Origin of the sequence: Flavobacterium nackdongense (genome assembly GCF_004355225.1) — a bacterium.
Lineage (GTDB): Bacteria > Bacteroidota > Bacteroidia > Flavobacteriales > Flavobacteriaceae > Flavobacterium > Flavobacterium nackdongense.
This window is the reverse complement of record NZ_CP037933.1, coordinates 1,038,086-1,268,771: the sequence shown is the minus strand read 5'-3', so window position 1 is coordinate 1,268,771 and position 230,686 is coordinate 1,038,086. Positions and strand designations below refer to the sequence as shown.

The window sequence follows — 230,686 nt, the reverse complement described above, 5'->3', positions numbered from 1 at the left end:
CCACTTTTTCTACGCTTACACCCAAGTTTTGAATTTTCCCTTGTTCTTTCAAACGGTCAAACAATTCGAAGATTTCGGGACGATAATAGACCTCAGTTGGCGGACAATGCAATTGGATTAAATCTAAAGTTTCAAGACCGGTTCTTTTCAAACTGTCCTCCACAAATTTTTGTAAAACCTTAGGTTGGTAGCCTTCATTCACGTGTGGATTGATGTGGCGACCGCATTTGGTGGCCACATAAATACGTTCCGAACGAGAACGAACGACTCTACCAACGGCTGTTTCGCTCAAACCATTTTCATACACATCGGCAGTATCAATGAAATTCACGCCATTATCAATAGCCGTATTAATCAATTCGTCTGCGGTTTTATCATTGAAGGGTGAACCCCATTTTCCGCCCACTTGCCAAGTTCCCAAGGCTATTTCGGAGATGTTGAAATTGGTTTTGCCTAGTTTTCTGTAGTTCATTTTTATTAGTAATTACAGTTAAGTTTATTTTTTCGACAACACTTTCTCTATCCCTTTTTCCACAATCGGTCCCATCACCTCATATCCTGCTTTATTAGGATGCACTCCATCTTCGGAATAAATGGCTTTCAATCCTTGTCGTTCATCTACCATTGCTGAATAGTAATCCAAATAAAGGATTTCATTTTCATCGGCATATTTTTTTATACTAGTATTTAGTTTTGCAATTTTTTCGGCAGGAAAAGAGCCTTGTTTCCAAGGAAAATCATAGGCGGGTAGGATCGAGCATAAAATTACTTTAATGTTGTTGGCTTTGGCCAATTCCGCCATCGAGAAAATATTGTTGGTTATCATTTCAAGAGTCGAAGGACCAGTATTTCCAGCAATATCATTGGTCCCAGCCATGATTATAACTAAGGAGGGTTTCAATGCAATTACGTCAGCGCGAAAGCGGATTAGCATTTGAGGAGTGGTTTGTCCGCTAATGCCGCGGTTAATGTATGGTTTTCCGACAAAAAACTCGGGATGCAGCACCGACCAGAACTCGGTAATGGAATCGCCCATAAATACGGTTCTTTTTTGTCCAAGTTCGAGAGGATTTAGAGCAGCATTTTCATTTTGGTATTTTTTTAAATTGGCCCAATCTTGAGCATTTGCTTTTGCTGCCATAAATAGTGAAAGTAGTACTATTAAGTGAAAATATTTCATATATCAATCAAACAAATCCGAAGATAGGTAGCGATCCCCTCGGTCGCATATAATAGCTACGATGACACCAGACTCCATTTGTTCGGCGAGTTTCAAAGCGACCGTTACAGAACCACCACTGCTCATTCCCGCAAAAACTCCTTCTTCTAGTGCCAATCTTTTGGTCATCGCACGGGCTTCTTGCTCGGTAACTTCTATGATGGTATCTACTTTTGAAGCGTCAAATATTTTTGGTAAATATTCCTTAGGCCACTTTCTGATTCCTGGAATTTGAGAACCATCGCTAGGTTGTGCACCTACAATTTGTATTTCAGGATTTTTTTCTTTTAAATAGGTCGAAGTTCCCATTATGGTTCCCGTAGTTCCCATTGCCGAAACAAAATGGGTGACGGTTCCCTGAGTATCTCTCCAAATTTCTGGTCCAGTAGTTTTATAGTGGGCTTTCCAATTGTCTTCGTTGGAAAATTGGTTGAGCATGAAATAACCTCCTTCAGCCACTTTTTTATCGGCTAAATCTCTCGAGCCGATAATTCCTTCTTTCGCAGGAGTCAAAATCACGGTGGCGCCATAAGCTCGCATCGTTTGAGTGCGTTCTTTGGTTGAATCTTCCGGAAGGATTAATTCGATTTCAATATTAAGCAATTGCGCAATCATCGCCAAGGCAATTCCGGTGTTTCCGCTCGTCGCTTCAATAAGTTTATCTCCTTTTTTCAAGTCGCCTCTTTCTAAAGCAGATACAATCATGTTGTAGGCAGGTCGATCTTTTACACTTCCGCCTGGATTGTTTCCTTCCATTTTAAAAAAGAGTTTTACATTCTTGTTTTTAACGAGATTTCGGGCTTCGACTAAAGGTGTGTTTCCAATGAGTTTCAGTATATCTTGGGTATTCATTCTATTTTAGCTCTTTTATTTTTACTTCGGTTATAGTGGTATTTGTCACCACAGATTTTGCTGGAATTGATTTTGTAATCCAAGTATTTCCTCCGATGATGCTATTTTTTCCAATGGTTGTCTCGCCTCCCAAAATGGTAGCATTGGCATAAATGCAAACATTTTTTTCGACAGTCGGATGTCTTTTGGTGCTTTTAAGGTCTTTGCTCACGCTTAATGCACCTAAAGTAACCCCTTGGTATAATTTTACATTTTCTTCAATTACCGTGGTTTCTCCGATAACAATTCCTGTAGCGTGATCGATAAAAAATGGCGAAGCTATTTCTGCTCCTGCGTGAATATCCGTGCCGGTTATCCGATGGGCATACTCGCTCATCAATCTCGAAAAAAGTAACATGTCTAGTAAGTATAATTCGTGACTGAGCCTATAAATGGCAATAGCATGAAATCCTGGGTACGCTAAATATACTTCCTCAATACTATTTGAAGCGGGGTCATTTTCTAAAATAAAAATGGCGTCTTGATTCAGTTTTTCTAGAACAAAAGGCAGTTTCTCAAGGAACTTCCTCCAAATTTCATCACACAAGGCGTCAGGTTTTTTACAAGAAATTTTCGAAATGCCTTTAAATAATTTTTCAAGTTCGTCGATGCTCTCGTCTAACGAAGCATTGGAGTCAAAAAGAGTATAAAACAGTTTTTCAGTAAAAGCTTCTGACATTGTCTTGATCCCATAATTGATAGACGAATGATTTTTTAAGGCCGCAATTGTTTGTATAGTTCGATCTTTAATCACGATGGTTTAATTCAAATGTTAATACAGTAGGTAAAAGTAAGTTGTTTTTGGAAATTGTCGTAGAGATTATGAAAATAAATTTACTTCTGCATGTGGTTTTGTTTTTCTGTTTTTTTATCATAAATACTTTAAAAAAAACTTAAATGTTTAGTCTTTTTATTCGATAAAGACTTTTTAAATGCGTAAATTAGCAAGTATTCTTGAATGGGATTTGTTGTTTTTACTATATTGATTATCCAATAGATGAATAATAAAGCAAAATTAAAAAACAAACTCGGGAGTTTTTGGAAACTTCTTGGACCAGGGCTTGTAACTGGAGCGAGTGACGATGATCCATCAGGAATAGCTACCTATTCGCAAGCTGGCGCTGCCTATGGGCTTTCGACTTTATGGACCGCCTTGATTGCCTTTCCGTTAATGACAGCTATTCAGCAAATGTGCGCCAGAATTGGTCTAGTAACTTCTCACGGATTGACGGGCGCGTTAAAAAATAATTATCCTAGACCGATTTTGTACCTTATGCTTTTATTCAGTTTTCCGGCCATTGTATTGAATATTGGTGCGGATATTGCTGGAATGGGAGCGGTTGGAAATCTATTATTTCCATCAATCGATTCAACTTATTTTAGCGTTTTGTTCACGGCAATTCTATTGGGTTTTATTATTTACCTCCCATATCAAAAAATTGCTGCAATACTAAAATACCTTTGCATCGTGATGTTGGTATATTTCATTGTGCCTTTTTTATACAAGCAGGACCTAATTCAAATTCTCCAGTCCACTTTAATTCCCACGGTAAAATTTGACAAGGAATTTATGAGCGTGCTCGTTGGTATTCTTGGAACAACGATTTCTCCCTATCTTTTTTTTTGGCAAGCCTCTATGGAAGTAGAAGAAAGAAATAAAATAGAGAACAAAAAACATCTGATAGTAAACAAAAAGATTATTCAGGAAATAAATGAAGATGTTGATTTTGGGATGACTTTTTCTGGTTTTGTAATGTATTTTATCATTTTGACTACAGGAACGGTTTTGTATGCAGGAGGCATTCATCAGATTGACACAGTAGAGCAAGCAGCAATTGCTTTGAAGCCATTGGCAGGGAATTTGTCTTATCTTCTTTTTGCTGTCGGAATAATTGGTACCGGACTTATTGCTATTCCGGTTTTGAGTGGTTCACTTTCCTACATTATAACAGAAACTTTTGGATGGGAGCAGGGGCTTGATAAAAAGTTCCACGAAGCCAAAGCATTTTATACCATTATTGGAATTTCTTTACTTTTGGGATTATCACTAAATTATATCGGTTTTTCGCCTGTTAAGGCATTGATCTATACTGCTATTCTTTATGGACTTACTGCCCCAGTCCTAATTGCAGTCATTCTTCATATTTCGAATAATAGAAAAGTGATGGGGCGATTCACAAATACTAAAATTGCAAACTTTTTTGGTTTCACTACTCTTCTAGTGATGACGGCTGCCGCTGTGACTTTACTTTTTTTGCAGTTAACGACGGATTAAAATCTTTACCCATTAAGGCAGAAAGATTTTTGATAATACATGATACTATTTCAAAGTTCATTACTTTTGGGAGGCGATAATCAAAACACAAAATAGTAATCCAAAAATAGAAAAAATGTTCAATAAAGGAGATCAAGTTTCGGTTTTAGACGAAGATGTAAATGGGGTAGTGCTTTCGGTCAAAGACAGGCAAATTACCATAGAAACTACCGATGGATTTGTGATGACTTATTTTGTCAACGAATTAATTAAAACTCATAATTCCAACAACTTAATGAAATCTATCGGAAGAATAGATGTAGTTGGGATAGCTAAGGAAAAAGAAATCCCAAAACCTAGAAGTTTTGTCAAAGAGAAGAAAGATAAACGTGAAATTCCAGCTCCTGAATTCGATTTACACATCGAAAAATTAGTTCCCAACAAACGAGGAATGTCTAATTATGACATCTTAACTTTACAGACCGAAACCGCTAAAAGGCATATTGAATTTGCTATAAAAAACCGCATTCCTAAAATTGTTTTTATCCATGGTGTTGGCGAAGGTGTCTTAAAATCGGAGTTGGATTTTTTGTTAGGACGTTATGATAATATTGCTTTTCAAGACGGGAATTACCAAAAATACGGACAAGGTGCAACCGAAGTTTATATCAAGCAAAACAGTAAATAAGCTCTATAAACAAAAAAATGAGTTCTAAATCAAAAAAATAAACCACAAACTCGAAATTAAATTGGTCCGCATAAGGCAATTTAATTTCGATTTTGTGGTAAACTATTTTTAAAAATCCTTCTGTTAGAAAGTGATTAACTCCCCGTACGTAAAAACGTCGCCCAATTTAAAACTACTATTTCCCTTTTTCAAGGTAGCGTTTTTGATTACAATAGTATGTTTAAATGCAGTTGTGCCGCTTTTTATCGTGGTTACTTCAATGATTCCGCTAACGTTATCAATTCCATTCACACCATTCCATTCTTCGCTCACAGTAGGCAGTGCAGGTTGAATAAGATTGCAGAAATAACTGGGTGTTAGCACGCCATTGGAGTAAAGTCGGTATACAAGTTGGTTTTTCGCAGCACCAATAAGTGCCGTTCTTGGACTATTTACTGGGGTTTCTACATTGCTAATAAGCGAAGGTTCGAGTTTGTCTAAAGTTAATGATTCTCCGCTTGTATAATTATAGACTTGTTTGGTGGTCGTGTTAGAGCATTGCTCCAAGGTTTTATCAAATCCAAAAGGCAAAGGCGTTGCCGGTGTCACATAGTCGCCAAACACGAATGTTTCGTATACTTGTGTACCATTTGTTTTTAAAAATGTGATGTTTTTGAAAACGATTCGATGCTTATAACCTGTAATCACGGTGCTTCCCGGGATACTTCCGGCTGAAGTTACGGTAGTGGTTGTGATTTCTATTTTTCCCGAAGTTGCCGTCCATTGATCTGTAATATAGGGTTTTGCGGGAGGAATTGTGTTGCAAATATTGTCAGCACTCACCGTTCCATCATAAAATCGGTACACCACTCGATTGGTTGAATTGTCTATATCTATGACAATTGGGGACGAAGGGTCAGTCGGTTCATTTACGAAAGTGGAGTTTGGGATTTCTAGTAATAAAGCCTCTTTTTCTTTGAGTTTGTAAATGATGTCGTTAGACCCACAACTTTGGGTTGGAGCATCTTCAAAATCTATCGTTTCTAAAGTTAAATTACCATCATCACATCCATTTAAAAAAAGTGCAAAAATCAATAGGCTAAAAACTCTTTTCATCGTCTAAAATATTTGGGGCAAAAATAGTGAAAAAATTGCCAATTGATAGTACTGCATTCACAATTGATATTTCATAACTTTGCTACTATGAAAAAAGTATATCTCGATAATGCCTCAACTACTCAACTTCGGCCGGAAGTGGTTCGCGAAATGACGAAAGTTTTGGCGGAAGATTTTGGAAATCCATCCTCAACGCATAGTTTTGGACGAAATGCTAAAAGTGTTTTAGAGCTGTCCAGAAAGTCGATTGCCAAGATTTTGAATGTGTCAGCTCAAGAAATTGTCTTTACTTCTTGTGGAACCGAAGCCAATAATTGGATTCTTCGCTCTGCCGTTCGGGATTTGAAAGTTAAAAGAATAGTTTTAAGTAAAATAGAGCATCACGCTGTTTTACATACCGTTGAGCATTTGCAAAAAGAATTTGAAATCCAAGTGGATTATGTTTCAGTAAAGCCAAATGGAGAAATCGATTTGACTGATTTGGTCGATTTGCTTTCGCAAGATATCAAAACTTTGGTGAGCTTAATGCACGTCAATAATGAAATTGGAACGGTCTTGAATATTGAAAAAGTGGGTCGGATTTGTGAACAAAACAATGCCCTTTTTCATTCGGATATGGTGCAATCTGTCGGTAAGTTGGTAATAGATTTAAAAACAACATCCATTGATTTTATGGTGGCGAGTGCGCACAAATTTCACGGACCCAAAGGAATTGGATTTGCATTTATTAAGAAAAATTCAGGTTTGCAACCCTTGTTTTTCGGTGGTGAACAAGAGAAAGGCTTGCGTCCCGGCACCGAAGCTGTACATCAAATAGTGGGAATGGCCAAGGCTTTGGAACTTTCGGATGCTAATTTGGCAACCGAAAGAAATCACATTCAGGGATTGAAAAATTATTTAATTGCTCAACTGGAAATTGAATTTCCTGCCTTTGCAATCAATGGAACTTTGGATGGAATTGATACTATTTTGAATGTTTTATTGCCTTTTCCTGATACCAAAACTTCGATGATTTTATTTAATTTAGATATGAAAGGAATTGCGGTTTCTCGTGGTAGCGCTTGTCAATCGGGGAGTATAAAGCCGTCTCACGTATTGGCTGAAATGCTTTCGAAAGAAGATTTGAAAAAACCAAGTTTACGCATTTCTTTCAGTCATTACAATACTAAAGATGATATCGATTTGTTTGTCGCAGCTTTGAAAACCATTTAAAAGACTATTTTTTTTGTGTTTTAGCTTTTTCTTTTTCCTGTTTTTTGAAATAGCCACGAAGTAAAAAATTATGCTGCATGGCTTCTAAATCTTCGTTCAGTTTAATGCTCGCCGAATTGATATTGGTCATTGTAGAATCAATTTTTCTAACAAGTTCAGGATCGTTTGCTAGATAATTTATGGCTCCTTTCCCGTCTTTGATATTGATAATTGCAGCGTTGAGATTCGTGACTACTTTGTTGATTTCAGCCGATGATCGCTCTAAATTGGCAATGGTTTTTTTAAAATCATTAGCTACAGCTGTATCTTTTATTACACCTATCACGTTATTTTTATTATCAAGTGATACTATAATTTGGTTTAACTTAAGTATTGATTTAGAAGTACTTTCAGTTGTTGTTCTTAAATTTCGAATGGTTTCTGCGAGGTCTTTTGAAACGCTGGTGTCGTTCAGTAACGTTCCAATTGTTCCTTTTCCTTTGATGATTTCGGTAGTGATTTTAAGCAAATTTGCCGTAAGCGCCGCCGCATTTTGATTGGTTACATTTAATGTGCTTAACATGTCTTCGGTGCGAATGCGATTGAAGGAACGAATTTTATCACCTGATGCTACTGAGGCTTGGTTTCCTTTCCCGGGAAGGATGTTAATAATCATATTTCCGACCAATCCATCGGAGCCAATTGTGGCAATTGCATCTTTTTTGATATAGGAAAAAATAGATTTATCTATAATCATATCGACGCGAATACTAGTGTCATTTATCATTTCGATGCCTCGTACAGTTCCTACGCTTATTCCGGAATACCGAACGCTATTGCCTAATTGTAAGCCGTTTATATTGTTAAAAACGGTCTCCAAATGATTTGTTTTTCCGAACATATTTTGCTTTTGGCCAATGAAATAAACGGCGAGTATAAAAATCAATAATCCAATGATTACGAAAAGTCCAAGGTTTATTTTTTGTGAAGCTGTTTTTTCCATTTTTAATTTATTTAAAGAAAGCTTGTATTTTTGGGTCTTTTGAGGCAATTAATTCATTAAAAGTACCTTCCGCATAATTGATGCCATCGACTAATAAAATCATGCGATTCGAAATGGCTCGAGCACAATCCACATCGTGAGTGATAATTAAAGCAGAGGTGTTGTATTTTTTTTGAACGGATTGCATTAGCAAAATAATTTCTTTGGCAGTTATGGGGTCTAATCCGGTCGTGGGTTCGTCGTATAGAATGATTTTGGGTTGTAAAATCAAGGTCCTGGCCAGTGCAATTCGTCGTTTCATTCCACCCGAAAGTTCTTCAGGCATTAAATCAATCGTTTTGGCTAAACCTACATTTTCTAAAGCTTCCATTACTAAAGGGGTGGTGTCTAGTATCACTCCAAATTTTTTGGTATGGCGACGCAACGGAAATTCTAGATTTTCTCGAACGGTCATCGAATCATAAAGTGCACTTCCTTGAAAAAGAAAACCAACTTCGGTACGCAATTCGTCTAGTTCTTCGTGTTTCAAAGTGCTAATATCTTTGTCCATTACTTTGATTGTTCCGCTATCAGGCTCTTCGAGACCGATCAAGCATTTTATCATCACCGATTTTCCGGAACCAGATTTACCCATAATCACCAAGTTTTCGCCTTCGACTAATCGCATATCAAAGCCATTCAAGACCTGATTGTCACCGTAGCTCTTTTTCAGGTCTTTGATTTCTATTATGGTCTTATTATTTTTTGAGAAGGCTTCCATTAGTTATAAATCATAAAAAATATCGGTTATAAAAACGGCAACAAAATCGATTATAAAAAGCAGCATCGAGGTGAAAACTACTGCGGAATTGGCGGCAAGTCCGACACCTGCTGTACCTTTTTTGCAATTATACCCTTTGAAACAACCGACCAATCCGATGGCGAAGCCAAAGAAGAAAGTCTTTATAGTGGCAGGAATCAAATCACCAAATTCCAAAGCTTCGGCTACTTTATTGAAATACAATAAAAATGAAACATTTCCTTTGGTGTTTTCAACAAGGTACGAACCATAAAGTGCAATTATATCGCCAAAAAACACCAGAATAGGAAGCATTAGCGTAGTCGCCAAAATTCTTGTCACAACCAAATACTTGAAAGGATTTGTTCCCGAAACTTCCATCGCGTCGATTTGTTCGGTCACTCGCATCGAACCTAATTCGGCTCCAATTCCAGAACCAATTCGTCCTGCACAAATTAGGGCGGTTATGATGGGACCAATTTCTCGAATAATCGAAATGCTGACCATAGAAGGCATCCAAGATACAGCTCCAAATTGCTGTAAGGTTGGTCTTGATTGTAAGGTAAAAACTAATCCGATGATAAAACCGGTGACGGCTACCAAGAGGAGGGAACGGTTTCCCATATTGTAGCATTGCCTTAGAAATTCTTTGAATTCGCAAGGGCGTTTGAAAACTTCTTTAAAAAAACGAGCTGCAAACTGAGAAAGTTCTCCAATATCAAGAAGGAAAGTCTTAAATGATTCGATTATTTTAGAAATAGTTTTCATCATTAGGATGTATTTTGTCAAAAAAAATACACACTAAATTTACGAATAATCTGTTGGTTTTTAAGTTGTTTTGTGGATTTTGTTTTTAAATCCAAAAAATTTATAAACGATATTCCCATTAACAAAAAAATCCGCTGTTAAACGGACTTTGAATGGCAATTAAATTGTGTTTATTAGTACTTTTTATTTCTTTTCAAAATATAAATCTAGTCCATCAACGTATGAATTTCCTAATACCAATGTCCCATTACTTTGATTATAAGTCCATTTTGTAGAATTTATTACAACCATAAATATTTTCGTTTCTGCGCTACTTGGAGATCCTGATAAATAATCATTTTTGAATTCATATTTGTAATTTCCGGCATTATACCCATTATTACTAGTGTTAACATTGAGGTTTGAATTTGAATCAAATTTGTAAATTATATTTTGAGAGGAATAATCTGTAGTACTTTTGCTATTTAATGCATGATAGTGTTCGGACTTCATTAATTTCCATTCTCCTACTATTGGATTTGAAATTTCATTGTCGTTTTGAGAACAACTGATAAATAGCGTTGCTAAAATAGTTAAAAGTAAAATATTTTTCATCTTTGATAAATTTAAGCTATGTTTAATTATATATGAAAATAATAAAAAATTATACAACAACACAAAAATAATAATAATCTATTGATTTAACGCTGTTTTATCAATAGTTTATTTGAGTAATTACAACTTTAAATAGATGTTTTACCAATAGTTAGCAAAGGGTCTAATACAATCTTCTGAATCTTTTTTGCGGTAAGTAGGTGACCATTATTTCAATAGTTCTAGTGGTCCAATACGAAAGCCAATTGATTAATTTTGAAACTAAACCGTACTTCAACGTAAGCGTTTCGGGAGTAATTCTTTCGCATTGCGCGATAATCTCCGTTAAATGTGTCAAATAATCCTTTGCAAATTCCTCCGAATCGATGGCTACATTCATTTCGATACTGGCATACGAGCTTAAATTATTCAGGTTAAACGAACCAATGGTGCTCCAATTTTGATCAATCACGGCTGTTTTTCCGTGCAAAACCGATTTTTTCCATTCGTATAATTCGATATTGGATCGTAAAAGTTTTGAATACAAATGACAGCTCGCTCGTCTCGCCATAGGCACATCGGATACTCCTGAAAGAATTAACTTGATGGTAACCTTATTTTGTGCTGCATTTTTAAGGGTGTTTATCAATTTTTTTCCGGGAAGGAAATAACTACTCACGATTACAATTTCATTTTTGGCAGTACTAATTTTATTGATATACGCTTTGAAAACCTCATTTTTTCTCTTCAGCCAGTCATTTTGAAGCACTTTAACCATCATTCCGCCTGAGGTTCCAAAAACCGATTTTATTTCTTTTCTGCGAATAAATCTTTTTTTTAAATAAAGGTCAGTGCACAATTCTTGCAATGATTTTGCAATTTTGTCATCATTGATTTCTACAGCGTAGTCAAGCCAAGGTATTTCATTCGGGGTTCCGTGGTATTTTTCGGCAATATTGATACCGCCAATTAGAACTTTTTTGGCATCAGCAACAACTATTTTGTGATGCAATCTTCTTCCAATGTATAAAGAATTTGCGGAGAAAAAAGGAGAAAAAATTCTGAACTCTATTCCCATTTTCGATAGTTCATTGCTAATTTCTGTTGGAAAGGATAAGGAACCAAAACCATCGAGTAGAATATAGATTTTCACTTTTCTAGATGCAGCCAATTTCAAGGCGGAAATAATTCGTTGACCAGTTGAATCGTTGTCTAAAATATAAGTTTGAAGGTGAATTTCGAATTTCGATTCTAAAATGATTTTCTCAAGGCGAGAAAAATAATCTTCTCCACTATGAACTAGTGTTATTGTTTGTGGAATAGCAGTAGATTTGTTCGAAGAAACCATTTGAAATGTGATAAAAGTACCTATCAAATTTACGAAATTAGTGTTTACATCGGTTAGAAACAAAATTAAAAAATCCCCAACTATTTTCATAATTGGGGACTCTTTTAAAAAGTGAATCTAAACTTTTAGATAGCGTTTACGATTGCCATAAAATCTTTGGCGTTAAGCGCTGCTCCACCAATTAGACCGCCGTCTACATCTGGTTTAGAGAAAATTTCTTTGGCGTTGTCTGGTTTTACACTTCCACCATAAAGGATAGAAACATCTTCGGCGATATCGCTTCCAAAAGCTTTGCGAACCGTTTCTCTGATGAATTCGTGCATTTCTTGCGCTTGTTCTGGACTAGCCGTTTCGCCTGTTCCAATAGCCCAAACTGGTTCGTATGCCAAAACGATTTTTTCCCAATCTTTGGCTTGAAGATGAAACAAACCATCTTTCAATTGGTTTTCAACGATATTGAAATGGTTTTTCGATTGACGGTCTTTCAATTCTTCGCCAAAGCAAAAAATAACAGTCATATCGTGTTGCAAAGCCGTGTCCACTTTGCTAGCAATCAAGGCATCCGATTCGTGAAAAATAGCTCTTCGTTCTGAATGCCCAAGAATTACCGTATTTACCCCAACACTTTTAAGCATATCGGCTGCGATTTCGCCAGTGTAAGCGCCACTTTCGGCTTGGTGCATATTTTGTGCAGCTACTTGGATTGGAGTTGACTCCAAAAGGCTAGTGGCCAACACCAAATTGACAAATGTAGGTGCTACAATTACTTCTTTGTTATCTTCTTTCGAAACTTGAGTTTTTAATTCGTTTAATAATTCTGCAGTTTGAGTGGCATTTTTATGCATTTTCCAGTTTCCTGCAACAATCTTCTTTCTCATTTTAATTGTATTTATTGTTTGTTGTTTATTGTTTGATATTTCTCAACAATTGATAAGTTTCCTGCTTCCATCTTCCCACTTCCCACTTCCATTTACTAGCTTCCCGCTTCCAACTTCTTCAATTCAGCATTTATTTTTTCAAAATCGGTTTCGATGGCTCTGTAAATCACTATTTTTCCCGTTTTATCTATAATAATGTATCTCGGAATCCAATCTAAGTCTATTGCTTTTCCGAAAACCCCTTTCATTTGGTCATTAGCCATATAATGATCTCCGATGATTCCGTGTTTTGCGATTCCTTCTTTCCATTTGTCGGCTGTTTTGTCCATCGAAATGAATACATAATCTACCGTAGGATTATTGGCTTGTAATTCTTTGATTTTCGGCATTGCTTTGACACAGTCACCGCACCAAGATGCCCAAACTTCAACAACAAGGGTTTTGCCTTTGTGACTTTTTAGAATATTTTTGAAAGCGACTTGTTTGCCATCATTAGACAATAAAGTTTCTGATAAAGCTTCTTTAGAAAAAGAATTTTTTTGCGCTTGCGAACAAGAGAAACTTGTAACGGCTATAAGCAATAGAAGTATTTTTTTCATTTTTAAAAAGTTTGCCCAAAGTTACATTTTAAATCTAAATTAGCGAAGACTAAAACGCATTATTTCAGGTAATTGTACTATTTCGATTTCGTAAATTTTTGTAATTTATATCTAAAAAAGCTTTACTATTTTATTTCGAATTTTCGTCGGAATTCTCATCTAGATACACTCTTTTGGTTCTTTTTCTTTTCTTAGTAAAATACAATTGTTTGATCGTATAGCCGATGTAAATGCCAGATATTGCCATTAAGGTACATCCAAAAATAACGTGAAAAGTCAAGCCTAAAGGGACTTCATAAATTTTAGACACCACATTCAGAAAGAAATATCCTATTCCAAATACAATGCAACTTATAAAAACTAATATCAATTTCCTTTTTCTTCTTTCTCGTCTACTGCTCATAATCAAATGCAAAATAATAGGTTATAGTTTCAAATCTTCGATGTCGTTGTAATGTACTTTTTGTGTTACGGTTCCGTAATTCAGAATAACGAAGCTAGGATTCGCTCTTTCGATCGTTTTCAAAGCGGTTGCATCGCAAAATAGGCAGTCAAAATCAAAGTTATTTTGAGTTTTAATCTTTGCGATTACTTCTGCCGAAGAGCCTGTTAGTAGGCCAACATAATATCCTTTTGCAGTTGCTTTTTTGTGTAATTCATTTATTTTTTGCAATCCAAGAACATTTGCTTTTTCTAAATCATACGCTACAATTAGCAGTGCTTTTTCTTTAGATAAAATCATATCGGTTTGCTCTTCTCCGTTTAATTCTAGTTTGAAATCGTGAATAGGGGGGACATAGCCTTGTACAATAATTTTGTCTTTTCTATCGACAAATTCGGCACCTTCAGGAAGATTCATCAAATCTTTTTCGGTAAATTCTTTGTCAACGCCATTCACTTTATAGATGAAAATCATTTCAACGACACTTTTTGGAGCGCTATCAGGAATTTCCATTGATTTTCGGATGTTGGTGCCTACTTTATAAGGTCTAAAATCTTTCAAGGGCAAATGATTGATAACCCAATATCCCATAAAAGAACACAAAATAATACTTGTTAGAACCAAAATATTTTGAATTTTATTCGAAAATAAGGGTTTAATAAGTTTTTGATTGAAAAATAAAATTAGAATAAAAAATAATAAGATAAGGTCTTTCGAAAAAGATTGCCAAGGAGTTAAATGTAAGGCATCGCCAAAGCAACCGCAGTCTTTTACCACATCAAAATAGGCGGAATAAAAAGTTAAAAAAGTGAATAGAATCACCAAAAGCAACAAACTCCAAATCGTCCATTTTGATTTGTAACCAATGAGTAACATGACGCCTAAAACCACTTCAAGAATGACCAAAAATAAGGCTATTGCCAATGAATAAGGCACAAAAAACGGCATATTGAAAACAGGCTCACTAAAATATTCGTCCAGTTTATAAGAAAATCCTAAAGGATCATTGAGTTTTATTAATCCTGAAATAATAAATAAAATCCCGACAAATAGTCTGGAAAATTGGGTGATGATGGTTTTCATTTTTTTATTGTTTTGTGGTACAATTACAATTTTGGAGTTCCCCCTTTGGGGGTTAGGGGGCTTAATATCAACGCAAAAACCGCATAATTTATCATATCCTGATAATTGGCATCGATACCTTCTGAGACTAAAGTTTTTCCTTTATTATCTTCGATTTGTTTCACACGAAGTAATTTTTGAAGAATCAAATCTGTCAAAGAACTCACACGCATTTCGCGCCAAGCTTCACCGTAATCGTGGTTTTTGGCTTCCATCAATTCTTTGGTCAATTGTACTTTTTCGTCATATAATTGAGTGGCTTCTTCTACATTTAAATCCGGTTGATCGACCACGCCCAACTCTAACTGAATCAGCGCCATTATCGAATAATTGATGATTCCTATAAATTCTCCAGTTTCGTCTTCGTCTACTTTTCGAACTTCGTTTTCTTGTAAACTTCTTATACGTTGTGCTTTGATAAATATTTGATCGGTTAGCGACGGCAATCTCAAAATACGCCAAGCACTGCCGTAATCTTTCATTTTATTGATAAATAGCGCTCGGCAAATTGCAATTACGCTATCGTATTGTTGCGAAGTTATGTTCATTTATTGGTTATATTTGTCAAAAAATTTCCTCAAAAATAGGGAATATTTATGGGATGTAAAAATGATAATTAACGAAATTTGATTTAAGATGACAATAAACTGCAAAGGACAATTGATTGATTTGACAACTCCCAAAGTAATGGGGATTTTGAATGTGACTCCCAATTCATTTTACGATGGGGGAATGTATAAAAGCAACAGTGAAATGCTAACTAAAGTAGGCAAAATGCTCCATGAGGGAGCGACATTTATTGATGTTGGAGCCTATTCTAGCAAACCCAGCGCCGAATATGTTTCGGAAGAAGAAGAACTGCAAAGAATTATTCCTATTATCAATCTTATTTTAGAATATTACCCAGAGGCGCTGCTCTCTGTGGATACTTTTAGAAGCGAAGTGGCGAAAGTTTGCATCGAAAATGGTGCGGCTATGATCAACGATATTTCGGCAGGAAATCTGGATGATAATATGCTGGAAACCATTGCAAAATGCAATGTTCCTTACATTATGATGCATATGCGTGGCACTCCTGAAACTATGCAAAAGATGACAAGTTATGAGGATATTGTCAAAGAAATCCTTTTCTATTTTTCTGAAAAAGTGGCTAGAGCGAGAAGTTTCGGAATCAACGATTTGATTATCGATCCGGGCTTCGGTTTTGCCAAAACTTTGGATCAAAATTATGAAGTTTTACAAAAAATGGAACTCTTCGATATCTTGGAATTGCCTTTGCTGGCTGGATTTTCAAGAAAATCTATGATTTATAAAACCTTAAATTCTACTGCCGATGAGGCTTTGAATGGAACCACGGTTTTGAATTCGATTGCATTGATAAAAGGAGCTAAAATTCTTCGGGTTCACGATGTAAAAGAAGCGATGGAATGTGTTGATTTATATAATAAAATCAACAAGTTGTAATGAAGTATTTTAGTTTAGTAATTCTTTTTGTGTTGTTTTCTTGCGGAAATAAAGAAACTGTTTTATTGCCAAAATCCAATGTTACAATTGTTTCGGAGGTGCAAGATCATTCGCCGATTTATATTTTCTTTATAACCAAAGACAAAGATACGTTGGCCGAAGTCAATCGAAATAACTCGATTAGTTCAACTAACGGGATTTTTAATATTGACAAGCGATTGCCATTGAAATTAGTCATTCCCGAAGTGATGAAAATACAAGAGAAAAAGCGAAATTCAGCACACAAAAATGAATTGGCCGAAAATTATTATTCGTATGCGGATAGTATAGGGAAGAATATGGCGTTTCTGCCATTCACGAAAGTGTTTTATAAAATGGAGAAACCTGAATTTGGTCACATAGTTTTTTTTGATAAGCAGAATAAAATTAATACAATTGATTTGTTATCTATGAAAAATGTTTTAGTTAAGAAAGAAAATTTACAAGAATATTTGAACGGTTTACCAAGTGATAAACCTCATAAATTTATATTTTGTTTTGCCAACGATTTACCTTTTGGAAAGTATATTGAAGATGAAATTTTAATTCAAAGTTTGAAATTTCCTATTCCTAATATAAATAGAACTAATGTAGAATTCATATTCTAATTCCGTAAATTGAAATCCCTTTAGAGATTCCTACGGAATGACAAAATGGCTAAAAATAAAATTCAAAAATCTGCAATCTGCAATCTGCAATCTGAAATTACTGATGATGATACGGTTCATTCTTCAAAATCGTAAATCCGCGATATAGTTGTTCGATAAAAAACAAACGCACCATTTGGTGGGAAAAGGTCATTAGCGAAAGCGATATTTTTCCTTGTGCTTTGGCATAAACCGTTTCCGAAAAGCCATAAGGGCCACCGATAACGAAAACCAAAGTCTTTACACCCGAATTCATTTTCTTCTGCAATTCAGCTGAAAAGCCAACGCTCGAAAAAGTTTTTCCGTTTTCGTCCAATAAAATAAGTTGGTCGGCTGGTGTTATTTTCGCCAAAATCAATTCGCCTTCTTTTTCTTTTTGTTGACTTTCCGATAAGTTTTTTACGTTCTTGATGTCTGGGATAATCTCTAAATCGAATTTGATATAAAACGACAACCGTTTTTGATATTCGTCAATCAAGGATTGCAAATTTTTATTGTCGGTTTTGCCAATGGCGATGAGTTTGATGTTCATTGGAATTTAGCTGTCTAGAAACGAATCAGTATTGTTTTTGTTCTTCTTTACTAATTTTAGCAACAGCATTATTCCGGCAACAGCCTCAAAAGTCATCCCAATTATGAGGAAGAAAGTCGTCCAATCTTTTCGTTCGTTGGTGATTTTGAATAGGGCGCCAATGACCGTCAGCACCGCTCCAATTAGGAATAGAACAAGAATTTGTGAGTTTTTCATAGAATTACTTTCCTTTAAGAATCGTCGCAATTTCACGTATCAAAAGAGCCGTTAAAGCGCCAATTACAAAAATAGATAAAAATTCTACTGTTCGAATTGTTCCATTATCGATTATTCTTGAATAATTTCCAATTGAAATAATAAGCAGTATTGCTATAACTAACGTTCTTTTTTTAGTGTCCATAGGATGGTTTTTTAGATTATCAAAGATATAGAAAAGAATTATAACTTACATTTTTTGTATGGTTGTCGTTTTTATATAATTCACGCTCCTCTCTTTTAAATAATTCAAAATATAGTTAAAACAGGCTTCGTGTTTCCCAATAAGTTCTGGAGGAAAAATTCCTTTTTCGGTAAATAATCCTTCTAAAAATAGGTTCGCAACAGCCGTTGCAGTATATCCTGTGGTTCTCGCCATTGATGAGGTTTGAGTTTCTGGACAATATTCGTCGTATAAATTATAAACCACCTGTTCGATTTGTCCGCTTTTATTTTTTCCTTTCAAAGAGACGCGCATCACGGTTAATTCCTCTTCAGTTTCGCCTAATTTCCATTCATTGAAAAGGATTTTGCTGGTAAATTCGAGTGGTGATATTTCGGCTCCATTTATCATTATTTTCTTTTCACTGAAGAATCCGCTGTCTTTCAAGACTTTCACATATTCAACGTGGCCAGGATATCGAAGTGTTTTTTCTTTCATATTCTTGATGTGCGGCATTGTATAAAGAATGGAGCGCAACCCATCAGAGTTGAAAGATTCCAAGGTTCCCACTTTGTCAAATTCTACCAATTCACAGTCTGTCAAAGCTTCGCGAGTGATTATATTTCCGTTTTCGACATAACGTGCCGGACGAGTATATTCTTCGATGACATCAATAGGCGAAAAAGGGGCTTTGTAATTGAACGGCCATTTTTTAACTTTTGGCAATCCGCCAACTAAAGTTTCGAAATCAGTCAACTTCAATTTTTCATTATAATAGCCCAAAATGATATTGTGCATTCCTGGTGCAACGCCACAATCGACGATAGCAGTGACATTGTTTTCTTTTGCCAAGGCATCTAATTCAAGCGCATTTTCAGGAAAAAAGGAAATGTCCACCACATTTTTTCCAGCTTCAATTACGGTTTTTATAGTCTCGAAACCTAGAAATCCGGGAACAGCACAAACCACAAAATCAAAATCGACAAGAGTGGATTGCAATTTTTCTTTGTGAGTCACATCGACTTGCAAAATTTCAATTTTAGGATGTTTTTCTTTGATGTGTTCTAATCGGTTAAGGCTTATATCTGCTAGTGTAACAGTGTGGTTTGCTGATAAATCCGCAGCCATCGCACTGCCCACCATTCCGGCTCCTAAAACTAGTATATTGGTCATTAGTTCGATTTTAAATATTTAATTTTAAAGCTAAGATAGCTGTTCTTACTTAATTTAAAATCATTGCTGACAGACAAAAGTTTTTGAAATTGATTAAATCCTACTAAATATAGTCCCTACGGGACATTTTATAAGGATGTGACTTTATTATTTGCTACCAATATTTTGCTCCTAAAGGAGCAAACCTCGTAGAGGTTATGTGTTGGTAGTAAGTCAGTTGTAAATAAGATGTTTGTCCCAGAGGGACTATACCATTTTTTTATCGGACAAGAATGATTTAAAATAAAGTAGTACTGTGTTATTGAAACAAAAGACCCACAAAGTTTGGTTCTTTATGGGTCTTTTGAAAAGTATGAAATAATAAATGTGCTCAGGCTATTATCCTGGCATATCACCGCCACCTTCTTCCATTTCGCGTCGCGGTTGTTTTTCTTTTTCGTTTTTCGATTTGTTCAGTCTATAGGTAAACGAAAGTGTAAATTGTCGTACATTTCTTTGTCTTTCAGAATACGATTCGATAACACCTGGGATTAGGGTTTCCATTTTCATTTTTCTGGTATTAAAAACATCGCTAACATTGAATGCCAGAGTAGCTTTGTCTTTTAAAACATCTTTGCTAAAGCCTAAATTCATTGCAAAAATACCAATAAATTTGCCCTGCGCTGTTTTCTGGTCGCCAAAGTAATTCATATTCGTTTGCCAATCAATTTTGGCAGGCAGAGTCACTTTTGAATTTAATCTTGCTGACCAAGAAGTTGTTTTTTGATCAAAATTTTGCGTGATTTCCACATTGTTAAAATCGGTATAGGTGTAATCGCCTTGGGTATCCACATTAAAAAAATTGAAATTGCTGTTCAATTTCCACCATTTATATGGAGAATAATTGAGATTGAACTCGAAACCAAGTCTGTTTTCGGTGGCTAAATTGATAGGAGTAGAAATAATGACTGGTACTCCATTGACTTCGCTACCCGAGTTTATTCGGACAAAAAGGAACGCATCAGTAGTTCGATTATTGTATAGAGAAGTGCTTAACAAAAATTTGCCCCATTTTTTCAAGAATCCAAAATCGATCGCATCAGACATTGCCGGGTCTAAATCAGGATTCCCTTGAAATATGTTGATGTTGCTCGAATAATTACTAAACGGATTGATTAATCTCCCTCTAGGGCGCGTAATTCGGCGGCTGTAACTCAATGACAAACTACTTTCTTCCGAAATTTCATAGGTAACAAATGCCGATGGAAAGAAGTTGTTGTATTTTTTGGTATTGAAATCATTGTTGCTCAACTGATTTACATTCACTTTAGTATCTTCCCAACGAAGCCCAAACAAATAAGAGAATTTATTTACTTTAAGTCCATACTGAGTGTAGAAGGCATTGACGTTCTCGATGTATTCTAAATTATTGGTAAAGTCTGTATTGATAACACCGTTATTGAAAACGCTCACATCGGTCAATTGATCGACGAAACTACCGCGATATCCTGCTTCGAACTGACTGCCTTTACCAAAGGGCAAAACATAATCCAATTGATACAATTGGCGCGTATTTTTTTGTTTGTTTTCCGTAAAATCGTTCCCGTTTTCGCTGTCCACGATATCGGCTATTTCTTTTTCGTTGTTGTTAGAAATTTGAACATCAACATCTAATTTGTGGCCGTCTTTTTTGAACTTTTTTTGAAGATTGGATTTGAATTCGACATCATTTTCTTTATTTTCCTCGTTACTAACTCTGGTTCTAGTATCGTTTTTGGAGGGATCAGCATATTGATTGTCGTAGTTTACATCATCTAAATTTTCCTCATTACTGTTTCTGTAATTTAGGGTATTGGTCCAAGTCGTAGAGTTGTTTAAAAATAATTCAATGCCCAGATTTCCGTTGTAGCTTTTGCTGTTATCTTCTATATCTCTAATTTCTTTGATATAGCTTGGTGAATTGGGTTTTGGATTCAGATAATTGGTTTCGTATAGTGCATTACCAAGTGCTAATCTATCGGCATAGCCTTGATTGGTAAACAAATTGTATTTTTCTGTTTTGTAGTTCAATGTGCCGCTAAGGCTGTTGTTTTTTGGGGTTCCCAACCCGCCAATAAAGGTTCCATTAAAGCCTTGATTTTTTCCTTTTTTGAGTACGATATTCAAAATTCCTGCTCCACCTTCGGCATCATATCGCGCGGATGGATTGGTAATCACTTCCACTTTATCGATCGCATCGGCAGAAATTAAGCGTAAGGCTTCATTGATATTGATGGCATTCGAAGGTTTTCCGTCTATAAAAATGGTTACGTTTTCATTACCTCTTAAGCTGATGGCTCCTTCAGCATCGACAGAGACGGATGGAATATTATTCAATACATCGCTCACGGTTCCTCCTTTGACCATCAAGTCATTTCCAACACTGTATACTTTTTTGTCTAATTTGATATCGACCGTCGTTTTTTCAGCGCGAACTTGCACCTCGTTAAGTTGGGTTGCATCTTCTTCGAGAGCGATAAGGCCTAAATTGGTTTTTTCAAGAAGTTTACGGTCTTTTAAAATTATTGGTTTGAAAGATATAAACTCTATTTTAATGTCATAAGTACCGGGAACAATATCGATATTAAATTCCCCTTTTGGGTTGGTAATTCCTCCAGCAATTGATTTGGTTGAAGTTCCATTTGTGAATGTTATCGTGGCGTATTCAAGATGTTGTTTGCTCACTTTTTCGATGACGATTCCCGAGATTTTAATTTTGGGAACTGGTGGTTTTTGCTGTGAATAGTGATTTATCGAAGTTAAAATCAATACTAAAAGACTAATAAATTTAAGGTTTTTCATTAAAAGGTAATTTTTTTCTCAATTAGAGTGCAAAAGTAGTTTTTGGTTTAAGGAACAAATCACAAAGGTTTGTTAATGTTTGATGCGCCTAAATAATAGTTGCTGCATTTTCGAGAGGCCTAGCGATTACCGCTTTTTTTCCATTAATGACAATGGGTCTTTCGATGAGAATAGGATTGTTCAGCATCGTTTGAATGATTAGGTCATCTGACATAGTTTGGTTTTTGAAGTTTTCTATCCAAACTTTCTCTTTTTGGCGAACTAATTCGATTGGTTTTATGCCTAATTTCTCGATGATTGACTTCAATTCTTCAAAAGTTGGAACATTTTCTAAATATTTGACAACTTCATATTCTTTTCCTGAATCTTCAAGAAAAGCAAGGCATTCTCTGGATTTTCCGCAACGGGAATTATGATAAATTTGAATCATAAGTACTATTTTTTATTTTTTGACAAAGTAACGCATAAAAACAGAAAATTAAGTTAATTTCGGTATTCATTAGAAAAACTAAGACAATAATAAATCAATCTGTTTACAATATGTTTATCGAACAAGGATATAAAGGAATTAATAGTTGGTGGAGGTTTGCTATCACTACGGTTTGTACTGCCGGAATTTTCATTGGTAATTATGTGCTGTATTTGATGATGACTGCCGAAGAAATGGAAAAAGTGTACCAATCGATGAGCAATATCCCAGCTAATTTATCTCTTGTAGCGAATTTGATACCCTTTGCTTTTCTGCTGGGGCTATTATTTTTACTTGTGCGAAATCTGCATAATCGAAGCATACTTTCGCTGACTACAGCGAGAAATTCGGTCGATTTCAAACGCATTTTTTTTTCATTCTCGGTGGTCGTATTAGCTTCAATTGTGGTCTTTGTCGTATCGTATTTTGTCGATCATTCGGATGTAATTTGGAATTTTAATCCTGCGAAATTTTTTGTTTTATTTCTTATCAGTTTGTTGTTGTTTCCCTTTCAAATTGGGCTTGAAGAATATTTATTCAGGGGCTATTTGATGCAGCAAATTGGCATCGCAGTCCGAAACAAATGGTTTCCATTGGTCCTAACATCGGTTGTTTTTGGATTGTTTCACAGTGCCAACCCCGAAGTAGCTCGAATGGGTTTTGGGGTGATGTTTTTTTATATAGGCACCGGATTTTTGTTGGGAATAATGACCTTGATGGATGATAGCTTGGAGTTGGCATTGGGATTTCATTTGGGCAATAATTTGATGGCGGCTTTATTGATTACTTCCGATTATTCGGCGATTCAAACCGATGCCCTTTTTAGATATTCTGGAGTTGAAAATCCCGTTGATATATTAAATGAAATGATAGTTTCAATTGTAATTGTGTATCCGATTATCTTATTTATATTTGCAAAAAGATACCATTGGACGAATTGGAAAGCAAAACTAACCGGTAGAATCCAGCCTCAAAATTTACAAAATGCAAAAACTACAGAAAATGCACCAAATAACATATAAAAATATTCACAATCGTTTCAAATTGAATGGGGTACATATTTCTCGAGAAGAGATGTTTTATGTGGCCTATTGTTTTATTAAAGAAGGAAAGCCATTTGAACAACATATTGGTACTTTCTTATTGGATTGGTTTGATGAGAAATCCTATATCGAATTGAGTACGTCTGGTACCACTGGCACCCCAAAAATTATTCGAATTGAAAAACAAGCTATGTTGGATTCGGCACTAGCTACAGGCGATTTCTTTGGATTAGAACCGGGCGATACCATGTTACATTGTTTGCCAACCAATTTTGTGGCTGGTAAAATGGTTTGGGTACGCTCTTTTATTCTGGGTTTGGATATGAAATTTGTGGAGCCCAATTCGAATCCATTAGAGAAAATTGATCAAAATTTTGATTTTTGTGCGATGGTACCTTTGCAGGCCAAAAATTCACTTAAAAAATTAAAAGAAAAAAAGATTAAAAAATTGATTATTGGCGGTGTAAAAATTCATAAAGCTTTAGAAGATGAATTGGTAAAATTACCAATGGATATTTATGAAACCTATGGTATGACTGAAACTATTACGCATATTGCTGCCAAGAAAGTTGGGACTGTTGCGTTTACTACTTTGCCAAACGTAACCGTTTCAGAGGATGACAGGCACTGTTTGGTCATTAAAGCCAAAAAAATAAGTAAAAATGCTATCGTCACGAATGATGTGGTAAAATTGATTTCGGATACGCAATTTATTTGGGAAGGGCGATATGATAATATTATAAATAGTGGAGGTGTAAAATTGATGCCCGAACAAATCGAAGAAAAATTATCCAAACTTATTCCGAGGCGTTATTTTGTCTATGGAAAGGCAGATATGGAATTGGGCGAAAAAGCAGTACTTTATGTCGAAGGGGAACCCTTTGAAATCTTAGATTCAGTTTTTAATGTTTTAAACAAATTTGAAATTCCCAAAGAAATTATATTCATTCCTAAGTTTCAAGAAACAGCAACGGGAAAAATTCAGAGAAACGAAAGTATTAAGACAGTTTAAAACCTGAAGTATAAAGACAAAAAGAGAGGACAATGCCCTCTCTTTTTTTGCATTATTCTTGCATTTTGAAATAATAATCGGCAGAATGTTTTCCGCTTCCGTAAATAATAAATGCAATGCAGAACACTAGTGTGATGATAGAAAACAATAAATTTTGAGTGTGCATTTGCCCCATAAAATTGATGATAATGGCACCAATCAATATTGGTAATTGCACAATTATTGCCCATCTAGTAAGTAAACCAAAGAAGATTAAAATGCCTCCCAAAATGTGGGCCGAAGCCACATAATGTAATACAATCATTCCGCCACCTATACGTTCAATGGGTGACAATAAATCCGCTAAGTATTGGGTATTGGTAATAAAAGCGATGCCTTTAAAAAACAAAATAACCCCTAGCGCCATCCGAACCAAATCTACTGAGAAATAAGTGTGCGCATTGGCCCACTTATTCAGATGTTTTACATTGTTCATCGTCATTAAGTTTAAAATGTTGCTCTAAGTTACTGATTTTAAACTACAATTGCAATATAAATGTTTAAATTTCAAGGCTTTTTTAAACTTGAATCACGCCTAAATTAAATTTCTTTTCGATAGGCGAGTGGTTGGCTGCTTCAATTCCCATCGAAATCCAAGTTCGAGTTTCCAATGGATCAATTATGGCATCAGTCCACAGCCGCGAGGCTGCATAATAGGGCGAAGTCTGTGAGTCGTACCGTGTTTTTATTTTGTCGAATAATTCTTTTTCCAAAGCTTCGTCTACGATTTCTCCTTTTGCCTTGAGCGAAGATGCTTCTATTTGAGCTAAAACTTTTGCGGCTTGGGTTCCGCCCATAACCGCGAGTTCGGCACTGGGCCAGGCCACGATTAGTCTAGGGTCGTATGCTTTACCGCACATCGCATAATTACCAGCGCCATACGAATTTCCTACAATTATTGTAAATTTTGGCACCACCGAATTGGAAACAGCATTCACCATTTTGGCACCGTCTTTTATAATTCCTCCGTGTTCTGATTTGGATCCCACCATAAATCCGGTGACGTCTTGCAAGAAAACCAAGGGTATTTTCTTTTGATTGCAATTGGCAATAAATCGCGTGGCTTTATCGGCAGAATCAGAATAAATGACGCCCCCAAACTGCATTTCGCCGGTTTTTGTTTTCAATACTTTACGTTGATTGGCAACGATACCTACTGCCCAACCGTCTATTCTTGCATAACCAGTAATAATGGTTTGTCCATAACCATCTTTATAGGCCTCAAACTCGGACTTATCGACCAATCGACTGATGATTTCCATCATATCGTACTGTTCGTTCCGCGCTTTTGGCAAAATGCCGTAGATTTCTTTTTCTTCTAAGCTTGGTTTTTCCGACTTAATTCGGCTAAAACCAGCCTTATCATAATCGCCTATTTTGCCTACTATATTTTTTATTTTATCCAAAGCGTCTTTATCATCTTTGGCTTTATAATCTGTCACTCCCGAAATTTCGCAATGTGTGGTTGCTCCACCAAGAGTTTCATTATCGATGTTTTCGCCAATAGCAGCTTTGACTAGATAACTTCCTGCCAAAAATATGCTCCCAGTTTTATCAACAATCAATGCTTCGTCGCTCATGATAGGAAGATAAGCACCGCCTGCAACACAACTTCCCATTACGGCCGAAATTTGGGTAATTCCCATACTGCTCATCAAAGCATTATTTCTGAAAATACGTCCAAAGTGCTCTTTATCGGGAAAAATTTCATCTTGCAATGGCAAAAACACACCCGCAGAATCGACCAAATAAATGATTGGGATTTTATTTTCCATTGCGATTTCTTGAGCTCTGAGGTTTTTCTTTGCGGTAATCGGAAACCAAGCTCCTGCTTTTACGGTGGCATCATTGGCTACAACAATGCATTGCTTTCCGTTGATGTGTCCAATTTTAACCACAACACCACCCGAGGGACAACCACCATATTCTTTGTACATTCCTTCACCAACAAAAGCCCCAATTTCTATCGATTTTCCCTTATCTAGTAAGTAATCAATACGTTCTCTTGCTGTCATTTTTCCTTCAGCATGCAACTTTTCGATGCGTTTTTCGCCGCCACCCAACTTGATTTTGGCAAATTTATGTTTGAGTTCGGAGAGAAGGAGTTTATTGTGGTCTTCGTTTTTATTGAAGTTTAAATCCATTTTTTGGTTGGGTTTAGAAAATACTGCGCTAAATTACAAAAAAAACAGTTGAAATTTTGGTTTAGATTGCAGGTGAAAATGACTTTTTGATCAATTTTTAATTTATAATGTTGCGAAATTAACTGATAGTCAAACGCATACAATGTTTGAGTAAATTATTTGCTATTTTTTTTGATAAGCCAGTATAAAAAAATAAATTTGCACCACTCGGGATGTAGCGCAGCCAGGTAGCGTACTAGCATGGGGTGCTAGGGGTCGCTGGTTCGAATCCAGTCATCCCGACTTTTTTATTTTGTTTTGCTTTCGTTTACTAATCTTTTCAAAATTGCCCATTGTTTCAGGGCATCGCGAGCTTCCACTGCAGGATAACCCAACATCGTTTTTCCCGCGGGAATGTCAGCCGTAACACCTGAGCCAGCGCCTACAATTGCTCCATCTCCAATAGTTACATGGTCTTTTATAGAAGCGCTTCCGCCAATAATTACGCCGTTACCTAATGTTACGGAACCGGCTAATCCAGAATTTCCTGCCATAATGCAGAATTTCCCTAATTTACAGTTGTGGCCTATTTGCACTAAATTATCAATCTTGCAACCGTCACCCAAAATAGTCGAACTGAATTTTCCTCTATCGATACAAGAATTAGCGCCAATTTCGACATTGTTTCCAATGATTACATTTCCAATTTGAGGGATTTTGACTAACCCCCTTTGCGGGTCAGGACGAAATCCAAAACCATCCGCTCCGATAGTAGCGTTAGGATGAATTATGCAATCGTCACCAATTTGACAACGTTCCCTAATGACAGCGCCCGACCAAATGATGGTGTTTTTTCCAATAATACATTCGTCTAGTAGGGTCACATTCGGATAAATAGTAACATTTTCTCCAAGTCGTACTTTTGGACCAATATAACTTCCAGCTCCTATTCGAGTGCCGTTTCCTATGATTGCCGTTTCTTCAACAACAGCTTTTGGATGAATTTCGAAGCTAAACAAGGGAGTAGGTGGGGCAAATAATGCCAAGATTTGCGACATTGCCAAATCGGCATTTTTCACTTTGATAAAAACTTTGTTTTTGCCGGGTTCTATAGCAATATCTTCGTTGACAACGGCGGCACAAGCTTTGGATGAATCCCAAAACTTCTCGTATTTTTTGTGACCAATAAAAGAAATTTCTGTTGCACCGGCAAGATCTAATTGTTCGGGAGCCGTTATTCTTATAGCTGTTTCACCAACAATGATACCTTTAAGAACTTCGTTTATTTCGTGGATGGAATAGGATAACATTGGTGTGGATTTGGGATATATTTATCAAATAACGCCAATTTTGAGTTGAAAACCTAATGGCAGGTAGAGAACCGAACCTTATTTGATAATCTGTGTACTTTTAGTGGAATAGCAATAGATTAATCTTACTTATGGTTGGTATCTTTATGATTTTTTTTAACCTAAATCATTAATTCAATCATTTTATTTGAATTTTTCGATACTATGAAAGCGTGTTTTTTAAGTATTTTGTCGTGCCTTCACAATTCGTTTGAGTTTCTTGCGAAGATAAATGATCGAGGTAAAACATTTCGCTTAAAAAAAAGCTCATTTACTTTCGTGAATGAGCTTTTTTTGATTTTTATTTGTACAACTTCTTATAATATTCGTCAACCATTCGTCCGGATTCAAAAAACGGTGCTACATGACTCATACTGGTTTCTACCAAATCCCACCATTTCTTTGGAGTGTCATAATATAATGGTAGTATTTCGTTTTCAAGCATTTCATACAGATTGTGCAAATCTAAATCATCTTGTTCATGAGTAGGCAATGTGTGGTCTACGATTGGTAAAACAAATGAATTTTGTTTTTTATTTAAATCTTTGAACTCGCGAACCCAACCGTCATTGGTCGAAAAATTGACGGCGCCATTCATCGCTGCTGTCATTCCAGAGGTTCCAGAGGCTTCTCGCGTAACTCTTGGGTTATTCAGCCAAACGTCGGCACCTTTTTTCAGTTGACGAGATAATTTCAATTCATGACCAGCCAAAACCGCCATATTTTTGATATTTTTACTAATATGTGTCAAATTATCAAAGTTATGAATCGCACCATAATCAGCAGGATATGGTTTTCCTGCAAAAATGATTTGCACCGGTCTGTCACTATTTTCTAATAATTGAATAAAACGATTGTAATCTCTGGTGATTAAATGGGGACGTTTGTAGTCGGCAAATCGTCTTGCCCAAACGATAGTGATAATATTGGGGTCGAAAAGTTTTCCTGTTTGATCCGCAACAATTTCAAAAAGCTTCGTTTTTAATCTCGTTTTTCTTTTGATCAAGGCTTCTCTGTCTTTATTCTGAAAGGCTTCTTCCAGCCAAGCATCTACCCAATATTTTTTATTTTGAGCATTTGTAATGTTAATAATCGGGCAAATCCCAGGATAATCTTTCCACATATCACGAGAAACTTCGCCGTGCAATTTTGAAACTCCGTTCGCAATGCGACTTAATCGCAGCCCAACGAGGGTGTGATTGAAGGTGTCATCATAAATTCCAGTTATTTCTCTCACTTTTTCTAATGGAATACCGTCAAAAAAGCTCAAAGAGTTTAATAAATGAATGTTATGTTTTTCATTACCGGCTTCTTCAGGAGTATGGGTGGTGAACACCATTTTTTCACGGATGGCTTCCACGCTATTGAATTTATTGTACAAATGAAACACACAGGAAAGCGCGTGGGCTTCATTCAAATGATACAGATCAGGTTCATAATCTAAAGCGTCTAATAATTTTGCGCCACCCAATCCTAAGACCATCGTTTGTGCAATTTTGGCCATCGGGTCGGAATCATACAAACGGAACGTGGTTGATTTTGCTAAATAATCATTTTCAGGCAAATCGGTGGTGAGGAAAAACATGGGAACGGTACCGAACGTCTTTGGGTTCAAATAATAAGCCGTCACCCAAACGTCGGCATTATTGATTTTGATGGTGAATTTGATATTGGTTTCTTCCAAGAAATGGTATATTTTTTCTTGAAATTGAACCCCCATCGATAGGTCTTCTTTTTTGAATTGGTCGTAATATCCTTTTTTCCATAAAATCCCAATTCCAATAACATTTTGTTTTAAGTCATGGGCGCTTCGCATATGAGAACCCGCCAAAAATCCTAAGCCTCCAGAATATATTTTCAGAGATTGGTCAATGGCGAATTCCATTGAAAAGTAAACGGCCGATTTTTTGTATTTTGAATCAAAAGCGTAAGGGTGTCTATATTTTTCAGGTAGTGTCTTGCTCATTTTATTTGTGTTTTAATTTGAAAATATGTTTCAACAAACGTATGAAATATAAAGAAATTAAGGATACGTTTTTGCTTGAAATTCAGCCAAAATAGCGATAATTTAACACTAAATACTACTATCACGTTGTAGTACATACGATATAAAAAAAACAAACCCGATCGATTTTTAAAGTCTATCGGGTTTAATTTATTTGAGTCAATCTGAAATCTGCAATCTAAAATCTGCAATCTATTCCTCCTCACGTTGTCCCATCATCATCAGGAACGCTTTCAGGAATTCGTCAATTTCGCCATTCATTACGCCGTCTACATTGCTGGTTTCGTAACTGGTACGAACGTCTTTGACTAGTTTATAAGGTTGCATTACATAATTTCGGATTTGAGAACCCCATTCGATTTTCATTTTTCCCGCTTCTATATCAGAGCGTTGTGCTTGTTGTTTTTTGAGTTCAATCTCATACAATTGCGATTTCAACATTTGCATCGCCCGTTGCCTGTTGTCGTGCTGCGAACGCGTTTCTGAGCATTGGATTTGAATTCCAGATGGTTTGTGAACCAATTGCACTTTTGTTTCTACCTTATTTACATTCTGACCACCAGCGCCGCTCGATCGAGCCGTTGTGATTTCGATGTCGGCAGGGTTGATTTCAATTTCTATGGTATCATCTACTAAGGGATACACGTACACTGAGGCAAATGAGGTGTGTCGCTTGGCATTGCTATCAAAAGGAGAAATGCGGACTAATCGATGTACCCCGTTTTCACCTTTGAGATAACCAAAAGCAAAATCACCTTCAATTTCGAGCGTCACTGTTTTTATACCAGCTACATCGCCTTCCTGATAGTTGAGTTCTCGTATTTTGTAGCCCGATTTTTCGGCCCACATCATATACATTCGCATTAACATCGAAGCCCAGTCGCAACTTTCGGTTCCTCCAGCTCCAGCCGTAATTTGTAACACGGCACTCAAACTATCCCCTTCATCCGAAAGCATATTTTTTAATTCAATTGCCTCGATATGATGTTCCGTCAGATGAAATTGTTCGTCCAATTCTTCTACTGAAAGTTCTCCTTCTTTATAGAATTCGTAGGCTAGCTGCAACTCATCGGCCATTTCGACCGCTTGGTTGTAATCTTCAATCCATTTTTTTTTGGAACGAAGTACTTTTATATATGCTTCGGCTTCTTTGGCATTGTTCCAAAAATCGGGAGCCAAGGTTTTTTCTTCCTCGTTGGTAATTTCAATTAATTTGGCATCAACGTCAAAGATACCTCCTCAACGCACCAAGGCGCTCCACAATACCTTTTATTTGTTCGGTAGTTGTCATAAATTATACTAATTTTGTCGCACAAAAATAGAAAAAATATCGGTAGGGACAAGTCGCGACTTTTCTGTACATATAGATATAAAAAAAAATGCAATGCGAATAAATTTAGTAAGTGATACGGTAACCAAACCCACTCAGGAAATGTTGCGGGCGATGTTTCGTGCAGAAGTTGGAGATGATGTCTACAAGCAAGACCCAACCGTTATTGATTTGGAGGCCAAAGTAGCCGAAATGTTTGGCATGGAAGCGGGGCTTTTTTTTCCTTCGGGAACGATGGCCAATCAAACGGCAATTAAACTGCACACACAACCAGGCGAACAATTAATAGCCGATAAATGGGCTCACGTTTATAATTATGAAGGTGGTGGGGCGTCCTTCAATAGTGGGGTTTCTTGTTGTTTGCTAGACGGAAATCGCGGAATGATTACTGCCGAACAGGTGGCAGGAGCTATCAATGATCCTGAATTTTATCACAGTCCGCTCACAAGTTTGGTTTGTGTCGAAAATACCACCAATAAAGGCGGAGGTGCTTGTTATGATTTTGAAGAATTCAAAAAAATTCGAAAAGTTTGTGATGCCAATAATTTGAAATTTCATTTAGATGGCGCTAGAATTTGGAATGCTTTGGTGGCAACCAATGATGTGCCTCAGGAATATGGGAAACTATTCGATACAATTTCAGTTTGTTTGTCTAAAGGTTTGGGCGCGCCCATTGGATCTGTTTTGCTGGCTGACAAAGCGACCATTCACAGAGCGTTGAGAGTTCGGAAAATTCTCGGAGGTGGAATGCGTCAAGTAGGCTATTTGGCTGCTGCAGGAATTTTTGCCTTAGAAAATAATATCGACAGATTAGCAGAAGATCACCGACGCGCTAAAGAAATTGGAGCAGTTTTGCAAAAGAAAAATTGGGTAGCCAAAGTAGAACCCATCGAAACGAATATTTTAATTTTTTCATTACATCCGCAAATTAGTGAGGCTGTAGTAATGGAAAAATTACACCAAAAAGGAATTGGTATCAGCTCAATGGGACACGGTAAACTGCGCATCGTTACCCATTTGGACTATCGTGAGGTAATGCATACCTATGTTTTAGAAACCTTGGAGAAAATGGTTATTTAGTTTCAAATTTAAGGTTTCAAGTTGTATATTGAAACTTGAAACCTTAAACTTGAAACCTGTTTTTTTATTTAAACATTTCATCCATTCCAGGAATCATTGGCATGTCGACTTTGGCAACAGCATCTAATTCGGCTTGGTTTACTTTTGCTGCTTTTTCGATGGCTTTGTTCAAGGTGACAATCAAATAATCTTCCAATTGCTCTTTGTCTTCCAATAAAGCATCATCAATAGCTATAGATTTCAGTTTTCCATTGGCAGTGAAGGTTACTTTCAATGCACCGTCATTGCTTTGTTCGTCGATTAAAACCGAATCCAAACGTTGTTTTGTTTCTTCTATTTTTCGTTGGGTTTCTTTTAATTTACCCATCATTCCCATCAAATCCATTTTTGTTAAATTTTAAATTTATTCATTGCAAAATTACTATATTGCAAGGTCTTATTTATTAAAATTTTGCTAAAATATAGATTCATTCTAAACTGACTTTGTGTTATTTTTGTATTGAATACTTCAAAAAAAATAAAAATAAAAAATGTCTAAAAAAATTCAACCGCCTATTGCCAAAATAGTTCCGAAAGTGATGGAGAAATTCGGTGATCTGAGAACCGACAATTACTATTGGTTGAATGACAGAGAAAACCCTGAAGTCATTGATTATCTGAAGAAAGAGAATGCTTATTACAAAAAAATGACCGCTCACACCGCAGCTTTTCAGAAAGAATTGTTCGAGGAAATGAAGAGTAGAATCAAGGAAGATGATGAGTCAGTTCCTTATTTGTACAACGGTTATTATTACATTACTCGTTTCGAAACCGGGAAAAATTATCCCATTTATTCTAGAAAAAAGGAAAGCCTTTCGGCCAAAGAAGAAATTTTATTCGATTGCAACAAATTGGCAAAAGGGCAATCCTATTTCCAATTAGGAGGTTTGAGTATTAGTCCTGACAATACATTGGCCGTTTTTAGTACGGATGTCATTGGTCGAAGGATTTATACTATTCAAGTGAAAGACTTGGAAACAGGAAAAATTCTATCTGATACAATCGAAAAAGTGTCGGGAAATGCCGTTTGGGCCAATGATAATAAGACCATTTTTTATTCGAGTCAAGACGAAGTTACATTGCGTTCGGATAAAATTTTCAAACATAAATTAGGTACAAGTCAAAGTGAAGATGTTTTGGTATATTTCGAAAAAGATGAAACTTTCAACGTTGAAGTGGCCAAATCTAAATCTAGAAAATATTTGGCAATTGAGTCCGGAAGTACGTTGACTACAGAATATCAAATATTAGAAGCTGACAATCCTGATGGAAAATTTAGAATTTTTCAAAAACGAATTCGCGGTTTGGAGTACAGTATCAATCATTATGGTGATAGTTTTTACATTATGACCAATGCCGATAAAGCGACGAATTTCAAGTTGATGAAAACCTTGGAAACCGCTACTGCTAAAGAAAATTGGACAGAAGTTGTTCCTCATAGAGAGGATGTTTTACTGGAAGATATTGAAATATTCAAAGATTTTTTGGTTTTAGACGAGCGTTCAAATGGCTTGAATAAAATTCGGATTATGCCTTGGAGCGGAGAAGGGGAATATTATTTGCCTTTCGAAAGCGAAACGTATACAGCATATACCTCGACCAATGTAGATTTTAACACCGATATTTTGCGGTATTCGTATCAATCGATGACGACGCCATCCTCGGTGATTGATTTCAATATGAAAACTAAAACCAAGGAAATCAAGAAGGAACAACAAGTTCTGGGAGGAAAATTTGATAAAAATAATTACGTTGAAGAGCGAGTTTGGGCTACTGCCAAAGATGGCACTCAAGTCCCCATTTCGATGGTTTACAGAAAAGGATTGAAGAAAGACGGCAGCAATCCGTTATTGCTTTATGCGTATGGTTCGTATGGTCATTCTATGGATGCCACCTTTTCGACCACTCGACTGACATTATTGGATCGAGGTTTCGTCTTTGCGATAGCGCACATTCGAGGCGGGGAAGATTTAGGACGAAAATGGTATGAAGACGGGAAGTTGTTGAAAAAGAAAAATACATTTACCGACTTTATTGATTGTTCCCAATTTGTAATTGAACAAAAATACACTTCAGCTGAACATTTGTATGCCGAAGGAGGTTCTGCAGGTGGTTTATTGATGGGAGCTATTGTGAATTTAGCGCCGGAATTATACCACGGAATCATCGCTCAAGTGCCTTTTGTTGATGTAATTACGACCATGCTAGACGAAAGTATTCCGCTAACGACAGGAGAATATGACGAATGGGGGAATCCAAATGTTAAAAAATATTACAATTATATGGCCTCGTATTCGCCTTATGATAATGTGCAGCAGCAACGATATCCCAATATGTACGTTTCAACTGGTTTGCACGATTCGCAGGTACAGTACTGGGAGCCAGCTAAATGGGTTGCAAAATTACGAAGCCTAAAAGCAGATGATACTGTCTTATACCTTGATACCAATATGGTTGCTGGACACGGAGGAGCCTCGGGGAGGTTTGAAGCCATTAAGGAATTGGCCAAAGAATATAGTTTTTTATTAGATTTAGAGAAAATTGAAAAGTAATTAGATTATTTTTGTTAAATTTGCAGGGATTTAAGGTTGAATAAAAAAGAGTCCTTGATTAACTATTTTTTTATGAAAGAAGAAATAAATGCTTATAATAATATTTTAGAATTAATAGGCAACACACCGCTCATTAAATTAAATAAAGTTACTGAAAATTTAAAAGGAAATTTTTACGCCAAAGTAGAAGCTTTTAATCCGGGTCATTCCACCAAAGATAGAATTGCTTTATTTATTATTGAAGAAGCCGAAAAAAGGGGAATCCTAACTCCAGGCGATACAATCATAGAAACTACTTCGGGAAATACAGGTTTTAGTTTAGCAATGGTAAGTATTATAAAAGGATACAATTGCATTTTGGCTGTTACTTCAAAATCCTCCAAAGATAAAATCGATATGTTACGGGCCTTAGGCGCAAAAGTTTATGTGTGTCCTGCCCACGTTTCTGCCGATGATGAGCGTTCGTATTACAATGTTGCTAAGCGTTTGCACGAAGAAACAAAAGGTTCTGTTTACATCAATCAATATTTCAATCAACTCAATGTTGATGCACATTACAAATCTACCGGTCCTGAAATTTGGAACCAAACCAATGGTAAAATTACGCATCTCATTGCTTGTAGCGGAACAGGAGGAACCATTTCTGGGACGGCAAAATACTTAAAAGAAAAAAATCCAAATATCAGAATTTTAGGCGTTGATGCTTTTGGTTCTGTTTTGAAAAAATACCACGAAACTAAAGAATTTGATAGCGAAGAAATATATCCGTACCGAATTGAAGGTTTAGGAAAAAACTTGATTCCTTCAGCTACCGATTTTGATGTTATCGACAAGTTTATGAAAGTTACCGACGAAGAAAGCGCGCATTCTACCAGAGAATTGGCCAAAAGCGAAGGCTTATTCGTAGGGTACACCTCAGGGGCAGTTCTTCAGGCTATTAAACAATATGCCGATGAAGGTGAGTTTGACAAAAACAGTAATGTAATTGCTATTTTCCCAGATCACGGTTCTCGATATATGAGTAAAGTATTTAGTGATGACTGGATGAATGAACAAGGTTTCTTCGATAGTATCAACGAGGAAGAAGCGCAAAAAATAGAATTTATCAAATAGTATAGTAAGTACAAAGAATTAAGACCTAAAAAACTCCATCCGTTTATCGAATGGAGTTTTTTTTATGCTCCGATTGCTAGATTGCAATCTAAAATCTGCATTCTACAATCTGCAATCTGCAATCTAAAATCTGTAACCTAAAATCTGTAATCTGCAATCTAAAATCTACAATCTGATTACTCTTCCATGGTATGATACACGTTCATCACGTCGTCATCTTCTTCCATTTTTTCGATTAATTTTTCTACATCGGCCATTTCCGCTTCGGTCAATTTTTTTGTGATTTGAGGAATACGCTCAAAACCAGAAGAAAGGATTTCTATTTGTCTGTTTTCTAATTCTTTTTGAATGGTTCCAAAGCTATTGAAAGGAGCGTAAATTAAGATGCCATCTTCGTCTTCAAAAACTTCTTCAGCGCCAAAATCGATTAATTCTAATTCTAATTCTTCAGGGTCAATTCCGCTGGCGGGAATACGGAAATTACAAGTATGGTCAAACATAAACTCTACAGAACCTTGTGTTCCCAGTGTACCGTTGCATTTGTTGAAGTAACTGCGAACATTAGCCACAGTTCTATTGTTATTATCGGTTGCGGTTTCGATTAACAAGGCGATTCCGTGCGGAGCATATCCTTCAAATAATACTTCTTTGTAGTTCGCCGTATCTTTATCGGTTGCTTTCTTGATGGCACGTTCTACATTGTCTTTAGGCATATTCGCTGCCTTTGCGTTTTGTATTACCGCTCTTAATCTCGAGTTGGCATCAGGATTTGGTCCGCCTTCTTTTACGGCCATTACAATATCTTTTCCAATTCTGGTAAATGCTTTGGCCATTGCCGACCAACGTTTCATTTTTCTTCCTTTTCTAAATTCAAACGCTCTTCCCATTACTAAATTTTTATTTTTTGAACTGCAAAAATACAGTTATTAGTTATTTATTCAAATGTTTTTTATAATTTATAAAATTGGAAAATGGGGTTCTGAAAGTGCAATAACTGCGTTTGTTTTTCCACCCTTAACACAGGAATCATTTTCCGTAATTATTGATGTCATTTAGGATGTCGACGGCTTCTTCTAAATAAGAATTGGTTTTCAACTCTTTCATTTTGAAGGCATTTATTTCTTGTAAATAGTCCTCTGTTTTCAGCTGTTCTGCATCGGAAGAGTTATTCGAAATAATGCATTTGGTTTCAGTAGCGGCGATCTTTTTCACTTTTTTCCAAAGGGTATCAATTTCGTGAACATCATTAAACACATTTTCAAAAGTGATGACCAATGGCTCTTTGGAATCGGCGTACAGCTTGTTGATTTCCTTATTTGTTGCGCTAATTTCAGTAAACACAACATTGTTTTTGGTGCGCGAATCACTTTGTTCGATGATTTTTGGATAATAGTCTTTTCTGAAGGGATAAAATCGCGCTTTCGAGTGGATCTGATTGTATTTTAATGCCGTTTTATAACTTGATTCGCGGGAAATGATGCTATCCAATAATATAGGAAATGCAATATCCGGCACAATACCTTTTATTTGATTACTGTCTCCTGTGACGCGATAGAATTTTTCCAGAGTTAATTTTATAAAATCTTGTTGATTGTTATCCAACGGCAGAAAAGTTTGCATTGATGCTTTTCCTAATGATGTACTTCCTACAATAATAGCCCGATTGTAATCCTGCATAGCACCCGCAAAAAATTCACTTGCCGAGGCGGAATTGCCGTTGATCATAATAATAATTGGCCCGTAATAAGCGCTTCCTCTAGTGTAATCTTTGAGAACGGTTTGCTTATTTCTGCTGTTTACAACCACCGATAGTGGCCCATAATCGATAAATAGGCCGGCTAGTTTTATGGCTTCTTCCATCGAACCACCTCCATTGTCCCTAAGATCAATAACCAATCCTTGGATGTTGTCCTTTTGGAGTTTTACTATTTCTTTGTACACATCATTGGTGCATCCTTGAATGCTAAAGCCATCAAAGTCGGAGTAAAAATTAGGAATACTGATGTAACCCGTCTTTATTCCCTTTTCGACAATAAAACTCGAAACGGCGTTGGCAGTAGCTTTCATCACCTGTTTTTTTAGAATAACCTCGAGCACATTTCCGTTCTTTTTTTGAATGGTCAATTGGATTTCCTCGTTTGCATCCGAAAAAATTAATTCACCAATTTTATCCAAGGGAGCACAAGCAACTAAATAATCATCTCCTTTGGTATTCGAAACTTTTAAAATAACATCGTTTTTTTCGAACTTTTTTGATCTGGCGGCTGGCCCACCGGGTACAATTTCGTCAATAATAATTTCATCTTTTTCGTTAAGCGATACATTGAGCCCTATTGATAAGCCGCTTGTTGATAAACTGGACATAAAACTGGATCTGGCATCCTGCGAAAAATAGTTGGTATGTGGGTCAAAATAGGTGCAGAAAATATTCAAAAAATCATTTTGAAGGCTGCTGCCAATGCCGTTTTTGCTTTCAAGAATAGTATTGATTTTACACAAAGTGTTTTCGAATATTTTTGCCTTTGCAAGGGATTCAAGTTTTGAAAAATTTTGCTTCAAAGAATCCAAATTAGAACTTAGTTTTGAAATATCTTCTAAAATGTCAAACTTCATTCTTTTTTTCCAAACTCTTTCGAAATCATTCGATTCTAATTCGAATGGAAATTTATTCTTAGAAAATCGAACGGTGTCTTTGCCATTGTATTCAAGGGTTTCAGCCTTTATTTTTAGAATAGTTGCTTTTTTTCTTTCTAATGCAAATTGATACATCGACGCAAAATCATTCATAAAGGAACACTCATTTTGCAAGATATAATTATCAATATTTAGCCTGTGTTTGCGGAGTTTTTCGTATTCTAATTTGGTAAAAAGGTTTCTGTTTTCATCCAAAGCATCTATAAAAGTGTCAAAAACATAGACCGATAAACTATCGTCAACGGGTTTGGGTTGGAAATGTTCGTGCTGGATTAAAGAATTGATTTTGGAAAGTAGTTCACAAGTTCTTGCGCTATTTTGACCAAATAGGGAAAAGGAAGATAGGAAGAGCAGGAGTGAAAACTTTCTCATTTGTGGATTTTATGGAGTGCAAAAATTAGTGCATTTACTCATTAAAAAATTCAAAAAGCAAATTATTTATAGTAGTTCTCAAGGGTTTTTCAATCGCGCCGTCAGTTTTGACGATTCTGCTTTTGTCAATGCTTTTGATGTGGTCAAAGCACAATTCTCCGGCAATACCTTTGTGTTTAGTCGATATTCTAAAAGGAAAACCTTTGGGTTTAGAGGTAAACGGTACGACCACAATTGTATTCATGTACGTATTTACACTGTTTGGTGAAACTACTAAGCAAGGTCTTACTTTCGAAATCTCACTGCCTTTGGTAGGATTTAAATCGACTAAAACAATATCCCACTTTTTATATATCGTCGATGCCATCAGCGAGAGTAGTGTCAAAATCGGTCAATTCATCTTCGGTTTCTATGGTCATTTTTGCAAGTATTTCGTTCCATTTACTGCGTGGCGGTACACTATCTTTTACGGGCTTAATGGTAACTGTGTTGTTTATGAATTCTAAAACAACCTCTTTTGTACCTAAAGCGGTAAGATATTCTTTAGGAATTCTTACCCCATTAGAATTTCCTATTTTTATAATCTGTGTTTGACGTGTTTTTATCATACTACAAATGTAATTACTTTTGTTATTACTTATGAGTTTTAATTTAATTTTTTAACCAATTGAAAACCATTAGCGTCTGAGCTTTGTTTTTGGGATAACGTCTGCTGAATTAAAGTTACTTTTGAAACTAGCTTTTATTTCTTATAAAAAGGCAATTTCACTACTTTGGCCATCACCTCATTTTTTCTGATTCTAATAAAAATAGTACTGTCAATTGTACTGTTTTCAGTAGTAACATAACCTAGACCAATTCCAATATTCATAGAAGGTGACATTGTTCCCGAAGTTACAATTCCGATAACGTTGCCCTCTGCATCTACAATTTCGTAATCGTGTCTTGGTACGGCACGTTCTTGCATTTCGAAGGCGACTAATTTCTTAGAAACTCCCGCTTCTTTTTGTTTTTTCAAGTTCTCAGAATTGGTAAAATCCTTAGTAAATTTGGTAATCCAACCCAAACCTGCTTCGAGTGGCGAGGTCGTATCGTTGATGTCGTTTCCGTACAAACAGAACCCCATTTCCAAACGCAAAGTGTCACGAGCGGCAAGACCAATTGGCTTGATTCCGAAGGCTGCACCTGCTTCAAAAACTTTGTTCCAAATTTGTTCCACTTCGGCATTTTTGCAATAAATCTCAAAACCTCCAGAACCGGTATAGCCTGTTGCTGAAATGATTACGTGGTCGATTCCTGCAAATTCGCCCACTTCAAAATGATAATAGGCAATTGCCGATAAATCGACAGAAGTCAAGGATTGCATAGCTTCAACCGCTTTTGGTCCTTGAATGGCCAATAAAGAATAATCGTCTGAAAGGTTTTTCATATCGACGCCCAAATCATTGTGACTTGAAATCCAATCCCAATCTTTGTCTATATTCGAAGCATTTACAACTAATAAATATTGCTCGTCTTTTATTTTGTAAACCAATAAGTCGTCCACGATTCCACCGTCGTTGTTGGGTAAACAGGAATATTGGGCACGACCGATGGTCAAGGTTGAAGCATCATTCGAAGTTACTTTTTGAATCAATGCCAATGCATTTGGTCCTGAAAGTAAAAATTCCCCCATATGCGAAACATCAAAAACACCAACACCAGTCCGAACGACTTCGTGTTCCGCATTGACGCCTTCGTATAAAATAGGCATATTGTATCCAGCAAACGGAAGCATTTTGGCTCCCAAACTCTCGTGTATGTGCGTCAGCGCAGTATTTTTCATTGTCGTTTGATATAAAATTTGAAGCGGCTAATTTATTGAATATTTATGGAGTGGCAAAGGTTTTTGTTTTTAGAATATTTGTACTTTGATCGGTCACAGACTGATTCACACATTCTCGAAGTCGGAGACTTTAAGGAGCGGGGGTGAATGACTTTATTATGCTTTACATAGGAGTAGCTGTTATAGTGTAAAAGGCGCAGTCCATTAGTTTTTAGCAGAACTTTCTATTTGAATTACAACAATGCTTTTGTTGAATTTCAATACCTTACAGAATAATTTGTAAAATAAATGCTTTTTTTCTTGCGAAATAAAAATTTGTCCGTACATTTGTCCGTATCCGTAAAATCGTCCGTAATATGATAAATGTAAAATTTTACCTTGATAAAGCTGATAAAAGTAAAAGGTTTCCAATTCATCTTGTTTTGCGTCAAAAAGATTTGCAAATTAAAGTTGCAACTGGTGAGAAAATAATGAAAAAAGATTGGGACAACACAAATCAGTTAGTAAAAGAAACAGAATATTCTCATAAATCAATTAATAAGTTTTTACTTTTCTTAAAGCAAGAAGTAGAAAAATATTTTGAGATTGAGCCACACACAAACTTCACAGATAAAAAAATCAAAGAAAAAATAGCTTCTTTAGTTAATAGTAGAAGAGCCAACACAGATATTAATATAGTTTCTGAAACACCAACAGAATATGAAACAAAAACTAAAGTGACTTTTGTGGATTTATTCGCTGGAGCAGGTGGATTTAGTGAAGGTTTTCTACAAGCTGAATATGGTAATAAATATTATGATTTTAGGTTAGCTAGTGATATTAACGAGAATTGTGAACTCACACATTTGGCAAGATATAATTATCAACTTGGACTAGATGCTGAATTTCTTCGACAAGATATTACCGAACCAGATTTTTTAGATAATTTTCTTAAGAAGATTGGAAATAAAGAAATTGATATTGTTTGTGGCGGACCGCCTTGTCAGAGTTTTAGTTTAGCAGGAAAAAGAAAAAAGTTTGACAAAAAAGATGATTTATTTGCGCATTATTTGAAGGTAATTAGACAATTACGACCAAAGTATTTTGTAATGGAAAATGTCAAGGGGATTTTGACAAAAGAGCAAGGCAAAATAAAAGAAATGATTTTGCAAGAAATTAGGTCGATTGTTGATTTGAAAGAATTTAATCAACTTATATTTTTTGTTTCAAATCTTAAAAAAAACGATTTAAAAAATTCTTTTATTTTGGATTGTTATAATTTGCGTTTACAATTTGAAAAGTCAACAGATAAAGAATTGGATAATTTAAAGAATACTTACATTCATAATTTAGAAAATAAGTTTAGGCTTTTAACACCAAAAATTGTTGACTATAAAACTAGTAAAACAGACAAAAATATTAGCACAATCCGTCACGGATTTAATCTCTTGAAAAGAGTTAAAGAACTCGAATATATTAGAAAAAAAGTGATTAATGAAAAAGCATTTTCTAATTTAGACAATGATTTTTTTGCAGATAATTTTGATGTTTTTTTAACTTCTATTGAGTCTGAAACTATTATTGAAAAAATTCATAATTCTTTTAATAATTTAAAACCCAATAATATTTACATAGAAGAAGTAAATCAAATTATTACTGCGCTTGAAATTTTTGATTATTCTTTTGATGAATGTGTTAAAGGACTGAACTCATTCGTAGTTAATGCTAATAAAGAAACTGAATTTGAAACAATTTTGTCTAAAATTAGGTTATATAATATTGAGCAACCATTTGTTGCATTAGCATCAAATTATGGAGTTCCTCAAAATCGAGAACGAGTTTTGTTTATTGGTTGTAGAAAAGATCAAAAGTTGATTAATAATGTTCCGTCAACTGTAAATCAAAACGATAAAGTAAATGTTTTTGAAGCTATTTATGATTTAGATTTTATTGGAAACGATGACGAAAGATTTGATTATGAAAAAATCAATTTAAAAGCTCAATATAATGGTTCAACTGAAAAAATGAAATCATTAATAAAAAAGAGAAATGTTGACGGAAAACCAAATGAAAATGATGGTTTAAGCTATTCAGATTGGTCAAAAAAAGGTCGTTTAAATGGAAGATTTGCAAATGCGAAAAATCCATTTTACGTTAGAAATTTTGAAGAACTTGAAAACACTTTAACACATCTTGTTGCTCCTTTGCAAAATCATAAAACTAGTAAGCAAAATGAAGATGTTATTAAAAGATTAGATGTAATTCTAAAGTCGGGTAATTATGAATCTGCAAAATCAAATCTCAAGGAAATTGGTTTAGAATCAGATAAACGAAATTATACAGTGTTGAAACCTGAAAGTCAAAGTTCTACAATTATGACAATTGCAGATGATTATATTCACTATTCAAATCCAAGGTCATTAACTGTTCGAGAAATGGCAAGATTGCAATCGTTCGACGATTCATTTGTTTTTCAAGGAAAGCGTTCAACAGGTGGAAATAAACGTAAATTTGAAGTTCCTCAATTTACATTAGTTGGGAACGCAGTTCCTCCACTTATGGCTAGAGCGGTAGCTCTAGAAATTTTGAAGAACATTCAATAGAGACCAAAATAAGATAACGAATTATTTGCTGTTAATTCTGGTATTGCAGCTCTAATATCTGTTCTTAAGCCAGTTCTTGAGCCAGACTGAAAATTATTTGTAAAAATTTCTTTTAATGATTTGGCAACATTTTGGATGCTAGGATTACCCCAATAGTTACCGCCAGATAAATTTGTAACTCTTTTTACTGCAACTCCATTAGGATTATAAACTGTATTTTGATTTGATGGAACTGTAACAAAAGAATAACTAAAACTTTGAGCATTCTGTATATTATAACCATTTCTGCCAATTGTAATATTTCTGCCTCGAAATCCTCCAGCCGAATATATCATATCCCATAACATTGGAATTTGAGCATTGTCATTCCAATTTGTTTTACATTGTATAATTCCAATTTCAAATTGATTAAAATCTTTTTCAGCTAGATGATTTGTTAGTTCAAGATTAAATTTGTTTCTCAAAATTGGTTGAATTTGAATTCCCAAATTATTTAGAATGTTTAATTGATTTATGTTTGTGTTGTATTCGGGTAAGTCTGGAAAAACTAGTATTGTTATATCAGATTCGGTATTACAAGCAAAATTTCCATAATTTACAGTTATTGCATCTTGTATTGCTTTGGGAACAATACTCATTTTTTTCACAGCAACAACTCGACTTCCAGCGGTGCAGAGGTTAATATACCAACAAACTAAAGATTCCCAAGCAGTTCCACTTGCTGACAATTCTCCTTGACCTCTTCCTCCGCCACCAGTTGACCTAAAAATATCTGATAAATGGTCTCCAATATTTAAGATTTCATTTTCAGTATAATTATTTCCTAAAAGTCTTAAAATTTCTGGTTGCCACGTTCTCCAACAATTTTGATATGTATTTGTGCTAAAAACATTTTCAATTGCTAATTTTCTTAATTGGTCGGGAATAGTATTGTACATTTTTATATAAATCTAAATTTCGGTAAATATCGTAAAATTTATTTTAAACTTCATTTATCAAAAAAATGTTGTTATTTGTATTATTTTTTTTATCTCGCATATACTCGCGCATATACACCCAAAATCGGGTAGATTGGCGCTATACAATTGCAGATTGTAATGGTTATTCAAACTTAATGATTTTTCTTGCAGAAACCTATTAAATAAAAATAAATTCTACCCACTTTCATTCATTTAATTTTTGTATTTTTAACGAACAAATCGTATTAAATGAAAGCAGTAATTCCAATTGACAAAACCGAAATTCTCAAAAGATATAAACCCATAAATGCGCATACCCACAAAGGGATTCAAGGTCATGCATTAATCATTGGCGGTAGTTATGGCAAAATAGGAGCGATGACTTTAGCTTCTATGGCCTGTTTGAAAACGGGTTGCGGGTTGGTTACCGTATTTTTGCCACGTTGTGGTTATAGAGTTCTGCAAATTGCCAATCCAGAGGTGATGGTTTTGACGGATATTGCGGTAAAATATATTTCTAAAATCATCCTCAATTTTGTTCCCCAAGCCATCGGTCTTGGCCCTGGAATTGGACAGGATATCGAAACGCATACTGCCATACATCGTTTTATAAAAACCAATACAGTTCCCTTGGTGATAGATGCTGACGGATTGAATATTATGGCACAGAACAAGGACTGGCTGACTTTTTTGCCTAAAAAAACCATTTTTACACCACATCAAAAAGAATTAGAGCGCCTTATTGGGAACTGGGATTCTGAAGCCGATAAATTCAAGAAAACCATCGCTTTTTCAAAACAGAATAATCTAATACTAGTAATGAAAGGTGCCCCCACTTATATCATCGACGGTGATGCAATATATAAAAACACCACTGGCAATGCCGCTTTGGCAACAGCCGGAACTGGCGATGTCCTCACAGGAATGATTACAAGTTTAATGGCACAATCTTACGAACCCATTGATGCCGCAATACTTGGAGTTTATCTCCACGGACTAACTGCAGATATTGCACTGCCTGAAACGGGGTATCAGTCGTTTATCGCTTCGGATGTGATCAAGTATATTGGGAAAGCCTATTTGAGCTTGGAAAAGTAATGGTAGCTAAAAGGCATTTACTTTTAAAGAAGAAAAAAAGAAGGTAGCCACGAATTACACCAATTGGCACTAATTTTCATCAAATTTAGAATTGAATTACACTACTTCTATTTATTTCAAGACTTCGTGAAATAAAAAATAGTTGTAATTCGTGTTTATTAGTGTAATTCGTGGCTAAAAATTTTTAAAAGCGAATGCCTTCTGGTAGCTACAGCATTCTTTTTTCCAATACCATAAACTCCAAAGGTTCTTTGGTGGTTTGACTAAAAACTTCACTTACCGGAAAAGGTTCTCTTAGTCCTGTATCTACAAAACCCTTGCGTTTGTACCACGAAATGAGTTCTTCGCGAACAGAAATTACGGTCATAACAATTTTAGGAAGTCCCAAATCCGAAGCAAAAACTTCAGCTTGTTGCATTAATTTTTTTCCAATACCACTATTTTGTAACTCTGGCGAAACGGTCAGCATTCCTAAATACAATTCATTCTCTTTTTCTTTCAGCAATACACAACCTAGAATCTGGTCGTTTTCGAAGTATTTTAGAAGGCTGTTTTTTTTGTCTTGAAGGATCTCCATTAATTCTGCTTCAGTGGTTCTTTTGCCTTCTAAAATATTGGCTTCTGTAGTCCAACCTTTTTTAGAATATTCACCCCGATAAGCTGAATTTATTAGTTTATTTAATGCATAAACGTCTTCGATAGTTGCTTTCGTAATCATAAAGTTACTAATTAAACGGTTTCCAAAAACGCCTTCAATTCCTCGTAAGTTTTGATTTTTACGCTTACTTTTTCTTTATTCAACACGCTTTCTATTTGAGTTGGAATTGGTAATTGAATGTTCAAAGCAGGTTCTACCACATCCAAAAACTTGATGGGGTGCGCAGTTTCTAAGAAAATTCCAATCGCGTTTGGATGGTTTTTCAGTTCTTTTTTCAAACCTAAATAGCCCACAGCGCCGTGAGGTTCTGCAATATAACCATCGGTTTTGTAGATGGATTGCATCGCTTCTAAAGTTTCGGCATCGGTATATGAAAAGGAAGAAAAATCTTTTTTGAAAAGCTCCAAATCGTTGTTGTACATTTCTTGGATTCGGATAAAGTTACTTGGATTTCCTACGTCCATCGCATTCGAAATCGTCGCTTTGGAAGGTTTTGGATCGTAATTTCCGTTTTCCATAAATCTCGGAACCGTATCATTTACATTGGTCGAAGCCACGAAATGTTCGATGGGCAAACCTAATTTTTTGGCAATAATTCCAGCACAAATATTCCCGAAATTGCCACTTGGACAAGAAAACACCAAAGGTTTGTTTTGCGATTTCAATTGCTTGTAAGCAAAGAAAAAGTAAAACATTTGTGGCAACCATCGAGCAATATTAATCGAGTTGGCCGAAGTTAAGTTGTGGTGTGCCAGACTTTCGTCCAAAAATGCTTTTTTGACCATATCTTGACAATCGTCAAAAACACCATCGACTTCCAATGCTTTGATATTTTGTCCCAAGGTGGTTAATTGTCTTTCCTGGATGTCGCTCACTTTTCCGGAAGGATAAAGAATCACCACTTCAACCCCTTGAACTCCTAGAAAGCCACTCGCAACCGCTCCTCCGGTATCTCCAGAAGTAGCCACTAATACGGTATTTTTATTGTCTTTTTTGTCTTTGTTGAAATAACCCAAACAGCGGGACATAAAACGAGCACCTACGTCCTTAAAGGCCATTGTTGGTCCGTGATACAATTCCAAAGCATAAATTCCTTCTTCTACTTTCTCAGTTGGAAATTCGAAACAAAGGGTTTCGGCGATGATTTGTTTCAAGGTTTCGGCAGGAATTTCGTCGCCTACAAATTGTTGAATGGCTTCAAAAGCAATTTCCTCGTTGCTTAAGTTCTCTATATTTTCGAAAAATTCTTTGCTTAAAGGAGTGATTGATTCTGGAAAATACAATCCTTTATCGGTGGCTAATCCTTGAATTACGGCTTCTTCGAAAGAAACTTTCGGGGCATTATGATTTAAACTGTAGTATTTCATTTCTAAATTTTAGATTTTAGATTTTAGATTTTAGATTTTTTAGCAATTTGCTTTACATCTGGAATCATCAATCTAAATAGTTTTTATTCTTGTATTTTATTTTTCAATAGAAATTTTTTGGCTTCTAACTTTTAACTTAGTATATTTTTTCAACGCTTAACGAGGTTTTGAAACTAGACATTTAAGCAAAATAAATTGCTGAAGCCAAGAGTGGGATTGTAATTATTAATGAAATTAATAATGGTTTCCAAATTTTCTTACTTTCAAAGATTTGTTCTTTCGGAATATATAATCCAAAATAAAATTCAGAAAGGACTAAACCACCAATTAGATTGGCCAAAAATGTATATGTAGAAACATCCTTTTCCATTAACCAAGCTACCAAAAATGGCAAAACAGTAAGAAATATCGAAGTATTTAAAACTGTTTTAGCTTCTTTTTTCATTCCAATTTCTTTCAAATTTTGAATTAAAAGAATTCCTCCAAAAATTGAACTGAAAAAAATCGAAAATCCTAAAATTGCTTTTTTGGAATAAAATTTAGGTATTTCATTTTGTTCTCTTTCAAACGAATTTACTAGTTGATTAGTTTCCATTTACATTTTTTCAATTTACTATTCGTTTCTTTTTGATTACTGCCATCGTATTTCTAACTTCTTATATTACACTCACACCATCTGCATTCACTTTCGAAACGTGAATTTCATAGGGCAAATTGATTTCATCATAGACTTTACTCATCGCCTTCGCGATTTTTTCGGCGTTTTCCTTTCCTTTGCTCAATGCAAAAATAGAAGGACCTGAACCTGAAATTCCTGAACCCAAAGCTCCGTTTTCGTATGCGGCTTTCTTAATCAAATCAAAACCAGGAATCAGCATACTGCGAATGGGTTCGATGATTTCGTCGTGTAAGGAACGTCCAATCAATTCGTAATCCTGAGTATACAAACCGGCGACTAATCCGCCTACATTTCCCCATTGGGTGATGGCACTTTTCAGCGAAACGGTTTGTTTCAATACCGATCGTGCATCCGAAGTTTTCAACTCAATTTGTGGATGAACGACAGTCGCATACAATTCGGATGGGCTGTCAATTTTGATAATATCCAAAGGATCCGAACTTCGTACCAAAGTAAAACCGCCCAATAGGCAAGGGGCAACATTATCGGCGTGGGCATTCCCGCTCGCTAATTTTTCGCCTTGCATTGCAAATTGCACCAATTCTTTTCGGGTAAAAGGACGACCCAGCAATTCGTTGATTCCAAAAACAGCTCCTGCTGAACTAGCCGCACTGCTTCCGATTCCGCTTCCCGCTTTGATGTTTTTGTAGATTTCGATTTCAAAACCAAATTCTGTTTCTACTTCTTCCAGTAGTGCCAATGCCGCCACTCCCGAAACATTTTTCTCGGTTTCCAAGGGTAAATTGGCACCCACAATTTTAGTAATTCGAACACCTTTTACGTCTGATTTTCGAATTATCATTTCGTCACCTGCAGTGGCTAAACACAATCCGAGCACATCAAATCCGCAGGATAGGTTGGCTATGGTAGCAGGGCAAAATAGTTTTATTTCATTCATATTTTTATTTTTTCGTATTGTAGAGACGTTGCATTGCAACGTCTCTACCGCAACGTCTCTACAATGGTAATTTAAATATTTCCAATTCGGATTACGTCGGCAAAAATTCCTGACGCCGTCACCGCAGCACCTGCACCGGCCCCTTTGATTAATAAAGGTTGGTCGATATAACGGTCTGTGTAAAATTGTACAATATTGTCTTTTCCTTCCAAATTATAGAACGGACTTTCTTTCGGGATGAATTCCAATCCAACTCTTGCCTTTCCGTTTTCGAAAGTGGCAACAAATTTCAATCTGCTGTCTTTGGCTTTGGCTTCAGCCAAAAGGTTTTCGAAATGCGAAGCGTGTTTCACTAATGATTTGAAAAAATCCTCGTTGTTGGTTGTCGCCATACATTCTGCTGGAAGAAAAGAATTGTTTTGAATGTCTTCAATTTCCATTTGATAGCCACTTTCGCGAATAAGTATCAGAATTTTTCGGGCTACATCCACACCACTCAAGTCAATTTTTGGGTCAGGTTCGGTAAATCCTTGAACTCCGGCTTCTTTTACCACATCGTGGAAGGAATTATTTTCGTCGAAATTGTTGAAAATAAAGTTTAAACTTCCGGATAAAACCGCTTGGATTTTGTTCACTTTATCACCTGAAGCGATTAAGTGTTTCAAGGTGTCAATGATTGGTAATCCTGCGCCTACATTGGTTTCAAATAAGAAAGGAGCATTGTATTGACGAGACAGATTTTTTAATTTTTTATAATTATCATAAGCTGATGAACACGCAATTTTGTTGCAAGTTACCACGGCGATATTATGTTTTAAATATTGATTATAGGTTTGCGAAACAGCTTCATTTGCAGTAATATCGACAAAAATACTATTGCGTAAATTAAGGGATTTCACTTTAGAAATAAAGGCTTCTTTATCGGAAGTTTCACCATTTGATAATAGCGATTGCCAGTCTTTCAGCGGCATTCCATCTTCGTCGAAATACATTTTTCTGGAATTCGAAACCGCAATAACTCTTAGGTTTATTTTTAGATTTTCTTTCAAGAATTTCTTTTGTTGATTAATTTGTTCGATAAATTTTTCGCCCACGTTTCCAACGCCCATCACGAACAAGTTCAACTGTTTGGTGTTTTCCTCGAAGAAGTTTTCGTGCAGCGTATTTAATGCTTTTTTTACGTCTCTTTCGTTGATGACAACTGAAATATTTCTTTCGGAAGCTCCTTGAGCTATGGCTCGGATGTTGACATTATTTTTACCCAAAGTACTGAACATTCGACCACTCAAACCTTGGTGATTTTTCATATTTTCGCCTACCAAAGCGATAATGCAAAGGTCTTTTTCGACGATACAAGGATCGATTTTGTTTTGAGAAATTTCTTGTTGGAAGGCTTTATTAATAGAAAATTCCGCGTTGTTGGCATCTGAATTCAAGATTCCAATACAAATAGAATGTTCAGAAGAAGCTTGGGTAATAAAAATAATGTTGATATTTTCGTTGGATAAAACTTCGAACAATCGTTTCGAAACTCCGGCAACCCCAACCATTCCTGAGCCTTCTAAAGTGATTAAAGTGATATTATCGATATGACTGATTCCTTTTACTGGACTGGTATGCGAATTATCTTCGTTAGAAATAAAAGTTCCGATAGCTTCTGGTTCAAAAGTATTTTTAATCCAAATGGGGATATTTTTCTTGAAAACAGGTTGAATGGTTGGTGGATACAATACTTTGGCGCCAAAATGCGACAACTCCATTGCCTCCTGATACGAAATAGTGGCAATGGGTTGGGCTTGTTTTACAATTTTTGGATTGGCAGTAAACATTCCGTTGACATCAGTCCAGATTTCCAATTCAGAAGCGTTCAAAGCACCAGCCAAAATGGCTGCTGTATAATCAGAACCACCACGACCTAAAGTTGTTCCAATTCCTTCTTCTGTAGAAGCAATAAAACCGGGCATCACGACGATTTGAGACTCATTTGAGGCGTAATAATCGGCAATTAATTCATTGGTAATTTCAAAGTTTACGGCTGCTTTACCAAAGTTAGTATTGGTTTTTATGAGTTCGCGACTGTCTTTGTATCCTGCATTTTTATGGTTTTGCTTGAAGGCTTCGGCGATAATGTAAGAAGACAATAATTCGCCAAAACTCAGTATCGTATCCGAAGTTCTTGGTGATAGTTCGCCCAAAAGGAAACATCCGTCTAATAGGGTTTCTAGATGATTGATGATTCTTTTGATGTGGCTTAGCAAACCGCTTTGTTCGCTCACTGGGATTAATTCTTTGATGGCGTCCAAGTGTTTTTTCTCGATTTCGGCGACAATTTCTTTGTAACTTTCGTCATTTGCAGCTGCTTTTTGCGAAGCAAGAACTAATAAATCGGTAACTTTGGTAAAAGCAGAAACGACTACAATAACTTTTTCTTGGGCTGCTTTTTTGATTACTATATCTAAGACTAATTTTATGTTTTGCGCATTGGCTACTGAAGTTCCGCCAAATTTTAATACTCTCATTGTGTTGTTATATGTTTATTTTATACTTAATTGTTTTTTTTTTTACCACATAGGAAAAATATTTTCGAAACTATAAAAGTTTTACATAGAAAATAATTTTGCACATAGCAGCTATGAATTCTATCTAAAAGCAAAGCTTTTTCTTTATTTATTACTCAAAATCTATGTTGCAACATCTATCAGAACTATGTGGTTAAAATGTTTTACAAGCATTTCTAGTAAATATTAATATTATTTTAAATGCAACTTTTTTTATGCATCTATGAACTCTCTTCATTTCGAAAAAAGCAGGTAAACTGGATAATATGTAAAAATGTATACCCCTAAAGGGTAGTGGTAGATGTAGTGGTGAAAGTAACAGCAACTGCAACTCTAGTTTGAGCTGTTATCGAAGAATGATATGTTTTGTTGTTATTTTTCATATTGATTTTTCAAAAGTACTGATTTTCACAAAATAAAAAAAAGCTTTGGGGCTGTTTTTGCGAATATTTTAAAAAACAGCGTTTGTAAAAATGAATATTTAAAATTTTACTAATAAAATCTTGTTTATTAATATTGGTTTGCAGAATTTTGACCCCTCTTAAGCTTAAAACTAAATGGATAATACACATTATATAAGTACCGAAGTACTTTCCTTGGAGACACTGCAAGAAATTATTTCGCATCAGAAACTATTGGCACTATCTGAGGAAGCTACGGTCAACATTCAAAAATGTAGAGCCTATCTCGATGCCAAAATGGTTTCGCAATCCAAGCCTATTTATGGTATCAATACGGGTTTTGGTTCGCTTTGTAATGTGAAAATTGCTAATGACAACCTTTCTAAACTTCAAGAAAACTTGGTAAAATCTCATGCGTGTGGTACTGGTGAGGAAGTTCCTGCTGAAATTGTCAAATTGATGCTGTTGCTTAAAATTCAGTCCTTGAGTTATGGCCATTCCGGTATTCAGTTGCAAACGGTCGAGCGATTGGTCGATTTTTATAACCACGACATTTTACCCATTGTCTACAACCAAGGTTCGCTGGGTGCCTCGGGCGATTTGGCTCCTCTGGCTCATTTATCCTTGCCGTTATTGGGTGAAGGTGAAGTTTTTTTTGAAAATAAAAAAGTCCATTCAAGCGAAGTTTTAATACATTTTGGATGGAAACCTATCGTATTGCAATCCAAAGAAGGTTTGGCATTATTGAACGGAACCCAATTTATGAGTGCTTATGGCGTGCATATTTTGATGAAAGCGGTTAAGTTTTCGTATTTGGCGGATTTGATTGGAACCATTTCTTTAGAGGGATTTGATGGAAGAATTGAGCCTTTTCACGAATTAATTCACGCGATTCGGCCGCACAAAGGTCAAATTGTAACTGCACAACGGGTGATTCAATTGTTGAACGGGAGCGAAATTATCAAACAGGAGAAGAAACACGTGCAAGATCCGTATTCATTTCGATGCATTCCGCAAGTTCACGGAGCTTCAAAGGATGCGATTGATTATGTAAAAAATGTATTCAAGACCGAAATCAATTCGGTTACCGATAATCCTAATATATTTATAGATACTGACGAAATTATTTCGGGAGGAAATTTTCACGGACAACCTTTGGCTTTAGCTTTGGACTTTATCGCTATTGCTTTGGCCGAATTGGGAAGCATATCTGAGCGAAGAACTTTTCAGTTGATATCGGGTTTGCGCAATCTTCCCGCATTTTTGGTGGACAATCCTGGGTTAAATTCCGGTTTGATGATTCCACAGTACACAGCGGCGAGCATTGTTAGTCAGAACAAACAATTGGCAACCCCAGCTAGCGTTGATAGTATGGTTTCGAGTAATGGTCAGGAAGATCACGTAAGTATGGGTGCGAATGCGGCAACCAAGGCTTTGCAGGTTATGGAAAATGTAGAACGAATTCTCGCAATCGAATTGTTGAATGCTTCGCAAGCTATTGAATTCAGGCGTCCTTTGAAATCAAGCGAATGGATTGAGCAGTTTTTAAAAAACTATCGTCAGGAAGTTTCATTTGTGCAGGAAGACCGAATTTTACATTATGATATCGAGAAAACGGTTCAGTTTTTAGGAAAATTTCAGTTAGAATCCAATTGTTAACAATTACTTAACATTAGCATAGAATAAAGAAGTAATTTTGTCCTCTAAAATTAATTAAACATTAAGAAAATGTCAATAAATAGTATTTTTCAGTTTTTGGTGCCAAAAGATAAAAAATTCTTCCCACTTTTTGAACAAGCATCCTCTAATTTAGTGCAGTTGGCTTCGATTTTGCACGAAGCGGTAAATCTTCCTCTAAAAGAGCGAGATGAACTTTTTTTGAAAATCGATGAATTGGAACAAAAAGGAGAGGATATAACGCGTCAAACTAATTTAGAATTGAGTAAAAATTTCATTACTCCTTTTGACCGAGAAGACATTCACTCGTTAATTGTATCCATCGATAATGTGGCCGATAACCTTCACGGTGCTGCAAGTAGAATGCGTTTGTACCAAGTAGGAAAAATTACCAAATCAATTCGAAAACTTACAGAAATCAATCTTGAAGCATGTCAGCATATCGATACTGCCGTTCAAGAATTGAGAGATTTGAAGAAGATGAAAAGCATTACCAATGCCTGCGCAAAAATTAATAAATTGGAGAGCAAATCCGATGATGTGTACAATAAAGCTGTCGCTGATATTTTCGAAAATGAAACAGATGCTAAAAATATCATCAAATACAAAGAAGTATTATTGGTATTGGAAACCGCAACCGATAAATGTAAAGGTGTGGCTAGCGTTTTAGAATCTATTACGGTAAAACATTCGTAAATAATTTAGGAATTAACCATTGGTGGACAGGATTTTTGTTTTATAACTTCTTGTTTTCAATGATTATTTTTTCAATCTTTCAACTATAATTATGGAATTTACGCTACTTATTGTCATTATCATTTTGGCTTTGATTTTTGATTACATCAATGGCTTTCATGATGCAGCCAATGCTATTGCTACTGTTGTTGCTACAAAAGTTCTTTCCCCTTTTCAAGCCGTTCTTTGGGCTGCTTTTTTTAACTTCTTAGCCTATTGGGTTTTTGGTTTTGGGGTGGCAGATACTGTTGCCAAAACGGCGCATACGATGGATATCAATCTGGTGGTGATACTCGCTGGAGTTATCGCTGCTATTTGTTGGAATTTATTGACTTGGTGGTTGGGAATTCCATCGAGTTCTTCCCATACTCTTATTGGTGGATTTGCGGGAGCAGCATTGGCACACGCTATAGCCATGCACGGTTTTGGGGGTTATGTTACCGCAGATGGTGCAACACAACATTGGTATGATATCGTGAGTTGGTACAAGGCAGGCAAGGATGGCGGATTGCCCTCAGGTGTTTTAATTGTCATCGCTTTTATTGTATTGGCGCCGCTTGTTGGGGCATTTGCTTCTTACATGATTTCGATTTGGCTATTGAATGCTTCTACAAAGAAAGTATTGCCAAAGGTGTTTACCATCGCGCTGATGTTGGGTACTATTTTATTTGTGTATGAACAAATGGTTCCTTATGAAGAAATAGAAAAAACCCGTTTTGACTCCCATTTATGGAGTGTCGTTTTTGAATCTCATAATATAAAATGGTTTTTAGTAGCCTTTATAATTTTATCCATTTCTACTTTCGCATTGACATTTAGTAGTTTGAGTTTGCACAAAGCGGATGCCGTACTGAAAAAGATGCAATTATTGTCCTCGGCTGCTTTTAGTTTAGGACACGGTGGAAATGATTCGCAAAAAGTAATGGGTATTATTGCCGCTGCGGTCGCAGTTTATATAAATACTTCTGGTCAAACTCAAGAAAGTATGGCAGATTGGTTAAACGTCGTTCTTCCTAATGATGATTTGGGTGTAAAAGGTGCGATGCCCGCTTGGATTCCTTTGGCTTGTTATTCGGCTATCGCTGCGGGAACTTTGAGTGGCGGATGGAAAATTGTAAAGACCATGGGGTCGAAAATTACCAAAGTAACCTCATTTGAAGGCGTGGCTGCTGAAACAGCTGGGGCGTTGACGCTTTATTTCACCGAGCATTTAAAAATTCCTGTGAGCACAACGCATACCATTACTGGTTCGATTATTGGAGTAGGATTGACCAAAAGAGTTTCGGCTGTTCGTTGGGGCGTTACTGTAAGCTTATTATGGGCTTGGGTATTGACCATTCCAGTTTCGGCTTTATTAGCAGCCATCTTGTATTATATTTTGAGTATTTTCTTGGGATAAAGAATGAATTCAATTCAAAAAATTCCCTCATTTGATTATCAATGAGGGAATTTTTTATACTCAAATTTTCGATTATCCATTTGACGATTCATTCTTCAAAAATCATATTTTTTCCATCAAACCTCTCTCTGATTTAGTTGGGGGCGTATTGAAAAGAGCATTCGATAGAAAATCTAGAATTGAATAGGTTTTTACTCTCAAGTTTTTTTTTCTGAAGAATAGCTTAGTTTGTTATTATTCCTAAGCCATCTTACTGAGTTGGTTTATTTTATTACTTTTTTGGTCCAATCTACAATTTCTGCTAGCGCTTTTGGAGCAAAAGTTTGTTCTAATTGGGCGTACTCACTAGGAGCTCCAGTTTCACATTCCTGAAACAAGTGATTCAAGTTGGGCAACACTTTGTAACTGCCATTTTTGTTTCCACCCTTTTCTAATGCTTTTTGAATAGCTTCCAAATTGGCTTCTGGCGGAACTTGTAAATCCTTTTCTCCATTCAGCGCCAATACCGGACATTTTACTTTTTCTAGAGCAGGAGCAGGGTTGTATTTGATAAAATATTGCATCCAAGGATAAGCAATTTGATCGACTTGAAGTTTCACATAGTCATCAGCACTCATTCCATTTGGTATTGCACTATTTGGATTGTCTTTTAAATTCTGACTAAGTAACTGAGTTAGCTCGATTTTGAGCGGTTCGATACTTGTCGAATGTTTTACAATTTCAAAAGCTTTTTTATTGATTGCTTCACTTTTTTGTAATTCTGTATCACTCATTCCAGCTGCTTTACCTATTAGGTTTTGTTGCATCAAAAGCAATTGATCGCCTGGTATTCCGGGTCCAGCGAGCAAAATGATAAAGGCGACATCTTTGTTATTACTGGCAATCATTGGAGCAATCAAACCGCCTTCGCTATGTCCTATTAGGCCTATTTTTTTGGGGTTGATTTCTTTTCTCGTTTTCAAATACGCCATGGCAGCTTCAGTATCGGAGGCAAAATCTAAACTGGTTGCTGTTTTGAAATTGCCTTTCGATGCAGCGGTTCCTCGATCATCATAACGCAGTACGGCTATACCATTTTGGGTTAAATAATCTGCTATTACTAGAAACGGTTTGTGTCCCATCAATTCTTCATCTCTGTTTTGTGGTCCGCTTCCGCTAATCAAAATTACCACAGGATAGACGCCTTCTTTTTGTGGCAAAGTCAGTGTTCCTGCCAGTGTAATTCCAGCTTTTTTATTTTCGAAACTGACATCTTCAGTATAATAGGGATAATGTTTTACAGGTTCTTGTGGTCTTCTAATTTTCTCCTTTTCGATTTCTTGCCTTGATAAATTCATCGGAAAAGTCATGCCACTTTGTTTGAAATTCCCTGATACCACTCCATCATTGCCTAAAACACCTTCGTATTCAATTTTGGGAGCATTCATTTCAATTTTCAAATTGGAGTTTTCAAAACGGGTTGTGGTCACCGGAATTCCTTTGGCTCCTTGGTCAGGACTATCCATTGTGGCGCTATAACCTGTTTCGGTTTTGTTAATATTGAACACAACTCTCAATTGCATTCCTTGCACTTTCAAAAGGCCATTCCATTTTCCTGTTATGTCTTGTCCGAAAGTGTTCAGGGAAACAAAGCTTATAAGAAAAACTACTATTATTTTTTTCATTTGGGTTCTTTATTTAATGATACTAATTTAAGTATTAATTATTGAAAATTTCAAACAAAAAGAGAAGAAACAAAATCCTCCTACTATTCTCTCTAAATATTTTACGATAACTCAATAGTGTTGACGGCAGGTACTCCAGTTATGTTCAACCCGAGTTTCATTGTTCGTGCTGCGCACGCAAAGAAACTCTCGTTGTTTGAAGAAGTATTTTTTAATTTATCTCTTTGTATGTTATTCTTAACATCATTGGCAAAGTTGTTTCAATATCTTTCCATTTAACTTCAATTTTAGAGGGTAAACCTTGTTCATTATACGAATATATCCATTTTGTTCCATCAATAAAATAAGTCATATTATTTGTGGATAAATGTCTTTGTAAATCTGCTAATTCATTAAATGGCAGAGGCTCATAAATGAAAAGATAGTCAAGATTAAAGTTTGGTCTCAAATGATTGTCATAACTAAATTCTTGAATGGTAGTTATTTTTGTTTGTGGTAGCGGATTCCCAATTAAATCCGTTTCAGGTCTTTCGTATAAATATTTAATCACATTTCCTGATTTGTTATAAATAATGGAATCTTTATATACAATAGTAGCCAAGTTGTATTTTATAGTTCCTGTTAAATTGCCATTCTTGTATCTATAATTAGAGTTATTTGAAATAAGTTGACCGTTTTTATATATTTCTGTTTTTGTTATAGTACCAATAGAATTGTAGAAGATATTGGTTTCATAGTTAAACATATTGTACGAAATGTCTTTATGAATAATTTTTGAAACACGACCGTTTTGATATTCAAATTCATCTGAGTAAGATGCCCACTCTTGTTGATAGTTATTACCCAAATGTTCAGTCACATACTTTTTTATAAGTCTATTTTCGTTGTCATAAAAGTATTCCGCTATAAGGTCGTTGTTGTAATTATATATTTTATCAACTAAAAATTTTGTTTCACTTACTTGAAATATATCATCATCTTTTTGACAACCGATTAAGGTTACCAAACTGGTTAAGATTAAAATTACTTTAATTGAAAATAATTGTTGTTTCATAATGTCGGATTTAATAGTTCTGCTAACGTCAGACTGTGAAAAAATTGGCACAATCTTCCTTACAAATATACTAAAATCTGTGTGCTCGATGATACTAAATTGTTTTAAACTTTAAAAAAAAGCGAATTTTGTAGAAAACTTTGCGAACTTTGTCGTAAAATTTACACAGATGAAAATAAATCTAAAAAACGGAATCGACAAGCTCCTTTTCGGCATGAAACAAAACGATGTTATTGCGCTTTATGGCAAACCCAACCGCAATTACAAAGACGAAGACGAGAATGTTATTTTTACCTATAATTCACTAAAAATGCGATTGACGTTCTATCAGGAAGAAGAGCTCAAATTGGGTTATATTGTGGCATCTGATCGAAATTTAGAATTATTGGGTCACACAATCATAGGCAAAAAAAATAGTGAAGCCAAAAAAGAATTGGCTACAAAAGGCATCACCAAGTTCACGCAAGAATCGTTTGATACTTTCGAAAATTATTTCAACGAAGACAATTGGTTTATCCTCCAAACCGAATTTGAAGAAGTGGTGAAATTTGAAATTGGTGCCATCATCAATGCCAAAGACGAATTTGATTGGAAATTTAAAAAATAGTTTTTAGTAATCAGATTTCTGGTAATCAGGAATTTATAGTAAAATTAAAAAAAAACAAAAACCCGACAAGTAGCATGGCTTGTCGGGATTGTTTTTCTCATTCCTCGTAGTTATTATTTGGGCTCGGCTTTACTTTCAATCATTTCTATTTCAAAAATTAAAGTAGCGTTTGGAGGAATTACACCGCCAGCACCTCTTTCGCCATAAGCAAGATTCGAGGGTAAGTAAATGATGGCTTTTTCTCCAAAAGACAATAAGCTCAATCCTTCTAGAAATCCCGGAATCATTCCGTCTTTTTTGCCAGCTTCGAAAGGGAAAGCTTGGTATCCGTTTTGAGCATCTCGATTGGCGTCATATTTTCCGTAAGTTTTGCAAACATCAGAATAACTGCTATCAAAAAGATTTCCGTCTTCAAAATAACCGGCATAATTAAAATAGATTGTAGTTCCGTCTGCTGGTTTTACCCCGGTTCCTTTTTGGGTAATTTTATACGATAATCCGGATGGGGTAGTGGTAGCAGTAGCTTTTTCAGCATCCAAATACGCTTTTTTGGCAGCGATTACACTAGCATATTTTTCTTCATACGCTTTCTTAGCTGCGGCTTCGATTTCGGCTTGTTTTTTCTTGTTTTCGGCATCAATTGCGGCTTGTTTTTTGGCATCTTCCGCTTTGTTGTTGTAATAATCTGCAAAAACTTTAGGTGCATTAAAAGCATTGGCAGAAGTTCCTTTTCTAGTGATAGTCACTTTCAAAATGACATCATCCTGAGCTATGGCATTCACAATATCCATTCCTTGAGTTACATGGCCAAAAACGGTGTGTTTTCCGTCTAACCAAGGCGTTTCTTTGTGTGTAATAAAGAATTGACTTCCATTGGTTGCTGGACCAGAATTAGCCATCGAAAGGATGCCTCCTTTGTTGTGTTTCAAATCGGTAATTTCGTCTTTAAAGGCATAACCAGGGCCGCCGGAACCGTTTCCTGAGGGATCGCCTCCCTGAATCATAAAATCCTTAATCACTCTGTGAAATTTTAAACCATCATAAAAAGGTTTTCCTTTGAGTTTAGCATCAGTTACAAAAGTATTCTTTCCTTCGGCCAAAGCGATGAAGTTGGCCACAGTTACTGGAGTTTTTTTGTATTCCAATTGCAAAACGATAGGTCCTTTGTTGGTGGTAATCGTAGCAAAAATTGCATCACCAGATGCTGGCGTCGTTGGATTTACTTTTGTAGTTGTAGTTGGTTTTTTGGTTGTAGTTGCTGGCTTTGTTGTTGCGGGTTTTTTGGTCGTTTGTGCCTGAAGGTTCAACATTCCCAAGAATAATAATACTAGAATTTTAGTTTTCATAATTGGATATTTATGTAAAAAATTTATATTTATTAACTGTTTTCAATTCGTATTTCGTACTTCGTATTTCGTACTTCGTATTTCGTACTTCGTACTTCGTATTTCGTACTTCGTATCTCGTACTTCGTATTTTGTCCTCTAGTTCGTTTTTTCTAACAACTCGATTTCGAAAATAATATTGGCATTCGGTGGAATCACACCACCGGCACCCGCTTCACCATATCCTAATTTTGAAGGGATAAAAATGGTAGCCTTGTCACCAAAAGACAATTGCTCAATTCCTTCGATAAATCCTGGAATCAAACCATCTTTTTTGCCGTATTGAAAAGGAATCGGCTGATAACCACCTTGAGCAGCTCGGTTTGGATCGTATTTTCCGTAGATTTTGGTTATGGCTTCGATACTCGAATCGAAAAGGCTTCCGTTTTCAAGATAACCTGCGTAATGAATGAAAATATTGGCGCCTGCAGCTGGTTTTTTGCCACCCGCTTTTTTGGTGATTGCATATTTTAAACCGGTTGGGGTCGTGGTTGCTTTGGCTTTTAAAACTTCGAATTCGGCTACTTTTTTGTCGAAAACCGCTTGGTATTTGGCATTTGCTGCTCTTTCTAATGCCAATTTGTTTTTTTGATTCTCAGCTTCTATTTTATAATAGTCACGGAATGTTTTGACGGCATCAAATTTTTTGGCAGCTTCACCATTGCGGATAATGGTTACTTTTTCCATATAATCTCCTTGTTCGATTTTGTTGACCACATCCATTCCATTTTCGACAACATGTCCAAAAATGGTGTGTTTCCCTTCCAACCAAGGGGTTTCAAGATGTGTGATGAAGAATTGGCTGCTGTTGGTTCCAGGCCCATTGTTGGCCATTGCCAAAACTCCCCCTTTGTCAAATCTCATTTCGGTGATTTCGTCTTTGAATTTGTAGCCGGTGTCACCAGAGCCAGTTCCTAATGGATCACCTCCTTGAATCATGAATTCTGGAATGACTCGGTGAAATTTCAAACCGTCATAAAAAGGTTTCTTTTTCAGGTTTTCATTGGTGATAAATTCGTTTTTTCCTTCGGCCAATGTAACAAAATTGGCTACTGTAATTGGGGTTTTATCATACTCCAATTGCACAATTATTTTTCCCTTGTTGGTTTCGATTTGGGCGTATAATCCGTCGGGAAGGTTGTTTTTCTCCTCTTTGCAAGAATATAGGGAGCTAAAAAGTACGGCGGCGAATGCAACTAAAATGCTTTTTTTCATTGTTAAATTTAATTGGTTAATGTGTCAATAATTTTATTTACGGGTTTGGTTTGTTTGGGTTGGACACCACTTTGATCCTGATTCAAAGTATTGCTCTGTCTGAGTTGAATTTCTTTTTTGAAAGCTTCTTCCGAAATGAAATTATGCAGGCTTACAGTACATAATAAAGGTTGATTGGGACCAATTTTTTTGTCATCGCCGTGGTAACCATAGGCGACATGCGAAGGGAAAAGAAAAATAACTTTTTCGTTTTTGTGCATCAATTTGATACCTTCTCGCAGTCCAGTCATTATATTTTGCTTATCGACGGCATAAGTTTGGGGTTTCAGTTCCACTTCTGAATAGATTATGTTGCCTTTCAAATCTTTTAATTCATAGTTAAAAAAGGCTACATCTCCTTTTTTTGGGGTGATGGTGTCGATATCGTTTTGGACTACATAGGTGTACCAATACCCTTTGGTCGAAGCCATATATTTTACTTTGGGATTGCTCTTAATCAAGGAATCGATTTGGCCTTCTTCAGTAGCGATGAGTTTCTTGTTTCGTTCTGCCGATTTTTTCATAAAAGAACCCGAGGCATGCGAAATGGGTCTGCGAGCGTCTTGACTTTGTTTGCAACTAGACACTACAAAAGTGAACAAGAATGCGATAAGAATCTGTTTGAAATGGGTCATAATGATTTATATTTTTAGTGTACGAACTAAATTTTCAAATTTAATTATCGTTTCTTCCATAGAAAGTTCCGATTTTCCTCCTGCAGCATTCTGATGTCCGCCACCATTAAAATGAGCTCTGGCGAAGAGATTCACGTCGAAATCACCTTGAGAACGAAGCGAAATCTTTATGATTTTTTCTTCGGCATTTTCGATGAATATTGCTGTAAAGACTATGCCTTTGATGCTTAAACCATAATTGACGATGCCTTCGGTGTCGCCTTTTATAAAATTGAATTGGTCTAGTTCCTTTTGTGTCAGCGTCGTATAGGTTGTTTTATGCTCTGGGAAAATTTTCATATTCTGCAAAGCTCTTCCCAATAATTGCAAACGGTCAAACGAGCTATTGTCGAAAAGTAAAGCTGGAATTTGGCTGTTCTCGACCCCTAAATCGATTAAATCGGCAATGATTCTATGGGTTGTGCCCGTAGTTTTTGGGAATCGGAACGAACCTGAGTCGGTTAGAATTCCGGTATAGATACAAGTACCAATAGTTTTGTCAATCTGAGATTTTTTGCCCAACGAACAAATAAAATGATACAACATTTCACAAGTCGAACCATAGGCCACATCCGAAAAAGTCACAACAGCATAGTCATCTGGCGATTGATGGTGATCCATCATCACAAAGGGTACTTTTAGAGTGTTGAGCACGTTTTCCATTTCGCCCACACGGTGCAACGCATTGAAATCTAAGGTAAAAACCAATTCGGCTTCCTCGAGTATTTTGCTCACTTTTTTCTTGTTGTTTTCAAAGATTTCCACGGTTTCTGACCCGGGCATCCAAGCTAAGAAATCAGGGAACTGATTGGGCGAAACCACTACAGGAAAATGATGGTTTCGAAGTAAAAAATGATACAACCCAAGGGTAGAGCCCATCGCATCTCCATCAGGATTTCGATGCGGAATAATGGCTATTTTTTTGGGTGTAGCTAGTAAAGCTTGTATGGCTAGTATATCTTGTTCGTTCATAGGTTGCGAATTTACATTTTTTTATAGTAAAGTCGAAAACAATTCTACATTTAACAAACATTTACAACTCTAAAAATCTTCAAGATCTTTCTTTTTAAATCGTTGGTACAACTTGTATTTAGACCCTTTTACAATTTGTGAATGATAAATTCCAATGGAACCCGACGAATAATAGGCTAGGATACAAGTGATTCCGATATAAGTGCCGCTTTCAACACCAAAAAGTTCCATTCCCATTATGCTGCATGCAATAGGAGTGTGAGTTGCTCCCGAAAATACCGCAACAAATCCCATTCCTGCCAAAAGCGCTATTGGCAAAGGAATAACCAGAGATAATGCACTTCCCAAGGTGGCGCCAATGAAAAAAAGCGGAGTAACTTCACCTCCTTTGAATCCCGCGCCAAGTGTAAATCCAGTAAAGAGAATTTTGAGCAGAAAATCATACCAAGGGTTGGTTGTGGAGAAGGATTCAACCAATGTTGGAATGCCCAATCCGATGTATTTTGTTGTTCCCATGAAGTAAATCGCAACCACTAAAATAAGACCTCCTACAAAGGGTCGTAAAGGGGCATCCTGAATGTATTTTGAAAATAATGTCGCCCAAAGATGGGTGCTTCTTGAAAATAACATGGCAGTTAAACCAAATAGAACACCAGCAACAATGATATAGGAAAAATGGTTTAAACTAAGTGCTGGGATTGTAGGAATCTGATAATGCGTATGCTGAACCTGCCACAATTCGACAGTAAAATAAGCAATATAGGCCACAAGGAAAGACAAAACGATACTTTTGTAAGTGATTTTGCTGAAATACAAAACTTCTAGAGCAAACAAGGCACCAGCCAACGGGGTTCCAAAAACCGAAGCAAATCCCGCACTAATGCCTAGAATAATGAGTGTTTTTCGGTCGGAATCATTCAGATGGAATGGTTTTTTGAATTGGTCTGCGATAGCACCACTCATTTGTACTGCGGTTCCCTCTCGACCTGCCGAACCTCCAAAAAGATGCGTGATTAAGGTGCTTACGAGCACCATCGGTGCCATTTTGAGTGGAATCGTTTTTTGTGGATTTTCGTATTCTTCCAGCAATAAATTATTGCCTTTTACTACATCACTTCCGTAAAATTTATACAATAACCCTATGGCGAGTCCACCCACGGGCAGCAACCAAATAATCCAATTATGGTATTCTCGATAGTGCGTCACCCATTCTAAAGATACCAAAAAAAATGCTGAGGCTGAACCAGAAAAAAAACCAATCAACAAGCAAATGAGCATCCATTTGGCGATGAGAAAGAAGTTTTTTTTGAGGTTCATTAAATTCAAGACATTAATCAGGTTACTCTTTTTCCTAGAATTATTTAAGTTTTTTTTGTCATTCTGTAGACTCGAGCGTGAGCGAACAGGCGAAGCAAATCTCTTGTTTGTTGATTTTGTTTGTTGAGATTCCTACGCAATGACAAGTTGTTGAAATTATCCAGCAACAACGGCTGTAAATTCTATTTCTACTAAATATTCAGGAGCTACTAATTTGCTCACTTCATAAAAACCAGTTGTGGGTTTGATGTCTTTGAAAAAAGTAGCGTGCGCTCGAGCCACATCTTCGAAGGTAGTGATATCGGTAGTAAAAATTCGAGTACGAATGACATCTTTCATCCCGACATTCAAATCTTGCAATACTTTTTCGATTCTTTCAAGGATGTTTAAGGTTTGTGCAAAAGCATCATCGGCTTTTACTTTTTCGCCATCGACAATAGCCACGGTTCCTGAAACTTCGATGATGTTTCCTATGCGAACGGCACGACAATACCCCATTTTGTCTTCCCAAGGTGAACCGGTCAATATGTTTTCTCTTTTCATTTTAATTGTTTTTGTGTTGTTTTGATTTTTGAAAGTGTTGCTAATGGAACACTCGGGTTTAATTTTGAGCCGCAATTTATGAAAAAAAATGGAGAAGAAATAGCTAATTTGTGCTGAGGATTCAGGGATTTATCACTTAAAGCAATTTTTTTCTTTCTATTCTCTCTCTAGCCTCAATTAGGAGCAAGTGTATTTTTTCTTCAAACTGTTTTTTGGGAGGTAAGTCGGTCCAATATTCTGCAACCATAATTCCGTCTTTGTGCATTTCGAGTAGTTCAATTTGTTCTCTACTACTTTCGGCACAAAGAATTAGTCCAATTGGTGTATTTTCGCCTTCTTGTTTTTCATATTTGTCTAACCATTTAAGGTATAGTTCCATTTGACCTTTGTGTTTTGCTTGAAATTTACCTAATTTTAATTCTATGGCAACCAATCTTTTCAGTTTTCGATGATAAAAAAGTAAGTCTAAATTAAAATCTTCGCCGTCGATAATCATTCTTTTTTGGCGTTCCACAAATGAAAAACCTTTGCCAAGTTCGAGGATAAAAGTTTCTAAATCGTGAAGTATGGCATTTTCTAAATCTTTTTCCAAGTAGCTATCTTGCAAACCTAATAAATCAAGAATGTAAGGATCTTTGAAGGTGTTAAATGGAATTTGAGTTGCTTCTACAATTTGAGCATCAGCAATGTTGGTTCTTTCGAATGTTTTTAAAGCGATTTGCCTTCTTAATTCTCTAATTCCAAATAAATTATTTGATGCGTTTTGTGCATAAAATAGTTTTGCTTCAATGGTTTTTAAAGGTAATAATTCTACAAAATGTGACCAACTCAATTGTCGTGACAGCGGCACGACAATTTGAAAATCGGTAAATTGTTCCGCAAATTGCATCATTCGTCTCAAGTTCCTTAATTCAAAATTCTTCCCATATCGTTCTTTCAATTGTGTAGACACTGTCGACACAATTTGTTTTGAATATTCAGCGCGTTTGTTTTGTAGAATATCTTGATTAATGCGATTGCCAATTTGCCAAAATAAAATAGTGACAGCGCTGTTGGCTTGAGAAGCTATTTGTTTTTTGCTTTGTTCAATAAGTTGTGATAATTCGACAACCAAATCTTGGTTTGAAATAATTGAAATATTGGTATTATTCGCCATGATAAGTGATTTGTTTATTTACAAAATGGTGAAATTTCTATCTAGAATTAAGCAAACAAAATGGATTACAAGACAAACCTACTAAAAATCAATGAAATCTCTACAGTATGCAAAACACAGAAAATAATTTTATGTTATTTTTGTGACTTCGACTCGTTGATTTCAATTATTTTTGGACTTTCAAAATATTGATTTGTCAGTATTCAGCACTTATGAAACAGATTTTTTTATTCCTTTTTAGTATCGTTTTTGCTTTCAATAGCTTTGGTCAAATCGAATTTAATTCAAAATTCAAAGCCATTCCACCACAAAATATAAAGCCTAAACCCAAAAAAGAAACACTGCCTCCTCCTACAGATTTGCCTAAAATTGTGGCTCCAAATGTGTTGGAAAATCCCAATATTCTCAACACCAAACCCAAACCCAATAATTCTTTTCAAATAGGGGTTCCTGAAAATAATTTTTCGTTAACGCCCACCCAAAAATTCGTCAATCCCGGAGATTTTGTTCGCGATCGATTGAACAAGAAAGCGGATAATGAAGACCAAATTGTTTTTCGAAGAAATCAGGATTTGGGAAGTTACAAAACCAGCTCATTGACTGCCAAAGTCAGTTATCGCGATTATGGCGAAGTCGATGGCGACCAGATTAGAGTTTTGCTTAATGATAAAACAATTGTGCCGGGAGTCTATTTGGATAGTGATTTTCAAGGTTTTGAAATTACATTGGTCGAGGGGTTTAATAAAATAGATTTTGAAGCACTCAACCAAGGAAGGCTAGGACCCAATACAGCCGAATTTCGAGTTTATGATGATAAAGGAAATCTGATTTCTGCCAGCCAATGGAATTTAGGTACTGGTTTTAAAGCAACTATTATTGTCACCAAAGAATAAAAAGACAATTTTTCTATTTTCGATTTTTGATTCCCAATTATAAAAAGTAATTTTGCCGCATGCAACACAACGTACTTATTTTAGATTTCGGATCGCAATACACACAACTTATTGCCCGACGCGTTCGCGAATTAAATATATTCTGCGAAATTTTTCCCTACAATCATTTTCCGGATGATTTATCATCTTATAAAGCGGTAATTCTTGGCGGAAGCCCATTTTCTGTTCGCGGAGAAGACGCTCCACATCCTGATTTATCTCAAATCAGAGGGAAATTACCAATGCTTGCCGTTTGTTACGGAGCACAATATTTAGCCCATTTTAGTGGTGGTGAAGTAGCGGCTTCTAATACCAGAGAATACGGAAGAGCCAATTTATCTTATATAAAGGACAACGAAGTTTTCTTCGAAGGTGTAGCCGAAAACAGTCAAGTTTGGATGAGTCATAGTGATAGTATCAAGGCTCTGCCTACCAATGGAATAAAGTTGGCAAGTACACACGATGTGGAATTTGCGGCTTATAAAATCGAAGGGGAAACGACGTATGCGATTCAATACCATCCTGAGGTTTTTCACTCGACGGATGGTGCAAAAATGTTGGAGAATTTCCTAGTGAAAATTGCTCAGGTGCCTCAAAATTTCACACCAAATGCTTTTGTCGAAGAGATTGTGGCTGAAATGAAAGAAAAATTACAAGACGACAAAGTGGTTCTTGGACTTTCTGGAGGTGTCGATTCTACGGTAGCAGCCGTTTTATTGCACAAAGCGATTGGAAAAAATCTCTATTGTATTTTCGTCAATAATGGTTTGCTTCGAAAAGATGAATTCCAAAACGTTTTAGATCAATACGAAGGAATGGGATTGAACGTAAGAGGAGTGGATGCTTCTCAACGTTTTTATGATGCACTCGCTGGAGTTTCTGAGCCAGAATTAAAAAGGAAAGCTATAGGTAACGCATTCATCGAAGTTTTTGATGTAGAATCACATCGAATCGAAGACGTAAAATGGTTGGCACAAGGAACGATTTATCCAGATGTGATCGAATCGGTTTCGGTAAAAGGACCATCGGCAACTATCAAATCACACCATAATGTAGGTGGTTTACCTGATTATATGAAATTAAAAGTGGTGGAACCTTTGCGAATGCTTTTCAAAGACGAAGTGCGTAGAGTAGGAGCAACGCTTGGCATTGACCCTGAATTATTAGGAAGACATCCTTTCCCAGGACCTGGATTATCCATCAGAATTTTAGGCGATATCACACTCGAAAAAGTTCGAATTCTGCAAGAAGTCGATAAAGTGTTTATCGACGGATTGAAATCTTGGGGATTGTATGATCAAGTTTGGCAAGCCGGAGCTATTTTGCTGCCTGTAAATAGCGTTGGAGTAATGGGCGATGAGCGTACTTACGAAAAAGTAGTAGCCCTTAGAGCAGTTCAATCTACCGATGGGATGACTGCAGACTGGGTGCATTTGCCTTATGAATTCTTGATGAAAGTGTCAAATGATATAATCAATAAAGTAAAAGGTGTGAATAGAGTCGTGTATGACATTAGCTCTAAACCGCCAGCAACTATCGAGTGGGAATAGAACTTATATTTAATTAAAATCACAAAAATCAATTTCAATAGCAATAAAGAAATTGATTTTTTGTTTTTATATTGATTTTGAAAACACTATTTTTATTGGCAAGTAAAATGTAGATCGGTAATGCCATCGAAATGGCTGTGGATTAACTTTTAAAGTATTTGAATTATGATAAAGAGAATCATTTGTATTTTTATAATATTAGTTTCTGCTAGGGTTTTGGCGCAAAATTATGATAAGCACAAAGTAGAAAAGGGAGAAACTATTACCCAAATTGCCCAGAAATACAATGTCACACCTTATGATATTTATCAATTGAACCCTGATGCTCAGAATGGTTTAAAGCCCAATAGTGTTTTGCTGATTCCTAAAAAAGGAGATAGCAAGAAAACAAATTCGACAGTAAAAACACATAAAGTAGAACCCAAAGAAACTTTGTATGGCATCGAAAATAAATATGGCATTACTGAGGAAGACTTGAAGAAAGTGAATCCCGATTTGGAAAAATTAGGACTTCAAATAGGACAAATTTTGGTTATTCCATCGGCTGCAAAGACGAAAAAACCTGTTGCAACAGCAGAAAAAGTAGTCTATCACGAGGTACTTCCTAAAGAAACCAAATATTCGATTGCCAAACAATACGGAATCACGATTGAGGAATTAGAACAAAAAAATCCAGAAATCATTCCAAACTTGACCATTGGTTACAAGCTAATCATTAAAGGAACTGCGCCAAAAGTGGCTACGGCATCGTCTCAAAAAGAAACGGTAAAACCCATTATTCCAAAAATTAATTATATTGAATATGTGGTAAAACCCAAAGAAACTTTATACAGTTTATCTAAAATGGCTGGTTTGTCTCAAGAAGAATTAGTGAAATTGAATCCAGTTTTAGCTACAGGTGTTGAAGCAGGAATGGTCGTAAAAGTGCCCGAATCGGCTTCGATACCAAAGGAATTAGATGTAAAGCGGGAATACTCCACTTTAGATATAAAAACAACCGCAAGCGAGAGAAAGAAATTGGTGTTACTATTGCCTTTTAATTTGACCAAAATTGAAGGAGACACGGTAAATTCAATTACCAATCGCTTGAAAAAAGACAAATTTTTGAATATGACTTTGGATTTTTATTCGGGCGCATTGATGGCTATAGATTCGGCTCGAAGTATCGGAATTCCTGTAGATGTTAGTATTTTCGATTCACAAGAAACCAAAAATAGTTCCAACATTGCCACTATTCATCAGCAAAATAATTTAGAGTCTGCTCACGCGATTATCGGTCCGTTTTATCAAAATAATGTGGAGAAAACCGCTGCTTTATTGACTGATAAGAATGTGGCTGTAATTTCTCCTTTATCGAAAGATATTGGTAATGCGTTTCCTAATTTGTACCAAACTATCCCAACAGCTGAAGCTTTGAAAAGAGCCGTTTTCGAATATATGATTTCAAAAGGGGGAAATATTATTGCAGTTGTCGATAAGAAAAAGGAGTCGGCAAGACAATTCATTCAACAGAATTATCCAGAAGTAAAATTTGCTGCTTTGCTCGAAAACGGGAGTTTATCTGCAGAGAGTTTCAAAAGTTTGCTGGTCAAAGGCAAAATCAATTACGTCCTTTTAGCTTCTGAAAATACGGGAATGGTCAAGTGGACTATGGCAACTATGATGAGTGTTATGGCTACTTATAATGTGGAGTTGGTGATTATGGAACCCAATGAAACTTTGGATACCGATGAGATTAATTTTGAAAACCTGACCAAATTAAAACTAATGTATCCTTCGATAGCTCGCGAAAACGAATCAATGGAAGCACTGATTTTCGAAAAAGAATACCGCAAGAAAAACAAGATTGCCCCTAGTACCTATGCCACACGTGGTTTTGATGTGACTTTTGATACGATGATGCGATTGGCTCAAGATAAAACCTATCAGGAAACGGCCGATTCTGTCGCAACAGAGCAAGTCGACAATAAGTTTGAATTTTACAAAAAAACAGATGGAGGTTATACCAATAAAGGAATTTATATCTTGTATTACGACACCGATTTGACAATAAAAGAAGCAAAGTAAGTATTAAGATTTAAGTATCAAGTATTAAGACAAAGCAAACCATAAACCACAAAACATAAACTACAAACCACAAACAAAAACTCAAACTATGACTTCAAAAGTAACTTATTTAGGCGATTTAAGAACTTCATCCATTCATTTGCAATCGGGTAGCGAAATCATTTCCGATGCACCATTAGACAATAACGGAAAAGGGGAAGCTTTCTCACCGACAGATACTGTTGCCAATGCTTTGGCCAGTTGTATGATGACCGTTATGGGAATCAAAGCTAGGGATTTAAACGTTGATTTCACAGGTTCTACCGCTGCTGTAACCAAAATTATGCAAGCCGAACCCAGAAGAATTAGCGCTATCGAAGTTGTTTTTGATATGAACCTTGCTACCGATGAAAAAACCAAAACCATTCTTGAAAGAACCGCAATGACTTGCCCCGTTTTCTTGAGTTTGAACACTGAAATCGAGAAGAAGATTAGTTTTAATTGGAAATAGAACTAAGAACAAAGAACAAAGAAAATAGAATATAGATTCTAGCTTAAGTCTATACTCTATTTTCTATATTCTTTTCTCTAAAAAAATATGGAACAAGACCCGAAACAACTTATCAAGTTGGCTCATACCAAAATGCCTTTTGGCAAATACGAAGGCAGGTATCTTATCGATTTGCCGGAATATTATGTGGTTTGGTATTCCAACAAAGGCTTTCCAAAAGGAGAATTGGGTCAACAGCTGCAATTGATCTATGAATTGAAGCTCAACGGGCTCGAAGAGTTGATTCGGAATATTAAAAAACGGTACCCAAAACCTTTGTAAGTTTATGGTTTATAGTTTATAGTTTATAGTTTATAGTTTATAGTTTATTGTGGTTTAGGTATTGGTTTCTAAATCTCGGATGTAATCCCCATATTCCCAATAAAACATTTCGAGCGCATTCATATTTTCGAAGAAAAAATCAAAAATCTCGTTCCAATGGTTTCTGTTGCTGATGCTTAATTGTAGTTTTTCGACCCAAATTCTACTGATAATTTTGCCACTTTCGAGCGTGAAATTTTTCTCGAATACCAAATCCTTGACAAAATCATCCTCTAAAATACTTTTCAGAGATTCCAACTTTTCGAAATAAATGATGCGTTTTTCGTCATCGCGATGTTCGATGTCAATAAGTACTTGCGCTTTTTTATTGTCGGCAAAAAATTTAAACGAAAAGTCCTTGATTTTGGTGTCATACAAAATCCATTTCCGAGGGTATTTTTCGGCAAATTCAATCCAAAATTCCCGCTTCAATCGTTGTGCTTCCTCTTTGCTATACATTTATGGTTTATTGTTTATTGTTTATTGTTGATGGTTTGTTTTTTTAGTTCTCCTGCGCTTTCGTTATTTTTGTTATTTGGAATTTGTTATTTGGAATTTGGAATTTGTCTTTCGTTATTTGGGGAATTTCCATTTTGGAATTTAATTTTTTTAAACTATATTTATAACAGTTTCTAATCTGCAAAAATAGGTTTTGATTATGGATTTTCAAGAATTTTTAAAATATGTTCCAAAATTTTTAGAAGTGAGCCTTCCTGCCAAGGATGCACATTTCAAAATGGTTCCTCCTGAACGATTGGAAAGCTTGAAAAATCAAAATCTAAGCAGTTTCAATCCAAAAACGGCGGCTGTGTTGATGTTGCTGTATCCCAAAAAAGGAAAAATTCACTTGGTGCTCATCGTCCGAAATTCGTACGAAGGTGTTCATTCGGCGCAAATAGCCTTACCGGGCGGGAAATTTGAACCTAAGGATGAAAATTATTGGAACACTGCTTTGCGTGAAACCCACGAGGAAATTGGTATTCATCCTGAAAATATTCAAATTATTAGGGCATTTACACAGTTATACATCCAAGCGAGTAATTTTTTGGTGTATCCGTTTTTAGGGTTTTGCCAAGAGGAAATTAGTTTTATTCCCGATGAAACCGAAGTGGCGCAGATTATCGAATTGCCCATAGCAGATTTTTTGAAAGATGATTTGATTGTAAATACTACAATGTCAACATCGTATGCGAAAAATATAGAAATTCCTGCTTTCAAAATAAACGAACATATCGTTTGGGGCGCTACAGCTATGATGTTGAGCGAATTGAAAGAAGTATTAAAAAAAGTGCTGTAATTTATAAATTTCGTATGTTTGTCGTCCGATTATGATTTTTACACATTTTTTATGGCATTGATTAAAAGAAATCCATTTGGACATATTCTTCTTCTGAAAAGAGGTTTGATACACATTTTTGCGCTGCTGACGCACAAACGGTATCGTGGATTTAACAGTTTACAAATAGAAGGTTCCGAAATAATTACAAAACTCCCTGATACCAATGTGCTTTTTATTTCCAATCATCAAACCTACTTTGCCGATGTGGTAGCGATGTTTCACGTTTTCAATGCCAGTTTGAGCGGGCGTCAAGACTCTATAAAAAACATTGGATACATTTGGAAACCCAAACTTAATATTTATTATGTAGCTGCCAAAGAAACGATGCAAGCTGGACTATTGCCCAGAATATTATCTTATGTCGGTGCCATTACCGTAGAAAGAACTTGGCGTGCCAAAGGAAAAGATGTAACTGAAAAAAGAGACGTAAATCCTAATGACACCGAAAATATTAAAATTGCGCTCAATGATGGTTGGGTAATTACCTTTCCGCAGGGCACAACGCGTTCCTTTAAACCGGTTCGAAAAGGAACCGCACATATCATCAAACAACATCGACCTATTGTTGTGCCAATAGTCATCGACGGATTCCGTCGCTCGTTCGACAAAAAAGGATTGCGGATGAAAAAGAAAGACATTCTGCAATCATTTATTATCAAAGAACCATTGCAAATTGACTATGATAATGAATCAATAGAATCTATAGTCGAAAAAATAGAATATGCCATCGAGCAGCATCCTACCTTCCTGAAAGTAATTCCCGTTGAAGAATTAAAAGCAGCCGAAGAATTGAATAAATTACGGCAATGGGAATATTAAATAAAAAAAGTTCGCCACGGCGAACTTTTTGTTTATAAATCTATTTTTTTCAATTCTTTATAATTGTCTTTTAGTTTCCTCAGAAATCTTCCGTATAATAATTTGTAAAACAGCCAGATGATCCCCATAATCAATAATGCCACTACGATTATGGTAAAACAGTTGGCTTCTAAGATTGTTTTGCCTTTATTCCCTAATGCAGTACTACCTGAATCATAACCATCATTAAAACCTTCTATAAAACTCAAAGCACCTGTAATTCCGCCAATAATAATATTCCAAAAAATATAATAAGTCACTATTTTTCGGGTCTTCAATACGTGTTTTATGAGAGTTTTTGCCGAATTCAAAACCGAAATCGATTTGAAATTTCTGTAAAATAAATAGATAAATACAATGATTACCACATAATTGAACTTTTCCAAAAAGTTGATATAGGGATGCATCCGCATAAAAGCGTCGTATTTTGGGTCATTTAGTAAAAAGGAAATACCATTTAATACCACAAATTCAATAATGCTCACAATCAAAATCCATTTCACAATCGAAGACGATTTTTGATGCAACATTTTGTAGATTTCTATATCCGAAATCTGCTCAAAGGCATTGTTGTTTTGCCAATCTTTTTTTAATAAATCTAGCTCTTTCATTTGCAGATTGTTATTTTTTTTGGAGTCAAACGGGATCGCTTTGCCAGTTCTTTGAAGCTTAGCTCGCAACACTCGTTGGCGTCTCCAACCCATTTTTCATTCTCTTTAATTCAAACTCTTTAGGGATTCAGAATTTTTTTCAATTTCCCTTTTATTCTATTCATTTTCACCCTTGCATTCACTTCGCTAATTCCTAAAGTTTCCGAAATTTCACCATAATCCTTATCTTCGAGGTACATATAAACCAAGGCTTTTTCGATATCATTCAGCTGGTAAACCGCCTTATACATCAGTTTTAAGCGTTCCTCTTCTTCATAATTATAATCCTCATTGCTAATAAAATATTGCTGTGATTCATAATCTATCGTTTTTACGGAACGGGTACTTTTTCGGTACAAAGTAATCGCAGTATTCAAAGCGACCCGATAGGCCCAAGTCGAAAATTTACTATCGCCTCGAAACTTCGGAAAAGCTTTCCAAAGCTGAATGGTGATTTCCTGAAACAAATCCTTATGCGCGTCCTCACCATTCGTATACAACCTACAAATCTTGTGGATTATATTCTGATTGGCCTTCAATTGCTGCACAAATGATTGTTCTAAATCGTCGCTCATAATCGTATTAGTGGGCAAAAAGTATATTTTGTTACAAATTTATTTTTTTTATTGGGAGCAAAAATTTTCGTTTTTTCGATAAACAGTCGTCCCGCTATCATTCCAATCTGTCATTGCGAGGAACGAAGCAATCTTACGATTTGATTGCTTTGTTCCTCGCAATGACAGGATTTTCCCTTCAAACAAAGTTCACTGAACTCCTATTAAAATAAAAGTCAAGTGAAGTAATCGGGGCTAGGCTACAACTTATATTTTTTTAAAGATCTTTCCCCTTGTAATAATTCACCATCAAGTTCACGAATTTGCTATAACTCTCCATTCCGTCTTTTTGTTGGTTTATTTTCAGGAAGTTGTCGTAAAAAAGATGGAATCCTTCATCAATAAAAGTATCATATTGCTTCCAGAATTCCTCGCTTTCCTGATAATTTTTCAAAATTCCGGGATGAATGGTTTTCAATAATTGGTCAAAAACTTTTGCATCTCGAGCATACCAATTACTCAAACAGTACCGCAAAGCAGTACTATATCCCGAATACTGAAAGTATAAATTCTCATTTTTTACAGAAGCCATAAACCCAATAAAATTGCACTCACTTTCGCTGCCAAAACCCATTTGGTGCGCTATTTCGTGGCAAGAAGTCATTGGTAAATTGTATTTTGGCATCAAATAATTCACTTGCGCTTCATTTGTAAACGGATTCAAATACCCACCAAAACCCATATACGTCAACGGCAAACTAAAGAGCGATTTCTTGATGCTTGGATGTGTATATTTAAAAAAAGGATATTGACTGGAAAGTTTTTTGTAACCGTTTAAATTCATCTCGAAAACTTGTTCATCCGAATACGGAAATACTACTTTCAGACTATCGTTTTTCGTGATTTGGGATTGAATTTCGTTCGTTTTGGCAATCAGTTTTTTGGTAAAATCCAACAAATCGCCATCCGTGTAATCTCTTTCGATTTTCATTTTTTCGAAAAGCGGTTGGCGGTAATAATTCATTGCCCATAAAAAGTGAAAAAGAAAATAGGCTACCGAAAGCACATTTAAAATTTTTAGAATATTATTTTTCCATTGCAATTTCCAAGTTTTTCGGGTTTTCCAAATTGATTTCAAAAGATATACAATCAGGATTCCATAGATGATATCTCCCACTGAAAAAGGAATTTTCCCTAGCGTTATTCTCGAAATTTTCGAAACATAAACATACAATCCATTGCTGTAAAAACGTTCTACAAATTCTGGAAAAAAGGCGATTATTTTCAGAAATAGAATTTGAAATAGGAGAAATAGAGGAAGAATGTATTTGCGTTGCATTAATTGACTTTTGGCGATAAATTTAATCATTAATCAAGAAGTAGTATTTCTTTTTTGTAAATTTGTGAAGCTTAATTTTCTTTTTCGGAATTTAAACATTTCTATAGTTATGTCAAGAGAAGAACTTATTAAAGACACAGTCGAAAAATTGCGACACCTTTCTGATTCCAGAATTCAGGAAGTGTCTGATTATGTAAGTTTTTTGGCAAGTAAAATAGATGATAAAATCATCACAGAAGGTATTAAAACACTTGCTTCAACTTCAAAATCGTATGAATTTCTTCAAAATGAAGAGGAGTTGTATCAAGTGAGTGATATAAAAGAAAAATACCAATGAAAAAAGGAGATATAGTTCTTCTTTCTTTTCCCTTTACCGATTTGAAAGGCAAAAAAATAAGACCGGCCTTGGTTTTAGTCGTATCCGATTTGGATGTAATTGTGGCTTTTATTACAACTCAATTCAAATGGAAAAATACGTTTGACATTATTTTAGAACCAAATGATTTGAATGGGTTAAAGAAGACATCATTGGTTCGGGTGTCTAAAATCACCACAATCGACAAAGATTTAATTCTCGGAAAATTAGGCGAATTGGATTCGTTGGATATTCAAAGCATCAACAAAAGTCTAATCAAGATTTTGAATTTATAACTTTAAAATTTGTGTCAAAAAAAATAAATCATACAAACAAATATACAATGAGCAAAGAAATAAGAAATCTAGAACCCAAAGCGCTTTGGAATAAATTTGCCGATTTAAACGCCGTTCCTCGACCTTCCAAAAAAGAAGAACGCGTTATCGAGTTTATGAAAAACTTCGGAAATTCACTGGGATTGGAAACCTTTGAAGACGAAATCCGCAATGTCATTATTCGTAAACCTGCCACAACTGGAATGGAAAATCGCAAACCCATTGTCCTACAAGGGCATTTGGATATGGTGCATCAAAAAAATGCGGATACCGTTTTTGATTTCGACAAACAAGGAATCGATATGTATGTCGATGGAGATTGGGTTCGTGCTCGCGGAACTACTTTAGGTGCTGATAATGGTCTTGGAGTGGCGATGATGATGGCAATTTTAGAATCAAAAGAAATCAAACATCCCGCAATTGAAGCTTTGTTTACCATTGACGAAGAAACCGGAATGACAGGCGCTTTAAACCTAAAGGGCGGAATCCTGAAAGGTGAAATCCTTTTGAATATGGACACCGAAGAAGATGACGAAATCGACATAGGTTGTGCTGGAGGAATCGATGTTACAGCTACTCGAAGTTATCAAGAAGAGGAAACTCCTGAAGATTCGGTTGGTTATACTATCACGGTTAAAGGTTTGAATGGCGGACATTCAGGAATAGATATTCATAAAGGATTGGGTAATGCCAACAAAATAATGAATCGTTTGTTGTTTGATGCTTTCGAAAATTTCGGACTTCAAGTAGCAGAAATTAATGGTGGAAGTTTACGCAATGCGATTCCTCGTGAAAGCGTTGCCAAAGTTATTGTTGCTGGGATGTATGACGAAGCATACATTTTCGATATGCAGGAAATTATCAACGACATCAAAACCGAATATAAAACTACTGAACCGAATTTGACTATCGAAATTGTGAAAAGCGATTTACCGAAAAAAGTTATGGATTTGGGTGTTCAGGAAGGAATTATTCGTTCGATTTATGCCGCTCACAACGGCGTTTACCGAATGTCGGCCGATATGGAAGATTTGGTTGAAACTTCAAATAATATTGCGAGAGTGATTATCAAAGAGGGCGAAATTTCAATTAGCTGTTTGACACGTTCTTCGGTAGAAACTTCCAAAATGGATTTGGCCAATGCCTTGCGTTCTGCTTTCGAATTGTGCGGTTGCGAAGTAAACTTTGCGGGTTCTTATCCGGGTTGGACACCTAATGTCAAATCTGAAATTTTGGATTTATTGGTTACAATCTACGAAAAACAAAACAACGAAAAACCAAAAGTTGTCGCTTGTCACGCCGGTTTAGAATGTGGCATTCTGGGAACCAATTATCCTGATATGGATATGATTTCTTTTGGACCAACCATTCAGGGAGCGCATTCGCCAGACGAAAGAGCTTCGATTAAATCTTCTCAAAAATTCTGGAAATTTGTATTGGAAATTTTAGAGAATATACCTGTGAAGTAGTGATCAGTTAGCAGATTTCAGGCTGCAGTCGGCAGGTTGCATATTGCAGAACATAGAAATAAGACAATTTATACATAAAGATAAAGCAGTTTAAAAATGATTTAAGCCATTTTTAAACTGCTTTTTTCTGCTATCTGTAATCTGCTAACTAATCCCTTTTTGGACTATTTTTCTTTTCTCTTTTTTCCTCTTTTTTTTTCTTGGCGGTTTTAAGAGGTTCTTTTTTTACGTTTTTCTTTGCGTCTTGACTCTTTGCCATTTTATGTGTTTTTAAAGGTTATATTTTTGATATATTAAACAAGTAAATATAAAGAAAATATTCCTTATGCGAAGGTTTTATTCCTACTTATTTCAAATGAAAAAATCCTCAACTACTTTCGCAATTGAGGATTGAATTGTTTATTTAGTTTGCAATCTGCAATCTAAAATCTATTTAATGAACCAAAACCCAAGTTCCGCTAGCGATTAAGCTTTCGGCTTTTTTGTATTTCATTTCTTGTGTTTGTCCATTAGCCACATTTTGAATCGTTACGGTATCGTTGCGATTAATTTTCGGTTGGTCGCGAACGATAGTTTCTGTTACCTGACGCGGTTGCGTTTGTCCCGCTTCACGATTGGCACTTTCGCTGCTTACGATTTCGTCTTTAGTCTCGGTATATTTTTCTTTCTGACGGACTTCTTTTGCTTCTTGAATGGCTGGAGCTTGTTGTTGTGGCAAATCTCCTTTGAACAAGAACGAAATCACTTCTTTATTAACCCCATTCAACATCGAGCTAAACAAATTGTAGGCTTCGAATTTATAGATAAGTAATGGATCTTTTTGTTCGTGCACTGCCAATTGAACCGATTGTTTTAACTCGTCCATTTTACGTAAATGTTTCTTCCAAGCTTCATCCACTATCGCTAGAGTGATGTTTTTCTCAAAATCGGCAACCAATTGATTTCCTTTAGATTCATACGCTTTCTTCAAATCAGTAACCACATTCAAGGATTTTATTCCATCCGTAAACGGAACAATGATACGCTCGTATTGATTATTTTTATCTTCATATACATTACTGATGATTGGTAAAGCCTCTCTGGCACTGCGTTCTGTCTTTTCAGTATAAAATTGAGAAGCCGCTTTATACACTTTTCCGGTCAATTCCATTTCGGTCAATTTGCTGAAATCGCTTTCAGAAACTGGAGAAGTGATAGAGAAATAACGAATCAATTCGAATTCAAAATTTTTGAAATCATTCGATGCTTTATTTTCGCTCACGATTAAATCGCAAGTGTCATATAGCATATTGGCGATGTCGAGTTTCAAACGCTCTCCGTGCAAAGCGTGACGACGACGTTTGTACACCACTTCACGTTGTGCATTCATAACGTCATCATATTCTAACAAACGTTTACGAACTCCAAAGTTATTTTCCTCTACTTTTTTCTGCGCTCTTTCGATAGATTTGGTCATCATCGAATGTTGGATAACTTCACCTTCTTGCAATCCCATTCTGTCCATTACTTTGGCCACTCTTTCGGAACCAAACAAACGCATCAAGTTGTCTTCAAGCGAAACATAAAATTGTGAGCTTCCCGGATCTCCTTGACGACCGGCACGACCACGCAACTGACGGTCTACACGACGTGAATCGTGACGTTCTGTTCCCACGATGGCTAAACCTCCGGCAGCTTTTACCTCGGCAGAAAGTTTAATATCCGTTCCACGACCCGCCATATTGGTAGCGATAGTTACTACACCTGGTTTACCTGCTTCTTCTACAATTTGAGCTTCTTGCTTGTGCATTTTTGCATTCAAAACGTTGTGGGTTATCCCACGCATTTTTAGCATTCGGCTCAATAATTCCGAAATCTCAACAGAGGTTGTACCAATTAAAACCGGTCTTCCTGCATTCGATAATTCGGTAACATCTTCGATTACAGCATTGAATTTTTCACGAGTGGTTTTATAAATAAAATCTTCTTTGTCTTTTCTAATCAGTGGGTTGTTAGTTGGGATTTCAACTACGTCTAATTTATAGATTTGCCATAACTCGCCCGCTTCGGTAACCGCCGTTCCTGTCATACCAGCCAATTTGCTGTACATTCTGAAATAGTTTTGCAGGGTTACGGTTGCAAAAGTTTGAGTAGCATCTTCGATTTTTACACTTTCTTTAGCTTCAATCGCTTGGTGTAATCCGTCTGAATAACGGCGGCCATCCATAATACGGCCCGTTTGCTCATCGACAATAAGAATTTTATTGTCCATTATTACATATTCGACATCTTTTTCGAATAGGGTGTAAGCTTTTAGCAATTGTGTCAGGGTATGAATACGTTCGCTTTTCACACCGAAATCTTGGAATAATTTTTCTTTTTCCTCGGCTTCTTTGTCTTTCTCTAGATTTTTCTTTTCGATAATGGCTATCTCAGTTCCAATGTCTGGTAAAACGAAGAAATTACTATCGGTATCTCCGGAAAGGAATTTGATTCCGTTATCCGTCAATTCTACCTGATTGTTTTTCTCTTCAATTACAAAATACAAGGCTTCGTCCACTTTTGGCATTTCGCGGTTGTTATCTTGCATGTATTGGTTTTCGGTTTTTTGAAGCAATTGTTTGATTCCTTCTTCACTCAAAAACTTAATTAAGGCTTTGTTTTTTGGCAAACTTCGGTGCGCTCTCAATAATAAGAAACCACCATCTTTTGTATTTCCTTCTTTGATTAATTTTTTAGCTTCCGACAAAAATCCGTTGGCCAATTGACGTTGAAGCGCCACCAAGTTTTCGATTTTTGGTTTCAACTCATTAAATTCGTGACGATCCCCTTGTGGAACGGGACCCGAAATAATCAATGGCGTTCTAGCGTCATCAATCAAAACCGAATCGACCTCGTCGACAATGGCATAATTGTGTTTTCTTTGTACCAAATCGTCTGGCGAATGTGCCATATTGTCTCTCAAATAGTCGAAACCAAATTCGTTATTTGTACCGTAAGTAATGTCGGCATTATAGGCTTTTTTTCTACCTTCAGAATTAGGTTGGTGATTGTCGATACAATCTACAGTTAACCCGTGAAATTCAAAAAGAGGGGCTTTCCACGTACTATCACGTTTAGCCAAATAGTCGTTTACCGTTACCAAATGCACTCCGTTTCCGGTCAAAGCATTCAAATAAATTGGCAAAGTCGCTACCAATGTTTTTCCTTCCCCAGTTTGCATTTCGGCAATTTTACCTTCGTGCAAAACCATTCCACCAATCAATTGAACATCGTAGTGAATCATGTCCCAAGTAATTTGTTTACCAGCAGCATTCCAGGAATTAGACCAAATAGCGTGGTCACCATCAAGTGTGATGTAGGTTTTCGTTGCCGAAAGTTCTCTGTCCTGAGGGGTGGCAGTCACTTTTATTTCGGTATTTTCTTTGAAACGTTTGGCGGTTTCTTTCACCACCGCAAAAGCTTCAGGAAGAATTTCCATCAAGGTTTTTTCTGAAATTTCGTAGGCCTCTTTTTCCAAAGCATCAATTTCTACATAGATGTCTTCGCGTTTGTCTATATCCGCAATGGCTTCTGCTTCTGATTTTAATGAAGCGATTTTAGCATCTTTTTCGGCGCGGGCTTGTTGTATTTTGTCTTTAAAAAAAGTGGTTCTAGCTCTTAATTCATCATTGGATAAGGCAGCTAAAGCGCTTTCGAATGTTTTAATTTTAGCTAAATAAGGTTGCAAAGCTTTGACATCTTTTTGAGATTTATCTCCGACAAAGGCTTTGATGATGCTGTTTATGAAACTCATTTTTATTTGCGAATTACGAATTACAAACTACGAATTGAAACTATTTCAAATCGTAATTATTATTTTTAATTGATTTATTATGTACTATCTAAATTACAGTCTGTAAATTTAACCAAAAAAAAAGCCTCTTTTGAGACTTTTTTCTTGAGATTTTTATTTAATATTCATCCTCATTCCAAAGATAATCTTCGTCAGTAGGATAATCTGGCCATATTTCTTCCATTGACTCATATATTTCCCCTTCGTCTTCTATCGACTGTAGGTTTTCAACTACTTCTAATGGAGCCCCAGCTCTAATAGCATAATCGATAAGTTCGTCTTTGTTAGCAGGCCACGGTGCATCACTTAAGTAGGATGCTAATTCTAATGTCCAATACATCTTATGTCTGTTTAGTTTTGTGCAAAAATAATTTTTTTACTGAAAAATACAAGTAAAAAAACATTTATTTTTAGTTAAAGTTAAGAACGTTTTTTCAGACAGCAGATTTCAGTTTACAGATTTCAGATTGGTAGCAGGAAAATCTATTTGAATTACTGCAAATCTGTTGTCTAAATATTTGAATTCTGCCTTCTGCAACCTGAAATCTGCAACCTGACTACTTTCTCGGTATCCATTTTACCTCCTCAGCGCTCAAGTCAAATGACAACTTTCGTGCCAATACAAAAAGATAGTCAGAAAGTCGGTTAAGGTACATTATGACGATACCAGGAATGGGTTCGATGTGGTCTAATTGAACCGCAAGTCGTTCTGCACGACGACAAATACAGCGTGCAATATGACAATATGACACAGTAGTATGCCCTCCAGGTAATACAAAATGAGTCATTGGCGGCAAAGCTTCTTCCATCGTGTCGATTTCGTTTTCGAGTAATTCAATGTCGCTGTCTATAATTCCCAAATTTTGCAATCGCAGTTCCCCATTCTTCTTTACTTCTTTTTCAGGTGGAGTGGCTAGAATAGCACCAACAGTAAAAAGGCGATCTTGAATTTCGATCAGAATAGTTTGATAATGATGGTTCATTTCTTGATCCCGAATCAGTCCAATATAGGAATTCAATTCATCAACTGTACCATAACTTTCGATTCGAATATGGTCTTTGGGAACTCGAGTTCCTCCGAAAAGTGCTGTAGTACCTTTGTCGCCAGTTTTAGTGTATACTTTCATTTTTGTATGTTTAATCGGTTAATTGCTTAATCGGTTAATCGTTTAACCAATTAAGCGATTAATCTATTTTATTGTATCACTTTCAATCATTCCATCGCGCATTCTGATGATTCTTTTGGCGTGAGCGGCAATATCTTCTTCGTGGGTTACTACTATAATGGTGTTGCCGTTTTTGTGGATTTCTTCTAAAAGAGCCATAATTTCCTCTGAAGTTTTACTATCGAGGTTTCCTGTAGGTTCGTCGGCAAGAATAATCGAAGGCTTGTTGACTAAGGCTCTGGCAATGGCCACTCTTTGTCTTTGACCGCCCGAAAGTTGGTTGGGTTGATGGTCCATTCTATCGGCAAGATTCACTTGTTTTAGTACTTCAGTAGCTCGAGTATTTCGCTCTGATTTAGAATGTCCAGCATAAATCATAGGTAAAGCTACATTGTCTAAAGCGGTGGTTCTTGGCAAAAGATTGAAGGTTTGGAATATAAAGCCAATTTCTTTATTTCGAATGTCTGCCAATTCATCGTCTTGCATTTGGCTTACGTCCTTTCCGTTGAGGATGTAGGTTCCTGAAGTAGGCGTGTCTAAACATCCTAAAAGGTTCATCAAGGTAGATTTTCCAGAGCCCGAAGGTCCCATCAATGCTACATATTCGCCTTTATTTATTTCTAAATCAATACCTTTTAGTACATAAACGATTTCGTTTCCTAGAGCAAAATCTCGTTTGATTTGGCTAATTTTAATTAATGGATTACTCATTTATTGCGATACATTTTAAGAGTTCAGATAGTTAACTATGGAATAGGACTGCTAATCTTGGGTATTGTTACAACAAATTTAAACAAATTAAACTTTTAAACAATTATTAAACTCGAATAACAAAATGTTCTTTGGGTTGCTCTATTCTAAAAAATACCAATCCCCATTGAAAAGTGTCGATGGTTACCGTTACTTTCGGATGATTTCGGATGATTTTCCAAGCGGCTTCCATTTCGGTTGACCAATGAATGTCATCAAAAATCCAGACTGTTTCATTGCAAATCGTGGGCAGTAAAAGTTGGAAGTAGTCTAAAGTAGCTTTTTTTGAATGATTGCCATCGAAATAAATCAGATTGCAGATTTCAGATTTTAGATTGCAGATTTGCAGGAAATCATTAAACTCGGTGGTGATACATTCCACATTTTCAAAATTGAATAATTGCAATTGATTTTTTGCAATTGCCATTGTTGTCGGGCAGCCTTCCAATGTAATTATCCTTGCGTTTGTATTGCCCAAGGCTAGGGCAGAAGTTGCTAATCCTAATGAGGTTCCTATTTCTAAAATAGACTCCGGCTGAAAATAATTTGCAATTCGAAACAATAATTCGGCGCGTTTGGGCGAAATTCCGGCGGTTTTTGCGATTTGCGAAATTTGTCGTGTATTGGATTTAAAAACTTTCGAACCCGCTCCGAAATCGGTAATTTGAATCGTTTTTTTGTTTGCTAAAAGTGAAGCTCTATATTTCTTTAAAACCTTGTATTGCTTCGCCTGTTCGCTCCCGCTCGGGTCAGGTTTAGATTTCCTATCATAAAAACATTTGGTAATCAAATTGAATACAAAAGGCGAATGCACAGCGTGTTCGTTTTTAGAATGCCAAAGGAATTGCAGATAAGATTTGATTTGGAAGAGCATAGTTTATTTCACAAAGGTTCACAAAGAGGTCACAAAGATACACAGAGATTTTTCAAAAATTCTAAAAACAAAAACTAGACTTTACGATACTTAGTTTTTTCCTTTGTGAAATAGCTGACGACTTAAACACTATATTTGCAGCTTGGGATTTTTACTCATGAAAATTCCTGTTTTAAATAATGATAAACGAAGAAATAGAAAATATTCGCGCCATAACTCCCGAAGAAATTGACCGTTGTATTGCGATTTTGGCGCAATTGAATACGGAAACCGATCAAATATTTGAAATTCCAAAGGAACAAAGAACCGCCTTGATCAAGGCAGCAGGACAATTTGCAAGGCCCGACCGCACCGAATTGGAAAAAAGAAAGAAAGATGGTAAAGCAGTAGCCAGACGCAAACAAGAAAAGAAAGACAGAACCGCTCGCAAAGAAACGGGTATTCGGTCGGCTCGGGAAGCGAATGTTTTTGTAGCTCCAAAATTATTGGCTTTGCAGGATTTGGAAAGCAAAGAACAATTAGAATTTGAAACGCCAAGAAAGTGTTATGTCTGCAAAACAGAGTTTACCAAAATGCACCACTTTTACGATACCATGTGCCCGGATTGTGGCGATTATAATTATGCCAAACGATTTCAAACGGCTGATGTCAACGGGCAAATAGCGGTCATAACAGGTTCGCGATTGAAAATTGGCTACCACATTACTTTGATGTTATTGCGCGGTGGAGCTACTGTTGTTGCCACAACTCGGTTTCCGGTGGATTCGGCTTTGCGGTTTGCCAAGGAAGCCGATTTTATGGATTGGGGACATCGATTGAAAATTCACGGATTGGATTTGAGACACATTCCCAGTGTGGAAATCTTCTGCAATTTTATCGAACAAAAATACGGTCGATTAGACATTCTCATCAATAATGCGGCACAAACAGTGCGTCGACCTGCGGGTTTTTACGCGCATTTGATGGAAAACGAAGAACTTCCTGTAGGTTCTTTGGCAAAATCGGCTCAGGAATTATTATTGGATCACACCAATTGTTTGGATGAATTGAAAGTACTGACTTCTGGATTTTCGACCAATGAAAATATGCCTGTAACTTGGCACGGTCCTGAGCCTGGAATTGGTTTGCGGGCTTCCGCCAAATTATCGCAGATTCCGTATTCGTTTGATAAGGCGCTGGTGGCGCAAGAAGTTTTCCCTGAAGGAGAACTCGACGCCGATTTGCAACAAGTCGATTTGCGAAAAGTAAACAGCTGGAGATTGAAATTGGGTCAGATTGAAACTACTGAAATGATTGAAGTACAATTAGTTAATTCGGTGGCGCCTTTTGTGTTGTGCAATCGTCTTTCGGAAGTGATGAAGAAAGACAATACAGGCAAAAAACACATTATCAATGTGTCGGCGATGGAAGGGAAGTTTTACCGTGATTTCAAGGAAGACCGGCACCCTCATACCAATATGGCAAAAGCTGCTTTGAATATGTTGACACACACTGCCGCGGGAACTTTGGCAAAGGATGGTATTTTTATGAATGCGGTTGACACAGGTTGGGTAACCGACGAAGATCCCGCCGAATTGGCCAAAAGAAAGCAGGAAGAACAAGATTTTCAGCCACCTTTGGATATTGTAGATGGGGCAGCAAGGGTTATGGATCCTTTGTTTGACGGAATCAACACGGGAAAACATTGGTCTGGGAAGTTTTTGAAAGATTACCGCCCGATCGCTTGGTAGTTTTTCAGATTTGACCAATTTTTGGTTCTGCTGGGTTTTGTGTAAATATTAATTTTTTAAACCATTGAGGCCATTAAGAAAATTAAGAGCAGTACAAAACTTAATTTTCTTACTGATTCTTAATGGTTATCCTTTTTTAGCTTTTCACCCAAAATTGTAGAACCAACTTTTTAAAAGTTGTCAAATCTTGTCTCGCGTGAGGGATGGCAGTGGAGCTCTTTTTTCATCAATTGCCTTGGGTTTAAACCCGTGGCAATTGATGAAAAAAAGCGGGAACGTACAGCCCGACCCGAAGTTTTTGCGAAGGGTCACGCCCAAATTATCTTAAAATCCTTCGCCATCATTGAAATAGAACGTATTTGATTGGCGTCCCAGACCGTAATTTAAAATAAAATTGGTTAGCGTATTTTTGTCTAACAATACTCGCAGCCCAACCCCCACTGCAGGCTGCACGGATTCGAATAAATGGAGGTTTTTGTCGGCAGCACTTGCTGTGGTGGCGTTGGCAAAAACGGTTCCGCTAATCATTTGATTTTTGGTGATGGGGAAGCGGTATTCCGTCTCGAAATACATCAGGTTTGTCCCTCGGAAAAGTCCTTGAATGTAGCCTTTTCCGCTCCGGCTGTTTTGGTCCCAACCTATTGCCGGCAAGTTGAGGTAGGGTAATTTTCCGCTGACCAAGAATTGCCCATAAGCCCAAAAGCCAAGTACATACTGCTTGATTTTTTTGCTTAGTGGAATAAAATATCTCGATTCGAGGAGTAAAGTAGAACTGTTTTTTTGATAATTGAATATTTTCGGATTGTAGCGGTAATTTAGGTTCAAAAACAGCCCTTTGTTGGTATTGATGAGGTTGTCTCTAGCGTCGTAAATTACATTCATACTCAATCCGTTGACCAAATAATAGTTCTCATTGAAGCCGTATTTTTTGGAATAATTGTAGTGGTCCGTGTACCTATTATTGGCAATGTCTAAATTTTTATCCTGTATGTGGGTGTAGCTGTCAAGGTGAATTCCGGCGCCAAGAAAAAAAGAGGGAAAGAGGTTGTAGGAAATGGTTTCGTGCAGCTTAAAATAATGATAATCCATAGGTTGTTCGATGCTGCTATAATCGAAATCTTGAAAACTAGCTCCATAGGGAACGATGTCTGTACCTAATCCGAAATTCGATTGGGAGAAAATATAATAGCGAAAGTCACCACTGAAAAAGTAGCGGTCATCATTGAGATACATATTATTTTTCACATAAGTAAGCAGTTGATGTTGAGAGCTATAAGAGGCGCCACCAGAGATTAGGGATATTTTGGTGTTTTCTTTTTCTTTAAAACTGTATTGGCCAATGAAACCCAACGTGAAACCATTTGCGGGCTGATAACCGAGCGTAGGGAAGGCTATTAATCGGGTTTTGGACTTCTGTTTTGGGAGTCTGATTTTAAGTGTGTCTTCTTTGGTAAACAAATCGACAATGGAACGTAGCGGGCGTTTTTTCTCTTTTTCGATGGTGTCGTTTTGCGAAAAGGTAAATTGCCACGAACAGAGGAATAGAAGGAATAGGCAAATTGGTTTTGCTTCAAAAATAGTTTTAGTATTGATGTGAAGCTTCAAGTTAAATGCAAATTATTTTCGTTGAATTCGGCAATCCAATTGTTTTAAGGCATAAAACTACTAAAAATATATTCTATTTGAATAATTTTAAGGTAAAAGAATTCTTTTTTTAAGGTTAATTGATTGAAAAATTAAATCAAAAAAAACCACAATAGAAAGTCAATTCTACTGTGGTTTATGTTTTTTAGTTTCTTCTTGAAAAAATATAAACTTCTTAGTTTTTAATTCACTGAAATTAATTTCACGTCAAAAATAAGTACTGAGCCTCCGGGAATACCTTGGTAATTATAACTTCCGTATCCAAGATGTGATGGAACTAAAAGTATACCATCGCCGCCAGTTTTGAAATAAGGAATTCCTTCTGTCCAGCCTTTGATTACTTGCTGTAGTCCAAATGAAATACCTGCATCAGGACTTTTATCGAATACTGTTCCGTTGGTGAAATAGCCTTTGTAGGCTACGGTTACATTCGAACTTGCTGTAGGTTGTGTTCCGGTTCCAAGATTTTTGATTACGTAATACAAACCTGATGCGCTCCTTTGGGCTGTTAAATTGTTTTTAGCAATATAATCTTTGATTTCTTGCTCGTTTTTGGCCGTATAATCTACTGTCGGATTATTGTCTTTTGTACAAGAAATAAAAAGAGTTAAGGCTAATAATGCGGATAAAATGTGTTTCATTGTAATTTATTTTTTTTGCGACAAATATAGGAAGATTTCTTTGCAATTGGAATTCATTTATTGAAAGCCTCAGTAGTATTTCAGATCGAACTATAGGACTAAATAGTTATTTTATTGGGCCGCATTTTTTTTGGCACAAGCCTCGATTTTGTAACAGTTGGGGGTATTTATTGATAGTATCATTTGATAGTATCATAAGTAGTTTTTTTTCTTTAAAGAGGCAATTGTTTGGATTAATTTTAGTTCGAAAGTTACATTTTGTTTGTGGTCACAAGCGTGACGCTTGTTATGGAATGGAAAATTGGATTAGGTACGAGCAATATGCTCGCACTAGCGGGGGATGTGGCGGATTTTCAGCACAAAAGGTCAATAGAATTACTGTTGTTGAACCTTGCACAAATGTTTCATAGAAGCACTTCAGCCGCCATATTGCCAAACCGATGTTACCTGCTGGCGTTATTGTCTGTTTATAATTTAACTTCATATCTGTCAGCAAGTTTTTTAATACCGTCTATGTAATATTGGTTAATATGTGAAGTTACTTTTTCTTTTCTTGTACCATCGGGCAAAACAATTGTTTCTGTAACAGTCTGTGGTTTTAAGGCATTTTCATAATATTCAAGTATTGTTTTTCGCCCTTTTTCTTTCTGGTCAGTTAACATATAAAATGCAATTAAGTAATATGGCGAAAGTGTCGGACTAATATACTTCTCGTCTTTATCTATAAATTTTTTTAGCTTTTCAAGTGAAGTGTAATTTTCGAAAATTGGTTTTAAATACGTTTCAAGGTCAGTCTTTATTTGCTCGGCAGTTTTAGATGGGTCAATATTTCTTGAAATTGTATACCAATGGTCTCGGTTGTGAGAAAATGTTCCAAGTCGGTTTTGAATAAAACAGTCATATGTTTTTGGAAATTCGTTGTGAACTTCTTTGTCCGTAATAATTGAAGTAATGTCTGAATTGTAGAAGCCAAAGTTGAATGTAAAAGTTACACTGTCATTGTATGAATTCCATTGACTTTTTTGAACATTGAAACATTGAGTAACATCATTTGTTTGTCGAGCAAAATGAAGTGCTTTTTTCTTAAAACCGTTTTCTTTGAAGAAAGGAATGATTGTCCCTTTGCAAATTTGGTCAAAATGATTTTTCAAGTCCACAGTTTCCATAGTTGAGTTGTCAGTCGGAAATTTATTTTCTGTTGCTGTTTTTTGAGCTGGTTTAATGCCAAATAATTTTGAAAACAATCCCATTGTTCACTTAATAATTTCAATTTGTCTATTTATTTCTGTCATTCTGTGTCGTTCGCTACGCTTGCAGGTAACTTGTATATAGGTCTGCCAAAACCAGACCTATCACTCCAAATTCGGGTGGATAAGTCTGACTGCAATCAGACTTTATTAGTATTCAAATATAATATTTTTTTCTTACAAATTATTAAAAGGATTCTATATATAAAACAACCCCAACAATTTTAGCTTAACACTTACATTGTTGGGGTTCATTATTTTTATTATACAAAGTTTTGCAAAGGCTCTCGAAGATTCACAATGATTAAAAGGTTAAAAAAACTTCGTGATACTTTGTGTTTTCTTTTGTGAATCTTCGTGAAATTAACGCTATTAACCTTCCATCTTCGCACTCAATTCAAACCAGCGTTCCTCTTTTGCATCGATTTTATGAATGAGGTTTTCCAGTTCTTTGGCTTTTTTCTCGATGTCGGCATCGGCTACTTTTCCTTCCGAAAATAGTTGCTCGATTTTGGTTTTTTCGATTTCCAAATCCTTGATTTCTCTCTCGATTTTTTGAAATTCTTTTTGCTCGTTGAAGGTCAAATTTCCGGTTGGATTGTTTTGTTTCCAGTCTTTCTTTGCTGTCATTGCGAGGTTCGAAGCAATCTCTTTTTGGGCTACATCGGCGCTGTCTTCATAAGCTCTAAAATCGGAATAATTTCCGGGGAATGTTTCAATTTCGCCTTGGCCTCTAAAAACAAATAATTGATCCACGATTTTGTCCATAAAATAACGGTCGTGCGACACTACCAGCAAACATCCAGGATAATCCAAAAGGAAACTTTCTAAGACATTTAAGGTTACAATATCTAAATCATTCGTAGGCTCATCGAGAATTAGGAAGTTCGGATTTTGGATTAAAACCGTACACAAATACAGTCGTTTCAGCTCGCCACCGCTCAATTTTTCGACATAATCGTATTGTTTTTTGGAATCAAATAGAAAACGCTCCAACAATTGCGAAGCCGAAATCAATCTGCCTTTGGTCAACGGAATGAATTCCCCGTATTCTTTGATGACATCAATTACGCGTTGTCCCGGTTTTGGGTTGATGCCGCTTTGGGTGTAATAGCCAATTTTGATGGTTTCGCCTACGACCACTTTTCCAGAATCTAAAGGAATGGTTCCGGTCAATAAATTCAGGAAAGTCGATTTTCCAGTTCCATTTTTTCCAATAATTCCAATGCGTTCCCCACGTTGAAAATCAAAACTGAAATTATCCAAAATCACGTGATCCTTGAATTTTTTGGAAATTTTATGAAGCTCGATGATCTTGCTTCCCATTCGTTCCATATTGATTTCGAGTTCCACTTTATTCTCCCGACGGCGACTTTGTGCTTTTTCCTTAATCACATAAAAATCATCCTGACGCGATTTGCTTTTGCAAGTACGTGCTTTGGGTTGGCGACGCATCCATTCCAATTCTTTGACGAACAGGTTTTGGGCTTTGTCCACACTCGAATTTTCGGAAGCGATTCGCTCTTCTTTTTTTTCTAAATAGTACGAGTAATTTCCTTTGTATTGGTATATTTTTCCGTTGTCTAATTCGATGATTTCGTTGCAAACGCGTTCCAAAAAGAAACGGTCGTGCGTCACCATAAACAAGGTGATATTTTCTTTGGCAAAATAACTTTCCAACCATTCGATCATCTCCAAATCCAAGTGATTCGTAGGTTCATCCAGAATTAACAAATCAGGACGATTGATCAAAATAATGGCCAATGACAAACGTTTTTTCTGTCCACCCGAAAGATTTTTTACCTTCAGTTTGAAATCTTCCAACTTCAATTTGAACAAAATTTGCTTGAATTGGGTTTCGAAATCCCAAGCGTTGTGTTGGTCCATTCCGTCGAAAGCTTTTTGGTAGGCTTCTTCGTCTTCAGGATTTTCTAATGCTTTTTCGTAGGCTTCAATTACTTTTAAACTTTCGTTATCCGAAGCGAAAATACTTTCTTCAATCGTTAATTCATCTTGTAATTTATTGTCTTGAGATAAAAAAGCCATTCTGATGCTTTTGCGCAGCACGACTTGTCCCGTGTCGGGTTCATCAAAACCATTGATGATGTTCATAATGGTAGTTTTTCCCGAACCGTTTTTGGCTATAAAAGCAATTTTTTGGTCTTTGTTGATTCCGAAGGAAATGTCTTTAAAAAGCGTGCGCTCTCCAAAAGATTTTGAAATGTTTTCGACTGATAAGTAATTCACAAGGCTAATTTTTTTGCAAAAATAGGTTTTTATAACGGAAGTTTCTAGGCTATATTCAAATGGAACGCGGGCAGCTTAGTGTGTCAATTTAAGGAGTAAGAAAAGGACTCAAATCCAGCGAGTGCCATTGTTGTCGATTATTAATTATTGGTTTTTTTATGAAGGATTCATTGGTGATATAAAACGTTTTTTCGTCGAAAGTGGCAATTGCTTCAATTTGATGAAAAGGTAATCCGAGGTCAATTCTTCGCTTGTTACCACTCGAAAAATGATTATTTTGGTAGTCGTATAAAAGGTATAGAAAGGGTTTTCCATTTCGGGTGTAGCCGCAAAGTACGATGGCATTTCGGGAACTCAAAAGGCTTGCATCGGTGACCAATCCTTTGACGTTTATGGTTTCTTTTAGTTGCGCAATGTGTTTGCCTGCTGACTTTGGCAAGGCGTAAATGCTGGTTTCATTTTGAGTCCATTGTTTGGTAAATAAGTAGATACTGTCTTGGGTTACGACAAAGGCTTCGCAATCAAAATCGGTCGTGTTTCCTTTTTTGGGGCTAAAATCAATTTGATTCGAATACGAAAAAGAGAGGGTATCAATGACGGGTTTATGGGCTAAAAAAGATTTTTTTTCGATTCTCAGAATGTGTAAGTCCGTGCGATTGCCTCTCGAATTATTCCCGAAATCGCCAATATAGAGGTATGAATTGTCCTGTGAAATAGACTCCCAATCGTTATTTTTTATATTTTCAAGATGGACTTTCTTTTGAATTTTACCATTGGAATTCAAACCATAAATGGCAGTATCGGTATCGTCATTGTGTGTCCAAAATAAATTATCGAACGCAATGAGTCCGGAGGTTTCAACCAAAGAATCGCTAAGTTGCACTGTGGTTATTGGTTTTATTTTAATAGAATCATACAAGCAACTACCGTCATTTATGGTGGCTTGACTGTTATAATTTTTGGCAAGAGAATCTGTGCAGCCTTGAATCTGGCTATAACTGATAGTGTGAATTAAGATGAAAACAAAAACGAACTGTTTCATTAGATATTGAATTAGAAGCATTAAGCCAAAAGTAAGCTTATTCGGTGAATGTTTTTTAAAAGCCAATGTCAAAATCATTGTAATGGTGTGAATTTTTGAAAAATCAAAAAAAATGGTGACACTTTCAAAATTATTGTTACATTGTGCTAGATTTTCGAGTATTCTTAGAAATGTGTGTACCATTTTAGTAAAACAACAAGATATGTATCATTCAAAAATAGCGGGTTTAGGATATTATGTCCCTGAAAATATAGTGACGAACGACGATTTGTCTAAAATAATGGACACTAATGATGAGTGGATTCAGGAACGAACAGGAATTCAAGAACGAAGACATATTCTTCCGGGAACGGAAACCACTACCACAATGGGGGTCAAGGCAGCGAGAGTTGCTATCGAACGTTCAGGCGTTGCTTTACAAGATATCGATTTTGTCATTTTCGCCACTTTGAGTCCAGATTATTATTTTCCTGGTCCTGGAGTTTTGGTCCAAAGGGATTTGGGTTTAAATACAATTGGCGCATTGGATATTAGAAATCAATGTTCTGGTTTTGTATATGCCGTTTCTATTGCTGACCAATACATTAAAACCGGAATGTATAAAAACATCCTTGTTATTGGTTCCGAATTGCAATCCACCGGATTGGATATGACCGATCGTGGTCGCGGCGTTTCCGTGATTTTTGGCGATGGAGCAGGAGCCGCTGTGATGACAAGGGAAGAGGATGTAACCAAAGGAATTTTGTCCACCCATTTGCATTCGGAAGGGCAGCACGCCGAAGAATTGTATGTGAAAGCCCCGGGAATGGGAGGTCGTTGGATTACGGATATTTTAAACGAAAATGATCCCGATGACGAGAGTTATTTCCCGTATATGAACGGACAATTTGTATTCAAAAATGCAGTTTCGAGATTTGCTGAAGTAATCAACGAAGGACTGGAAGCTAATAATTTACAGGTGTCGGATATCAATATGTTGATTCCGCATCAAGCCAATTTGCGAATTGCTCAATTTATCCAAAAGAAATTTAGGTTAGAAGATGATCAAGTTTTCAATAATATTCAAAAATACGGCAATACGACCGCGGCTTCGATTCCGATTGCTTTGACCGAAGCTTGGGAACAAGGCAAAATCAAATCAGGCGACTTAGTAGTTTTGGCTGCTTTTGGAAGTGGATTTACCTGGGGAAGTGTGATTATAAGGTGGTAGATTAGATTTCAGATTTCAGATTTCAGATTTCAGATTTCAGATTTCAGATTTCAGATTTCAGATTTCAGATTTCAGATTTCAGATTTCAGATTTCAGATTTCAGATTTCAGATTTCAGATTTCAGATTTCAGATTTCAGATTTCAGATTTCAGATTTCAGATTTCAGATTTCAGATTTCAGATTTCAGATTTCAGATTTCAGATTAAGAATGTTAAACAGCAATGTATAAAAAAAACGAAAACCTCTTGATTTTACTAGACGTTTTCGTTTTTTTTTGCTACCTGCTACCTGCTACCTGCTACCTTTTTTTATCTTTTCAAACTAAAATGCGACTTGAAAACCTTTGAACTTCCTTTTTCATCATATTCCACGGTAAACCAATAATCGTCCGAAGGAAGAAGCTGTCCGTTGAACATTCCGTTCCAGCCATCGCTTGATGGACGTATTTCCTTTAGCAATTTTCCATATCGATCAAAAATATATATTGGCGCAGTTGGATTGCTTAAAACTAAATGTTTGATATTCCAGGTTTCGTTGTACCCATCGCCATTTGGTGTAAAGAATTTCGGATAATTGATAATGGTAGCTTTTAGTGGTGCTGGATCACAATGGCCATTTTTGTCTCTAACGGTAAGCGTGTGTTCGCCCGGCAGCACATTATTGAAGGTATTGCTGTCTTGAAACGGAAGGGCATCCAATTGGTATTCATAATTCCCGGAACCAGCTCCCAATACGTTTACTGTTATAAAAGTCGGGTAATCAAATGCATCGCTGTAGGTTAGTTCTAAATAAGGGGCGTATTTAATTACTTTTGCCGAGGCGGTTCTGGAACATAAAGTTGCTATATTGGTTGCTTTTACTTCATAATCACCAACTTGAGTTGTTGTAATAGTTGGGCTGTTGTTCGCGTATGGACTTCCGTTTAGGGTCCATTCGAACAAATAGTTTGGTCCTGAGATACCAGCATCTAAAGTGATGGAATTTAATAGAGTGCCCGTCTGGTAATCTTCACAAATAAAATATTCAGGAAGCAATTGCGGTTCAGGAAAGAGATTTACGATTAATCGTAGTTCCACTACATCAAAACACGCCACTGCCGAAGTATTGTTGGCTACTCGAATCCAAACGCTGTCCGAAAAAGCAGTGTCATTTTGATAAGTCGCAGGATTTGCAATGGGACTCGCGCTGATATCATTGGCATCAGCCAAAGAAGTATAAAAAGTTAAAGTAAAATTCGCGTCTGGAGTTTGCCCGTTCAAGACTTGGTTTCGGATAGCTAAACTAGTCAAATCGTACTGCAAAATTCCGTCGTTTGCGCCAAAAGTATCACAGGATTCTATCGGATTTACAGGATTTGCAACTGGTCTTGGCGTGATGGTGATAGTGAATGGATTTTCGTCACTGCAATTCAGTCGGTCGCCAGTTTCATAATAAATATAATACATTGGCAAAACCGTTGCTGCCGTTACTGTTGTTCCCGGAGCAATAATATTTCCTCCTCCCAGTGGCCCTCCAGGAGCATCGTAATAAAAATTATTTGGCGTTGGTAATGGCGGAAAAGTAAAGCTGTCACAATAGTCTAATTGTGTTGGAATTGGATCAGCTTCAACTCCATTTATTGAAATATCAAAAAAGTTTTCATTATAACAACTTGGGTCGATTGTGTTGGCGGCATAAATATAAATTCTATTGTTTTTGCTAATGACGGTTCCTGCTGCAATTGGATTTACTCCATTCGGGTCATCAAAATAAGCACCGTTTTTCAGCGGACTTAAAACATACGAATTGCATTGGTCTACATTGGCTCGCGAATCGATTTTAGGTTTTTTGTTGACAGTAATGGTCCAAGCTTTTTCATTATAGCAACCTGCCACCGTTGTTGATGGTTTATAAATAAATATAGTTTGCGTCGTGATCAGAGTACTATTCGGAATTAATTGCACATTTCCAGGGGTTGATGGACCTCCGGCCAAGGTATAATAAGTCCCGCCTTCAGCTTGAGTTGGTAATAGAAAACTATCGCAAGCATTCACATTGGTTGGTGTGGTCAGAAATGGTGCATTGATAGTAATGTTGAAGGAATCGGTTGTGCAGGTTGCTCCGGGTACATAGGTAAATATTTGTATGGTTTTCGAAATTAGCCCCGGCGGTACCAGGTTTCCTCCGCCATTTGGAGCATCACGATATTCGCCAACGGGAGCGGGAGCTAAATTATAGGACACACATTCGATAATATCAGTAAAACCGAAACTGCCTATATAAACCGTAAATACAGTATCTGCCGTTCTACATAAATTGTTTGCAGCAAAAACATAGAGTGTCGTTGTCGTGGTTATTGGTGAAACAGCAGGAGTATAAATTCCAGTACTAGGATCATAAGTGTAATAATCCCCGACAGCCAATGGTGGTAAACTATAGGATGTACATTCAAAAACATTGGCAATTGGAGCAATTACAGGCGTTTTGTCAATAGTGATGTTAAATTGACCCTCTAAAATACAAGGATTAGCAATATCGGTAGATGAAAAATAGGTGTAAACGGTAGTTGTTCCTACTGTGGTTATGGTTGTGCCGCTAGGGAATTCGGTCCCTCCACCACTAGGTCCTCCCGGCAATGTAAAATAGCGAAGACCAAATGCAGTGAAAGGCAAAGTATATTGATCACAGGTAATAGTATCGATCGGATCGGCCTCTAACGGACTAACTATTTTGACATTAAAACTGCTTTCGACAGGGCAACTGGGCGTGGTTGATGTTGTGTTGTACAAATAAATGATTTTATCTGTTGTGATAATATCTCCAGCATTCAAGACAGGAAGGCCTTGGTTTGGACCTGAATAGTAATTCCCTGGGTTGACTAATGGCGGTAGTGTATAACTTCCGCAAACAAATTGATTTATTCTTTGATCTAAAACAGGTCTCGGAATGACAACAAGTTTAAAATTAGTTGTACTGAAACAATTCGGGTCGGTCGTCGTTTGGATCCTAGCGTAAAGGGTTGTATTGCCAGAATTAAATGGACTAGAAACATTGATTGGATTGAGACCAGCATTTGCGTCTCCAGCATTTGCGTAATAGGAAACATCATAAATTGTTGGTGATTGGCCTCCTAAAATAGGGGGTGTTTGTGCAGCAATATTAAAATTAGCCGTATTGGTTCCGGGAGTTGTCTCGCACAAAGTAATGTCTCCAACTGGATTAGCAATGGGCGGCGGAGTAAGTCCCAATTGAAATGATTTTGTAATAAAACATCCCGAATTGCTGTCCTCGATTCGCGCCCAAATCGTGAATGGCAATGTAGGAGAAGGTAGCGTCAAAACTGTTGGAAGTGGAATGATATTTAATGTTGCATTTCCTATTGAAGTATGATAGCTTACTTTTGTACCAGGAATACCAAGTATGGGCGTATTGATGGCTAAATCATAGGTATAACTTGCCGGTCCAGCATTACATTTGAGTAAATTTAATGGTGCTGGAGTTATAATTTGGGGATAAAATTCAACATTGATAAAGTCTGTAGTGACGGGGCAGGAGGTGGCAATTACAGTGTACGTAAGTCCGTAAGTTCCCGGTTGGTTTACCACTAAGTCAGGAGTATTTCCGCCTATGGGATTTCCATTCAAAGTCCAAGCAAATGAAAAAATGGTTGGATCCAGTCCTGAGATCAGTGTATGTGAACCATTATAGCAAATCGCTGTATTTCCTGCAATTGTCAAATCTGGACCTAAAACATCCTGCCCAACATTGAAGCTATTGGCACCTAAAAATATGGCAGAATCCGATTGACTGTCTTGTCTGTCAGCAATTACCAATTTGATGTGATAGTTTGTATTGGGAATTAAACTGGTTGAAGAGGCACTCATTACTACCGTCTGTCCGTTAAAATTTGTTGCGGAACCAGCCGCATCAGAACCACCATTGAAAGCTCCAAAATAGCCCGGATTTACGGAAGGACAAGAGGAGTTGTAGATAAAATCGCGAATGGTTGTAACCGAAATCGGGGTCGATGTGCCGGGGACTACAGCAAGATTTGTAGTCACTCCAGTTGCAGTATTGGTCAGCAAAAAGGTAAAAGCATCAGAAAACTTACATTGAAAATTGCCATATTCTTCTGAAGCAAATAAAAATCGAAAGTCAAAATTTGAAGACAACGGCACAAAATCAAATTCCAGCACGCTAGCGTTTGTCGAATTCACGCTAATTCCCGCTGCCAATAGGGTCGCTTCTAAATCGGTATCGCCTGGCCAAGTTGCAATTCCGTCATTAAGATCGGTTGTATTTGGACCTATTGCGTTGGAAACATTTCCTGTGCTCAAAATCACACCACTCGATAGAGGAAATGATGGATTAGTGTTTTCAAAATAGCCAATGCCATTCGAAGATCCAAAATTAGTTCCTGTTCTCCAGCTAATGTTGCTAACGGAGACACACGATTTATTAACCAAGACATCTGTAACCAATTGAGGCACGGTATAAGTGCCAGTATCCACTGTAATAGTTTGAGAAAAACATCCTATCCAAAATAGTGAAATGATGACTAGAAGGCTATTTTTCATAGGGCTTTGCATTTTGGGTAAAAATATAATATTATCGATATAAAAAATAATTTCTTCGATAAAAGACACAAAATAGTTGATTTTAGTATGTTTCTGCAACAAAATCAATGATCTTATTAGAAGGTTCTTAGGCTCTATAACGGAATTTAACTTAATTTATTTCAGAAAAAACTAGCCGCAAAATCCGACGAAAATCCATATATTTGCAGCCTTAAAATCAGATTAAAATGAGCCTATCACAGATTCTAACGTCCTCAATAGAAAAAGCAGTTTTTACATTATTTAACGTCACAATCGATAAAATTGAATTTCAGTCCACACGCAAGGAATTTGAAGGTGATATCACGATGGTGATCTTTCCTTTATTGAAATTAGTAAAAAGTAATCCAGTTGAATTAGGCAATAAAATTGGTAATTATTTGGTCGAAAATGTTTCTGAAGTATCCCGTTTTAATGTGGTTTCAGGCTTTTTGAATATTGTAATCTCTGACGAATATTACCTGAATTTTTTCAATGAAATTCGAAAAGACGAAAAATTTGGTTTTGTTACTCCAAGTCCAGAAGATAAAGCGATTATGGTTGAATATTCTTCGCCAAATACCAATAAACCCTTACATTTAGGGCACGTTCGTAACAATCTTTTAGGCTATTCCGTTGCCGAAATCATCAAAGCTTCGGGCAAAAAAGTGTACAAAACACAAATCATCAACGATCGAGGCATTCATATTTGTAAGTCGATGTTGGCTTGGAAAAAATTTGGCAACAGCGAAACTCCAGAATCGACAGGTTTGAAAGGAGATAAACTAGTTGGGAATTATTATGTAGCTTTTGATAAAGCGTATAAGGAAGAAATCAATCAATTAATGGCTGAAGGGAAAACCGAAGAGGAAGCCAAAAAACAAGCGCCAATTATCTTAGAAGCGCAAGAAATGCTTTTGAAATGGGAGGCAGGTGATGAAGAAGTTATGTCACTTTGGAAGATGATGAATCAGTGGGTTTATGCTGGTTTTGCTACAACTTATAAAAATTTGGGAGTCGATTTTGATCAATATTACTACGAAAGCAATACCTATTTGTTAGGAAAAGACGTAGTGCAAATTGGTTTAGAAAAAGGCATTTTCGAAAAAGATCCCGATGGTTCGGTTTGGATTGACTTGACCGATGAAGGTTTAGATAGAAAAATCGTGTTGCGTTCAGACGGTACAGCCGTTTATATGACACAGGATATAGGAACGGCCATTCAGCGTGTGAAGGATTTTCCGGATGTAGGTGGAATGGTTTACACTGTGGGTAATGAGCAAGATTACCATTTCAAAGTATTGTTTCTAATATTGAAAAAGCTAGGCTTCGATTGGTCTGAAAATCTTTATCATTTATCCTATGGGATGGTAGATTTGCCTTCTGGAAAAATGAAATCAAGAGAAGGAACCGTGGTCGATGCTGATGATTTGATGCAAGAAATGACCGATACGGCTCAGAAAATTGCAGAGGATTTAGGGAAATTGGATGGGTATTCTGCCGAGGAGAAAGTCAAATTGTATAAAACTATTGGATTGGGAGCTTTGAAATATTACATTTTGAAAGTCGATCCTAAAAAACGAATCCTTTTCGACCCCGCTGAATCCGTTGATTTTGCAGGAAATACAGGCTCTTTTATTCAATACACTTACGCCAGAATCCAGTCGATTATACGTAAAGCCCAATTTGATTTTACGGCACCGAGTACGATAAAAATATTACACGAAAAGGAAAAAGAATTAGTGAAACAACTCGAATTATTTCCAGAAGTGATTCAGAATGCGGCACAAAATCACAGTCCTGCTTTGATTGCCAATTATACTTATGATTTGGTTCGCGAATACAATTCGTTTTATCAAGCTGTTTCCATATTGGGAGAGGAAGATTTAGATAAAAAAATATTCCGAGTACAACTTTCGAAAAAAGTCGCCGATACCATTGCTTTAGCCTTTCAATTATTAGGAATAGCTGTTCCAGAAAGAATGTAAAACGGCTAGTAGAATCAATCGTTAAATTCTTTATTCATTTTTCAATACCGTAAGGAATAAACAAGTACTAAATTACTCTTAATGCGCCTAAAACTTGCGTTTTAATGTGGTAATTTTACTTTTTTATGATTGTGTCGACAATTATGTATTGCTGCGGTAGTGCTTCTAAGCTATTGTTGACGATGATTCTTTTCAAACAAATTTAATACGCATAATGAACGTAGAAATAGTAGCACGAATTCAGTTTGCATTCACTATCGCTTTCCATTACATCTATCCGCCGTTGAGCATCGGAATTGGGTTGATTATGGTGATAATGGAAGGATTATACCTGAAAACCGGTTTAAAACAATATGAAGTTTTAACTAAGTTTTGGTTAAAGATTTTCGCTATAACCTTCGGTATTGGAGTGGCCACGGGTATCATTATGGAGTTTGAGTTTGGTACCAATTGGGCAGTTTACTCCCGATACGTCGGCGATATTTTTGGAAGTGCATTAGCCGCCGAAGGCTTATTCGCGTTTGGTTTAGAAAGTACTTTTCTGGGGATATTAATTTTTGGTTGGAATAGAGTTTCTCCCAAAGTCCATTTTATTTCGACTATAGGAGTTTTTTTAGGCTCGATGTTTTCAGCGGTATGGATTGTAGTGGCCAACAGTTGGCAACAAACACCTGCAGGTTACCATATCGTCGGAGAGGGATTGATGGCACGGGCCGAAGTAACCGATTTTTGGGCTATGGTTTTTAATCCTTCAAGTGTAGACCGCGTAATTCATGTTTGGCAAGGAGCTTTTTTGGCTGGTGCCTTTATGGTTTTAAGTGTTCATGCGTATTATATTCGTAAAGGGATATTTTTAGAAATTTCAAAAAAAGCATTCAAAATTGCCTTGGTCGTAGCCACCATAGTTTCATTTAGCCAATTACTTTCTGGGCATAGTTCTGCCGATGGCGTTGCAGTACATCAACCGGCCAAGTTGGCGGCTATGGAAGGTCATTATGCCAAATCAGCTCCAGCAGATTTATACCTTGCGGGTTGGGTGAACAATAAAACACAAGAAGTAACTGGAATAGCTGTCCCTGGAGGCTTGTCCTTTTTGGTTTATCAAGATTTCAATAAGCCCATTACCGGATTGAATGCCTTTCCTGAAGAAGATAGACCGGGTCAGGTAAATGCTGTATTTCAATTTTATCACATTATGATTTCGATTGGAATGTTTTTGATTGCACTCACATCTTACTCTTGTTTTTTGTGGTGGCGAGGGAAATTGTTTGACACCAAATGGCTTATGTGGATCTTTTCGTTTTCCGTTTTATTGCCCCAAATTGCCAATCAAGCGGGCTGGTTTGCAGCAGAAATGGGTCGTCAGCCTTGGATAGTTTACGGACATCTCAGAACTAGCAAGGGATTTTCTCAAGAAGTCTCTGCCAATCAGATTTTGTTTTCTTTGATTTTATTTTTAGTCGTTTATTCCCTTTTGTTTGCCCTGTTTTTGTATTCTTTAAATAAAAAAATTAAGCACGGGCCCTACGATGACGAAGTTCAAGATCAATTAGCAACTATTTAATACTACTGATTATGGAAACTTTTTTAGGAATAGATTACCCTACACTCTGGTATTTAGTCGTTGGATTATTGTTTTCTGGTTATGCTATTTTAGAAGGATTTGATTATGGAGCAGGAGCTTGGCATTTATTTTTTAGAAAAGACGAGAGCCGACGGATTGCTATCAATGCGATTGGCCCCATTTGGGATGCCAATCAAGTTTGGCTAATCATTGGTGGAGGAGCATTATTTGCGGGTTTCCCAGTGATGTATGCCACTATGTTATCGGCAATGTATATTCCATTTATGTTGTTTTTGATGATGTTGGTTTTACGATCTTCTGCAATCAAATTCAGAAGTGCCGAAAAAATGTTGTGGTGGCGTAAAACTTGGGATATAATTTATTCCGTTTCGAATATCTCAATTGCTTTTTTGTTGGGTGTGGTGTTAGGAAATGTCATCCAAGGTTTTGAAATAGGGGCAAACTATAGTTACCACGGAGGCATATTTTTTTCCTTTTTAAGCCCGTATGCTCTAATGATTGGATGCACCACTTTGTCTATTTTTATGACGCAAGGCGGTATTTTTTTATTGCTAAAAACCGAGGGAAGATTGCACGCCAGATTGACATTTTTATTAAAAAAGGGAATGATATTCTTCATCACCTGTTTTTCGATTACTTCGTTGTATACTTTAATTTTTATCCCTGGAGTTACTGATAAATTTAAGGAAAATCCGTTGTTTTTTATTTTGCCTGTTTTATCTTTTTTAGCGGTTGCTAATGTGCCTCGATTGGTTTCCAAAAAGAAATATTTTCAAGCTTTAGTGTTTTCATCATTAACCATGGCATTTCTGTTGATGCTAGTTGCCTTTCAGTTGTATCCCACTTTATTAATTTCGACTATTGATCCTCAGTACAGTATTACCATTTATAATGCTGCTTCCTCTCAGAAATCTTTGGGAATTATGCTCACTATAGTCTTGATTGGTGCGCCATTACTTGCTTTTTATTTTCTATTTTTATACAAGACTTTCAATGGGAAAGTACAATTAGATGAATCAAGTTATTAGTGGAGTTAGTATTTTTTTGTCAAAAAAAATAATGTACATATTCTAATTCTATAGAAATTATGGGAAAGATTTGGTTTTGTTTTGGATTTATAGTGCTAATTACAGCATCTATTTATGGTCAATCCTCACCCATAAAAGTTGAGGGGAATGCTCAAGGAACAACCTATCATATCACGTATTTTGATGCAAAAAACAGAAATTTTCAGCCAGAAATTGAAAAGATTCTTAAAAATTTTGATTTGTCTGTTTCCACTTATGTCCCCAATTCTATCATTTCTAGAATCAATTCTAATGATAAAAATGTAATTGTTGACCAATATTTTAAAGCGTGTTTTAACAAGGCCAAGGAAGTTTGGAAAAATACTAATGGAGCTTTTGATCCCACCGTTTATCCACTTGTAAATGCTTACGGTTTTGGACCCGGTACGAAACAAAAGTTAGAAAAAACCGAAATTGACAGCATACTTAATTTCGTTGGTTTTCAATTAATTGAATTGAAAGGAAATCAAGTCATCAAGAAAGACCCAAGAGTAGCTTTGGATTTTAATGCATTTGCCCAAGGATATTCTGTAGATGTGGTTTCTGATTTTTTAAATTCTAAAGGAATAGCAGCGTACATTGTAGAAATAGGAGGGGAAGTGTATGCCAAGGGCCGAAATACAGATGGAAGTAATTGGAAAATTGGTATCGAAAAACCTATCGACAATAAAGAATCAGTAAATCCACTTAAAGCCATTGCTAAATTAGAAAATATGGCCATTGCCACCTCAGGAAACTATCGCAGATTCATTATTGAAGATGGGGTAAAATATGCTCATCATATTGACCCAAAAACGGGATATCCCACTAAAAACAATTTATTGAGCGTTTCAATTTTTGCCAAAAAATGTATAATATCTGATGCCTATGCAACAGGAGTTTTGGTTCTTGGACTTGAAAAAGCGAAAGTTTTTTTGATGAAACATCCCGAATTGCAAGCTTATTTGATTTATTCGGATGATTCAGGAAATTATCAGGTTTACGAAACTCCAAATATGAAGGCAATCATTTCCGACGTTAAAGAATAAAAAAAAGCATCAATCAAAAATGACCAATGCTTTTTTCCCTTTTTTCAAAAAAAAATATTATTTATCTAAAAGGACTTTATAGCTTGAGGAAGTTTCATTTGTTGAAACATTAATAATGTATAGTCCGTTTGCATTCCCAGACAAATCAATACTTTCTGTAGTTTCTGATGAAGATGCGTCTAGTTTTATTGATTTTACTACTTGCCCCAGAACATTTACAACATCTATTTTGCTCACAGGAATATCATTGTACTGCACATTTATTATTCCATTACTTGGGTTAGGATAGATAGCTATTTTTGTTTTGTAAACGCTGTCAAGACTCAAAGCTGATGGGGTCCAAGTAAGTGTTATTGATGTTAATGGTCCAATATTGCTAGGATTAGTAGTTGTTATTGAAGCTCCTTTGGTAAAAGAATAGCCAGTATTGATAAAATCGTGCAAGTCGGGATTATCATTCCAAGCCATTTCTACCCATACTTTATAACTACCATCTGTCACTAAAACTGGAGTTGCAGCACCCGTTTTGCCATCCCAAGAAACTGAATAAGGACCCCAAGCTAAAGGAGCAGTACTTGATGTGCGTGTAGCTCCAGTAATGGCATTTATTGTATTACCTGTTGAAGCATCTTGAACTGCCCCATTGCCATTTGTAGCAGTTCCATTAGCGCCAGATTTAAGACTAAATTGAGGCAAATGGTCACTTGTGCTGTCTCCAATGTAAAGCAAGTTCGTTTTTATAAATGTGCCGCTAGCATTTTCAATCCACACTGCATTTACCTGTTTTGTTTTTGTACCTTGTTGAACAGTTGTAAAATTAAAGGTCATTGTTCCAGCAGTTTGAGCTGAAAGGTTTGCTGTCACGAATAGCACTACAGCAAAAATGGCAAAAGAAATTACTTTTGTTTTCATAATGCGTTTTTTTTTAAGTTTATAATTATTTTTTTGGGGCTTAACTATTTTCAAAGTTATTGATTGTCTGAAAGTTAAATTATGATAAATGTCATATTAATCAAATCTTAAGTATTGCTATTCACACGTTTTTTATCGCTTGAGTTTTGTTTTATTTGGATTTGAAGTCGGCTTCTTAAAATTCCAAGTCCATTCGTTTTTCTCTTAAAAATAAATTTTTGAAAGTGAATAAATACTATTTTTATTTTTAAAACGTTATCAATATGAAACTTAAAAAAATATAAATGAAAAAAAATAATGTTTTACAGGTCGTGGTAATTGCTATAATGCTAAATTTATTTTTTTCTTGTAGTAATGATAGTTCATCAAGTACTAGTGTTGACCCTACACCAGTTGTAAATACTGTAAATAAGGGAACTTGGAGAATCACTTTTTATGAAGATTCGGGAGTCAATGAAACTTCAAATTTTACCGGTTATAATTTTACATTTGGTTCCAATAGTGTTTTAACAGCTACAAATGGCGCAAACACCTATTTAGGCACTTGGTCTGTTACTACTGATAATAGTGGTGACGATAGTCCCAGTAGTGATTTGGATTTCAATATTGCCTTTAGTTCTCCTTCAAATTTTGCAGAACTTACCGACGATTGGAATATTCTCGAACGAACAGATACAAAAATTAAGTTGGTTCACGTTAGCGGAGGCAGCGGAGGTACGGATTATATCACATTTGAAAAGAATTAATTTTTTAATTGGGCAGCTTAGAAGACCAGTCATTTCGGCTGGTTTTTTTATTGAATATTATCTGAATTTTACAAGTATGTGACTTTGAGACTTTACAACTTTAGCTTATATTTGCACCTCAATAAAAGATATTTACCATTATGTTCGATAATTTAAGCGATAAATTAGACAAAGCCTTTCACATCCTTAAAGGTCACGGAAAAATAACCGAAGTAAACGTTGCCGAAACCCTAAAAGAAGTGCGTCGTGCATTATTAGATGCCGATGTTAACTTTAAAATTGCCAAAGATTTTACCACTAAAGTAAAAGAAAAAGCGATTGGTCAAAACGTGTTGACTACACTTCAACCGGGACAATTATTAGTGAAATTAGTTAAAGATGAGCTAACCGAATTGATGGGGGGTGATGTGGCTGGAATCAATCTTTCTGGAAATCCAACTGTTATTTTGATGTCAGGTTTGCAAGGTTCTGGTAAAACTACTTTTTCTGGTAAATTAGCCAATTATCTTAAAACCAAGAAAAACAAAAAGCCACTTTTGGTAGCTTGTGATATTTATCGTCCTGCGGCCATCAAACAATTGCATGTAGTTGGAGAGGCAATAGGAGTCGATGTTTATTCAGAGCCAGACAATACCAATCCTGTGATAATTGCCCAAAACGCGATTAGTTTTGCAAAGCATCAAGGTTTGAATGTCGTAATTATAGATACTGCCGGTCGTTTGGCTGTAGATGAGGCAATGATGACCGAAATTTCTAATGTTCACAAAGCCATTCAACCGCAAGAAACCTTGTTTGTAGTCGATTCGATGACGGGGCAAGATGCTGTAAATACAGCTAAAGCCTTCAATGATATTTTGAATTTTGATGGTGTTATTTTAACCAAATTAGATGGTGATACTCGAGGTGGTGCTGCTATTTCGATTAAAACGGTAGTCAATAAGCCTATCAAATTTGTAGGAACTGGCGAAAAAATGGATGCTATCGATGTGTTCTATCCAGAACGTATGGCCGAGAGAATCCTCGGAATGGGAGATGTGGTGTCTTTGGTAGAAAAAGCTCAAGAACATTACGACGAGGAAGAAGCTAGAAAAATTCAAAAGAAAATCGCCAAAAATGAATTTGGTTTCGATGATTTTCTTTCCCAAATTCAGCAAGTGAAGAAAATGGGGAATATGAAAGACTTAGTAGGGATGATTCCCGGAGCGTCAAAAGCGATGAAAGATGTGCAAATAGAAGACGATGCTTTCAAGCATATTGAAGCCATAATACATTCGATGACACCAAAAGAAAGATCGAAACCAGCCATAATTGATGTGAAGAGAAAAGCGAGAATTGCTAAAGGTTCAGGTACGAAAGTCGAACAAGTGAATCAGTTGATGAAACAATTCGAACAAATGAGCAAAATGATGAAGATGATGCAAGGACCTGGCGGAAAAAATATGATGAAAATGATGGGAAATATGAAAGGAATGCCCGGAATGCCTGGAATGAGATAAAAAACTTGTTTTAAGTTTAAGGTTTAAAGTTGTTGAACCTGAAACTTTAAACTTCAAACTTTAAACTTTTTTGAAATGCAAATATTAGACGGAAAAAAAACATCTGAAGATATCAAAAACGAGATCGCTGCCGAAGTACAAAGAATGAAAGCCGACGGTCAAAAAGTACCACATTTAGCAGCAGTTATTGTGGGTACAAATGGAGCTAGTTTGACTTATGTAGGGAGTAAGGTAAGATCTTGTCAGCAAATTGGTTTCGAATCGACTTTGGTTGCTTTACCAGAAACTATTACTGAAACTGAACTGTTGGAAAAAATTAAAGAGCTCAACGAAGATGATGATTTAGATGGATATATCGTTCAGTTGCCTTTGCCAAAACATATTGATGAACAAAAAATCCTGATGGCAATTGATCCCGATAAAGATGTTGATGGGTTTCATCCTGCCAATTTTGGAAAAATGGCTTTGGAAATGGAGACTTTTTTACCAGCCACTCCTTATGGAATAATGGAATTATTGGAACGTTACAAAGTAGAAACCTCAGGAAAACATACCGTAGTTATTGGACGTAGCCACATTGTAGGCCGACCAATGAGTATTTTGATGAGCCGCAAAGGCTATCCAGGAGATTCAACAGTAACGTTGACTCATAGCAGAACTAAAAATATTGAAGAATACACCAAAAACGCCGATATTATTATTACTGCTCTTGGAGTTCCCAATTATTTGAAAGCGGATATGGTAAAAGATGGCGTTGTAGTAATCGACGTGGGAATCACTAGAGTGGAAGACGCTTCGCACCCAAAAGGATATGTCATCACTGGTGATGTTGATTTTGCTGAGGTTAGCAAAAAGTCCTCATTCATTACACCTGTTCCGGGTGGAGTAGGGCCAATGACGATTGCTATGTTGTTGAAAAATACATTATTAGCGCGAAAAATAAGAAGTGGAAATTAAATTATTTTCACTTTAAACCAATAAACAAGCCTATTCAACCGAATAGGCTTTGTTGTTTTAATCGAATAGGTACTCGTGCTATTTGTCACGCTGGAAGCGTCTCGATAAGGTTGCTCTCGAATGTTGAGACGCTTTCAGCGTGACAATTGGAGTAATTGGATTTGTGTTTTTTTAAAGTTTAATTGGTTTTGAAATTTTTTCCATCATTTTTTTTAATTATTAGTTTGCTAATTCAAAATATAATTTAACTTTGCATTACAAAGTACTTTAATTATGGATCAGAAACACCAAGAAGATTTATCCCATATTCGCTCTATGATGGAGCGGTCTTCACGATTTATATCATTGAGCGGACTATCAGGAGTATTTGCAGGGCTATCTGCTTTAATCGGCGGGTTGTATGTTTACCTGCTTTTAAAATCAAATGGACTTGATTATTTTAATGGAGAGCACAAACTCTATTCAGTAAATTTAGTAGCTGAATTGGTTTTTATCGCCTTGATTATTTTGGTAAGTGCTTTAACGTTCGGAATCTTTTTTACGATTCGAAAAAGTAGAAAGTACAACTTACCGATTTGGACTACGGCTACAAAAAAAATGTTGGTCAATTTGGCTATTCCTCTTGTTGTTGGAGGTGTATTTTGTATAGCACTTTTGTACCATCAAATCTATGTTTTAATTGCTCCAGCGACTTTGTTATTTTATGGTTTAGCCCTTATTAATGCTGAGAAATATACTTTTTCGGATATTAAATATTTAGGATTTTGCGAACTAGCTTTAGGCTGTGTTTCGCTATTCTTTTTAGGATATGGTTTGGTTTTTTGGATCATAGGATTTGGTGTTTTACATATTTTGTACGGATTAATAGTATTCAAAAAATATAAATAAATCCTTCGAATGGGAATCATTGATAAATTAAATAAAGATTTCGAAAGTCGTGTCCGATTAGGTATTATGTCTATTCTGATGGTCAATGATTGGGTGGATTTCACCGAAATGAAAACGCTGTTGAATATCACCGATGGCAATTTGGCAAGTCATTCCGCGGCGCTAGAAAAAGCCGCATATATCGAAATTAAAAAAGAATTTGTGGGCAAAAAACCGAAAACCTCCTATCGAGTGACCAATTTGGGTAGGGCTTCTTTTATATCCCATTTGAACAGTCTGGAAAAATTATTCAAAACTAAATAACCTTTTTTTTAACCCTGTGCTTTGAAATACAAAGTACTTTTTAAATTTATAATTATGAAAAAACATCAGTTAATTTTAGTGAGCAGTTTGATTTTTACACTGCTTTTTTACAACGAGTCAGTAGGAGTGAATCTGGCTATTTTCGGATTGGTTCTTACCGGAATCATCTGTTATTGTTTTCAGGATCGATTTACGAGTCGATCCCATTTAGTTTTAGTGATCACATCCATATTGTCTTGTATTGCTTTTGCTTGGTACGGTGATTTTGTATCGTTTTTAGCGTTGGCACTATCTGTTATTTTTTTGCAATTCAAAACGCAAGAATCGAATTTGAAAATTATTCAAGTTTTTCCGATTGCTTTTTTAAACGGAATTACGTCTTTAGGACGAATGTTGATGTTTACTCAATGGCTGCCCAAACGAGAAATTAAGAATGATTTTGCTAAAAAACTAATTGCTTATTTCATTATTCCAACTGTTTTTGTCGGCTTGTTTTTTATCATATATGCTTTTGGAAGTGACCATTTTTCGGCTCTGTTTACGGATTATTATTTGGATGTGAATTTTTTTCAACTCATTCTAATTGCATTGTTGGGGTTTTATCTTTCCTTCACTTTTTGGAATTATTGGATTCCTGAAGCTTTTTCGGATTATAATTCGATGATGGATAATGATTTTAAAGACAAACAATCGATTCGAAATCAACGAACTTTTTCGTTTCTAGATATTGATTTTGAAAGGAAAAGTGGAGAAATCACATTAGTGTTACTGAATGCTTTGATTTTAGCTTTTATTGTGACCTATAATTACGAACAATTTTTTGAAGTAGTCGAAAAATCAAAGTTGAGTGCAGCCACTCACGAGAGAGTAAACGCTGTGATTTTCTCGATTATTATGGCTGTTGGTGTGATTCTGTTCTATTTTAAAGGAGGTTTTAATTTTGATGAAAAAGCCAAAAACTTGAAACGATCGTCTAAAATTTGGATTTTCTTAAATGGAATTTTAATCCTTAGTACCATTATCAAAAACTCTGAATATGTATCTTTCTTTGGGTTAACTTACAAAAGATTAGGTGTTTATGCGTTTCTGACTTTGGCGATTATTGGTTTAGTTTTCACCTTTTTGAAAATTACAAAGCAAAAAACCAACGCTTATCTTTTTAACCAAATGGTTTGGTATTGTTACGGAACGATTCTTTTGTGCAGTTATGTCAATTGGGGAAATCTTGTTACAAATTACAATATTTCAGTCAACAAAGGAGTAGAGCCTACGTTTTTGAGCGATTTAAATTTTAATGATGAAGCACGGAGAGATTATTTTAAATTGAAGAATTTAGATGGACAATATCCAGAGGTTTCAAGGGAAGAAATAATATCTGAACGTCAAAATGATAGTTTTCTGTCCAAGGCTTTGTATTATGAATTGCTAAGCAAAAAAAAGTAATATTTAGTTTTTAGAAATTTTCGTATTACAATATCAAAATATATTTATATGATAACAATTAAAAACACATTTTATTATCTGGTCGCAATAGTGATTTTTATCTTATTGAAATTTGGTTATACAATTGCCAACACTAATGATTTATTTTTTTTACTTAATCCAACCGACAAATTGGTTGGATTATTGACAAGTTCGAAATCGGTTTATTTTGCTGATAAAGGGTTTTATTATCAGAACTTTAATGTTATCATCGAAAAATCGTGTTCGGGTTTCAATTTTTTGCTTTTATGCTTCTCTATGATTTGTATTTTGGCTTTAAAGTATATTAGGAATTCTTTATATAAAGCCTTAATAATTCCGGTAGCATTGGTGTCAGCTTACCTAATGACAATTTTTGTGAATGTGTTCAGAATATTTGCTTCCATTGTTTTGCAGCATCAAACAAATCAATTGTTGCCCCAAAACTCTCAATTAGTAGTTCACGAAACTATTGGAATCATAACCAATTTATCCTTTTTACTTCTAGGTTATTACCTATTAGAACGATTTTTTAAAAACAACACTAACTATGAAAAACGTACTTAATCCCAAATGGATTTTTATCATCAACACATTGCCAATTGTTGTGTTATTTTTCCTTTTTGCTGGAGAATTCAATATTATAAAGAGTTTATTAAATGAAGAAAATTTATATTTATGGAAAACTTTTGGCTTGACTTTAGGTATTTTAGAACTCCTAAATTTTGGATACGCTTTGTATCTAACCATTAAAAAACAAAGTGTCTCCGTTTGGTATGGGGTAGCGGCTTTGTTGCTTTATATACCATTCCTTTATTTATATGGTTATCATATTGATGAAATATTTCCTAGTAGTATTCCGCAATGGATGATGTCTGGAAACATAATAGTGTATGTTGGTACATTTTTGATGCCAACACTTGCGTATTCATTATTTGTATTGGTTTATCATTTTACTTCTGACGCTAAAGAACATCAATCGTGGAAGAATTTTTTGATTGCGTTTATTATTCCTGTAGCAGGGTATTTATTTTCTCAAATTATTTTGCCACTTTGGAGACTAAATAGTGGTATTTTTGGAATTCACAGTTTACTAATTCTTATTATAGTTGGTACTCTGGCTTTTCTGTTTTTTATTGTTCGAGCTGTTTATGTACTTGCAATCAAAAAAGCCACCGTTTTGCAGCAATACCAATTTGCGTGGAAAATACCCATTACAATTGTACTTCCATTAATAGGTTTAGCTGTAAATAACGGATTGCTATTCAATAAGTTTGAAACAACTGACTCGGGAATTTTTGGAAACTTTACTAATTATTGGTTTTATATCTTAGCGTTTTTCAATGGTGTTTTTCTTTGTTTGCCAAACCTTGAAAATAAAATGTATAGAGTATTTCTTTTCCTTGGAAGAAGTCTAACATTTGCCTATACCTTCTATTTTTTTCTTGTTTTTCTTCCTTTTTTGCCTATTTCTGTAGTTGCAATAATTGCCATTGGTTCAGGCTTTTTAATGTTAACGCCACTGCTACTTTTTGTGCTACATATCAATGAACTCTCTAAAGATTTTAGTTTTCTGAAAAGTTGTTTTTCTAAAAGAGCTATTTGGGCAACATTTTTTTTGGGTTTTTTAGTACTTCCACTTTTGATAAGTATTTCTTATCTCAAGGATAAAATTGTTTTAGACGAAGCACTAAATTATTTGTATAGCCCCAACTTTTCAAAATCATATGCTATTGATAAAGGCTCTTTGCAAATAACACTCAACACGATCAAAAAACAAAAAGAACGAAACGGAGATTTTATTTTTGGTACTCAAACTCCATATTTGTCGGCCTATTTCAATTGGTTAGTTTTAAATAATCTAACGGTTTCGGATGCAAAAATTAACACTATTGAAAATGTTTTTTTTGGAACAACTTCATTTCAAATAAATCGGGATAGGATTCAAAATGAGAGCGTAAAGATTACAAATATTGCATCGAAGAGTACTTTTGACAAAAAACAGAATGCTTGGAAAAGCTGGATTGATTTAGAAATCACCAATACTAGCGAAAACACTTGGTTTTCAGAATATGCAACAACCATTGATTTGCCTGAAGGCGCTTGGATAAGCGATTACTATTTGTTTGTTGGAAAGAAAAAAGAAATGGGGATTTTGGCAGAGAAAAAATCAGCAATGTGGGTTTTCTCCAATATCAGAAACGAAAACAAAGATCCATGTATTTTATATTATCAATCGGCTAATAAAGTCGCCTTTAGAGTTTTTCCGTTTGCAAAAAATGAAGTTAGAAGAACAGGAATCGAAATTTTACATAAAGAACCGATAACTTTTAAAATTGATAATAAAACTGTAAAACTCGTAAACAATGAAGAAAATATTATTAAAGAGAACAATACAAGCGATGCCGTAATTTATGTGTCATCCAAACAAAAACAGTCATTAAAAAAGGTTCAACGTAAGCCTTATTTTCATTTTTTAGTTGATGTTTCTAAAGCTAAAAGAAAATATTCACCACAATTTATTAATAGAATTGAAGCAGCTTTAATAAGCAATCCGAATTTAGCTCAAAATGCAAAAATATCTTTTGTAAACAGTTATATAAAAACGATTTCATTAAATAAGGATTGGAAGCAAACCTATAAAAATCAAATTTTTGAAGGAGGCTTCTACTTAGACAGAGCAGTAAGAACGGCATTATTCAAAACCTATAAAACACAAAAAGCGACATATCCTGTTTTGATTGTGGTTACAGATAGCCTACAAAAAGCTGTTTTAGACAAAGATTTTTCAGACTTGAAATGTGCGTTTCCAGAGAGCGATTTCTTTTTTGATCTTACCCAAAATGAAGAACTTCAACCACATTCTTTGGTGTCAAATCCAGTTGAGCAAATAAAGGATAGTGCTAAATTAGCTTTTAATCAAAGTGTTTTGGAATATAAAACGGGTAACCAGACTTTTTATTTACCCAATAATAATCAGGCAAGTATTGTTTTAAAAAAGGATATTTTTAAATTGGATACCAATGAAATCAAACCCAAAAATTGGCAATCAGGATTGATGATGCAAGGAAAATGGTATTCTCAATCCTTACATCCTGAAATTTCAGATAACGAATGGCTAAATTTGGTAAAGTATAGTTTTATTTCAAAAGTAATGACGCCCGTTACTTCTTATTTGGTGGTCGAAAACGAAGCTCAAAAAGCAATTTTAAAAAAGAAACAAGAACAAGTTTTAGCGAACAACAAAGCATTAGACCTTGGGGAAGAAGTGCAACGAATGAGTGAACCAAACCTTTTGATTCTTATTTCATTACTTGGAATCGTCCTATGGTATAGTACAAGAGTAAAATTTAGGATGCTAAAATAAGTATGTTTTTTAATAGGAGATAGGTCAAGACAGATATGTTTTGGGCTTTTTATTGAGTGATCATTTTTCAATAATCCCCTCTTTTCTTAAACCTCGGATCATTTCTTTTGATGAATTCTGTTCTGCGTTTTGGAGCTTCCGTTTTAGGTAAGCTTGCTTCTTCGGTTTTGCTGGAAGGTTCAATCAGTTGGTTGAGTTCCTTGATTTCGGCATCGGTTAAATCTCGAAATCTTCCCACAGGAACATCAAGCGAAATGTTGATAATTCTAATGCGTTTCAAAGCCGTAACTTCATAACCCAGATATTCGCACATTCTACGAATTTGGCGGTTTAAACCTTGTGTTAATATGATTTTAAAAGTAGTAGAACTGATTTTTTCTACTTTACATTTTCGGGTAACAGTGTCTAAAATCGGTACGCCATTACTCATTTTTTCGATAAAACGGTCTGTTATCAGTTTGTTGACGGTTACGGTGTATTCTTTTTCGTGATTGTTTCTGGCACGAAGAATTTTGTTAACAATATCGCCATCATTGGTCATAAAAATCAAACCTTCACTGGCTTTATCCAATCGTCCAATAGGGAAAATCCGTGTGGGATAATTGATGTAATCTACAATATTATTACGAACCTCCAAGTTGGTGGTACATTCAATGCCTACAGGTTTGTTGAAAGCCAAATAGATGGGTTTCTCTCTTTTTTCCCGAATTAATTTGCCGTCAATACGCACCTCGTCGTCCGGACCAACTTTGGTTCCCAATTCGGGAACAACGCCATTAATGGTGACACGACCTTCTTCGATGATTTTATCGGCTTCACGACGCGAACAATAGCCCGTTTCTCCTATGAATTTATTGAGGCGTTTTAGATTTTCTTCCATATGGCAAAAATAGGGAATTTAATTTGCGGTTGGGCTAGCCAATTTGAAATTTTGATAAAGACTAAAATTAGAACGAACTTTTTTAAAAGTAAAAAAAATAATGTAAATTTGAAATAAAAATGGATGCCTGAAATTTGCAGATTTTATGGAATAATTATTCAGATGTTTTTTAATGATCATAATCCACCACATTTTCACGTAGTTTATGGTGATTTTAGAGCCGTAATAAATATAAATGATGAAATCGTCGAAGGATTTATGCCGAAAAGAGCATTAAAGTTAGTGTTTGAATGGATGGATTTGCACAAACAGGAATTATTAGAAAATTGGAAATTGGCTCAAAATGGTGAGTTGCCTAATAAAATTGAGCCTTTAAAATAATTTATTATGAGTTTAGTTTGGATTACTAAAGCAAATTATTTGAGGGATTATCAAATTGAGATTGAATTTAACAATAATAAAAAAGGCATTGTTGATTTCAAAGGGCATCTTGATAAAAAGATTTTTCAACCTTTGAAAGAGTTAGATACATTTCGAAGATTTAAACTTAATTCTTGGACATTAGAATGGGAAAACGGTGCTGACTTTTCTCCAGAATTTCTTTTAGAAAACTTAAGTTAATATAGCACCTTCTCGATCTGGAGTGGTTGCTATTCCCTTTCAAACAAAAATTCATACACTTTTTTATACAAATCATCATCGTGCAGTTTGTGTCCCAGCCCTTTGGTTTCGATAAATTCGACATCTTTCCAAGATTTTGCTATTTTTTTTCCTTCTTCAAATAGAACAATTTTGTCTTCTATATCGTGAACAATTAGTCCTTTGACAGCAATTTTTGAAGCAAATTCTTGAGAAGAAATTTGATCCAAATGGGTATTCAAAAATTCAGTATATTTTTTTTCTAACGACTTTTTAACCTTGTTATTTAGGCTAAGTAAGGAGGTAAAATTCTTCAATATAATTTTAAAGTCACTCGGTGCGCCAAGAGTTACTATTTTTTTAATGGTTGGATTTTGATATTTATACTGGTAATACAAACTCGTTTTTCCACCCATTGAATGACCAATGAGATAATGTGGTTGGTATTTTTTGGAAACTATATCAATAAATTCTGCGTACTTTATGATGGTTAATTCTTTTCCGCTAGATAAGCCTTGAGCAGGTCCGTCGATGGCTACTATTGTACAACCTGATTTTTTCAAATGCGGTAACATTTTTTTCCATCTTGAGGAATTGCTTTCCCAACCGTGAATAAGTAACACGACGGTGTCATTGCCTTTCCAAATGTAGGTTTGGATGATGTCATAATTATGAATTATCGTTTCCGATTCTGCAGCCTGCAATGTTTTTGGTAGAGCATCAAGGCTCAATTTTCCTTTCCGTGGTTGACTGAAATAACCGTGAGCCATTTGCGTTGCTTTTTTAGGTGCAACCAGCCCCAAGAAGTTGATATAGCCCCCAATGGATTTAGTTAGCAAAAAGTAGAATGTTTTTTTCATAAATATCAGATTCAAAACGGTAAAAAAAAAGCCCGCAAAGCGGACTAAATATAGTAAAAAAAAGTCCCGATGCAAATCGGGACTTAACTAATTTAGAATTTAGCAAAAAGTTGCTCCATTTTTTCTTTCTCTTCTTGTGCCAAAACACTGTCAACCAATATTCTTCCTGAGTGCTCGTCGGTGATGATTTTTTTTCTTGCAGCAATCTCCACTTGAGTTTGCGGTGGAATGGTGAAAAATGATCCTGCAGATGCACCTCTTTCGATAGAAACAACTGCCAATCCATTGCGAACACTGAAACGGATGCGGTCGTAAGCAGCCAAAAGTCTTGGTTCAATAGAAGCTCTATATTCGGATGATTTGTCAGACAAGAAAGTTTCTTCTTTCTCTGTTTCAGACATAATATCTTCCAATTCCGATTTTTTATGTTTCAAATGGTTCGATTTGAGCTCTAAACGCTCTTTCGATTGTGCGATGATTTCTTTTTTGTGTTCGATTGAAGCTTTCATTTCTTTGATTTGCTTCTCGGCCAATTGAATTTCTAATTCTTGAAATTCTACTTCTTTTGTCAAAGAGTTGAATTCTCTATTGTTACGAACCGTTTCTTGTTGTTTTGTATATCTTTTGATGGCTTCTTTGTGCTCATCAATGGAGTTTTTCTTTACCTTGATAAGGTCTTCAATAGTTTCAAGATCTTTTTTCAATTTCTCTGAACGTGTGCTTAATCCTGCAACTTCATCTTCTAAATCTTCTACTTCAAGAGGCAATTCACCTCTCACGTTTCTAATTTCGTCAATTCGAGAGTCAATCAATTGTAAATCGTAAATTGCTCTTAATTTGTCTTCAACATTCAATTCTTTTGTAGTCGCCATATTCTATTGTCTATAAGTACTTAACTGGATTTGTATTTTCTTCTGATAAAACGATTGCAAAATTAAGGATTTTTTTCCGAAGAAAATCAACAATATAATTTTTTGTATAGCGTTCGCTCTCAAAATGACCAATATCGGCCAAAATTAATTGATTTTCGGCTTCATAAAATTGGTGATATTTCAAATCGGCGGTCAAAAAAGCATCGGCTCCCGCCTGAATAGCATTTTTAATGGCAAAACTTCCAGAACCTCCCAAGACGGCCACTTTTTTTATAGGTTTGCCTAAAAACGCACTATGTCGAATGCCATTTGCTTGCATTTTGTCTTTTACAAAGTGTAGAAAATCATTTTCCTCCATTGGATCTTGCAATTCTCCAATCATTCCCAAGCCAATATTTTGATTTTTGTTCTGCAATTCATAAATTTCATACGCTACTTCTTCGTAAACGTGATTTTTGAATAGGGCTTTCAGAATTTTGTTTTCCAAATGTTTTTCGAAAGTCAGTTCGATTTTAATTTCATCACTTTCCATAAATTCAAAACGTTCTCCAAATTCGGGATTGCTGTGCTCATTACCCATATAAGTGCCAATGCCTTTCGAATTGAAACTACAATTTTCGTAGTTGCCAATGTTTCCTGCACCAACGTCAAACAAGGCGTTTCGGAGTTTGTCGGCATTTTCTGGAATGGTGTATGTCACTAATTTTCGAATAAAATTCGACTTCGGAATAAGGATTTTTGTGTTGGTTAAACCCAAAGCATCACAAAATATTTTGTTCACTCCTTCTTGATGATTGTCCAAAGCGGTGTGAACGGCGTAAATAGCGATGTCGTTTTTAATAGCTTTGATGAGGGAACGTTCTACATAATTCTTGCCAGTAATTTTTTTCAAACCTGAAAATAGAATGGGATGAAAACAAACTACCAAATTGCAGTTTTTGGCAATAGCTTCGTCAATCACACTTTCTAAAGCATCGTGGCAAACCAAAACTCCTGTGGCTTCCGAGTCTTTATTTCCAACCAATAAGCCTACATTATCAAAATCTTCGGCATAGGCAAGTGGCGCCATTTCTTCGAGTACAGAATTTATTTCTTTGATTTTCATTTTCATTTTTATTTCGAAAAACAAAGTTAACGAATTAAAAGTTCAACTTTTTTATAATGATAAAATAGTATACTTTCGTATTATGAATTTAGTTCGAAAAATACTCTTTCCTTTTGCCATTTTATATGGATTCATTACCAGTATTCGGAATTTTCTTTTCGACAAAGGCATTCTTAAATCCTATTCTTTTGATGTTCCCGTAATTGCCGTTGGAAATCTCAGCGTTGGTGGCACTGGAAAAACCCCTCAAATCGAATATTTAATTCGATTGCTTTCGCCAAAATACAAAATAGCCACATTAAGTCGCGGCTATAAAAGGCAGTCCAAAGGCTTCATTTTGGCTGACTCCAGTTCGAATGCTAAAATCCTTGGCGACGAACCTTTTCAGTATTATTCAAAATTCAAAAATATTCAGGTAGCAGTTGATGCAGATAGAAAAAACGGTATTGAACAATTGCTTTCTCCATCAGCTAGACCCGATATTATCTTGCTAGACGATGCTTTTCAGCACCGTAAAGTGAGAGCTGGTTTTTATATTTTGTTGACTTCTTATGGAGATTTGTATTCGGACGATTTTATGTTACCAACAGGAAATTTGCGAGAAAGTAGGAGCGGAGCAAAAAGAGCTAATGTGGTTATTGTTACTAAATGTCCTGCGAATCTTTCGCTTGAAGAACAAAATAAAATTGAAGCTAAATTGCAATTGGATTCCAATCAACAGTTATATTTTTCCTATATCGATTATGACGATTCCGTTTATTCAGAAGATAAATCGATAAAAGTGAGCGAAATCAAGAATGTGGATAAATTACTTTTGGCTGGAATTGCAAAACCAGAACCATTTTTCAAATATTTAGAGAATACAAATGATGAGAAATTAGTTTTTCCTGATCATCATCATTTTACCGAAAATGATTTGTTGGCAATTAGAAACAAAGCACAAAACAAGATTATTATTACTACCGAAAAAGATTATGTACGGTTGAAAGGCAAATTATTGAATAAACAATTGTATTATTTGCCTATTAGAAGTTCCTTTATTTCAGCAAGTGAAAATTTCGATAAGCGTATTATAAATTTTATCGAATCAATGCCAATTAAACCTCAAAATTAAATCCTTTCTGGCTTAGTTTTTCGTAAATAACAGGGTCAAATTGATACAATTGGGCAGCAGGAAATGGTAAGCAGTCTATAATATTTTCATTCAGAGGAATACATATATTTTCATGACAAATTTAATTTTAGATGCAAACAAATCACATACAAAAACTTCTTTTTATACTGTCTTTTTTATTTTTTTATGGCAAAGTTACCGCTCAGTCCGCCCATATTTTATGGTACAAACAACCAGCAAATTTCTTTGAAGAAAGTTTAGTATTAGGCAATGGAAAACAAGGTGCAACCGTTTTTGGAGGGGTCAATTCCGATAAAATTTATTTGAATGACATCACACTTTGGTCGGGAGAACCTGTAAATACGACGATGAACCCCGAGGCATACAAGAATTTGCCAGCTGTTCGTGAAGCATTGAAAAATGAAAATTATAAACTCGCAGAAGAATTGAATAAAAAAATTCAAGGCAAAAACTCCGAGTCGTATTCGCCATTGGGAACATTGGAAATAAACAACCATCACACCGGAAAAGCCAGCAATTATTATAGAGAACTGGATATTTCCAACGCTATTTCAAGAGTGAGTTATGAAATAGATGGCGTAAAATTTACTCGGGAATATTTTGTTTCGGCACCGGATAAAATGATGATTATTCGGCTGTGCAGTAGTCAAAAAGGAGCCTTGAATTTCGATATTAATTCCAGCAGTTTATTGAAATTTGAAACCCAAATCAAAAACAATTTGCTTTCAATGAATGGCGTGGCGCCCATTCACGAAAACGCCGGTTACGAAGTTGTGCCAACTTTTCTTTTGGAAAAAGAACGAGGAACACGATTTACGAGTTTGATAAAAATCAAAAATGTGGATGGAACACTCACAAGTTCTAGTTCTAGTTTGGAATTGAAAAACGGAACCGAAGCTTTAATATATGTTTCAATTGCCACCAGTTTTAATGGTTTCGACAAAAATCCTGCTACCGAGGGATTGAATGACAAATCTATTGCATTAGATAATTTGAACAAAGCCTTTTCAAAATCATTCGATAAATTAAAACAAAACCATATTTCCGATTATCAAAAATTTTACAATCGAGTTACCTTAAATTTAGGAAAAACCACCGCTCCTAATTTGCCAACCGATGAACGTTTGTTGCGTTATTCCGAAGGAATTGAAGACAAGAATCTGGAAGTTTTATATTTCAATTTTGGACGATATTTGCTGATCAGTAGCTCCAGAACTTTGGGTGTTCCGGCCAACTTGCAAGGACTTTGGAATCCGCACCTGCATGCACCTTGGAGCAGTAATTATACGATGAATATCAATTTGGAAGAAAATTATTGGCTAGCCGAAAATACCAATCTTTCTGAAATGCACTTACCACTTTTGAGTTTCATCAAAAACCTTTCGGTAACCGGAAAAGTCACTGCTAAGACTTTTTACGGAGTTGATGAAGGTTGGGCTGCTGCTCATAATTCGGATATTTGGGCGATGACCAATCCTGTTGGGCAATTTGGAAAAGAAGAACCGATGTGGGCGTGTTGGAATATGGCTGGAGCCTGGTTGAGTACCCATATTTGGGAACATTATGTATTTACCCAAGATAAAAATTATCTTAAAAATGAGGGGTACGAAATGATGAAAGGCGCTTCTCAATTTTGCTTGAAATGGTTGGTTGAAGATAAAAATGGCATTTTAATCACCTCGCCATCGACCTCGCCGGAAAATCAATACCTAACTCCCGATGGTTTTGTAGGAGCAACGCTGTATGGCGGAACAGCCGATTTGGCAATGATTAGAGAATGTTTCGACAAAACTATCAAAGCTTCTAAAGAGTTGAATGTGGATTCCGAATTTAGAGTAAAACTCGAAACGGCACTATCCAAATTACATCCGTACCAAATTGGAAAAAAGGGAAATTTGCAAGAATGGTATTTCGATTGGGAGGATAAAGACCCCAAGCATCGTCATCAATCACAGTTATTCGGTTTGTTTCCCGGAAATCATATTTCGCCATTGAAAACTCCTGAATTGGCCAATGCTTGCCGACAAACTTTGGAAATAAAAGGTGATGAAACCACAGGTTGGTCCAAAGGATGGCGAATCAATCTCTGGGCACGACTTTGGGACGGCAATCGTTCCTATAAAATGTATCGTGAATTGCTTCGTTATGTTGATCCTGACGGGAAGAAAACGGAGAAACCCAGACAAGGAGGAGGGACGTATCCCAACTTATTCGATGCGCATCCGCCGTTTCAAATTGACGGGAATTTTGGTGGAGCCGCTGCCGTTGCTGAAATGTTGGTTCAGTCCAATGAAAATGAAATTCGTTTGCTCCCAGCCTTGCCAGATGCTTGGGAAAGCGGTTCTGTAAGAGGAATTTGTGCCCGAGGTGGATTTGAAATTGCATTGGAATGGAACGACAAAAGTCTAAAAAAAGTGACGATTTTTTCAAAAAATGGAGGCGAAACAACTCTGATTTCTGGAAATAAAAATAAGGCTGTCCGTTTGAAAAAAGGCAAGAAGCTGGAAATTATTTGGTAAAAACTGGAGTGCGTTGGTCATCAATGTTGATAAATTACTTTCTGAATAATCGGCCAAACTTAAACCGTTTTTTGCATCTTTGTACAGTTATAAATTAGAAAATACACTTTGAATTATGTGGGAGCAAGTACAAGAAACCGTTAGTTTTATAAAAGAAAAAACCAATTTCACTCCAGAATATGGTATCATCTTAGGTTCAGGTTTGGGTAGTTTTACAGAGGATATTCAAATAGAACATACTTTACCCTATCACGAAATTCCGAATTTTCCTGTTTCGACGGTTCAGGGACACAAAGGTGCTCTGGTGTTTGGTACAATTGGAACTAAAAAAGTCGTTGCTATGCAAGGCCGTTTTCATTTTTATGAAGGCTATTCCATGAAAGAGGTTACTTTTCCCGTGCGTGTAATGAAATATTTAGGAGTCGAAAAATTAGTGGTTTCGAATGCTTCCGGTGGGGTAAATCCAAATTATGAGGTGGGATCTATTGTCATTTTGAAAGATCAAATCAATATGATGCCGGAACATCCTTTGCGAGGTAAAAATGACGAACGTTTTGGCCCTCGTTTTTTGAATATGAGTGAACCCTTTTCAAATAATATGATTTCTGTTGCCAAAGCGTTGGCTAAAAAACTTAAAATAACGGTTCAAGACGGTATTTATCTTGGGCTTCAGGGGCCAACATTCGAAACGCTAGCCGAATACAAAATGGTCAAAATTCTTGGTGCTGATTGTGTTGGAATGTCTACTGTTCCTGAGGTGATTGTGGCCCGGCATATGGATATGGAATGCTTTGGTCTGTCGGTAATTACCGATATGGGCAATGAGGAAAGTATCGAAACAGTTTCGCACGATGAAGTACTTGAAGCTGCCAAAAAAGCGGAACCTAATGTGAGAATTTTGATTAAGGAATTGATTCTTAAGTATTAGAATTTCTTAAATATATTTCGAAATAACGCCATAAAAATCTTCAGGGACAAATGGTTTGGTAATCACATCGTTCATCCCAAACGACAATAGCATTTCTCTATTTTCATTCAATGAAATGGCCGTTAGTGCAATGATTGGTGTTATGGTGTCGAATTTTCTAATGTGTTGCGTAGCTATCGTACCGTTTATTCCTGGCAAATGAACGTCCATCAAGATCAAATCAAATTTATAGTTTTCACACTTTTTTATTGATTCTTCTCCATTGTCGATTAGTTCACATTCTATTCCTTTATTAGCAAGCATTTTCTTGGTGATCATCTGGTTGATTTTATTATCCTCGACCACTAAAATTTTCTTGTTAATAAAGGTATTTGTATCTATTTCTGAAGTTTTTGAACTGTTTTCTTTCGGTTTTTTTCCTATTTTGAAGGGTATTTCAAATGAAAATGTAGAACCTTCTTTTACTTGACTTTTAAGGCTTATTTCTCCTCCCAATAAGGTCACTAATTTTTTAACAATGGTCAATCCTAAACCTGTTCCCCCATATTTGCGGTTGATATCAATCGAACCTTGCGAAAAACTATCGAATACCGCTTCTAGTTTATCTTCCGGAATACCAATCCCGTTATCCTTAACTTCAAAATAGATTTGCGCCTTTTCCCCAACCAATGATTGCAATTGTACCGTAACCATTACCGCTCCATTTTTGGTAAACTTCAAGGCATTATTGATTAGGTTCAATAAAATTTGAGATAGTTTTGTGGTGTCGCCAATAAGATAATTCGGAATATCGGGATCGATGGTAAAGCTAAATTCATTTTGGTTTTCTACAGCCAATTCCTTAAGTGAACTTTGCATATTCACTAATAATTGCTTGAGGTTGAAGTTGATGTTGTCGATCTGAATTTTGTTGAAATCAATTTTATTTATTTCTAAAATATCGTTGATAAATTTAGTGAGGTAATTGCCCGAAAATTTCAACGATTCTAAATAATGTAATTGCGATTTTTTTGGTTTTTCTTCCAGCAATAAGTGCGTGATTCCATTGATGGCGTTCAAAGGAGTTCGAAGTTCGTGACTTACTGTCGATAAAAATTCTGATCGGGCATTGGATGCTTTTTCTACTTTTTCCTTAGCAATAATCAACTCTTTGTTTTTTTCTTCTAATAATTTATTCGATTGTGTTCGGATGATATTATTCTTGTACAAAGACAAACTTAGTAACGATAAAATCGAAATCAGTGCTATGGCCAGGATGCTGATCAGTTTCGAAAATTTACTGGCTTTTTCTTGTTGCTTGTTTTTTTCAGTAATCTGTTCTAACTCTTTCAAACGTTCCGATTCTTTGAAACTTTCATAGTCATCGACTCCTAATTTTTCGTTGTCGGATATGGCAATACTTTCTTCTAAATTGGTGTGTTGTTTCAAATAAGTGTAGGCGCTATTTTTATCCAACATATTTTCATAGACCGTACTCAAGGCCATCAATATGGTTGATTTTTGTTCCAAATTGGTGTCTTTGGAATTCAATTCCAGGGCTTTTTTGAAATAATTTAAAGCCAAAATATTCCTATTTTGCGCCATTTCAATAGTCCCGATTTGGTATAATGCTTCGGCTTTGCTATCTAAAATCAGCGGATTATCTGGTTTTACAATTATTTCGCCAAAAGTAGCCGAGGCTAATTCGAATTTATTTTTTGATTTGTAAATGATGCCCTTTTGCACGCTCAAAACTTCCGCACTGTCCGGAATCTTTAGGAAATCGAATAATTGTTGCGCTTTTGTAAATGAAATTTCAGCATTGTTGAAACTTCTTTTATGCATATAACACCTACCAAGATAATAGTACGTTAAGGCATAGGTATTTGAGGGAGATAAGGTTTTAAAATAACTGAGGCTATTATTGAATGATTTGATCGCATCGTCATATTTTTTGACCTCATAATACAGTTTTCCCAACTGATAGGTTTCATTCGCGAGTGCTGCCGTATTGTTATTGTCTTTTGAAAAATGTATGGATTTTTGAGTATACAAAAGGGCGTCTTTGTATTTATTGGCTTTAATGGCTGATTTGCGCAAATCGCTGTAATAGCCAATACTATCAATTCTCTCATTGGGCTTTTGCTTTTGAGAAAAGGATATTGTAGTGATTAATAATGCAATTAATGCAAATGATTTCATTAGTTGATATGATTTTCTTATTAAAAGAAAGATAAAGGTATTGAAATATTTTTAATTTGTTAAAATAATTAAATCTATAATTCTTGATGAATAACCAATTTCATTGTCATACCAGCCCACGACTTTTACCATTTTGTCAATTACTGATGTGAGTTGAGCATCAAACAAACAGGAATTTCTATTGCCAATAATATCCACAGAAACAATCGGATCTTCCGTATAGGCCAAGATTCCTTTTAAATTTTTTTCGGAAGCCAATTTAAAAGCGGCATTGATTTCCTCGATGGTCACAGCACGTTTTACATTGAAAGTAATATCGGTCAATGAACCATCAGGCACAGGAACACGAATTCCGCAACCTCCGATTTTACCTTCAAATTCTGGAAAAATCTTGGTCAATGCTTTAGCTGCACCGGTTGTCGTTGGAACGATGGATTGACTTGCTCCACGAGCGCGACGCAAATCTTTGTGCGGTTGGTCGTGTAAACTTTGGTCAGTGGTATAAGAGTGAATGGTGGTGATGTAGGCTTGTTCAATTCCGCACAATTCGTTGATGATTTTGATCATCGGCGCAGCGTTGTTGGTGGTGCAACTGGCGTTCGAAATAATGGTTTCGGTTCCGTCCAGAATTTTTTCGTTGACACCCAAAACCACCGTTTTTATTTCTTCAACTTCGGAAGGAGCGGAGAGAATTACTTTTTTGGCTCCAGCCAATATGTGAGCATTGATTTCGTCGAAAGTGCTGTATTTCCCCGTACTCTCCACCACAACATCAATGTTGGCAGATTTCCAATCGAGGTTCGAAATGCTTTTCTCGTGGAAAAACAAGAAGTGTTTTCCGTCAACGATTATTCCCTTTTCATCAAACGAAACTTCGAAAGGCAAAACCCCGTGGATGCTGTCGTATTTAATCAAATGCGCCATCGTTTTGGTATCGGCGATGTCATTAATCGCGACCACTTCGATGGAGGGATGGTTCAGTAGCAAACGAAATAAATTTCGCCCAATTCTTCCAAAACCGTTTATAGCAATTCTTGTTTTCAAAGTTGTATGGTTAATTGGTTAATCGATTAAACGGTTAAACAATTAACCGATTAAACATTTTAAAGAATATGTTTTTGCGCTTTATAAGAAGAACGAACTAACGGACCACTTTCTACGTGACGGAATCCTAATTCCAGTCCGAAGGCTTCATATTTGGCAAATTGCTCCGGTGTTATGAATTCTTTTACCGGCAAATGTTTTTTGCTTGGCTGTAAGTATTGTCCAATGGTTACAATATCCACATTGGCATTGCGTAAATCGCGCATCGTTTGGAAAACTTCTTCTTCCAATTCGCCAAGACCTAACATAATTCCCGATTTGGTTCTGTTGATTCCTTTTTCTTTCAAGTATTTCAACACTTCCAAGCTTCGGTCGTATTTGGCTTGAATGCGGACTTCACGAGTCAATCTTCGAACGGTTTCCACGTTGTGTGAAACTACTTCTGGATTGGCTTCGACGATTCTGTCGATATTTCTTTCAATACCTTGAAAATCGGGGATTAATGTTTCTAAAGTGGTGTTTGGGTTCATTCTGCGAATGGCTTTTACCGTTTCAATCCAAATTATCGAACCGCCATCTTTCAAATCATCTCTATCCACGCTTGTGATTACGGCGTGTTTGATGTTCATTATTTTGATGGAACGTGCTACTTTTTCCGGCTCATCCCAATCCACAGTTTCTGGTCGTCCGGTTTTTACGCCGCAAAATCCACAAGAACGCGTACAAATATTTCCCAAAATCATAAAAGTTGCTGTTCCTTCGCCCCAGCATTCGCCCATATTCGGGCAACTTCCCGAGGTGCAAATAGTGTTCAGGCTGTATTTGTCAACCAAGCCACGAAGTTCTGTATATTTTTGACCAATAGGGAGTTTCACTCTCAACCATTTTGGCTTTCCCGTAGGTAATGCATTTTCTAAAACAGTTTCCATAAAAAATTTTTTGAAAGGGCAAAGATAAGCAAAGTGATTTTAGATTTCGGATTTTAGATTTTAGATTTTGTTGGAATAAATACTAAGGGATTTATTTTGCTTTTTTTTAAATCTAAAGTTGCCAATATATTGTTTTATAATCTAAAATCCGAAGTCTAAAATCTAAAATCTTTCTTCTATCTTTGGCATCCTTAAAAAAAATAAATTATGAGTGGAATGTGGTACGAATGCAAAGTAAAATACAGAAAAACAGATGATATTGGAGCACAAAAGGTTACAACCGAACCGTATTTGGTAGATGCCTTATCCTATACCGAAGCGGAATCCAGAATCAACGAAGAAATGAAGGCTTACGTTAGTGAAGAATTTAAAATCACGAACATCAAAGTAGCGAATTATGCCGAAATTCATCCTTTCGAAAATGCCGATCGCTGGTTTAAATCCAGAGTTTCATTAATGGCTTATGACGAAGAAAGCGGCAAAGAGCGCAAGACGAATATGTATGTATTGGTCCAAGCCAACGATGTAAAAGAAGCTTACGACAACACTATTGAAGTAATGAAAGGAACAATGGGCGACTATACTATTCCTGCTATTTCTGAATCTCCGATTATGGATGTTTTTCCTTATTTCTCTGGCGATGAAGACGAATTGGAGCAAATGGAAAAGTTTAATGCACTCAAAGCTTCCAAAACTGAAAATAATGCGGTAGAAATGGATGACGCAATGGAATTTGATCCCGAGGTGGTGGCGGAAAGTTATTGATTTTTTATGCTATCGAAATTATGAAGAGGCTTTTTTTAGGCCTCTTTGTATATATTATTGCTGGCGCGAGCGTCACGCTCGTGCCCATTTAGCTTTTGTTGGTGTTCACGAGCTAGAAGCTCGCGCTAGCGGGGGCTGTTCGCCGTTCGTCTATATGATTATTGTACCACTTTTACAGAATGTTAATTTTGCTTTTTTTATAAATTCTTTCAGTTCTGTTTCTTTAGTGGCATTTGCATTTTGTAATTCAAAATACCATTCCGTTGGATTCATTTCTCCATTTCTAAAAATCCAAATTAGAAATCGTTTAGTTTTAAAATTTGGATTTAGTAAAGGCAATTCATCAAAAGCACCAATAGCAAGTGAATCAGTTCGGGTCATATTATAAAATATTTTTTCGTCTTTGGTCATTTTATCGATTTCAGCTTTTGTTTTAATTTCAGTAATTTCATTGCCCATAACAATGTTTGGATAAAAAATGCCTTTGGTGAAAATCAGTTTATATTCTTCCTTTAAATTCGGAATATTTAATGTTTTTTCGTCATATTTAATTGTAAAATCATTTACAATTATGATTTTCCCGTCAAACTTTTCGTAAGCAGTTTTTAAATACTCTTTTTCAAAAACTCTTTTTGCAAATTTATATTTACCTTGATTAAGATTTTCTGTTTGACAAAATATATTTCCAATTGAAAACAATAAGATTACAACGTATAGTATTTTTTTCATATTTTCATTGCTGGCGCGAGCGTCACGCTCGTGCCCATTTAGCTTTTGTTGGTGTTCACGAGCTAGAAGCTCGCGCTAGCGGGGGATTGTACCTACTTAACTTTTTTAAGAAAATTAATAAACACTTTTTAATTCAACAGCACCTCTTAAGTCAGCACCAACTCTTTTAATAATTTTAGTAGTATCTGATATTGATAATATGCTGTGCTTACTGTTTTTAATCCAATTCATATTATACCTGGTATATTCTTGATTTTGGATAAAAATTGACGTTCCCAACAAAAAAGTGGCATTAGCTCCATAAACTTCTGTTTTAGCATAAAGAGTGTCAGAAATATTTTTAGAATTTAGTTCCTTCCTAAATGAAGTTCCATTATGCATGTTGTCTACATACGAAAGAATATCTAGTTCACGGGAGCTTTCGTTTTTTATTTGATAGCTTACATTACCAGGGTAAACTATAACTTTTTGTGAAGTAACTAGGCCATTGATTTCAAGTTTTACGTAATGAGTTCCCGGTATGTCAAATCTATGTGTCGTTTTGTATCCGCTTATTAATTTTGTTCCGTCACCAAAATCCCAATGATAATTAGTTTTTCCTAAAGTGTCAGCTGCTTCAAAATTAATTATGTCGTGTAAATAAAGGTGACTTGCTGTCGCCTTAAATCTGGCATTTCTCACAGCAATTGTGTCCGAAGGAGAATCATTACAAGATAAAAAAAACAAAGAAAATAGAACAATAATAAAACGCTGATTAAATTTAGGTTTGTAAGTTTTCATAATTTAGTTTTATGATATAGTAAAAATGTAATTATACTTATTATTTAAAACACGTTTATGACGTTGTATTGCCACTAACTTCCTTATTGAAAATAAACCTTGGTGTATATAACCAAAATCGGCTACATTAAAGGAAATTTGTTTCGCATTTTGTTCTTCAAATATATAAAAATAATCTTATAGTTATTAAAAACTTAGTAATTTTTAAATCAAAAAAAAACGGCGTCTAAATTACCTTAAACGCCGTCTTGATCTATATCAATTTACATTTTTTCTATCGAATCGCTTTTACAAATTCCCCAATACTTTCAACTCCATTCTCAGTCAAATTTGTAATGAAAGCACTTCCTATAATTGCGCCTTTGGCAAATTGCGTGGCTTGATTGAAGGTTTCCTTATTACTAATTCCAAAACCGATTATCTGAGGATTTTTCAGGTTCATATCGGCGATGCGTTTGAAATAATTTTCTTGTGTACTTCCAAAACCAGATTGGGAACCCGTAACACTAGCCGAACTTACCATATAAATAAATCCGTCCGATACGCTGTCGATAAAACGAATGCGCTCGTCCGAAGTTTGAGGTGTAATCAGGAAGATGTTTTTGAGTCCGTATTGCTCGAAAGTGGCTTTGTATTCGTCAGCATACACGTCAACAGGAAGGTCTGGAATGATTAGGCCATCGATGCCAATTTCGGCACATTTCTGGCAGAAATTTTCCACTCCATATTGCAGCATCGGATTAAAATACCCCATAATCACCAATGGAATGGAAACTTTTTTTCGGATGTCTTTGAGTTGGTCAAACAAAACTTGGGTGGTCATTCCGTTGTATAAAGCTTGGGTGGAACTCTCTTGAATGGTGGGACCATCGGCCAACGGATCACTGAATGGCAAACCGATTTCGATCATATCGACACCTTTTGCTTCAAGGTCTTGTATAATTTGTACTGTATCGTTTAAATTCGGATATCCAGCTGAAAAATAGATAGAAAGTATTTTGGTATTTGCTTGTAATTTTTGATTGATTCTGTTCATTTATATGTTTTTACAAATTAGATTTGACCACTTTTTAAAAGTTGTCAAATCTCGAAAAATCATTTTCAGATTTGATGTTTTATTTAAAAGTGAGTTAAATCGGCAGCGCTATAAGCCCAGGCTTTTTGGTTGGAGTTCAAGTGTACTTCAACTCTTTTGTAATGCATTCCTTCGTACAAATCGGCTTGATGAAGTTCTTTTTCTGTTACGTTATAGACCATTCCATCAATGAAATCGGCTGGGTTTTCGGTTTCTACAATGACCGGATAATGGACAATTCCAAATTCTTCTTCGATTTGGATTCTTTTCAATTCATATCCAATGATTCTTTCGGGAGTGCCGTGTAAAACTCTACCGAAAAGATTTTCTTGCACATCATCGTGTTGCAAGCTGCCGTAGGTGAATAATTTTATCATATTCTACTGTTCTATTAAAGTCAATTATAATTTGAAATAATCAATATAGGTGTTCAAATCTTTGTCACCACGTCCCGATAAATTGATAATGACGAGGTCTGAAGGTTTGAATTTTTTTTGTTCTAAAACCGCAAAGGCGTGGGCACTTTCTATCGCTGGAATGATCCCTTCGAGTTGTGAAAGTTCTAATCCAAATTGCATGGCTTGTTCATCGGTAATCGAGATGAATTCTGCTCGACCTGAAGCGAATAAATTGGCGTGCATAGGTCCCACTCCAGGGTAATCTAATCCGGCTGAAATGGAGTAGGGTTCGGTAATTTGACCGTCAGCTGATTGCATCAGCAAGGTTTTACTACCGTGAATGACACCTATTTTGCCCAAAGCAGAAGTGGCTGCACTTTCGCCCGAATCTACACCCAAACCCGCTGCTTCAACAGCAATAATATTGACCTCAGGATTATCTAAATAATGGTAAAAAGCACCCGCAGCATTGCTTCCGCCACCAACGCAGGCTATGACGTGATCAGGATTTTCTCGTCCTTCTTTTTCTAGCAATTGTATTTTTGTTTCTTTGGAAATGACACTCTGAAAACGCGCCACCATATCAGGATAAGGATGCGGGCCAACCACCGAGCCGATGATATAATAAGTGTCCACGGGATTGTTGATCCAATCGCGAATGGCTTCGTTGGTAGCATCTTTTAGCGTTCGTGAACCTGAAAGTGCCGGACGAACCTCGGCTCCCAACATTTTCATTCGAGCCACATTTGGAGCTTGACGTTTGATGTCGATTTCTCCCATGTACACGATACATTGCAAACCCATCAAAGCACAAACCGTTGCTGTGGCAACACCATGTTGACCTGCGCCAGTTTCGGCTATGATTCTGGTTTTGCCCAATCGTTTGGCCAATAAAATTTGCCCAATTGTATTGTTTACTTTATGAGCACCAGTATGGCATAAATCTTCTCTTTTGAGGTAGATTTTAGTATTGTATTTTTTAGACAGTCGTTCCGCAAAATACAGCGGAGTCGGGCGACCTACATAATCCTTGAGCAAGGCATCAAATTCTGCCTGGAATTCAGGTTCTGCTGTAATTTTTAAATAGTTTTGGCGTAGTTCCTCTACATTGGGATACAACATTTCAGGTATGAATGCTCCACCAAATTCTCCGTAATAACCTTTTTCGTTAACGTTGTATGACATATTTTTTTTATTTATTTTGGAGACGTTGCATTGCAACGTCTCTACATAATTGTATATTTTTTAATCCGGGTTCTATTTCAAATTTACTGTTCACATCGATGGCGTGAATGGGTAATTTTTTTGTAGAGACGTCGGATTGCATCATCTCTACCAATTTTTTTATTTCTTCTATTCCAATTCCTCCACTCAGAAAAAACGGTTTGGTTGACGGATAATTTTCCAAAACCTTCCAATCGAAGGCGGTTCCGTTGCCTCCGGGCAATTTTCCCTTGGTGTCAAAAAGGAAAAAATCACACACCTTTTCGAAGGGTTTTAATTCTGCAAAGTCAAAGGTATCTAAAATTGAAAAAACTTTTATGATATCTGTCAGGTTTGGTATATTTTTTTTTAAGTTTTTGCAAAATTCAACCGATTCTTGTCCGTGTAATTGAACTGCTTGCAAATCGTATTTTTGAATTTTATCTAAAATTTCATCCAAAGAAGCATTCACAAAAACCCCGACTTTCTTGATTGATTTTGGTAAATCAGGCATTGCACCATCAAAATATCTAGCCGATTTCTCCCAGAATATAAAGCCCATATAATCGGGTAGGAGCGCGCCTATTTCGAGGATATTTTCGGGATATTTCATTCCGCAGATTTTGAGTTTCATAGTTTACTGTTTTTTAACCACAAAGTTCGCAAAGAAGGCGAAAAGTTCACAAAGCTTTGTGTGCTTCGTGCTTCCTCCGTGTTCTTTGTGTTTAAATTAATTTTGAAATAAATTCCATTGCAGCTTCGCCGGCATTGTCGGTTTTCATAAAGTTTTCTCCAATCAAGAAACCTTTATAACCAAAAGGTTTTAGCTCGTTGATGGCTTCGATGGACGAAATACCGCTTTCGGAAACTTTTACGAAATCATTTGGAATATGGTCTGCCAATTTTTTACTGAAATCCAAGCTGACTTCGAAAGTTTTTAGGTTTCTGTTGTTCACGCCAATCATATCTAAGCTAGGCATTATCGATTTCTCTAATTCTTCTAAATTATGCACTTCCAATAAAACTTCCAGACCTAAACCTTTGGCAAATTCGGATAAACTTTTGATTTCTTCACGAGTCAAAACGGCAGCAATCAGCAAAATTAAATCGGCTCCGTGGGCTTTAGCTTCGAGGATTTGGTATTCATCTACAATGAATTCTTTTCGCAATAACGGAATGTTCACTGAAGCTCTGGCCAATAGTAAATCGTCTAATGAACCACCAAAGTATTTTCCGTCCGTTAAGACTGAAATCCCACAAGCGCCCGCATTTTCATAACCTTTTACCACTTCTTCCACGGTGAAACTATAATTAATTTCAGCTTTCGAAGGTGAACGACGTTTGTGTTCGGCGATGATTCCCGATGGGCTGTGTCGCAAATTTTCGCTCAAAGAAAGGGCGTTTTTCTCAAAAAAAACCGAAGCTTCCAATTGCGAAACGGGAATGATGGATTTCTTAAGAATGACTTCTCGCCTTTTGTCAATGATGATTCTGTCTAATATATTCATTAGTATTTGTTTAATGTTTTCTTTGTTTAAAGTTTAAAGTTTAAAGTTGCTCAATATTCCATCAACTTTAAACCTTAAACTTGAAACTATTTTATTTACTTAATTCTTGTAATTTTTTTAAAGCTGCCAATCCTTTTTTAGTAACTAAACTTTCTTTGGCAATTGTAAAACCTTCCAGCGGACTGCATTTGGTGACCGTCGCAATGGCCATTCCCGCATTGGCACAAACTACATTATTTTGAGCTTCACTACCGATTCCTGAAATGATATTCATAAACATTGCCGCCGATTCGTCGATGGTTTTTCCGCCTTCGATTTCGTTTTGTGACAATTGGCGAACGCCAAAATCTTCTGGCTTCAAAATGCCTTCCATACTTTTTGTAATCGTTTTGGTTGGACAGGTCAAAGAGATTTCATCATAACCTTCTAATGAATGTAAAATGGTGTAATTGATGTCCGTGTTTTGGTATAAATACGCATATTTTCTAGCCAATTCTAGGTTGTAAACGCCGACCAATTGGTTTTTAGGAAAAGAGGGATTGATCATTGGCCCCAACATATTAAAAAACGTTCTTATTCCTAATTCTTTTCGAATAGGGCCTACGTTTTTCATTGCAGGATGAAATAGAGGGGCGTGCAAAATACAAATTCCAGCTTGGTCGATACATTTTTTCAAAAAATCACTGTCATTGCTGAATTTTACCCCTACTTTTTCCAATACATTACTCGAACCAGAAATGGATGAAACGCCATAGTTTCCGTGTTTTGCCACTTTAATTCCCGCTCCTGCAGCGACAAAAGCAGCCAAAGTCGAGATGTTGAAAGTGTCCTTACCGTCACCACCAGTTCCGCATAAATCGATGGTATTATAATCGGATAAATCGACTTTAATACACAATTCTTGCAAGGCTTCGCGAAAGCCGGCTAATTCCTCGATACTGATGCTTCGCATCATATAAACAGTCAAAAATGAAGCAATTTGACTGGGATTATAACTTCCTTTGGAAATGTTGAACAAAACGCTTTTGGCTTCTTCTTTCGAAAGCATTTCGTGGTTGATAAGTCTGTTTAATATTGTTTTCATTTTTATTGTTTTTGGTGCTGTAGAGACGTTGCAATGCAACGTCTCTACGTATTCAATGTTCGTTTCCGGAATAAATCCACATAGATTCTGTATTTCCAGCACGTTCAAATCCGTTTTTTTTATTGTCAAAAGGGTACTGATTACTACTAACAGAAAATAGAACACTAATTCTTCAGCCAGTTTTCTAAAATTTTCTTCCCGTTTGGTGTTAAAACGCTTTCTGGGTGAAACTGAACGCCACGCACATCAAATGTTTTGTGACGCAACGACATTACTTGTCCATTTTCGTCGAATGAGGTGGCTTCAAGAACATCAGGCAAATTGGCATCAACCACCCACGAATGGTATCGACCTACTTCGAATTCGGTTCCTAAACCTTCGAATAAAAGTTCATCATCTACCGAAGTTTTTACCATAGATGAAACCCCGTGATAGACTTTATCTAAATTCGACAAGGTTCCGCCAAAAACTTCTCCGATAGCTTGCTGTCCGAGGCAAACACCAAGAATACTTTTGGTTGAAGCATATTTGGCAATCACAGCTTTCAATAAACCGGCTTCATCAGGAATTCCCGGTCCTGGCGAAAGCAATATTTTGTCGAAATGCGAGATTTCGTCGATATCGAATTCATCGTTTCGGTAAACGGTAACTTCGCAATTCAAATCTTCTAGATAATGCACCAAGTTGTAAGTGAAGCTATCGTAATTGTCTATGACTAAAATAGCCCCCCCCGCCCCCGAAGGGGGAGTTGTTGTTGCGGATGTATTGTTGTTATTCATTTTATTTTTTTTTTAAAGTTGTAAATTAAGCCTTCCAATGTTCCCCCTTTGGGGGTTAAGGGGCTTATATTTTCTCCGCTAAGTCTAACGCTTTGTTCAGCGCTAATAATTTATTGTACACTTCCTGCATTTCGCTTTCTTCATCGGAACTTGCTACGATTCCAGCACCCGCTTGCGAATGCAATTGGTGGTTTTTGCTCAAGAAGGTTCGAATCATAATCGCGTGATTGAAGTTGCCTTCAAAATCCATAAAACCGATGGCGCCTCCATAGAAATTACGATTGGTTTTTTCGTAGTCTTCGATCAATTGCATTGCTCTGTGTTTAGGCGCTCCACTCAAAGTCCCCGCTGGGAAAGTATCGGCCACGACTTGCATAGCGGTAGCTTTTTCGTGTAATTGCCCTGTTACTTTCGAAACCAAATGAATCACGTGCGAGAAGAACTGAATTTCTCTGTATTTTTCTACCTGAACACCGTGTCCGTGACGACTCAGATCATTTCGAGCCAAATCGACTAACATCACGTGTTCGCTATTTTCTTTTTGGTCTTCCGATAATTTTTTGGCCAAAACAGCATCTTTTTCATCGTCGCCAGTCCTTCTGAACGTACCGGCAATAGGGTGGATTTCGGCTTTTCGGTTTTTGACAATAATCTGTGCTTCGGGTGAAGAACCAAATATTTTGAAATCACCATAATCAAAAAAGAATAGGTAAGGCGAGGGGTTGATGCTCCGCAAGGCGCGGTACACATTGAATTCATCCCCTTTGAAGCCTTGGGTAAATCGTCGGGATAAAACCAATTGAAACACATCGCCTCGTTGGCAATGCTTTTTAGCTAAGGCAACATTGTGTTTGAATTCTTCATCGGTCAAATTAGAACTACCTTCGCCATCACGGCTAAATTTGTAGGATGCAATATTTCGAGATTGTAATAATTGTTCGATTTCCGAAATATTATTTTTCCCATCTAAACTATGACAGAAAATGTACGCTTCATTTTTGAAGTGATTGATGGCAATGATGTTTTGATACACGGCATAAAAGACATCCGGAATAGTGGTTTGTTCGTCTTTTTTGGAGATCGTCACTTTTTCGAAATAACGAACGGCATCATATGAAATGTAGCCAAACAATCCGTTATTGATGAATTTGAAATCATTTTTTTTCGATTGGAACTGTGCAGAAAATTCCTGAATGACTTCCGGAATATCTGTTTTGGAGTCGATCAAGATGGTTTCGGTAGTTTGGTCAGGAAAGATTTTGTAGATCGTTTCGTTTTCGATTTTGATTGATGCAATAGGATTACAGCAGATGTACGAGAAGCTATTGTCGTTACCGTGATAATCGCTACTTTCTAAAAGTAAGCTATTCGGAAATCGATCCCGAATTTTGAAATAAACGCTTACCGGTGTAATCGTGTCAGCGAGTATTTGTTTGTATTTGGTTTGCAGTTTAAATAGTTTCATTTTTATTATTTGATAGGCAGATGACTAAAAATTTCAATTTATAAATCAAAAAAAAGGCTTGTCGTGATGACAAGCCTTTTGTATTTATAGTTTATACTATGGGAGCTTTGTTCACGACTATTGACGTAAATTATTCCACCACCAAGTATTGTTTGTAATTGTTTTCATAATATTTTCTTGCACAAATATATAAATCAAATTTGATTATCCAAATAGAAAAAAATAAAATTACTTTTTTTGTTGATTTTGTTAAATAACAAACCCCAACAATTTTATTGCCGGGGTTTGCGAGTAATGAACACAGTATCTATTTAGAATACAAGTTTTACATTTAATTCGAAATCATCATAGATAGCTTTGTCACCAATGCTTTCGAAGAAAGATTTAGAGTTGTATTTGATATCGTATTTTGTACGATCTACCATAAATTTTGTTGTAGCAGAATTTCCTGTAACTGTCATATCAAAAGTTACTGGCTTAGTGATTCCTTTGATGGTTAAATCTGCAGTTACAGTATAAACATTGGCAGATTTTGTTCCGATTTTTTTGAAAACTAGCGTAGCTGTTGGGAATTTAGCGGTTCCAAAAAAGTCATCTGCTTTCAAGTGACCATTCAATTTTCCTTGGTATTCTCCAGATAGGTCAGTAGCTGTTAGGCTTGCCATATCCACAGTAAAGTTACCACCGCTAAGTTTGTTTCCTTTCAAAACCACTGCTCCCTCTTTGAAATTTACGGTTCCGTTGTGTTGTCCTGTTACTTTTTTTCCTAACCATTCGATGCTACTTTTAGACACATCAATTTTTTTGGTTTGAGCAGTTCCTGCCGCTGTAGATAAAACTACTACTAATGCTAATGCAATTGATTTTAAATTTTTCATAATGTTAAATTTGTTTTTAGGTTTATAATTAAATTGTGATGAATAATTCTTCTTTTGATTTTCTGACTTTTTTATAGTGTTGAGTTGCATCTTCGCTGTGGCGATACCCGATAGGCGCTAGTAGTGATGCGTTTAGTCCTAGTTCTTTTAGTCCTAATATTTCATTGACGTCGGCAGGTGAAAAACCTTCCATCGGTGTCACATCAATTTTTAGTTCGGCCGCAGCATTCATTAAATTGGCTAAGGCCAAATAGGTTTGTTTGGAGTTCCAAATGTTTTTTGCATCAGCAGATAATTCATTGATTTTACTTTTCATAAAACCTTGATATCCTGCAAGTGATTCTATTTCGATTCCTCTAGTTTTGCTTGTGTTTTCGAAGAATTCATCGATTTGAGCATCACTAATATCCGTTTGATTGGCAAAAATTAGAAGATGAGAAGCGTCTACAACTTGCGACTGTCCCCAAGCAGCTTGCTGAATTTTGGCTCTCAAATCTTGATTTTCAATGATAAGAATTTTATAGGGTTGTAAACCGTAAGAGGAGGAACTCAAACGAATCGCTTCCAATAAAAGCTCAAAATCTTGATTTGAAATTTTTTTGGAGGAATCGAATTTTTTTGTCGCGTATCTCCAGTTTTGATGGTCTAAAAAAGTGTTCATAGTGTATTTGAAATTAATTGTAATGATTTCTATATTTTTCTAATAAGTCGTTGAGAATTTCTAACTCTTCTCTATTTAAGTTTTTGGCAAATGAATGCTCGTGTTCCTTTATTTTTGGGTCTAATTCAGATAAAAGTTCTAGGCCCTTGGTAGTAATTAGCACTTCAATTTTTCGTCGATTTTCGCTACACACCTCTCTTGTGACCAGCTCTTTCAATAATAATTTATCTACCAATCGGGTGGTGTTGCTCGTTTTGGCTAACATTCGCTCCTGAATAGAGCACATATTCGCCGGACAACCTTTTTGACCTCTTAATATTCGCAATACATTATATTGTTCAGCTGATAAATCGTAAGGCTTCAAAATTTCATTTAATTTGTCGGTTACCACATTTTGTGTGTAAAGGATATTTAAAATTACTTTTTTGGAATTGTCTAAAGGCACTGTACTTTTTATTTCGTCTTCAATTTTCATATTTGTATATATGTAATTTGTAGGTACAAATGTATTACTATTTTTATTTGTATATACAAACGAGATATTAATTTTTTGTTAAATTATATTCAAAAGTTAAATTTCTAAATTTACGATAACGTTTTCTTTGAATGTTTAGCGTATTATCAAGATTGTCATTCTATTTTTTAAAATAAAACTTCCTATTTTTACAAAAAAAAGATACTATGGACTTAACACAAGAAGATTGGGTTTCACAATATGAAGCCGATACGAACGCCGTTATTTTAGACGTTAGAACAGAAAATGAATGCAATGAAGGGATCATTTCAAATGCCATCAACATCGATATTTATGAGGGGCAGGGGTTTATTGAAAAAATTGAAGCCTTAGACAAATCCAAAAATTATTATGTATACTGCCGTTCGGGAGCGAGGAGTGCGAAGGCTTGCGAAGTAATGGAAAGCCTTGGTTTTGATCACGCTTTTAATTTGTTAGGAGGAATTTTGGGCTGGGATGGCGAAATCGTTTCTCCATAAAGAAGGAGGTATTACAGCTTTTTTCTATAATTAATTCTACACATATAAATAATGAATATAATTCCACAGGAATACCAAATTAATGCGCCTTTAGTGCAAGATACTTATTTAGTAAACGGAGATTTAGTCAAATGGACTGGAAAAAGCACTTCAGTGTATTCCACCATATCATCAACAGCGGATTACGAACCCACTTTTTTGGGTACAATCCCTTTTATGGGCGAAAAGGAAGCGATAGAAGCTGTCGACGCTGCCACCTCAGCCTATAACAATGGTCAAGGTTTATGGCCGACAATGAAGGTCGTGGATCGCATCAAATGTATGGAGAATTTTGTTTTCCAAATGAAAGCCCAGCGAACTGAAGTTGTAAAACTTTTGATGTGGGAAATTGGAAAAACATTGGGCGATTCCGAAAAAGAATTTGACAGAACGGTCGAATACATCTATGATACTATCGAAAGTTACAAAGAGTTGAACAGTCGAAGTGCTCATTTCTCAAAAGTACAAGGGATAAATGCGATGGTTCGTAGAGGTCCATTAGGGGTTGTTTTGTGTTTAGGTCCTTACAATTATCCTTTGAATGAAACCTTTACTTTATTGATTCCCGCTTTGATTATGGGGAATCCGGTTATTTTTAAACCTGCCAAATATGGGGTATTATTGATTTCTCCTTTATTAGAAGCGTTTCGAAGCAGTTTTCCAAAAGGGGTAATTAATATTCTTTTCGGACGTGGTCGTGAAGTCGCTTCGCCGATTATGAAATCTGGAAAAATTTCGATTTTGGCATTGATAGGCAACAGTAAATCAGCTATTGCTTTGCAAGATTTACATCCGAATAAAAATAGATTGCGTTTGATTTTAGGATTAGAAGCCAAAAACCCAGCCATAATTTTGCCTGATGCCAATTTAGATCTGGCCATTCAGGAATGTGTTGCGGGTTCCTTATCCTTTAACGGACAGCGCTGTACAGCATTGAAAATTTTGTATGTACACGAATCTATAGTCGATGAATTCAATAAGCGATTTGCTGCAAAAGTAGATGAGTTAATTTATGGAAATCCTTGGGATCCTTCGGTTTTTCTAACTCCATTGCCTGAAACGGATAAACCTGATTATATTCAGGAATTGATTGACGATGCAAAATCAAAGGGAGCAAAAGTGCTAAACAATAAAGGGGGAGATCGTTCACAGAATTTTATATTTCCCGCCGTTTTATATCCAATCAATAAAGAAATGAGAGTATACCAAGAGGAGCAATTTGGCCCTGTCGTACCTATTATTGCATTCAAAAACATTCAAGAACCACTCAATGATATGGCGGAATCACAATATGGTCAACAAGTAAGTTTGTTCGGCCAAAATATCAAAACCATTGCACCGCTTATCGATACCTTGGTCAATTTAGTATCGAGAGTCAATTTGAATAGTTCGTGCCAAAGAGGGCCCGATGTATTTCCGTTTACCGGTCGAAAAGATTCAGCAGTGGGAACCTTGAGTATTCACGATGCATTGCGTTCTTTTTCAATCAGGACTTTTGTGGCTTCAAAAGACAATCAGTACAACAATGAAATCTTGCAAGATTTACTCAATAGCAAAGAGTCTAATTTTATCAATACCGATTATATTTTATAGCGTTTAACCCACCTAATCCAAACCGCATCAGTTGTCTACTTTTGCGGTTTTTTTGTGTTTAAAACTAACTATTTTATAACTGTTAAGCACGCTACGGAACATTAATACGGAATGAAATTGACCACTAGATCCTTTGTCAGTAATCATTGAGAATTCATTTATTCAAGTAATTGTTATATATCCGCATTTTTTTAAAAATTTCGTGATAATTATAGTAATTTTTTGAAAAAACTGTAGTATCTTTACTATGTAAATTTTAAACTTTGAAACAATGAAAAGTAATTATTTGTTTTTAGGAGCTATCGTATTACTGTTTTTCGGAAGTCCTACTATTGTTGCTCAAAAAAGTTGGGCAGTTCCCGAATATACTAAGGGTTTAAAAAATCCATTTGCTGGAAATAGCAAAGCGACTGCAGAGGGAAAAATCATATACGAACAAATGTGTGTTTTATGCCACGGTCTTACAGGAAAAGGGAATGGAGAAGCGGCCTTAAGTATGGATAATAAACCAGCTAATTTTTTGGCTTTAAAAGACATTCCAAATGAAACCGATGGTGAAATTTTCTGGAAAATTACCGTGGGAAAACCGCCGATGTCGTCTTATGATGAATTGCTAACCGAAGATCAACGTTGGCAATTGGTCAATTATATTAGAGCGCTAAATAATAAAAAATAATTTTTTAATACCAATTAGGAGTCATTTCCATTTCTAAATGGCTCCTTTTTTTATTTTGATTATTTTGTTGTTAAAAATCTTCTTTGAGGTTGAAAATTTCGTGACCGACTGGGTCGTTTTTGCCTCTATTTTTTTATATTTACCCTGATAATTTCAGAAATTACTAATTTAATTTAATCTGCAATGAGAAATAGAATTCTTCCTTGTTTACTTTTGTGTTGTTTAGGCTTTATAAGCTGTAACAGAAATCAAAAAAATGCCGCTGATCAGGCAGTAGCGGAAAAACCCGTTAGCGTTCAGTGCTATGTTTCAATCTATGAAAAAGACACAGTTAGCATTCAAATCAACACTTTGAAAAGCGGGAAATTGACTGGGAATATGGACATGAAATTGTTCGATATGCCTGTAAAAACAGGTAAAATTGCTGGTGAATATAAAGGCGATACCCTATTTGTGGATTATAGTTTTATACAAGGGACCAATGAAAAAGTCGTTTTCAAAAATCCGATGGCGTTTTTAAGAAAGGGGAACGAACTTGTTTTAGGAAATGGTACAATAGAGACCTATTTAGGCACTTCTTATTTTAAAAAAGGTGTTCCTATCGATTTTGAAAACGTGAAATATAAATTTTCAGCCGTCGATTGCGCTAAATAGCAATAATTCATCCTCTATTTATTAATCGAAGTTCACTTGGATTGAATTTAAAAATTAATTTGAGTCAGAAAACATAATGAAATTATTTTGTCCCAAACTTGCTGTATCGATATTGTATTATTGGGCTTGCTTAAAGTCACTATGCTAATCTTTCTGATACAACTAAAAATCCTTGTCTTATGACTTATTTTAAATCATAATGAAGTTTTAATGATGTACTTCTTTGGCAAATAATACATAATATACAATCGCGATGCTAGCTCCGTCTTATCAAAAGTTAAAAGATAATTTATCGAAATTTATTGATCCAAAACGAATCTTGGACAATCCTTTGCAAACTCTTGCATACGGAACCGATGCCAGTTTTTACAGATTGATTCCTGAAATTGTCATTCTGGCGCATAACGAAGCTGAAGTAATCGAAATTATAAAACAAGCCAAAAAGCTCAATATTGCTTTGACTTTTCGCGCTGCAGGAACCAGTTTGTCAGGTCAGGCAATTACGGATTCTGTCTTGGTGGTCGCTACACACGGTTGGAAAAATTTTGAACTTTTAGATAACAATCAAAAAATTAAATTAGAACCTGGAATTGTTGGCTCGCGAGCGAACACTTTCTTGGCGCCTCACGGATTGAAAATAGGACCTGATCCTGCATCGATTAATGCAGCAATGATCGGCGGAATCGTGGCGAACAATGCCAGCGGAATGTGTTGCGGTACGGCTCAAAACTCGTATCAAACCATAGCTGATATTCGAATAGTTTTAAACGATGGAACGGTGCTCGATACTTCCGATGCTGAGTCTGTGGCGGCTTTCAAAAACAGCCATAAGGCTTTAATTCAAGAAATTGAAAGTCTTAGAAATACCATCAAAAACGATGAATCGCTGTATCATTTCATTAAAAACAAATTCAAAATAAAAAACACTACTGGGTACAGCATCAACGCCTTGGTCGATTATGAAGACCCAATTGAAATCATCAAACACCTGATGGTCGGCTCCGAAGGTACTTTAGCCTTTATTTCGAATGTGACTTTCAAAACGGTGATTGACGAAAAATTCAAATCCTGTTCGTTGCTCATTTTCAATACGATTCAGGACGCTTGCAATGCTACGATTTTATTGAAATCTGCTCCGGTTGCAGCAGTAGAATTATTGGATAGAGACTCCATCCGTTCGGTGGAAAATGATCCTGCGGCTCCTGATTATTTTAAAACCTTGCCCGAATCGGCTTGCGCTTTGTTGGTCGAATGTCGTGATAATACTGTGGAAGTTTTACAACAAAAACAAGAAGCGATTCGATTGCAAATACAATCCATTCCGACTTATACCGATTATGAATTTACGTCTGATCCCAAACAATATTATTTCAATTGGAAAGCTCGGAAAGGCCTGTTGCCAACAGTCGGAGGTCTTCGAAAAAATGGCACAACCGTAATCATTGAAGATGTGGCTTTTCCATTGCCACAATTGGCTGAGGCTTGTTTGGCATTGAAAGACTTATTCAAAAAATACGAATACCACGATGCCGTTTTATTCGGACACGCCTTAGAAGGAAATCTGCATTTCGTTTTTTCCCAGGATTTTTCAACCCAAACCGAAGTCGATCGGTACGAAAAACTGATGTCGGAATTAGCCATTTTGGTGGTCGATCGTTTCAATGGTTCGCTAAAAGCAGAACACGGAACAGGTCGAAATATGGCCCCATTTGTAGAGAAAGAATGGGGAACTGCGGCCTACGAAATTATGAAACGCATCAAAACTATTTTCGATCCGAATAATAAAATCAATCCCGATGTTTTAATCAATCCTGATCCGAAAGCGCATCTCAAGAATTTAAAACCAATGCCCGAATCCCACGCCATCGTTGACAAATGTATGGAATGTGGTTTTTGCGAACCGTATTGTGTTTCCGAAGGCTTGACTTTATCGCCACGGCAACGCATCGTGATTGCCAGAGAAATCAGCCGATTAGAAGAATCGAATGAGAATCCAACCCGATTGGCCGCTATTCGTAAAGACGTAACCTATCAATTGGATGAAACCTGCGCCACCGATGGACTTTGTGCCTTGGCTTGCCCCGTGAATATCGACACGGGAAAATTTGTAAAAACTTGGAGGGCAAACGAACTGAACGGCAGTTCTAAAAAAGTGGCAGAATATATTGGATCTTCTATGGCTGGAACCACCGCAGTTTTGAGAGTAGGATTGAAAGCGGTTTCCTTTTTCCATTCTATTTTAGGAACTCGAATTATGACCACATTATCGAATGGAATTCATTTTATTAGTTTTGGTAAAGTACCCAAATGGATTCCCGAAATGCCCAAAGGAGCCGATAAAATAAAGACACTGTAAATATGTATTTCCAAAAAATTGTAAAATAATTCAAAATGAAATCTCTTAATTATATTACCATTATAAATACAATAAATGAACTTTCAAAAGTTGAAAAAATAGAAATTTCAAATAAACTTTTAGATATTCTAAATAACAATGAATTACCAAAAGCTGAAAATCATAATAGAAAAAATGATTTAACAACCAGTTTTTTTAAAATTGAATTGGATGATGAAGTAATAGAAGAAATATTTGATTTATTAATAAATCTTGAAGTAGCCAGTTTAACAGAAAGTGGAGAATCTAGTGAAATGACAAATTTTTATGTTGATTTGTTAGATAAGTGGTCAAATTAAAACTATTTATAATTTTGTTTCAAAAGTGAAAAGTATCTGGTTTAAAATTCGCAACTGAATTTTTAGCCACAAGACAAATCAAAAGCATTAAAAATGAATACTAATTCCGAATTAAAAGTAGTGTATTTCCCTTCTTGTATCAACAGAAGTATGGGAAAAAATAGTTTTCAAGCAGCAGATGATCTGCAATTGACGGAACTTACCCATCAATTATTGGTTCGAGCTGGTTTTACGATAATTTATCCCGAGGAAATGGATGCGCAGTGTTGTGGAATGCCATTTTCTAGTAAAGGTTTTGCCAAAGCCAATCATTCGCAATCTAACGCTCTGGAAACAGCGCTATTGAAAGCGTCGGAGAACGGAAAATATCCCGTTTTGTATGATATGAGTCCGTGTTTTTATCATTCAAAAGAAGAATTTTCGGAAAACCTAAAAATCGTGGATCCAATCGAATTTATGATGGATTATGTGATGCCTCGTTTGACTGTAAAAAATAAAAAAGATACTGTTGCGGTTTTCCCGGTTTGTTCTGTCAAAAAAATTGGAAAAATGGACCAGCTTTTGGCTTTGTCCCAACTTTGTGCGCATCAAGTGACAATGATTGATAGTAATTGTTGTGGTTTTGCAGGTGATAGAGGATTCCTAGTTCCTGAACTCAACGAACACGGATTAAAAGACTTAAAAGCTCAAATTCCTGAAAGTTGTACAGAAGGTTATTCAACTAGCAGGACTTGCGAAATAGGTTTTGAAAGAATGAGTGGCATCGATTTTAAATCTATCTTTTATTTGATAGAAGAAGTGACAAGGTAATTGGTACTACTGGAAATGTTGTGAACATTCTATTTTTTTTCGAACCATTAAAGACATTAAGTTTGCTTCGCTAGTGTCAATGAGCATACTTCAGCCCTTAATTTTCTTAATCAGCTTAATGGTTTAAAAATAGTTGTGATTATAGTTTTAATTGTTTTGATTTTCACACAAAATCCAGTAGAACCAGATGAGGTATTGGAATAGTTTTTCAAATATGGATTATTTCGAATAATACTTTTTTCGAAACCAAAAAGCCATATTGACCAGTGCTATCAAGGCGGGAACTTCTACCAATGGGCCAATAACACCCGCAAAAGCTTGTCCGCTATTGATGCCGAAAACCCCAATGGCAACGGCTATCGCCAATTCGAAATTGTTTCCTGTAGCGGTGAATGCAATGGCAGTAGATTTTGAATAATCGGCGCCAAAATATTTCCCAATGAAGAAACTTATCACGAACATTATTACAAAATAAATTACCAACGGTAGTGCAATTCGTAAAACATCAAAAGGAATTTGAACGATTAATTCTCCTTTTAAACTGAACATTAAAACAATCGTAAACAATAATGAAATCAAGGTTATTGGAGAAATAACAGGAACGTATTTAGTCTCAAACCATTCCGAACCTTTGAGTGCAATTAAGGAGTAGCGACTGATAACTCCCAAGGCAAAAGGTATTCCCAAATATATCCCAACACTTTCGGCGATTTGTCCAATACTGATATTGACTTCAAAACCGGTGTAACCAAAATAGGGTGGAAGTATAGTGATAAAAACGTAAGCATAAACGCTATAAAATAATACTTGAAAAATACTATTCAAGGCGATTAATCCTGCTGCATATTCTCGATTTCCATCGGCTAAATCATTCCAAACAACAACCATCGCAATGCAACGTGCTAATCCAATAAGGATTACACCAATCATATATTCAGGATAGCCATTTAATAATAATAATGCCAAGAAAAACATTAAAATTGGTCCAACAATCCAGTTTAAAAATAAGGAAGCTCCTAGAACTTTAGTGTTTTTGAATACTTCGTTCATTTGCTCGTATTTTACTTTTGCTAATGGCGGATACATCATTAAAATTAGGCCTATTGCCAAAGGGATATTAGTGGTTCCAGTAGAAAAAGAGTTGATATAATTACCAGTCGAAGGAATAAAATAGCCAATTAAAACGCCTAATGCCATTGCTAAGAAAATCCAAAGCGTCAAAAATCGGTCAAGAAAACCTAGTTTTTTTCTTTCTACCACTGGGGCACAATTATTTGCAGACATAATTATTGTTTGATTTTAGAGAACACATAAAACATTTCGGTGGCAATTTGCACACTTCTTTCTTCGTATTTTTCGGCTTGTTGAGGTGTGTTGTCGAACGCTTTTGGGTCTTCAAAAGTGATGGGAATTCGCACTTCGGCACCGGCAATAAACGGACAACCTTGATCGGCTGAGGAACAGGTTAGAATCGCTGCAAACTCGCTTTGTGGATTGAAATCGTCGTCAAAAGTTTTAGAGAATCCAATAACGGGATGTGCATTCGTAGCATATTTTATGGCATAAACAGGGTTGTTTCCTTCTGCTATCGTTTCGATTTGAAAGCCTTGTTTTTCCAATGTTTTGGCTACCATTGGAAACATTGCAGTGGCTTCAGTTCCACCAGAATAACAATACACGTTTTTGATACCATAATGCGCGGCTGCTGTTTGTGCCCATACCTGCGACAAATGGCTTCTTCTAGAATTGTGTGTACAAATCAGGTTCAGTCTAATTTCTTTGCCGTTGTAGACTTTTCTTTGAGTATAATCTATAAGTGGTTGTAAAACTGTTTTGCGTTCTTCGGATATGCTTTCGAAGTTTAAAGTTTTGATTACATTTTCAATTGCCGGAAAAAGGATGGTTTTTGTGGGGGTCATTTACTATTGGTTTTATTATTTAAAAATTAACAACAGCTTCCGCCAGGCGTGCAGCAGCTTTGTTCTATTTTAATATCTGATAATTTTACTTTTTGTTTTTCGGTAGGAATGCCACATTGGTCTTGGGCCAAACAAGCCGTTTTTTTGTTCAGCAAAACAAAATCGTTTCCGTTGAAATTCAAATCGTATTTGCCGATGGTTTGTGTCTGATATTCCACTTCAATTTCGAAATCTTCGATGCCCAAAACGGTTTCAGACAATTCGATGATGTTCAATAATTTTTGAGGTTTCAAACGATGTTCGAAATCATTGGCATCCCACAATTGGAAGTTGACCAAGGTTTCTTTGCGAACGGTTCCGCCACAATCGATGAAGTTTTTAGTGATTAAACCCACTTCGGTCACGTGAAAATGTTCCGGCACTGAAGTTCCGTCGGCCAAAATGAAGTTTACCGCTTCAACCGATTTCAAGATGTTTTTTACTTGTGATAGCTTCATTTGTATCTATTTATTGTTTTTTATTGGTCAAATGTAATTTGCCTAGATCGTCATCTAAGTTTAGACAATAATTTTGGTTGGCTCATTTCATTTTGTTTTAAATTTAAATTAGCGTTTTTCTATAGCAGAACTAACAATCTTAGAGATCGATTACTATTTTTAACCACATAGATTATTGAAAAATATAATTTAGAATGGTTTTCATAGGTATTTTATTTACACATAGCTATGAAATCTTTTATAAGCAAAGCGCCTTTCTACTTAAAACAAACAATTTTTCTATTTGGTTTAAACTTTTTAATATTAATAGAGTTAAGGTAAACCGGTTTTAAAGACCTTTTAGGTCTGTTATTCGAATTAACAACATTGATTTTTAGTTTTCTCCAAATGATTGGAAATCTCTTGAAAAAAAACTTTTATTTTTTCGAAACCTCCTGCGTCAATGCAATAGCAAATTGAAGCGCCTTCGAAATTTCCTTTGATTAATCCCGCATTTTTGAGTTCTTTAAGGTGTTGTGAAATAGTAGGTTGCGCCAAAGGGAGTTCGTTGACAATCTCACCACAAATACAAGAATTCACTTTGAGCAAGTGTTCTATAATGGCGATTCGTGCAGGATGTCCCAATGCTTTGGCAAGAATCGCGAGTTCATTTTGTTTTTCTGTAAAACCGTCCGTTTTAGTTGTTCCCATCGTTATATATTTATATTGCAATATTACGATTATATTTTTATTTTTTGAGTATATAATTAGTTTTTTAGTAGGGGTGGAGTTAAAACAAGGGAGGTACAACAAATTGAACCTTTAAAAATTTCGCTGAAGTTCCAATTTTGAAACCGTTGGTTATGCTCATTTTCTATGTTTTCTTTCTCCTTACAGCAAACAGTTAATTTAAGATATTGGTTTTAAATAATTTAAGGTTTTATTTTTTTGCACCGTTGTCCGATCAAATACACGTGTATTCTCTGAGGGACAAATGTACTATTCGCAATCTTCTTGCTGTCAACATTTAACCTCTACGCGGTACGCTCCGTTAGGCGTAAAATGTTGGTAGTTAAAAAACAAATCATTCGCCTTTTAATGTCCATAGGGACGATATTTACTGGCGATTTTAGTTTCATTGCAATTTTAATCGGACAATAATGATTTTTTAATTATAATTTCTATTTGTCACTCGTCCAGAGCTAAGTTCTAAAAAGGAATTGGTACTAATCAATAGTTTGGAAAATATCAGGTATTTTGTTAATGAACTGTCAAAACAGTTTTTTTAGTATTGTTTTTTTGTCAATTTCTAAATTTAAATAGGATAAATAATTAACATTTACATAATAGTAACACAACATTACCACAACAATGAGTTTTTTTAGTAGTTGAAATGTTGACAGAATTTTTAGCTTAAAACCTATATACGTAATGATTTCAAACGTTTTCGTCCTTTTTTGTTTTGTATAGTTTTTGTATAGTTCAACAAAATATCAATAAGATGAGGATTGCTTACATTTGAATATTAACTTAAAAATTTATTTATTATGAAAAAAATTACTTTAAAATTGAAATCAATTTTAGTTTTGGTGGTTCTATTGACAGCGTCCTTTGGATACTCTCAAAATCTTTTGTTAGGATTTGAAACTGGAGAAAGTGGGGGCGTAAATGGAGGTCCTTTCGGCAATATGCCAGCTCCGGTTGTTGAAGCTGGTACTTTAACTAACACGTCACAAGTACTAAAAATTGTGGGAAGTGCAAGTCCTGAGCCTTGGCAAGGAATCAATTTAAATTTAACATCTCCTGTTGGTTTGACAACAACCAAAACGATGACTATGGATGTACTTTCATTTACACCAATTACATTTTTGGTAAAAGTAAATGGTGGTGTTTCTGGTGCGCCTGAAGCAGCAGCAGAAGTTACTCATAACGGTAATGGTCAATGGCAAACCCTTTCTTTTACCTTTAATACTGCTTTAGATGGCAAAGCGCCTATGGCAAATGGTATTTATAATTCGTTTGTAATTCATGCCTACTGGAAAGCTGGTGAAACGTCATTCTTTCCCAATGTAACTACTCCCGCAAGAACTTTTTATGTAGATAATATTAAAGGACCCCTTGGTGTTCCTCCTGTTGAGCCAGTCCCAACTGTTGCTGCTCCAACTCCTCCTAACAGAAACGCCGCTGACGTAATTTCAATATTTAGCAATGCATACGCTAATATTACTATTGATAATTGGAATGCAGCTCCAATCTGGTATGCACCCACCGGAAAAGTTGTTCAAGATGTTATGATTGCTGGTAATGCTACCAAAAAAGTGGATCACGCTGGAGATGGTTTCATCGGTGTTGATTTTAGTACTCTGGCAAATCATAAAGATTTGAGCGCGATGGAACGTTTTCATATGGATATTTGGACTTCTACAGCAACTTTGGATAAAAGTTATAATTTGAAGCTTTCAAACTTTAAAGCAGATAATACAGGTGAATTAAACGCTATTGAGTTTTCTACAACTAATGGAAGCAACCCTGCTTTACCTAATCCTAATCCTGGTACTTGGATTTCTTTGGACATGCCTTTATCAGCCTGGACAGTGGGAGCAAGAAATAATATCGCACAGTTTATTGTTACCTCTAATTTGGGTATTGTTTATTTTGACAATGTTTATATTTACAAAGGAACGGCTTTAGGAACTTCAAAATTTGAAACTTCAAGTGTGAAAATGTATCCTAATCCAGTGAAAAACACTTTGACTATAGAAGCTAACAGTGAAATACAAAGAGTATCGGTTTATAATATTCTAGGTCAAGAGGTTTTGAAAGCTAGTCCAAAAAGTAACAGAGCAACTTTGCAAACCAATGAACTTCAAAAAGGAGTATACATGGTCACTACAGAAATTGATGGAAAAGTAAGCACATCAAAAGTGGTTAAAGAATAGTTTTTAGGTTAAATAGTTTTGTTTTTAAAGGCACGTTTCAAAAAAACGTGCCTTTATTGTTTTTATCCCATAATTATTTCTATTTTTATAAAACAAAATTTTCAATTTCTTAATCAAATGATGAATAATCGTCTTCTTAGATTTATTTCTTTTGCTTTTTTGTTTCATTTTTCTATCGGTATTTCCCAAGAATTACCGCCAATAATCAAATATTCCCCAATAAGTTATGAGGGGGGAAATCAAAATTGGATGATTTCTCAAGACACCAATCAATATCTTTATTTTGCCAATAATGAAGGGCTGTTAGAATTTAATGGTTCCAGTTGGTCACTTTATCCTTCGCCTAATGAAACCATTATCCGGTCGGTAAAAATTATTGGAGACCGAATTTACACGGGCTGTTATATGGAATTTGGCTTCTGGAAAAGACAAGTCAATGGCAGGCTAAAATACACTTCACTTAGTTCTAAAATTAAAAACAAGTTTATAAACGACGAAATCCTTTGGAACATAATCAGTTACGATCAATGGGTGGTTTTTCAGTCTTTGAATAGAATTTTTATTTTTGATTCTCTAAAAGGAACCCTAATCATCGTGCCAACCAAAAATGGTATTACAAAATCATACAAAGTAAACAACTCGATTTATTTTCAATCCTTAAATGGTGGACTTTTCGAAATTGAAAGTGGCAAAAGTAAGTTGGTTTCGGACAATCTGGTGCTGCAAAAAAATCGAATTGTTAACATCTTCTCTATTGATGAGGGGCTTTTGATTCAGACTGAATTCAATGGCTTTTACAAACTAGCAAATGCCGTTTTGACGAAATATGCGACGGCGATCGATGGGGAATTAGCCTCGACCAATGTGTATAGTAGTATTCGATTATCGGACGGCAGTCTAGTCATCGGAACGGTTTCGAAAGGTATATTTATTTTAAACAAAGAAGGTAATTTAAAATACCATATCACTCAAGTTACCGGCCTTACCAATAACACAGCATTATCTTTATTTGAAGATTTTGATAAAAATCTTTGGGTGGGTTCAGATAACGGAATCAATTGTATAAATCTGCAATCCCCGATCCATAGTCGAACAGATGAAACCGGGAATTTAGGAACTGTTTATGCGGCTAAAATCTATCAAAACAAGCTCTACATTGGAACCAATCAAGGTTTGTTTTACAAAAACAGCGCAACCAATGAAGGATTCACGCTGATTAATGGAACTAAAGGTCAGGTTTGGTCCTTATTTGAACATGATGGCACTTTATTTTGCGGTCACGATTCGGGTACATTCGTAATCAATGATGCCAATGCCAAAAATATTTATTCGAGCTCAGGAACCTGGAAAATTCAAACAATACCGAATCAAAAGTCGGTCTTACTGCAAGGAAATTATTCCGGTGTATCGGTCATCGAAAAAGTAAATAATCAATGGATATTCAGAAATAAAATTAAGGGCTTTGATTACTCCTCCAGATATTTCGAAATCGATAATGCACTGAATGTCTATGTAAGCCACGAGAAACAAGGGCTTTTTAGACTGCAATTGGATCCGAAATTGCTAAATGTACGAGCACTGTCCACTTATGGTTCTCCGAAAAGTGGCAAAAATTCAGGTTTGGTCAAATTTAATAACACAATTTATTACGCTTACAAAGAAGGTATTTTTAAATTGAATGCTAAGACTAAGCAATTTGATAAAGACAAATTATTGAGTTCGGTATTTGAAAAAGACCAATATACTTCGGGAAAAATGATTGTTGATAATTCGAATAAAATTTGGTTATTTTCTAAAAATTACATCCATTATTTTTCGTTAAGTAAAGTGAGCAATCAGCTCAAACAAAATGTGATTCCTATTCCTGCTTCTTTGACCAATGCGATGCCTGGTTTTGAAAATATTACACAAATTTCGAATTTTGATTATTTAATAGGTACAACAGATGGCTATTATGTTTTGAATATTAGTGATCTAGCCTCCCAGAATTATACGGTATCTATCACGGAGGTTACAACCAATAAATTAGGAGAAAAATCAAATTATCAGTCTGTGAAAAATGAAGGAGAGTTTCGGTTCAGCGAAAATAATATTTCATTTGATTACTCAGTACCCGAATACAATAAATATATCAAAGCAGAATATCAGTATCTTTTAGAGGGTTTTCAAGAGGATTGGAGCGAATGGGGTACTAAATCAACGGCGAATTTCAAAAATCTTTCACCCGGCGACTATGTTTTCAAGGTGCGGGCTAAATTTGCTAATTCTGCTATAGAAAATACTGCGATTTATTCTTTCACGATATTAAAACCATTTTACAGAACAAATTTGGCACTTTTTATCTATTTTCTATTACTGATGGTAGGTTCTTATTACATTCATAAAGCGTACAGACGTTATTACCATAAACAAAGAGAAAAGTTAATCGAAGAAAACAACAGATTACTCGAAATTAAAGAGCTGGAAATGGAACAACAATTTATGAAGTTGGAAAATGAAAAGCTTGCGCTCGATGTCGATTTGAAAAACAAAGAGTTGGCAGCCTCAACGATGAGTTTGAATAGTAAAAATGAATTGCTCGCTTTTATCAAGGAGGATTTGAAAAAAACAACCGAAAATAGCGCCAGCTTGAGTGTAAAATCAGTGATTCGAACCATCAACAAAAATATTACCGAAGAGGATTCTTGGAAAGTATTTAAGGAAGCATTTGATGTAGCTGATAAAGACTTTTTGAAAAAAATCAAACAGGAACACCCGCTATTAACTCCCAATGATTTAAGACTTTGCGCTTACCTTCGATTGAATCTATCATCCAAGGAAATTGCGCCTTTACTGAATATATCACTCCGCAGTGTAGAGATAAAAAGATATCGTTTGCGTAAAAAAATGGATTTACATCACGAACAAGGACTTGTTGAGTATATCTTGGCTGTATAGTTTAGGTTTATTTCTTAAAATTTAACTATACATCACCACAACATTATCGTTTTTTTAGGAGTTGGTAGGAGCACAATTATGATTTTTTGTGCAGCATTTTCTTCAATAAACACAAAGTTTTATTTAAGTATCAAAACTTTAAGACGCTTTTTTTTGCATTGTATGTTTTTTGTTGTGGTTGTTTTTGCAGAAACTCTAGTTTATTCCTTTAAATTTACAATATTCTATTTTTCGGACTTTCGAATTCAAAAATTATTCAAACATTCAAAACTACATCTAGTATGAAAAAGGTTATTTTTTTACTCACGCTTTTTAGTTGTTCTATTTCTTTGTTTGCACAATCGGATCAAATCCAATTGGTAAATACCACTGAAGGAACCAAACTTAAAGCAAATGGACAAGAGCTCATGATCAATGGGGTAAATTGGGATTATGTGCCTATTGGTGCGAATTTTAATTACAGTTTGTGGAAACAAAAAGACGAACTTATTACAAAAGCGCTGGATGATGAGATGGGGCTTTTGAAAAATATGGGGGTCAACACCATCAGAGTATATTCAGGGATACCTAAAAAATGGATTGAATACATTTATACCAAATACGGAATTTACACCATGCTCAACCATACTTTTGGTCGGTATGGATTGACTTTAAACGGCACTTGGGTAGTGAATACCGAATATTCTAACCCTGCGACCCGCGCATTGCTTCTGGAAGAAGTAAAACAAATGGCTGCCGAGTATAAGGATACCAAAGGTTTGTTGTTATTTTTATTGGGTAATGAAAATAATTATGGGTTGTTTTGGGATGGAGCCGAAACAGAAGATATTCCTATCGAGGATAGAAAATCTACAGTACGTGCCGAATCGATGTATAAATTATTCAATGAAGCGACCCTCGCTATGAAAGCCATCGACAAATCACATCCAATAGGGATTTGTAATGGGGATTTGCTTTTTCTTGATTTAATTGCCAAGGAATGCCCGGATGTGGATATCTTAGGTTTGAATGTGTATCGTGGTATTTCGTTTGGTGATGTATTCGAAAGAGTTAAAAAAGAATATGGCAAACCAATTCTATTCGCTGAATTTGGTTCAGATGCTTTTAATGCGGTAACTAATCAGGAAGATCAAAATGCACAAGCAGCTTTGCTCAAAGGCAATTGGAAGGAAATCTATGAAAACGCCGCCGGTATCGGTAAAAGCGGAAATTGTTTGGGGGGCTTTACTTTTCAATTTAGTGATGGTTGGTGGAAATATGGGCAAACAAAACTCTTAGACGTACACGATACTAATGCCTCTTGGGCGAATGGAGGTTACGCTTTTGATTATGTGAAAGGCGAAAATAACATGAATGAAGAATGGTTTGGTATTTGCGCCAAAGGTCCTACAGATGTAAATGGCAATTATCAATTGTACCCACGATCCGCTTACTATGTACTGAAAGAAGTACATCAGTTTAACCCGTATTCCAATGGAAAAAAGCTAGCAGATGTAGAACACCATTTTGATACTATTCAAATTTTAGATGCCACTTTACGAGCCAGAGGTGATAAAGCAGCGTTGGATAGTTCAAAAAACTCAAAAATTAGACTATCGAGGTTGTCTGCAGAAATCACCACCTTCAGTACAGGAGGCGATTTAATCACAACTCCTAAAGATCCTGTTCCAAATACGACTACCTATCCTAACCAATTGGGTTTCGATAATATGCAATCTTTTTTTATAGGTGTCGAAGGAAGTCCCAGTGCTAATATGACCGCCAACGTTGAATTCAATGTTTTAGGTAATGTAGCATTGAATCCAATTGATGAAATTTTTTATGAAAATAGAGGAAGACCTGTGCAAGTAGAAAGCCCTGATGGAACCATCTCTTTAGAAGATAATAATCGAGTGGAACTTTATAGAGCAAGCTACAAATGGGATGATAAATTATTCAAACTAGACGGATTTTATAGAACCGGACACTATCATTGGGGTTATGAAGGCGATTTCTTTGGCCTATATCCTGAAGCCAATTATGGACCTAATTTAGATATTTATCAAGGTAGAGCTCCTTATGGATTAGAAATTGAAGGAAAGAAAATGTTTAAGGGATTTAAATTAGCGATGGGACCTGAACTTTGGTGGGGAGCGAATCCAGCGGTTTTACTTAAATACTCCAAAACAATTGGAAAATTTGATTTCACTGGGATTTTTCACGAAGATTTAACCCAAAGGACTAACACACAAACTTCTTATGCAATTCCACAGCCCAAAACAAGACGTTTTACCGCACATGTAAACAGAAAATTTGGAAAATTTGCTGTTGATTTAGGCGCTATTTGGGCCGGCCAGCCACTTCACGGTCGAGATTATCAAGTAGTACGAGGGGAAGGAGCCAATCAGCAAGTCTATATCAATCAAATTGAAACGAAAGATAATTTGGGTGGTAAAATGAAAGTGACTTATACTGGTGGACAAATCAATTGGTATGCTCAAGCAGCTGCTCAAGGATTGGTTGCTGGAGGTGGAGCCGATTTAACGCAGACTTTTACCGGTTGGAGACTTAAAGACAGCGGTAGTGGAAACCAGTACAATTTGTTAACTGGTTTGACCTATACTATCGGAAAATTACAAATTGCACCAAACTTTCTGTGGCAAAAACCTTTGGAAGGCCCTATCGCTACAGATGTTCCTGCTCCTGGAAGACCACGTAATATTTTAGACGACCCATTTGTGGTGAGAGCCAATAGAGAACAAGTAGCAAGCGAAATATTGTTCACTTTCGATCCAACACCGGGTACTTGGATGTATGATTGGGAAAATGACCGTTCAGAGGATTCCAAATTTGCCGTAAGTGCAGGATTTGTATTCCGTCATTTGCCTACAACTCAGGATGCTGCTATTGGTTTTCAAGCCGACCGTTCTACTTTCGCTTTTAATGGAGCGCCACCGGCCAAAGATTTATGGGAAACCAATGCACGAATTGTTTCAAAACTAAGTCCTGATCTTGGTTTTATTGGCACCATTTATGGCGGACCATCTCAAGCCAATGGTAGTGATGCCCGAACAATAGATCGTTATGGTTTGGATTTAAGAATGCTGTACAAAAAAGTCAAATTGACTTCATTTGTAAAAGTCAACGATTGGGGACCATTTGATTACCATAGAGATTTCAACTTGACATACCCATTGCAATTGATGGCGGATATCTCGTTCAATATCGGAAAACCCGATTGGTTTATTCTGCCAAACACTAGTCTGGGAATTCGCGGGACTTGGCGTTCTTTAGATCAATACTCTCCACGTTATAACCCTACTCAAACTTTAGATCCTTCTGGAATGTGGGTGCCAGACCCAACAGCTATCGGATTTTCAAACGGGCAAGAATGGGAAATTAGAACCTATTTACACATAAACATTGGTAACTAAATAAAAATATAAAAATGAGAACAATCCTAGAAATAAAATTAAATAAAGCAGTTTTTGCCCTGATGGGTTTACTGCTAGTTTGGGGATGTCAGAATGATGATGCGGATTTACAACCAGCTAAATATTCTGTTAATCCCGATGTATTTATCGATACATTTAGCCCAGGTCTCAATTTTGCTGCCTTTGGAGGGACTGTTATTTTAGGTTTCCAAGTAGATGATCAAGTGTCTTATAATAAGACTGCCGCGTCCATGCGTTTTGATGTCCCGAACGTAAATGATCCTGCAGGCGCTTATGTTGGGGGATCCTATTTTACAGAGGTTGGTAGAGATTTATCAGGTTATGATGCTTTGACTTTTTGGGCTAAATCTACTCAATCTGCTACAATCGATGTGATCGGTTTTGGGAATGATTTTGGAGCTAATAAATATCAAACCTCTATATCTGGTCTAACTTTAAGTACCGTTTGGAAAAAATATATTATTCCAATTCCTGATCCTTCCAAATTGAAAATAGAAAAAGGAATGTTATTCGTTTCAGAAGGACCCGAAAACGGAAAAGGATACACCTTTTGGTTAGACGAAGTAAAATTCGAAAAATTAGGAACCATTTCAGCCGGACAAGGGGCTATTTTGAATGGTGCCAATAAAGTGGAAACTTCTTTTATAGGAGTAACGCTCCCAATCGATGGTTTGACTGCTTCTTTCAGTTTGCCTAATGGAGTGAACCAAAATGTAAATCTTACACCAGCTTATTTTGTATTTACTTCATCAAATCCATCAGTAGCCACTGTTGATGAACTCGGAATTGTAAAAGTTATAGGCGCTGGAACCGCTGTTATTACAGCAAAATTAGGCGATAGTACTGCAAAAGGATCCTTGACTATCAACTCGGCAGGAACCTATGTACCTGCTCCAATTCCAACGCAAGATGCTTCAAAAGTAATTTCGATATTCACCGAAAAATATCCTAATATTCCAGTTGACTATTACAATGGCTATTGGCAACCGTACCAAACGACAAAATCTGCCGATTTTACCGTTAATGGAGATAATGTATTGAACTATACTAATTTCAATTTTGTCGGAATTCAATTCAGTTCTCCTACTGTTGATGCTTCGGTTATGTCGCACTTGCACATCGATCTTTATATGCCAAACGCCATAGCAGCGGGTTCGGTCTTTAAAGTACAATTAGTAGATTTCGGAGCCGATGGTGTAGCGGGAGGTACAGATGATAAAAGTTCTGTCGTGTCCTTTTCAAGCCCTACCTTGGTTACAAAAAGTTGGATTGGACTAAACATTCCTCTGTCAAGTTATACAGGTTTGACTAGCAAAACACATATTGGTCAAATCATTTTCGAAGGAACCAACATTACTAATTTTTATGCAGATAATATTTATTTCTACAATGATGGAAGTATTATTCCTGCCACGCCAACCACGGCCGCACCAACGCCTACCGTTCCTACGGCTAATGTGACATCGGTGTTCAGTGATGCATACACCAATGTCGCGGGAACTGATTTTAATCCCAATTGGGGTCAAGCTACGGTAGTTACTCAAGTACCTATAGCTGGAAACAACACCCTAAAATATGCTAATCTCAATTACCAGGGAATACAGTTGGGCAGTAGCGTAAATGTAACCTCTAAAACACAGTTGCACTTAGATTATTATTCTTCCAATTCTAGCAGTTTAAAAGTTTACCTCATTAGCCCTGGCCCTGTTGAGAAAGCTTTTACATTAACAGTTCCTACTGGTCCTGCGCCTTCGGTAAATGGATGGAGAAGTATCGATATCCCTTTAACGGCTTTTTCACCAGTGAATTTAGGGAATATTATTCAGTTAAAATTTGATGGCAATGGTACTATCTTCCTAGACAACATCTATTTCCGTAATTAATAAAAATATAGATCATGAAAAAATATTTAACAGCTAAAAGTTTTACTCTGACCATTGCAACAGCGATCGTTATACTGTTTTCATTAGTAGGATGCAGTTCAGATACCGGTCAAAAATTGGATCAGCGTAATTGGGAACTGACTTGGAGTGATGAGTTCGATGGTACATCTGGAATGCTACCGGATGCCAAAAAATGGACATACGATATAGGAAATGGGGGATGGGGCAATCAGGAATTGCAATATTATACCAATCGTCCTGAAAATGTTTCATTAGATGGAGTAGGAAATTTAGTTATTACGGCCAAAAACGAAAGTTTGGGTGGTTCCGCTTTTACATCGGCAAGAGTCAAAACTCAAGGACTTTATACTCAAGCCTATGGCCGTTTTGAAGCGAGGATTAAATCGCCTTATGGTCCTGGAATTTGGCCTGCATTTTGGATGCTTGGTGCCAATATTGATACCACTCCTTGGCCGCAATGTGGTGAAATCGATATTATGGAGATTAAAGGAAACCAGCCGAGCATCGTATATGGTACACTCCATGGTCCAGGTTATTCGGGAGGCAATGCCATAACAGATTTTTATGCATTGATGAACAATCGTTTCGATAAAGACTTTCACATTTTTGCCGTAGAATGGGACGCTGATAAAATTGATTTCTTTGTCGATGGGTATCTATACCAAAGATTAACTAAAAGCACTGTATCTGCTGAAGGCGAATGGGTTTTTAACCAACCTTTTTATATGATTATGAATATTGCAGTTGGAGGAACTTTTGTCGGATTCCCTACTGTTGATACTTCATTTCCTCAAAAAATGACCATCGATTATGTTAGGGTTTATAAACTAGCCGAATAATTTTTATTCGAATACATTTCGAATGGGGCAAAATCAAAAGTTGATTTTTTGATCACTTAATACTTACCCAAAGTATTGAATTTACAAGTTTTTACTAATTTTTATTTCTATAATAATGAGCACATTAAAAGCTCAAAAACGAATACCGAATGGAAAGCAATAATAAATCTGTATCAATTGATATAACCACTTTAGAAGGAGAACAATTCTATAAAATTTCCAACTGCGACAAGATGCGTCCTTTTTTTATGAGCATCGTCAGTGATTCCGATCATTGGATGTTTATTTCAAGTAATGGCGGACTTTCGGCTGGAAGAAAAAACGCCGAGTTTGCTCTTTTTCCGTATTATACCGACGATAAAATCACTGAATTTGCTGATATTACAGGTAGTAAATCGATTTTTCAAATCCGTTTTCAGGATGAAATTATGGTATGGGAACCTTTCTCAGAACGGTTCAATCAAAACTACAACCTGACTCGGAATATTTACAAAAACTTTTACGGAAACAAAGTCATTTTCGAAGAAATTCACAATGATTTGAAACTGACCTTTCGATACCAATGGAATTCCAGTAATCGCTTCGGTTTTGTAAAAAAATCGGAAATCATCAACGATGCTGAGGTTGATTATTCAATTACAGTTTTAGACGGTCTGCAAAATATTATGCCGCAAGGGGTAAACAGCGATTTGCAATCCAGCACCAGCAATCTGGTTGATGCCTACAAAAGAACCGAATTGCATGCAGAAAGCGGCTTGGGAATTTTTGCTCTAAGTGCCATAATTGTTGATAAAGCAGAGCCCAGTGAAGCACTCAAAGCCAATGTGGTTTGGTCGTTAAGAATGAATAATCCAACCTATTTATTATCGTCTAAGCAAATTCCAGGGTTTAGAAAATTAGAAAAAATCACCAATGAAACCGATATAAAAGGCGAGAAAGGAGCTTATTTTATTTCTAACGAATTGTATTTACCTGCTAAATCCACGGAGGGCTGGAATATCATTGCCAATGTCAATCAAAATCAATCGCAGGTCATCCAACTTTGCGAATCGATAGTTCACGACAAAACACTCGAAAGACAGGTCAATGAGGATATAGAATTGGGCAAGCAAAATCTAATTGCCTTGAGCGCTTCGGCGGATGGTTTGCAATTTACAGCCGATAAATTTATTGATTCCCGTCATTTTGCCAACACGCTTTTCAACATTATGCGAGGAGGTATTTTTGATGATAATTACCAAATTGGGAAAAATGATTTTACGCAGTATTTAGCCAAAGCGAATAGTCTGGTGTTTGAAAAAAATCAAGATTTTATCCAAAATTTGAAAGACGAGTTTTCCTATGTCGATTTGCTTGATTTGGTCGCAAAACATAAAGATGAAGATTTAGTGCGACTTTGTACCGAATATTTACCCTTAAAATTCAGTCGCCGACATGGAGATCCGAGTCGCCCTTGGAATAAATTCTCTATCAATACTCGCAGTGAAGTTGATGGTTCCAAAATCTTGGATTACGAAGGAAATTGGCGCGATATTTTTCAAAACTGGGAAGCCTTGGCCTATGCCTATCCCAATTTTATCGAAGGAATGATTCATAAATTCCTTAACGCATCGACATTCGATGGCTATAATCCGTATCGAGTGACCAAAAGCGGATTCGATTGGGAAGCTATTGAACCCGATAATCCTTGGTCCTACATTGGCTATTGGGGCGATCATCAAATTATTTATTTGTTGAAATTTTTAGAGTTTATCGAAAAATACAATCCAGGAAAGTTAAACTCTTATTTTGAAAAAGATTGTTTTGTTTATGCCGCCGTTCCTTATACCATAAAAGCGTATCAAGATATCTTGAAAAACCCGAAAGACACCATAGAATACAGTCACAGTTGGGAGAAAAAAATCAATGCCGAACGCAAAAAAATTGGCGCCGATGGAGCTCTATTTCGAGACAATAACAATGAAATTTATCATGTCAATTTCATCGAAAAAATCTTGGCGACGGTTTTGGCTAAAATGTCCAACTTTATTCCTGAAGGCGGAATTTGGATGAATACCCAACGTCCCGAATGGAATGACGCCAATAATGCTTTGGTTGGAAATGGAGTTTCAATGGTAACCTTGTGCTATTTGCATCGATTTTTGAAAGTATTCCAAAACATTTTGGATTCATCCGAGTTGGAGACTATCAAAATTTCGAATGAAATGGTTGAATTCTACCACGAAGTGAGAGATTGTTTGGTAGAAAACAAACACTTATTATCAGGAAAAATTAACAATAAATCCCGCAGAAGTATTACAGACCGTTTAGGAAAAGCAGCTTCTGACTACCGTTTGCAGGTGTATAACAGCGGATTTTGGGGCAAGAAAAGAACGCATTCTATGGCGGGTTTGAAAACCTTTGCGAACGTAGCTTTAGACTTTATAGAACACACAATCCGTGCCAATCAAAGACCGGATCATTTGTATCAAGCCTACAATTTGATGACTTTAAAAGGAGATGAAATAGTGGTTTCAAACTTGAGCGAAATGCTTGAAGGACAAGTAGCCGCTTTAAGTTCGGGCTATCTGAATGCCAATGAATCTTTACAAATTTTAGATGCTTTACGAAATAGTGCTTTGTATCGTTCCGATCAAAACAGTTATATTTTGTATCCAAATAAAGACTTGCCGAAATTCTTAGAAAAAAATAATATTCCAAAAGCGAGTATTGAAAAATCAACTTTATTGACTCAGTTATTGGCTGATTCGAATAGTGCATTAGTCAATATGGATTGCAAAGGGGAGTATCATTTCAATGGAAATTTCCATAATGCCAATGATTTGAAAGCGGCCCTCGAACAACTTCATAAACGAGCGCAATACCGTGATTTGGTGGAAAAAGAATCTGAATTTGTGCTGCAAATTTTTGAAGAAGTTTTCAATCACAAAGCGTTTACCGGAAGGTCTGGAACTTTCTTTGGGTACGAAGGATTGGGTTCCATATATTGGCACATGGTTTCAAAATTGCATTTAGCCGTTTTAGAAGTCATCGAAAAAGCCTATCAAGAAAAAGCTGATACTACGGTAATTGCTGCTCTATCGGCACATTATGAGCAAATTGGAGCAGGAATCGGAGTTCACAAATCGCCAGAAGTCTATGGTGCATTTCCAACCGATCCATACTCACACACACCTTCGCATCGCGGAGCGCAACAGCCGGGAATGACAGGGCAAGTAAAAGAAGATATTCTTACCAGAAAAGGGGAATTAGGGATTAATGTAAAAGAAGGTATGCTAACTTTTGAGCCTGCTTTGTTGAACAAAAATCAATTTCTGCAACAAGAGGAAACGGTTACTTTTAATGATTTACAAAGCAATACCTATTCCTTAAAATTGGATAAAGGAAGTTTGGCATTTACCGTTTGTCAAGTGCCAGTTATTTATTCGATAGACGACCGAAATCAAATCGAAGTGCTGTTTAAAAATGGCAATTTGGAAACTATTTCTTCCTTGACCTTAAGTCACGATTTGAGTCAGCACATCTTCCACCGCAGCGGAGAAATTAGCCAAGTTAAAGTCAGTATTAACATTTAAGTAAATGAACAAAATATTAAAATTTGTATTACTTTTTTCAATAATTACACTATCATTTTCGTGTAGTAGCCAGCTTATGAATTCAAAAAAAGAAACTGAAATAACCGCCGAGAACATTATAGGAAATCCAAAGTATCAAGCCATTTGTTATGGTGGATTTCGGGAAAAATCTAGAGATATTGAACCCACAATTGCACAGTTGAAAGAGGATTTGCGACTACTTGCTGCAATGAATATCAAAGTGCTGAGAACCTATAATGTACACAACAAAGAAGTTTCGAATTTATTAGTAGCCATTAGAGAATTAAAAAAAGAGGATTCCCGCTTTGAAATGTATGTGATGCTAGGCGCTTGGATCGATTGCAAAAATGCTTGGACCGCGCTGCAGCCTATTCATAATGTGGAAAGTGAACGCAATGCTGTTGAAATTGCCGAGGCAGTACGATTGGCCAACGAATATCCGGAGATTATCAAGATTATCGCCGTTGGAAACGAAGCGATGGTGAAATGGGCGGCCAGTTATTATGTAGAACCCGCCATTATCCTGAAATGGGTCAACCATTTGCAAAATTTAAAGAAAGAGCAAAAATTGCCCGCAACGCTTTGGGTTACCAGTTCCGACAATTTTGCTTCTTGGGGAGGTGGTGACAATGAATATCATGTAGAAGATTTGAAACAGCTCATACAAGCAGTCGATTATATTTCGATGCACACTTATCCGATGCACGATACGCATTATCATCCTGTGTTTTGGGGCGTTTTAGAAAGTGAAATGCAATTATCGGACAAGCAAAAAATTGATGCTGCAATGGTTCGAGCGCGCGATTATGCTATCAATCAGTATAGAGGTGTTTCTAATTATATGAAATCCTTGGGAGTTCAGAAACCGATTGCCATCGGAGAAACAGGTTGGGCCACTTTGGCGAGTGATTTGTACGGAAATTCAGGTTCGAAAGCGACCGACGAATACAAATCGGCGGAGTATTATAGATTAATGCGTGAATGGAGCAACAAAGAAGGAATATCACTTTTTCACTTTGAAGCATTTGACGAGCAGTGGAAAGACAGCGGAAATCCTCAAGGTTCTGAAAATCATTTTGGATTAATCAATTTGCAAGGACAAGCCAAGTTTGCGCTCTGGGATTTGGTCGATCGAGGAGTTTTCAAAAAATTGACTCGCGATGGAAAACCCATTACCAAAACCTATAATGGCGATAGTAAAGCCTTGTGGGAGGATGTCAAAACACCTCCAACCTTACAAATAAAATAATATAGTGATGAAAAATTTATTCCTAAAAAATCGTCTCCAAGTTTTAGTATTTCTTTTTTGTATCACCTTTTCAATGAATAAAAGTATAATGGCACAAGAATTAAAAACCGATGTTTATGAAACCTCGGCTTCTGGGAATTCCTTAAAAAAAATTACTACGTTTTCCGAAGCAAAAAACGCTGCGGTTGTTACCTTAAATCCAACGGAAAAATTTCAAACTATCACCGGTTTTGGAGGGTCGTTTACGGAGGCTTCTGCTTCTTTGCTCAATCGATTGAGTGCGGCAAACCGTAAAAAAATTCTGGAAGCTTATTTTAGCGAAAAGGGTGCAAAATATTCACTGACCAGAACGCACATTGCGTCTTGTGATTTCTCCCTCAGTAATTATACCTACGCCAAAGTAGAAAATGATTTAGAATTGAAACATTTCACTATCGAAGATGATCAATCGGATTTGATTCCAATGATTTTGGAAGCCAAAGCCATTTCGAAAGAAGGGTTTAATATCATTGCCTCGCCTTGGACATCGCCACCTTGGATGAAAGACAATAAGAAATATGTTGGCGGAAAATTATTGCCTGAGTTCAATGACACATTTGCTTTGTATTTTTCAAAATATTTAGAAGCATATAAAAAACAAGGAATTGCTATTTGGGGAGTTACCGTCATCAATGAGCCGCACGGCAATGGCAACAACTGGGAGAGTACGCTTTTTTCTCCCAAGGAAATGACCGATTTTGTTCAGAATCATCTTGGGCCAAAATTGGAGAAAGATGGTTGGGGGAAAGTAAAAATTTTAGGCTACGACCAAAACAGAGCGGGTTTACCTGAATGGGTAGATGAAATGTTTAAAGACGAAAAATCGTCAAAATATTTTGCGGGAACGGCCATACATTGGTACGAGAGTACTTATGATTATTTGCCTGACGCCTTGCAATACGCTCATAAAAAAGCGCCCAATAAGTATTTAATTCAAACCGAAGCTTGTGTCGATTCGGAAATCCCACATTGGAATGATGATGCTTGGTATTGGAAAAAAGAAGCCACCGATTGGGGTTGGGATTGGGCCTCTGAAAAAGACAAACATTTGCACCCAAAATACGCTCCTGTCAATCGTTATGCCACTGATATCATTGGTTGTTTGAACAATTGGGTCGATGGTTGGGTCGATTGGAATATGGTTTTAGACAAACAAGGAGGACCTAATTGGTTCAAAAATTGGTGTGTAGCGCCTGTAATTGTCGATCCTGAAAAAGATGAGGTTTATTTCACACCCTTGTATTATACGATGGCGCATTTCAGCAAATTTATGCGACCAGGAGCCGTTAAAATTGGCTGCCAAATCACTAATAAAGATTTGATGGCTACAGCGGTGAAAAATCCTGACGGAAGTACAGCAGTCGTAATTTTCAATCCTACTGACCAAGAAATCGCTATAGAAATCAATCAGAATAATAAAAAGGTAACTATTTCAATTAATGCCAAAGCACTTCAAACCATTGTAATAAAACCTTGAAAACCAAAATAATTAACTAAAACCAATATTACTATGTCAAATACTACCTCACATACAACGGAAAAAGTTCCAATGGGTCAAAAAGTCGCTTTTGGAATAGGTATGTTAGCCAATCAAATGTTCCCGGCAATGTTAGGAATTTTTACCGTTGTTTTAATACAAAATCTAGGCTTTGCAGGTTGGATGCTTGGTTTAGTAGCCTTTCTTCCAAAATTTTACGATGCCATTTTAGACCTTATCATGGGCTATATAAGTGACAATACGAGATCTAAATGGGGAAGAAGAAGACAATATGTTTTGGCAGGTGCCGTAATCCTCGGCGTTTCTTTCGCTTTTATGTGGCAATTGTATGCAAGTGATGGCGTAACCTATAATTTTATCCACTTTTTAATTGTTTCGTTGTTCTTCTATACGGGGCTTACCATTTTTAGCATTCCTTATGTAGCTATGGGCTACGAAATGAGTGATAACTTTCACGAGCGTACTAATATTATGGCTACTGCTCAATTGATTGGTCAATTAGCTTGGGTAGTGGCGCCCTGGTTTTGGGTTATAATGGCAGACAAGACCCTATTTCCCTCGGGTGATGTAGCGGTAAGAACTTTGGCGGTTTATGTAGCAATTGCGTGCGCTATTATGGCAGCCATTCCAGCATTTTTTATTCCGAGTAAATCTACTTTAAATGAAAATTACGGTTCCATTTCTCTTAAGGGAATTCTCAATAGTTTTGGCGAAATTAAGGAGGGTCTTAAAGCTTCTGTTGAAATAAAACCATTCCGAAAACTTTGTATAGCTACCTTTTTAATTTTCAACGCTTTCAATACTACCGCAGGTTTTTCCTATTTTATTATTAAATACTATTTGTTTAAGGGAAATGAAGATGGGTTCGGATTATGGCCAACTCTTTTTGGAAGTGTTGGAGCACTGATCACCACCGTGATGGTCATCCCTGTTGTTGCAAAATTATCTAAAACAATGGGTAAGAAGAAGGCATTTATTCTTTCGCAGGGGATCTCGATTTTGGGATATGTTTTACTTTGGTTACTTTTCATTCCCGGTAAACCCTACTTGTTTTTGTTTGCCTTGCCATTTTTTTCTTTTGGTATTGGGAGTTTATTTACCCTGATGATGTCGATGACATCTGATGTAATTGATATAGATGAATTGAACACCGGCAAAAGAAGAGAAGGCAGTTTAGGCGCGATTTATTGGTGGATGGTAAAATTCGGACTTGCTGTGGCGGGATTATTAACCGGATTAATTTATTCCTTGGTTGATTTTGTCCCAAATGCGGCCACTCAGTCAGATCAGACGATGTTTTGGTTAAGAATATTTTTCTCTCTTATTCCAATTCTTGGTACGCTCGGTGCGATGTGGGTAATGAATGATTATGATGTCGATGAAGCCAAAGCGATAGAAATAAGCGCTCTATTGCAAAAAAGAAAAGCTCAGAAAAAGCAATCTTCAGCTTATTTACCTGGTAAATTACTTTCCTTAGACTTAGACAATAAATCGTTGAATAGCATCATCGGTTTGGATTTAAGTACAAAAACGGAGGCGGAAATCAAAACCCAATATTCAGAAATCTTACAGCATGGTTTGCACGGTTTATGTTTCAGTCCCTATGCTGAAGGCCAAGATACCAACGATGTGGTTACCGACAAGCAAATACGCAGAAAACTCGATATTATAGCGCCACATACCAAATGGATTAGAACATTTTCCGCTACCAAAGGAAATGAATTAATTCCTGAAATCGCAAAGGAAAAAGGAATACAATCCATAGTAGGAGCCTGGATTAGCGATGACAAAGATCGAAATGAAAAGGAAATTCAATCCCTTATTTCCTTGGCGAAGGCTGGTGTAGTGAGTGTTGCAGCCGTAGGAAATGAAGTGCTGCATCGCGGGGAAATATCGGAACAAGAATTAATAGGATATATCGAAAGAGTTCGAGCTGCTATTCCTGCATCAATTCCTGTAGGTTCTGTAGATGCTTATTATCAATTTTTGGATAGACCGGCTTTGGTAGATGCTTGTGATTTAATTTTAGCGAATTGTTACCCGTTCTGGGAAGGAGCTTCAGCAGACTATGCTTTGAATTATTTAAGCAGAATGATTGGGTTTACAAAGGAAATAGCCAAAGGAAAAAAAGTTATCATAACCGAAACGGGCTGGCCAACGGTGGGAGAAACTGTAGAAATGGCCGCACCATCCCAAGTCAATGCAATGAAATATTTTATAAGTGTGCAAGAATGGGCCAAAAGCCAGAATATAGATTTGTTCTATTTTTCCTCTTTCGACGAATCTTGGAAAATTAAACAAGAAGGAGAAGTTGGTGCCGGTTGGGGAATTTGGGATAAAAATGAAAATTTAAAATTTAAAAAATAAAAAATCATGTCATACAGAGAAGGTCATAATTTTTCTTTAGCAGATGCTACAAATCGAGCTTTATTTCAGGACAATTATAAAGAAATTCAAATTTCAGAATTAAGTGCAAAAGAACTAGCCAAAATATGGCGAGAAACTTTAGAAAACGGAATGCACGGTGTTTGTTTCAGTTTATACGAAGATGGACAAAAACCAGGGGATATTATTTCAGAAGAGCAGGTGCGACGCAGAATGAAAATAATTGCGCCTTATACCCAATGGGTGCGTTCTTTTTCGTGTACGGAAGGGAATGAGTTCATCCCGAAAATTGCGCACGAGTTTGGCATAAAAACATTAGTTGGTGCTTGGTTAGGTGATGATCCTGAGGTCAATGAAAAAGAAATAGAAGGACTTATTCAATTGGCAAACGATGGGTTTGTCGATGTTGCAGCAGTAGGTAACGAGGTAATGTATCGCAAGGATTTAACCGAAGACGAACTTTTGGAATTTATCGACAGAGTACGAAATGCAATACCCAACACCGTACCTTTAGGTTATGTCGATGCCTATTATGAATTTTCTCACCGTCCTAGAATTACAGAAGCCTGCGATGTGATTCTGACTAATTGCTATCCGTATTGGGAAGGTTGTCCTATTGAATATTCGTTCAATCACATGAAAAGTATGTTTGAATCAGCTAAATATGCCGGTGGAAACAAGAGAATTATAATCACCGAAACAGGTTGGCCAAGCCAAGGTGGTTTTCTGAAAGGGGCTGTTGCATCCAAAGAAAGTGCTATGAAATATTTTATTGATGCACAAAATTGGTCCAAACAAAATGAAATTGAAATGTTTTATTTTTCCTCTTTCGACGAATCGTGGAAAGTAGGACCAGAGGGTGAAGTGGGAGCCTATTGGGGAATCTGGGACAAACGTGAAAAATTAAAAAACCAAAGATAACGAATGATAAAATTACTACCTAAATTTGTATTTATTTTACTTTTGATTCATCAATGCAGCCTTGCACAAGTTGATGTAGTCTATAAAGATTTGGTATGGTCTGATGAGTTTACAACCAGTGGAACAGTGAATGCGACTAATTGGTTTCATCAAACCCAATTGCCCGCGGGAGGCAGTTGGTTCAATGGTGAAGTACAACATTATACCGATAGGGTTGATAACTCTTATGTGGATAATGGGAGTTTGAAAATAGTCGCCAAAAAAGAAACCTATACCAATCAGAGTGTGACTAAAGCGTATACTTCCGCCAGATTGAATTCTAAATTTACCTTTTTGTACGGTCGTGTCGATATTCGCGCAAAAATTCCAAAAGACGCCGGAACTTGGCCCGCTTTATGGATGCTTGGTAAAAATGTAAATGAAGATGGAGGTTATTTTGATGCGCTTTATGGCACAGCAAATTGGCCTGCTTGTGGCGAAATAGACATTTTAGAACACGGTATTACACGTTCGCAACCCGATAATTATATTCAAAGTGCGCTTCATACACCATCTTCTTCAGGTAATACTGTCAACATTGGAGGTGTGGTCGTTGGCGATAATATTGCCAATAATTATCATATTTATTCGATGAATTGGTCGCCCAACCAAATTTCTTTTTTAGTAGACAATGTAGTTTTTTATACCTACAATCCTGCTGTTAAGGATGCAAATACTTGGCCATTCGATAAGGAGCAGTATTTATTGTTGAATATTGCAATGGGTGGTGTTGCTGGGCCAATAGATCCAAGTTTCACTCAAACTGCTATGGATATTGATTATGTGCGTGTGTACCAAAATACTACGCCGGATACCCAAGCTCCTGCAAATTTCACTGCATCGGTTGGAACAATATCAGGTTCTTCAGTTGAATTATTGTTGAAGGCGACCGATGATTCAGGAAATGTAACTTATAATGTGACTTACGGAACAAATGGTACAGCCTCGACTTTTAGTCCTTCGGGTAATATAAAATCCTTGGTGATATCCAATTTATCTCAAAACACCAATTATACTTTCAATGTTAGTGCGACGGATGCTACTGGAAATGCAGCTCTTAATAATCCCATTGCGCTGAATGCAACCACGAATACAATTTTGCAATGTTCAGGGACAGATACACAATCTTCTCAAGGAACTCCTTTCTCCACAGGCTACAAATATGCCTTTGAAACCATTGGGACAGATGTAAAGATTACTTTTGAATTACTGGATGCAGACAAAACTGGCGTTATCGCTTATTTGTGGCGACAAAGTCCTTTCGCAGAAACTCCGATGACAAACGTTTCAGGGAAAATATTTACTCAAACTATTGCGGGACAAACCAATGGTTCGACCATCAATTATGCCTGTAAATTTGCTTTCGCTGGAGGATTGTCGGTTACCAAATATCTATCCTATGTCGTTGGCAGCAGTTGTTCGTTAGGAGTGGAAAATCCTTCCGAAATAAAACAATTTGCCTATCCAAATCCAGTTGGGAACAGCTTGCAATTGCAATTAGCAGACGACGAAAACCATATTACTTTGACCGATATTTTGGGTCGTAAAGTGCTTGAAGAGGCAGTAAAATCAAATCATACTATCGATATGAGTGCTTTCAAATCGGGAGTTTACTTTTTGAAAATTAACAACTCGTTGGGTATTGAAAACTTGAAAATTATAAAGAATTAAAATTTAATTGTAACGACTACTTGCAATTATTCCGTAGTAAATAAACCCGCTCTATAAAGCACTAAATAAAAAAGAATTGCAAATGAAAACTTTCGCAACAGTAGTTTTTTGTCTACTATTTTCATTGGGATTTGCACAAAATTTCCCACTAGATTTTGAATCAACAACAATAAACTATCCATTTACTGATTTTGATGGTGGTGTGGCAACAAAGATTCCAAATCCCCAAATTTCTGGAATAAATACCAGCGCAACGGTTATGCAACTTGTTAAAGGGCCCGGAAAAGTCTGGGCAGGAAGTAAAATTACAATGGCAGCACCAATCGATTTTACCACAAAAAGAATATTTAAAATAAAAGTATTTTCTCCTGTTGCAGGTATAAAGCTTTTGTTAAAGTTTGAAGGAGCTGGTGGTTCTTTCCAAAAACTATCATCGCCTATAACAACTGCTAATGTGTGGGAGGAATTAACTTTTGATTTTTCAGCAGATGCTGTTAACAATGTAAATAATCAAGTTGTTTTTATGTTTGATTTTGGCACCCAAGGGGACGGTAGTCCAAATTCAACTTATTTATTTGACGACGTAACACAGTCGATCGGAACAGGACCTATTTTAGATTTACCTGTTTTACCTCTGAATTTTGAATCTTCTTCCTTGTCATATTCTTTTTCTGATTTTGGTGGCGGTGCGACTACAATCTTGCCAAATCCTTACCCAACAGGTATTAACACAAGTTCAAAGGTGGTAAGGATGATAAAAAATCCAGGCGAAACTTTTGCTGGAAGCGTGATTCAAATGGCTGGTCCAATTGATTTTTCAACAAATAAAATAGTTAAAGTAAAAGTTTGGGCTCCTGTTGCAGGGAAAAAACTATTATTAAAGTTTGAAGGTAGTCCAACAGATTTTGATGGAGGTGCATTTGAAACGGATGCCATTATTCCCAAAGCCAATGAGTGGGTAGAATTAACTTTCGATTATAATTCTCCTACTTTATTTCCTCCTGTAAACAATAATGATAATAAAATTGTTTTTTTCTTTGATTTTGGTGCACAAGGTGACGGCGGTCCAAATTCAACCTATTATTTTGATGATGTAGCCTTTTCGACTTCGCTTTCGGCGCCTTCTTTTTCAATTCCAGAGGTTACTATTTATTTAAGTCCAGCTTCAAACCAACTGACGATTGAAGCAAATGAAATGATTCAAAAGCTATCAATTCATAACCTCATTGGACAAGAAGTTTTGACAAAATGTCCCAAAAGTACTAAAGCTATTTTACAGATTCAAGAATTGCCCAAAGGGGTTTACCTTTTAACAACGACTTTCGAGGGTAAAAATTCAACTTCAAAATTTATTAAAGAATAGCAACAATTTTGAGCCTATTTTAAAGTATGACAATAAATTTAGATTAAAATGATAATGAAACGTAGAATTATTTTTTTGTTTGCAACGGCTGTGGTTTGTTTTTTATGCGCATTAGATTCAAGTGCACAAGTGATTCCTGTTGGAAGCGGAAGTTATACAAAAACTTTCCCTGGAACAGATGCTGCCGGTAGAAATGGTTTTCCTTCCGGAACGCCCAATTTGAGTGGTGCTGCTCTAGGAAAACCTGTGCCAACAAATGATTGGTGGTCAAAATTAGCCAAAGAAACGCAAGCGAGTAACCTTTTTACTTATCCTTATACATTAAAAACTACTCCCAATGGACTAGTAGTTTCTTACATTCCCTCTGGAGTTATTGATGATATGTCGCCAGTGGTGATGAGCGTGGTAGGAATGGCAGCAACTAAAACTACTGTTTCTGATTACTCAGACTGGACGGTTACTATGGATTGGAATGACGGAACCCGTAATTTTCAGGCAACCGCCGGTATAGCAATGCCTTTTTTATATTTCACCAAAAAAACTACTGATGTTGTACAGGTTACCGTAAATTCTGGTACCGTTACCATAAGCAATGAAATGTTAGTGATTGTTAACGCAAAAAATAGTGCAGATTTTGCAGTTTATGCTCCTACGGGTAGTACTTGGACTCAAAACGGAGGTGTTTACACTTCAACTTTAAATGGAAAAAATTACTGGTCGATGGCGTTTATTCCGCTAACAGCTTCAAATGTGACTACGGTGGCGAATGAATACAAAAAATATGCCTACGTTTTTCCAACTAGTACAACTTCAAGTTTTAATTACAACGAAAGTACTTCGGTAATGAGAACCGATTTTAATGTGATAACTGAAGTGAAAGAAGGTACTGAAAGCAATGTTTTACTTGGTTTACTTCCGCATCAATGGGACAATTTAGCTGCTAATTCTCCTGTGCCCAATAAATACAGTTACGCAACCATTCGTGGCGAAATGAAAACGCTGGATGGCAACAGTTTTAGTGTCGAAAATAAATTTCATGGTATTTTACCGACTTTGCCTTACGTAGATAATTATAGTGACGGATTTACTCCAACAGCTTTGACTGAAAAAATTGCCAGTATCGAAAACGATGCTTTGGCCACTTGGACGGATTCCTATAATGAAGGGCAAGTAATGAACCGATTAATACAAACGGCCAGAATTGCGGACGAAATGGGGAATATAGCCGCGCGAGACAAAATGCTTGCAACCGTCAAGGAACGACTTGAAGATTGGTTGAAAGCTGAGGGAGGCGAAGTTGCCTTTTTGTTTTACTACAATACTACTTGGTCTGCTATGCTAGGGTATCCAGCCGGACACGGACAAGACACCAATATTAATGATCATCATTTCCATTGGGGTTATTTCATTCATGCAGCTTCATTTTTAGAACAATACCAACCAGGATGGGCAGCACAGTATGGAGAAATGATTAATTTGCTGATTCGGGATGCAGCATCGACTGATAGGAATGATGCGCTATTTCCTTACTTGCGAAATTTTAGCCCTTATGCTGGTCATTGTTGGGCAAATGGCTTTGCTACTTTTCCGCAAGGGAATGACCAAGAATCTACTTCTGAGAGCATGCAATTCAATTCTTCCTTGATTCATTGGGGTGAAGTTACAGGAAATAAGGCCATTCGTGACTTAGGAATTTACCTATATACTACTGAACAAACAGCGATTGATGAATACTGGTTAGACACAAAAGAACGTAATTTTCCACCTTCACAACAATACAGTTTGGTTTCTCGCGTATGGGGAAATAGCTTTGATAATGGAACTTTTTGGACTGCAGATATTGCGGCCTCTTACGGTATTGAGTTGTACCCAATTCACGGAGGATCATTGTATTTAGGTCAAGATACCGCTTATGTTACTAAACTTTGGAATGAAATTGAAGCCAATACAGGAATACTTACTAACCAAGTGAATGCAAATTTATGGCACGATGTTATGTGGGAATATCTTGCTTTTATTAATCCCGCTAAAGCCATTTCATTGTATAACTCGTATCCGAATAGAGAGTTGAAATTTGGTGTTTCGGACGCGCAAACCTATCATTGGTTGCACGCAATGAATGCATTAGGAAGAGTAGATGCCACAATTACAGCGAATTCTCCAATCGCGGCTGCATTTACACAAAACGGTAAAACAAATTATGTGGCACACAACTATACCGATCAGCCTATTACAGTTACTTTTTCAACAGGATACCAATTAGCGGTTCCTGCTCGAAAAATGGTTAGCAGTATGGATAGCAAAGTAACAGGAGTAATAACAACTACGTTTCAACAAGCGTTCGTTAACGGCAGCGTGAAATTGGATGTAGTTGCTTCAGGAGGAACTCCAATCAAGGTCGAGTTTATGGACGGCACCACCTCGTTAGGCATAGCTACAGCGGCTCCTTATACTTGGAACGCTACGAATTTGACATTAGGAGTACATAGTTTTTATGCAAAAGTATACGAAGATACAGTTAAATTAAATGTTACTAATAGTGTGGATGTTATTGTTGGAAATCAAATGCCTTATGGTGGAACTGCTTGGGGAATTCCTGGGGTAATTGAAGCAGGAAAATTCGATACTTTTGAAGGTGGAAAAGGGCAAAACATAGCTTATTTGGATGGAACCACTGCTAATTTGGGCGATTTTAGAATGGATGAAGCTGTTGACGCAATAAGCAATGTTGCTGAAGGAGCTACAGTAGGTCACATTGCCTCTGGAGAATGGCTCGAATATACGGTTAATGTGGCTCAGTCAGGTTTGTACTCATTCGATTTTCGATATGCTTCAGGCAATGCGGCTGGCGGAGGACCATTCCATTTGGAATTAGATGGGAAAGCCATTTCTACTGCTATTACCGTTCCTTCAAGTTCTACAACATCTTGGGATGTTTGGGCTACTAAAACGGTGTCAAATATTCCATTAACCCCTGGCGAACATATATTGAGAGTTGTTTTTGCTTCAGGTGAATTTAACTTAGCCAAAATGACTTTTGCGCGAACAGGCGATTTAACGTATAGTTATCCCACAGCAAACGCAGGCCCAAATTTAAAAGTAATTTTACCTTTAACTACCACAGCAATTGATGGTTCTGCAAGTACGGAATCTGAAGCGAAACCATTAACCTATTTATGGACGCAAAATTACGGACCTTCGGCTGTGCAATTCTCAGATGCAACAGCAGTAAATCCTACTATTAATGGTTTGGTTGAAGGGACTTACAGTTTAAAATTGACTGTAACCAATCCTGATTTGCGCACCGATAGCGACGAATTACTGATTTTGGTAACAAATACAGCCAATGCATTACCTACGGTTTCGTTGGTTACACCTGCAGATAATGCTACATTTACCGAGGGAAAAGCAGTGAGTATTACAGCAAATGCTAGTGATTTCGACGGAACCATTCAACAAGTAGATTTCTATCAAGGTAGCACGCTGATCAGTTCAGATACTTCAGCCCCTTATGCAGCAACTTGGAATCCTAGTGCGGGAACTTATGCGCTTACGGCAAAAGCAACCGATAATAATGGAGCGATTAGTACATCGCAAATTGTGAATGTTACTATTGCAGCCGCTATGGTCTGCGTCGAAACATCTAAGCTGGCTCAACAAGGAACGTTCTCTATTGGTTACAAATCTACATTTGAAACAGTTGGAACAAATGTCTATGTTACATTTGAACTTTTAGATACCGACAAAACAGGAGTTATTGCTTATTTATGGAAGCAATCTCCTTTCGGTGAAACACAAATGGTAAATGTGTCAGGGAAGATATTTACTGCAACTTTGACTGGACAAACAATGGGGGCCACCATCAATTATGCTTGCAAATTTGCTTATGCAGGCGGATTATCCGTTACAAAATATGTAAGTTATGTAGTTGGTTCTAATTGCGGAAGTACTAATGATACGCAAGCACCTACAAACTTTACAGCTAGTATTGGAGCTATTACCGGTTCTTCTGTCGAATTGTTGTTGAATGCTAATGATAACTCGGGAACGGTAGTTTACAATGTGGCTTATGGGGCAAATTCAAGTTCAACATCAAGTGCTTCTGGTGTTCAAAAATCTTTTTTGATTACTGGATTATCTCCAAATACAAATTATAATTTTAGTGTGTTGGCAAGTGATTTAGTTGGAAATGTTGCTGTCAATAATCCAATTGTACTTAATGCGACAACATCAGCAAACACCAACACAGATTGTGCGGGAACTGCTTCGGAAGCTTCACAAGGCACGTTTTCTGTTGGTTATAAATATGCTTTCCAAACCATCGGAACAGATGTGAAAATCACTTTTGAACTGCTGGATGATAAAACGGGCGTAATTGCTTATTTGTGGAAACAATCTCCTTTTGCAGAAACATCGATGACAAATGTTTCAGGAAAAATTTTTACTAAAACTATCAGCGGACAAACAGTAGGTTCGACGATTAGTTATGCGGTTAAATTTGCCTTTGCCGGAGGTTTATCAGTTACAAAATATCTTTCGTATACTGTCGGAAATAGTTGTTCATTGGGAGTTGAAAATCCTTATGAAATCAAACAATTGGCGTATCCAAACCCAGTTGAAAATAGTTTACAATTACAATTGTTTGATGACCAAAACCAAATCACTTTGACAGACGTTTTAGGGCGTAAAGTGCTAGAAGATGTTGTAAAATCAACACACACTATCGATATGAGTTCTTTCAAATCAGGAATCTACTTTTTGAAAATAAATAACTCGTTGGGTATTGAAAACTTAAAAATAATTAAAAATTAAGCATTGTTTTTAAAATCAAAAGGTATTGTTTTGCGTAGTTATAAATGAACAATTAAATAAAAGTATCAGAAATAATTCTCGTTCTAATCAGAAAGTTGTGACTATCGAATGATAATTTTTTAGGTACTTTACTAACAAAAAAAAGGCTGTTTTCACGATTTGATTTGTGATGCAGTCTTTTTAAATTTCGAAAATGAAACCGATAATCTGTTCAATAAAGCCCAATAAATTATTCTTTTCAAATTCCTTCTGTTTTGTTTACCAAGGGAGCTGGAGTGGCTTAACTTCATTCTCATAAAAGTATACCAAATTTTTCACTAGTTCCTTTGAAATGGGATGGCTTATGCTTTCTACATTATTTACTAATTGAGCACTATTTACATTTCCCGGAATTACGGTAGTCACAGCTTCATATGACAAACAAAACGAAATGGCTTTGTGTGCCAGATTTTCTTGTGCACCTAAAATGGTCTTAACTCTATTCACAAGTTGTGCCCTAGTTTGAATATCTTCTTTGGACCAACGCTTTCTGATGTCATCAAAGGTACTTTGAGCAGTATATTTTCCGGATAACCAACCGGAGTCGAGAGGAATTTTTGCAATTATAGCCACTTTTTTTGCCATAGCCAAGTCAAAAGCTCGTGAAGTGTCTTGATGTAAAATATTGAAAAATGCTTCAATCACTTTGGCATTGGTTGTTTCCATCAGCAACTTCATATCGTCGTAGGTGTCTAAAGAGGCCCCATACCCTTTTATTTTACCTTCCTCGATCAAACGTTCCAATAGTTCATAATGGTCCGTTTTATTGCCATCCAGATATTCTACTGGTGGATTATGCAAAATGAGCGAATCTACATAATCAACGCCTAATCTTTTGAGGCTGCCTTCCAAAGATTCTCGGATATAATTTGAATCATAATTCGTTTTACCCGAATCACTATGACCAAATTTGGTATTGAGCACTATAGAGCTTCTATCAACCCCTTTTAGTGCTTTTCCCAGTCTTTCTTCGCCAGTGCCGCGACCATAATTGGGTGCTGTATCAAAAAAATTGATGCCTAATTCCAAGGCTTTTTGCACTAGTTCCACGGCGTTATTTTCGGACATACTTTGCCATCCCGAATTATTACCTAACTGCCAAGCCCCAAGTCCTATTTCGGATACTAATGCTGAGTCATCGATGTATCTGTTGTATTTCATTACTTTTTTGCGATTATTCAATGTAAAAATACGATTAAGTACGAGTCTTGAGACTTTGCGCAACTCAGGCCAGATTTAGGGGTTCAAATTTTTAATTTGTTTGTTGTTGACTAATGCTTTCATTTGAGTAATGGCAATGGTATTGAGCTGAATTAATCGTTCGGATTGCGATTGCCCTTGATGAATGAAAACGGAATTTAAACTTTCTAAATTGGATAATACTACTAATTGTTCAATGGTTGCGGCATCTCTAATATTACCTTCCAAATCTGGATTTTCGGTTCTCCATTGTTTGGCTGTTTGACCAAATAATGCCACATTGAGTAAATCGGCTTCATTGGCATACACAAAATTGATTTTGGTTTTATCAAGTACCGCCGGAATAAGATTTTGCTTTATGGCATCCGTATGAATATGGTAATTTACTTTTGCCAATGTACGTTGAAAACTCCATTCTAATTTCAGCCTATCGTTTTCATCGTCTTTTAGGCGTTGGAATTCAACTATTAGGTATAATTTGAATTCAGATGAAATCCAAGAAGCAAATTCAAAAGCAATGTCTTTGTGGGCAAAAGTACCACCATATCTTCCAGATTTTGATATGATACCAATAGCATTAGTTTCAGAAATCCAGCGTTGAGGTGAAAGTACAAAGTAATTGCTTCCTGCTTCATTTCTAAACCTCTCGAATTCGAGAGGTTTAAAATCTTCATTACAGAGTTTCTCCCATAAACCAATAAATTCAATCGTACTCCTGCTTCGCATCCAATTATTAATGACAGCAAAAGGTTCTGAATTATTTCGAGATTTTGCAATATCGGTTAATGAAATATAGTCGTTAACACCATAATTTAAAATTGAAACATTTGTTCCCTTGACATTTATTGTTTTGCTTTTTGCCATAAACTTATTTTTATGAGTTGTTCTTAGTTGTTTTTATTATGAAGTTTGAGCTGCAAGATTCCGAAGCCTTCCGATTGAACTGTTCGGAATTTCCGAACAGTTGAAATATGATTTAATTCTCTTTCCTCAAAAATGTTTTTGAGGTGTTCGCTAACCGTAGATTTCGACTTTTGAAACAATTCACAAAGTTGTGTTTGGGTAAGCCAAACAGTTTCATCCAGAAGCCGGGTTTCTATTTTAGTAACTCCATCTTCAGTTTGATATATGAGGATATTGGATTTGTTTTCTTGCATAGAAAAAGTATTGAATTGTAAAAATACAAAAAATCCCCAAGTTTAGTTTGAGGATTTGGGTTACATATGCTCTGTAATTAAGTCAGCTTATTTTCTAAACCCATCGAATTCGATGGGTTTAAAATCGAGGTTAGCCTTTTTCTTAAATTGCAATGTGTTAAGCAGTATGTCGGAATTTCCAACATACTGAATTTTATTTAATTCATATGCTAGCGCGAGCGTCCCGCTCGTGCCTATTCCAAATTTATGATTGTCTCGTTTATGTTAGTGTTCACGAGCGGGACGCTCGCGCTAGCGTTGGGTTTTGAACTCTGACAGGGTTTGTAATGAATAATTAATTAATGTACCAACTCACTCTGATTCCTAAACACCAATTTCCCATCAAAAGCATCAATCAAAACGATGCTGTCAGTAGTGATTGTTCCTGAGAGAATTTCTTTGGATAATTCATTGAGCACGTCTCTTTGAATCACACGTTTTACAGGTCGGGCTCCAAATTGTGGATCATAACCTTTCTCAGAAAGATAGTCAATTGCTTCTGGTGTGGCGTCCAAAGTGATGCCTTGGAGCGCCAACATTTTTTTGACAGATTTCAGTTGCAAGCCTACGATTTGAGCGATATTGGCATTGGTCAAAGGCGTAAACATCACGATTTCGTCAATACGATTGATGAATTCCGGACGAACGGTTTGTTTCAACAAGCCCAAAACTTCCACTTTGGCGGCTTCGGTCGTGGCTTCGATACTTCCTTTTAGATTGTCAAATTTATCCTGAATAATCTGGCTTCCCAAATTGGAAGTCATAATGATGATTGTGTTTTTGAAATCGGCGAGACGTCCTTTGTTGTCGGTCAATCGACCTTCGTCCAAAACTTGCAACAAGATGTTGAAAGTGTCGGGATGCGCTTTTTCGATTTCGTCCAACAGGATCACAGAATAGGGTTTACGGCGCACGGCTTCGGTCAATTGTCCTCCTTCGTCATACCCTACATATCCTGGAGGCGCACCCACCAAACGGCTCACGCTGTGGCGTTCCTGGTATTCGCTCATATCGATTCGGGTCATTGCGTTTTCGTCGTCGAATAAATATTCGGCTAGGGCTTTGGCCAATTCGGTTTTTCCGACTCCTGTAGTTCCCAAGAAAAGGAAGGTTCCCACAGGTTTTTTCATATCCTGCAATCCAGCTCGACTTCTACGCACGGCATCGCTCACGGCTTCGATGGCTTCTTCCTGACCTACGACTCTGCGGTGCAATTCGTCTTCGAGTTTCAAAAGTTTTTCTCTTTCGCCTTGCAGCATTTTCATTACAGGAATTCCGGTCCATTTGGCGACTACTTCGGCTATGTCTTCACGGGTTACTTCTTCTTTGATTAATGAAGTTCCTCCTTTTTGGTCTTCGGCCAATTGTTTTTGGAACCCATCCAAACGTTCCTGTGCTTCCTTGATTTTTCCGTACCGAATTTCGGCTACTTTTCCGTAATCGCCTTCGCGTTCGGCACGTTCGGCTTCGTATTTGAAGTCTTCGATTTCGGTTTTTACGGCTTGAATGTTATCGACTACATCTTTCTCGGATTTCCATTTGCTGAAAATTTCGTTTCGGTCGTCTTTCAGGTTCGCCAAATCCATTCCCAAAGCTTTTAGTTTGCTTTCGTCTTTCTCGCGTTTGATGGCGGCAATTTCGATTTCCAATTGCATAATTTTTCGATCCAAAACATCCAATTCTTCGGGTTTCGAATTGATTTCCATACGAATTTTAGATGCCGCTTCGTCCATTAAATCGATGGCTTTGTCTGGCAAAAATCGGTTGGTGATATAGCGTTGCGATAGTTCGACGGCAGCAATGATAGCATCGTCTTTTATCTGTACTTTATGATGAGTTTCGTATTTTTCTTTGATACCACGAAGGATAGAAATGGCACTTTCGGTATCGGGTTCCTCAATCATTACTTTTTGGAAACGACGTTCGAGTGCTTTGTCCTTTTCGAAATATTTTTGGTATTCGTCCAAAGTGGTTGCACCAATGGCACGCAGTTCGCCACGAGCCAAAGCCGGTTTCAGGATGTTTGCCGCATCCATCGCACCTTCGCCACCTCCGGCACCCACAAGGGTATGGATTTCATCAATGAAAAGTACAATATCACCTTCGGCAGCGGTTACTTCTTTCACTACTGATTTCAGACGTTCTTCGAATTCTCCTTTGTATTTGGCTCCGGCAATCAAGGCGCCCATATCGAGTGAAAACACGATTTTGTCTTTGAGGTTTTCGGGAACGTCTCCATCTACAATTCGGTGTGCGAGACCTTCGGCAATGGCGGTTTTACCCACACCAGGCTCACCAACCAACATCGGGTTGTTTTTGGTTCGACGCGTCAAGATTTGCAACACTCTACGAATTTCTTCGTCACGACCAATTACTGGGTCGAGTTTGCCAGTTCGCGCCAATTCGTTGAGGTTTTTGGCGAATTTATTCAAGGAATTATACGTTTCTTCGGCTGAAGCTGAAGTTACTCTTTCTCCTTTTCGAAGTTCGTCGATGGCGGCTTTCAAGCCTTTTCCGGTTACGCCTTGGTCTTTCAGGATTTGGGCTACCTTACTCTTAGAACCAAAAATGGCCAAGATTAAATGTTCGATGGAAACGAACTCATCGTTCATTTTTTTGGCAATGATTTCCGCCTCTGTCAATGTTGAGTTGGCCGTTCTGGAAAGCATAATTTCGCCACCAGAAACTTTTGGAAAGCTTTGGATGGTACTGTCCAATATTTGTTGGAACAACGGAATATTTACATTTAGTTTTTTCAAAATAAAAGGCGCCACGTTTTCATCGACTTCAAAAATAGCCTTCAAAATGTGTTCATTTTCTATTTGTTGTTGTCCAAAACTCTGAGCCAATTGCTGAGAAAGCTGAATGGCTTCCTGCGATTTGATCGTAAATTTATTGATGTTCATTTTGTTTGTTGTTTTTAGTTTATAGTTTTTTGTTAGTAGTAATTTAACTAGCTTTGGCAAATAATCGTCAAATGGTATTCCATCCTTAAAGTTACGACATTTTGACTGTAAATAAAGGGATAAGAACGACAAAATGACTTAAAAAACGACAAAATGAGTGTATTTTCAAATCTTTTCGGAAGTTCCGAAAAACAAAACAATTCTAACAGTAAAATCAATTGGATTCCGTTACAAGATTTGGGGCAATTGAATGAAATAATCAATATTTCGAACGAAAAACCCGTTGTGATTTTTAAACATAGCACCCGTTGTATCGTTAGCCGAACGGCGTTGAAGCAATTTGAGATAGAGACGTTGCAATGCAACGTCTTTACTGAAAATAACGTCGCTACATATTTTTTAGATTTATTAGCGCATCGGGACATTTCCAATGAAATTGCTAACCGTTTTGGAGTGCAACATCAATCGCCACAATTGTTATTAATCAAGGAAGGAAAATCGGTTTATGATGTTTCTCATAGCGATATTGATGCTGCGGAGTTGAAGGTGAAGTTGTAGATTTTTTTTGCCACAAATTACCACAAATTAGCACAAATTATAACGGATTTCTAAGTATAGAAAAAGCCATAAATTCAAAAATTAAGACACATTAACTCCTGAATTTGTGGCTTTGTTTTTTTGGTTGAATAGCTTAAAATGCCAATTTCATTTTTGCCTTAATCTCCTCCAAACAAAGGTTGTTGATACTTCCTTCGTGGGTGTGTTTGGTTGCTGTAGGCGATTGAAAAGTACCGTTTTCCAATTGTTCTGCAACTGCTTTGTAGGCATCTCTAAACGGCATTCCTGCGACCACCATTTCGTTTAAAGTATCAACTGTAAATAGATAATCGTATTTTTTATCGGCCAAAATATTGTCTTTTACTTTGATATCCTTGATGGAGAAAATGGCAATATCCAAACAGGCTTTTAGGTTTTGAATCGCTGGAAACAATCCTTCTTTCAATAATTGTAAATCACGATGGTACCCGCTTGGTAAGTTGTTGGTTATTAAAGTAATTTCATAAGGCAAGGCTTGGATTTTGTTGCATTTTCCACGAATCAACTCAAAAACATCTGGGTTTTTCTTGTGGGGCATAATACTAGAACCTGTCGTTAAATGGGCCGGCAAAGTGATAAAATCAAAATTTTGGCTCATATACAAACAAACGTCCATTGAAAATTTCGCCAAGGTTGCGGCAACGCTACTCATCGCAAAAGCTACCGTTTTCTCTGATTTTCCACGGCTCATTTGTGCGGCAACCGAATTGTATTTTAAGGTTTCAAAACCCAATTCTTCAGTAGTAAATGTTCTGTTGATAGGGAAGGAGCTTCCGTAACCCGCAGCTGAACCCAGTGGATTTTGGTCCACGATTTTCAAGGCGGCATTCAGCATTGTGATATCATCAATCAAAGTTTCGGCATAGGCAGAAAACCACATTCCAAAGGAAGAAGGCATCGCAATTTGCAAATGGGTGTAACCCGGCAACAAAACATTTTGGTATTTATCTGCCGATTCCATTAACAAATCAAATAAGGTTTTTACTTGCGATTTGAATTCGGTTACCACGTCTTTTAGGTATAAATTCACGTCCACCAAAACCTGATCATTACGGGAACGAGCCGTGTGGATTTTCTTTCCTGCATCACCTAATTTGGTAGTTAAAAGATACTCGATTTTGGAATGAACATCTTCAAAACTCTCGTCAATTTCGAATTCGCCTTTTTCGGCATCGACAATGATGTCTTCCAAAGCCAGAACTAAAGAATCGGTTTCTTCTTCGGTTAAAAGCCCAATTTGATGCAACATTTTAGCGTGCGCGATGGAACCTAATGCATCGTATTTGGCGAGGACCAAGTCTAATTCACGGTCGTTCCCAACGGTGAAATGTTCTATTTGTTTGTCTGTTGGTATTCCTTTTTCCCAAAGTTTCATAAGTGTATTTTTTGTTTTGTTTCGCTGAGCTTCGCAAAGAAAGCTCAAAGATTCACAAAGTTTTTTTAAATTTCAATAATGTTCTTTTCTTCTGTCAGTCCTAGCCCCGATAGTAGTGAAAATCCTTTTATGGCGGCGTTCGCCATAAAAGATTGTAACGGATAGCGGGATTAGCTCCTAAAAAAATCAGTCAATATTTTGATATATAAATCGATTCCTTCTTCTATTTCGTTGATATATATAAATTCGTCTGCCGAGTGCGAACGCAGGCTTTCTCCAGGACCCAATTTCAATGATTTGCAATACAAAACCGATTGATCGGATAGAGTAGGCGAGCCGTAAGTGGTTCTTCCTAATGCTATCCCTGCTTGTACCAATCCGTGTGAAATAGGAATAGATGAAGCATTCAAGTGCATTGAACGTGGCGTGATTTCGGCGTTTACATTGGATCTTACAGTTTCTAGAATTTCGATATTGTTATAGCAATCATTCACTCGGATATCAACAACCAAATGACATTCGGCTGGAACTACATTGTGTTGCTTACCTGCATTAATTTGGGTTACAGTCATTTTTATAGGCCCCAAAACCTCCGATATTTTTTCAAATTGATAGGTTTTGAACCAGTCAATTACAGGCATTGCATTATAAATAGGATTGTCGGGATTGTTGTGTGCAGCGTGACTTGCCGTGCCTTTTACAACCACATCCAAAACTAATAATCCTTTTTCGGCTATAGCCAATTGCATTAAAGTAGGTTCGCCCACAATGGCGCATTCTAGTTCTGGCAAATGTTTCAATACACTATTTAATCCATTTTTTCCACTGTTTTCTTCTTCCGCCGAAGCAACAATCACAATATTATAAGGCAGATTTTCATTGGCATAAAAATGGGTGAAAGTAGCGATGAGCGAAACCAAACAGCCTCCGGCGTCATTACTCCCTAAGCCAAATAATTTTCCGTCCTCAACAATAGCTTCAAAAGGATTTTTAGTATATCCTTGATTCGGTTTCACGGTATCGTGGTGAGAATTGAGTAAAAGCGTGGGTTTGGATTTGTCAAAATATTTATTGAAAGCCCAAATGTTATTGTTCTCTCTTTCGAACGGAATGCTATTTTGTGTAAACCAATTTTCGATTAAAAGGGCTGTTTGATCTTCCTCACCCGAAAAGGAAGGTGTTTCAATCAGCAATTCTAATAACGCTATAGCTTCTTTTATAAGGGTTTCTATGTTTTTCATATTTTATTTTTTACCCGAAGGCACTTTTTTTGCCACGAAGACACAAAGTCACGAAGGTTTTAAATTATTATCCGATCATTATTAGTTGTTGGTTGAGAAATTACTAGAAAATCTAGTACTTCATCTGTTTCATTAGCAATATAATGTTTGGTTTTTGGCTCTATCAAAATCCCATTTTGTTCTTTTATAATTTCAATTTCATTATTCAAATAAAATGTTGCAGTACCCTTTAAAACAAAGAAAAATTGTTGTGCATTTGTATGAAAATGTAATTTTTCTTTTGTTCCGTTTGGCATACTTTCTTGTTTTACCGATAATCCATCAGTATCAGCTAAAACCCAACTATCGCATCCTTCTCCCCAAAAATAATGTTTTGCTGATTGCTTGTCAATTACTTTACTCATATTGATTGGAGAAATTATTTATAATTCTATACTCGTACCAATAGCCGTCTCGTCTTTCAACATTTTGTGATGTCCGATTTTTATTTTTTGAACTCCCTTGGACAAACTATTGAAACAGTTGTCCAATTTTGGAATCATTCCGGAATGAATGGCACCTTCGGTTTTTAATTTGTCGTAAAGAGCCGAATTGATTTGTTGGATTACCGAATTCTCATCCTCTACATCCGTTAAAACTCCCGCTTTTTCGAAGCAATAACTTAAGGTCACTTCAAAAGCTTCCGATGCGGCAATGGCTAATTCACTGGCAATGGTATCTGCATTGGTATTTAATAATTGACCTTTTTTGTCGTGCGTAATGGCACAAAAGACGGGCACGATTCTGCTATTGATTAAAGTCTGCAAAAGTGGTGTATTTACTTTTTGAACGTCTCCCACAAAACCATAATCGATTGTGGGATGGTTTCTTTTGGTGGACTGAATTAAGTTACCGTCAGCACCTGAAAATCCCATTGCATTGGTGTTATTGGCCTGCAATTGTGCCACGATATTTTTGTTGATTTCACCGGCATAAATCATCACGACGACATCCAGCATTGGTTTGTCGGTAATTCTCCGTCCGTCAATCATTTGGGGAACCAAGCCAATACTTTGCGCCATTTTGGTAGCCGATTTTCCACCTCCGTGAACTAGAATTTTGTTCCCTTCAATTTTAGAAAAATCAGACAGGAATTCAGACAATTCCACAGGATTATCGATGATGTTACCACCAATTTTGATTATTGAAAGAGGTTTTTTATCTGACATTTTTCTTTTGTTTAGATTTGAAAGTGTTGAAAATTTTTGATTTGACAACTTTCTAAAAGTTGCCAAATCTTCACTATTTTCTATTTTCTAAAATCTTCTGTAATACTAATTGAGCTGAGTAAGTTCTATTATTCGCTTGTTCGATAACCACTGAATTTTCGCTGTCAATCACTTCGTCAGTCACAATTACGTTTCTACGAACTGGCAAACAGTGCATAAATTTAGCATTATTGGTTAACGCCATTTTTTCGGCAGTCACGGTCCAATTCGGGTCGGAATTCGTGATTTGTCCATATTCTTTATAATTGCTCCAGTTTTTAGCATAGATAAAATCGGCTTTCTCGAAAGCTTTGTCTTGATCGTATTCTATGATGGAATCTTTGGTAATTTCGGGATTCAGTTCATAACCTTTGGGATGCGTGATTACAAAGTCCATTTCAGTTTGTTTTTGCATCATTTCTACAAAGGAATTGGGAACAGCTTGTGGCAAAGCACGTGGATGTGGCGCCCAAGTCAGGACCACTTTTGGTCTGTGTTCCGTTTTGTGTTCCGCCATTGTGATAGCATCGGCAAGGGATTGCATCGGATGTCCGGTGGCACTTTCCATATTGACAATTGGCACGGTAGCGTATTTCAAAAAACCAGAAATTACCGTTTCGGCATTGTCTTTGTCTTTGTCCACCAATCCTGCAAAAGCCCTGATAGCAATGATGTCTGCGTATTGAGAAACTACCGCAGCCGCTTCTTTGATGTGTTCTGAAGCGCCTTGATCCATAATAGCTCCATCTTCATATTCCAATGTCCAACCTTCGCTGCCAAAGTTCATCACCATCACATCCATTCCCAAATTTAGGGCTGCTTTTTGGGTACTCAATCGGGTTCTTAAGCTAGAATTAAAGAACAACATTACTAGTGTTTTGTTCTTGCCTAGTTTTTTATTTTTAAGCGGATTTTTTTTGATTTTTAACGCTTGTTTCACCCAATTTTCGAGTGAATCTATGTTTTGTATGGATATAAAGTTCATTTTTTTATAGTTTAATCGGTTAATTGTTTAGGCGGTTAATCGAATTGCAGATTAACCACACAGACATTCTTATACAATCTTCGTAAAAGCAATTTCATTCTTCAAACCTTTCAAAATAAAGTTATCTTCCAGTCCGTTGATAATCCAAGTTTCGATATTAGCTGCTTTTGCAATTGCTGCCGAATCAATTTTGGATTGCATTCCGCCCGTTCCGTGTGACGATTTTTTATCTCCAATTTCTTTTTCTAAAACGCTTAAATCGGTTACCAATTCAATGGTTTCGGGAAATTCATTATTGATGGATGCTTTGGTGTAAATTCCGTTTGTATTTGTTGCAATTATAAGAATATCAACGTTTAAAAGTACCGCAGTTAAAGCAGCTAATTTATCATTGTCGCCAAACTTAATTTCATCTGTGGCAACCGTATCATTTTCATTAATAATTGGAATATAGCTGTTTTTGACCAAGACATTTATCGTGTTGACGATATTGGTTTTGGTTTGTTTTTTTTCAAAATCTGAATAGGAAAGCAAACATTGTGAAGTATGCAAACCCAAATCACTGAAATTTTCGTGGTAAATCCGCATCAAATGGGGTTGACCGATAGAGGCCAAGGCTTGTTTTACAAAGACATCTTTGTCGTGATTGTCCAGTTTTACAAATTGTTTTGCCGCCGCAATGGCACCGGAACTCACGATTATAAACTCATACTCGTCCTGTAAAGCGGCAATCTGTATTCCAATATCTTCAATCTTTCCTCTCGAAATGTGATCGGTTTCTTTGGTTAATGTATTGCTACCGAGCTTTAATAATATTCTTTTTTTTGTCATTATTTTATATTTATGAATCTAAAGAATTTAAAAAATCAAAAGAATCTAAAAAAAATCATCCAAAAAAAACTTTTAGATTTTTCAATTTTTTCAATTTTTTAGATTTTTCATCTAACCTGTCCTTCACCGTAAATATACCATTTATTAGTGACTAAATGTTGCAAACCTATTGGGCCGCGTTGATGCAATTTATCTGTGCTGATCGCCAATTCGCCTCCCAAACCAAATTGCCCGCCATCAGTAAATCGGGTAGAAGCGTTTTGATACACCGCTGCACAATCTACTTGCTCCATAAATTCTTGGGCAACTGCATCATTGGTGGTTATGATCGAAGCCGAATGTCCACCGCAGTATTTGTTGATTTTAGTTACTGCTTCCTCGTTAGAATCCACAATTCCAACAACAATTTTATAATTCAAAAACTCTTCGTACCAAATCAAATCCGATTCAATTTGGGGAACATTTGTTGCTTTTGAAAAACGTTCGTCTCCCAAAATTTCAACTTTATAGTTGCGTAATTCAGCTACTAATTTAGCGGCAAAATGGTCCCAGTTTTTTAAATTGGAATCAATCAAAACTTTATCCAAAGCATTGCAAACTCCTATGTTGGTTGTTTTTCCGTTGATGATAATGTCTAGTGCTTTTTGTAAATCGGCTTCTTTGTTGATGTACAAGAAATTATTTCCTCGACCGCTAACAATTACTGGGCAAGTAGCGTGTTTCTTTGTAAAAGCAATCAATTGTTCGCCACCACGAGGAACGATTAAATCGACTTTTTGTGTTGGGTTTTCTAGAAAAGCCTGAGTTTCGACACGATTGTAATTCAAATATTCAACCCAATCTTTAGAAATCTCATTTTCTTCCAAGGCTTGGTGCCAAAGCGAAACAATTTTCAAATTGGATAACAAAGATTCTTTTCCTCCTTTCAACAAGATTTTGTTTCCGGATTTGAATGCAATTCCACCGGCTTCAACCGTTACGTCGGGTCTGGATTCGTAAATGATCATTATGGTTCCAAAAGCTGCGGTTTTGTTGGTGATTTTTAGCCCATTGTCGTGTACAAAATGGAATCTTTCCACGCCAACAGGATCTTCTTGACTAGCCAATTGTTGCATCGACAAAATCATTCCGTCAATTTTGGCATCGTTCACCAACAAACGTTTTTCCATAGCCAAATCCTCACCAGAATAATTGCTTATATCCTGTTGATTGATGCTTTTAAGATTGGCTCTTTCTTGTTCGAGAAGTTCCGCCATTCGGCTTAAAACCGCATTTCTTTTTGCTATGGATAATAATGTGTTCATATTTTTATTTTTGGTAATCTGAATTGATTGATTGTGGTAACATTAATAAAAAGGGCAGCGCTTTTGTATAATCTAATTGTTCATAAAAAATCCCTAGCTTGTTCAAATTTTTGTAATAGGCATCCACATTCTTGTAATAGTTCAATTCACTTTGTAAAAACCAAGCTTTCGCCCCTAATTTTTCAGAAATAAACCATTTTTCTAACAGTCTTGCTGCTCTTCCATTTCCATCTTCAAAAGGATGAATGTTCACAAAAACCAAATGAATCATCGATGCAAAGAAAAAGACTTCTTGAATTGTAAGGTCTCTTTTTTTTATTTTTTCAATTTCTAACCAAAATTTTTCAAATAGGAGCGTAACTTCATTGGCTGGTGCTGCTTCATATTGTATTCTAAATGTTTGATGTTCCATTACAAGCATATTTGCTGTTCTGCAAATTCCTTGTTTGTTTTTAGGAAGTAAATGCTTCGAAATTAAGGAATGACTTTTACAAAAATTAGTCTTTGTCAAGCTATTATTTTGTGCAAATATGTAAGCTTGGTATAAATCATTTGGTTTTTCGACCAAATCTTTCTTATAATCAATTGCGAGCATTTTATGTTTTAAATAACTGTCTATTTCCAATGTTTCGCCTTCAATTTTTGACGAAGCAATTGTGGCTACTGAAGTATAAAAGTTAAACGTTTCAGTAGTCATTTCTGATTCTTTCAATTGATTAAAAGAGTCAGAAAAGGGAATAGTTACTGTATTGTTTTTATATTCTTCAAGTAAAAAAGTCGTATTTGATAAAATAAAATAATCGTTTTTCATTATTTAATTTTTAAGCAATATCATTATTTCAATTCAGCCAATGATTCCTGCAAAGCCACGATAAATGTATCGATAGCATCCGTTGTAATTGTCAATGGAGGTAAAATTCTCAATAGATTTTTATTGTTGGCCCCACCAGTAAAAATATGTTTTTCGATAATCATTTTCTTTCTCAAGGCACTCACGTCAAAATCAAATTCAACGCCCAGCATCAATCCTCTTCCTTTTACTTTGATGATTTCAGGTATCACTTTGATGGCTTCAAAAAAGTATTCCGCTACTTTATTGGCATTTTCCATTAGATTTTTGCTTTCCATCACGTCCAAAACGGCAATACCGGCAGCACAAGCCAAATGACTTCCTCCAAAAGTAGTTCCCAATAAACCATAACTTGCTTTGAATTTAGGTGAAATCAAAACGCCTCCAATCGGAAAACCGTTCCCCATTCCTTTGGCAGTGGTTACGATATCGGGATGGATTCCGTGGTGTTGGTGTGCAAAAAATTTTCCGCTTCTTCCGTACCCGGATTGAACTTCGTCTAAAATTAAAACGACATCATTGGCAGCGCAAATTTTTTCCAAAGCTTGAAAGAATTCGGTTGTTCCTTGATCCAAACCACCAACTCCTTGAATAGGCTCGATGATTACACAAGCTACGTCGCCTTTTTTTAACTCAGTTTCAACCAGATCAATTTGGTTCAACGGCAAGAAGGTAACCACTTGTTGTGCGTTTAAAGGTGCCACAATCTTTTTGTTGTCGGTAACTGCAACAGCCGCCGAGGTTCTTCCGTGGAATGAATTGTCAAAAGCGATTACTCTTGATTTATTAGTATGAAAAGAAGCCATTTTCAAGGCATTTTCATTGGCTTCGGCCCCAGAACTGCAAAGGAATAAGTTGAAATCAGTTAAGCCGGAAGCTTTTCCTAATTTTTCTGCCAATTCTACCTGCAATGGATTTTGGATGGCATTCGAGTAAAAGCTCAAATTATCCAATTGTTCTTTTACTTTGGCCACATAATCCGGTTGGGTGTGACCTATAGAAATTACTCCATGACCAGAGTATAAATCTAAATATTCGATTCCTTTATCGTCTGTAATGGTGCAGTCTAAAGCTTTTACAGGTGTAATAGGATATAATGGGTAAACGTCAAATAAGTTCATAATTAGCCTCCCCCTAACCCCCTCCGAAGGAGGGGGAACTTGAACAACGGGGGGTGTTGTCTTTATTTTTTAATTATTTTATTTTGACTCCTTTGTTCCCCCTTCGGGGGTTAGGGTGCTAGAATCCACTTGGTTTCAAATGCAATCCTGTGCTTTCGTCCAAACCAAACATTAAATTCATATTCTGAATGGCTTGTCCTGAAGCTCCTTTTATCAAATTATCGATTACCGAAGTAATCAAAATCCGGTTTCCTTTTTTCATTAAACTGATAATGCATTTGTTCGTTTGCACCACTTGTTTCAAATTGATATTAGTATTTGTAACCGTTACAAACGGCTGATCGGCATAATATGCTTGGTATTTTGCTAACAAATCTTCTAAACTTTCGTCGGTTTTGGTATATAATGTTGCAAAAATTCCTCTAGTGAAATCACCTCTGTTGGGAACGAAAATGACCTCATCTTTGAAAGTTGTTTGCAGCTGATTCAATGTTTGATTGATCTCTCCCAAATGTTGATGGTCAAAAGCTTTGTAATGCGACATATTGTTGTTTCTCCAACTAAAATGGGATGTTTCAGACAGACTTACTCCGGCTCCCGTACTTCCTGTTGTAGCGTTGATATGTACGTCATCATTCAACAATCCGTGGGTGGCCAAAGGTAATAACGCCAATTGAATGGCTGTTGCAAAACAGCCCGGATTGGCAATATATTGGGCATTTTTAATGTCCGTTTTGTTTAATTCCGGTAAACCGTAAACAAAAGTTTTTCCGTTAAAGTCTTTGTCTTTTAGCAATCTAAAATCATTTCCTAAATCGATGATTTTGGTGGAGTCAGAAAACTGATTTTCATCCAAAAAGGAGATGGATTTCCCGTGTCCTAAGCACAAGAAAACAACATCCACATTGGGATTTATAGCGTCGGTAAAATTCATTTCGATATCGCCCAACAAATCGTGGTGCGCAACCGAAAGTGGTTTTCCAGCATTGGTCGTGCTGTACACAAAATCCAATTTGGCATTCGGGTGAAACATTAGAATTCTAATTAATTCTCCTGCAGTATATCCAGAACCGCCAATTATACCTATTGAAATCATAACTTTAATATTTAAAAGTATTCGAATTGATATTTAACAATTCAAATTAGATTATTTTTAAACACATAGAGGCATAGCTTTTATTAAATAAATAAGGCGTTTCACTTTTTAAAGTAAAACATAGCTATGTGAATACAGAATGGTCTATCTAATTCTTTTTACTATGATTCTATGCGTTTGAATTTTATTTACTCGTAAGTCTCCTTATTCACAGATGAAAATATGTTTTGAGCATTACCCAAAATTTTGATAAATCCTTTCGCATCGTCAGATGTCCAGGCATTGTTCATTTCGCCGTATTGTCCAAAACCAGTATTCATCAAATCATTATCCGATTCGATTCCGTCTAATGAAAAGTGGTACGGTTTCAAAGAAACGGTTACGGTTCCATTTACGGTTTTTTGAGTGTCTTCCAGAAAAGTTTCGATGTTTCTCATTACAGGATCCAAAAATTGCCCTTCGTGAAACAACATTCCGTACCAGTTTCCCAGTTGTTCTTTCCAATATTGTTGCCATTTTCCAAGCGTATGTTTCTCCAATAAATGGTGTGCTTTGATGATGATTAAAGGAGCAGCAGCTTCAAAACCAACTCTTCCTTTGATTCCGATAATCGTGTCACCCACGTGAATATCTCTACCGATTGCATAAGCACTGGCTAGTTTTTCTAGCGCGACAATATTATTGGATGGTTTGTCTTTTTTACCATTTACAGCTACTAATTCTCCTTTCAAAAATTCTAAAGTTACCTTCTCTTCTCCTTCTTTTGTCAGTTGCGAAGGATAAGCCTCGTTCGGAAGCGGTAATTTTGCGTTTAATGTTTCTTTTCCTCCAATACTTGTTCCCCAAAGTCCTTTGTTGATAGAATATTGCGCTTTTTCCCAAGAATAATGTACGCCATTTTTAGCCAAATAATCTACTTCTTCCTGACGAGATAATTTCAAGTCACGAATAGGAGTGATGATTTCAATTTCGGGAGCGATAGTTTGGAAAATCAAGTCAAAACGAATTTGGTCATTTCCAGCACCGGTACTTCCGTGAGCGATAGCAGTCGCTCCAACAGATTTAGCGTATTTTATGGCTTCGATTGCTTGGAAAACACGTTCCGCACTTACCGATAAAGGATACGTATTGTTTTTTAATACATTACCATAAACCAAATATTTGATGGCTTTGTCGTAATATTTGTCTAAAATAGTCAAGTTGGCGTGTTTAGCACTTCCTAATTCGTAGGCTCTGTCTTCGATGGCTTGTAATTCGGCATCGTCGAATCCTCCTGTATTGATTAATACGGTGTGCACTTCGTATCCTTGTTCATTTTTCAAATATTTTAGACAATACGATGTGTCTAATCCTCCACTATATGCTAATACTACTTTTTTATTTTCCATTTTGTATTTTTTTTGAGGAGTTTGTAATGCTCCGATTTCATTTTATTTGAACGGTGTGTTGTTGTTTTATTTATTTTTCAAGAAAAGAGCTGCTTTAATTTCTTTCAATCGATTCCAAATCCGCACATTAAAGGGATGTTTAGGCGGGTCTTTTGGTTTTTCTGCTGGGTCGTAAAGCATACCGGTACAAAGGCACATTTTGTAGTCCTTGCTTTTAAGAATTTCATAATTGGTACAGGTTTGACATCCTTTCCAGAAAGTTGGATCTGTGGTCAATTGTGAAAAAGGAACCGGTTTGTAACCCAAATCGGAATTGATTTTCATTACTGCCAAACCAGTCGTGATACCAAAAACCTTGGCTCCCTGATATTTTTCTAAGGAATAATTGAAAACAAAAGTTTTGATTTTTTTAGCCAATCCATGATTTCTGAAATCAGGATGTACGATTAATCCGGAGTGAGCTACGAACTTGCCGTGTTGCCAACTTTCGATATAGCAGAAACCGGCAAACACCCCATTTTTGTCTATTGCAATTACGGCATCGCGATTGTGTATCTTTTTTTTGATGTATTCTGGAGTTCTTTTAGCAATTCCAGTACCTCGTAACAAAGCAGAAGATTCTATGGTGTCGCAAATTTGTTGCGCATATTTATAATGTTCTTCTTGTGCTATAACTATAGATATTTTCATTTCGATAGTTGAATTTTTTGATTGTGAGAAAAAATGTTAAAAGGATGAAAAAACTCCATGCAAAAATACATTTTACTACGTAAAATAGTAGCAGTTGTTTTGCAAAAACTAAATTTAGTTGGAGGATTTAATAATCCAAAAGTAAAAAAATGTAATTTCAAAATGTGAAATATGAAAAATGGATAAATATTTGAAAAACTTAATTGGAGACTATATCGATAGCATCCGCACTTCGGGAGAAGTAGTTGATCTGTTTATCCGAGATAAAGAAGTTATATGTAAACTTATTTTTTTCATTGGCGCAAATTTACGAAAAAATAATGAAGACTTTTGTTTTTTTGAAATTTGTAACAAAAAAAATCACTATTGTTTTTTATTTCCTCACAAAAGGGGGTAGTACTATTCACGAGTGTACAGGTTTGGATGGTCTAAAGTTGAAAAATTACTTTGTTTAACAGAATAGTCTTTCTTTTTTATGCAATTCATATTTAGATTGAAGGAAAAGTTAATCAAATATTTTTAAAATCAGTTTCATTAATTATTATGCTTTGTACAGTAAGAGTTTCAACATTAGATGCTGGAAATATATAAGTTGCTACTTGTTTAATTCCGTTTGATTTTATTCTATTTATATATAATTTCTGCGGATAATATTTAGAAATGTAAATCCTTCTTATAACTTGGTTGTTAGAAATAATATCGTTGGAATTGTTAGTCGGATTACGAGTAGTTTCATGATACACTTGAAATGGAAAATCAGAAACATTGTTTAAGTTTATAGTCACATCGCAAGGATATAACTTTATTAGTTGATTGTTATTGAATATAAAAGGATTGCCAATAGTAGTAATAGGCTCGGAATGGCAACAATTGGAATATTTTTGTTCACTAATTGGAGATGGTTGTATTTCTATTTGATATACATTTCCTTTTCCGCTGGTTTTAAAAGTAAAATCATACTCTCCATTTGTATTTGTTTCACTTACTTCTATTTCTTGAATGAAATCAGGAAAATTACCATATAAACTAAGATAACGTGATTTACTTTTATATTCCATGACTTTTAATTTAACATTTGAAATCGGCGAATTATTGAAATCTGTTATTCTACCGGAAACTCTTGTTTCAATGCCCTCGGATAATAGGTCTGCTTCGTCTTTGTCGCAACAAGTTAAGGTGAATGTTATTGCAAGTAGTAAAAATAGTTTTTTCATGATGTTTAAAATTAAGGCATTCAAATGTAGTTAATTAAATTCTTGAATTGTCGAATAAACCTACTTTTTTTATTGCTAAAAAAACCTTTGCCATTAAAGAGTTTGTCGATAAAAGGCATAAAAAAATCCGACATTACCTTAAAATGCCGGATTAGATTGAGTTTAAAAGAATATTTTATTTCCTCACAAAAGGGGGAAGTAATTTTGTTGAAAGCTCTCCAAATCCTATTCTAACGCCGTTGTTTTTAGAAAAACCTTTCATAATTACAGTGTCGCCATCTTTTAAAAAATTGCGTTCGGTATTGTTATTTAGTTGGATTGGGGCTTTTCCTCCGGAAGTTAATTCTAACAGAGAACCAAAACTATCGGGAGTATGTCCAGAAATGGTTCCTGAACCCATCAAATCGCCCGAATTTACTCGGCAACCATTGGAAGTATGATGCGCTAATTGTTGAATCATCGACCAATAAATATATTTGAAGTTGGTTTTAGATATAGTTGTGGTCGTCGCATCTTCCGTTTTAATGGCAATTTCCAAATTGATGTCGAAGTTGTTTTTTCCTTTTTGTTGCAAATAGGGAAGAGGCGAAGGATCTTGTTTTGGCCCTTTGGCTCTGAACGGTTCTAAGGCATCCATGGTAACAATCCAAGAGGAAATGGAAGTGGCAAAATTTTTGCCTAAAAAGGGACCAAAGGATAATGATTCCCATTTTTGAATGTCTCGAGCACTCCAATCATTCATTAATACCATTCCAAAAATATAATCTTCGACTTCGCTAATGGGAATGTTTTCACCCATAATGTTGGCATCGGTGGTGATAAAAGCGGTTTCCAATTCAAAATCTACCATTCGGGAAGGTCCAAAAACAGGAGTCGTTTCTCCAATGGGAAGTGTTTGTACCATAGGTCTATTAATAGGTATACCCGATGGAATAATAGTGGAGCTTCTTCCGTGATAACCCACTGGCATATGAAACCAGTTGAGCGGTAAAGCTTTTTCAGGGTTGTTTATTATTTTGCCAATATTTGTTGCGTTTTCCAGACTGCTGTAAAAATCAGTAAAATCGCCAATTAAAACCGGCAATTGCATTTCGATATCTTTTACATCAAATATTACAATTTCCCTGTGTTCTTTATTGTCTCTAAGTTTGGGATTGGTGGCGTCGAACAATTCTGCCAATCGATTTCGGACCAATCTCCAAGTTTTTTTTCCATCTGAAATGAAGTCATTCAAGGTGTCTTGCATGAACATATCATCGGTCAATTCGATTCCTTCAAAATAATTTAATTGTTGCAAAGCACCCATATCTATGGCGCAATCTCCTATTCGAGTTCCTATGGTTATTACATCATCCTTGGTGATGAAAACGCCAAATGGTATATTCTGAATCGGGAAATCGCTATCAACTGGTACTTCTATCCAAGATTTACGGTTGGTATTATTAGCTGATATTGGCATACTATTGTTAATTATATTGTTAAGAATTACTCATCAAATATATCATAAACTTACTATTTACCAAACGATTTTTTGTATTTTTGCGCCAAATTAACTAAAATCGAAGAAATGCAACGCGACAAACAAATTTTTGACCTTATTTTAGAGGAACAAGACAGACAGATTCATGGATTAGAACTTATCGCTTCCGAGAATTTTGTAAGTGATGAAGTAATGGAAGCAGCTGGTTCTGTTTTAACCAATAAATATGCTGAAGGTTATCCAGGCAAAAGATATTATGGTGGTTGCGAAGTGGTGGATGTTATCGAGCAAATCGCCATAGATAGAGCTAAGGAATTATTTGGTGCTGAGTATGCCAATGTGCAGCCTCACTCAGGTTCTCAAGCCAATACTGCAGTTTTCTTTGCTTGTTTGAAACCTGGCGATAAAATTTTAGGTTTCGACTTATCTCACGGGGGACATTTAACGCACGGTTCGCCAGTAAATTTTTCTGGACGTTTGTACTCACCTGCATTCTACGGTGTAGATAAGGAAACAGGAAGATTGGATTATGATAAAATTCAGGAAATTGCGACCAAAGAACAGCCAAAATTAATTATCGCTGGAGCTTCGGCTTATTCTCGCGATATGGATTTTGAGCGTTTCAGAGTAATTGCCGATAGTGTTGGAGCAATTTTAATGGCAGATATTTCGCATCCTGCAGGTTTAATTGCCAAAGGATTGATGAATGACCCAATTCCACATTGTCATATTGTTTCGACAACTACCCATAAAACTTTGCGTGGACCTAGAGGTGGTTTGATTTTGATGGGGAAAGATTTTCCAAATCCAATGGGTTTGACTACTCCAAAAGGTGAAATCAGAATGATGTCTTCTTTATTAGACTTAGCCGTTTTCCCTGGAAATCAAGGTGGTCCTTTGATGCATATTATTGCAGCTAAAGCGGTTGCTTTTGGTGAAGCTTTGACGGATAATTTCTTTAGATATGCTTTACAATTGCAAAAAAATGCTAATGCAATGGCCGATGCTTTTGTAAAAAGAGGCTACGATATTATTTCGGGAGGAACTGACAATCATATGATGTTGATTGATTTGAGAAACAAAGGAATTTCAGGTAAAGATGCTGAAAATGCCTTGGTGAAAGCAGAAATTACCGTAAATAAAAATATGGTTCCTTTTGATGATAAATCACCATTTGTAACTTCAGGAATTCGTGTTGGAACTGCTGCTATTACCACTCGTGGATTGGTAGAAGAAGATATGGAAACTATTGTTACTATGATTGATAAAGTTTTATCTGATCATACCAACGAAGATATTATCGAAGAAGTGGCCGATGAAGTAAACGAAATGATGAGCGAAAGAGCTATTTTCGTTTTCTAAGTAGTACTTTTTTTAAATATAAATTTCACTAATTTTCACCATTATATTGGGTGTTAATTAGTGAAATTCGTTTTTTTAGACACAGATTAAACACACTAATTATTTTTTTTTGCCACAAATTACACGAATTAACACAAATTATATTGATACTGAAAAATTGAATTCAATTAATGATTTTTAACCACATAGAGTAATAAAAATATAATCTAGAGAAGTTTACATAGGTATTTCATTTACTTATAGCTATAACCCGGGCCCCGATAATTATCGGGACGAACTGACGAAGTAAATCTATGATGAGCAAAGCGTCTTTCTATTTTAAAGAAACAATTTTTCTATGTGGTTTTAAACTTTTTACTATTCTTATAGTTCGTGTTATGGCAACGAAATTTGTGTTAATTCGTGTAATTCGTGGCTAATTTTATTTTGCAAAATAGCACGTTTACCTTATTTATAGCCCATCAAAATATAGTGTTGTTCCGCTATATTTTTGTAATTTTGAAAGATAATTAGACAATTAAAATCAATACCAAATGAGAATTGAATTAGAAATGAAATTGGGGTTCAAAGATGTAATGATTAGACCTAAACGATCTACATTAAAGAGCCGTTCTCATGTCAGTTTAGAAAGAGAATTCAAATTTTTGCATAGTAGCACAACTTGGACAGGAGTTCCAATAATGGCTGCCAATATGGATACTGTAGGAACTTTTGAAATGGCCAAAGCCTTAGCTGAAGAAAAACTTTTTACCGCAATCCATAAACATTATTCCGTTCAGGAATGGAATGATTTTTTACATGATTTAGCACCAGAAATGTATGATTATATCGCCATAAGTACTGGTACAGGAAAGAATGATTCTAAAAAAATAGCTCAAATTTTCGAAGCCAATCCTTTATTGAAATTCATTTGCATTGATGTGGCCAATGGCTATTCGGAACATTTTGTCAATTTTGTGCAGCAAACTCGAAAGCAATATCCCGACAAAGTGATTATTGCTGGAAATGTGGTTACGGGCGAAATGGTCGAGGAATTATTATTGGCTGGAGCCGATATTATTAAGGTAGGCATTGGACCTGGTTCGGTTTGTACAACCAGAGTAAAAACCGGAGTAGGTTATCCTCAACTTTCTGCCATTATCGAATGTGCCGATGCGGCTCACGGTCTTGGCGGACAAATCATTAGCGATGGGGGTTGCAAAACTCCTGGAGATGTAGCAAAAGCCTTTGGTGCTGGTGCTGATTTTGTTATGCTTGGAGGAATGCTTGCAGGTCATACCGAAAGTGGTGGAGAATTGATAGAAATCAACGGTGAAAAATTCAAACAGTTTTACGGAATGAGTTCGACCACAGCGATGGAAAAACACGTTGGTGGCGTTGCCGAATACAGAGCAAGTGAGGGAAAAACGGTGCAAGTCCCATTCAGAGGCGATGTTGAAGTGACTTTAAAGGATATTCTTGGCGGTTTGCGAAGTGCTTGTACCTACGTTGGTGCTTCCCGTTTGAAAGAATTGACCAAACGAACTACTTTCATAAGGGTTGCGGAGCAGGAAAACACGGTTTACACCAAATAAATTGCTTATTATATAGGAGTCATTTTTGATACTATAATTTGAATTGAAACTGTAAATCATATTAAGATAAAATTTCACTAAATCCTCTTTCGAAGTTTTGCTTTGAGAGGGGATTTTATTTAACATTTCTACAACAATTGGTTTGCTTTCGAACTAGTATTTTTTACGTTTTTTTAGTAAGATTTTAACATCAGTTAATTTGTTTTTTGAAATTCAAATTTTCGCTAGGAGTTCGTTTTCAGAAGAAAATGGAGTAAAAATTAAAAATTGAAAAAGCTATACCGTTATCGTAATTTTCACAATTTTCTTTCAAAACCCTTCAAAAAATTAGGATTTTAAATTTATGTGGCTAATAATTTATTGAATTGGTTTTCAATGAAGAAAAACTTTGCGGGATTCCTAAAAAAATCGCAAAATCTATATTCTATTTACATATTTCGTAAATTTAAACATAGAAAAAAACAGATAAAAAGTATAGTTAAAATAAGAAATATAAAATGGAAAATTTAGTAAAAAGTTTAGAACTTAAAGAAGGTGTTTGGAAAGAGAGTATTAATGTGCACGATTTTATTTTACAAAACCTTAAATCATATGAAGGAGATGCAAGTTTTCTTGTAGGACCTTCTTATAAAACAGTACAACTTTGGGATGTTTGTAAAGCAACACTACTTAAAGAAAGAGAAAATGATGGTTGCCTTGCTATCGACACCGAGGTTATTTCCAATATTACTTCTTTTGGACCTGGATATATTCAAAAAGAAAATGAAACCATTGTTGGTCTTCAAACCGATGAGCTATTGAAAAGAGCGATGAAACCTTATGGTGGAATCAAATTGGTAGAATCTGCTGTAGCCGAAAAAGGATTGAAAGTTTCTGACAGAGTAGTAGATATTTTTAATTACGCAAAAAATCACAATCAAGCTGTTTTTGATGCTTATGATGGTGAAATCAAAACTTTTCGTTCTAAACACGTATTAACTGGCTTGCCAGATAATTATGCTAGAGGAAGAATAATAGGTGATTTTAGAAGAGTAGCTCTTTATGGAGTAGATAGATTGATTGTAGAGAAAAAAGCCGATAAAGAAAAAGTGTCTGGCGAAATGAGTGATGCAAAAGTTCGTTTGCGTGAAGAAATTGCTGAGCAAATCAATGCATTACAAGATATGAAAAAAATGGCTCTTTCTTATGGAATTGACATTTCAAAACCAGCTACAAATGCTCACGAAGCCGTACAGTTTGTATATTTAGCATATTTAAGCGCTGTTAAAGAACAAGACGGTGCTGCGATGTCTTTAGGGAATGTGTCTTCTTTTTTGGATGTTTACATTCAAAATGACCTTGAAGCTGGAATTATTGACGAGGAACAAGCTCAAGAATATATTGACCAATTTGTAATGAAATTGCGATTGGTGCGTCACCTTCGTCCAGGTGCTTACGACGCTATTTTTGGTGGAGATCCAACTTGGGTTACCGAAGCTATTGGAGGTCAATTACACGATGGAAGAACTAAAGTAACCAAAACTTCTTTCCGTTTCTTGCAAACATTATATAATTTAGGTGCTTCACCAGAACCGAATTTAACCATTCTTTGGTCTGAAAAATTACCACAAGGGTTCAAAGATTTTTGTGCTCAAGTTTCAATCGATACTTCATCATTGCAATACGAAAATGACGATTTAATGAGAGAAAACCGTGGTTCTGACGATTACGGAATTGCTTGTTGTGTTTCGTACCAAGAAATCGGAAAAACGATTCAACACTTTGGAGCCCGTGCCAATTTGCCTAAAGCACTTTTATTGTCCTTGAATGGCGGTAGAGAAGAATCCGAAGGTGCTCAGGTGGTGAGTGGAATTTCAGAAATGGACGACGAAGTTTTGGATTATGATACCGTAATGAAATCGTTCAAGAAAACATTGGCCGAAGTGGCTCGTGTGTATGCCAAATCAATGTATATCATTCATTATATGCACGATAAATATTACTATGAAAGAGCGCAAATGGCTTTGATTGATAGCAATCCAAAAATTGATATTGCTTATGGTGCTGCGGGAATTTCGATTATTGCCGATTCACTTTCTGCTATTAAATATGCTAAAGTAACGCCAGTTAGAAACGAATACGGATTGACTACCGATTTCAATATCGAAGGTGATTTTCCAAAATTTGGTAATGATGACGATAGAGTTGATGATATCGCTAAGGAAGTTACCAAAATATTTATCGATGAGTTGAGAAAACATAAAACCTATAAAAATTCAACGCCAACACTTTCGTTATTGACCATTACTTCCAATGTAATGTACGGTTCCAATACTGGTGCCACTCCAGACGGACGTAAAGCTGGTGAGTCATTTGCACCGGGAGCTAATCCAATGCACGGTAGAGACGAAAATGGTGCTATTGCTTCTTTGAACTCCGTTAGTAAATTGAATTACAATGATGCTCAGGACGGAATTTCTTATACTTTCACAATGGTTCCAAAATCATTAGGAAACAATTTAGAAGAACAAGTTTCCAACTTAACTACTACTTTAGATGCTTATTTTGGAAGAAATGCACATCACTTGAATGTGAATGTTCTGAACAAAGAAACCTTGTTAGACGCATACAATCACCCAGAAAACTATCCGCAATTAACGATTCGTGTTTCGGGCTATGCTGTGAATTTTGTACGTTTGTCCAAAGCACATCAATTAGAAGTAATTAGCAGAACGTTCCACAGTACAATGTAATTTCAAATTATATTGTATTTTTATAAATTCTATTTCTTTAAATTTTTACTTAAGGAAATAGAATTTAATTTTAATAACAGACACCTATGTACTTCCCAGAGCAAGACACCCATTTATTAAACGAATCTGAAATTGACTTATTGAGAATTCATTCCTTAGAAACTTTTGGAACCCACGATGGACCCGGAATTCGAATGGTGGTATTTGTTCAAGGCTGTCAATTTCGATGTTTGTATTGCCAAAACCCAGATTCGATAGACATTCACGGAGGAACATTGGTGACTATCGATGAACTCGTTTCAAAAGCAGTAAAACAAAAAGCCTATTTTGGTAAACAAGGTGGAGTGACCGTTTCTGGCGGTGAGCCTTTGTTGCAAAGAGCCAAATTAGTTCACTTTTTCGATCGTTTGCACGAAAACGGAATCAATACTTGTTTGGATTCGAATGGGCGCGTTTTAGACGATCATACTAAAGAGCTACTTGACCGAACCGATTTACTATTGTTGGATGTCAAACACATCAATCCAGAATGGCATAAAAAACTCACCAGTTTAAGCAACACCACTACTTTAAAAATTGCAGAACACCGCGAAAGCACGGGAAAACCAATGTGGCTGCGCTATGTTTTTGTTCCCGGTTATACGGATCAGGAGAAATATTTACACGAATGGGCCAAACATTTTTCAGGTTATAAAACTATTGAAAGAGTAGAGATTATCCCTTTTCACCAATTGGGAAAACACAAATGGGAGTTAATGAATATGGAGTATGCGCTTGCAGACACTCCTTCGCCAACTACCGAAGCGTTAGAAAATGTCAAAGCCATTTTTAGCTTGTATTTGGATAACGTTACTATAAAATAAATTCAGATTTTACCGCATTAAGAATTAGAAGAATGAAAAAGAATAAATATTTGATTGTGTTGGCTGGTATGATTATGCAGCTCTCCATCGGATCTATTTATGCATACAGCAAATGGATCGAACCTTTGGCTAACGAATTACATTGGGATGCTCACGATACCAAAACAGGTTTTAGTTTAGCCATTTGTTTTTTAGGATTAACAGCTGCTTTTATGGGTAAATTTGCTCAAAAAGTAGGGCCAACCAAAGCGGGTTTATTAGCAACATTATTTTTAACATTAGGTTTATTAGGCAGTGCTTTGGCTGTAAATATGGGTAATATCTACTTATTTTACTTGACTTTTGGAGTTTTGCAAGGTATTGGTTTAGGGTTTGGATACGTGGTTCCTGTTTATACTGTTGTCAAATGGTTTCCCGATAAACCAGGATTGGCTTCTGGAATTATTATTATGTCTTTTGCCTTAGGCTCTTTATTAGCTTCTTTTTTAATTAGCCCATTGATTACTTCTATGGGATTATCAGGAGCATTTGCCACACTTGGAATTGGCTATGGGATTTGTATGTTGTTAAGTGCCTTATATTTGGCAAATCCTGAAAGTAAAAGCACAACACACCACGCTCACATCGATTTGACTCCAAAAGAAATCCTAACCGACAAACGTTTTATAGCGCTTTGGTTATTATTATTTCTGAACGTTTGTGGCGGAATTGCCATCATTTCCAAAGCGGCGATTTTGGGTCAGGAAGTAGTAGGAATGTCGGCAGCACAAGCCACGATGTTTGTCGCTATCATTGGATTATTTAATGGATTGGGACGTTTGTTTTGGTCTAGTATTTCAGATAAAATAGGCTGTTGGACCACTTTTATGTTTTTTATTGGCATCAACGTAATTTGTTTTGCTTTGATACCGAGTTTTTCGAGCCATTCTATTTCTTTTCAAATCTTGACGTATGTCATTATTGCAGGATATGGAGCGGGTTTCGCTACAATGCCTTCTTTTGTAAAAAGCATTTATGGAACTGAAAAATACGGACAAGTTTTGGGTTACATACTAACCGCTTGGTCTGCCGCAGCATTTGCAGGACCCTTATTATTGGGTTTGAGTACTGAAATCACTATTTTTTATCTGTTTTCTTTCTTATTGATCATCGCATTAATGGTTGGAATCTGGTTGAAAGGATTGTTGGCAAAATCTTATTAACTTTGTTATTCAAAAATAAAGTAACGAAGGATAAAGTAACTTAAATGTTTAATTTTAATTAATAAAAATGAAAAAAATCTATTGTTTTTTGATGCTTGTAATGATCACTTCTTCTTTTGCGCAAGAAGTGGAAACTCAATCAGAGCAATTTAAACCCTATCATTCCATCAGTGGATTGTTGAGTCATACGATGATTAAGGACGGAATTAGTGAAGGTAAAACCGAGTGGATTACTTTTCCGTCATTTGCATTTGATTATAATTTTGTTTTTAGTCCCAAATGGAGGATCGGTCTTCATAATGATGTAATTTTTGAAGATTTTATTGTAGAAAATAAAGACGGAAACGAATTAGAACGATCAGAACCTTTTGCGACTGTTTTGGTCGGAGGATTTAAACCTGGCAAACACTTTACTTTCGAAGCAGGAATGGGATATGAATTGGCGAAAGAAGAGAACCTTTTTTTAACTCGATTTGGTACTGAATATGCTGTGGAATTACCTCACGAGTGGGAGTTCATAGTCAATCTAGTATACGACATCAAGTGGGATGCCTATGATAGTTTCGCCTTTGGAATTGGAGTTTCAAGGTCGTTTGGTAAATAAATAATATTACCATAAATAGAAAAGTTCCGCAGATATTGCGGAACTTTTTTGTTTAATAATCTTGATACCTTTAAACCAGTTCTTCTTCTTTTTTAAACTCGGAAACTAATTTTTTCTGCATATCAAAAGAAACCGATTCGTAGTGATCAAACTTCGCAGTAAATCTAGCTCTTCCTTGTGTTAAGGAACGTAAATCACTGCCAAATTCCTGCATTTCTGCAAATGGGAGAAAAGCTGTTATCAGCGTAAATTGTCCCTCGGCATCCATACTTTCTACATTGGCTCGATGCGTTTGAATATTACTCATAATCGCACCCGTAAGTTCCTCGGGAGCTTGAATTTTAATATGATAAAATGGTTCTAATAATTGCGGATCGGCTTTCACAAAGTTTTCTTTAAATGCCATCATTCCAGCGGTTTTAAACGCCAAATCGTTGCTGTCAACCGGGTGCATTTTTCCGTCATATAAAATTACTCGAACGTCTCTTACATAAGAACCTGTTAACGGACCTTTGGTCATTTTTTCCATAATTCCTTTCATAATTGAAGGATGGAAACGAGTGTCTATAGCACCTCCAACGATGCAATTGTAATAGATTAATTTGCCACCCCAAGCCAAATTGATTTCTTCTTTTCCTCTAATATTGTAGCCTTTGGGTTCCTCCATTCCTTCGTACCAAGGTTCGATTTTCATCGCCACTTCGGCAAATTGTCCTGATCCACCCGATTGTTTTTTGTGTCGATAGGTGATTTCTGCACTTTTTTGAATGGTTTCACGATACGGAATTTTTGGACTTCTAAATTCAACCGATAATTTGAATTGCTTTTCTAATTTCCATTTGATGATAGCCAAATGCAATTCGCCGTGGCAATGAATAATGGTTTGATTTAATTCGGGTGAAACTTCAATTCGAATGGTGGGATCTTCTTCGACCAATTGGTGCAAAGCCATCGATAATTTTTCTTCTTCCCCTTTTTTGGTGCCTTCCACAGCGATGGAATAAGTCGAATTTGGGAATATAATTGGAGTAATTTCGATATGTTTTCCTTTTTCGTGCAGCGTGTTATTGATGTGGGTGTCTTTCAGTTTTAGCGTTGCACCAATATCTCCAGCGGTCAATTCATTTACTGCAGTTCGTTTGCTGCCTTCCACTTCGTATATTTGATTAATGCGTTCGACTTGACCCGTATTTTCGTTGGTCAATTCGTCTCCTACTTTTATTTTTCCCGAAAGCACCTTAAAGAAACTTAAATCTCCAATGTGTGGCTCAGAAAGGTTTTTGTAGATAAAAATGGCAGTTGGGCCGTTTTCGCTGCATTCGATTTCCTTTCCGTCAATGGTTTTTTGTTTGGGCATTTCATAAGCCGAAGGACAAACATTGTCAATGAATCCCATAATTCGTCCGCTTCCCATATTTTTCTTGGCTGAAACGCAAAATACAGGGAAAATTTCGTGTTTTATCAAGGAATGATGTAAGCCTAATTTCATTTCATCTTCATTCAACTCGCCTTTTTCAAAATAGAGTTCCATCAAGGTTTCGTCATTTCCGGCAATAGTTTCGATTAATTCTTGATGCAAACGATTGGCTTTCTCAGTTTCAGTTTGGGGAATTGGCAGTTTCTCTGGTTTTCCACCATTTTTTGGATATTTGTAAAGCACCATATTCAAAACATCGACAATAGCATCAAATTCAGGGCCTTGGTTCAATGGATATTGGACGATAACCACACTTTGTCCAAAATGATCTTTGGCTTCTTGAATCGTTTTATCGAAGTCTGATTTTTCGTTGTCCAATTGGTTTACGGCCAATAAAATGGGTAATTTATACTCATTGGCATATTCCCAAATAATATCGGTGCCGACTTCGACACCCATTGAGGCATTCAAAAGCATCAAACCACAATCGGCAACGCGCATCGCTCCAATAATTTCTCCAGCAAAATCATCATAGCCGGGCGTGTCCAGTAGATTTATTTTGTACCCTCTCCATTTGGTATTGACTAATTTAGAAAAAAAAGATTTGCCTTTTTCGTGCTCGATATCCGAATAATCGGCGACTGTATTTTTCTCTAGGATCGAACCTCTTCGGTTGATTAATCCCGCTTCAAATAACATCGACTCAATCAGAGTCGTCTTACCGCTTCCGGTGTGCCCAACTAAAACCACATTTTTAATGTGTTTGATATCAAAATTTGCCATATCTCTTTGATTTAAATTAGATTAGTGTATCAAATTTCAAATAAAAAAAATTTTCTGTTTATGATATATATCATATTTTAAACAGTTTATAATCGTTATTTAAGGGAAGAAAAATAAAAAGATTTGGGAAGTAATTTCAGCCTTTTAAAAGTACTACATTTTTTTAATGTTGGATAAAAAAAACAAAGATAAATTACTAAAGAAGAATTCTTAATGGTAGTGAAGGAATTATGGAATAGAATCAATTTTTTTAAGTCACAATAATATCGTGTTTGTAAAGCAAGCCTTTGACTTCCGCTAGAGAAAACACTGCCTTCTTAATCTTGGTTTTCGTTGGGTCAATGGTGTAGTTGTAGCTCGTTTTGAGTTGAGCTTTACTGAGATTGGCTTTGCTAAATTCAGAACGATATAAATCACAGTTGTCGAAAAGGACTTCAGTCAAATCGGTGCTCATAAAATCGACGGCTATCATACTGCAATTGACAAAATTAGTTCCTTTTATTTTTAAGGTATAAAATTTGGAGAAATCCAGAATACAATCCTTGAAATGAATTTCGAAGATGAGTTTATCGCACATCGCAAAATTGACATCTACGATTTTGCAACGATTAAAAAACACGGTTCTTAGGGCAACGTGATTGATTTTGGCTCCGCTAAAAATACAATCGTTAAAGGTGCAATCTATAAAAACGACTCCTATAAAATTGCATTGCGAGAAATCACAATGATTAAAAACACAAGATTCAAATTCCATTAAATTGACCTCTTTTTCGCCAAAAGAGTGGTTGTTGTATTCGACGTCAAGGAAATATTGGGTCATAATTGGAAAATGAAATGGTTTAGTTATCCCAAAGAAACTAATTTAAACAAAAAAAGCCCAAACTTTCGTTTGAGCTTTTCATTATTTTGTGACCTCGACTGGATTCAAACCAGTAACCTTCTGAGCCGTAATCAGATGCGCTATTCAGTTGCGCCACGAGGCCTTTTTTGTGGGTGCAAATATAGGTAAATTTTGTAATCGTACAAACCTAAATGCTAAATTATATCAATTTTTTTTAAAATCTGAAATCAAATATCTGAAATCTGAAGTCATCAATCTAATGCTCTTGTAGTTACGTAATAGCGATAACCAATGATGGCCATTTGCCATTTCTTGGCTTTGGTAATATCCAAGCCATTTTTAGTAAAACTAGGAAGAATAAGCTTATTGATTTTGGCTAGAATTTTGAACATAGGTAGATTTTTTTTTGCAAAAATAGAAAAGACCACTGAATTCAGTAGTCTTTTCTATTTTTATTATGAGAATAATTTAGATTTCAGTGATTGTTTTGCTTTTTCAAGTTCCACTTTTGCTTGTTCATTTTTGACTTTCATTCTTTCTACACTAAATCTTGCTTTCAATAGTGTTTTATACATTTCGAGCCATCGCTCTTTTGAAAAAACAGTTTCGTTTCCTGTGTTTTCTATTTCACCTTTGTCTAGTTCTGATTCTTTTTTAGCTTTGGATGGAGACATTTCTAAACCATCAGTATTTTCTTTGGTGATAATTTCAAGAACTCCGTTTTCGCCACTTTTACCATACTTGTCTATCGCTTTTTGTCCTTTTAATACATTCATACTTTGTATTAAATTTGGATCTAATTTGTTCAAATCTTCTAAAGTTGATAGGGTTCTTATGCCGTTAAGAATAATGAGTGGTTTTTCTTTTGATATTGTTTTGGTTTCAAAATTATCCGCCAATATATTGATTTTCTTCGTAGTTATCTTAACATTATTTTCAAAGGTATTGACTTCTACTTTGTCAATAGCATTTGGATCTAATTCTGAAAATGCGGCATTGGTCGCTTTTACACCGTCAATGTAAATGTCTTTGTCTGTTATCTTAACTGATTGTACAGCAGTTGCAGTATTAACAGTTAAATCAGTTATAGGATACTTTGAAACGATCACTTTTCCGTTGATTTTAGAATTATCCAATTCTAAAAAACCCATTTTATCACCGTCTACGAAAAATGCAAAACTTTTAATTGGTTTCGTCCCTTTTATTTCAGTAGCTCCAGAAAGCCCTTCTTTGCCTGTATAGGTAACTTTAATTGCTGTGATTTCTCCATTCGAATTTCTCTTTATTTTCGAAAATTTCAAAACCACATTGTAATTTGATTTTGCGACCGATGAAGATTCTTTGATTTCTTTTTCGGACCTATTTTTATCAATAACAATATAAAAGGGTATTTCTTTATTGGTAATTTCTTGTTTTGATGACTCTTTTTTTTGCGCAATGACTTTAATCTGAAATAAGAATACAAATGCACCTAGTAATGGAATGATAAATAAATACTTCCAATAATTCCTTTTGTTTGATTGATTTTTGTTTAACATAACGATTCGTTTTTTGATTAATGATTGATAAAAATGATTGGTAAGGACAACACAATTTTCCTGTGTCGTAATTTTTAGAAGCGTCAGTTGATAGGCTTTTTTGTCGGATATGCTTTTGGAAGCTTCGCTGTCGGCGATGAATTCCAGGTTTTGAACGATAGCTTTTTTATACAACCACACTAGCGGGTTGAACCAAAATATTACACAAAAAAAACTAGAAATCAAAACGTCAATCGTGTGATTTTGTGCACTGTGAACTTTTTCGTGTTCCAAAATGTTTTCCAATTCCGTGTCGCTGTATAGTGATGAGTTATACACGATAGAATTGAAATAGGAAAAAGGAGCGATGTTTTCGCTAACGTCAATAAACTTAAAATCGGCTTGCCGCTGAATGGTTTTGCCTTTTAAAACTTTGGATAAACTGCGAAAATCAAAGGCAAATTTCAATAAGAAACCCAGAATCCCAATCGAATAAACAACTGCAGAAATTAAATACCAATTGATTTCGAAAGTTTCCTCTTCTATTGAATTGGTAACTGGAATTTTCGACCAGTCGAAAGTGTTCGGACTTGGGTCAACCCAAACTATTTTTGTAAAAACAACCGCAGGCAATACTACCGAGCTGATTAATCCTGCCAATAAAAACCAACGATTGCTGTTGAAAAAAGTTTCCTTTCGCAACAAAATATAATAGGAAACATAAAACATTCCTATTAATCCACTGGATTTGACGAGGTAAATGAATAGCGTTTCCATACTATTGCTTTTTTTCTATCATCGCTAAAATCTCGCGTAATTCTTCCGCTGAAATCTTTTCTTCTTTGGCAAAAAACGATACCATATTTTTATAGGAACTATTAAAATAAGTATCGATTGCCGTGTTCATAAATCGCTTTCTGTAATCTTCCATTTTCACGATAGGGAAGTATTGGTGCGTGTTTCCAAAGGCATTGTGTGACACAAAACCTTTTTCTTCCAGGTTTCTGATAATGGTCGAAAGGGTATTGTAATGAGGTTGCTCTTCAGTGATTTCTGCCAGTACTTCTTTTACAAAAGCTTTTTCGAGCTTCCATAAAATTTGCATGATTTCCTCTTCTTTATTGGTCAGTTTTTGCATAGTTGTATCGTTTTTGTCATTCTGAGAACAAACATACAACTATATTTATAGTTAGAAAACTATTTTTATAGTTATTTAACTAAATTTTAAGTTTTAAATCTAAATTCGATTAATATCAAAAAGTTTAAACCACATAGTAAAAATATTATTTTCTAATAAAAAGGTGCTTTGCTTATCATAGAATTACTTCGTCCGTTCGTCCCGATAATTATAGGGACTCGGGTCATAGCTATGCGTAAATAAAATGCCTATGAAAAACTTTGTAAATTATATATTTCAATAATCTATGTGGTTATAAAATAGTAAGCGAACTCGGGGTTAAAAATAATTTATGCTGCTATTCTTTTCTCTGCTATCAGCATTCGATTCAGCCAAATACAGCAAATGGCGGCCAACATTCCCAAAGTTCCCATCACAACCCAATTGGTTTGATATCCAAAATGAGCGATGATATCCAATCCGGTTTTGGAACAAGCGATGTGCGCCAGGCTAAAACTCATTGTGTACAACCCCATATATTGGCCTTCCTGTCCTTTTGGAGCACGGTTTAAGGCAACGGCATTCGAAAACGGAAAGGCAAATATTTCTGCCAGGGTGAGTAATACAATACTAATGACCAAGATAACGGCCCAAGAGTCTAATAACAAAATATAATATCCTAAAGCTAAACACCAAGCACCATAGGAAATCATTTTAATTTTATTGATTTTTTCTCTTTCGATTCGGCTCACAATAGGCATTTCTAGCAGAAAAACCAGTAATCCATTCAGAGAAAGAAGCATTCCGGTTTGGAACTCGGTCAAGCCAAATTTTTCGTTATGATACAATGGGAGCGTGGTGAAAATTTGAAAAAACACCATGGCAATGATAAAAATGATAAACAATAATAACCAAAATGGTCCATCGCGATAAACCGATTTTGGTTTGATAATCGCGGGTTTTTCCCCAATGGCAAGCGGAATTCTTTTTTTCTCTTTGACCGTCAAAGCAAAAATCAGAATGGCAATTATACACGAACTACCATCGACCCAAAACAAACCTTGATAGCCCATTCCTAAAATAATCAAACCGCCTAAAGTGGGGCCGGCAGCAAAACCAAGATTGACAGCCAGACGAACCAAAGTCAAGGCGCGAACCCTATTTTCAGGTTTTGCATATACGCTAAGTGAAACAAACATTGCGGGACGAAACATATCGGCAATGGTCATAATGGCAAACATTCCCGCGCACAATCCCCAAAAACTTGTGATGTATTGCAGAATAAAAAACAGGATTCCACTGGTAAAAAGACTGAAAATCATAATCTTATAAAACCCAATTTTATCCGTCAATTTGCCCCCAAGCCACGAACCCAGCATAGAACCTAAACCAAAAGCCACCATAATCCATCCCACTTCACCGTATGTAAAATGTAGATTTTCCTTTAAATATTTGGATAAAAAAGGCAAAACCATCGTTCCCGCTCGATTGATAAAAGTAATGAGCGCCAGAATCCATACTTCACGTCTAAAGCCTTTAAAATTATTGATGTAACTACGAAGTCCAGTTCTAAGCATAGGGAAATTTCTTGTTTGCAAAGCTACAAAGATTTTTAGGAGCTTTTTCCAGCTATTCGTTGCAATCTTTTATTTTTTTAAAGGAAAAAAATAAAAGGATTTCCACTGCAAACGAAGTTCACTGAACTCCAATTAAAATAAAAGCTAGGTGAAGTACTCTGGGCTAGGATTCGCATAACAGAAATCATTCTTCCCAAAATATAAACGTTGTAGCTTTCTAACTTTTAAACTATTTTTGCTCAAAATAAAAATGATGAGAACAATCCTAACATTCCTTTTTTTAGCATTATTCAATTTTGGTTTTGGCCAAGAAAAATTTGAGGTCGCAGCTGTCGAAAAATTTCAAAAAGAATTGAATACGGAATTTGCCGATGCCAAGACAAGTCCATTGACAGCAGAAGATTTGGCAATATTCAAGAGTTTGGATTTTTATCCCATCAACGAAAAGTTCTTTGTGACGGCAAAATTTATCAGAACTGAAGATGAAAAACCGTTCGAAATGAAAACTTCCACAGACAGGAAGCCAATGTATGTAAAATATGGTGAAGCGCATTTTGTGATTGACGGAAAACCATTTCAATTGAATATTTATCAAAACATTGAATTATCCAAAAAAGAGGAATACAAAGACTATTTGTTCCTGCCTTTTTCTGATTTGACTTCCGGAAAAGAAAGTTATATCGGAGGGAAATATATCGATTTGAAAACGCCAACAACTGACACAATTGCTATTGATTTTAATACCTCGTACAATCCGCTATGTGCTTATAATCACAAATATTCCTGTCCTAAAGTGCCATTAGAAAACGATTTGAAAATCGAAATTAAAGCAGGAGTTAAGAAATTTCACGACTAATGAAATACTTCAATCTACATACACATCAATTCACCAATCAACCCGATGTATTGGAATTGGTGAATCAATATCCACAAGAATTTGATGGTGCGATTCCGTTTTATTCCATCGGAATTCATCCTTTGTACATTGACGAAAACCGATTGGAAAGTGATTTTAAAATTGTGGACGAAAAACTAGCTTTAACAGAATGTTTGGCTCTTGGCGAATGTGGATTAGATAAAAGAAGCGAAACTCCGTTTAAAGTGCAGCTATCTGTTTTCGAAAGGCAATTGGCTTTGGCCGAAAAACACCAAAAACCAGTCGTGATTCATTGTGTTGCCGCTTTTCAGGAACTCATCGAAATCAAAAAAAGATTGAAGATTAGTGTTCCAATGGTGGTTCACGGATTCTCAAAGAAAATAGAATTAGTCAAGCAATTAATAGACAATGGGTTTTATCTTTCTTTTGGAAAAAACTTATTGCGAAATCTCGAATTGGAATCGGTTTTTGTCAGCATTCCAAACTATAGATTCTTGTTGGAAACCGATATGGTCGAAGAAGGAATTCGAGCTGTTTATGCTTTGGCTGCAAAATATAAAGGATTAGAATTAAGTGAATTACAAGAGATTGTGAATAAAAATTATAAAACAGTTTTTGAATGTCACAAACCAAAAACAATAAACCACAAACCCTAAACAGAAATGGCAGAATGGACAGAAAGAGCTGAGCTCTTATTTAAAGCAGAAGGATTAGACAAATTAAAAAACTCCAATATTTTGGTCGTAGGATTGGGCGGTGTGGGCTCTTTTGCAGCAGAATTTTTGGCGAGAGCTGGTGTTGGGAAAATGACCATCGTGGATGGTGATATTGTCGATATTACCAACATCAATCGACAATTGCCAGCCTTGCATTCGACCGTCGGAGCGCCGAAAGTAACCATCGTAGGCGACCGATTAATGGACATCAATCCTGAATTGCAATTGACCAGAATTCGGGAATTTTTATCACCGGAAAGAGCCTTCGAGATTGTTTCTAACGAATACGATTATGTACTAGATTGCATCGATAGCGTTACTCCAAAGTTGAATTTGATCATTGCCGCCAAACGCAAAAGAGTTAAAATCATTAGCAGTATGGGAGCAGGAGGAAAGATGGAAGCGGCCAAAGTTAAAGTGGCTGATATTAGCAATACCATCAATTGTATGTTTGCCAAAACCATTCGCCGCAGACTAAAGAAAGAAAAAATAGACAAATTGAAAGTTGTTTTTTCATCAGAAATTCAAGATCAAAGCAGTCTGAAAATGACCGACGGTTCCAATTTCAAGAAATCTTTTTATGGTACTAATAGTTATATGCCGGGCCTATTTGGTTTGTATGCTGCCGAAACTGTGATTCAATATTTACTGAAGAAGTGAAAAATCTAAAAAATCTAAAAAATTTAAAATATCTAAAAAATTTAAAGAATCTAAAGCATCTAAATGCAATCTCCAATCTAAAATGAACTACCTAAAGCTCATTCGTTACCAAAATCTTTTGATGCTCGCTTTGATGCAGCTCATATTTCGATACGGTTTTCTGAAATTGCAAAATATTCCGTTGGCTTTGAACCATTGGCAATTTGGTTTGTTGGTTTTGGCAACAGTATCAATCGCTGCAGGCGGTTACATTATCAACAATATTTTGGATGTACAAACTGATTCCGAAAACAAGCCTGAAAGTGTAGTCGTAGGCAAATCGATTTCAGAAACAAAGGCTTATAATTGGTATATTGGTTTTACCGTTCTCGGTGTGGCGGTAGGGTTTTATTTGTCGAATGTTATCGACAAGCCCAATTTTGCTTCTATTTTCATTATTATTGCAGCAACGCTTTATTTTTATGCTACGAGCTTGAAACAAAGTTTGCTCATTGGCAATTTCATCGTGGCTTTGTTACTTTCGTTTAGTGTAATTATCATTGGAATATTTGATTTGTTTCCCATTACAAAGGAAGAAAATAGGCCCTTAATGAGTTTGCTTTTTGGTATTCTTTTGGACTATGCTATTTTTGCTTTTATCCTCAATTGTATTCGCGAAATAGTTAAAGATTTGCAAGATATGGAAGGTGATTCTAATCAGGGAATGAATACTTTACCTATCGCTTTTGGAAAGGTAAAAACAACTAAACTAGTTTTTGTATTGAGTTTAATTCCCATACTATTAATCGCGAATTACATCAATACCAACCTGTTTGCTTCGGGATTATTTTTTGCAACTTTATACGGATTGGTTTTTATTTTGGCACCGCTACTTTATTTTTCGATAAAACTTTGGTCGGCATCGACAAGCGGAGATTTTCACCATTTGAGCACTATTCTAAAATGGATTTTGTTTTTCGGAATCCTTTCGATTGTGGTTATCAACTTAAACATTAGGTACAATGCTTAAAATTAAATTACAAAAATACAAACTCATTTTAGCTTCAGGTTCGCCCAGACGCCAACAATTTTTCAAAGATTTAGACCTTGATTTCGAGATCAGGTTGAAAGAAATCGAAGAAATTTTTCCACCGGAATTGAAAGCGGAAGAAATTACCAATTATTTGGCTGAACTTAAAGCCAGCGCTTTCGAAGGAGAGTTGAACGATAACGAAATTCTGATTACCAGCGACACCATTGTTTGGCACAATAACAAGGCTTTAGGCAAACCAAAAGATGCGCAAGATGCTTTTGAAATTCTAAAATCCTTGTCGAATGCGACGCACGAAGTCATCACTTCGGTTTGTTTTAAAACCAAATTCGAGTCGAAAGTTTTGAGTGAAGTAACCCGAGTTACTTTCAACAAATTGAGCGATGAAGCCATTAAATATTATATTGAAAATTACAAGCCTTTTGACAAAGCAGGTGCTTATGGCATTCAGGAATGGATTGGTTTTGTAGCGGTTTCAAAAATCGAAGGTTCCTACGCCAATGTGATGGGAATGCCCACGGATAAAGTGTATGAATATTTAACTACATTAGCCTAAAAATTTGCGTTATGGAATTTTTAAATGATTACACCAAGGAAGTGATAGCAACTGGAATTTTGTTTTTCGTTGTTGTTTTGTCGCGATTAATCGTTTCAAAATTGGTGCGAAGCTTCGCCAAACGAAGTCAAACTATCGAAAAACGAACCCGTTTAGTACTCAAGTACATTCATTTATTAATGAATATCCTTGCAGTATTTGCTTTAATTATCATTTGGGGCGTTGAAACCAAAGATATTTTTGTCGTGTTTTCTTCCGTGGCAACCGTGGTTGGAGTGGCGATGTTTGCTCAATGGTCGATTTTGAGTAATATAACATCGGGCATCATTTTATTCTTTTCTTTCCCTTTCAAAATTGGAGACTCTATTTACATTCACGACAAAGATTTTCCCATCGAAGCCGAAATTGAGGATATTGGCGCTTTCCACGTGTATTTGAAAACCCAAAAAGGGGAAATTATAGTGTACCCAAATAATTTGATGTTGCAAATTGGAATCACAATTTTAAAACATCCTGACGAAGAAAAGGAGTTTACAGATTAATTAGTACATTTGAAATCAAAGCCAATAAAAAATATTAAGAAAAATGCTCAAAAACCTACTGTATTCGCTTGTTATAACCATTTTTATCTTTCCATTTTCTAATGCGCAACAACCTCAAAAATCGACTTCGGTTGAAATTTTTCATCAAATTCAGAAATTGAATTTTTTAGGTTCAGTGCTTTATGTTGCTGCTCATCCCGATGATGAAAATACCCGATTAATTTCTTATTTAGCTAATGAAACCAATGCGAGAACCGCTTATTTATCATTGACGCGAGGCGATGGAGGACAAAATTTAATAGGCCCGCAACTTCGGGAATTACTGGGAGTTATTCGAACCCAAGAATTGATCGAAGCGCGAAAAATTGACGGAGGAGAACAACTTTTTACACGAGCAAACGATTTTGGTTTTTCTAAAAATGCCGAAGAAACTTTGGAAATTTGGGACAAAGAACGAGTTCAAGCAGATATCGTATGGGCCATTCGAAAATTCCAACCCGATGTGATTATCAACCGTTTTGATCATCGTACTTCTGGTAATACTCACGGACATCATTCTGCCTCAGCCAAATTGAGTTTCGAATGTTTTAACAAGGCAAATGATGCTAGCATTTTTCCAGAGCAACTGAGTTGGGTACAACCTTGGCAACCCAAACGTCAGTTTTTCAATACTTCGTGGTGGTTTTATGGCAGTCAAGAAAAATTTAATGCGGCGGATAAAACGAATATGTTGTCTTTACAAACGGGCGTTTATTATGCCTCAAAAGGAAAATCCAATCAGGAAATTGCTGCTTTGAGTCGCAGTCGCCATCAATCACAAGGATTCGGGAGTACCGGCAGTCGGGGTGAAGAAACCGAATATTTAGAATTCATAAATGGAAGTCCCTTGCAGAACAAATCGTCCATTTTTGAAGGAATCGATACCAGTTGGAATCGAATAAAAGGAGGGAAGCCTATTGGGGAACTTTTATCAAAAATAGCCGCGGACTTCGATTTTAATACTCCATCTTCCAGCATTCCTGATTTGGCGAAAGCCTATACGATGATTAAATCTTTGGACGAAAATCATTGGAAACCAATAAAATTAGAAGAAATCAAAAATACTATCGCGGCTTGTGCCGGGCTATATCTTGAGGCTGTGGCACAAAATCAAGAAGTCACCAAGGGAAGCCTAGTGAACCTAACAATTGAAGCCATCAATAGGAGTATGGTCCCTATGCAATTTGTGAGCGTGACCGCTTTGCCGGAACAGAAAGCGACAGTTAAAAATTTGCCTTTAAATTTCAATATCTCGCAAAAAACAACACTAGATGTTCAGTTACCCGCTGCAATTGATTATACGCAGCCGTATTGGTTGAAGGACAAAGGAACTGTGGGGATGTACACGGTCAGCGAACCCAAAAACATTGGAATTCCCGATATAATTCGAACAGTTAAAGTTGTTTTTAATATTCAAATCAGCGGAATCGAAATTCCTTTCGAGCGAACTGTTGTTTATAAATACAATGACGATGTCAAAGGAGAAATGTACAATTATTTGGATATTGTTCCGGAGGTGACCACCAGTATTCTGGATAAAGTTTCGCTATTTAAAGATACTAAAAAGAAATATATTGCTGTAAAAGTAAAGGCGGGAAAAGATGCAGTCAAAGGTGATTTACAACTCGAATTGCCCAACAGTTGGACGGTGCAACCCCGCAATATTGCTTTTGTTTTAGATAAAAAAGGAACCGAGCAAACCTATTATTTCGAAGTGACTCCGCCCAATGCTCCCGAGGAAGCGGTTGCTAAAAGCGTTGCCATTGTAGAGGGAAAAGTCTTTGACAATGAGCAAATCATTATCGATTTCAATCATATCACCAAGCAGCAAGTTTTGAAGCCGGCGGAATCTAAATTTATCCGTATGGATTTGAAAACCAATAACGAAAGAATTGCCTACATTATGGGAGCAGGAGATGAGGTTCCTAGCAGTTTGACCCAAATGGGGTATAAAGTAACACTGCTGAATCCCGAAGAAATTTCACCTGAAAAAATGGCAAACTTTGATATGGTTATAACAGGAATTCGGGCATACAATACCGTTCAAGCCTTGGCAAACAAGCAGACTATTCTTTTTGATTTTGTAAAAGGCGGAAAGATAATGCTAGTGCAATACAATAATCCAAATGATTTGGTTACAGAGTATATTGCCCCATTTCCTTTGAAAATATCTTCCGATCGTGTGACACAGGAAAACGCAGAAGTTCGGTTTTTGGCGCCCAATCATCCCGTTTTGAGTTCACCAAATAAAATTACTGCCAAAGATTTTGAAGGGTGGAAACAAGAGCAAGGTTTGTATTATCCGAGAGAATTCGATCAAGCATTTACACCCATTTTATCGTCTAATGATAAAGGGGAAACTCCTAAAAATGGAGCACTATTAATCGCTCCTTACGGAAAAGGACATTATATTTACACGGGTTTAAGTTTTTTCAGAGAATTGCCCGAAGGCGTTTCTGGAGCTTACAAATTGTTGTCGAATCTAATTTCTATTCAGAATGATGTGAAATTGCCTGCACAAAAAGTGAAACCCTAATACTTCTGTTATGATAACTAAAAAAGTAAAAACCTGGAAAAAAAGCTACACTTGGGTTTTGGTAGCCAATGTGATTTACATTTTGATTTTTTGTTTATTAATGAAGTTTTATTCTTAGCCTATGCAACTATTCGACTGGATTGTATTAATAGTAACCCTGCTTTTCATTGTGATTTATGGCGTTTGGAAAACGAAGGGGAGTAAAAATGTAGAAGATTATATTCTTGGCAACAATGAAACTCCTTGGTATACCGTGGGACTTTCGGTTATGGCGACGCAGGCCAGTGCGATTACTTTTTTGTCCACACCCGGACAGGCCTACCACGACGGAATGGGTTTCATACAATTCTATTTTGGTTTGCCTATTGCGATGGTGGTGATTTGCCTGACTTTCATACCCTTATACCACAAATATAAAGTGTATACCGCTTATGAATACCTCGAAAAACGCTTCGATTTAAAAACGCGTTCACTAGCGGCGATACTGTTCTTAGTACAAAGAGGATTAGGAACCGGATTGACCATTTATGCGCCATCAATCATTTTGTCGGCTTTACTAGGCTGGAATTTAACCTTGATGAACATAGTAATTGGGGTTTTGGTCATAATTTATACTTTTTCCGGAGGTACAAAAGCCGTAAATGTCACTCAGAAGCAACAAATGTTTGTGATAATGATGGGAATGTTTACCACATTTCTTCTCATTTTGTATTATTTACCCAATGATATGACGTTTAGCAATGCCCTGCATATTGCTGGCGCAAATGACAAAATGAATATCGTTGATTTTTCATTTGATCCGGAAGAAAAATATACGATTTGGAGCGGACTTACAGGCGGTTTTTTCTTGGCTTTGGCCTATTTTGGTACCGACCAATCCCAGGTGGGACGCTATTTGTCTGGGAAATCCGTCCGCGAAAGCCAAATGGGTTTGATTATGAACGGCTTGCTCAAAGTACCAATGCAATTCTTGATATTGCTTACCGGAGTGATGGTTTTTGTGTTTTTTCAATTCAATCCAGTGCCTTTGAATTTTAATCCCAATAATAAAATTAGTATCGATAAGTCTGAATATAAAGAGGAGTATCAGGTTCTAGAAAAAAAATTAGAAGCCTTATCCGAGGATAAAAAAGTAATCAACTTATTGTACATTGATCAGCTCAATCAGGATTATGACAATCCGACGCTGCGAAAGGAATTGGTTGCCTTATCGAGTAAAGAAAAAGATTTGAGAGACCACGCCAAAGAACTCATTCAGAAAGCCGATGACCGCAATGAGACCAATGATAAAGATTATGTTTTCTTTCATTTTATCCTGCATTATTTACCCAAAGGATTGATTGGTTTATTGCTAGCCGTAATCATTTCGGCGGCGATGTCCTCTACTGCTTCTGGCTTGAATGCTTTGGCTTCGACTACAGCTATCGATATTTACAAGCGCAATGTCAAAGCAGAAAAGAACGAAACGCATTATGTCAATGTTACCAAGTTTTTCACCTTATTTTGGGGAATTGTTGCCATCCTTTTTGCAAGTATTGGCACGCTATTCGAAAACTTGATTCAATTGGTTAATATCGTAGGTTCTATATTTTATGGTACCGTTTTGGGTATTTTCTTGGTCGGTTTTTATATTAAATTCGTTCAGGCCAAAGCTATTTTTTACAGCGCCGTTTTGAGTCAAATTGCCATATTTGTCATTTATTATTTCACCATATTTATTTACCCAAGTGGCGAAGAAAAATTGGGTTATTTGTGGCTCAACTTTATAGGAGCTATGCTGACCATTGTGATGTCGATGATGATGCAGTTTCTATTTTTTAGAAATAAAGCCACGGCTCAGATTTAAACAAAATTCTTTTTAGAAAGTAAAAATAGCATTGAGAAATCAGTGCTTTTTGTTGTTTTTGGAAACAGAGGGCTTTTTATAATTCGTAAGATTTTCGTTGATGCGAATTCACTTTTTGCACAATTCTGATAAAAATGAAGATAAATTAAAAAAATAAGCAGTTGTGTAACTATTGTTACCATCCTTGTTTTTTATTCCTACTACTTTTAACCTATGAAATTAGTAAAGTAGATATGAAAAAGTTAGTCATACTTGGTGCAGGAACAGCCGGAACAATGATGGCAAGTCACCTCATTAAAAAATTAAAAAAATCAGATTGGGAAATTACCATTGTCGACCAATACAAAACCCATTATTACCAACCAGGATTTTTGTTTTTGCCTTTTGATACCTATAAACCTGAGGATGTAAAAAAATCGATTGATGAATTTATTCCAAAGGGAGTAAAATTGATTCGAGAAAAAATTGATTTTATTGATAAAGACTCAGATACGGTTGTTTTAGAAAATGGTACAAAATTAACCTACGATATTTTAATTCTTGCCACCGGAACAAAAACCGCTCCCGGCGAAGTGCAAGGAATGTTAGGTGATTATTGGTACAAAACCATTTTTGACTTTTATACTTTCGAAGGAGCCTTGGCTTTGAGAGACAAATTAAGAGATTGGAAAGGGGGAAAATTAGTGATTCATATTACTGAAATGCCCATAAAATGTCCTGTTGCTCCCTTAGAATTCGCTTTCCTTGCCGATACATTTTTCATCAATAAAGGCATACGTGATAAAGTGGATATCACCTATGTTACTCCACTTTCTGGTGCATTTACAAAAGAAAAATGTACCACCGCTTTAACGTATTTATTAAAGGACAAAAATATCAAAATTGTACCCGATTTTGCTGTAGAACATATTGATGGAGAAAACGGAAAAATTGTGGATTACGGCGGTGAAGAAGTGCCTTTCGATTTGTTAGTGACCATTCCGACCAATATGGGAGATGATTTGATGTCAAGATCCGGCATCGGCGACGATATGAATTATGTTCCGACCGATAAAAACACCTTGCAAACAAAAGTGAAAGAAAACATTTTTGCTTTGGGCGATTGCACCAATGTTCCTGCCTCCAAAGCGGGTTCTGTGGCTCACTTTCAAGCTGAAATTTTAACCGAAAACATCCTTTTGTATATCGAAGGAAAAGAATTGAAACCCGATTTTGACGGGCACGCCAATTGTTTTATTGAAACAGGTCACGGAAAAGCGCTATTGATTGATTTTAATTACGAATACGAACCCGTCTCAGGTAAGTTTCCTTTTGCTGGGATTGGCCCCTTGAATCTGCTTACAGAATCTCGATTGAATCATTGGGGCAAATTGGCGTTCAGATGGGTTTATTGGAATATGCTGTTGCCAGCAAGAAAATTACCATTCATAACTCCAAAAATGAGCAAAGCAGGAAAGAATTTTGACTAAAAATAATGTTTAATATAAAATAAATTTAAGATGGAAAAAGTATATGCAGGGCAAACGGTTAGTGTGGACAAAGAAGGCTATTTAACCGATTTAGCTCAATGGAATAAAGACATTGCAATCGAAATTGGGAAAGAAGTTGGAATCAACGAGCTGACCGATAAACATTTTGAAGTCCTCGCTTATTTGCAAGATCAGCAACGAAAAGAAGTGGCATTATCAATAAGAGGTGTTGGGAAAAGTGGGATTGTCGATATCAAGCAATTGTATGAATTATTTCCTAAAGGGCCGTTGAAATTCTCCAGTAAAATGGCTGGAATCCCTAAGCCAAAAAGTTGTATCTAATTTAATTGTCAAAAGATGGAAATTAAAGAAAAAAAACCTTTAGAAAAAGTTTGTATTATTTGTGCTAAAGGTAATTTAGAAGATGTGTATGCAGCGCTAGTTATGGCCAACGGAGCTGTTATGGAAGGAATAGAAACTAATGTGTTTTTTACCTTTTTTGGACTTGAAGGAATTACCAAAAAATCGATGAATCATTTGCATACAGCCACAACAGGTAACCCCGCGATGAAAATGCCGGGAGGAATTCCTTTTCCAACAATGCTTGGCGGATTGCCTGGCGTAGAATCGGCGGTTTCAAGTATGATGAGAAAGCAAATGGAAGAATTGGGAATGCCTCCGGTAGATGAATTTCTGGAAATGATTACTGCTGGTGGAGGTTCGATTTATGCTTGTAAACTTGCCGTGGATATGTTCAAATTGACTAAAGACGATTTTTCGGATGAGGTGAAAGACATCATTACCATTGGGGAATTTTACGAATTATGTGACGGCGATAGAACCCAAATTATTTTTACATAGCTTTTTGATAGTTGGACTAAAAGGCGATGGTTTATTTTAAATCATCGCCTTTTTTATTTTTTTATGGTAATCTGAATTTTGGTTAAATTATCATTTGTGAAATAAATAGATTGATTTTTAGTTTTTTTTGATTTTTCAAGAATACTTAGTGCATTTCTTTGAAAAATGGCAAGCAGGTCGAATGAATGAAAAAATAATACCTTAAATTTGACTCCAAATAGATGGGCTTGCTATACTGCTAAACCCAATGCATTGCCAAGAAACAAAATAATTGAATATGTTGAAAGATAATTTTGGAAGAGCACACGATTACCTGCGGATTTCGCTGACCGATGTTTGTAATTTCAGATGTCAGTATTGCATTCCAGACGAAAATACCTCTTTTATGCCTTCATCTCGTTTGATGACGGTCGATGAAATTGATGCTATCGCCCGGGAATTTGTGAAATTGGGGGTGAACAAAATTCGCCTTACTGGTGGTGAACCTTTGGTTAGAAAGGACTTTGCTGAAATAGTTTTGGCACTTTCGAAATTTCCAGTGGAACTCACTTTGACTACAAACGGACTAAGAACCAATGAGTTTATTGACGTTTTCAAAAAAGCAGGAATAAAATCGATTAATGTAAGCCTTGATACGCTTGATAAAGAGCAGTTTTTTACCATTACCAAGCGCAATGTTTTCGAAAAAGTGTGGAACAACATTCAGCAACTCATAGATGAAGGGTTTCACGTCAAAGTAAATACGGTTGTAATGCGAGATTTCAACGATTCGGAAATCCTTGATTTTATCGAGTGGACGAAAAAACAGCCTGTTCACGTTCGGTTTATCGAATTTATGCCTTTTGATAAAAACCAATGGAACACCCAAAAAGTGTTTAGTTATCAGGAAATTATAGATGTTGCGGCAACAAAATACAGTTTCCTCCGAATGAAAGACGGTGCAACTGAAACCGCCAAAAAATTCAAACCCTTGGGTCACGAAGGCACTTTTGCCGTAATCAGTACAATGAGCGCTCCGTTTTGTGGCAATTGTAACCGAATGCGACTCACCGCCGATGGTAAAATGAAGAATTGTTTATTTTCTAAAGGCGAAGCCGATATTTTGACCGCACTCCGAAATTCAGAAGATATTGTTCCAATCATAAAGCAATGTGTCGCAAGCAAAGCCGAAGCATTGGGCGGACAATTTCAAGGCGATTATAAAAAAATTGACGCCACGAAAATTGACAACAGAAGTATGATAAACATAGGAGGATAAGCCTTTTTTTTGAACACCGTTATTCCTTTTTTGGCATATCGAAAATAAATATAAAAATGATAAATGTAAAAGAAGCCAAACAGCTAATAGACGAAAATTGCTGTGCATCGAAAGTAGTAACCTTGAGCCTGCTTGAAGCCAATGGGAGCATTTTGGCCGAACCTATTTATGCAGTAATAGACACGCCACCCTTTGATCAGTCGGCGATGGATGGTTATGCTTTTTCCTTCGAAAACTGGGATCAAAAAAGCAAATTGACGGTTATTGGCGAAATTCAAACTGGGAATTATTCGGATAAAATAGTAGAATCCAATCAAGCGGTACGAATTTATACAGGAGCTCCAATTCCACCGGGAACAGATACGGTGGTGATGCAGGAAAAAGTCAATCGCGATGGAAATTCGATTCAAATTCTGGATGCTTCATTGGTCTCGGGAACGAACGTTCGCCCCCAAGGTTCACAAACAAAAAAGGGAGAAATGGCCTTGCAAGAACAACAATTAGTAACACCCGTTGCGATTTCGTTTTTAGCAGGAATTGGTATTACTAAAGTAAACGTATTTTCGAAACCAACGGTCAGTATTATTGTAACCGGCAAAGAACTTGCTGGGGCAAATGATGAAATTTCAGAAGGTAAAATTTTCGAATCGAATTCCATTGGTCTGATTGCTGCCTTACAACAATTAGGGATAAACCCTGTTTCGGTTGAAGTGGTCGATGATGTTGAAGAAGAAATTGAAAAAGCCATTTCGAAACAATTGAGTTCCGATATTCTGATTCTTACAGGTGGTGTTTCGGTAGGCGATTATGATTTGGTTCCCGCTTCGTTAGGAAAATGTGGGGTTCAAAAAATATTTCATAAAATCAAACAAAAACCAGGTAAACCCTTTTATTTTGGACGTCACAATCAAACGCTTGTATTTGCTTTACCCGGAAATCCTGCGGCGGTAATGAGTTGTTTTTATGAATATGTGGTTCAGGCGATCAGCAGTTTTACACACAAAGAATATTTTAAGAAAATGGCATTGCCATTGGCTGAAGATTTTAATAAAAAAGCAGGTCTTACGTTCTTTTTAAAAGGAAAAATGGGAGAAAATAATGTGATGGTTTTGAACAATCAAGAAAGTTATAAACTCAATTCTTTTGCTGTGGCAGATTGCCTAATCGAATTTAGTGAAGAAGGTGAGAATTTCAAAAAAGGGGATTTGGTTAATGTGAGAATGATTTTATAAAGCGTCTTTAAAGTAAATTTTTTTAGCCACATAGATTTTTGTAAATATAATTAACATAGATTTTACTTTATCAGTTCGCTTCGCTAAAGTCATAGGCATTTTATTTACTCATAGCTATGAAGGCTATGTATAAGCAAAGCGTCTTTCAATAAAATAAAGATACTTTTTCTATGTGGTTTAAATTTTTTAATAACATTCAAGTTCAAATATAATAATGATAAATTTTTAAAATGAAAAATTTAATAATAAAAGGACATCTTTCGATAGAAAACAGCAAAGGCCATTTGATGGGAATGGGCAAAAAAGAATTGCTTGAAAAAATCAGGGAAACGGGTTCTATCAAAGCAGCGGCAACTGAAATGAAAATCTCGTATCGGCACGCTTGGGAAATGATCAAAAAAATGAATGCCATTGCAGACGCTCCTTTGGTGGTAAAAAATACGGGTGGTTCCAGTGGTGGCGGCACTGTGGTTACAAAAGAAGGTGAGGAATTGATCGCTTGTTACATCAAGTTGAATGCCGCTTTCGAAGCATTTAAAACACAAATTTGCAAAACTATTTAAGGATGTATTTAGAAATTATATTTTATGTGTTACTCGTTCTCGTTGCTTTTCTCTACTCTTCGGTGGGACACGGTGGCGCAAGCGGTTATTTGGCCTTAATGGCTTTATTTTCCTTTGCCCCAGAAACGATGAAACCAACAGCTTTGTTGCTCAATATTTTTGTTTCCTTAATTGCGTTTATTCAATATTATCGTGCTGGTTTTTTTAAGTGGAATTTGTTTTGGCCCTTTGCGTTAGCTTCTTTTCCTGCCGCTTTTATTGGCGGAATGATTACGGTCGATGCGGGCTGGTACAAAAAAATATTAGCAGTGTTGTTGTTGTTTTCGATAGTGCGATTATTGGGGATTCCATTCAAAACTGCCAAATTCGATCTGAAACAAAATGTCTTTTTAGCACTTTTGATCGGGGCCATCATCGGATTGTTTTCAGGAATGATAGGCATTGGCGGCGGGATTATTTTAAGTCCCATTATTTTGTTGATGCACTGGGCAGATATGAAAAAAACCGCTGCAGTTTCGGCTTTGTTCATTTTTGTAAATTCAATTGCAGGTTTTGCAGGACTTCTGACCAAAGGATTTGAATTTACAACCGAAATG

The 230,686-nt window shown here is 36.2% G+C and carries 199 protein-coding genes and 2 tRNA genes (2 of these 201 cut by a window edge); 89 read left to right on the top strand and 112 right to left on the bottom strand.

Going from position 1 to position 230,686, the window contains the following annotated elements; translation table 11 throughout:
* The 4 genes in view from E1750_RS05095 to epsC are tightly spaced (at most 42 nt apart) and all read right to left on the bottom strand, a layout consistent with a single transcriptional unit that may run on beyond the window.
* Nucleotides 1-472: the 5' portion of an aldo/keto reductase gene (locus E1750_RS05095; protein WP_133275734.1), read on the bottom strand. Its footprint begins 515 nt before the window's first position; 472 of the gene's 987 nt are visible here — the first part of the coding sequence; it begins with the start codon at nt 470-472; its stop codon lies beyond the left edge, outside the window.
* A 24-nt stretch (nt 473-496) separates the two neighbouring features.
* Nucleotides 497-1,141, bottom strand: coding sequence for an SGNH/GDSL hydrolase family protein (locus E1750_RS05090; protein ID WP_133275733.1), 645 nt, complete (start codon nt 1,139-1,141; stop codon nt 497-499).
* A 42-nt stretch (nt 1,142-1,183) separates the two neighbouring features.
* Entirely contained in the window at nt 1,184-2,071 is an 888-nt protein-coding gene (gene cysM / locus E1750_RS05085) for a cysteine synthase CysM (protein WP_133275732.1), read from the bottom strand.
* Between the two features lies 1 nt (nt 2,072).
* The gene (gene epsC, locus E1750_RS05080) at nt 2,073-2,864 is read right to left on the bottom strand and encodes a serine O-acetyltransferase EpsC (protein WP_133275731.1); all 792 of its coding nucleotides are present in this window, start codon (nt 2,862-2,864) and stop codon (nt 2,073-2,075) included.
* Nucleotides 2,865-3,107: 243 nt separating this feature from the next.
* Between epsC and E1750_RS05075 the strand changes: the two genes are divergently transcribed.
* Nucleotides 3,108-4,385, top strand: a complete 1,278-nt coding sequence (locus tag E1750_RS05075; RefSeq protein ID WP_133275730.1) for an NRAMP family divalent metal transporter — start codon at nt 3,108-3,110, stop codon at nt 4,383-4,385.
* A 115-nt stretch (nt 4,386-4,500) separates the two neighbouring features.
* Nucleotides 4,501-5,052, top strand: a complete 552-nt coding sequence (locus E1750_RS05070) for a Smr/MutS family protein (RefSeq protein WP_133275729.1) — start codon at nt 4,501-4,503, stop codon at nt 5,050-5,052.
* Nucleotides 5,053-5,175: 123 nt separating this feature from the next.
* Here E1750_RS05070 and E1750_RS05065 read toward each other — a convergent pair whose 3' ends face one another.
* Entirely contained in the window at nt 5,176-6,147 is a 972-nt protein-coding gene (locus E1750_RS05065; protein ID WP_133275728.1) for a hypothetical protein, read from the bottom strand.
* An 87-nt stretch (nt 6,148-6,234) separates the two neighbouring features.
* Between E1750_RS05065 and E1750_RS05060 the strand changes: the two genes are divergently transcribed.
* Nucleotides 6,235-7,359 carry a cysteine desulfurase family protein gene (locus E1750_RS05060; RefSeq protein WP_133275727.1) on the top strand — a complete coding sequence of 375 codons (1,125 nt, stop codon included), beginning with the start codon at nt 6,235-6,237 and terminating at the stop codon, nt 7,357-7,359.
* Nucleotides 7,360-7,363: 4 nt separating this feature from the next.
* Here the strand turns inward: E1750_RS05060 and E1750_RS05055 are convergent, their stop codons facing one another.
* The 10 genes from E1750_RS05055 to E1750_RS05010 all read right to left on the bottom strand — a co-directional run bounded on the left by E1750_RS05055 (nt 7,364) and on the right by E1750_RS05010 (nt 15,397).
* Nucleotides 7,364-8,341, bottom strand: a complete 978-nt coding sequence (locus E1750_RS05055; RefSeq protein WP_133275726.1) for an MlaD family protein — start codon at nt 8,339-8,341, stop codon at nt 7,364-7,366.
* Nucleotides 8,342-8,348: 7 nt separating this feature from the next.
* Nucleotides 8,349-9,101 carry an ABC transporter ATP-binding protein gene (locus E1750_RS05050; RefSeq protein WP_133275725.1) on the bottom strand — a complete coding sequence of 251 codons (753 nt, stop codon included), beginning with the start codon at nt 9,099-9,101 and terminating at the stop codon, nt 8,349-8,351.
* A gap of 3 nt (nt 9,102-9,104) precedes the next feature.
* Nucleotides 9,105-9,887, bottom strand: coding sequence for an MlaE family ABC transporter permease (locus tag E1750_RS05045; RefSeq protein WP_133278082.1), 783 nt, complete (start codon nt 9,885-9,887; stop codon nt 9,105-9,107).
* A gap of 183 nt (nt 9,888-10,070) precedes the next feature.
* Entirely contained in the window at nt 10,071-10,481 is a 411-nt protein-coding gene (locus E1750_RS05040; RefSeq protein WP_133275724.1) for a hypothetical protein, read from the bottom strand.
* A gap of 163 nt (nt 10,482-10,644) precedes the next feature.
* Entirely contained in the window at nt 10,645-11,898 is a 1,254-nt protein-coding gene (locus E1750_RS05035) for a phospholipase D-like domain-containing protein (protein ID WP_133275723.1), read from the bottom strand.
* A 35-nt stretch (nt 11,899-11,933) separates the two neighbouring features.
* A complete protein-coding gene (gene tpiA / locus E1750_RS05030) occupies nt 11,934-12,686 on the bottom strand; it encodes a triose-phosphate isomerase (protein WP_133275722.1) in 753 nt (250 codons plus the stop codon).
* 95 nt (nt 12,687-12,781) lie between these two features.
* Nucleotides 12,782-13,285 (bottom strand): TlpA family protein disulfide reductase, encoded by a 504-nt coding sequence (locus E1750_RS05025; RefSeq protein WP_133275721.1) that lies wholly within the window; start codon nt 13,283-13,285, stop codon nt 12,782-12,784.
* 130 nt (nt 13,286-13,415) lie between these two features.
* Nucleotides 13,416-13,688: a hypothetical protein gene (locus E1750_RS05020; RefSeq protein ID WP_133275720.1), complete on the bottom strand. Its 273-nt coding sequence runs from the start codon at nt 13,686-13,688 to the stop codon at nt 13,416-13,418.
* A gap of 21 nt (nt 13,689-13,709) precedes the next feature.
* The gene (locus tag E1750_RS05015) at nt 13,710-14,810 is read right to left on the bottom strand and encodes a BT_3928 family protein (protein ID WP_133275719.1); all 1,101 of its coding nucleotides are present in this window, start codon (nt 14,808-14,810) and stop codon (nt 13,710-13,712) included.
* Nucleotides 14,811-14,833: 23 nt separating this feature from the next.
* Nucleotides 14,834-15,397 (bottom strand): DUF1599 domain-containing protein, encoded by a 564-nt coding sequence (locus tag E1750_RS05010; protein WP_133275718.1) that lies wholly within the window; start codon nt 15,395-15,397, stop codon nt 14,834-14,836.
* 88 nt (nt 15,398-15,485) lie between these two features.
* Between E1750_RS05010 and folP the strand changes: the two genes are divergently transcribed.
* Nucleotides 15,486-16,313, top strand: coding sequence for a dihydropteroate synthase (folP, locus tag E1750_RS05005; RefSeq protein WP_133275717.1), 828 nt, complete (start codon nt 15,486-15,488; stop codon nt 16,311-16,313).
* A complete protein-coding gene (locus E1750_RS05000; protein WP_133275716.1) occupies nt 16,313-16,960 on the top strand; it encodes a hypothetical protein in 648 nt (215 codons plus the stop codon). Before folP ends, E1750_RS05000 begins: the two co-directional genes overlap by 1 nt.
* 97 nt (nt 16,961-17,057) lie before the next feature.
* Here the strand turns inward: E1750_RS05000 and rlmH are convergent, their stop codons facing one another.
* The 6 genes from rlmH to arsC form a co-directional block, all read right to left on the bottom strand.
* On the bottom strand, nt 17,058-17,531 hold the full coding sequence (gene rlmH, locus E1750_RS04995) for a 23S rRNA (pseudouridine(1915)-N(3))-methyltransferase RlmH (RefSeq protein ID WP_133275715.1): 474 nt from the start codon (nt 17,529-17,531) through the stop codon (nt 17,058-17,060).
* Nucleotides 17,532-17,537: 6 nt separating this feature from the next.
* Complete coding sequence (locus tag E1750_RS04990) at nt 17,538-17,747, bottom strand: GldL-related protein (RefSeq protein WP_133275714.1); 210 nt, start codon at nt 17,745-17,747, stop codon at nt 17,538-17,540.
* Nucleotides 17,748-17,751: 4 nt separating this feature from the next.
* Nucleotides 17,752-17,931 carry a hypothetical protein gene (locus tag E1750_RS04985; RefSeq protein WP_133275713.1) on the bottom strand — a complete coding sequence of 60 codons (180 nt, stop codon included), beginning with the start codon at nt 17,929-17,931 and terminating at the stop codon, nt 17,752-17,754.
* A 45-nt stretch (nt 17,932-17,976) separates the two neighbouring features.
* Nucleotides 17,977-19,122, bottom strand: a complete 1,146-nt coding sequence (locus tag E1750_RS04980; RefSeq protein ID WP_133275712.1) for a saccharopine dehydrogenase family protein — start codon at nt 19,120-19,122, stop codon at nt 17,977-17,979.
* Between the two features lie 378 nt (nt 19,123-19,500).
* Nucleotides 19,501-21,942, bottom strand: coding sequence for an outer membrane beta-barrel family protein (locus E1750_RS04975; protein ID WP_133275711.1), 2,442 nt, complete (start codon nt 21,940-21,942; stop codon nt 19,501-19,503).
* Between the two features lie 88 nt (nt 21,943-22,030).
* Complete coding sequence (gene arsC / locus E1750_RS04970; RefSeq protein WP_133275710.1) at nt 22,031-22,372, bottom strand: arsenate reductase (glutaredoxin); 342 nt, start codon at nt 22,370-22,372, stop codon at nt 22,031-22,033.
* A gap of 110 nt (nt 22,373-22,482) precedes the next feature.
* Between arsC and E1750_RS04965 the strand changes: the two genes are divergently transcribed.
* Both E1750_RS04965 and E1750_RS04960 read left to right on the top strand, forming a co-directional pair.
* Nucleotides 22,483-23,433 carry a CPBP family intramembrane glutamic endopeptidase gene (locus tag E1750_RS04965; protein WP_133275709.1) on the top strand — a complete coding sequence of 317 codons (951 nt, stop codon included), beginning with the start codon at nt 22,483-22,485 and terminating at the stop codon, nt 23,431-23,433.
* On the top strand, nt 23,414-24,466 hold the full coding sequence (locus tag E1750_RS04960; protein WP_133275708.1) for an AMP-binding protein: 1,053 nt from the start codon (nt 23,414-23,416) through the stop codon (nt 24,464-24,466). The genes E1750_RS04965 and E1750_RS04960 overlap by 20 nt, the downstream gene beginning before the upstream one ends.
* A gap of 52 nt (nt 24,467-24,518) precedes the next feature.
* On the opposite strand, the gene E1750_RS04955 is transcribed toward E1750_RS04960, so the two are convergent.
* A complete protein-coding gene (locus E1750_RS04955; protein ID WP_133275707.1) occupies nt 24,519-24,941 on the bottom strand; it encodes a DoxX family protein in 423 nt (140 codons plus the stop codon).
* Nucleotides 24,942-25,023: 82 nt separating this feature from the next.
* On the bottom strand, nt 25,024-26,649 hold the full coding sequence (locus E1750_RS04950) for an acyl-CoA carboxylase subunit beta (protein WP_133275706.1): 1,626 nt from the start codon (nt 26,647-26,649) through the stop codon (nt 25,024-25,026).
* 208 nt (nt 26,650-26,857) lie between these two features.
* On the opposite strand from E1750_RS04950, the gene E1750_RS04945 reads away from it, so the two are divergent.
* A tRNA-Pro gene (locus tag E1750_RS04945) sits at nt 26,858-26,931 on the top strand.
* Nucleotides 26,932-26,936: 5 nt separating this feature from the next.
* Here E1750_RS04945 and lpxD read toward each other — a convergent pair.
* From lpxD to prfB, 3 genes are all read right to left on the bottom strand, one after another.
* Complete coding sequence (gene lpxD / locus E1750_RS04940) at nt 26,937-27,938, bottom strand: UDP-3-O-(3-hydroxymyristoyl)glucosamine N-acyltransferase (RefSeq protein WP_133275705.1); 1,002 nt, start codon at nt 27,936-27,938, stop codon at nt 26,937-26,939.
* A 340-nt stretch (nt 27,939-28,278) separates the two neighbouring features.
* The gene (gene glgP, locus E1750_RS04935) at nt 28,279-29,943 is read right to left on the bottom strand and encodes an alpha-glucan family phosphorylase (RefSeq protein ID WP_133275704.1); all 1,665 of its coding nucleotides are present in this window, start codon (nt 29,941-29,943) and stop codon (nt 28,279-28,281) included.
* A 231-nt stretch (nt 29,944-30,174) separates the two neighbouring features.
* Nucleotides 30,175-31,273 (bottom strand): peptide chain release factor 2 gene (prfB, locus tag E1750_RS04930; RefSeq protein ID WP_133275703.1). Its coding sequence is split into 2 segments (ribosomal slippage): nt 30,175-31,209 and nt 31,211-31,273, totalling 1,098 coding nucleotides; the frame shifts between segments, so codons are not numbered across the junction.
* 93 nt (nt 31,274-31,366) lie between these two features.
* On the opposite strand from prfB, the gene E1750_RS04925 reads away from it, so the two are divergent.
* On the top strand, nt 31,367-32,392 hold the full coding sequence (locus E1750_RS04925; RefSeq protein ID WP_133275702.1) for a threonine aldolase family protein: 1,026 nt from the start codon (nt 31,367-31,369) through the stop codon (nt 32,390-32,392).
* Nucleotides 32,393-32,456: 64 nt separating this feature from the next.
* On the opposite strand, the gene E1750_RS04920 is transcribed toward E1750_RS04925, so the two are convergent.
* Nucleotides 32,457-32,777, bottom strand: a complete 321-nt coding sequence (locus E1750_RS04920) for a YbaB/EbfC family nucleoid-associated protein (protein WP_133275701.1) — start codon at nt 32,775-32,777, stop codon at nt 32,457-32,459.
* Nucleotides 32,778-32,922: 145 nt separating this feature from the next.
* On the opposite strand from E1750_RS04920, the gene E1750_RS04915 reads away from it, so the two are divergent.
* Nucleotides 32,923-34,983, top strand: coding sequence for a S9 family peptidase (locus tag E1750_RS04915; protein ID WP_133275700.1), 2,061 nt, complete (start codon nt 32,923-32,925; stop codon nt 34,981-34,983).
* 72 nt (nt 34,984-35,055) lie between these two features.
* A complete protein-coding gene (locus tag E1750_RS04910) occupies nt 35,056-36,096 on the top strand; it encodes a PLP-dependent cysteine synthase family protein (RefSeq protein WP_133275699.1) in 1,041 nt (346 codons plus the stop codon).
* Nucleotides 36,097-36,272: 176 nt separating this feature from the next.
* Here E1750_RS04910 and E1750_RS04905 read toward each other — a convergent pair whose 3' ends face one another.
* The 5 genes from E1750_RS04905 to gcvT all read right to left on the bottom strand — a co-directional run bounded on the left by E1750_RS04905 (nt 36,273) and on the right by gcvT (nt 40,987).
* Nucleotides 36,273-36,983 carry a YebC/PmpR family DNA-binding transcriptional regulator gene (locus E1750_RS04905; RefSeq protein ID WP_133275698.1) on the bottom strand — a complete coding sequence of 237 codons (711 nt, stop codon included), beginning with the start codon at nt 36,981-36,983 and terminating at the stop codon, nt 36,273-36,275.
* A gap of 139 nt (nt 36,984-37,122) precedes the next feature.
* Nucleotides 37,123-39,162 carry a carboxy terminal-processing peptidase gene (locus E1750_RS04900; protein ID WP_133275697.1) on the bottom strand — a complete coding sequence of 680 codons (2,040 nt, stop codon included), beginning with the start codon at nt 39,160-39,162 and terminating at the stop codon, nt 37,123-37,125.
* A gap of 34 nt (nt 39,163-39,196) precedes the next feature.
* Complete coding sequence (locus E1750_RS04895; protein WP_133275696.1) at nt 39,197-39,529, bottom strand: type II toxin-antitoxin system PemK/MazF family toxin; 333 nt, start codon at nt 39,527-39,529, stop codon at nt 39,197-39,199.
* Entirely contained in the window at nt 39,510-39,770 is a 261-nt protein-coding gene (locus tag E1750_RS04890) for an AbrB/MazE/SpoVT family DNA-binding domain-containing protein (protein WP_133275695.1), read from the bottom strand. Before E1750_RS04890 ends, E1750_RS04895 begins: the two co-directional genes overlap by 20 nt.
* 134 nt (nt 39,771-39,904) lie before the next feature.
* A complete protein-coding gene (gene gcvT, locus E1750_RS04885; RefSeq protein ID WP_133275694.1) occupies nt 39,905-40,987 on the bottom strand; it encodes a glycine cleavage system aminomethyltransferase GcvT in 1,083 nt (360 codons plus the stop codon).
* Nucleotides 40,988-41,343: 356 nt separating this feature from the next.
* Here gcvT and E1750_RS04880 point away from each other — a divergent pair, with 356 nt between their 5' ends.
* Nucleotides 41,344-43,569, top strand: a complete 2,226-nt coding sequence (locus E1750_RS04880) for a DNA cytosine methyltransferase (protein WP_133275693.1) — start codon at nt 41,344-41,346, stop codon at nt 43,567-43,569.
* Here E1750_RS04880 and E1750_RS04875 read toward each other — a convergent pair.
* A complete protein-coding gene (locus E1750_RS04875) occupies nt 43,563-44,507 on the bottom strand; it encodes a hypothetical protein (RefSeq protein ID WP_133275692.1) in 945 nt (314 codons plus the stop codon). The two genes, E1750_RS04880 and E1750_RS04875, sit on opposite strands and share 7 nt — an antisense overlap.
* A 270-nt stretch (nt 44,508-44,777) precedes the next feature.
* On the opposite strand from E1750_RS04875, the gene E1750_RS04870 reads away from it, so the two are divergent.
* Entirely contained in the window at nt 44,778-45,626 is an 849-nt protein-coding gene (locus E1750_RS04870; RefSeq protein WP_133275691.1) for an NAD(P)H-hydrate dehydratase, read from the top strand.
* 208 nt (nt 45,627-45,834) lie between these two features.
* On the opposite strand, the gene E1750_RS04865 is transcribed toward E1750_RS04870, so the two are convergent.
* From E1750_RS04865 to thrA, 5 genes are all read right to left on the bottom strand, one after another.
* Entirely contained in the window at nt 45,835-46,344 is a 510-nt protein-coding gene (locus tag E1750_RS04865; RefSeq protein WP_133275690.1) for a GNAT family N-acetyltransferase, read from the bottom strand.
* An 11-nt stretch (nt 46,345-46,355) separates the two neighbouring features.
* Nucleotides 46,356-47,651 carry a threonine synthase gene (thrC, locus tag E1750_RS04860; protein WP_133275689.1) on the bottom strand — a complete coding sequence of 432 codons (1,296 nt, stop codon included), beginning with the start codon at nt 47,649-47,651 and terminating at the stop codon, nt 46,356-46,358.
* Between the two features lie 181 nt (nt 47,652-47,832).
* Nucleotides 47,833-48,096: a hypothetical protein gene (locus E1750_RS17900; RefSeq protein ID WP_227873963.1), complete on the bottom strand. Its 264-nt coding sequence runs from the start codon at nt 48,094-48,096 to the stop codon at nt 47,833-47,835.
* 211 nt (nt 48,097-48,307) lie between these two features.
* Nucleotides 48,308-49,228 carry a homoserine kinase gene (locus tag E1750_RS04850; RefSeq protein ID WP_133275687.1) on the bottom strand — a complete coding sequence of 307 codons (921 nt, stop codon included), beginning with the start codon at nt 49,226-49,228 and terminating at the stop codon, nt 48,308-48,310.
* 71 nt (nt 49,229-49,299) lie between these two features.
* Complete coding sequence (thrA, locus tag E1750_RS04845) at nt 49,300-51,747, bottom strand: bifunctional aspartate kinase/homoserine dehydrogenase I (protein WP_133275686.1); 2,448 nt, start codon at nt 51,745-51,747, stop codon at nt 49,300-49,302.
* A gap of 596 nt (nt 51,748-52,343) precedes the next feature.
* On the opposite strand from thrA, the gene hutH reads away from it, so the two are divergent.
* The 3 genes from hutH to E1750_RS04830 all read left to right on the top strand — a co-directional run bounded on the left by hutH (nt 52,344) and on the right by E1750_RS04830 (nt 55,998).
* Nucleotides 52,344-53,846, top strand: a complete 1,503-nt coding sequence (gene hutH, locus E1750_RS04840) for a histidine ammonia-lyase (RefSeq protein WP_133275685.1) — start codon at nt 52,344-52,346, stop codon at nt 53,844-53,846.
* A gap of 69 nt (nt 53,847-53,915) precedes the next feature.
* A complete protein-coding gene (locus tag E1750_RS04835; protein WP_133275684.1) occupies nt 53,916-54,560 on the top strand; it encodes a DUF47 domain-containing protein in 645 nt (214 codons plus the stop codon).
* 91 nt (nt 54,561-54,651) lie between these two features.
* Nucleotides 54,652-55,998: an inorganic phosphate transporter gene (locus E1750_RS04830; RefSeq protein ID WP_133275683.1), complete on the top strand. Its 1,347-nt coding sequence runs from the start codon at nt 54,652-54,654 to the stop codon at nt 55,996-55,998.
* A gap of 263 nt (nt 55,999-56,261) precedes the next feature.
* On the opposite strand, the gene E1750_RS04825 is transcribed toward E1750_RS04830, so the two are convergent.
* Nucleotides 56,262-57,662: an alpha/beta hydrolase family protein gene (locus E1750_RS04825; protein ID WP_133275682.1), complete on the bottom strand. Its 1,401-nt coding sequence runs from the start codon at nt 57,660-57,662 to the stop codon at nt 56,262-56,264.
* 211 nt (nt 57,663-57,873) lie between these two features.
* On the bottom strand, nt 57,874-58,716 hold the full coding sequence (locus tag E1750_RS04820) for a hypothetical protein (protein ID WP_133275681.1): 843 nt from the start codon (nt 58,714-58,716) through the stop codon (nt 57,874-57,876).
* 169 nt (nt 58,717-58,885) lie between these two features.
* On the opposite strand from E1750_RS04820, the gene E1750_RS04815 reads away from it, so the two are divergent.
* Nucleotides 58,886-59,323 carry a hypothetical protein gene (locus E1750_RS04815; RefSeq protein ID WP_133275680.1) on the top strand — a complete coding sequence of 146 codons (438 nt, stop codon included), beginning with the start codon at nt 58,886-58,888 and terminating at the stop codon, nt 59,321-59,323.
* Nucleotides 59,324-59,436: 113 nt separating this feature from the next.
* On the opposite strand, the gene E1750_RS04810 is transcribed toward E1750_RS04815, so the two are convergent.
* The 7 genes from E1750_RS04810 to E1750_RS04775 all read right to left on the bottom strand — a co-directional run bounded on the left by E1750_RS04810 (nt 59,437) and on the right by E1750_RS04775 (nt 66,624).
* Nucleotides 59,437-60,669 (bottom strand): peptidylprolyl isomerase, encoded by a 1,233-nt coding sequence (locus E1750_RS04810; protein WP_133275679.1) that lies wholly within the window; start codon nt 60,667-60,669, stop codon nt 59,437-59,439.
* Nucleotides 60,670-60,807: 138 nt separating this feature from the next.
* Nucleotides 60,808-61,923 carry a peptidylprolyl isomerase gene (locus tag E1750_RS04800; RefSeq protein ID WP_133275678.1) on the bottom strand — a complete coding sequence of 372 codons (1,116 nt, stop codon included), beginning with the start codon at nt 61,921-61,923 and terminating at the stop codon, nt 60,808-60,810.
* Between the two features lie 8 nt (nt 61,924-61,931).
* Nucleotides 61,932-62,597, bottom strand: a complete 666-nt coding sequence (gene gldI / locus E1750_RS04795; RefSeq protein WP_133275677.1) for a gliding motility-associated peptidyl-prolyl isomerase GldI — start codon at nt 62,595-62,597, stop codon at nt 61,932-61,934.
* A 6-nt stretch (nt 62,598-62,603) separates the two neighbouring features.
* Entirely contained in the window at nt 62,604-63,608 is a 1,005-nt protein-coding gene (locus E1750_RS04790) for a DHH family phosphoesterase (protein ID WP_133275676.1), read from the bottom strand.
* Nucleotides 63,609-63,677: 69 nt separating this feature from the next.
* Complete coding sequence (locus E1750_RS04785) at nt 63,678-64,925, bottom strand: voltage-gated chloride channel family protein (protein ID WP_133275675.1); 1,248 nt, start codon at nt 64,923-64,925, stop codon at nt 63,678-63,680.
* Nucleotides 64,926-65,081: 156 nt separating this feature from the next.
* On the bottom strand, nt 65,082-65,468 hold the full coding sequence (locus E1750_RS04780; RefSeq protein WP_133275674.1) for a RidA family protein: 387 nt from the start codon (nt 65,466-65,468) through the stop codon (nt 65,082-65,084).
* 136 nt (nt 65,469-65,604) lie between these two features.
* Nucleotides 65,605-66,624 carry a PDDEXK nuclease domain-containing protein gene (locus tag E1750_RS04775; RefSeq protein WP_133275673.1) on the bottom strand — a complete coding sequence of 340 codons (1,020 nt, stop codon included), beginning with the start codon at nt 66,622-66,624 and terminating at the stop codon, nt 65,605-65,607.
* A gap of 212 nt (nt 66,625-66,836) precedes the next feature.
* Between E1750_RS04775 and E1750_RS04770 the strand changes: the two genes are divergently transcribed.
* The 5 genes from E1750_RS04770 (at nt 66,837) to E1750_RS04750 (ending at nt 71,984) form a co-directional block, all read left to right on the top strand.
* A complete protein-coding gene (locus E1750_RS04770; RefSeq protein ID WP_227873962.1) occupies nt 66,837-67,517 on the top strand; it encodes a hypothetical protein in 681 nt (226 codons plus the stop codon).
* A 59-nt stretch (nt 67,518-67,576) separates the two neighbouring features.
* Nucleotides 67,577-69,106 carry a glutamine-hydrolyzing GMP synthase gene (guaA, locus tag E1750_RS04765; protein WP_133275671.1) on the top strand — a complete coding sequence of 510 codons (1,530 nt, stop codon included), beginning with the start codon at nt 67,577-67,579 and terminating at the stop codon, nt 69,104-69,106.
* A gap of 165 nt (nt 69,107-69,271) precedes the next feature.
* Nucleotides 69,272-71,173, top strand: coding sequence for a LysM peptidoglycan-binding domain-containing protein (locus E1750_RS04760; protein WP_133275670.1), 1,902 nt, complete (start codon nt 69,272-69,274; stop codon nt 71,171-71,173).
* A gap of 88 nt (nt 71,174-71,261) precedes the next feature.
* On the top strand, nt 71,262-71,663 hold the full coding sequence (locus E1750_RS04755) for an OsmC family protein (RefSeq protein ID WP_133275669.1): 402 nt from the start codon (nt 71,262-71,264) through the stop codon (nt 71,661-71,663).
* An 87-nt stretch (nt 71,664-71,750) separates the two neighbouring features.
* A complete protein-coding gene (locus E1750_RS04750; RefSeq protein WP_133275668.1) occupies nt 71,751-71,984 on the top strand; it encodes a DUF3820 family protein in 234 nt (77 codons plus the stop codon).
* Nucleotides 71,985-72,038: 54 nt separating this feature from the next.
* On the opposite strand, the gene E1750_RS04745 is transcribed toward E1750_RS04750, so the two are convergent.
* Nucleotides 72,039-72,482: a DUF4268 domain-containing protein gene (locus E1750_RS04745; protein WP_133275667.1), complete on the bottom strand. Its 444-nt coding sequence runs from the start codon at nt 72,480-72,482 to the stop codon at nt 72,039-72,041.
* 199 nt (nt 72,483-72,681) lie between these two features.
* Between E1750_RS04745 and E1750_RS04740 the strand changes: the two genes are divergently transcribed.
* Nucleotides 72,682-73,320, top strand: coding sequence for an NUDIX hydrolase (locus tag E1750_RS04740; RefSeq protein WP_133275666.1), 639 nt, complete (start codon nt 72,682-72,684; stop codon nt 73,318-73,320).
* Nucleotides 73,321-73,371: 51 nt separating this feature from the next.
* Complete coding sequence (locus E1750_RS04735) at nt 73,372-74,181, top strand: lysophospholipid acyltransferase family protein (RefSeq protein WP_133275665.1); 810 nt, start codon at nt 73,372-73,374, stop codon at nt 74,179-74,181.
* Nucleotides 74,182-74,213: 32 nt separating this feature from the next.
* On the opposite strand, the gene E1750_RS04730 is transcribed toward E1750_RS04735, so the two are convergent.
* The 3 genes from E1750_RS04730 to E1750_RS04720 form a co-directional block, all read right to left on the bottom strand.
* Nucleotides 74,214-74,831, bottom strand: coding sequence for a hypothetical protein (locus E1750_RS04730; RefSeq protein ID WP_133275664.1), 618 nt, complete (start codon nt 74,829-74,831; stop codon nt 74,214-74,216).
* Between the two features lie 119 nt (nt 74,832-74,950).
* Nucleotides 74,951-75,445, bottom strand: coding sequence for an RNA polymerase sigma factor (locus tag E1750_RS04725; RefSeq protein WP_133275663.1), 495 nt, complete (start codon nt 75,443-75,445; stop codon nt 74,951-74,953).
* Between the two features lie 256 nt (nt 75,446-75,701).
* Nucleotides 75,702-76,763 (bottom strand): DUF3810 domain-containing protein, encoded by a 1,062-nt coding sequence (locus E1750_RS04720; RefSeq protein ID WP_133278081.1) that lies wholly within the window; start codon nt 76,761-76,763, stop codon nt 75,702-75,704.
* 109 nt (nt 76,764-76,872) lie between these two features.
* On the opposite strand from E1750_RS04720, the gene E1750_RS04715 reads away from it, so the two are divergent.
* Genes E1750_RS04715 through E1750_RS04705 form a run of 3 tightly spaced genes read left to right on the top strand, consistent with a single transcriptional unit; the run spans nt 76,873 to nt 78,922 of the window.
* The gene (locus tag E1750_RS04715) at nt 76,873-77,100 is read left to right on the top strand and encodes a hypothetical protein (protein WP_133275662.1); all 228 of its coding nucleotides are present in this window, start codon (nt 76,873-76,875) and stop codon (nt 77,098-77,100) included.
* Nucleotides 77,097-77,414, top strand: coding sequence for a type II toxin-antitoxin system PemK/MazF family toxin (locus E1750_RS04710; RefSeq protein WP_133275661.1), 318 nt, complete (start codon nt 77,097-77,099; stop codon nt 77,412-77,414). The genes E1750_RS04715 and E1750_RS04710 overlap by 4 nt, the downstream gene beginning before the upstream one ends.
* 47 nt (nt 77,415-77,461) lie before the next feature.
* Nucleotides 77,462-78,922, top strand: coding sequence for an aminoacyl-histidine dipeptidase (locus E1750_RS04705; protein ID WP_133275660.1), 1,461 nt, complete (start codon nt 77,462-77,464; stop codon nt 78,920-78,922).
* 433 nt (nt 78,923-79,355) lie between these two features.
* Here E1750_RS04705 and secA read toward each other — a convergent pair whose 3' ends face one another.
* From secA to E1750_RS04675, 5 genes are all read right to left on the bottom strand, one after another.
* The gene (secA, locus tag E1750_RS04695) at nt 79,356-82,697 is read right to left on the bottom strand and encodes a preprotein translocase subunit SecA (RefSeq protein WP_133275658.1); all 3,342 of its coding nucleotides are present in this window, start codon (nt 82,695-82,697) and stop codon (nt 79,356-79,358) included.
* Between the two features lie 157 nt (nt 82,698-82,854).
* Nucleotides 82,855-83,076, bottom strand: coding sequence for a DUF2795 domain-containing protein (locus E1750_RS04690; protein ID WP_007138072.1), 222 nt, complete (start codon nt 83,074-83,076; stop codon nt 82,855-82,857).
* Between the two features lie 217 nt (nt 83,077-83,293).
* Nucleotides 83,294-83,863 carry a cob(I)yrinic acid a,c-diamide adenosyltransferase gene (locus E1750_RS04685; protein WP_133275657.1) on the bottom strand — a complete coding sequence of 190 codons (570 nt, stop codon included), beginning with the start codon at nt 83,861-83,863 and terminating at the stop codon, nt 83,294-83,296.
* A gap of 63 nt (nt 83,864-83,926) precedes the next feature.
* Nucleotides 83,927-84,613, bottom strand: coding sequence for an ABC transporter ATP-binding protein (locus E1750_RS04680; protein ID WP_133275656.1), 687 nt, complete (start codon nt 84,611-84,613; stop codon nt 83,927-83,929).
* 106 nt (nt 84,614-84,719) lie between these two features.
* Nucleotides 84,720-85,526 carry an O-methyltransferase gene (locus E1750_RS04675; RefSeq protein ID WP_133275655.1) on the bottom strand — a complete coding sequence of 269 codons (807 nt, stop codon included), beginning with the start codon at nt 85,524-85,526 and terminating at the stop codon, nt 84,720-84,722.
* A 179-nt stretch (nt 85,527-85,705) separates the two neighbouring features.
* On the opposite strand from E1750_RS04675, the gene E1750_RS04670 reads away from it, so the two are divergent.
* Entirely contained in the window at nt 85,706-87,256 is a 1,551-nt protein-coding gene (locus E1750_RS04670) for an SDR family NAD(P)-dependent oxidoreductase (RefSeq protein ID WP_133275654.1), read from the top strand.
* 324 nt (nt 87,257-87,580) lie between these two features.
* Here E1750_RS04670 and E1750_RS04665 read toward each other — a convergent pair whose 3' ends face one another.
* The 5 genes from E1750_RS04665 to E1750_RS04645 form a co-directional block, all read right to left on the bottom strand.
* On the bottom strand, nt 87,581-88,861 hold the full coding sequence (locus tag E1750_RS04665) for a BamA/TamA family outer membrane protein (RefSeq protein ID WP_133275653.1): 1,281 nt from the start codon (nt 88,859-88,861) through the stop codon (nt 87,581-87,583).
* A 221-nt stretch (nt 88,862-89,082) separates the two neighbouring features.
* Complete coding sequence (locus E1750_RS04660; RefSeq protein ID WP_133275652.1) at nt 89,083-89,541, bottom strand: FKBP-type peptidyl-prolyl cis-trans isomerase; 459 nt, start codon at nt 89,539-89,541, stop codon at nt 89,083-89,085.
* A gap of 467 nt (nt 89,542-90,008) precedes the next feature.
* The gene (locus tag E1750_RS04655; RefSeq protein WP_133275651.1) at nt 90,009-90,791 is read right to left on the bottom strand and encodes a DUF4304 domain-containing protein; all 783 of its coding nucleotides are present in this window, start codon (nt 90,789-90,791) and stop codon (nt 90,009-90,011) included.
* A 369-nt stretch (nt 90,792-91,160) separates the two neighbouring features.
* Nucleotides 91,161-93,035, bottom strand: a complete 1,875-nt coding sequence (locus E1750_RS04650; RefSeq protein WP_133275650.1) for an ABC-F family ATP-binding cassette domain-containing protein — start codon at nt 93,033-93,035, stop codon at nt 91,161-91,163.
* 88 nt (nt 93,036-93,123) lie between these two features.
* On the bottom strand, nt 93,124-94,077 hold the full coding sequence (locus E1750_RS04645) for a T9SS C-terminal target domain-containing protein (RefSeq protein ID WP_133275649.1): 954 nt from the start codon (nt 94,075-94,077) through the stop codon (nt 93,124-93,126).
* A gap of 202 nt (nt 94,078-94,279) precedes the next feature.
* Between E1750_RS04645 and E1750_RS04640 the strand changes: the two genes are divergently transcribed.
* Nucleotides 94,280-95,287, top strand: a complete 1,008-nt coding sequence (locus E1750_RS04640; protein WP_133278080.1) for a 3-oxoacyl-ACP synthase III family protein — start codon at nt 94,280-94,282, stop codon at nt 95,285-95,287.
* A 308-nt stretch (nt 95,288-95,595) separates the two neighbouring features.
* Here E1750_RS04640 and E1750_RS04630 read toward each other — a convergent pair whose 3' ends face one another.
* Nucleotides 95,596-99,843 carry a T9SS type B sorting domain-containing protein gene (locus tag E1750_RS04630; protein ID WP_133275648.1) on the bottom strand — a complete coding sequence of 1,416 codons (4,248 nt, stop codon included), beginning with the start codon at nt 99,841-99,843 and terminating at the stop codon, nt 95,596-95,598.
* Between the two features lie 227 nt (nt 99,844-100,070).
* On the opposite strand from E1750_RS04630, the gene argS reads away from it, so the two are divergent.
* The 4 genes from argS (at nt 100,071) to E1750_RS04610 (ending at nt 105,529) form a co-directional block, all read left to right on the top strand.
* On the top strand, nt 100,071-101,849 hold the full coding sequence (gene argS, locus E1750_RS04625; protein ID WP_133275647.1) for an arginine--tRNA ligase: 1,779 nt from the start codon (nt 100,071-100,073) through the stop codon (nt 101,847-101,849).
* A 214-nt stretch (nt 101,850-102,063) separates the two neighbouring features.
* Nucleotides 102,064-103,413: a cytochrome ubiquinol oxidase subunit I gene (locus E1750_RS04620; protein ID WP_133275646.1), complete on the top strand. Its 1,350-nt coding sequence runs from the start codon at nt 102,064-102,066 to the stop codon at nt 103,411-103,413.
* An 11-nt stretch (nt 103,414-103,424) separates the two neighbouring features.
* Nucleotides 103,425-104,462, top strand: coding sequence for a cytochrome d ubiquinol oxidase subunit II (gene cydB, locus E1750_RS04615; RefSeq protein WP_133275645.1), 1,038 nt, complete (start codon nt 103,425-103,427; stop codon nt 104,460-104,462).
* Nucleotides 104,463-104,521: 59 nt separating this feature from the next.
* Nucleotides 104,522-105,529: an FAD:protein FMN transferase gene (locus tag E1750_RS04610; RefSeq protein WP_133275644.1), complete on the top strand. Its 1,008-nt coding sequence runs from the start codon at nt 104,522-104,524 to the stop codon at nt 105,527-105,529.
* A gap of 57 nt (nt 105,530-105,586) precedes the next feature.
* Here the strand turns inward: E1750_RS04610 and E1750_RS04605 are convergent, their stop codons facing one another.
* Entirely contained in the window at nt 105,587-106,441 is an 855-nt protein-coding gene (locus E1750_RS04605) for a T9SS type A sorting domain-containing protein (RefSeq protein WP_133275643.1), read from the bottom strand.
* A 284-nt stretch (nt 106,442-106,725) separates the two neighbouring features.
* Here E1750_RS04605 and E1750_RS04600 point away from each other — a divergent pair, with 284 nt between their 5' ends.
* From E1750_RS04600 to E1750_RS04565, 8 genes are all read left to right on the top strand, one after another.
* The gene (locus tag E1750_RS04600; RefSeq protein WP_133275642.1) at nt 106,726-107,187 is read left to right on the top strand and encodes a hypothetical protein; all 462 of its coding nucleotides are present in this window, start codon (nt 106,726-106,728) and stop codon (nt 107,185-107,187) included.
* A gap of 140 nt (nt 107,188-107,327) precedes the next feature.
* A complete protein-coding gene (gene ffh, locus E1750_RS04595) occupies nt 107,328-108,683 on the top strand; it encodes a signal recognition particle protein (protein ID WP_133275641.1) in 1,356 nt (451 codons plus the stop codon).
* Nucleotides 108,684-108,758: 75 nt separating this feature from the next.
* Complete coding sequence (locus tag E1750_RS04590) at nt 108,759-109,640, top strand: bifunctional 5,10-methylenetetrahydrofolate dehydrogenase/5,10-methenyltetrahydrofolate cyclohydrolase (RefSeq protein ID WP_133275640.1); 882 nt, start codon at nt 108,759-108,761, stop codon at nt 109,638-109,640.
* 273 nt (nt 109,641-109,913) lie between these two features.
* Nucleotides 109,914-110,528 carry a hypothetical protein gene (locus E1750_RS04585; protein WP_133275639.1) on the top strand — a complete coding sequence of 205 codons (615 nt, stop codon included), beginning with the start codon at nt 109,914-109,916 and terminating at the stop codon, nt 110,526-110,528.
* 9 nt (nt 110,529-110,537) lie between these two features.
* Nucleotides 110,538-110,831, top strand: a complete 294-nt coding sequence (locus E1750_RS04580) for a winged helix-turn-helix domain-containing protein (protein WP_133275638.1) — start codon at nt 110,538-110,540, stop codon at nt 110,829-110,831.
* Nucleotides 110,832-110,885: 54 nt separating this feature from the next.
* Nucleotides 110,886-112,274: a DUF4153 domain-containing protein gene (locus E1750_RS04575; RefSeq protein WP_133275637.1), complete on the top strand. Its 1,389-nt coding sequence runs from the start codon at nt 110,886-110,888 to the stop codon at nt 112,272-112,274.
* 48 nt (nt 112,275-112,322) lie between these two features.
* Entirely contained in the window at nt 112,323-112,859 is a 537-nt protein-coding gene (xrtK, locus tag E1750_RS04570) for an exosortase K (protein ID WP_133275636.1), read from the top strand.
* On the top strand, nt 112,843-115,659 hold the full coding sequence (locus E1750_RS04565) for an MSEP-CTERM sorting domain-containing protein (protein WP_133275635.1): 2,817 nt from the start codon (nt 112,843-112,845) through the stop codon (nt 115,657-115,659). Before xrtK ends, E1750_RS04565 begins: the two co-directional genes overlap by 17 nt.
* Before the next feature lie 67 nt (nt 115,660-115,726).
* Here the strand turns inward: E1750_RS04565 and rluF are convergent, their stop codons facing one another.
* The gene (gene rluF, locus E1750_RS04560) at nt 115,727-116,539 is read right to left on the bottom strand and encodes a 23S rRNA pseudouridine(2604) synthase RluF (RefSeq protein ID WP_133275634.1); all 813 of its coding nucleotides are present in this window, start codon (nt 116,537-116,539) and stop codon (nt 115,727-115,729) included.
* A gap of 123 nt (nt 116,540-116,662) precedes the next feature.
* Here rluF and E1750_RS04555 point away from each other — a divergent pair, with 123 nt between their 5' ends.
* Together E1750_RS04555 and E1750_RS04550 are read left to right on the top strand one after the other, a co-directional pair.
* Complete coding sequence (locus E1750_RS04555) at nt 116,663-116,920, top strand: DUF4160 domain-containing protein (RefSeq protein ID WP_133275633.1); 258 nt, start codon at nt 116,663-116,665, stop codon at nt 116,918-116,920.
* Between the two features lie 6 nt (nt 116,921-116,926).
* Nucleotides 116,927-117,160, top strand: coding sequence for a DUF2442 domain-containing protein (locus tag E1750_RS04550; RefSeq protein WP_133275632.1), 234 nt, complete (start codon nt 116,927-116,929; stop codon nt 117,158-117,160).
* Between the two features lie 29 nt (nt 117,161-117,189).
* Here E1750_RS04550 and E1750_RS04545 read toward each other — a convergent pair whose 3' ends face one another.
* The 3 genes from E1750_RS04545 to E1750_RS04535 all read right to left on the bottom strand — a co-directional run bounded on the left by E1750_RS04545 (nt 117,190) and on the right by E1750_RS04535 (nt 120,015).
* Nucleotides 117,190-118,038 carry an alpha/beta hydrolase gene (locus tag E1750_RS04545; RefSeq protein WP_133275631.1) on the bottom strand — a complete coding sequence of 283 codons (849 nt, stop codon included), beginning with the start codon at nt 118,036-118,038 and terminating at the stop codon, nt 117,190-117,192.
* A 92-nt stretch (nt 118,039-118,130) separates the two neighbouring features.
* Nucleotides 118,131-118,910 (bottom strand): zinc ribbon domain-containing protein, encoded by a 780-nt coding sequence (locus tag E1750_RS04540; RefSeq protein WP_133275630.1) that lies wholly within the window; start codon nt 118,908-118,910, stop codon nt 118,131-118,133.
* Between the two features lie 10 nt (nt 118,911-118,920).
* Entirely contained in the window at nt 118,921-120,015 is a 1,095-nt protein-coding gene (locus tag E1750_RS04535) for a Nif3-like dinuclear metal center hexameric protein (protein ID WP_133275629.1), read from the bottom strand.
* Between the two features lie 82 nt (nt 120,016-120,097).
* On the opposite strand from E1750_RS04535, the gene lpxK reads away from it, so the two are divergent.
* From lpxK to E1750_RS04520, 3 genes are all read left to right on the top strand, one after another.
* Nucleotides 120,098-121,129, top strand: a complete 1,032-nt coding sequence (gene lpxK, locus E1750_RS04530; protein ID WP_133275628.1) for a tetraacyldisaccharide 4'-kinase — start codon at nt 120,098-120,100, stop codon at nt 121,127-121,129.
* 131 nt (nt 121,130-121,260) lie between these two features.
* Complete coding sequence (locus tag E1750_RS04525; protein ID WP_133275627.1) at nt 121,261-123,669, top strand: glycoside hydrolase family 95 protein; 2,409 nt, start codon at nt 121,261-121,263, stop codon at nt 123,667-123,669.
* 115 nt (nt 123,670-123,784) lie between these two features.
* Nucleotides 123,785-124,597, top strand: coding sequence for a purine-nucleoside phosphorylase (locus E1750_RS04520; protein ID WP_133275626.1), 813 nt, complete (start codon nt 123,785-123,787; stop codon nt 124,595-124,597).
* Nucleotides 124,598-124,603: 6 nt separating this feature from the next.
* On the opposite strand, the gene E1750_RS04515 is transcribed toward E1750_RS04520, so the two are convergent.
* The 3 genes from E1750_RS04515 to lipA are packed head-to-tail and all read right to left on the bottom strand — an operon-like array spanning nt 124,604 to nt 128,751.
* Entirely contained in the window at nt 124,604-126,778 is a 2,175-nt protein-coding gene (locus tag E1750_RS04515) for a tetratricopeptide repeat-containing hybrid sensor histidine kinase/response regulator (RefSeq protein ID WP_133275625.1), read from the bottom strand.
* 51 nt (nt 126,779-126,829) lie between these two features.
* Nucleotides 126,830-127,822 (bottom strand): type I glyceraldehyde-3-phosphate dehydrogenase, encoded by a 993-nt coding sequence (gene gap, locus E1750_RS04510; RefSeq protein WP_133275624.1) that lies wholly within the window; start codon nt 127,820-127,822, stop codon nt 126,830-126,832.
* Nucleotides 127,823-127,881: 59 nt separating this feature from the next.
* Nucleotides 127,882-128,751 (bottom strand): lipoyl synthase, encoded by an 870-nt coding sequence (gene lipA / locus E1750_RS04505; RefSeq protein ID WP_133275623.1) that lies wholly within the window; start codon nt 128,749-128,751, stop codon nt 127,882-127,884.
* 207 nt (nt 128,752-128,958) lie between these two features.
* On the opposite strand from lipA, the gene E1750_RS04500 reads away from it, so the two are divergent.
* Nucleotides 128,959-129,516, top strand: coding sequence for a DUF4494 domain-containing protein (locus E1750_RS04500; protein WP_133275622.1), 558 nt, complete (start codon nt 128,959-128,961; stop codon nt 129,514-129,516).
* Between the two features lie 150 nt (nt 129,517-129,666).
* Here the strand turns inward: E1750_RS04500 and E1750_RS04495 are convergent, their stop codons facing one another.
* From E1750_RS04495 to E1750_RS04435, 13 genes are all read right to left on the bottom strand, one after another.
* Entirely contained in the window at nt 129,667-130,245 is a 579-nt protein-coding gene (locus E1750_RS04495) for a hypothetical protein (RefSeq protein WP_133275621.1), read from the bottom strand.
* Nucleotides 130,246-130,359: 114 nt separating this feature from the next.
* A complete protein-coding gene (locus E1750_RS04490; protein ID WP_133275620.1) occupies nt 130,360-131,025 on the bottom strand; it encodes a PKD domain-containing protein in 666 nt (221 codons plus the stop codon).
* 274 nt (nt 131,026-131,299) lie between these two features.
* Entirely contained in the window at nt 131,300-132,061 is a 762-nt protein-coding gene (trpA, locus tag E1750_RS04485; RefSeq protein ID WP_133275619.1) for a tryptophan synthase subunit alpha, read from the bottom strand.
* A gap of 83 nt (nt 132,062-132,144) precedes the next feature.
* Complete coding sequence (locus E1750_RS04480; RefSeq protein WP_133275618.1) at nt 132,145-132,477, bottom strand: gamma-glutamylcyclotransferase family protein; 333 nt, start codon at nt 132,475-132,477, stop codon at nt 132,145-132,147.
* Between the two features lie 24 nt (nt 132,478-132,501).
* Complete coding sequence (gene trpB / locus E1750_RS04475; protein WP_133275617.1) at nt 132,502-133,683, bottom strand: tryptophan synthase subunit beta; 1,182 nt, start codon at nt 133,681-133,683, stop codon at nt 132,502-132,504.
* Nucleotides 133,684-133,690: 7 nt separating this feature from the next.
* The gene (locus tag E1750_RS04470; protein ID WP_133275616.1) at nt 133,691-134,335 is read right to left on the bottom strand and encodes a phosphoribosylanthranilate isomerase; all 645 of its coding nucleotides are present in this window, start codon (nt 134,333-134,335) and stop codon (nt 133,691-133,693) included.
* Between the two features lie 91 nt (nt 134,336-134,426).
* Nucleotides 134,427-135,209 carry an indole-3-glycerol phosphate synthase TrpC gene (gene trpC / locus E1750_RS04465; protein WP_133275615.1) on the bottom strand — a complete coding sequence of 261 codons (783 nt, stop codon included), beginning with the start codon at nt 135,207-135,209 and terminating at the stop codon, nt 134,427-134,429.
* A 91-nt stretch (nt 135,210-135,300) separates the two neighbouring features.
* Nucleotides 135,301-136,293 (bottom strand): anthranilate phosphoribosyltransferase, encoded by a 993-nt coding sequence (gene trpD, locus E1750_RS04460; RefSeq protein WP_133275614.1) that lies wholly within the window; start codon nt 136,291-136,293, stop codon nt 135,301-135,303.
* 164 nt (nt 136,294-136,457) lie between these two features.
* Entirely contained in the window at nt 136,458-137,072 is a 615-nt protein-coding gene (locus E1750_RS04455) for an anthranilate synthase component II (RefSeq protein WP_133275613.1), read from the bottom strand.
* A gap of 64 nt (nt 137,073-137,136) precedes the next feature.
* Nucleotides 137,137-138,537, bottom strand: coding sequence for an anthranilate synthase component I family protein (locus tag E1750_RS04450; protein ID WP_133275612.1), 1,401 nt, complete (start codon nt 138,535-138,537; stop codon nt 137,137-137,139).
* Nucleotides 138,538-138,848: 311 nt separating this feature from the next.
* A complete protein-coding gene (locus E1750_RS04445) occupies nt 138,849-139,415 on the bottom strand; it encodes a YceI family protein (protein WP_133275611.1) in 567 nt (188 codons plus the stop codon).
* 28 nt (nt 139,416-139,443) lie between these two features.
* Complete coding sequence (locus tag E1750_RS04440) at nt 139,444-140,076, bottom strand: NAD(P)H-dependent oxidoreductase (protein WP_133275610.1); 633 nt, start codon at nt 140,074-140,076, stop codon at nt 139,444-139,446.
* A 13-nt stretch (nt 140,077-140,089) separates the two neighbouring features.
* Entirely contained in the window at nt 140,090-140,551 is a 462-nt protein-coding gene (locus tag E1750_RS04435; RefSeq protein WP_133275609.1) for a MarR family winged helix-turn-helix transcriptional regulator, read from the bottom strand.
* A gap of 206 nt (nt 140,552-140,757) precedes the next feature.
* On the opposite strand from E1750_RS04435, the gene E1750_RS04430 reads away from it, so the two are divergent.
* The 7 genes from E1750_RS04430 (at nt 140,758) to E1750_RS04400 (ending at nt 147,535) form a co-directional block, all read left to right on the top strand.
* Nucleotides 140,758-141,069: a rhodanese-like domain-containing protein gene (locus tag E1750_RS04430; RefSeq protein ID WP_133275608.1), complete on the top strand. Its 312-nt coding sequence runs from the start codon at nt 140,758-140,760 to the stop codon at nt 141,067-141,069.
* Between the two features lie 51 nt (nt 141,070-141,120).
* Nucleotides 141,121-142,701, top strand: a complete 1,581-nt coding sequence (locus tag E1750_RS04425) for an NADP-dependent glyceraldehyde-3-phosphate dehydrogenase (RefSeq protein WP_133275607.1) — start codon at nt 141,121-141,123, stop codon at nt 142,699-142,701.
* Between the two features lie 271 nt (nt 142,702-142,972).
* Complete coding sequence (locus tag E1750_RS04420; protein ID WP_133275606.1) at nt 142,973-143,377, top strand: c-type cytochrome; 405 nt, start codon at nt 142,973-142,975, stop codon at nt 143,375-143,377.
* A 183-nt stretch (nt 143,378-143,560) separates the two neighbouring features.
* Nucleotides 143,561-144,031 carry a hypothetical protein gene (locus tag E1750_RS04415; protein ID WP_133275605.1) on the top strand — a complete coding sequence of 157 codons (471 nt, stop codon included), beginning with the start codon at nt 143,561-143,563 and terminating at the stop codon, nt 144,029-144,031.
* A gap of 253 nt (nt 144,032-144,284) precedes the next feature.
* Nucleotides 144,285-146,387: an FAD-binding and (Fe-S)-binding domain-containing protein gene (locus tag E1750_RS04410; RefSeq protein ID WP_133275604.1), complete on the top strand. Its 2,103-nt coding sequence runs from the start codon at nt 144,285-144,287 to the stop codon at nt 146,385-146,387.
* 35 nt (nt 146,388-146,422) lie between these two features.
* Nucleotides 146,423-146,725 carry a hypothetical protein gene (locus tag E1750_RS04405; RefSeq protein ID WP_133275603.1) on the top strand — a complete coding sequence of 101 codons (303 nt, stop codon included), beginning with the start codon at nt 146,423-146,425 and terminating at the stop codon, nt 146,723-146,725.
* A gap of 93 nt (nt 146,726-146,818) precedes the next feature.
* Nucleotides 146,819-147,535, top strand: coding sequence for a (Fe-S)-binding protein (locus tag E1750_RS04400; RefSeq protein ID WP_133275602.1), 717 nt, complete (start codon nt 146,819-146,821; stop codon nt 147,533-147,535).
* Between the two features lie 219 nt (nt 147,536-147,754).
* On the opposite strand, the gene arsB is transcribed toward E1750_RS04400, so the two are convergent.
* The 4 genes from arsB to E1750_RS04380 all read right to left on the bottom strand — a co-directional run bounded on the left by arsB (nt 147,755) and on the right by E1750_RS04380 (nt 150,641).
* The gene (gene arsB / locus E1750_RS04395) at nt 147,755-148,819 is read right to left on the bottom strand and encodes an ACR3 family arsenite efflux transporter (protein ID WP_133275601.1); all 1,065 of its coding nucleotides are present in this window, start codon (nt 148,817-148,819) and stop codon (nt 147,755-147,757) included.
* A gap of 2 nt (nt 148,820-148,821) precedes the next feature.
* Nucleotides 148,822-149,454 carry an arsenate-mycothiol transferase ArsC gene (locus tag E1750_RS04390; RefSeq protein WP_176582352.1) on the bottom strand — a complete coding sequence of 211 codons (633 nt, stop codon included), beginning with the start codon at nt 149,452-149,454 and terminating at the stop codon, nt 148,822-148,824.
* Nucleotides 149,455-149,480: 26 nt separating this feature from the next.
* Nucleotides 149,481-149,951 (bottom strand): DUF6428 family protein, encoded by a 471-nt coding sequence (locus tag E1750_RS04385; RefSeq protein WP_133275600.1) that lies wholly within the window; start codon nt 149,949-149,951, stop codon nt 149,481-149,483.
* A 357-nt stretch (nt 149,952-150,308) separates the two neighbouring features.
* Complete coding sequence (locus E1750_RS04380; protein WP_133275599.1) at nt 150,309-150,641, bottom strand: ArsR/SmtB family transcription factor; 333 nt, start codon at nt 150,639-150,641, stop codon at nt 150,309-150,311.
* Between the two features lie 836 nt (nt 150,642-151,477).
* Here E1750_RS04380 and E1750_RS04375 point away from each other — a divergent pair.
* From E1750_RS04375 to E1750_RS04315, 13 genes are all read left to right on the top strand, one after another.
* Nucleotides 151,478-152,869 (top strand): T9SS type A sorting domain-containing protein, encoded by a 1,392-nt coding sequence (locus E1750_RS04375; RefSeq protein ID WP_133275598.1) that lies wholly within the window; start codon nt 151,478-151,480, stop codon nt 152,867-152,869.
* Nucleotides 152,870-153,118: 249 nt separating this feature from the next.
* Nucleotides 153,119-155,806, top strand: coding sequence for a triple tyrosine motif-containing protein (locus E1750_RS04370; protein WP_227873961.1), 2,688 nt, complete (start codon nt 153,119-153,121; stop codon nt 155,804-155,806).
* Nucleotides 155,807-156,087: 281 nt separating this feature from the next.
* A complete protein-coding gene (locus tag E1750_RS04365; protein WP_133275597.1) occupies nt 156,088-159,219 on the top strand; it encodes a glycoside hydrolase 5 family protein in 3,132 nt (1,043 codons plus the stop codon).
* Between the two features lie 14 nt (nt 159,220-159,233).
* Nucleotides 159,234-161,123, top strand: a complete 1,890-nt coding sequence (locus E1750_RS04360; RefSeq protein WP_133275596.1) for an Ig-like domain-containing protein — start codon at nt 159,234-159,236, stop codon at nt 161,121-161,123.
* A 14-nt stretch (nt 161,124-161,137) separates the two neighbouring features.
* Complete coding sequence (locus E1750_RS04355; RefSeq protein ID WP_133275595.1) at nt 161,138-161,983, top strand: glycoside hydrolase family 16 protein; 846 nt, start codon at nt 161,138-161,140, stop codon at nt 161,981-161,983.
* A 149-nt stretch (nt 161,984-162,132) separates the two neighbouring features.
* Entirely contained in the window at nt 162,133-165,558 is a 3,426-nt protein-coding gene (locus E1750_RS04350) for a hypothetical protein (protein ID WP_133275594.1), read from the top strand.
* Nucleotides 165,559-165,562: 4 nt separating this feature from the next.
* Nucleotides 165,563-166,828 (top strand): glycoside hydrolase family 17 protein, encoded by a 1,266-nt coding sequence (locus E1750_RS04345; RefSeq protein WP_165698007.1) that lies wholly within the window; start codon nt 165,563-165,565, stop codon nt 166,826-166,828.
* An 88-nt stretch (nt 166,829-166,916) separates the two neighbouring features.
* The gene (locus E1750_RS04340; RefSeq protein ID WP_227873960.1) at nt 166,917-168,344 is read left to right on the top strand and encodes a glycoside hydrolase family 30 protein; all 1,428 of its coding nucleotides are present in this window, start codon (nt 166,917-166,919) and stop codon (nt 168,342-168,344) included.
* A gap of 33 nt (nt 168,345-168,377) precedes the next feature.
* The gene (locus E1750_RS04335) at nt 168,378-170,732 is read left to right on the top strand and encodes an MFS transporter (RefSeq protein WP_227873959.1); all 2,355 of its coding nucleotides are present in this window, start codon (nt 168,378-168,380) and stop codon (nt 170,730-170,732) included.
* Between the two features lie 6 nt (nt 170,733-170,738).
* Entirely contained in the window at nt 170,739-171,671 is a 933-nt protein-coding gene (locus E1750_RS04330) for a glycoside hydrolase family 17 protein (protein ID WP_133275591.1), read from the top strand.
* A 3-nt stretch (nt 171,672-171,674) separates the two neighbouring features.
* Nucleotides 171,675-173,381: a family 16 glycosylhydrolase gene (locus E1750_RS04325; protein WP_133275590.1), complete on the top strand. Its 1,707-nt coding sequence runs from the start codon at nt 171,675-171,677 to the stop codon at nt 173,379-173,381.
* A gap of 82 nt (nt 173,382-173,463) precedes the next feature.
* Nucleotides 173,464-174,744: a T9SS type A sorting domain-containing protein gene (locus E1750_RS04320; protein ID WP_133275589.1), complete on the top strand. Its 1,281-nt coding sequence runs from the start codon at nt 173,464-173,466 to the stop codon at nt 174,742-174,744.
* Between the two features lie 54 nt (nt 174,745-174,798).
* A complete protein-coding gene (locus E1750_RS04315; RefSeq protein ID WP_227873958.1) occupies nt 174,799-179,556 on the top strand; it encodes a glycosyl hydrolase in 4,758 nt (1,585 codons plus the stop codon).
* A gap of 258 nt (nt 179,557-179,814) precedes the next feature.
* Here the strand turns inward: E1750_RS04315 and E1750_RS04310 are convergent, their stop codons facing one another.
* From E1750_RS04310 to clpB, 4 genes are all read right to left on the bottom strand, one after another.
* Nucleotides 179,815-180,756, bottom strand: a complete 942-nt coding sequence (locus E1750_RS04310) for an aldo/keto reductase (RefSeq protein WP_133275588.1) — start codon at nt 180,754-180,756, stop codon at nt 179,815-179,817.
* A gap of 75 nt (nt 180,757-180,831) precedes the next feature.
* On the bottom strand, nt 180,832-181,659 hold the full coding sequence (locus E1750_RS04305) for a KilA-N domain-containing protein (RefSeq protein ID WP_133275587.1): 828 nt from the start codon (nt 181,657-181,659) through the stop codon (nt 180,832-180,834).
* Between the two features lie 23 nt (nt 181,660-181,682).
* Complete coding sequence (locus E1750_RS04300) at nt 181,683-181,952, bottom strand: ArsR family transcriptional regulator (protein WP_133275586.1); 270 nt, start codon at nt 181,950-181,952, stop codon at nt 181,683-181,685.
* Nucleotides 181,953-182,290: 338 nt separating this feature from the next.
* Nucleotides 182,291-184,897: an ATP-dependent chaperone ClpB gene (gene clpB, locus E1750_RS04295; protein WP_133275585.1), complete on the bottom strand. Its 2,607-nt coding sequence runs from the start codon at nt 184,895-184,897 to the stop codon at nt 182,291-182,293.
* Nucleotides 184,898-185,050: 153 nt separating this feature from the next.
* Here clpB and ytxJ point away from each other — a divergent pair, with 153 nt between their 5' ends.
* The gene (gene ytxJ / locus E1750_RS04290) at nt 185,051-185,455 is read left to right on the top strand and encodes a bacillithiol system redox-active protein YtxJ (RefSeq protein WP_133275584.1); all 405 of its coding nucleotides are present in this window, start codon (nt 185,051-185,053) and stop codon (nt 185,453-185,455) included.
* A 133-nt stretch (nt 185,456-185,588) separates the two neighbouring features.
* Here the strand turns inward: ytxJ and argH are convergent, their stop codons facing one another.
* The 14 genes from argH to fahA form a co-directional block, all read right to left on the bottom strand.
* Nucleotides 185,589-186,869: an argininosuccinate lyase gene (gene argH / locus E1750_RS04285; protein WP_133275583.1), complete on the bottom strand. Its 1,281-nt coding sequence runs from the start codon at nt 186,867-186,869 to the stop codon at nt 185,589-185,591.
* 170 nt (nt 186,870-187,039) lie between these two features.
* The gene (locus E1750_RS04280) at nt 187,040-188,110 is read right to left on the bottom strand and encodes a M20 family metallo-hydrolase (RefSeq protein WP_133275582.1); all 1,071 of its coding nucleotides are present in this window, start codon (nt 188,108-188,110) and stop codon (nt 187,040-187,042) included.
* Nucleotides 188,111-188,169: 59 nt separating this feature from the next.
* The gene (locus E1750_RS04275; RefSeq protein WP_133275581.1) at nt 188,170-188,514 is read right to left on the bottom strand and encodes a cupin domain-containing protein; all 345 of its coding nucleotides are present in this window, start codon (nt 188,512-188,514) and stop codon (nt 188,170-188,172) included.
* 18 nt (nt 188,515-188,532) lie between these two features.
* On the bottom strand, nt 188,533-189,318 hold the full coding sequence (gene argB / locus E1750_RS04270) for an acetylglutamate kinase (protein WP_133275580.1): 786 nt from the start codon (nt 189,316-189,318) through the stop codon (nt 188,533-188,535).
* Between the two features lie 73 nt (nt 189,319-189,391).
* Entirely contained in the window at nt 189,392-190,342 is a 951-nt protein-coding gene (locus E1750_RS04265) for an N-acetylornithine carbamoyltransferase (protein WP_133275579.1), read from the bottom strand.
* Nucleotides 190,343-190,411: 69 nt separating this feature from the next.
* Nucleotides 190,412-191,173, bottom strand: coding sequence for a glutamate 5-kinase (gene proB / locus E1750_RS04260; RefSeq protein WP_133275578.1), 762 nt, complete (start codon nt 191,171-191,173; stop codon nt 190,412-190,414).
* Between the two features lie 107 nt (nt 191,174-191,280).
* Nucleotides 191,281-192,477, bottom strand: a complete 1,197-nt coding sequence (locus E1750_RS04255) for a glutamate-5-semialdehyde dehydrogenase (RefSeq protein ID WP_133275577.1) — start codon at nt 192,475-192,477, stop codon at nt 191,281-191,283.
* A gap of 4 nt (nt 192,478-192,481) precedes the next feature.
* Nucleotides 192,482-193,288 (bottom strand): Fic family protein, encoded by an 807-nt coding sequence (locus E1750_RS04250; RefSeq protein ID WP_133275576.1) that lies wholly within the window; start codon nt 193,286-193,288, stop codon nt 192,482-192,484.
* Between the two features lie 23 nt (nt 193,289-193,311).
* Nucleotides 193,312-194,448: an aspartate aminotransferase family protein gene (locus tag E1750_RS04245; protein WP_133275575.1), complete on the bottom strand. Its 1,137-nt coding sequence runs from the start codon at nt 194,446-194,448 to the stop codon at nt 193,312-193,314.
* A 118-nt stretch (nt 194,449-194,566) separates the two neighbouring features.
* The gene (gene argC / locus E1750_RS04240; RefSeq protein WP_133275574.1) at nt 194,567-195,544 is read right to left on the bottom strand and encodes an N-acetyl-gamma-glutamyl-phosphate reductase; all 978 of its coding nucleotides are present in this window, start codon (nt 195,542-195,544) and stop codon (nt 194,567-194,569) included.
* Between the two features lie 188 nt (nt 195,545-195,732).
* Nucleotides 195,733-196,932 carry an argininosuccinate synthase gene (locus E1750_RS04235; RefSeq protein WP_133275573.1) on the bottom strand — a complete coding sequence of 400 codons (1,200 nt, stop codon included), beginning with the start codon at nt 196,930-196,932 and terminating at the stop codon, nt 195,733-195,735.
* Nucleotides 196,933-196,998: 66 nt separating this feature from the next.
* Complete coding sequence (locus E1750_RS04230; RefSeq protein WP_133275572.1) at nt 196,999-197,622, bottom strand: GNAT family N-acetyltransferase; 624 nt, start codon at nt 197,620-197,622, stop codon at nt 196,999-197,001.
* A gap of 509 nt (nt 197,623-198,131) precedes the next feature.
* Entirely contained in the window at nt 198,132-198,836 is a 705-nt protein-coding gene (locus E1750_RS04225; RefSeq protein ID WP_133275571.1) for a hypothetical protein, read from the bottom strand.
* Nucleotides 198,837-199,011: 175 nt separating this feature from the next.
* Complete coding sequence (gene fahA, locus E1750_RS04220) at nt 199,012-200,295, bottom strand: fumarylacetoacetase (protein WP_133275570.1); 1,284 nt, start codon at nt 200,293-200,295, stop codon at nt 199,012-199,014.
* Nucleotides 200,296-200,403: 108 nt separating this feature from the next.
* On the opposite strand from fahA, the gene glyA reads away from it, so the two are divergent.
* From glyA to E1750_RS04190, 6 genes are all read left to right on the top strand, one after another.
* Entirely contained in the window at nt 200,404-201,678 is a 1,275-nt protein-coding gene (gene glyA / locus E1750_RS04215) for a serine hydroxymethyltransferase (protein ID WP_133275569.1), read from the top strand.
* A gap of 533 nt (nt 201,679-202,211) precedes the next feature.
* Nucleotides 202,212-203,252, top strand: coding sequence for a GMP reductase (locus E1750_RS04210; RefSeq protein ID WP_133275568.1), 1,041 nt, complete (start codon nt 202,212-202,214; stop codon nt 203,250-203,252).
* 497 nt (nt 203,253-203,749) lie between these two features.
* Entirely contained in the window at nt 203,750-205,984 is a 2,235-nt protein-coding gene (gene pflB / locus E1750_RS04205; protein WP_133275567.1) for a formate C-acetyltransferase, read from the top strand.
* 86 nt (nt 205,985-206,070) lie between these two features.
* Nucleotides 206,071-206,847: a pyruvate formate-lyase-activating protein gene (gene pflA, locus E1750_RS04200; RefSeq protein ID WP_133275566.1), complete on the top strand. Its 777-nt coding sequence runs from the start codon at nt 206,071-206,073 to the stop codon at nt 206,845-206,847.
* Nucleotides 206,848-206,879: 32 nt separating this feature from the next.
* Nucleotides 206,880-208,049, top strand: a complete 1,170-nt coding sequence (locus E1750_RS04195; protein ID WP_133275565.1) for an L-lactate MFS transporter — start codon at nt 206,880-206,882, stop codon at nt 208,047-208,049.
* 67 nt (nt 208,050-208,116) lie between these two features.
* Complete coding sequence (locus tag E1750_RS04190) at nt 208,117-208,653, top strand: hypothetical protein (RefSeq protein ID WP_133275564.1); 537 nt, start codon at nt 208,117-208,119, stop codon at nt 208,651-208,653.
* Between the two features lie 70 nt (nt 208,654-208,723).
* Here the strand turns inward: E1750_RS04190 and E1750_RS04185 are convergent, their stop codons facing one another.
* The 7 genes from E1750_RS04185 to E1750_RS04155 form a co-directional block, all read right to left on the bottom strand.
* A complete protein-coding gene (locus E1750_RS04185) occupies nt 208,724-210,853 on the bottom strand; it encodes an elongation factor G (RefSeq protein WP_133275563.1) in 2,130 nt (709 codons plus the stop codon).
* A gap of 250 nt (nt 210,854-211,103) precedes the next feature.
* Nucleotides 211,104-211,673 carry a pentapeptide repeat-containing protein gene (locus tag E1750_RS04180; protein ID WP_133275562.1) on the bottom strand — a complete coding sequence of 190 codons (570 nt, stop codon included), beginning with the start codon at nt 211,671-211,673 and terminating at the stop codon, nt 211,104-211,106.
* 89 nt (nt 211,674-211,762) lie between these two features.
* Nucleotides 211,763-211,836: transfer RNA gene (locus E1750_RS04175), tRNA-Arg, on the bottom strand.
* A gap of 109 nt (nt 211,837-211,945) precedes the next feature.
* Nucleotides 211,946-212,086 (bottom strand): SsrA-binding protein, encoded by a 141-nt coding sequence (locus tag E1750_RS04170; RefSeq protein ID WP_133275561.1) that lies wholly within the window; start codon nt 212,084-212,086, stop codon nt 211,946-211,948.
* Between the two features lie 63 nt (nt 212,087-212,149).
* Complete coding sequence (locus E1750_RS04165) at nt 212,150-213,988, bottom strand: M56 family metallopeptidase (protein WP_133275560.1); 1,839 nt, start codon at nt 213,986-213,988, stop codon at nt 212,150-212,152.
* Between the two features lies 1 nt (nt 213,989).
* Nucleotides 213,990-214,349, bottom strand: a complete 360-nt coding sequence (locus E1750_RS04160; protein WP_133275559.1) for a BlaI/MecI/CopY family transcriptional regulator — start codon at nt 214,347-214,349, stop codon at nt 213,990-213,992.
* A gap of 329 nt (nt 214,350-214,678) precedes the next feature.
* On the bottom strand, nt 214,679-215,905 hold the full coding sequence (locus E1750_RS04155; protein ID WP_133275558.1) for an MDR family MFS transporter: 1,227 nt from the start codon (nt 215,903-215,905) through the stop codon (nt 214,679-214,681).
* A 253-nt stretch (nt 215,906-216,158) separates the two neighbouring features.
* Between E1750_RS04155 and E1750_RS04150 the strand changes: the two genes are divergently transcribed.
* The 15 genes from E1750_RS04150 to E1750_RS04080 form a co-directional block, all read left to right on the top strand.
* Nucleotides 216,159-216,761 (top strand): DUF1684 domain-containing protein, encoded by a 603-nt coding sequence (locus E1750_RS04150; RefSeq protein WP_133278074.1) that lies wholly within the window; start codon nt 216,159-216,161, stop codon nt 216,759-216,761.
* The gene (locus E1750_RS04145) at nt 216,761-217,438 is read left to right on the top strand and encodes a TatD family hydrolase (RefSeq protein ID WP_133275557.1); all 678 of its coding nucleotides are present in this window, start codon (nt 216,761-216,763) and stop codon (nt 217,436-217,438) included. The genes E1750_RS04150 and E1750_RS04145 overlap by 1 nt, the downstream gene beginning before the upstream one ends.
* Before the next feature lie 6 nt (nt 217,439-217,444).
* Nucleotides 217,445-218,158: a tRNA threonylcarbamoyladenosine dehydratase gene (locus tag E1750_RS04140; RefSeq protein WP_133275556.1), complete on the top strand. Its 714-nt coding sequence runs from the start codon at nt 217,445-217,447 to the stop codon at nt 218,156-218,158.
* Between the two features lie 82 nt (nt 218,159-218,240).
* Nucleotides 218,241-219,167: a geranylgeranylglycerol-phosphate geranylgeranyltransferase gene (locus tag E1750_RS04135; RefSeq protein ID WP_133275555.1), complete on the top strand. Its 927-nt coding sequence runs from the start codon at nt 218,241-218,243 to the stop codon at nt 219,165-219,167.
* Nucleotides 219,160-219,744, top strand: a complete 585-nt coding sequence (locus tag E1750_RS04130) for a Maf-like protein (RefSeq protein ID WP_133275554.1) — start codon at nt 219,160-219,162, stop codon at nt 219,742-219,744. Before E1750_RS04135 ends, E1750_RS04130 begins: the two co-directional genes overlap by 8 nt.
* A gap of 11 nt (nt 219,745-219,755) precedes the next feature.
* Nucleotides 219,756-220,286, top strand: coding sequence for a mechanosensitive ion channel domain-containing protein (locus tag E1750_RS04125; RefSeq protein ID WP_133275553.1), 531 nt, complete (start codon nt 219,756-219,758; stop codon nt 220,284-220,286).
* 43 nt (nt 220,287-220,329) lie between these two features.
* On the top strand, nt 220,330-222,861 hold the full coding sequence (locus E1750_RS04120) for a PIG-L family deacetylase (RefSeq protein WP_133275552.1): 2,532 nt from the start codon (nt 220,330-220,332) through the stop codon (nt 222,859-222,861).
* Nucleotides 222,862-222,982: 121 nt separating this feature from the next.
* Complete coding sequence (locus E1750_RS04115; RefSeq protein WP_133275551.1) at nt 222,983-224,707, top strand: sodium:solute symporter; 1,725 nt, start codon at nt 222,983-222,985, stop codon at nt 224,705-224,707.
* Between the two features lie 233 nt (nt 224,708-224,940).
* A complete protein-coding gene (gene sqr, locus E1750_RS04110) occupies nt 224,941-226,176 on the top strand; it encodes a type III sulfide quinone reductase, selenoprotein subtype (protein ID WP_133275550.1) in 1,236 nt (411 codons plus the stop codon).
* Between the two features lie 30 nt (nt 226,177-226,206).
* The gene (locus E1750_RS04105) at nt 226,207-226,518 is read left to right on the top strand and encodes a TusE/DsrC/DsvC family sulfur relay protein (protein WP_133275549.1); all 312 of its coding nucleotides are present in this window, start codon (nt 226,207-226,209) and stop codon (nt 226,516-226,518) included.
* A 15-nt stretch (nt 226,519-226,533) separates the two neighbouring features.
* On the top strand, nt 226,534-227,037 hold the full coding sequence (locus E1750_RS04100) for a DsrE/DsrF/DrsH-like family protein (RefSeq protein WP_133275548.1): 504 nt from the start codon (nt 226,534-226,536) through the stop codon (nt 227,035-227,037).
* A 277-nt stretch (nt 227,038-227,314) separates the two neighbouring features.
* Nucleotides 227,315-228,295: a GTP 3',8-cyclase MoaA gene (moaA, locus tag E1750_RS04095; RefSeq protein WP_133275547.1), complete on the top strand. Its 981-nt coding sequence runs from the start codon at nt 227,315-227,317 to the stop codon at nt 228,293-228,295.
* Nucleotides 228,296-228,351: 56 nt separating this feature from the next.
* A complete protein-coding gene (locus tag E1750_RS04090; RefSeq protein ID WP_133275546.1) occupies nt 228,352-229,527 on the top strand; it encodes a molybdopterin molybdotransferase MoeA in 1,176 nt (391 codons plus the stop codon).
* Nucleotides 229,528-229,757: 230 nt separating this feature from the next.
* Complete coding sequence (locus E1750_RS04085; protein WP_227873957.1) at nt 229,758-230,090, top strand: winged helix-turn-helix domain-containing protein; 333 nt, start codon at nt 229,758-229,760, stop codon at nt 230,088-230,090.
* A gap of 2 nt (nt 230,091-230,092) precedes the next feature.
* Nucleotides 230,093-230,686, top strand: the 5' portion of a protein-coding gene (locus tag E1750_RS04080) for a sulfite exporter TauE/SafE family protein (protein WP_133275545.1). It continues 138 nt past the right edge of the window; the window shows 594 of its 732 coding nt (coding positions 1-594); it begins with the start codon at nt 230,093-230,095; the stop codon falls past the right edge of the window.

Coding starts and splice junctions, on each gene's coding strand:
- E1750_RS04280 (WP_133275582.1), bottom strand. CDS start 188,110: ATGAAAAACATAGAAACCCTTATAAAAGAAGCTATAGCGTTATTAGAA.
- hutH (WP_133275685.1), top strand. CDS start 52,344: ATGGATAATACACATTATATAAGTACCGAAGTACTTTCCTTGGAGACA.
- E1750_RS04630 (WP_133275648.1), bottom strand. CDS start 99,843: ATGAAAAATAGCCTTCTAGTCATCATTTCACTATTTTGGATAGGATGT.
- E1750_RS04745 (WP_133275667.1), bottom strand. CDS start 72,482: ATGTATAGCAAAGAGGAAGCACAACGATTGAAGCGGGAATTTTGGATT.
- E1750_RS04865 (WP_133275690.1), bottom strand. CDS start 46,344: ATGATTACGAAAGCAACTATCGAAGACGTTTATGCATTAAATAAACTA.
- E1750_RS04830 (WP_133275683.1), top strand. CDS start 54,652: ATGGAATTTACGCTACTTATTGTCATTATCATTTTGGCTTTGATTTTT.
- E1750_RS04350 (WP_133275594.1), top strand. CDS start 162,133: ATGGAAAGCAATAATAAATCTGTATCAATTGATATAACCACTTTAGAA.
- E1750_RS04605 (WP_133275643.1), bottom strand. CDS start 106,441: ATGAAAACAAAAGTAATTTCTTTTGCCATTTTTGCTGTAGTGCTATTC.
- E1750_RS04590 (WP_133275640.1), top strand. CDS start 108,759: ATGCAAATATTAGACGGAAAAAAAACATCTGAAGATATCAAAAACGAG.
- E1750_RS04715 (WP_133275662.1), top strand. CDS start 76,873: ATGTCAAGAGAAGAACTTATTAAAGACACAGTCGAAAAATTGCGACAC.
- E1750_RS04450 (WP_133275612.1), bottom strand. CDS start 138,537: ATGAAACTATTTAAACTGCAAACCAAATACAAACAAATACTCGCTGAC.
- E1750_RS04480 (WP_133275618.1), bottom strand. CDS start 132,477: ATGATAAAATTATTCACCTACGGCAGCTTGCAACACGATGATGTGCAA.
- E1750_RS04180 (WP_133275562.1), bottom strand. CDS start 211,673: ATGACCCAATATTTCCTTGACGTCGAATACAACAACCACTCTTTTGGC.
- E1750_RS05090 (WP_133275733.1), bottom strand. CDS start 1,141: ATGGCAGCAAAAGCAAATGCTCAAGATTGGGCCAATTTAAAAAAATAC.
- E1750_RS04600 (WP_133275642.1), top strand. CDS start 106,726: ATGAAAAAAAATAATGTTTTACAGGTCGTGGTAATTGCTATAATGCTA.
- E1750_RS05055 (WP_133275726.1), bottom strand. CDS start 8,341: ATGGAAAAAACAGCTTCACAAAAAATAAACCTTGGACTTTTCGTAATC.
- E1750_RS05075 (WP_133275730.1), top strand. CDS start 3,108: ATGAATAATAAAGCAAAATTAAAAAACAAACTCGGGAGTTTTTGGAAA.
- E1750_RS04755 (WP_133275669.1), top strand. CDS start 71,262: ATGACTTCAAAAGTAACTTATTTAGGCGATTTAAGAACTTCATCCATT.
- E1750_RS05050 (WP_133275725.1), bottom strand. CDS start 9,101: ATGGAAGCCTTCTCAAAAAATAATAAGACCATAATAGAAATCAAAGAC.
- E1750_RS04470 (WP_133275616.1), bottom strand. CDS start 134,335: ATGAAACTCAAAATCTGCGGAATGAAATATCCCGAAAATATCCTCGAA.
- E1750_RS04130 (WP_133275554.1), top strand. CDS start 219,160: ATGCTTAAAATTAAATTACAAAAATACAAACTCATTTTAGCTTCAGGT.
- E1750_RS04955 (WP_133275707.1), bottom strand. CDS start 24,941: ATGAACAATGTAAAACATCTGAATAAGTGGGCCAATGCGCACACTTAT.
- E1750_RS04320 (WP_133275589.1), top strand. CDS start 173,464: ATGAAAACTTTCGCAACAGTAGTTTTTTGTCTACTATTTTCATTGGGA.
- E1750_RS04585 (WP_133275639.1), top strand. CDS start 109,914: ATGGATCAGAAACACCAAGAAGATTTATCCCATATTCGCTCTATGATG.
- E1750_RS04815 (WP_133275680.1), top strand. CDS start 58,886: ATGAAAATAAATCTAAAAAACGGAATCGACAAGCTCCTTTTCGGCATG.
- E1750_RS04835 (WP_133275684.1), top strand. CDS start 53,916: ATGTCAATAAATAGTATTTTTCAGTTTTTGGTGCCAAAAGATAAAAAA.
- E1750_RS04370 (WP_227873961.1), top strand. CDS start 153,119: ATGATTTCTCAAGACACCAATCAATATCTTTATTTTGCCAATAATGAA.
- E1750_RS04760 (WP_133275670.1), top strand. CDS start 69,272: ATGATAAAGAGAATCATTTGTATTTTTATAATATTAGTTTCTGCTAGG.
- E1750_RS04515 (WP_133275625.1), bottom strand. CDS start 126,778: ATGAAATCATTTGCATTAATTGCATTATTAATCACTACAATATCCTTT.
- thrA (WP_133275686.1), bottom strand. CDS start 51,747: ATGAGAGTATTAAAATTTGGCGGAACTTCAGTAGCCAATGCGCAAAAC.
- arsB (WP_133275601.1), bottom strand. CDS start 148,819: ATGTCTGCAAATAATTGTGCCCCAGTGGTAGAAAGAAAAAAACTAGGT.
- lipA (WP_133275623.1), bottom strand. CDS start 128,751: ATGGAAACTGTTTTAGAAAATGCATTACCTACGGGAAAGCCAAAATGG.
- E1750_RS04265 (WP_133275579.1), bottom strand. CDS start 190,342: ATGAACTTTATATCCATACAAAACATAGATTCACTCGAAAATTGGGTG.
- E1750_RS04540 (WP_133275630.1), bottom strand. CDS start 118,910: ATGGCGACTACAAAAGAATTGAATGTTGAAGACAAATTAAGAGCAATT.
- cydB (WP_133275645.1), top strand. CDS start 103,425: ATGGAAACTTTTTTAGGAATAGATTACCCTACACTCTGGTATTTAGTC.
- lpxD (WP_133275705.1), bottom strand. CDS start 27,938: ATGTTATCCTATTCCATCCACGAAATAAACGAAGTTCTTAAAGGTATC.
- trpC (WP_133275615.1), bottom strand. CDS start 135,209: ATGAATATATTAGACAGAATCATCATTGACAAAAGGCGAGAAGTCATT.
- fahA (WP_133275570.1), bottom strand. CDS start 200,295: ATGCCAATATCAGCTAATAATACCAACCGTAAATCTTGGATAGAAGTA.
- E1750_RS04685 (WP_133275657.1), bottom strand. CDS start 83,863: ATGAAAGTATACACTAAAACTGGCGACAAAGGTACTACAGCACTTTTC.
- E1750_RS05040 (WP_133275724.1), bottom strand. CDS start 10,481: ATGAAAAATATTTTACTTTTAACTATTTTAGCAACGCTATTTATCAGT.
- E1750_RS04610 (WP_133275644.1), top strand. CDS start 104,522: ATGGGAAAGATTTGGTTTTGTTTTGGATTTATAGTGCTAATTACAGCA.
- E1750_RS04365 (WP_133275597.1), top strand. CDS start 156,088: ATGAAAAAGGTTATTTTTTTACTCACGCTTTTTAGTTGTTCTATTTCT.
- E1750_RS04525 (WP_133275627.1), top strand. CDS start 121,261: ATGCAAACAAATCACATACAAAAACTTCTTTTTATACTGTCTTTTTTA.
- E1750_RS04990 (WP_133275714.1), bottom strand. CDS start 17,747: ATGAAAAACTCACAAATTCTTGTTCTATTCCTAATTGGAGCGGTGCTG.
- E1750_RS04645 (WP_133275649.1), bottom strand. CDS start 94,077: ATGAAACAGTTCGTTTTTGTTTTCATCTTAATTCACACTATCAGTTAT.
- E1750_RS04210 (WP_133275568.1), top strand. CDS start 202,212: ATGAGAATTGAATTAGAAATGAAATTGGGGTTCAAAGATGTAATGATT.
- E1750_RS04850 (WP_133275687.1), bottom strand. CDS start 49,228: ATGAATGAAATAAAACTATTTTGCCCTGCTACCATAGCCAACCTATCC.
- E1750_RS04770 (WP_227873962.1), top strand. CDS start 66,837: ATGAAACAGATTTTTTTATTCCTTTTTAGTATCGTTTTTGCTTTCAAT.
- E1750_RS04400 (WP_133275602.1), top strand. CDS start 146,819: ATGAATACTAATTCCGAATTAAAAGTAGTGTATTTCCCTTCTTGTATC.
- E1750_RS04870 (WP_133275691.1), top strand. CDS start 44,778: ATGAAAGCAGTAATTCCAATTGACAAAACCGAAATTCTCAAAAGATAT.
- E1750_RS04490 (WP_133275620.1), bottom strand. CDS start 131,025: ATGAAAACTTACAAACCTAAATTTAATCAGCGTTTTATTATTGTTCTA.
- E1750_RS04230 (WP_133275572.1), bottom strand. CDS start 197,622: ATGAAAATATCTATAGTTATAGCACAAGAAGAACATTATAAATATGCG.
- E1750_RS04335 (WP_227873959.1), top strand. CDS start 168,378: ATGTCAAATACTACCTCACATACAACGGAAAAAGTTCCAATGGGTCAA.
- E1750_RS04495 (WP_133275621.1), bottom strand. CDS start 130,245: ATGAAAAAAATACTATACGTTGTAATCTTATTGTTTTCAATTGGAAAT.
- E1750_RS04325 (WP_133275590.1), top strand. CDS start 171,675: ATGATAAAATTACTACCTAAATTTGTATTTATTTTACTTTTGATTCAT.
- E1750_RS04145 (WP_133275557.1), top strand. CDS start 216,761: ATGAAATACTTCAATCTACATACACATCAATTCACCAATCAACCCGAT.
- E1750_RS04920 (WP_133275701.1), bottom strand. CDS start 32,777: ATGGATTTGATGGGAATGATGGGTAAATTAAAAGAAACCCAACGAAAA.
- tpiA (WP_133275722.1), bottom strand. CDS start 12,686: ATGAGAAAGAAGATTGTTGCAGGAAACTGGAAAATGCATAAAAATGCC.
- E1750_RS04445 (WP_133275611.1), bottom strand. CDS start 139,415: ATGAAAAATTTAAAATCAATTGCATTAGCATTAGTAGTAGTTTTATCT.
- E1750_RS04275 (WP_133275581.1), bottom strand. CDS start 188,514: ATGAGTAAAGTAATTGACAAGCAATCAGCAAAACATTATTTTTGGGGA.
- E1750_RS04155 (WP_133275558.1), bottom strand. CDS start 215,905: ATGCTTAGAACTGGACTTCGTAGTTACATCAATAATTTTAAAGGCTTT.
- E1750_RS04790 (WP_133275676.1), bottom strand. CDS start 63,608: ATGAACGAACAAGATATACTAGCCATACAAGCTTTACTAGCTACACCC.
- E1750_RS04360 (WP_133275596.1), top strand. CDS start 159,234: ATGAGAACAATCCTAGAAATAAAATTAAATAAAGCAGTTTTTGCCCTG.
- E1750_RS05070 (WP_133275729.1), top strand. CDS start 4,501: ATGTTCAATAAAGGAGATCAAGTTTCGGTTTTAGACGAAGATGTAAAT.
- E1750_RS04680 (WP_133275656.1), bottom strand. CDS start 84,613: ATGAGTAATCCATTAATTAAAATTAGCCAAATCAAACGAGATTTTGCT.
- rlmH (WP_133275715.1), bottom strand. CDS start 17,531: ATGAACATCAAACTCATCGCCATTGGCAAAACCGACAATAAAAATTTG.
- E1750_RS04895 (WP_133275696.1), bottom strand. CDS start 39,529: ATGGCATCGACGATATATAAAAAGTGGGATATTGTTTTAGTCGATTTA.
- xrtK (WP_133275636.1), top strand. CDS start 112,323: ATGATAACAATTAAAAACACATTTTATTATCTGGTCGCAATAGTGATT.
- guaA (WP_133275671.1), top strand. CDS start 67,577: ATGCAACACAACGTACTTATTTTAGATTTCGGATCGCAATACACACAA.
- arsC (WP_133275710.1), bottom strand. CDS start 22,372: ATGATTCAAATTTATCATAATTCCCGTTGCGGAAAATCCAGAGAATGC.
- cysM (WP_133275732.1), bottom strand. CDS start 2,071: ATGAATACCCAAGATATACTGAAACTCATTGGAAACACACCTTTAGTC.
- E1750_RS04345 (WP_165698007.1), top strand. CDS start 165,563: ATGAACAAAATATTAAAATTTGTATTACTTTTTTCAATAATTACACTA.
- E1750_RS05060 (WP_133275727.1), top strand. CDS start 6,235: ATGAAAAAAGTATATCTCGATAATGCCTCAACTACTCAACTTCGGCCG.
- trpD (WP_133275614.1), bottom strand. CDS start 136,293: ATGAAAACAATATTAAACAGACTTATCAACCACGAAATGCTTTCGAAA.
- E1750_RS04550 (WP_133275632.1), top strand. CDS start 116,927: ATGAGTTTAGTTTGGATTACTAAAGCAAATTATTTGAGGGATTATCAA.
- rluF (WP_133275634.1), bottom strand. CDS start 116,539: ATGGAAGAAAATCTAAAACGCCTCAATAAATTCATAGGAGAAACGGGC.
- E1750_RS04705 (WP_133275660.1), top strand. CDS start 77,462: ATGAGCAAAGAAATAAGAAATCTAGAACCCAAAGCGCTTTGGAATAAA.
- E1750_RS04190 (WP_133275564.1), top strand. CDS start 208,117: ATGAAAAAAATCTATTGTTTTTTGATGCTTGTAATGATCACTTCTTCT.
- E1750_RS04910 (WP_133275699.1), top strand. CDS start 35,056: ATGAAAGAAGAAATAAATGCTTATAATAATATTTTAGAATTAATAGGC.
- E1750_RS04455 (WP_133275613.1), bottom strand. CDS start 137,072: ATGAATAACAACAATACATCCGCAACAACAACTCCCCCTTCGGGGGCG.
- E1750_RS04575 (WP_133275637.1), top strand. CDS start 110,886: ATGAAAAAACATCAGTTAATTTTAGTGAGCAGTTTGATTTTTACACTG.
- E1750_RS04520 (WP_133275626.1), top strand. CDS start 123,785: ATGTGGGAGCAAGTACAAGAAACCGTTAGTTTTATAAAAGAAAAAACC.
- E1750_RS04120 (WP_133275552.1), top strand. CDS start 220,330: ATGCTCAAAAACCTACTGTATTCGCTTGTTATAACCATTTTTATCTTT.
- pflB (WP_133275567.1), top strand. CDS start 203,750: ATGGAAAATTTAGTAAAAAGTTTAGAACTTAAAGAAGGTGTTTGGAAA.
- E1750_RS04355 (WP_133275595.1), top strand. CDS start 161,138: ATGAAAAAATATTTAACAGCTAAAAGTTTTACTCTGACCATTGCAACA.
- sqr (WP_133275550.1), top strand. CDS start 224,941: ATGAAAAAGTTAGTCATACTTGGTGCAGGAACAGCCGGAACAATGATG.
- E1750_RS05035 (WP_133275723.1), bottom strand. CDS start 11,898: ATGAAAATAGTTGGGGATTTTTTAATTTTGTTTCTAACCGATGTAAAC.
- E1750_RS04825 (WP_133275682.1), bottom strand. CDS start 57,662: ATGAAAAAAATAATAGTAGTTTTTCTTATAAGCTTTGTTTCCCTGAAC.
- E1750_RS04905 (WP_133275698.1), bottom strand. CDS start 36,983: ATGGGAAGAGCGTTTGAATTTAGAAAAGGAAGAAAAATGAAACGTTGG.
- E1750_RS04115 (WP_133275551.1), top strand. CDS start 222,983: ATGCAACTATTCGACTGGATTGTATTAATAGTAACCCTGCTTTTCATT.
- E1750_RS04150 (WP_133278074.1), top strand. CDS start 216,159: ATGAGAACAATCCTAACATTCCTTTTTTTAGCATTATTCAATTTTGGT.
- moaA (WP_133275547.1), top strand. CDS start 227,315: ATGTTGAAAGATAATTTTGGAAGAGCACACGATTACCTGCGGATTTCG.
- E1750_RS04555 (WP_133275633.1), top strand. CDS start 116,663: ATGCCTGAAATTTGCAGATTTTATGGAATAATTATTCAGATGTTTTTT.
- E1750_RS04580 (WP_133275638.1), top strand. CDS start 110,538: ATGGGAATCATTGATAAATTAAATAAAGATTTCGAAAGTCGTGTCCGA.
- E1750_RS17900 (WP_227873963.1), bottom strand. CDS start 48,096: ATGAAAAAAGAAGCTAAAACAGTTTTAAATACTTCGATATTTCTTACT.
- E1750_RS04820 (WP_133275681.1), bottom strand. CDS start 58,716: ATGAAACAACAATTATTTTCAATTAAAGTAATTTTAATCTTAACCAGT.
- E1750_RS04780 (WP_133275674.1), bottom strand. CDS start 65,468: ATGAAAAGAGAAAACATATTGACCGGTTCACCTTGGGAAGACAAAATG.
- E1750_RS04410 (WP_133275604.1), top strand. CDS start 144,285: ATGCTAGCTCCGTCTTATCAAAAGTTAAAAGATAATTTATCGAAATTT.
- E1750_RS04245 (WP_133275575.1), bottom strand. CDS start 194,448: ATGAACTTATTTGACGTTTACCCATTATATCCTATTACACCTGTAAAA.
- E1750_RS04720 (WP_133278081.1), bottom strand. CDS start 76,763: ATGCAACGCAAATACATTCTTCCTCTATTTCTCCTATTTCAAATTCTA.
- E1750_RS04880 (WP_133275693.1), top strand. CDS start 41,344: ATGATAAATGTAAAATTTTACCTTGATAAAGCTGATAAAAGTAAAAGG.
- gldI (WP_133275677.1), bottom strand. CDS start 62,597: ATGACCCATTTCAAACAGATTCTTATCGCATTCTTGTTCACTTTTGTA.
- E1750_RS04775 (WP_133275673.1), bottom strand. CDS start 66,624: ATGGCGAATAATACCAATATTTCAATTATTTCAAACCAAGATTTGGTT.
- E1750_RS04500 (WP_133275622.1), top strand. CDS start 128,959: ATGAGTGGAATGTGGTACGAATGCAAAGTAAAATACAGAAAAACAGAT.
- E1750_RS05025 (WP_133275721.1), bottom strand. CDS start 13,285: ATGAAAAAAATACTTCTATTGCTTATAGCCGTTACAAGTTTCTCTTGT.
- ffh (WP_133275641.1), top strand. CDS start 107,328: ATGTTCGATAATTTAAGCGATAAATTAGACAAAGCCTTTCACATCCTT.
- E1750_RS04415 (WP_133275605.1), top strand. CDS start 143,561: ATGAGAAATAGAATTCTTCCTTGTTTACTTTTGTGTTGTTTAGGCTTT.
- E1750_RS04675 (WP_133275655.1), bottom strand. CDS start 85,526: ATGCTCTTCCAAATCAAATCTTATCTGCAATTCCTTTGGCATTCTAAA.
- E1750_RS04135 (WP_133275555.1), top strand. CDS start 218,241: ATGAACTACCTAAAGCTCATTCGTTACCAAAATCTTTTGATGCTCGCT.
- glyA (WP_133275569.1), top strand. CDS start 200,404: ATGCAACGCGACAAACAAATTTTTGACCTTATTTTAGAGGAACAAGAC.
- E1750_RS04170 (WP_133275561.1), bottom strand. CDS start 212,086: ATGTTCAAAATTCTAGCCAAAATCAATAAGCTTATTCTTCCTAGTTTT.
- E1750_RS04340 (WP_227873960.1), top strand. CDS start 166,917: ATGGCACAAGAATTAAAAACCGATGTTTATGAAACCTCGGCTTCTGGG.
- E1750_RS04420 (WP_133275606.1), top strand. CDS start 142,973: ATGAAAAGTAATTATTTGTTTTTAGGAGCTATCGTATTACTGTTTTTC.
- secA (WP_133275658.1), bottom strand. CDS start 82,697: ATGAGTTTCATAAACAGCATCATCAAAGCCTTTGTCGGAGATAAATCT.
- E1750_RS04330 (WP_133275591.1), top strand. CDS start 170,739: ATGTCATACAGAGAAGGTCATAATTTTTCTTTAGCAGATGCTACAAAT.
- E1750_RS04985 (WP_133275713.1), bottom strand. CDS start 17,931: ATGGACACTAAAAAAAGAACGTTAGTTATAGCAATACTGCTTATTATT.
- E1750_RS04185 (WP_133275563.1), bottom strand. CDS start 210,853: ATGGCAAATTTTGATATCAAACACATTAAAAATGTGGTTTTAGTTGGG.
- E1750_RS04900 (WP_133275697.1), bottom strand. CDS start 39,162: ATGAGAAAGTTTTCACTCCTGCTCTTCCTATCTTCCTTTTCCCTATTT.
- E1750_RS04800 (WP_133275678.1), bottom strand. CDS start 61,923: ATGAAAAAAAGCATTTTAGTTGCATTCGCCGCCGTACTTTTTAGCTCC.
- E1750_RS04085 (WP_227873957.1), top strand. CDS start 229,758: ATGAAAAATTTAATAATAAAAGGACATCTTTCGATAGAAAACAGCAAA.
- E1750_RS04915 (WP_133275700.1), top strand. CDS start 32,923: ATGTCTAAAAAAATTCAACCGCCTATTGCCAAAATAGTTCCGAAAGTG.
- E1750_RS05000 (WP_133275716.1), top strand. CDS start 16,313: ATGAAGTATTTTAGTTTAGTAATTCTTTTTGTGTTGTTTTCTTGCGGA.
- E1750_RS04965 (WP_133275709.1), top strand. CDS start 22,483: ATGTTTATCGAACAAGGATATAAAGGAATTAATAGTTGGTGGAGGTTT.
- E1750_RS04385 (WP_133275600.1), bottom strand. CDS start 149,951: ATGAAGCTATCACAAGTAAAAAACATCTTGAAATCGGTTGAAGCGGTA.
- E1750_RS04375 (WP_133275598.1), top strand. CDS start 151,478: ATGAAAAAAATTACTTTAAAATTGAAATCAATTTTAGTTTTGGTGGTT.
- E1750_RS04950 (WP_133275706.1), bottom strand. CDS start 26,649: ATGGATTTAAACTTCAATAAAAACGAAGACCACAATAAACTCCTTCTC.
- argB (WP_133275580.1), bottom strand. CDS start 189,318: ATGTCAGATAAAAAACCTCTTTCAATAATCAAAATTGGTGGTAACATC.
- trpA (WP_133275619.1), bottom strand. CDS start 132,061: ATGAACAGAATCAATCAAAAATTACAAGCAAATACCAAAATACTTTCT.
- E1750_RS04430 (WP_133275608.1), top strand. CDS start 140,758: ATGGACTTAACACAAGAAGATTGGGTTTCACAATATGAAGCCGATACG.
- E1750_RS04310 (WP_133275588.1), bottom strand. CDS start 180,756: ATGAAATACAACAGATACATCGATGACTCAGCATTAGTATCCGAAATA.
- E1750_RS04725 (WP_133275663.1), bottom strand. CDS start 75,445: ATGAGCGACGATTTAGAACAATCATTTGTGCAGCAATTGAAGGCCAAT.
- E1750_RS05045 (WP_133278082.1), bottom strand. CDS start 9,887: ATGAAAACTATTTCTAAAATAATCGAATCATTTAAGACTTTCCTTCTT.
- E1750_RS04380 (WP_133275599.1), bottom strand. CDS start 150,641: ATGGGAACAACTAAAACGGACGGTTTTACAGAAAAACAAAATGAACTC.
- E1750_RS04195 (WP_133275565.1), top strand. CDS start 206,880: ATGAAAAAGAATAAATATTTGATTGTGTTGGCTGGTATGATTATGCAG.
- E1750_RS05020 (WP_133275720.1), bottom strand. CDS start 13,688: ATGAGCAGTAGACGAGAAAGAAGAAAAAGGAAATTGATATTAGTTTTT.
- E1750_RS04565 (WP_133275635.1), top strand. CDS start 112,843: ATGAAAAACGTACTTAATCCCAAATGGATTTTTATCATCAACACATTG.
- E1750_RS04405 (WP_133275603.1), top strand. CDS start 146,423: ATGAAATCTCTTAATTATATTACCATTATAAATACAATAAATGAACTT.
- argS (WP_133275647.1), top strand. CDS start 100,071: ATGAGCCTATCACAGATTCTAACGTCCTCAATAGAAAAAGCAGTTTTT.
- E1750_RS05065 (WP_133275728.1), bottom strand. CDS start 6,147: ATGAAAAGAGTTTTTAGCCTATTGATTTTTGCACTTTTTTTAAATGGA.
- E1750_RS04435 (WP_133275609.1), bottom strand. CDS start 140,551: ATGAAAATTGAAGACGAAATAAAAAGTACAGTGCCTTTAGACAATTCC.
- E1750_RS04670 (WP_133275654.1), top strand. CDS start 85,706: ATGATAAACGAAGAAATAGAAAATATTCGCGCCATAACTCCCGAAGAA.
- E1750_RS04730 (WP_133275664.1), bottom strand. CDS start 74,831: ATGAAAGAGCTAGATTTATTAAAAAAAGATTGGCAAAACAACAATGCC.
- E1750_RS04250 (WP_133275576.1), bottom strand. CDS start 193,288: ATGAAAAACGATTATTTTATTTTATCAAATACGACTTTTTTACTTGAA.
- argH (WP_133275583.1), bottom strand. CDS start 186,869: ATGAAACTTTGGGAAAAAGGAATACCAACAGACAAACAAATAGAACAT.
- E1750_RS04975 (WP_133275711.1), bottom strand. CDS start 21,942: ATGAAAAACCTTAAATTTATTAGTCTTTTAGTATTGATTTTAACTTCG.
- E1750_RS04140 (WP_133275556.1), top strand. CDS start 217,445: ATGGCAGAATGGACAGAAAGAGCTGAGCTCTTATTTAAAGCAGAAGGA.
- E1750_RS04305 (WP_133275587.1), bottom strand. CDS start 181,659: ATGGCAAAAAGCAAAACAATAAATGTCAAGGGAACAAATGTTTCAATT.
- E1750_RS04160 (WP_133275559.1), bottom strand. CDS start 214,349: ATGCAAAAACTGACCAATAAAGAAGAGGAAATCATGCAAATTTTATGG.
- E1750_RS04710 (WP_133275661.1), top strand. CDS start 77,097: ATGAAAAAAGGAGATATAGTTCTTCTTTCTTTTCCCTTTACCGATTTG.
- proB (WP_133275578.1), bottom strand. CDS start 191,173: ATGACAAAAAAAAGAATATTATTAAAGCTCGGTAGCAATACATTAACC.
- E1750_RS04810 (WP_133275679.1), bottom strand. CDS start 60,669: ATGAAAACTAAAATTCTAGTATTATTATTCTTGGGAATGTTGAACCTT.
- ytxJ (WP_133275584.1), top strand. CDS start 185,051: ATGAGTGTATTTTCAAATCTTTTCGGAAGTTCCGAAAAACAAAACAAT.
- folP (WP_133275717.1), top strand. CDS start 15,486: ATGACAATAAACTGCAAAGGACAATTGATTGATTTGACAACTCCCAAA.
- E1750_RS04655 (WP_133275651.1), bottom strand. CDS start 90,791: ATGGGATTGTTTTCAAAATTATTTGGCATTAAACCAGCTCAAAAAACA.
- glgP (WP_133275704.1), bottom strand. CDS start 29,943: ATGAGCAAGACACTACCTGAAAAATATAGACACCCTTACGCTTTTGAT.
- E1750_RS04225 (WP_133275571.1), bottom strand. CDS start 198,836: ATGAAAAAACTATTTTTACTACTTGCAATAACATTCACCTTAACTTGT.
- clpB (WP_133275585.1), bottom strand. CDS start 184,897: ATGAACATCAATAAATTTACGATCAAATCGCAGGAAGCCATTCAGCTT.
- E1750_RS04735 (WP_133275665.1), top strand. CDS start 73,372: ATGGCATTGATTAAAAGAAATCCATTTGGACATATTCTTCTTCTGAAA.
- E1750_RS04785 (WP_133275675.1), bottom strand. CDS start 64,925: ATGAACCTCAAAAAAAACTTCTTTCTCATCGCCAAATGGATGCTCATT.
- E1750_RS04875 (WP_133275692.1), bottom strand. CDS start 44,507: ATGTACAATACTATTCCCGACCAATTAAGAAAATTAGCAATTGAAAAT.
- E1750_RS04390 (WP_176582352.1), bottom strand. CDS start 149,454: ATGACCCCCACAAAAACCATCCTTTTTCCGGCAATTGAAAATGTAATC.
- E1750_RS04440 (WP_133275610.1), bottom strand. CDS start 140,076: ATGAACACTTTTTTAGACCATCAAAACTGGAGATACGCGACAAAAAAA.
- E1750_RS05015 (WP_133275719.1), bottom strand. CDS start 14,810: ATGAAAACCATCATCACCCAATTTTCCAGACTATTTGTCGGGATTTTA.
- E1750_RS04535 (WP_133275629.1), bottom strand. CDS start 120,015: ATGAAAATCAAAGAAATAAATTCTGTACTCGAAGAAATGGCGCCACTT.
- thrC (WP_133275689.1), bottom strand. CDS start 47,651: ATGAAATACTACAGTTTAAATCATAATGCCCCGAAAGTTTCTTTCGAA.
- E1750_RS04545 (WP_133275631.1), bottom strand. CDS start 118,038: ATGAAAAAAACATTCTACTTTTTGCTAACTAAATCCATTGGGGGCTAT.
- E1750_RS04125 (WP_133275553.1), top strand. CDS start 219,756: ATGGAATTTTTAAATGATTACACCAAGGAAGTGATAGCAACTGGAATT.
- gcvT (WP_133275694.1), bottom strand. CDS start 40,987: ATGAAAAATACTGCGCTGACGCACATACACGAGAGTTTGGGAGCCAAA.
- E1750_RS04640 (WP_133278080.1), top strand. CDS start 94,280: ATGTATCATTCAAAAATAGCGGGTTTAGGATATTATGTCCCTGAAAAT.
- lpxK (WP_133275628.1), top strand. CDS start 120,098: ATGAATTTAGTTCGAAAAATACTCTTTCCTTTTGCCATTTTATATGGA.
- E1750_RS04090 (WP_133275546.1), top strand. CDS start 228,352: ATGATAAATGTAAAAGAAGCCAAACAGCTAATAGACGAAAATTGCTGT.
- E1750_RS04925 (WP_133275702.1), top strand. CDS start 31,367: ATGCGAATAAATTTAGTAAGTGATACGGTAACCAAACCCACTCAGGAA.
- E1750_RS04750 (WP_133275668.1), top strand. CDS start 71,751: ATGGAACAAGACCCGAAACAACTTATCAAGTTGGCTCATACCAAAATG.
- E1750_RS04100 (WP_133275548.1), top strand. CDS start 226,534: ATGGAAATTAAAGAAAAAAAACCTTTAGAAAAAGTTTGTATTATTTGT.
- argC (WP_133275574.1), bottom strand. CDS start 195,544: ATGATTTCAATAGGTATAATTGGCGGTTCTGGATATACTGCAGGAGAA.
- E1750_RS05010 (WP_133275718.1), bottom strand. CDS start 15,397: ATGAACATAACTTCGCAACAATACGATAGCGTAATTGCAATTTGCCGA.
- E1750_RS04315 (WP_227873958.1), top strand. CDS start 174,799: ATGAAACGTAGAATTATTTTTTTGTTTGCAACGGCTGTGGTTTGTTTT.
- E1750_RS04425 (WP_133275607.1), top strand. CDS start 141,121: ATGAATATAATTCCACAGGAATACCAAATTAATGCGCCTTTAGTGCAA.
- E1750_RS04235 (WP_133275573.1), bottom strand. CDS start 196,932: ATGGAAAATAAAAAAGTAGTATTAGCATATAGTGGAGGATTAGACACA.
- E1750_RS04165 (WP_133275560.1), bottom strand. CDS start 213,988: ATGGAAACGCTATTCATTTACCTCGTCAAATCCAGTGGATTAATAGGA.
- E1750_RS04890 (WP_133275695.1), bottom strand. CDS start 39,770: ATGATAAAAACACGTCAAACACAGATTATAAAAATAGGAAATTCTAAT.
- pflA (WP_133275566.1), top strand. CDS start 206,071: ATGTACTTCCCAGAGCAAGACACCCATTTATTAAACGAATCTGAAATT.
- trpB (WP_133275617.1), bottom strand. CDS start 133,683: ATGTCATACAACGTTAACGAAAAAGGTTATTACGGAGAATTTGGTGGA.
- E1750_RS04960 (WP_133275708.1), top strand. CDS start 23,414: ATGCACCAAATAACATATAAAAATATTCACAATCGTTTCAAATTGAAT.
- E1750_RS04740 (WP_133275666.1), top strand. CDS start 72,682: ATGGATTTTCAAGAATTTTTAAAATATGTTCCAAAATTTTTAGAAGTG.
- E1750_RS04255 (WP_133275577.1), bottom strand. CDS start 192,477: ATGAACACATTATTATCCATAGCAAAAAGAAATGCGGTTTTAAGCCGA.
- E1750_RS04660 (WP_133275652.1), bottom strand. CDS start 89,541: ATGAAACACATTTTATCCGCATTATTAGCCTTAACTCTTTTTATTTCT.
- E1750_RS04300 (WP_133275586.1), bottom strand. CDS start 181,952: ATGCAAGAAAACAAATCCAATATCCTCATATATCAAACTGAAGATGGA.
- E1750_RS04690 (WP_007138072.1), bottom strand. CDS start 83,076: ATGTATTGGACATTAGAATTAGCATCCTACTTAAGTGATGCACCGTGG.
- E1750_RS04105 (WP_133275549.1), top strand. CDS start 226,207: ATGGAAAAAGTATATGCAGGGCAAACGGTTAGTGTGGACAAAGAAGGC.
- E1750_RS04980 (WP_133275712.1), bottom strand. CDS start 19,122: ATGACCAATATACTAGTTTTAGGAGCCGGAATGGTGGGCAGTGCGATG.
- E1750_RS04620 (WP_133275646.1), top strand. CDS start 102,064: ATGAACGTAGAAATAGTAGCACGAATTCAGTTTGCATTCACTATCGCT.